The sequence below is a fragment of the Rhodococcus sp. B50 genome, from assembly GCF_013602415.1.
Lineage (GTDB): Bacteria > Actinomycetota > Actinomycetes > Mycobacteriales > Mycobacteriaceae > Rhodococcus.
Genome location: NZ_WPAG02000002.1, coordinates 3271616 through 3502301 on the forward strand (window position 1 = coordinate 3271616; position 230686 = coordinate 3502301).

At 67.3% G+C, this 230686-nt stretch carries 202 protein-coding genes, 7 tRNA genes, 6 rRNA genes, 1 other RNA gene, 3 pseudogenes and 1 riboswitch (2 of these 220 cut by a window edge); of the genes and pseudogenes, 79 read left to right on the top strand and 140 right to left on the bottom strand.

Going from position 1 to position 230686, the window contains the following annotated elements; translation table 11 throughout:
* From GON09_RS15460 to dacB, 16 genes are all read right to left on the bottom strand, one after another.
* Positions 1-86: the beginning of a rhodanese-like domain-containing protein gene (locus GON09_RS15460; RefSeq protein WP_213932562.1), read on the bottom strand. Its footprint begins 385 nt before the window's first position; the window shows 86 of its 471 coding nt (coding positions 1-86); its start codon is at positions 84-86; its stop codon lies beyond the left edge, outside the window.
* A 93-nt stretch (positions 87-179) separates the two neighbouring features.
* On the bottom strand, positions 180-1013 hold the full coding sequence (locus GON09_RS15465) for a type III pantothenate kinase (RefSeq protein ID WP_213932563.1): 834 nt from the start codon (positions 1011-1013) through the stop codon (positions 180-182).
* A 2-nt stretch (positions 1014-1015) separates the two neighbouring features.
* On the bottom strand, positions 1016-1453 hold the full coding sequence (gene panD, locus GON09_RS15470; protein ID WP_016931928.1) for an aspartate 1-decarboxylase: 438 nt from the start codon (positions 1451-1453) through the stop codon (positions 1016-1018).
* Between the two features lie 44 nt (positions 1454-1497).
* Positions 1498-2436: a pantoate--beta-alanine ligase gene (gene panC, locus GON09_RS15475; RefSeq protein WP_213932564.1), complete on the bottom strand. Its 939-nt coding sequence runs from the start codon at positions 2434-2436 to the stop codon at positions 1498-1500.
* Positions 2429-3364 (bottom strand): Rossmann-like and DUF2520 domain-containing protein, encoded by a 936-nt coding sequence (locus GON09_RS15480; protein ID WP_213932565.1) that lies wholly within the window; start codon positions 3362-3364, stop codon positions 2429-2431. Before GON09_RS15480 ends, panC begins: the two co-directional genes overlap by 8 nt.
* A gap of 159 nt (positions 3365-3523) precedes the next feature.
* The gene (locus tag GON09_RS15485; RefSeq protein WP_244865522.1) at positions 3524-4456 is read right to left on the bottom strand and encodes a DUF6779 domain-containing protein; all 933 of its coding nucleotides are present in this window, start codon (positions 4454-4456) and stop codon (positions 3524-3526) included.
* A 72-nt stretch (positions 4457-4528) separates the two neighbouring features.
* On the bottom strand, positions 4529-5005 hold the full coding sequence (locus tag GON09_RS15490; RefSeq protein WP_213932567.1) for a DUF3180 domain-containing protein: 477 nt from the start codon (positions 5003-5005) through the stop codon (positions 4529-4531).
* A gap of 11 nt (positions 5006-5016) precedes the next feature.
* Positions 5017-5541, bottom strand: a complete 525-nt coding sequence (folK, locus tag GON09_RS15495; RefSeq protein WP_213932568.1) for a 2-amino-4-hydroxy-6-hydroxymethyldihydropteridine diphosphokinase — start codon at positions 5539-5541, stop codon at positions 5017-5019.
* Positions 5538-5921 carry a dihydroneopterin aldolase gene (gene folB, locus GON09_RS15500; protein WP_213932569.1) on the bottom strand — a complete coding sequence of 128 codons (384 nt, stop codon included), beginning with the start codon at positions 5919-5921 and terminating at the stop codon, positions 5538-5540. The genes folK and folB overlap by 4 nt, the downstream gene beginning before the upstream one ends.
* Positions 5918-6739 (bottom strand): dihydropteroate synthase, encoded by an 822-nt coding sequence (gene folP, locus GON09_RS15505; RefSeq protein WP_213934464.1) that lies wholly within the window; start codon positions 6737-6739, stop codon positions 5918-5920. The genes folB and folP overlap by 4 nt, the downstream gene beginning before the upstream one ends.
* A 32-nt stretch (positions 6740-6771) precedes the next feature.
* Complete coding sequence (gene folE / locus GON09_RS15510) at positions 6772-7437, bottom strand: GTP cyclohydrolase I FolE (protein WP_213934465.1); 666 nt, start codon at positions 7435-7437, stop codon at positions 6772-6774.
* A gap of 70 nt (positions 7438-7507) precedes the next feature.
* A complete protein-coding gene (ftsH, locus tag GON09_RS15515; RefSeq protein ID WP_213932570.1) occupies positions 7508-9958 on the bottom strand; it encodes an ATP-dependent zinc metalloprotease FtsH in 2451 nt (816 codons plus the stop codon).
* 254 nt (positions 9959-10212) lie between these two features.
* Positions 10213-10767 (bottom strand): hypoxanthine phosphoribosyltransferase, encoded by a 555-nt coding sequence (gene hpt / locus GON09_RS15520; RefSeq protein WP_016692982.1) that lies wholly within the window; start codon positions 10765-10767, stop codon positions 10213-10215.
* A 12-nt stretch (positions 10768-10779) separates the two neighbouring features.
* Positions 10780-11829 (bottom strand): tRNA lysidine(34) synthetase TilS, encoded by a 1050-nt coding sequence (gene tilS, locus GON09_RS15525; protein WP_213932571.1) that lies wholly within the window; start codon positions 11827-11829, stop codon positions 10780-10782.
* Positions 11805-12851, bottom strand: coding sequence for a zinc-dependent metalloprotease (locus GON09_RS15530; protein ID WP_213932572.1), 1047 nt, complete (start codon positions 12849-12851; stop codon positions 11805-11807). The genes tilS and GON09_RS15530 overlap by 25 nt, the downstream gene beginning before the upstream one ends.
* The gene (dacB, locus tag GON09_RS15535; RefSeq protein ID WP_213934466.1) at positions 12848-14191 is read right to left on the bottom strand and encodes a D-alanyl-D-alanine carboxypeptidase/D-alanyl-D-alanine endopeptidase; all 1344 of its coding nucleotides are present in this window, start codon (positions 14189-14191) and stop codon (positions 12848-12850) included. The genes GON09_RS15530 and dacB overlap by 4 nt, the downstream gene beginning before the upstream one ends.
* Before the next feature lie 259 nt (positions 14192-14450).
* Here dacB and GON09_RS15540 point away from each other — a divergent pair, with 259 nt between their 5' ends.
* Positions 14451-14942, top strand: coding sequence for an inorganic diphosphatase (locus GON09_RS15540; RefSeq protein WP_213932573.1), 492 nt, complete (start codon positions 14451-14453; stop codon positions 14940-14942).
* Positions 14943-15008: 66 nt separating this feature from the next.
* Here GON09_RS15540 and GON09_RS15545 read toward each other — a convergent pair whose 3' ends face one another.
* Positions 15009-15839 carry a crotonase/enoyl-CoA hydratase family protein gene (locus tag GON09_RS15545; protein WP_213932574.1) on the bottom strand — a complete coding sequence of 277 codons (831 nt, stop codon included), beginning with the start codon at positions 15837-15839 and terminating at the stop codon, positions 15009-15011.
* Positions 15840-15940: 101 nt separating this feature from the next.
* Between GON09_RS15545 and GON09_RS15550 the strand changes: the two genes are divergently transcribed.
* A complete protein-coding gene (locus GON09_RS15550) occupies positions 15941-16414 on the top strand; it encodes a YbaK/EbsC family protein (protein ID WP_088899068.1) in 474 nt (157 codons plus the stop codon).
* A 219-nt stretch (positions 16415-16633) separates the two neighbouring features.
* The gene (locus tag GON09_RS15555; RefSeq protein WP_213932575.1) at positions 16634-17164 is read left to right on the top strand and encodes a winged helix-turn-helix domain-containing protein; all 531 of its coding nucleotides are present in this window, start codon (positions 16634-16636) and stop codon (positions 17162-17164) included.
* A gap of 68 nt (positions 17165-17232) precedes the next feature.
* Here GON09_RS15555 and GON09_RS15560 read toward each other — a convergent pair whose 3' ends face one another.
* Together GON09_RS15560 and GON09_RS15565 are read right to left on the bottom strand one after the other, a co-directional pair.
* The gene (locus tag GON09_RS15560) at positions 17233-17853 is read right to left on the bottom strand and encodes a hypothetical protein (protein WP_213932576.1); all 621 of its coding nucleotides are present in this window, start codon (positions 17851-17853) and stop codon (positions 17233-17235) included.
* 208 nt (positions 17854-18061) lie between these two features.
* Positions 18062-19375, bottom strand: a complete 1314-nt coding sequence (locus GON09_RS15565) for an aminotransferase class V-fold PLP-dependent enzyme (protein WP_213932577.1) — start codon at positions 19373-19375, stop codon at positions 18062-18064.
* A gap of 68 nt (positions 19376-19443) precedes the next feature.
* Positions 19444-19561, bottom strand: a riboswitch (SAM riboswitch).
* Between the two features lie 144 nt (positions 19562-19705).
* Between GON09_RS15565 and GON09_RS15570 the strand changes: the two genes are divergently transcribed.
* A complete protein-coding gene (locus tag GON09_RS15570; RefSeq protein ID WP_213932578.1) occupies positions 19706-23611 on the top strand; it encodes a Pls/PosA family non-ribosomal peptide synthetase in 3906 nt (1301 codons plus the stop codon).
* Positions 23578-24957 carry a M1 family metallopeptidase gene (locus GON09_RS15575; RefSeq protein ID WP_374195329.1) on the top strand — a complete coding sequence of 460 codons (1380 nt, stop codon included), beginning with the start codon at positions 23578-23580 and terminating at the stop codon, positions 24955-24957. Before GON09_RS15570 ends, GON09_RS15575 begins: the two co-directional genes overlap by 34 nt.
* Before the next feature lie 12 nt (positions 24958-24969).
* Here the strand turns inward: GON09_RS15575 and GON09_RS15580 are convergent, their stop codons facing one another.
* The 10 genes from GON09_RS15580 to GON09_RS15625 form a co-directional block, all read right to left on the bottom strand.
* Positions 24970-25557 (bottom strand): hypothetical protein, encoded by a 588-nt coding sequence (locus tag GON09_RS15580; protein ID WP_213932579.1) that lies wholly within the window; start codon positions 25555-25557, stop codon positions 24970-24972.
* A 42-nt stretch (positions 25558-25599) separates the two neighbouring features.
* On the bottom strand, positions 25600-26862 hold the full coding sequence (locus GON09_RS15585; protein WP_213932580.1) for an MlaD family protein: 1263 nt from the start codon (positions 26860-26862) through the stop codon (positions 25600-25602).
* Positions 26859-27980: an MlaD family protein gene (locus tag GON09_RS15590; protein ID WP_213932581.1), complete on the bottom strand. Its 1122-nt coding sequence runs from the start codon at positions 27978-27980 to the stop codon at positions 26859-26861. Before GON09_RS15590 ends, GON09_RS15585 begins: the two co-directional genes overlap by 4 nt.
* Positions 27977-29092, bottom strand: a complete 1116-nt coding sequence (locus GON09_RS15595) for an MCE family protein (RefSeq protein ID WP_244865525.1) — start codon at positions 29090-29092, stop codon at positions 27977-27979. Before GON09_RS15595 ends, GON09_RS15590 begins: the two co-directional genes overlap by 4 nt.
* Complete coding sequence (locus GON09_RS15600; protein WP_307854389.1) at positions 29089-30111, bottom strand: MCE family protein; 1023 nt, start codon at positions 30109-30111, stop codon at positions 29089-29091. The genes GON09_RS15595 and GON09_RS15600 overlap by 4 nt, the downstream gene beginning before the upstream one ends.
* The gene (locus GON09_RS15605) at positions 30108-31148 is read right to left on the bottom strand and encodes an MCE family protein (RefSeq protein WP_213932583.1); all 1041 of its coding nucleotides are present in this window, start codon (positions 31146-31148) and stop codon (positions 30108-30110) included. The genes GON09_RS15600 and GON09_RS15605 overlap by 4 nt, the downstream gene beginning before the upstream one ends.
* On the bottom strand, positions 31145-32479 hold the full coding sequence (locus GON09_RS15610; protein WP_213932584.1) for an MlaD family protein: 1335 nt from the start codon (positions 32477-32479) through the stop codon (positions 31145-31147). Before GON09_RS15610 ends, GON09_RS15605 begins: the two co-directional genes overlap by 4 nt.
* A gap of 2 nt (positions 32480-32481) precedes the next feature.
* The gene (locus GON09_RS15615; protein WP_213932585.1) at positions 32482-33336 is read right to left on the bottom strand and encodes an ABC transporter permease; all 855 of its coding nucleotides are present in this window, start codon (positions 33334-33336) and stop codon (positions 32482-32484) included.
* A 1-nt stretch (position 33337) separates the two neighbouring features.
* Positions 33338-34171 carry an MlaE family ABC transporter permease gene (locus GON09_RS15620; protein ID WP_213932586.1) on the bottom strand — a complete coding sequence of 278 codons (834 nt, stop codon included), beginning with the start codon at positions 34169-34171 and terminating at the stop codon, positions 33338-33340.
* Between the two features lie 390 nt (positions 34172-34561).
* Positions 34562-35191 carry a TetR/AcrR family transcriptional regulator gene (locus tag GON09_RS15625; RefSeq protein WP_213932587.1) on the bottom strand — a complete coding sequence of 210 codons (630 nt, stop codon included), beginning with the start codon at positions 35189-35191 and terminating at the stop codon, positions 34562-34564.
* Between the two features lie 226 nt (positions 35192-35417).
* On the opposite strand from GON09_RS15625, the gene GON09_RS15630 reads away from it, so the two are divergent.
* Positions 35418-36713, top strand: a complete 1296-nt coding sequence (locus GON09_RS15630) for a cytochrome P450 (protein ID WP_213932588.1) — start codon at positions 35418-35420, stop codon at positions 36711-36713.
* Entirely contained in the window at positions 36703-37473 is a 771-nt protein-coding gene (locus tag GON09_RS15635; protein WP_213932589.1) for an SDR family NAD(P)-dependent oxidoreductase, read from the top strand. The genes GON09_RS15630 and GON09_RS15635 overlap by 11 nt, the downstream gene beginning before the upstream one ends.
* A gap of 103 nt (positions 37474-37576) precedes the next feature.
* Here GON09_RS15635 and GON09_RS15640 read toward each other — a convergent pair.
* The 7 genes and pseudogenes from GON09_RS15640 to GON09_RS15670 form a co-directional block, all read right to left on the bottom strand.
* Positions 37577-38145, bottom strand: a pseudogene (locus tag GON09_RS15640) (putative immunity protein).
* A 104-nt stretch (positions 38146-38249) separates the two neighbouring features.
* Positions 38250-38366 (bottom strand): 5S ribosomal RNA (gene rrf / locus GON09_RS15645).
* A gap of 108 nt (positions 38367-38474) precedes the next feature.
* A 23S ribosomal RNA gene (locus GON09_RS15650) occupies positions 38475-41610 on the bottom strand.
* A gap of 305 nt (positions 41611-41915) precedes the next feature.
* Positions 41916-43437 (bottom strand): 16S ribosomal RNA (locus GON09_RS15655).
* The 16S, 23S and 5S rRNA genes sit together here, the layout of an rRNA operon.
* A gap of 493 nt (positions 43438-43930) precedes the next feature.
* Positions 43931-44128, bottom strand: a complete 198-nt coding sequence (locus tag GON09_RS15660) for a hypothetical protein (protein WP_026003667.1) — start codon at positions 44126-44128, stop codon at positions 43931-43933.
* 258 nt (positions 44129-44386) lie between these two features.
* Positions 44387-44462, bottom strand: a tRNA-Thr gene (locus GON09_RS15665).
* Between the two features lie 62 nt (positions 44463-44524).
* Complete coding sequence (locus GON09_RS15670; RefSeq protein WP_213932590.1) at positions 44525-45712, bottom strand: DNA polymerase III subunit delta'; 1188 nt, start codon at positions 45710-45712, stop codon at positions 44525-44527.
* 91 nt (positions 45713-45803) lie between these two features.
* Here GON09_RS15670 and GON09_RS15675 point away from each other — a divergent pair, with 91 nt between their 5' ends.
* Positions 45804-46196 (top strand): VOC family protein, encoded by a 393-nt coding sequence (locus GON09_RS15675; protein ID WP_213932591.1) that lies wholly within the window; start codon positions 45804-45806, stop codon positions 46194-46196.
* Here the strand turns inward: GON09_RS15675 and GON09_RS15680 are convergent.
* The 4 genes from GON09_RS15680 to GON09_RS15695 all read right to left on the bottom strand — a co-directional run bounded on the left by GON09_RS15680 (position 46133) and on the right by GON09_RS15695 (position 50935).
* On the bottom strand, positions 46133-46867 hold the full coding sequence (locus GON09_RS15680; RefSeq protein ID WP_213932592.1) for a helix-turn-helix domain-containing protein: 735 nt from the start codon (positions 46865-46867) through the stop codon (positions 46133-46135). The genes GON09_RS15675 and GON09_RS15680 overlap by 64 nt on opposite strands.
* Positions 46868-46902: 35 nt before the next feature.
* On the bottom strand, positions 46903-49869 hold the full coding sequence (gene topA / locus GON09_RS15685) for a type I DNA topoisomerase (RefSeq protein ID WP_244865526.1): 2967 nt from the start codon (positions 49867-49869) through the stop codon (positions 46903-46905).
* A gap of 93 nt (positions 49870-49962) precedes the next feature.
* A complete protein-coding gene (locus tag GON09_RS15690; protein ID WP_213932593.1) occupies positions 49963-50568 on the bottom strand; it encodes a hypothetical protein in 606 nt (201 codons plus the stop codon).
* Between the two features lie 163 nt (positions 50569-50731).
* Entirely contained in the window at positions 50732-50935 is a 204-nt protein-coding gene (locus GON09_RS15695) for a cold-shock protein (RefSeq protein ID WP_003935252.1), read from the bottom strand.
* A gap of 390 nt (positions 50936-51325) precedes the next feature.
* Between GON09_RS15695 and GON09_RS15700 the strand changes: the two genes are divergently transcribed.
* Positions 51326-53689 (top strand): DEAD/DEAH box helicase, encoded by a 2364-nt coding sequence (locus GON09_RS15700; protein ID WP_213932594.1) that lies wholly within the window; start codon positions 51326-51328, stop codon positions 53687-53689.
* Between the two features lie 158 nt (positions 53690-53847).
* Here GON09_RS15700 and GON09_RS15705 read toward each other — a convergent pair whose 3' ends face one another.
* The 7 genes from GON09_RS15705 to ssd all read right to left on the bottom strand — a co-directional run bounded on the left by GON09_RS15705 (position 53848) and on the right by ssd (position 58464).
* Positions 53848-54207, bottom strand: a complete 360-nt coding sequence (locus GON09_RS15705) for an Rv3654c family TadE-like protein (RefSeq protein WP_213932595.1) — start codon at positions 54205-54207, stop codon at positions 53848-53850.
* Entirely contained in the window at positions 54204-54590 is a 387-nt protein-coding gene (locus GON09_RS15710) for a TadE family type IV pilus minor pilin (protein ID WP_213932596.1), read from the bottom strand. The genes GON09_RS15705 and GON09_RS15710 overlap by 4 nt, the downstream gene beginning before the upstream one ends.
* Positions 54587-54790 carry a DUF4244 domain-containing protein gene (locus GON09_RS15715; protein ID WP_213932597.1) on the bottom strand — a complete coding sequence of 68 codons (204 nt, stop codon included), beginning with the start codon at positions 54788-54790 and terminating at the stop codon, positions 54587-54589. Before GON09_RS15715 ends, GON09_RS15710 begins: the two co-directional genes overlap by 4 nt.
* Positions 54791-54852: 62 nt before the next feature.
* Positions 54853-55428 (bottom strand): type II secretion system F family protein, encoded by a 576-nt coding sequence (locus tag GON09_RS15720; RefSeq protein WP_307854390.1) that lies wholly within the window; start codon positions 55426-55428, stop codon positions 54853-54855.
* Positions 55425-56228, bottom strand: coding sequence for a type II secretion system F family protein (locus GON09_RS15725; protein WP_213932598.1), 804 nt, complete (start codon positions 56226-56228; stop codon positions 55425-55427). Before GON09_RS15725 ends, GON09_RS15720 begins: the two co-directional genes overlap by 4 nt.
* Positions 56225-57397 (bottom strand): TadA family conjugal transfer-associated ATPase, encoded by a 1173-nt coding sequence (locus GON09_RS15730; protein WP_213932599.1) that lies wholly within the window; start codon positions 57395-57397, stop codon positions 56225-56227. The genes GON09_RS15725 and GON09_RS15730 overlap by 4 nt, the downstream gene beginning before the upstream one ends.
* Positions 57394-58464 carry a septum site-determining protein Ssd gene (gene ssd, locus GON09_RS15735; protein WP_213932600.1) on the bottom strand — a complete coding sequence of 357 codons (1071 nt, stop codon included), beginning with the start codon at positions 58462-58464 and terminating at the stop codon, positions 57394-57396. The genes GON09_RS15730 and ssd overlap by 4 nt, the downstream gene beginning before the upstream one ends.
* 368 nt (positions 58465-58832) lie before the next feature.
* Here ssd and GON09_RS15740 point away from each other — a divergent pair, with 368 nt between their 5' ends.
* Positions 58833-59687, top strand: a complete 855-nt coding sequence (locus tag GON09_RS15740) for an HAD family hydrolase (RefSeq protein WP_374195330.1) — start codon at positions 58833-58835, stop codon at positions 59685-59687.
* 442 nt (positions 59688-60129) lie between these two features.
* Here the strand turns inward: GON09_RS15740 and GON09_RS15745 are convergent, their stop codons facing one another.
* Positions 60130-60879, bottom strand: coding sequence for an oxidoreductase (locus GON09_RS15745; protein WP_213932601.1), 750 nt, complete (start codon positions 60877-60879; stop codon positions 60130-60132).
* A 197-nt stretch (positions 60880-61076) separates the two neighbouring features.
* Here GON09_RS15745 and acs point away from each other — a divergent pair, with 197 nt between their 5' ends.
* Positions 61077-63008 carry an acetate--CoA ligase gene (acs, locus tag GON09_RS15750; protein WP_213932602.1) on the top strand — a complete coding sequence of 644 codons (1932 nt, stop codon included), beginning with the start codon at positions 61077-61079 and terminating at the stop codon, positions 63006-63008.
* Between the two features lie 68 nt (positions 63009-63076).
* Here acs and GON09_RS15755 read toward each other — a convergent pair whose 3' ends face one another.
* Positions 63077-64447, bottom strand: a complete 1371-nt coding sequence (locus GON09_RS15755) for an MFS transporter (protein WP_307854391.1) — start codon at positions 64445-64447, stop codon at positions 63077-63079.
* Between the two features lie 204 nt (positions 64448-64651).
* Here GON09_RS15755 and nhaA point away from each other — a divergent pair, with 204 nt between their 5' ends.
* Genes nhaA through GON09_RS15770 form a run of 3 tightly spaced genes read left to right on the top strand, consistent with a single transcriptional unit; the run spans position 64652 to position 67343 of the window.
* The gene (gene nhaA, locus GON09_RS15760; RefSeq protein WP_213934473.1) at positions 64652-65878 is read left to right on the top strand and encodes a Na+/H+ antiporter NhaA; all 1227 of its coding nucleotides are present in this window, start codon (positions 64652-64654) and stop codon (positions 65876-65878) included.
* Positions 65878-66393, top strand: a complete 516-nt coding sequence (locus tag GON09_RS15765; protein WP_213932603.1) for a phage holin family protein — start codon at positions 65878-65880, stop codon at positions 66391-66393. The genes nhaA and GON09_RS15765 overlap by 1 nt, the downstream gene beginning before the upstream one ends.
* Positions 66394-66407: 14 nt before the next feature.
* Positions 66408-67343, top strand: coding sequence for an alpha/beta fold hydrolase (locus GON09_RS15770; protein WP_213932604.1), 936 nt, complete (start codon positions 66408-66410; stop codon positions 67341-67343).
* Positions 67344-67382: 39 nt separating this feature from the next.
* Here GON09_RS15770 and marP read toward each other — a convergent pair whose 3' ends face one another.
* The 4 genes from marP to nth are packed head-to-tail and all read right to left on the bottom strand — an operon-like array spanning position 67383 to position 70729.
* A complete protein-coding gene (gene marP, locus GON09_RS15775) occupies positions 67383-68570 on the bottom strand; it encodes an acid resistance serine protease MarP (RefSeq protein ID WP_213932605.1) in 1188 nt (395 codons plus the stop codon).
* Complete coding sequence (locus GON09_RS15780; protein ID WP_213932606.1) at positions 68567-69265, bottom strand: NUDIX hydrolase; 699 nt, start codon at positions 69263-69265, stop codon at positions 68567-68569. The genes marP and GON09_RS15780 overlap by 4 nt, the downstream gene beginning before the upstream one ends.
* Positions 69262-69930 carry a TlpA family protein disulfide reductase gene (locus GON09_RS15785; RefSeq protein WP_213932607.1) on the bottom strand — a complete coding sequence of 223 codons (669 nt, stop codon included), beginning with the start codon at positions 69928-69930 and terminating at the stop codon, positions 69262-69264. The genes GON09_RS15780 and GON09_RS15785 overlap by 4 nt, the downstream gene beginning before the upstream one ends.
* Before the next feature lie 4 nt (positions 69931-69934).
* Positions 69935-70729 (bottom strand): endonuclease III, encoded by a 795-nt coding sequence (gene nth / locus GON09_RS15790; protein WP_213932608.1) that lies wholly within the window; start codon positions 70727-70729, stop codon positions 69935-69937.
* Positions 70730-70801: 72 nt separating this feature from the next.
* Between nth and GON09_RS15795 the strand changes: the two genes are divergently transcribed.
* Positions 70802-71074, top strand: coding sequence for a hypothetical protein (locus GON09_RS15795; protein ID WP_213932609.1), 273 nt, complete (start codon positions 70802-70804; stop codon positions 71072-71074).
* Positions 71075-71265: 191 nt separating this feature from the next.
* Positions 71266-71940 carry a Crp/Fnr family transcriptional regulator gene (locus GON09_RS15800; protein ID WP_006552426.1) on the top strand — a complete coding sequence of 225 codons (675 nt, stop codon included), beginning with the start codon at positions 71266-71268 and terminating at the stop codon, positions 71938-71940.
* A gap of 75 nt (positions 71941-72015) precedes the next feature.
* Here GON09_RS15800 and GON09_RS15805 read toward each other — a convergent pair whose 3' ends face one another.
* The 3 genes from GON09_RS15805 to GON09_RS15815 form a co-directional block, all read right to left on the bottom strand.
* Positions 72016-72804 carry an MBL fold metallo-hydrolase gene (locus GON09_RS15805; RefSeq protein ID WP_213932610.1) on the bottom strand — a complete coding sequence of 263 codons (789 nt, stop codon included), beginning with the start codon at positions 72802-72804 and terminating at the stop codon, positions 72016-72018.
* A gap of 80 nt (positions 72805-72884) precedes the next feature.
* Positions 72885-73349, bottom strand: coding sequence for a RidA family protein (locus tag GON09_RS15810; protein WP_213932611.1), 465 nt, complete (start codon positions 73347-73349; stop codon positions 72885-72887).
* A gap of 3 nt (positions 73350-73352) precedes the next feature.
* Positions 73353-73517, bottom strand: coding sequence for a DUF4177 domain-containing protein (locus tag GON09_RS15815; RefSeq protein ID WP_006552429.1), 165 nt, complete (start codon positions 73515-73517; stop codon positions 73353-73355).
* Between the two features lie 50 nt (positions 73518-73567).
* Between GON09_RS15815 and GON09_RS15820 the strand changes: the two genes are divergently transcribed.
* Positions 73568-74584, top strand: a complete 1017-nt coding sequence (locus GON09_RS15820; protein WP_374195394.1) for an ArsA family ATPase — start codon at positions 73568-73570, stop codon at positions 74582-74584.
* Positions 74581-75711 (top strand): ArsA family ATPase, encoded by a 1131-nt coding sequence (locus GON09_RS15825; RefSeq protein WP_213932613.1) that lies wholly within the window; start codon positions 74581-74583, stop codon positions 75709-75711. Before GON09_RS15820 ends, GON09_RS15825 begins: the two co-directional genes overlap by 4 nt.
* Before the next feature lie 47 nt (positions 75712-75758).
* Here the strand turns inward: GON09_RS15825 and GON09_RS15830 are convergent.
* A pseudogene (locus tag GON09_RS15830) lies at positions 75759-76077 on the bottom strand (WhiB family transcriptional regulator).
* A 293-nt stretch (positions 76078-76370) separates the two neighbouring features.
* Here GON09_RS15830 and GON09_RS15835 point away from each other — a divergent pair.
* Positions 76371-78797: a penicillin-binding protein gene (locus GON09_RS15835; protein ID WP_213934474.1), complete on the top strand. Its 2427-nt coding sequence runs from the start codon at positions 76371-76373 to the stop codon at positions 78795-78797.
* Between the two features lie 77 nt (positions 78798-78874).
* Here the strand turns inward: GON09_RS15835 and GON09_RS15840 are convergent, their stop codons facing one another.
* Complete coding sequence (locus tag GON09_RS15840; protein WP_213932614.1) at positions 78875-79351, bottom strand: GatB/YqeY domain-containing protein; 477 nt, start codon at positions 79349-79351, stop codon at positions 78875-78877.
* Positions 79352-79417: 66 nt separating this feature from the next.
* Here GON09_RS15840 and GON09_RS15845 point away from each other — a divergent pair, with 66 nt between their 5' ends.
* The gene (locus GON09_RS15845; RefSeq protein WP_213932615.1) at positions 79418-80371 is read left to right on the top strand and encodes a metallophosphoesterase; all 954 of its coding nucleotides are present in this window, start codon (positions 79418-79420) and stop codon (positions 80369-80371) included.
* A gap of 54 nt (positions 80372-80425) precedes the next feature.
* A tRNA-Pro gene (locus GON09_RS15850) sits at positions 80426-80499 on the top strand.
* A gap of 64 nt (positions 80500-80563) precedes the next feature.
* Here the strand turns inward: GON09_RS15850 and GON09_RS15855 are convergent.
* Entirely contained in the window at positions 80564-82057 is a 1494-nt protein-coding gene (locus tag GON09_RS15855; protein ID WP_213932616.1) for an amino acid permease, read from the bottom strand.
* Between the two features lie 371 nt (positions 82058-82428).
* Here GON09_RS15855 and GON09_RS15860 point away from each other — a divergent pair, with 371 nt between their 5' ends.
* A complete protein-coding gene (locus tag GON09_RS15860) occupies positions 82429-82950 on the top strand; it encodes a YdcF family protein (protein ID WP_213934475.1) in 522 nt (173 codons plus the stop codon).
* Positions 82951-82960: 10 nt separating this feature from the next.
* On the opposite strand, the gene GON09_RS15865 is transcribed toward GON09_RS15860, so the two are convergent.
* The 11 genes from GON09_RS15865 to GON09_RS15915 form a co-directional block, all read right to left on the bottom strand.
* Complete coding sequence (locus tag GON09_RS15865; protein WP_213932617.1) at positions 82961-84709, bottom strand: cholesterol oxidase substrate-binding domain-containing protein; 1749 nt, start codon at positions 84707-84709, stop codon at positions 82961-82963.
* A gap of 76 nt (positions 84710-84785) precedes the next feature.
* Entirely contained in the window at positions 84786-85619 is an 834-nt protein-coding gene (locus tag GON09_RS15870) for a metal-dependent hydrolase (protein WP_213932618.1), read from the bottom strand.
* A 330-nt stretch (positions 85620-85949) separates the two neighbouring features.
* Positions 85950-87410: a catalase gene (locus GON09_RS15875; protein WP_213932619.1), complete on the bottom strand. Its 1461-nt coding sequence runs from the start codon at positions 87408-87410 to the stop codon at positions 85950-85952.
* 94 nt (positions 87411-87504) lie between these two features.
* Positions 87505-87939, bottom strand: a complete 435-nt coding sequence (locus GON09_RS15880; RefSeq protein WP_213932620.1) for a Fur family transcriptional regulator — start codon at positions 87937-87939, stop codon at positions 87505-87507.
* A gap of 177 nt (positions 87940-88116) precedes the next feature.
* A complete protein-coding gene (locus tag GON09_RS15885) occupies positions 88117-88746 on the bottom strand; it encodes an acetoacetate decarboxylase family protein (protein WP_213934476.1) in 630 nt (209 codons plus the stop codon).
* On the bottom strand, positions 88739-90451 hold the full coding sequence (locus tag GON09_RS15890; RefSeq protein WP_213932621.1) for an FAD-dependent oxidoreductase: 1713 nt from the start codon (positions 90449-90451) through the stop codon (positions 88739-88741). The genes GON09_RS15885 and GON09_RS15890 overlap by 8 nt, the downstream gene beginning before the upstream one ends.
* A complete protein-coding gene (locus tag GON09_RS15895) occupies positions 90448-91953 on the bottom strand; it encodes a flavin-containing monooxygenase (protein WP_213932622.1) in 1506 nt (501 codons plus the stop codon). Before GON09_RS15895 ends, GON09_RS15890 begins: the two co-directional genes overlap by 4 nt.
* Positions 91950-92528: a TetR/AcrR family transcriptional regulator gene (locus GON09_RS15900; protein ID WP_213932623.1), complete on the bottom strand. Its 579-nt coding sequence runs from the start codon at positions 92526-92528 to the stop codon at positions 91950-91952. Before GON09_RS15900 ends, GON09_RS15895 begins: the two co-directional genes overlap by 4 nt.
* Before the next feature lie 141 nt (positions 92529-92669).
* Positions 92670-93701, bottom strand: coding sequence for an aspartate-semialdehyde dehydrogenase (locus GON09_RS15905; protein ID WP_213932624.1), 1032 nt, complete (start codon positions 93699-93701; stop codon positions 92670-92672).
* Positions 93702-93704: 3 nt separating this feature from the next.
* Positions 93705-94970: an aspartate kinase gene (locus GON09_RS15910; protein ID WP_213932625.1), complete on the bottom strand. Its 1266-nt coding sequence runs from the start codon at positions 94968-94970 to the stop codon at positions 93705-93707.
* A gap of 78 nt (positions 94971-95048) precedes the next feature.
* Positions 95049-96332, bottom strand: coding sequence for a DUF4185 domain-containing protein (locus GON09_RS15915; protein ID WP_213932626.1), 1284 nt, complete (start codon positions 96330-96332; stop codon positions 95049-95051).
* 334 nt (positions 96333-96666) lie between these two features.
* On the opposite strand from GON09_RS15915, the gene leuA reads away from it, so the two are divergent.
* Positions 96667-98478, top strand: a complete 1812-nt coding sequence (leuA, locus tag GON09_RS15920; protein WP_213932627.1) for a 2-isopropylmalate synthase — start codon at positions 96667-96669, stop codon at positions 98476-98478.
* 232 nt (positions 98479-98710) lie between these two features.
* On the top strand, positions 98711-99085 hold the full coding sequence (locus GON09_RS15925) for an SHOCT domain-containing protein (protein WP_213932628.1): 375 nt from the start codon (positions 98711-98713) through the stop codon (positions 99083-99085).
* Positions 99086-99107: 22 nt separating this feature from the next.
* On the opposite strand, the gene GON09_RS15930 is transcribed toward GON09_RS15925, so the two are convergent.
* Positions 99108-100004 (bottom strand): LysR family transcriptional regulator, encoded by an 897-nt coding sequence (locus GON09_RS15930; RefSeq protein WP_213932629.1) that lies wholly within the window; start codon positions 100002-100004, stop codon positions 99108-99110.
* Between the two features lie 71 nt (positions 100005-100075).
* Between GON09_RS15930 and GON09_RS15935 the strand changes: the two genes are divergently transcribed.
* The 3 genes from GON09_RS15935 to GON09_RS15945 are packed head-to-tail and all read left to right on the top strand — an operon-like array spanning position 100076 to position 102964.
* Positions 100076-101113, top strand: coding sequence for an EamA family transporter (locus GON09_RS15935; RefSeq protein ID WP_213932630.1), 1038 nt, complete (start codon positions 100076-100078; stop codon positions 101111-101113).
* Positions 101008-102261 carry a Mur ligase family protein gene (locus GON09_RS15940; RefSeq protein WP_026003541.1) on the top strand — a complete coding sequence of 418 codons (1254 nt, stop codon included), beginning with the start codon at positions 101008-101010 and terminating at the stop codon, positions 102259-102261. Before GON09_RS15935 ends, GON09_RS15940 begins: the two co-directional genes overlap by 106 nt.
* Positions 102254-102964 carry a type 1 glutamine amidotransferase gene (locus GON09_RS15945; RefSeq protein ID WP_213932631.1) on the top strand — a complete coding sequence of 237 codons (711 nt, stop codon included), beginning with the start codon at positions 102254-102256 and terminating at the stop codon, positions 102962-102964. Before GON09_RS15940 ends, GON09_RS15945 begins: the two co-directional genes overlap by 8 nt.
* 4 nt (positions 102965-102968) lie before the next feature.
* Here GON09_RS15945 and GON09_RS15950 read toward each other — a convergent pair whose 3' ends face one another.
* From GON09_RS15950 to GON09_RS15960, 3 genes are all read right to left on the bottom strand, one after another.
* Entirely contained in the window at positions 102969-103811 is an 843-nt protein-coding gene (locus tag GON09_RS15950) for an alpha/beta fold hydrolase (RefSeq protein ID WP_213932632.1), read from the bottom strand.
* A gap of 221 nt (positions 103812-104032) precedes the next feature.
* Entirely contained in the window at positions 104033-104503 is a 471-nt protein-coding gene (locus GON09_RS15955) for a rhodanese-like domain-containing protein (protein ID WP_213932633.1), read from the bottom strand.
* Positions 104500-105186, bottom strand: a complete 687-nt coding sequence (locus GON09_RS15960; RefSeq protein WP_213932634.1) for a TetR/AcrR family transcriptional regulator — start codon at positions 105184-105186, stop codon at positions 104500-104502. The genes GON09_RS15955 and GON09_RS15960 overlap by 4 nt, the downstream gene beginning before the upstream one ends.
* Before the next feature lie 233 nt (positions 105187-105419).
* On the opposite strand from GON09_RS15960, the gene GON09_RS15965 reads away from it, so the two are divergent.
* Both GON09_RS15965 and GON09_RS15970 read left to right on the top strand, forming a co-directional pair.
* Positions 105420-106355 carry a metal-dependent hydrolase gene (locus tag GON09_RS15965; RefSeq protein WP_213932635.1) on the top strand — a complete coding sequence of 312 codons (936 nt, stop codon included), beginning with the start codon at positions 105420-105422 and terminating at the stop codon, positions 106353-106355.
* Positions 106355-107503: a hypothetical protein gene (locus GON09_RS15970; protein WP_213932636.1), complete on the top strand. Its 1149-nt coding sequence runs from the start codon at positions 106355-106357 to the stop codon at positions 107501-107503. The genes GON09_RS15965 and GON09_RS15970 overlap by 1 nt, the downstream gene beginning before the upstream one ends.
* A gap of 24 nt (positions 107504-107527) precedes the next feature.
* On the opposite strand, the gene GON09_RS15975 is transcribed toward GON09_RS15970, so the two are convergent.
* From GON09_RS15975 to GON09_RS15990, 4 genes are all read right to left on the bottom strand, one after another.
* The gene (locus GON09_RS15975) at positions 107528-108073 is read right to left on the bottom strand and encodes a hypothetical protein (protein WP_213932637.1); all 546 of its coding nucleotides are present in this window, start codon (positions 108071-108073) and stop codon (positions 107528-107530) included.
* 151 nt (positions 108074-108224) lie between these two features.
* Positions 108225-109823 (bottom strand): fatty-acid--CoA ligase FadD5, encoded by a 1599-nt coding sequence (gene fadD5 / locus GON09_RS15980; RefSeq protein ID WP_213932638.1) that lies wholly within the window; start codon positions 109821-109823, stop codon positions 108225-108227.
* Positions 109824-110131: 308 nt separating this feature from the next.
* Positions 110132-110911, bottom strand: coding sequence for an enoyl-CoA hydratase (locus tag GON09_RS15985; protein ID WP_213932639.1), 780 nt, complete (start codon positions 110909-110911; stop codon positions 110132-110134).
* The gene (locus tag GON09_RS15990; protein ID WP_213932640.1) at positions 110908-111897 is read right to left on the bottom strand and encodes an NAD(P)H-dependent flavin oxidoreductase; all 990 of its coding nucleotides are present in this window, start codon (positions 111895-111897) and stop codon (positions 110908-110910) included. Before GON09_RS15990 ends, GON09_RS15985 begins: the two co-directional genes overlap by 4 nt.
* Before the next feature lie 254 nt (positions 111898-112151).
* On the opposite strand from GON09_RS15990, the gene GON09_RS15995 reads away from it, so the two are divergent.
* The 3 genes from GON09_RS15995 to GON09_RS16005 are packed head-to-tail and all read left to right on the top strand — an operon-like array spanning position 112152 to position 115053.
* Positions 112152-113459, top strand: a complete 1308-nt coding sequence (locus tag GON09_RS15995) for a TetR/AcrR family transcriptional regulator (protein ID WP_213932641.1) — start codon at positions 112152-112154, stop codon at positions 113457-113459.
* Positions 113456-114580, top strand: coding sequence for an NAD(P)-dependent alcohol dehydrogenase (locus GON09_RS16000; protein ID WP_213932642.1), 1125 nt, complete (start codon positions 113456-113458; stop codon positions 114578-114580). The genes GON09_RS15995 and GON09_RS16000 overlap by 4 nt, the downstream gene beginning before the upstream one ends.
* Positions 114577-115053, top strand: coding sequence for a DUF4334 domain-containing protein (locus GON09_RS16005; RefSeq protein ID WP_213932643.1), 477 nt, complete (start codon positions 114577-114579; stop codon positions 115051-115053). The genes GON09_RS16000 and GON09_RS16005 overlap by 4 nt, the downstream gene beginning before the upstream one ends.
* Positions 115054-115122: 69 nt before the next feature.
* Here GON09_RS16005 and GON09_RS16010 read toward each other — a convergent pair whose 3' ends face one another.
* Entirely contained in the window at positions 115123-115980 is an 858-nt protein-coding gene (locus tag GON09_RS16010) for an oxygenase MpaB family protein (RefSeq protein WP_213932644.1), read from the bottom strand.
* An 80-nt stretch (positions 115981-116060) separates the two neighbouring features.
* Complete coding sequence (locus GON09_RS16015) at positions 116061-116810, bottom strand: GntR family transcriptional regulator (protein ID WP_374195332.1); 750 nt, start codon at positions 116808-116810, stop codon at positions 116061-116063.
* 130 nt (positions 116811-116940) lie between these two features.
* Here GON09_RS16015 and GON09_RS16020 point away from each other — a divergent pair, with 130 nt between their 5' ends.
* Together GON09_RS16020 and GON09_RS16025 are read left to right on the top strand one after the other, a co-directional pair.
* The gene (locus GON09_RS16020) at positions 116941-118476 is read left to right on the top strand and encodes an aldehyde dehydrogenase family protein (RefSeq protein WP_213932645.1); all 1536 of its coding nucleotides are present in this window, start codon (positions 116941-116943) and stop codon (positions 118474-118476) included.
* 4 nt (positions 118477-118480) lie between these two features.
* Positions 118481-119446, top strand: coding sequence for an oxygenase MpaB family protein (locus tag GON09_RS16025; RefSeq protein ID WP_213932646.1), 966 nt, complete (start codon positions 118481-118483; stop codon positions 119444-119446).
* Positions 119447-119574: 128 nt separating this feature from the next.
* Here GON09_RS16025 and GON09_RS16030 read toward each other — a convergent pair whose 3' ends face one another.
* The 5 genes from GON09_RS16030 to GON09_RS16050 all read right to left on the bottom strand — a co-directional run bounded on the left by GON09_RS16030 (position 119575) and on the right by GON09_RS16050 (position 123223).
* Positions 119575-121053 (bottom strand): MFS transporter, encoded by a 1479-nt coding sequence (locus GON09_RS16030; RefSeq protein ID WP_213932647.1) that lies wholly within the window; start codon positions 121051-121053, stop codon positions 119575-119577.
* Positions 121054-121148: 95 nt separating this feature from the next.
* Positions 121149-121748 (bottom strand): TetR/AcrR family transcriptional regulator, encoded by a 600-nt coding sequence (locus tag GON09_RS16035; RefSeq protein WP_064061163.1) that lies wholly within the window; start codon positions 121746-121748, stop codon positions 121149-121151.
* The gene (gene recR, locus GON09_RS16040) at positions 121745-122353 is read right to left on the bottom strand and encodes a recombination mediator RecR (RefSeq protein ID WP_016693177.1); all 609 of its coding nucleotides are present in this window, start codon (positions 122351-122353) and stop codon (positions 121745-121747) included. Before recR ends, GON09_RS16035 begins: the two co-directional genes overlap by 4 nt.
* A gap of 9 nt (positions 122354-122362) precedes the next feature.
* The gene (locus tag GON09_RS16045) at positions 122363-122686 is read right to left on the bottom strand and encodes a YbaB/EbfC family nucleoid-associated protein (protein WP_016931828.1); all 324 of its coding nucleotides are present in this window, start codon (positions 122684-122686) and stop codon (positions 122363-122365) included.
* Between the two features lie 102 nt (positions 122687-122788).
* Positions 122789-123223, bottom strand: a complete 435-nt coding sequence (locus tag GON09_RS16050; RefSeq protein WP_213932648.1) for an SRPBCC family protein — start codon at positions 123221-123223, stop codon at positions 122789-122791.
* A gap of 137 nt (positions 123224-123360) precedes the next feature.
* Between GON09_RS16050 and GON09_RS16055 the strand changes: the two genes are divergently transcribed.
* Entirely contained in the window at positions 123361-124821 is a 1461-nt protein-coding gene (locus GON09_RS16055; RefSeq protein ID WP_213932649.1) for an FAD-binding oxidoreductase, read from the top strand.
* Positions 124818-126125, top strand: a complete 1308-nt coding sequence (locus GON09_RS16060) for a class I SAM-dependent methyltransferase (protein WP_213932650.1) — start codon at positions 124818-124820, stop codon at positions 126123-126125. Before GON09_RS16055 ends, GON09_RS16060 begins: the two co-directional genes overlap by 4 nt.
* 38 nt (positions 126126-126163) lie before the next feature.
* Here GON09_RS16060 and GON09_RS16065 read toward each other — a convergent pair whose 3' ends face one another.
* From GON09_RS16065 to GON09_RS16105, 9 genes are all read right to left on the bottom strand, one after another.
* Complete coding sequence (locus tag GON09_RS16065; protein ID WP_213932651.1) at positions 126164-127036, bottom strand: type IV toxin-antitoxin system AbiEi family antitoxin domain-containing protein; 873 nt, start codon at positions 127034-127036, stop codon at positions 126164-126166.
* Between the two features lie 123 nt (positions 127037-127159).
* Positions 127160-129307: a 3-hydroxyacyl-CoA dehydrogenase NAD-binding domain-containing protein gene (locus tag GON09_RS16070; RefSeq protein WP_213932652.1), complete on the bottom strand. Its 2148-nt coding sequence runs from the start codon at positions 129305-129307 to the stop codon at positions 127160-127162.
* A 23-nt stretch (positions 129308-129330) separates the two neighbouring features.
* On the bottom strand, positions 129331-130545 hold the full coding sequence (locus GON09_RS16075; protein WP_213932653.1) for an acetyl-CoA C-acetyltransferase: 1215 nt from the start codon (positions 130543-130545) through the stop codon (positions 129331-129333).
* Positions 130546-130703: 158 nt separating this feature from the next.
* Complete coding sequence (locus GON09_RS16080) at positions 130704-131711, bottom strand: zinc-binding dehydrogenase (protein ID WP_213932654.1); 1008 nt, start codon at positions 131709-131711, stop codon at positions 130704-130706.
* Positions 131687-133276 carry a phosphonate ABC transporter, permease protein PhnE gene (gene phnE, locus GON09_RS16085; RefSeq protein ID WP_213932655.1) on the bottom strand — a complete coding sequence of 530 codons (1590 nt, stop codon included), beginning with the start codon at positions 133274-133276 and terminating at the stop codon, positions 131687-131689. Before phnE ends, GON09_RS16080 begins: the two co-directional genes overlap by 25 nt.
* Positions 133273-134085: a phosphonate ABC transporter ATP-binding protein gene (gene phnC / locus GON09_RS16090; protein ID WP_213932656.1), complete on the bottom strand. Its 813-nt coding sequence runs from the start codon at positions 134083-134085 to the stop codon at positions 133273-133275. The genes phnE and phnC overlap by 4 nt, the downstream gene beginning before the upstream one ends.
* Positions 134086-134087: 2 nt before the next feature.
* Positions 134088-135056 carry a phosphate/phosphite/phosphonate ABC transporter substrate-binding protein gene (locus GON09_RS16095; RefSeq protein ID WP_213932657.1) on the bottom strand — a complete coding sequence of 323 codons (969 nt, stop codon included), beginning with the start codon at positions 135054-135056 and terminating at the stop codon, positions 134088-134090.
* 25 nt (positions 135057-135081) lie between these two features.
* Positions 135082-135756 (bottom strand): phosphonatase-like hydrolase, encoded by a 675-nt coding sequence (locus GON09_RS16100; RefSeq protein ID WP_213932658.1) that lies wholly within the window; start codon positions 135754-135756, stop codon positions 135082-135084.
* 32 nt (positions 135757-135788) lie between these two features.
* Positions 135789-136919 carry a TIGR03364 family FAD-dependent oxidoreductase gene (locus tag GON09_RS16105; protein WP_213932659.1) on the bottom strand — a complete coding sequence of 377 codons (1131 nt, stop codon included), beginning with the start codon at positions 136917-136919 and terminating at the stop codon, positions 135789-135791.
* A 98-nt stretch (positions 136920-137017) separates the two neighbouring features.
* Here GON09_RS16105 and GON09_RS16110 point away from each other — a divergent pair, with 98 nt between their 5' ends.
* Positions 137018-137734 (top strand): GntR family transcriptional regulator, encoded by a 717-nt coding sequence (locus GON09_RS16110; RefSeq protein WP_213932660.1) that lies wholly within the window; start codon positions 137018-137020, stop codon positions 137732-137734.
* Between the two features lie 8 nt (positions 137735-137742).
* Here GON09_RS16110 and GON09_RS16115 read toward each other — a convergent pair whose 3' ends face one another.
* The 3 genes from GON09_RS16115 to GON09_RS16125 form a co-directional block, all read right to left on the bottom strand.
* A complete protein-coding gene (locus tag GON09_RS16115; protein ID WP_213932661.1) occupies positions 137743-138393 on the bottom strand; it encodes a response regulator in 651 nt (216 codons plus the stop codon).
* Positions 138390-140321 carry a sensor histidine kinase gene (locus tag GON09_RS16120; protein WP_213932662.1) on the bottom strand — a complete coding sequence of 644 codons (1932 nt, stop codon included), beginning with the start codon at positions 140319-140321 and terminating at the stop codon, positions 138390-138392. The genes GON09_RS16115 and GON09_RS16120 overlap by 4 nt, the downstream gene beginning before the upstream one ends.
* Positions 140322-140391: 70 nt before the next feature.
* A complete protein-coding gene (locus GON09_RS16125) occupies positions 140392-141087 on the bottom strand; it encodes a hypothetical protein (RefSeq protein ID WP_213932663.1) in 696 nt (231 codons plus the stop codon).
* Positions 141088-141706: 619 nt separating this feature from the next.
* Between GON09_RS16125 and GON09_RS16130 the strand changes: the two genes are divergently transcribed.
* Positions 141707-143305: an FUSC family protein gene (locus GON09_RS16130; protein ID WP_213932664.1), complete on the top strand. Its 1599-nt coding sequence runs from the start codon at positions 141707-141709 to the stop codon at positions 143303-143305.
* A 41-nt stretch (positions 143306-143346) separates the two neighbouring features.
* On the opposite strand, the gene GON09_RS16135 is transcribed toward GON09_RS16130, so the two are convergent.
* Positions 143347-144924 (bottom strand): TRAP transporter permease, encoded by a 1578-nt coding sequence (locus GON09_RS16135; RefSeq protein WP_213932665.1) that lies wholly within the window; start codon positions 144922-144924, stop codon positions 143347-143349.
* A 391-nt stretch (positions 144925-145315) separates the two neighbouring features.
* Between GON09_RS16135 and GON09_RS16140 the strand changes: the two genes are divergently transcribed.
* Positions 145316-146719: an MFS transporter gene (locus GON09_RS16140; RefSeq protein ID WP_213932666.1), complete on the top strand. Its 1404-nt coding sequence runs from the start codon at positions 145316-145318 to the stop codon at positions 146717-146719.
* Here the strand turns inward: GON09_RS16140 and GON09_RS16145 are convergent.
* Positions 146706-148358, bottom strand: a complete 1653-nt coding sequence (locus tag GON09_RS16145) for a PucR family transcriptional regulator (RefSeq protein ID WP_213932667.1) — start codon at positions 148356-148358, stop codon at positions 146706-146708. The two genes, GON09_RS16140 and GON09_RS16145, sit on opposite strands and share 14 nt — an antisense overlap.
* A gap of 322 nt (positions 148359-148680) precedes the next feature.
* Here GON09_RS16145 and GON09_RS16150 point away from each other — a divergent pair, with 322 nt between their 5' ends.
* From GON09_RS16150 to GON09_RS16185, 8 genes are all read left to right on the top strand, one after another.
* Entirely contained in the window at positions 148681-149130 is a 450-nt protein-coding gene (locus tag GON09_RS16150; RefSeq protein WP_213932668.1) for a GlcG/HbpS family heme-binding protein, read from the top strand.
* Between the two features lie 39 nt (positions 149131-149169).
* Complete coding sequence (locus tag GON09_RS16155; RefSeq protein ID WP_059383140.1) at positions 149170-149889, top strand: TenA family transcriptional regulator; 720 nt, start codon at positions 149170-149172, stop codon at positions 149887-149889.
* A gap of 69 nt (positions 149890-149958) precedes the next feature.
* Positions 149959-150354 carry a Rieske (2Fe-2S) protein gene (locus GON09_RS16160; protein ID WP_244865528.1) on the top strand — a complete coding sequence of 132 codons (396 nt, stop codon included), beginning with the start codon at positions 149959-149961 and terminating at the stop codon, positions 150352-150354.
* Entirely contained in the window at positions 150351-151577 is a 1227-nt protein-coding gene (locus GON09_RS16165) for an NAD(P)/FAD-dependent oxidoreductase (RefSeq protein ID WP_213932669.1), read from the top strand. Before GON09_RS16160 ends, GON09_RS16165 begins: the two co-directional genes overlap by 4 nt.
* Positions 151574-153028 carry an aldehyde dehydrogenase family protein gene (locus GON09_RS16170; RefSeq protein ID WP_213932670.1) on the top strand — a complete coding sequence of 485 codons (1455 nt, stop codon included), beginning with the start codon at positions 151574-151576 and terminating at the stop codon, positions 153026-153028. Before GON09_RS16165 ends, GON09_RS16170 begins: the two co-directional genes overlap by 4 nt.
* Before the next feature lie 37 nt (positions 153029-153065).
* Positions 153066-153422 carry a Rieske (2Fe-2S) protein gene (locus GON09_RS16175; protein WP_016932244.1) on the top strand — a complete coding sequence of 119 codons (357 nt, stop codon included), beginning with the start codon at positions 153066-153068 and terminating at the stop codon, positions 153420-153422.
* On the top strand, positions 153419-155017 hold the full coding sequence (locus tag GON09_RS16180) for a gamma-glutamyltransferase family protein (protein ID WP_213932671.1): 1599 nt from the start codon (positions 153419-153421) through the stop codon (positions 155015-155017). The genes GON09_RS16175 and GON09_RS16180 overlap by 4 nt, the downstream gene beginning before the upstream one ends.
* Positions 155007-155438 carry a RidA family protein gene (locus tag GON09_RS16185; RefSeq protein ID WP_213932672.1) on the top strand — a complete coding sequence of 144 codons (432 nt, stop codon included), beginning with the start codon at positions 155007-155009 and terminating at the stop codon, positions 155436-155438. The genes GON09_RS16180 and GON09_RS16185 overlap by 11 nt, the downstream gene beginning before the upstream one ends.
* A 99-nt stretch (positions 155439-155537) precedes the next feature.
* Here the strand turns inward: GON09_RS16185 and GON09_RS16190 are convergent, their stop codons facing one another.
* Positions 155538-156116, bottom strand: a complete 579-nt coding sequence (locus GON09_RS16190) for a DUF2231 domain-containing protein (RefSeq protein ID WP_213932673.1) — start codon at positions 156114-156116, stop codon at positions 155538-155540.
* Positions 156117-156246: 130 nt separating this feature from the next.
* Between GON09_RS16190 and GON09_RS16195 the strand changes: the two are divergent.
* A pseudogene (locus GON09_RS16195) lies at positions 156247-157317 on the top strand (PDDEXK nuclease domain-containing protein).
* A gap of 31 nt (positions 157318-157348) precedes the next feature.
* Here the strand turns inward: GON09_RS16195 and GON09_RS16200 are convergent.
* Positions 157349-159595 (bottom strand): DNA polymerase III subunit gamma and tau, encoded by a 2247-nt coding sequence (locus GON09_RS16200; RefSeq protein ID WP_213932674.1) that lies wholly within the window; start codon positions 159593-159595, stop codon positions 157349-157351.
* A gap of 131 nt (positions 159596-159726) precedes the next feature.
* Between GON09_RS16200 and GON09_RS16205 the strand changes: the two genes are divergently transcribed.
* Positions 159727-160368, top strand: a complete 642-nt coding sequence (locus tag GON09_RS16205) for a PadR family transcriptional regulator (protein WP_213932675.1) — start codon at positions 159727-159729, stop codon at positions 160366-160368.
* A gap of 4 nt (positions 160369-160372) precedes the next feature.
* On the opposite strand, the gene GON09_RS16210 is transcribed toward GON09_RS16205, so the two are convergent.
* Complete coding sequence (locus GON09_RS16210; RefSeq protein ID WP_213932676.1) at positions 160373-161062, bottom strand: GntR family transcriptional regulator; 690 nt, start codon at positions 161060-161062, stop codon at positions 160373-160375.
* A gap of 124 nt (positions 161063-161186) precedes the next feature.
* On the opposite strand from GON09_RS16210, the gene GON09_RS16215 reads away from it, so the two are divergent.
* Genes GON09_RS16215 through GON09_RS16225 form a run of 3 tightly spaced genes read left to right on the top strand, consistent with a single transcriptional unit; the run spans position 161187 to position 164095 of the window.
* Positions 161187-162083 (top strand): sulfurtransferase, encoded by an 897-nt coding sequence (locus GON09_RS16215; RefSeq protein WP_213932677.1) that lies wholly within the window; start codon positions 161187-161189, stop codon positions 162081-162083.
* 60 nt (positions 162084-162143) lie between these two features.
* Positions 162144-162989 (top strand): hydroxyethylthiazole kinase, encoded by an 846-nt coding sequence (gene thiM, locus GON09_RS16220; protein WP_213932678.1) that lies wholly within the window; start codon positions 162144-162146, stop codon positions 162987-162989.
* Complete coding sequence (locus GON09_RS16225) at positions 162989-164095, top strand: LLM class flavin-dependent oxidoreductase (protein WP_213932679.1); 1107 nt, start codon at positions 162989-162991, stop codon at positions 164093-164095. Before thiM ends, GON09_RS16225 begins: the two co-directional genes overlap by 1 nt.
* Before the next feature lie 21 nt (positions 164096-164116).
* On the opposite strand, the gene GON09_RS16230 is transcribed toward GON09_RS16225, so the two are convergent.
* The 5 genes from GON09_RS16230 to ffs all read right to left on the bottom strand — a co-directional run bounded on the left by GON09_RS16230 (position 164117) and on the right by ffs (position 168648).
* Complete coding sequence (locus GON09_RS16230; RefSeq protein ID WP_213932680.1) at positions 164117-164893, bottom strand: trypsin-like peptidase domain-containing protein; 777 nt, start codon at positions 164891-164893, stop codon at positions 164117-164119.
* Entirely contained in the window at positions 164890-165462 is a 573-nt protein-coding gene (locus GON09_RS16235; RefSeq protein ID WP_213932681.1) for an HhH-GPD-type base excision DNA repair protein, read from the bottom strand. Before GON09_RS16235 ends, GON09_RS16230 begins: the two co-directional genes overlap by 4 nt.
* Positions 165463-165484: 22 nt before the next feature.
* Positions 165485-166834: a hypothetical protein gene (locus tag GON09_RS16240; protein ID WP_307854393.1), complete on the bottom strand. Its 1350-nt coding sequence runs from the start codon at positions 166832-166834 to the stop codon at positions 165485-165487.
* A 379-nt stretch (positions 166835-167213) separates the two neighbouring features.
* On the bottom strand, positions 167214-168506 hold the full coding sequence (locus GON09_RS16245) for an aminotransferase class I/II-fold pyridoxal phosphate-dependent enzyme (protein ID WP_213932682.1): 1293 nt from the start codon (positions 168504-168506) through the stop codon (positions 167214-167216).
* Between the two features lie 47 nt (positions 168507-168553).
* Positions 168554-168648, bottom strand: an RNA gene (gene ffs / locus GON09_RS16250) — signal recognition particle sRNA small type.
* 117 nt (positions 168649-168765) lie between these two features.
* Here ffs and GON09_RS16255 point away from each other — a divergent pair.
* Positions 168766-168853: transfer RNA gene (locus GON09_RS16255), tRNA-Ser, on the top strand.
* Between the two features lie 85 nt (positions 168854-168938).
* Positions 168939-169202: a hypothetical protein gene (locus GON09_RS16260; RefSeq protein WP_213932683.1), complete on the top strand. Its 264-nt coding sequence runs from the start codon at positions 168939-168941 to the stop codon at positions 169200-169202.
* 21 nt (positions 169203-169223) lie between these two features.
* On the opposite strand, the gene GON09_RS16265 is transcribed toward GON09_RS16260, so the two are convergent.
* Positions 169224-170309 (bottom strand): GmrSD restriction endonuclease domain-containing protein, encoded by a 1086-nt coding sequence (locus GON09_RS16265; protein WP_244865530.1) that lies wholly within the window; start codon positions 170307-170309, stop codon positions 169224-169226.
* 140 nt (positions 170310-170449) lie between these two features.
* On the opposite strand from GON09_RS16265, the gene GON09_RS16270 reads away from it, so the two are divergent.
* Both GON09_RS16270 and GON09_RS16275 read left to right on the top strand, forming a co-directional pair.
* Positions 170450-171115, top strand: coding sequence for a YoaK family protein (locus GON09_RS16270; protein WP_213932685.1), 666 nt, complete (start codon positions 170450-170452; stop codon positions 171113-171115).
* A 52-nt stretch (positions 171116-171167) separates the two neighbouring features.
* Positions 171168-171752, top strand: coding sequence for a TetR/AcrR family transcriptional regulator (locus tag GON09_RS16275; RefSeq protein ID WP_213932686.1), 585 nt, complete (start codon positions 171168-171170; stop codon positions 171750-171752).
* 52 nt (positions 171753-171804) lie between these two features.
* Here the strand turns inward: GON09_RS16275 and GON09_RS16280 are convergent, their stop codons facing one another.
* Both GON09_RS16280 and GON09_RS16285 read right to left on the bottom strand, forming a co-directional pair.
* Positions 171805-172542 carry a 3-hydroxybutyrate dehydrogenase gene (locus GON09_RS16280; protein ID WP_213932687.1) on the bottom strand — a complete coding sequence of 246 codons (738 nt, stop codon included), beginning with the start codon at positions 172540-172542 and terminating at the stop codon, positions 171805-171807.
* Positions 172539-173930 (bottom strand): MFS transporter, encoded by a 1392-nt coding sequence (locus GON09_RS16285; RefSeq protein ID WP_213932688.1) that lies wholly within the window; start codon positions 173928-173930, stop codon positions 172539-172541. The genes GON09_RS16280 and GON09_RS16285 overlap by 4 nt, the downstream gene beginning before the upstream one ends.
* Positions 173931-174053: 123 nt before the next feature.
* Between GON09_RS16285 and GON09_RS16290 the strand changes: the two genes are divergently transcribed.
* From GON09_RS16290 to GON09_RS16310, 5 genes are all read left to right on the top strand, one after another.
* Positions 174054-174953, top strand: coding sequence for a LysR family transcriptional regulator (locus GON09_RS16290; protein WP_213932689.1), 900 nt, complete (start codon positions 174054-174056; stop codon positions 174951-174953).
* Between the two features lie 9 nt (positions 174954-174962).
* Positions 174963-175895 (top strand): tRNA glutamyl-Q(34) synthetase GluQRS, encoded by a 933-nt coding sequence (gluQRS, locus tag GON09_RS16295; protein ID WP_213932690.1) that lies wholly within the window; start codon positions 174963-174965, stop codon positions 175893-175895.
* Positions 175896-175981: 86 nt separating this feature from the next.
* Entirely contained in the window at positions 175982-176908 is a 927-nt protein-coding gene (locus GON09_RS16300) for a hypothetical protein (RefSeq protein ID WP_213932691.1), read from the top strand.
* Positions 176909-177016: 108 nt separating this feature from the next.
* The gene (locus tag GON09_RS16305) at positions 177017-177757 is read left to right on the top strand and encodes an RDD family protein (protein WP_213932692.1); all 741 of its coding nucleotides are present in this window, start codon (positions 177017-177019) and stop codon (positions 177755-177757) included.
* A gap of 124 nt (positions 177758-177881) precedes the next feature.
* Positions 177882-178613, top strand: a complete 732-nt coding sequence (locus GON09_RS16310) for a queuosine precursor transporter (RefSeq protein ID WP_213932693.1) — start codon at positions 177882-177884, stop codon at positions 178611-178613.
* A gap of 18 nt (positions 178614-178631) precedes the next feature.
* On the opposite strand, the gene tgt is transcribed toward GON09_RS16310, so the two are convergent.
* The 3 genes from tgt to GON09_RS16325 form a co-directional block, all read right to left on the bottom strand.
* Entirely contained in the window at positions 178632-179891 is a 1260-nt protein-coding gene (tgt, locus tag GON09_RS16315; RefSeq protein ID WP_213932694.1) for a tRNA guanosine(34) transglycosylase Tgt, read from the bottom strand.
* Positions 179888-181126, bottom strand: a complete 1239-nt coding sequence (locus tag GON09_RS16320; protein ID WP_374195333.1) for an MFS transporter — start codon at positions 181124-181126, stop codon at positions 179888-179890. The genes tgt and GON09_RS16320 overlap by 4 nt, the downstream gene beginning before the upstream one ends.
* A 192-nt stretch (positions 181127-181318) precedes the next feature.
* Positions 181319-184060, bottom strand: a complete 2742-nt coding sequence (locus GON09_RS16325) for a calcium-translocating P-type ATPase, PMCA-type (protein ID WP_213932695.1) — start codon at positions 184058-184060, stop codon at positions 181319-181321.
* Between the two features lie 148 nt (positions 184061-184208).
* On the opposite strand from GON09_RS16325, the gene GON09_RS16330 reads away from it, so the two are divergent.
* Both GON09_RS16330 and GON09_RS16335 read left to right on the top strand, forming a co-directional pair.
* Positions 184209-184628: a pyridoxamine 5'-phosphate oxidase family protein gene (locus GON09_RS16330; protein WP_213932696.1), complete on the top strand. Its 420-nt coding sequence runs from the start codon at positions 184209-184211 to the stop codon at positions 184626-184628.
* A gap of 36 nt (positions 184629-184664) precedes the next feature.
* Positions 184665-185555: a cation diffusion facilitator family transporter gene (locus GON09_RS16335; RefSeq protein ID WP_213934481.1), complete on the top strand. Its 891-nt coding sequence runs from the start codon at positions 184665-184667 to the stop codon at positions 185553-185555.
* Here the strand turns inward: GON09_RS16335 and GON09_RS16340 are convergent.
* Positions 185542-186144 carry a LysE/ArgO family amino acid transporter gene (locus GON09_RS16340; protein ID WP_213932697.1) on the bottom strand — a complete coding sequence of 201 codons (603 nt, stop codon included), beginning with the start codon at positions 186142-186144 and terminating at the stop codon, positions 185542-185544. The two genes, GON09_RS16335 and GON09_RS16340, sit on opposite strands and share 14 nt — an antisense overlap.
* 71 nt (positions 186145-186215) lie before the next feature.
* Here GON09_RS16340 and GON09_RS16345 point away from each other — a divergent pair, with 71 nt between their 5' ends.
* Positions 186216-187097: a LysR family transcriptional regulator ArgP gene (locus tag GON09_RS16345; RefSeq protein WP_213932698.1), complete on the top strand. Its 882-nt coding sequence runs from the start codon at positions 186216-186218 to the stop codon at positions 187095-187097.
* Between the two features lie 43 nt (positions 187098-187140).
* Here the strand turns inward: GON09_RS16345 and GON09_RS16350 are convergent, their stop codons facing one another.
* From GON09_RS16350 to GON09_RS16375, 6 genes are all read right to left on the bottom strand, one after another.
* On the bottom strand, positions 187141-188223 hold the full coding sequence (locus tag GON09_RS16350; RefSeq protein WP_244865532.1) for a winged helix-turn-helix domain-containing protein: 1083 nt from the start codon (positions 188221-188223) through the stop codon (positions 187141-187143).
* A 71-nt stretch (positions 188224-188294) separates the two neighbouring features.
* Complete coding sequence (locus GON09_RS16355; protein ID WP_213932699.1) at positions 188295-190184, bottom strand: ABC transporter ATP-binding protein; 1890 nt, start codon at positions 190182-190184, stop codon at positions 188295-188297.
* Positions 190181-191908, bottom strand: coding sequence for an ABC transporter ATP-binding protein (locus GON09_RS16360; RefSeq protein ID WP_213932700.1), 1728 nt, complete (start codon positions 191906-191908; stop codon positions 190181-190183). The genes GON09_RS16355 and GON09_RS16360 overlap by 4 nt, the downstream gene beginning before the upstream one ends.
* A 93-nt stretch (positions 191909-192001) precedes the next feature.
* Positions 192002-194338, bottom strand: coding sequence for an MMPL family transporter (locus GON09_RS16365; protein WP_213932701.1), 2337 nt, complete (start codon positions 194336-194338; stop codon positions 192002-192004).
* A 98-nt stretch (positions 194339-194436) separates the two neighbouring features.
* Complete coding sequence (locus GON09_RS16370) at positions 194437-195030, bottom strand: TetR family transcriptional regulator (RefSeq protein ID WP_213932702.1); 594 nt, start codon at positions 195028-195030, stop codon at positions 194437-194439.
* Positions 195031-195126: 96 nt separating this feature from the next.
* Complete coding sequence (locus tag GON09_RS16375; protein ID WP_213932703.1) at positions 195127-195591, bottom strand: RrF2 family transcriptional regulator; 465 nt, start codon at positions 195589-195591, stop codon at positions 195127-195129.
* A 185-nt stretch (positions 195592-195776) separates the two neighbouring features.
* Here GON09_RS16375 and GON09_RS16380 point away from each other — a divergent pair, with 185 nt between their 5' ends.
* Positions 195777-196724, top strand: coding sequence for a sterol desaturase family protein (locus GON09_RS16380; protein WP_213932704.1), 948 nt, complete (start codon positions 195777-195779; stop codon positions 196722-196724).
* Here GON09_RS16380 and GON09_RS16385 read toward each other — a convergent pair.
* Together GON09_RS16385 and GON09_RS16390 are read right to left on the bottom strand one after the other, a co-directional pair.
* Positions 196705-197391, bottom strand: a complete 687-nt coding sequence (locus GON09_RS16385) for a YceI family protein (RefSeq protein ID WP_213932705.1) — start codon at positions 197389-197391, stop codon at positions 196705-196707. The two genes, GON09_RS16380 and GON09_RS16385, sit on opposite strands and share 20 nt — an antisense overlap.
* 9 nt (positions 197392-197400) lie before the next feature.
* The gene (locus GON09_RS16390) at positions 197401-198945 is read right to left on the bottom strand and encodes an MFS transporter (protein WP_213932706.1); all 1545 of its coding nucleotides are present in this window, start codon (positions 198943-198945) and stop codon (positions 197401-197403) included.
* 96 nt (positions 198946-199041) lie between these two features.
* On the opposite strand from GON09_RS16390, the gene GON09_RS16395 reads away from it, so the two are divergent.
* Positions 199042-199584, top strand: coding sequence for a TetR/AcrR family transcriptional regulator (locus GON09_RS16395; protein WP_213932707.1), 543 nt, complete (start codon positions 199042-199044; stop codon positions 199582-199584).
* A gap of 63 nt (positions 199585-199647) precedes the next feature.
* Here GON09_RS16395 and GON09_RS16400 read toward each other — a convergent pair whose 3' ends face one another.
* Entirely contained in the window at positions 199648-200142 is a 495-nt protein-coding gene (locus tag GON09_RS16400; protein ID WP_213932708.1) for a metallophosphoesterase family protein, read from the bottom strand.
* 60 nt (positions 200143-200202) lie between these two features.
* Here GON09_RS16400 and GON09_RS16405 point away from each other — a divergent pair, with 60 nt between their 5' ends.
* Positions 200203-201000 (top strand): SDR family oxidoreductase, encoded by a 798-nt coding sequence (locus GON09_RS16405; protein WP_213932709.1) that lies wholly within the window; start codon positions 200203-200205, stop codon positions 200998-201000.
* 177 nt (positions 201001-201177) lie between these two features.
* Here the strand turns inward: GON09_RS16405 and GON09_RS16410 are convergent.
* The 3 genes from GON09_RS16410 to GON09_RS16420 form a co-directional block, all read right to left on the bottom strand.
* Positions 201178-201268: transfer RNA gene (locus GON09_RS16410), tRNA-Ser, on the bottom strand.
* Between the two features lie 46 nt (positions 201269-201314).
* Positions 201315-201791, bottom strand: a complete 477-nt coding sequence (locus GON09_RS16415; RefSeq protein WP_213932710.1) for a nucleoside deaminase — start codon at positions 201789-201791, stop codon at positions 201315-201317.
* Complete coding sequence (locus GON09_RS16420) at positions 201792-202352, bottom strand: tRNA adenosine deaminase-associated protein (RefSeq protein WP_213932711.1); 561 nt, start codon at positions 202350-202352, stop codon at positions 201792-201794.
* Between the two features lie 48 nt (positions 202353-202400).
* Between GON09_RS16420 and GON09_RS16425 the strand changes: the two genes are divergently transcribed.
* Together GON09_RS16425 and GON09_RS16430 are read left to right on the top strand one after the other, a co-directional pair.
* Positions 202401-203363 (top strand): prephenate dehydrogenase, encoded by a 963-nt coding sequence (locus GON09_RS16425; protein WP_374195395.1) that lies wholly within the window; start codon positions 202401-202403, stop codon positions 203361-203363.
* Positions 203351-204697, top strand: coding sequence for an amidase (locus tag GON09_RS16430; protein ID WP_213932713.1), 1347 nt, complete (start codon positions 203351-203353; stop codon positions 204695-204697). The genes GON09_RS16425 and GON09_RS16430 overlap by 13 nt, the downstream gene beginning before the upstream one ends.
* On the opposite strand, the gene GON09_RS16435 is transcribed toward GON09_RS16430, so the two are convergent.
* Positions 204694-205293, bottom strand: coding sequence for a putative glycolipid-binding domain-containing protein (locus tag GON09_RS16435; protein WP_213932714.1), 600 nt, complete (start codon positions 205291-205293; stop codon positions 204694-204696). The two genes, GON09_RS16430 and GON09_RS16435, sit on opposite strands and share 4 nt — an antisense overlap.
* Before the next feature lie 86 nt (positions 205294-205379).
* Positions 205380-206399: a hypothetical protein gene (locus GON09_RS16440; protein WP_213932715.1), complete on the bottom strand. Its 1020-nt coding sequence runs from the start codon at positions 206397-206399 to the stop codon at positions 205380-205382.
* Positions 206400-206511: 112 nt separating this feature from the next.
* Here GON09_RS16440 and GON09_RS16445 point away from each other — a divergent pair, with 112 nt between their 5' ends.
* On the top strand, positions 206512-207672 hold the full coding sequence (locus tag GON09_RS16445; RefSeq protein WP_213932716.1) for a GIY-YIG nuclease family protein: 1161 nt from the start codon (positions 206512-206514) through the stop codon (positions 207670-207672).
* A gap of 136 nt (positions 207673-207808) precedes the next feature.
* Here GON09_RS16445 and rrf (GON09_RS16450) read toward each other — a convergent pair.
* The 3 genes from rrf (GON09_RS16450) to GON09_RS16460 form a co-directional block, all read right to left on the bottom strand.
* A 5S ribosomal RNA gene (rrf, locus tag GON09_RS16450) occupies positions 207809-207925 on the bottom strand.
* A 108-nt stretch (positions 207926-208033) separates the two neighbouring features.
* Positions 208034-211169, bottom strand: a 23S ribosomal RNA gene (locus GON09_RS16455).
* 305 nt (positions 211170-211474) lie between these two features.
* Positions 211475-212996: ribosomal RNA gene (locus GON09_RS16460) — 16S ribosomal RNA — on the bottom strand.
* 631 nt (positions 212997-213627) lie between these two features.
* Between GON09_RS16460 and GON09_RS16465 the strand changes: the two genes are divergently transcribed.
* Complete coding sequence (locus tag GON09_RS16465; RefSeq protein ID WP_213934483.1) at positions 213628-214773, top strand: DNA cytosine methyltransferase; 1146 nt, start codon at positions 213628-213630, stop codon at positions 214771-214773.
* A gap of 23 nt (positions 214774-214796) precedes the next feature.
* Complete coding sequence (locus tag GON09_RS16470; protein WP_213934484.1) at positions 214797-215243, top strand: very short patch repair endonuclease; 447 nt, start codon at positions 214797-214799, stop codon at positions 215241-215243.
* Positions 215244-215274: 31 nt separating this feature from the next.
* Here GON09_RS16470 and GON09_RS16475 read toward each other — a convergent pair whose 3' ends face one another.
* Together GON09_RS16475 and GON09_RS16480 are read right to left on the bottom strand one after the other, a co-directional pair.
* Positions 215275-216423: an acyl-CoA dehydrogenase family protein gene (locus GON09_RS16475; RefSeq protein WP_213932717.1), complete on the bottom strand. Its 1149-nt coding sequence runs from the start codon at positions 216421-216423 to the stop codon at positions 215275-215277.
* Positions 216423-217655, bottom strand: coding sequence for an acyl-CoA dehydrogenase family protein (locus GON09_RS16480; RefSeq protein WP_213932718.1), 1233 nt, complete (start codon positions 217653-217655; stop codon positions 216423-216425). Before GON09_RS16480 ends, GON09_RS16475 begins: the two co-directional genes overlap by 1 nt.
* A gap of 359 nt (positions 217656-218014) precedes the next feature.
* Here GON09_RS16480 and GON09_RS16485 point away from each other — a divergent pair, with 359 nt between their 5' ends.
* Complete coding sequence (locus GON09_RS16485) at positions 218015-218908, top strand: TIGR03619 family F420-dependent LLM class oxidoreductase (RefSeq protein ID WP_213932719.1); 894 nt, start codon at positions 218015-218017, stop codon at positions 218906-218908.
* A gap of 55 nt (positions 218909-218963) precedes the next feature.
* Here the strand turns inward: GON09_RS16485 and GON09_RS16490 are convergent.
* Both GON09_RS16490 and GON09_RS16495 read right to left on the bottom strand, forming a co-directional pair.
* Positions 218964-219036, bottom strand: a tRNA-Arg gene (locus tag GON09_RS16490).
* Positions 219037-219073: 37 nt separating this feature from the next.
* A tRNA-Ser gene (locus tag GON09_RS16495) sits at positions 219074-219165 on the bottom strand.
* A gap of 148 nt (positions 219166-219313) precedes the next feature.
* Between GON09_RS16495 and hisC the strand changes: the two genes are divergently transcribed.
* Both hisC and GON09_RS16505 read left to right on the top strand, forming a co-directional pair.
* Positions 219314-220393 (top strand): histidinol-phosphate transaminase, encoded by a 1080-nt coding sequence (gene hisC / locus GON09_RS16500; RefSeq protein WP_213932720.1) that lies wholly within the window; start codon positions 219314-219316, stop codon positions 220391-220393.
* 98 nt (positions 220394-220491) lie between these two features.
* A complete protein-coding gene (locus tag GON09_RS16505; protein WP_213932721.1) occupies positions 220492-222189 on the top strand; it encodes a bifunctional metallophosphatase/5'-nucleotidase in 1698 nt (565 codons plus the stop codon).
* A 27-nt stretch (positions 222190-222216) separates the two neighbouring features.
* Here the strand turns inward: GON09_RS16505 and GON09_RS16510 are convergent, their stop codons facing one another.
* Together GON09_RS16510 and GON09_RS16515 are read right to left on the bottom strand one after the other, a co-directional pair.
* Complete coding sequence (locus tag GON09_RS16510) at positions 222217-223185, bottom strand: alpha/beta hydrolase (RefSeq protein WP_213932722.1); 969 nt, start codon at positions 223183-223185, stop codon at positions 222217-222219.
* A 173-nt stretch (positions 223186-223358) separates the two neighbouring features.
* Positions 223359-225200 carry a flavin-containing monooxygenase gene (locus tag GON09_RS16515; protein WP_213932723.1) on the bottom strand — a complete coding sequence of 614 codons (1842 nt, stop codon included), beginning with the start codon at positions 225198-225200 and terminating at the stop codon, positions 223359-223361.
* A 147-nt stretch (positions 225201-225347) separates the two neighbouring features.
* Between GON09_RS16515 and GON09_RS16520 the strand changes: the two genes are divergently transcribed.
* The 3 genes from GON09_RS16520 to GON09_RS16530 all read left to right on the top strand — a co-directional run bounded on the left by GON09_RS16520 (position 225348) and on the right by GON09_RS16530 (position 227864).
* Positions 225348-226610, top strand: a complete 1263-nt coding sequence (locus GON09_RS16520; RefSeq protein ID WP_213932724.1) for a helix-turn-helix domain-containing protein — start codon at positions 225348-225350, stop codon at positions 226608-226610.
* An 80-nt stretch (positions 226611-226690) separates the two neighbouring features.
* Positions 226691-227089, top strand: a complete 399-nt coding sequence (locus tag GON09_RS16525) for a flavodoxin domain-containing protein (RefSeq protein WP_213932725.1) — start codon at positions 226691-226693, stop codon at positions 227087-227089.
* Positions 227090-227120: 31 nt separating this feature from the next.
* Complete coding sequence (locus tag GON09_RS16530; RefSeq protein WP_213932726.1) at positions 227121-227864, top strand: MBL fold metallo-hydrolase; 744 nt, start codon at positions 227121-227123, stop codon at positions 227862-227864.
* 63 nt (positions 227865-227927) lie between these two features.
* Here GON09_RS16530 and GON09_RS16535 read toward each other — a convergent pair.
* Positions 227928-228012: transfer RNA gene (locus GON09_RS16535), tRNA-Ser, on the bottom strand.
* A 51-nt stretch (positions 228013-228063) separates the two neighbouring features.
* Entirely contained in the window at positions 228064-228534 is a 471-nt protein-coding gene (locus GON09_RS16540) for a MarR family winged helix-turn-helix transcriptional regulator (protein ID WP_213932727.1), read from the bottom strand.
* A 119-nt stretch (positions 228535-228653) separates the two neighbouring features.
* Here GON09_RS16540 and GON09_RS16545 point away from each other — a divergent pair, with 119 nt between their 5' ends.
* Entirely contained in the window at positions 228654-229640 is a 987-nt protein-coding gene (locus GON09_RS16545; RefSeq protein WP_213932728.1) for an NAD(P)H-quinone oxidoreductase, read from the top strand.
* Between the two features lie 46 nt (positions 229641-229686).
* Here the strand turns inward: GON09_RS16545 and GON09_RS16550 are convergent, their stop codons facing one another.
* Positions 229687-230686, bottom strand: the 3' portion of a protein-coding gene (locus tag GON09_RS16550) for a cysteine desulfurase-like protein (protein ID WP_213932729.1). Its footprint extends 200 nt past the window's final position; the window shows 1000 of its 1200 coding nt (coding positions 201-1200); its start codon lies off the right edge, out of view; it ends in the stop codon at positions 229687-229689.

Consider the following 230686-nt stretch of genomic DNA (forward strand, 5'->3'; position numbering starts at 1 on the left):
GCAAGTCGGTGGAAGGCTACCGGAGCGGCATCAGAAACCGGAGCGACAGTGGAAACAGAAGTGGCGGAAACAAGCGCAGCGCGCATGAGAAAACTCCCAGGAATGTGTTATCGGTCGAGGCGGCAGTCAGCCTCGACAACACTCCTGGGTGCTCATGCAACGGATCACGGGGACCATTTTTACACAGAATGGCGCTCAGCGGAACCCGCAGTTCCGCGTGCCGCTCGTCTCACCTGGTTCCGTTCGTACACCAGACGCAACCCTTCGAGGGTCAGGTCCGGTTCGTGGTGCTCGAGGGTGCGCGACTCCGGCATGATCAGCGGCGCACTGTCGCCGGTGCAGATCACGGCCACGTCGTCGCCGTCGAAACCGGGGACCTCGGCGCAGATCCGCCGCACGACGCCGTCGACCATGCCGGCGAACCCGAAGACCGCCCCGGACTGCATGCACTCGACGGTGTTCTTACCCAGAACGCCTCGGGGACGGAGCAATTCGACCTTGCGCAGCGCGGCGGACCGTGACGCCAGCGCATCCATCGAGATCTCCACACCCGGAGCGATGGAACCGCCGAGGAACTCCCCCTTGCCCGACACGACGTCGACGCACGTGGAGGTTCCGAAATCCACGACGATGCAAGGAGATCCGTAGAAGTGGTAGGCCGCCAGGCTGTTGACGATGCGGTCGGCGCCGACCTCCTTCGGGTTGTCCACCAGCAGAGGCACTCCCGTCCGCACACCCGGCTCGACCACGACGTGGGGCACCGACGACCAGTAGCGGTCGAGCATGACGCGCAGCTCGCGCAACACCGATGGCACGGTCGACAGGGCCGCGACCCCGGTGACCTGCTCGGCGGATTCCCCGAGCAGACCGCGGAACAGCAGAGCGATCTCGTCCGCGGTCATCCTGGGATCGGTACGGACGCGCCAGTCGCGCAGCAGCCGCGCGTTCGACCCGCTGCCCGCGAACACCCCCAGGACGATGTTGGTGTTGCGGACGTCGACGGTGAGGAGCACCTCTAGACCAGGGACGGGGAGTCGAGGGTCGACAGCATCCGCGGCGTGATCAGGCCCGAGCCCTCGGGAGCGTGGGCGGGGTCGTTGCCGAGCTCGACCTGACGGTTGTCGGCGTCGACGAACACCACGCGCGGGTTGTAGTCCTTGCACTCCTGCTCGTTCATCACACCGTAGGCAATGAGGATGACGAGATCGCCGGGGCTCACGAGACGCGCTGCGGCCCCGTTGATCCCGATGATGCCCGAACCACGCTCACCGGCGATGACATACGTCTCGAGCCGGGCGCCGTTGTCGATATCGACGATGCAGACCTGCTCACCTTCGAGCAGATCCGCGGCGTCCATCAGATCCTGGTCGACGGTCACCGAACCGACATAGTGCAGATCCGCGTGGGTGACCGTGGCGCGGTGGATCTTCGACTTCATCATGGTGCGGAACATGCTCGTCCTCGGTTTCTTTCTCGTTTCCGAAATCGATCGGTGGGTCAGCGGGTCGTCAGGTTGTCTTCGGCATCGGGATCCACCGGGCCGGTGGCGCGCTCGAGGAAGCCGGTACCGACGGCGACCCCGACGTTGTCGATGAGCCGTGTGGTGCCGAGTCGCGCGGCGACGAGCAGTCGGCCGTCGCCTCGTTCGGGCGCAGGCCCGAGATCGGCACCGCGCACCTCGAGATAGTCCACCTCGATCTGCGGGCTCTGCGAGAGCACCTCACGCGCCGTGGACAGGATCGCCTCGGCTCCCCCCGCCGCGGCGTGCGCACCGGCGACGAGGGCCGCCGACAGCGTGGTCGCGATCTCGCGCTGTTCGGCGTCGAGATAGCGGTTGCGGGAGGACAGTGCGAGTCCGTCCTGCTCTCGCACTGTGGGAACACCGACGATGCGGATGTCGAGATCGAGGTCGGCGACCATCTGACGGATCAGGGTGAGCTGCTGGTAGTCCTTCTCACCGAAGTACGCGGCGTTGGGACCGGCGATGTTGAACAGCTTCGCGACGACCGTCAGCATCCCAGCGAAATGGCCGGGGCGCGAAGCACCTTCCAGTTCCGATCCGAGCGGACCGGGATGGATCGTGGTACGAGGGCCGTGCGGGTACATCGCGGAGGCCGACGGGACGAACGCGAGTTCGACCCCGGCTTCACGGAGCAGTTCGAGGTCGGCGTCGAGGGTGCGGGGGTAGGCGTCGAGGTCCTCACCCTTCCCGAACTGCAGGGGGTTGACGAAGATCGACACCACCACGACGGCACCGGTGAGCTTGGCCTGACGCACGAGCTCGAGGTGACCGGTGTGCAGCGCACCCATCGTCGGTACGAGTGCGACGGTGCGGCCGACGCCGCGCAGAGCCCGGGTGACCTTGGTCAGGCCTGCGGGATCGTGGTGAACGGTCAGTTCACCTCGCACGTATCCGCGCTGCCCTGCTTCACTCACCGTATTCAGCTCCTTCGAGAATTGCCATGACTTCCGGCTTCGAACCGGCCCGCTGCGCCGACCGCAGCGACATCGCCCGATAACCCGCCGCGATCTGCGGATCGACGGCCTCGAGCGCGCGCAGATGCGCAGCAACCGCCTTCGCATCGCCGCGCGCGACCGGCCCGGTGAGGGCGGAGGGTCCGCGTCGCAGCACGTTGTCGAGCGCCGCCGAGAGCAACGGTTGCAGGACCCGTTCGGCGACTCCACCGGGAGCGTCGTCGACGAGTTGCTGCCCGAGCAGTTCCTCTCCCTGCAGGGCGCTGCGCAGCGCCTCCACGGCGTCGGCAACCAGCGTGACCAGGTGGTTGCTGCCGTGTGCGAGGGCCGCGTGGTAGGTCGTCCGCATGGATTCGGGGACGCGGACCGGCTCGCCGCCGATCTCGAGGACCAGGGACTGAGCGATGGCGTAACCGATCTCGTCGGCGGCCGTGATGCCGAAACACGCGGACGAGATTCGGTCGATGTCCTCGTCGTGGCCGGTGAAGGTCATCGCGGGGTGGATCGCGAGGGGCACGGCGCCCTGCTCGGTCAGCGGCTCGAGGATCGCGGTGCCATGAGCGCCGGAGACGTGGACGACGATCGTGCCGGCAGCAACCGAACCGGTGGCCGCCAGACCCTTGACCAGCGACGACAGTTCGGTATCGGGAACGGCGAGGAGGAGGAGGTTGCAGCGACCGGCAACCTCGTCGACCGGCAGTATCTGGGACTCGGGCAGACGGGTGGCGGCGCGGTGTCTGGAGACGTCGGAGACCGCCGAGCAGGCCACGACGACGTGACCGACACGTTCGAACGCCGCGCCGAGTGCGGTACCGACCCGTCCGGCGGACACAATTCCTACCGACAGGCGCGCAGGCGCAGGTGCGTTGGTGATCCCGAAGGAATTCACGGGAGTCCTCTCGTTCGTTCCAGTCCCGCTCAGCGGGTACCGGACGTTCCGATCGACAATAGCGCGCGCTTTCCGGGGCTCGCCACGGTCGGGTCGAGTGATCTGCGCCTCACCGAACGAGGTGGGCGGGCGAGGCGTGACGGACGAACCGCCTGCGGATCAGCGTTCGCTCGACAACGACGCGAGGATTTCCGCGACCGTCCGGCCCTCACCGTGGGCGCCGTCGCCCCGGCGGCGTCGGGAGCGACGTCCTGACGATTCGTCGTCGGAGTCGTCGTCATCGTCGGCCGTGTCCGCTGTTCCGTCGTCCTGCGCGGCGGGGTCTTCCTGAGCGGTGCTCTTCTGCGCGGTGGTGTCCTTCCGCCGGCCGGCCGGCCTCTGCTGCTCGCGCTGTTCCTCGGTGCCCGCTTTCTCGCTCGCAGATTTCTCGCTCACCGAACCGTCATCCTGTTTCCCGGCCGCCGGCTCGTCGGCGTCACCCTTCTCCGGCGCCTTCCCGGACGTCTTCACAGCATCGCGCAGGCCCGCCTCGACCGATTCGGTCTCCGCGGTCACCGGCTCGTCGTCGGGAGACGCGAAAGCAGGCCCGGACGGACGCGGCGCGGACACCCGCGCGGCCTCGCTCAGTTCGCGCAACTTCTCCGCCTGACCTTCGAGGGCGACGACGTCGTCGGGCAATCGGCCGTCGAACAACATCTCGAGCGTGCGACGCAGGGTGGCCAGCTCGGTGCGCAGGGCCGCCACCTCGCCGGCGTCGAGTTTCAGATCGGCTCGGACTTTCTCCTCGACGGTCAGCTCGTACTCGCGCCGCGCCGCGATCTCTCGCTGCAACTGCAGCTCGTACACCGTCTTCAGGTCGTCGGCCTTCGCTCGGTCGAGCGCCGATTCCCGGCGGTACTTGTTCATCGCGATGGCTCCGATGGTGGCGGCCCAGAGAGCGACGACCACCGCGACGCGCAGCAACTGCACGCTCTCACTGAAGACCAACAGCAACGAGGCGATCATCGCCAGAGCGAGCAGACCGGCCACGATCATCGAGCCGGTGCTGCGCCACGGACGACGATTTCTGTCTGCTCGCGCCGAGGAAGCCATGACCATCAGGGTACTTGGACAGGTCCACCGATCGGAGCCGGACGACACGCCCTCCCACCGCGAAATCCGAGGTCAGACAGCCGGTTCGTTCGGTTCGTCGGGGTCTTCCGGTGTCCGGCAACAGTATTCGAGCCATAATGCGGCGGCCGCCAGAGCGATGCCGGCGACGGCTCCGACGAGCACACCCGACGTGTCGTCGGTGGCCGCCTGCACCACACCGCGCTGCGGCACGAGATACAGCAGGAACCCGACCCACACCCCGGCACTCGCGGCACCCACCAGCGCGGATGCCTTCGCGAGCGCGACCGCGCGGGCCGCGGTGATGGGATGCAACCGGCCCGGCCCCTCACCGATCTCGTGCTTGCCCACCCGCGACCGGATCATGAACGCCAGGATCACCTCGATCACCGCGACCGGGTACAGCGAGGCTCCCGCATAGACCGGGATGGGCGGCAGCGAGCCGTACATCGTGCGGACGAGCAACCACGCGACGACCGCCGCCAGCGCGGCCAGCGCCAGCAGATCGCGGATCCTGGTCTGTTTCAGCACTCGCTGCGCCCCTAGGTCGTCGGCCCGGTCAGCGACAGATCGGTGCGATGCACGCCCTCTCGTTCGGCGTCGTCGAGTTCGCCCAGCCACTCGCCGATGCCCGCCCGTCGGCCGTCGGCGGTGAGCACGGCGTCGGGCTCGACGTCGAGCCACGGGACGAGCACGAACGCCCGCTGGTGCGCGCGCGGGTGGGGCAGGATCAGATCCGGATCGTCGCTGCGCACCTCGCCGTCGCCGCTGTCGCAGCTCACGACGTCGACGTCGAGGCTGCGCGGCCCCCAACGCTGCACCCGCACGCGTTCGGCGGCTTCTTCGAGTTCGCGGCCGAACCGCAGCCAGTCGTACGGACCGAACTCGGCGTCCTTCGCGACGACGACCGCGTTGAGGAAGTCCTCCTGCTCGACACCACCCCACGGCGCCGTCGAGTACACCGCCGAGACGGCGACGAGGCGCTCACCCAGCGCGTCGACGACCGACCGCAGGTGCGCGAGCCGGTCGCCGACATTCGACCCGATGGACAGCACGGCACGACTCATGACGCGCTCCCGGCCGCGTCACCTCGGGAGCGCTCGAGCACGACGGCGACATCGCCGAAGGTCAGCGGGATCGGCGCCGACGGCTTGTGGAGCGTGACCTCGACCCGGGTGACACGCGGGTCGGTGAGGACCTCGTCGGCGATCTCGCCCGCGACCGTCTCGATGAGATCGCGTCCCGGACCCGCGATGATCGCCGCGGCACGCTCGGCGAGTTCGCCGTAGTGCAACGTGTCGGTGAGATCGTCGGACGCCGCGGCCGGCGCGAGATCGAGCCACGCGACGATATCGACGACGAAGTCCTGGCCGTCCCGCTTCTCGTGATCGAAGACGCCGTGATTGCCGCGGACGGTCAGTCCCCGTAGTTCGATGCGGTCCGTCACGCGTGCACTCCCTCCGCGCTACCGCGCTGCCAGGCACGCACCACCGCGAGCGCGTCGCGGGATGCCTGCACGTCGTGGACGCGTACACCCCACGCGCCGTGGGTTGCGGCGAGCGCGGAGACGACGGCCGTGGCGACCTCACGGCCCGCCGGCGGCCGGATCGTGCCGTCGGGCGCTGCGAGCAACGATCCGAGGAAACGCTTCCGGGACGCCCCGATGAGCACCGGGAATCCCAGCTCGGTGAGCTCGGGCAGACGGTGCAGCAACTGCCAGTTGTGGTCGGGTTCCTTCACGAATCCCAGACCGGGATCGAGCACGATCTTGTCGGAGTCGACTCCCGCAGCCACCGCGATGTCGACCTGCGTGAGCAGCTCGTCGCGGACCTCGCGGACGACGTCGTCGTAATGCGTCGAGCCGCCGGCGTGGACGAACTCGCCGAGAGGACGCCAGTGCATGAGGATCCACGGAATCCCGGTCTCGGCAACCACCCTGGCCATGTCGGCGTCGGCACGCCCACCCGAGACGTCGTTGATCATCGTCACCCCGGCCTCGATGGCCGCTTCGGCGACCGAGGCACGCATCGTGTCGACGCTCGTGGGGATGCCCACCTCCGACAGGGCCGCGATCACCGGCGCCACGCGCGACGCCTCGACCTCCGGATCGACGCGCACCGCACCGGGCCGGGTGGACTCGCCGCCCACATCGACGATGTCGACACCGAGTTCGCGCAGCTCGAAACCACGGGCTATCGCGGTCTCGCGATCCAGATAACGACCGCCGTCGGAGAAGGAATCGCTGGTGACGTTCAGTACGCCCATCACGACGGGCCACTGTTCGGCAGGGAAGACGGTCACCGGCGCAGAATCAGGTCCAGGGCCTCGGCACGCGACGCCGAACTGGTCTGGAACAACCCGCGCACAGCGGACGTGGTGGTGCTGGCGCCGGGCTTGCGGATGCCGCGCATGGCCATGCACAGGTGCTCGGCCTCGACCACGACGATCACGCCGCGCGGCTGCAGCTTGCGCATCATCGCATCGGCGACCTGACTGGTCAGGCGCTCCTGGACCTGCGGCCGCTTGGCGTAGAGGTCCACGACGCGCGCCAGCTTCGACAAACCCGTCACCCGGCCCGTCGGACCCGGGATGTATCCCACATGGGCGACCCCGTGGAACGACACGAGGTGGTGCTCGCACGTCGAGTACATCGGGATGTCGCGCACGAGGACGAGTTCCTGATGACCTTCGTCGAAGGTCGTGTCGAGGACCTCGTCCGGGTCCGTGAACAGGCCCCCGAACACCTCCCGGTAGGCACGGGCCACACGGGCGGGAGTGTCGCGCAGACCCTCACGATCCGGGTCCTCACCTACCGCGATCAGCAGTTCGCGCACGGCCGCTTCGGCTCGGGCCTGGTCGAATGTGCGTCCCGCGTCCACGCTCAACTCGTGGGTCGTCACATCCTCCGGGTCGGAACCCGTATCCGACTTCAGGTGGTTCACCGACACCCGCTCGCCCTCCACTCTTCGCTCACTCGTCTCCATCGGAACCGACCGGCCCCGATGCACGCCGGTACCGGCTCACCGGCACGGATCAGTGCCGGCCGGCCGGGCCTTCCCACCGCTGGGTGGGAGGAGGCTCGGGAGTGCCGTAACCATCGCGCGGTTGCGAGTCTCCCACGTGGTTCTCACCCCGGTGCGGATCTCCCGCACCGTTGTCGCCGGATCCGGGCCCCCGAGCGGGATCCTGCGGCTCCTGCGGACGCCCGTAACCCTGAGGTTCCTGTGGGGTCTGCTCACGCGGCGGGGTCTGCTCACGCGGCGGCCAGCCGGGGGCCGACCATCCGGCGGGGGCGCCGTAGTCGGGGCGGGTCGCATGCCGCGGACCACCCGGATACGGCGCCGGTGGCTGGAAACCGGGAAGCGGTTCGGAAGCCGGGACCGGCTGTGGCTGCGGCGAGGGGTACCCGTTCGCCTGCTGCACGGGCTGCGTCGGCTGGTACTGCGGCTGCCCGCCCGGCTGGTAGCCACCGGCAACAGGCACCTCACCCTGGCCGGGATACTGCGGATGCTGATGCGCCGGCTTCGTCAGCGACGGCGGTTCCGGCGGCCACGGCTCGCCACGCTCGGCCGCGAGTTCGGCAGGTGTCTTGATCGGCGGCTTGTCGGACGGGACCCGATCCCCGAAATCGTTGAAGGTCGTGATGCGCGGACGCTTCTTCACGTCGGCCAGGATCCGGTCGAGATCCTTGCGGGTCAGCGTCTCGTGCTCGAGCAGTTCGCGCGCCAGCACGTCGAGGGCGTCGCGGTACTCGTTGAGAATCGACCACGCTTCGGTGTGGGCGGCCTCGATGAGGTTGCGGACCTCCTCGTCGATCTCGCGCGCCACCTCGTGCGAGTAGTCGGACTGCACGCCCATCGAGCGGCCGAGGAAGGGATCGCCCTGCTCCTGGCCGTAGCGGACGGCGCCGAGCTTCGCGCTCATGCCGTACTCGGTGACCATTGCCCGCGCGATCTTCGTGGCCTGGTCGATGTCGGACGAGGCACCGGTGGTGGGCTCGCGGAAGACGAGTTCCTCGGCGGCGCGACCACCCATCGCCATGACCAGACGCGCGATCATCTCCGAACGCGTCATCAGGCCCTTGTCGTCCTCGGGCACCGTCATCGCGTGACCGCCGGTGCGACCACGGGCGAGGATGGTGACCTTGTAGACCGGCTCGATGTCGGGCATCGCCCAGGCGGCGAGGGTGTGGCCGCCCTCGTGATAGGCCGTGATCTTCTTCTCGTGCTCGCTGATGATGCGGCTCTTGCGGCGGGGACCGCCGATGACGCGATCGACCGACTCCTCGAGAAGCGCCTCGGTGATCACCGTGCCGTTCTCGCGGGCGGTGAGCAGCGCGGCCTCGTTGACGACGTTCGCGAGATCGGCACCGGACATGCCCACCGTGCGCTTGGCGAGCGCCCCGAGATCCGCGTTGGGATCGATCGGCTTGCCCTTCGAGTGCACGGCGAGGATCGCCCGGCGACCGGCGAGGTCGGGATTGGTGACGGGGATCTGACGGTCGAAGCGACCGGGACGCAGCAGTGCCGGGTCGAGGATGTCGGGGCGGTTCGTCGCGGCCATCACGATGATGCCGGAGCGGTCGCCGAAGCCGTCCATCTCGACGAGGAGCTGGTTGAGGGTCTGCTCGCGCTCGTCGTGACCGCCGCCGAGACCGGCGCCGCGCTGGCGACCGACGGCGTCGATCTCGTCGACGAAGATGATGCAGGGAGCGTTCTGCTTGGCCTGCTCGAACAGGTCGCGCACACGGGAGGCGCCGACACCGACGAACATCTCGACGAAGTCCGAACCGGAGATCGTGAAGAACGGCACGCCCGCCTCACCGGCGACCGCGCGTGCAAGGAGGGTCTTACCGGTGCCGGGAGGGCCGTAGAGCAGCACGCCCTTCGGGATCTTCGCGCCGAGCGCCTGGTAGCGCGACGGATTCTGCAGGAAGTCCTTGATCTCGTAGAGCTCCTCGACGGCCTCGTTCGCGCCGGCGACATCGGCGAAGGTCGTCTTGGGCATGTCCTTCGTCAGCTGCTTGGCCTTCGACTTGCCGAAGCCCATCATGCCGCCGCGACCACCGCCCTGCATGCGGCTCATCACGAAGAAGAACACGCCGAGCAGGATGATCATCGGCAGGACGAACAGAAGGATCGACGTCAGCCAGCTCTCCTGGGTGACGTTCGTGTCGTACTTCTGCGCTCCCGACGCGGAGACCAGGTCGAAGATCTGCTCCGAGGCCGACGCGGGGTACTTCGCGATGATCTCGGTGCTGCCCTCGGTCGCGTCGTTGCCGCTCTCGAGCCACAACCGCACCTGCTGCTCGCGGTCGTCGATGCGTGCTTCACTGACGTTCTGCGATTCGAGCTGCGTCACCGCGACGGACGTGTCCACCCGAGTGAAACCGCGCGTGTCGTCGCCGAAGTAACTGAAGGCGTAGATCACCAGCAGAATGCCGGCGACGATCGCCAGATTACGGAACACTGTCTTGCGGTTCATACAGGTTCGGCCCGAGCGGCCGGTCCTTTCGATCGAGTTCGTCGGGGTCTCGCAGTCGCGGCGCTTCGCGCCCGGTGTGGCCGCATGCGCCGCGACGGTCACTGACCAGGCAACGCAAGGTTACCGCGTTGCAACGAGCAGTCGCCCCGGCACCGGCCGGAGCCGATACCGGGAAGACGTCGTAATCGACAACGATCGGGACGGAACCGGAGTTCCCCGGGCCGGAGACCTCACGCCCCCGGCTCGACCGGAGGTCAGCTGCTGTAGACCTTGGGATCCAACGTGCCGATGTAGGGCAGGTCGCGGTAGCGCTCGTCGTAGTCGAGGCCGTAGCCGACCACGAACTCGTCCGGGATGTCGAAACCGACGTCCTTGACCTCGACGTCGATCTTGACGGCTTCCGGCTTACGCAGCAGCGTGACGACCTCGAGCGACGCGGGGTTGCGCGTCGACAGGTTCTTGAGCAGCCACGACAGCGTCAGGCCCGAGTCGATGATGTCCTCCACGATGAGAACGTGGCGACCGGCGATGTCCTTGTCGAGGTCCTTGAGGATGCGCACGACACCCGAGGACGACGTCGACGACCCGTACGAGCTGACGGCCATGAATTCCATCTGCGTCGGGATCGGCAGAGCGCGCGCGAAGTCGGTCATGAAGAAGATGGCGCCCTTGAGCACCCCGATGAGCAGCAGATCACCTTCGGGCGCACCCACGGGGTAACGCTCGGCGATCGACTGCGCCAGTTCTGCGGTCCGCTCTTTGATCTGTTCCTCGGAGATCAGCACCGACGCTATGTCGTTCTCGTACACCGGGGTCCTTCCCTACCTTCTGCTGCCGGTCGTCCGGATCTTCGCCCGGTCGACGTACTCCACGGCAAGGGTGCCACGCCGACGCGACACCACCAACCTCGTCCCCGGCCCCGGTCCCCGCCCGACCGCGACCGGCCCCTGCCCGCGCCACGCCACTACCAGGTCGTCGACCGCCCGCAGCATCGTCTCGTTCGGCGTGACGGTGTGATCGATCAGCCACGACCGGACGGCGCGGCGCCGTACTGCGGCAGGAACCGCGGCGAGCACAGCCGTGTCGAGCAGATCGTCGTCGCGGCGCGCCGCCGCGAGCAGTTCCGCCGCCCAGACATCGAGGGCGTGGCCGTCGTCCTGCAGTTGCCCGGCCGTGCGGGCGAGAGCTTCGGCGACGCCCCCACCGAGCACGTCCTCGAGCAGCGGCAGGACCTCGCGGCGCAGTCGCACCCGCGTGAACCGGTCGTCGGCGTTGTGCGGATCCTCGTACGGGTGGTAGCCGAGTTCCTCGCACGCCCGCCGCGTCGTGTCGCGGCGCACGCCGAGCAGCGGTCGGCCCCACGGGTGCTCGTAGGACGCCATGCCCCGGATCGAGCGCAGTCCCGACCCGCGTCCGAGGCCGAGCAGCACCGTCTCGGCCTGATCGTCGAGAGTGTGCCCGAGCAGCACCGGTCGGTCGTCGCGGTGCTCGTCGAGTGCCCGGTAGCGGGCGGCACGCGCGGCGGCCTCGAGCCCTCCCCCGCCGGTGACGTCCACCGCGGCCACCGCGACGGTGGCGCAGCCGCGGACCCGGGCGAACTCCGCGGCACGCGCGGCGACGGCCTCGGAGCCCGGCTGGAGACGATGGTCGACGACGACGGCGTGCACCGCGCCCGCTTCCGCCACGGCGGCGGCGGTCAGGGCGGCGGAATCGGCTCCACCCGACAGCGCGACGGTCACCTCGCCGGCCGGGTGCGCGCCCAGCCAGGCCCGCACGGCGAGTCGCACTTCGTGGATCGCCGGGGTCTCGGGCAGCAGCGGACGATCGGCCGACGGTGATGCCACGATCAGCTCAGTACCCGCGCGATCCACGCGTCGGGATGGTCGATCTCCGTCAGGGTGGGCAGGGCTTCCGGTCCGGACCACACCGCGTTGAAGTCGTCCATGCCGACCTTCGCGACGACGGCGTCGACGAACTTCTTGCCGTGCACGTACTGCGCCATCTTGGCGTCCATGCCGAGGACGAGCCGGATCAGGCGATGGACGGGGCTGCTGTTGCGGTGCCGGCGGTTGTCGAACGCCCGCCGGATCCGCGCGACCGACGGGACCACGGCCGGGCCGACACCGTCCATCACGTGATCGGCGTGCCCTTCGAGGAGTGTTCCCAGCGCGAGGATCCGATCGAACGATTCGCGTTGCGACTGTGCCTGCAGGGCACGCACCACACCGAGCATCCCCCGCTCCGACATCGGCTTCTCGCCGGGAACGCGCAGGTCCTTCACCGCCGACACCACGCGGGTCGCGACGTCACCCATCGGTTCCTCGACGGCGGTCGCGAGGTCGGCGGCGGCATCGCGCATCAGTTCCGCCATCCACGGTGCCTGCGCGAACTGCACGCGGTGGGTCACCTCGTGCAGGCACACCCACAGCCGGAAATCGGTGGGTGGCACCTTCAGGGCACGTTCGACCGCGACGACGTTGGGCGCGACGAGCAGCAACGAGCGGGAGAACGGATCGTATTGCCCCAGCACCGCAGACGACAGGTAGGCCAGCATGGCGCCTGCCTGCGCACCCGCCGGTTTGCCGACCCAGCGCCGGGTACCGCCCGGCTCCACGCCCGGCGCCGCGGTGAGGTCGGCCATGGACGCTGCGGCCGCGCGCACCCATCCCGGACGGTCGACGACCCGCGCCGGCGGCGGCGCGGTCCCGTCGTCGAGTCGCGTGTGCTCGCGCACGGGCCCCTCGGCGCGTGCGGCAGCCGAGAACAGTTCGTCCTGCACCGCGTCGCGCGTGTACTGCGACATGGCAGGTTCGGAGCGGGTGAGCCGCACGCCGACCCCGGCCGCGAACGACCAGTCGATCGCGTCGCCGAGAGCCCGCTCCTTGCCGGTCATCGGCAGCCGCACTCGCGAAGCACCGACGCCACGGCGTCGAGGGCGGGCCGGGCCTCACCCGGAGACCTGCCGTTGGAGAGCAGAGCGAACGACAGCACACGCCCATCGGAGTCGACGACGTATCCGGCGAGTCCGTTGACCTCGCTCAGCGTGCCGGTCTTCGCCCGCACCCATCCGGCTCCGGCACGCGTCGTGGTGCCGTAGCGGTCGGCGAGTGTGCCGGTCGCTCCGGCGACGGGAAGATAGTCGAGCATGGGCCGCAGCTCCGTCCTGTTCGGTCCGGCCGCCTCGGAGATCACGCGATCGAGCGTACGAGCGGGGATCCGGTTCTCGACCGAGAGCCCGCTGACGTCGCGCAACGTCACCCCGGCGACGTCCAGACCCGCTTGTTGCAGGGTACCGGTCACAGCCTTCGTGGTGCCCTCGAACGAGTGCTCGTTGCCGGTCGCGACAGCGACCTCCCGTCCGATGGTCTCTGCGAGGACGTTGTCGGATCGGCGCAGCATCTGGCCGAGTCGCACGGTGAGCGGCGCCGACTGGACCGATGCCATGGGCGCCGCACCAGGCGAGGCGGATCCGGGTACGACTCGCGCGGGGTCGGCACCGAGCGCCGTCGCCAGTGCACGACCGGCGTCCAATGCGGGCGTAGCACTGCGAGGAGATTCGTCCTCGAGCGGACGCAACCGGCCGCCGTCGAGCATCACCGGTTCGATGGGCGCGACGTAGCCATCGCCGACGTCTTGGGGGAACCAGCCCGGTGCGAGCGGAGCCCCGCTGTACAGGCTCGTGTCGACGAGGACCGTTTCGACGGTCGCGCCGCCGCGGCGGATCTGTTCGACGAGGTCGGCGATGCGGGGACCACCCGGATAGAAGCTCTCCTCGCCGGGCGGCAATGCCGACAGCGTGGGGTCGCCCCCGGCGATCAGGACGATCTCCCCCGGCTTCGAACCCTCGACGACGCGCGTGGTGATCCGATGATCGGACGGCAGCACGAGCATTGCGGCCGCGGCGGTGAGGATCTTCGTCGTCGAGGCCGGGATCAGAGCGCGATCGGAATCCTTCGACCACAGCACCGTGCCGGTCGTGGCGTCGCTGATCGACCCGGTGAAATCACCGAGTCCGGGATTGTTCACGGCTTGGTCGAGAGCCGACGCCAGCAGACCCCGATCGGGGATCGGAGCGTCGGGCGAGACCGCGGCGACTGCAGGGGTCGCGACGACCGGTGCCGGTGCGGGGAGCACGACCGCGCCGGCGGACGCCCGCACGTCGTAGATCGCGAAGGTGCCGCCGACGACCAGAGCGAGGAAACCCGCTCCCCAGATCCCGAAGAGGATCTTCATGTTCCGCCGTCGCCTGGTTGCCAGTGAACCCTGCTTCTTGTTGCCGCCCTGCCCCGTCAACACGCCTCCGCTGCATCCTGCACACACTGTCGACCAGCTACCCGCACTTCCCGCTGCCGGCCGCACACTGCTGTGACGCACTCGGGGCCCGGTACCTGCACCTCCAGCCTAGCGCCGCGACCGTTATCCTCTCTGCGGACCATCACCGCAGATACGGATGTCGTATCCGCCGGAAAACACCGACGAAGTGAGGCAAGGCGTGGAGTTCGAGGTCACCATCGAGATCCCCAAGGGACAGCGGAACAAGTACGAGGTCGATCACGAGACCGGACGCGTCAAGCTCGATCGTTACCTGTACACCTCGTTCGGCTACCCCGCCGATTACGGCTACATCGAGAACACCCTCGGTGAGGACGGCGATCCGCTCGACTGCATGGTGCTGCTGCCCGAGTCGGTGTTCCCCGGCGTGCTGGTCGACGCCCGCCCGATCGGCATGTTCAAGATGGTCGACGAGGCCGGTGGCGACGACAAGATCCTGGCCGTCCCGGCCGGCGACCCGCGCTGGGATCACGTCCAGGACATCAGCGACGTCTCGCAGTTCGAGCTCGACGCGATCAAGCACTTCTTCGTCCACTACAAGGACCTCGAGCCGGGCAAGCACGTCGAGGCCGCCGACTGGGTCGGTCGCGCCGAGGCCGAGGCCGAGGTGACCGCGTCGATCGAGCGCCTGAAGAACAACGGCGGGCACTGACACCGAGCCTGCAACGCAGATCCCCCGGACGATCGCATCGTCCGGGGGATCTGTCGTATGCGGGACCTACTCCCCCTTGAACTGCGGCGGGCGCTTCTCGAAGACGGCGGTGATCGCCTCGGTGAGGTCCTCCGAGGGCAGGAACGCCGCGTTCCACGCCGCGACGTAACGAAGACTGTCGTCGACCTGCGGCGAGCGGGTGTGGTCGAGGACGTTCTTGATGCCCTGGACCACGAGCGGCGGGTTCGCGGCGATCTCCGCGGCGGTCGCGTGGGCCGCGGCGAGCACTGCGTCCGCATCGTCGAAGACGTCGTTGACGAGTCCGATCTTCTCGGCGCGGGCGGCGTCGATGTCCTTGCCGGTGAGTGCGAGTTCGCGGACGTGACCGTCGCCGATGATGAGCGGGAGCCGGGCAAGGGTGCCGACGTCGGCGACCATTCCGACCTTGACCTCGCGGACGCTGAACTTGGCGTCGGCGCTCGCGTAGCGGATGTCGGCGGCGGAGATCAGGTCGACCGCTCCGCCGATGCACCAGCCCTGGACCGCGGCGACGATCGGCTTGCGGCAGTCGGCGACGGCCGTGACGGCCGCCTGCATGCTCTTGATCATCGCGTGGAAGTCCGTGCGCGGCTTCGCGAGTGCCTTGCCGGAGACGACGGCGCCGAGACTGCCGCCCATGGCGACGAGGTCCAGCCCGTAGGAGAAGTTCCTGCCGGCACCGGCAAGGACGACAGCGCGGACGTCGGGGTCGGCGTCGAGTTCGCCGAAGAGGACGGGCAGTTCCGCCCAGAAGTCGGGGCCCATGGCGTTGCCCTTGCCGGGGCCGATGAGCGTGACCTGTGCGACGTGATCCTTGCGTTCGACGGTGAACGCTTTCCAAGGCGAGTGATCGGACATTACTGAAGAGTAACTTGTGGATCACCGGATCGCATCGGCACCGTCCGATCCGGGATCACGGAAGCCCGCACATCGCGCGGCGATTTTCCTACTCTTGATCCATGACCAGGTCGCTGCATCCGAACGCCCACCGCGTGTCGGACACCCTCATCGCCCGCGGCCATCACGGTCTGATCGTCCAGCAACCGGAGACCGTGCACACCGCCGAGCAGGCCGCCGCCGCGGTCGGTGTCGAGGTGGGCGCCATCGTGAAGTCGCTCGTCTTCCTGCTCGACGACGACCCGATCCTGCTCCTCGTGTCCGGCGCGCACCGCGTGTCGGTCGAACGGACCGGCGAGCGTCTGGGCGGCGAGCTCGTGCCGGCCTCCCCCGACCTGGTCACGGAGGTCACCGGTCAACCGCTCGGCGGCGTCGCACCGCTCGGTCATCCGACGAACCTGCCCACCTACATCGACCGTGCGCTGCAGCACTACCCGGATCTGTGGGCCTCGGGTGGATGTCCGAACACCCTGTTCCGTACCGTCTATTCCGAGCTGATGCGCATCACCGCGGCGATCGACGTCGACGTGGACTGAGACCGTCCGGCTACCGGTACCGTCGGCACCTCCACCCGGGTACACTCTCCGTCGTGACAGTCCGAGCGTGGAGCCGCAGGCATGTCGACCTGTGCCGTACCCGCTCGTGCCTCTGTGCGTTCTGAGATCCGCACCATCCCTTCCTCTTTCCCGGTGCCGCGCAGTTGCGGGTAGTTGTCCGCCCGGCGCCGCCCACCTTCCGACCAGCGGAGACCTTCCATGACCACGTCCTCCCTCGAGGGCCCGGCCGACAGCTCGGTCGATTCGCCCGAACTCGTTCTCATCGTGCAAATCTCGGACACCAACGCCGGATCGGCGGGCGATCTCGCCGCCCTCGCCGATGCCCTACGGGAGACCGCCCTCGATCTGCTCCCGGGCGCGCGCACCCACACCCTCCTCAGCCCCGGCCCGACCCCTCTGGTGATCGATCTGCCGGCCCGCGGACTGGTGCTCGACAATCAGCGGGTCGAATTGAGCCACAGCGAATTCGAGATTCTCGCCCATCTGGTTCGCCGGCCCCGCGTCGCCGTGTCCCGCGCGGCGCTGCGGCCGCTCGGGGCGGGATACTCCGAGAACGACGATCTCGACGCCGACCGGGGCAACCGTAGTATCGACGTCCACGTCTCCCGGATCCGTTCCAAGCTGGGACGTTTCAGCAACATCATCACCACCGTTCGCGGGTCGGGCTACCGTTTCGATCCCGATCCGCGCGTGCACGTGGTCGAAGCACTCGATCGCCGCACGGCGTGAACACGAAGGAGGGGCAGGAGTCGAAACTCCTACCCCTCCTTCGTGATACGAAGCGATTCCGAGCGGTGTCAGGACGCACGCACCGACGCCCGGGCACCCTCGCCGAACCGGCGCAGGACCTCGACGACGGTCGGCGAGACCTCGATCAGGCCGCGCGACTGCAACCACGGCAGCGTTCCGTCGACGAGATGCTCGACGGTGAACGACGCGGCGAGCGGGATCAGCGTGACACCGTCGGCGACCTGCACGGCGTGGATGTCGGCGATCAATCCTGCGAGGCCGTGGGGTGTTCCGACGTACGACAGCGTGCCGGCCTCCCCGCGGGTGGATTCCGGACGAGCGCGTCGGGTGCGCGCGGTGCGGGCATCGGACGCGAGAACGACCTCGACGTCGACGAGCACGGTGACCGAGTCGGGGTCGCGACCCTCCTCGACGGCCTCCGCGCGAATGCGGTCGCGCAGTTTCCCGGCCTCGCGCAGGTCTGCGGCACGCACCCGCACGACGTTGGATGCATCGGCACTGAGGTCGAGCGGCGGATCACCGGCGCGCCCCAGAGTCAGGTCGGCCCAGTAGTCAGGTCCGGAGTGACCGGTGAGTTCGACGGCGACACGCAATGGCCTGATAGCGGCGGCCTCGACGACGGCCGGATCCGCGGAGGCCGGGGCTGCAGAGATGGATGCGACGGACATCGGATACCTCTCGGTACGGGCCGCGGAGCGGCACGAGGAGATCGGCCTGGAGGCCGGAAGGCTGTGAGGGAGAAGACTTTCAGTCCGGACAGATTCCCGATGCCGTACGGCAGAGGTCGACATGGCGACGGCACCAGCGTGCCGCAGCGATCGCCCTCGTCCGTTCCATGCGAATTACCCTACTTATCCTGTGGGGAATTGTCGACCGCTACACGCACGGCGACGCGTCGCCGTCGGTCGCTCCGAGGCCGGGACGCGTCTCCGGCGAGGGGTTCCACACGCCGTCGGTCTTCGCGTGCACCCACGACGGCCCGTTCACGACCAGCGACCGGAGCGCTCCGAGGAGCCGCTCGACGTCGTCGGACGAGCTGCCGAGTCCGAGCGACGCCCGGACGGCACCGCCGGCGCGACCGACCCGCGCGAGCAGCGGGTGGGCGCAGAAACGTCCGTCGCGGACGCCGATGCCGTGCTCGGCGGACAGATAGGAGGCCACGTGACCGGGCTCGTAGGCCTCGATCGTGAAGGTGACGATTCCGACGCTGTCGGCCGAATCGTTCCACAGCCGAAGCACTTCCACTCCGTCGATGGCCTCCAGACCGTCGATGAGCAGGGAGCACAGGGACTCCTCGTGACGGGTCACCGCGTCGGAGTCGAAACCGGCAAGCGCATCGCATGCGGCGGCGAGGGCGGCGACACCGAGCACGTTGGGGGTGCCGGCCTCGTGACGCGCAGGGGCGCAGGCCCATTCGGTGTGGTCGAGGCGCACCTCGCGGACCGCACCGCCTCCGGCGAGGTACGGGTCGGCGGCGTCGAGCCAGTCGCGGCGGCCGACGAGCACTCCCGCACCGAACGGCGCGTACAGCTTGTGGCCGGAGAACGCGAGGTAGTCCACGCCGAGCGACTCGAGGTCGACGCGGCGATGGGGCACGAGCTGCGCGCCGTCGACGAGGATCCGCGCACCGGAGGCGTGGGCGAGTTCGGCGAGCTCGGCGATGGGCAGCACCTCGCCGGTGACGTTGGAAGCACCCGTGACGGCGAGCAGAGCCGCGGGGGCACGCTGGAGTTCGACCGCGAGGCGCCACACCGTCTCCGCGACCGTGTCGGCCGCCTCGACGATGCGAGAGTTCTTCCACGGCAGCAGGTTCGCGTGATGCTCGATGTCGAGCACGACGACATCGCCGGACACGGCACTCGCGAGTAGATTCAGCGAATCGGTGGTGTTGCGCGTGAAGACGACGACCTGGTCGTCGTCCGCACCGACGAAGCGCGACACGGAGGTACGAGCGTCCTCGTAGGCGGTGGTGCTGATCCGCGAGGCGTATCCGGCGCCGCGGTGCACGCTCGCATAGAAGGGCAACAGTTCCGTGATGCGGTCGGTGACGACGGACAGTGCCGGTGCGCTCGCCGCGTAGTCGAAGTTCGCGTAGGTGCAGGTACCGCCCTGGACGAGCGGAACCTGCGAATCACAGCCGGAAACGGTGGCGAACGGAGCGATGCAGGTGGTGGCGGCTACAGCAGTCATGACAAATCCCTCGTGTACTCAGGGACCCGCCGGTGACGCCTACGACGGAGAGTTCTCGTCGCCGGCAGAGTCCGCGCTTGCCGTGTCCGGTGGTGGATTCACGGCCCGGTCGTCACCCGGAGCACCCCACCGCGGTTGGAGGGTTGCCGACCAGCTAGCCGGGGCTTGACGCTGGTACTCATGACCTGGCGAAGACAATGACAGGACGATCGAGCCGTGTCAACCCGTATCGCACGACGCCGACACACGTTCCGCGCACCGAACGTTCACCTGTTGTCCACCCGGACGTGAGATAACCGGAAGATCCATCGAGCAGAAGGACCCGCGGAGTTGCCAGCCATATCCTCGACCCCCGTCGGCCGGTCCCCCATTCCGGACGAATTCCTCCGCGCGTCGCACGCTCCACCTGCACGCACCCTCGTCGACCTGCTGCGGAGCGCCGCCGAGGCACATCCGGACGCCCCCGCCGTCGACGACGGCACCACGGTCCTCGAATACGCCGAACTCGTCGAGGCGGTGATCGCCGGTGCCTATGCACTGAACGATGCGGGTGTCGGCGCCGGCGACAGGGTCGGTGTGCGCATGACGTCCGGGCGCACCGATCTGTATGTGACGATTCTCTCGATTCTCGCCGCGGGCGCCGCATACGTGCCCGTCGACGCGGACGACCCCGACGAGCGCGCCGAGCTCGTCTTCTCGGAAGCACGGGTCACCGCCATCGTCACCGACGAGGGCATCGGGCCGGGCACGGCCGCCCCGTCGGGCACCCCGGCCGTGCGGGGGCCGCACCTCGACGACGACGCGTGGATCATCTTCACCTCGGGTTCGACCGGGACACCGAAGGGTGTCGCCGTCACCCACCGCAACGCGGCGGCCTTCGTCGACGCGGAGGCTCGGATGTTCTGCCGGGCGGCGCCGCTCGGACCCGGCGACCGGGTCCTGGCCGGGTTGTCGGTGGCCTTCGACGCGTCGTGCGAGGAGATGTGGCTCGCTTGGCGGCACGGCGCCTGCCTGGTTCCGGCACCCCGCGCGCTCGTCCGCTCCGGCATGGATCTCGGACCGTGGCTCGTCTCGCGCAACATCAACGTCGTCTCCACCGTGCCCACGCTCGCGGCGATGTGGCCGGCCGAAGCACTCGAGGCGGTGCGCCTGCTCATCTTCGGCGGCGAAGCCTGCCCACCCGATCTCGTGGAGCGTCTCGCCGTTCCGGGACGGGAGGTGTGGAACACCTACGGTCCCACCGAGGCCACGGTCGTGGCCTGCGCTTCGCTGATGGACGGCACCGGGCCGGTCCGTATCGGCCTTCCCCTCGACGGCTGGGATCTCGCCGTGGTGGACGCCGAGGGCAACCCCGTCGAAGAGGGCGCGACCGGCGAACTCGTCATCGGCGGCGTCGGTCTCGCGCGTTATCTCGATCCGGCGAAGGATGCCGAGAAGTACGCTCCCATGCCCACGCTCGGCTGGGAGCGCGCCTATCGCAGCGGCGATCTCGTCACCCTCGACCGCTCCGGACTGCTGTTCCAGGGGCGCGCCGACGACCAGGTCAAGATCGGTGGCCGCCGCATCGAACTCGGCGAGGTCGACAACGCGCTGCAGAACCTGCCCGGCGTGGCCGGCGGTGCGTGTGCGGTGCGCAAGACGGCCGCCGGACACTCGATCCTCGTGGGGTACATCGCCTCCACCGATCCGGACTTCGACATCGCGTCCGCCCACGACCTGCTGTCCGAGCAACTCCCCGCCGCACTCGTCCCGCGACTCGCGCTCGTCGACGAACTCCCCACCCGCACGTCGGGCAAGGTCGACCGCAACGCCCTGCCGTGGCCGCTGCCGGGCGCCGACGCCGACTCGGTGGAGGCGCTCGGTCTCGATCCGACCGCCGAATGGGTCGCCGAACTGTGGACCGACATCCTCGGTGCCCGGATCGAGGGCATCGACGACGACTTCTTCGAACTCGGTGGCGGTTCCCTCGCGGCAGCGCAACTCGTCACGGCGCTGCGGAGCCGGTATCCGGAGATGACGGTCGCGGAGCTGTACGACCATCCCCGGCTCGGATCGCTCGCGGTCTATCTCGACGAACTCGCGCCGACGGAAGCCGCGGCCCCGCGCGAGGTCGTCCCCGTGCCCCGCCTCGCCCAGTTCGGCCAGATCGCGGCGACCGTCGTCCTCACGACCCTCACCGGACTGCAGTGGGTGACCTGGCTGGCGATCCTGAACACCGTCATCGCGCTCGTCGTCGACGTACCGTGGACCGTCACGTTGTCGTGGTGGTGGGTCGCGCTCGGTGTCCTGCTGTTCCTTTCTCCCATCGGACGTATGGCGATCTCCGTCGCGGGTTCGCGCCTGCTGCTGCGCGGCGTGAAGGCGGGGAGCTATCCGCGCGGAGGCGGTGTCCACCTCAGGCTGTGGACGGCCCTGCGGTTGTCCGAAGCCGTGGGCGCGACGAACATCTCCAGCGCTCCCTGGATGCGGCAGTACGCGCGGGCACTGGGCGCGAAGGTCGGACGGGATGTCGACCTTCACAGCCTTCCGCCGGTCACCGGTCTTCTCGAACTCGGCGACGGTTGTGCGGTCGAGCCGGAAGTGGACCTCGGTGGTTACTGGGTGGACGGCGACGTCGTCCACATCGGAAGCATCCGGATCGGTGCCGGTGCCACGGTGGGCGCCCGGTCGTTCCTGGCTCCCGGCGCGCGTATCGGCAAGAACGCCGAGGTGGAAGCCGGGTCGGCGGTGTTCGGCCGGGTGAAGACCGGGCAGCGCTGGTCGGGTTCCCCGGCACGGAAGGCCGGCAAGGCCGACCGGCCCTGGCCCGCCGGGACACCGCCGCGGGGCAACAGATGGGTGCCGGTCTACGCGTTGTCGTCGATCCTGCTCGGCGGACTGCCCATCGTGTCGATCGCCGCGGGCGTCGCGCTGCTCGTGTGGTGGGTACACGACACCCCCACCGTCTCCGACGCCGTGGTGCATTCCCTTGTGCTGCTCCCCGTCGCGGCTCTGCTGACGATGTTCGTCTTCGCCCTGCTCACCCTGCTGTCGGTGCGACTGCTCGCCGTCGGGATGACGGAAGGCTGGCATCCGGTGCGCAGCCGCGTGGGCTGGCAGGTGTGGTTCACCGAGCGCCTCATGGATTCGTCGCGCACCTTCCTGTTCCCGCTCTACGCGTCGATGCTCACCCCGATCTGGCTCCGTCTGCTCGGCGCCGACATCGGCAAGGACGTCGAGGCGTCGACCGTGCTGATGGTTCCCAAGTTCACCAAGGTCGCCGACGGTGCGTTCCTCGCCGACGACACGATGGTCGCCTCCTACGAGCTCGGCGGCGGGTGGCTGTACATCTCGCACGCAAAGGTCGGGAAGCGGGCGTTCCTCGGCAATTCGGGCATGGCGGCACCGGGCCGACGCGTCCCGAAGCACGGACTCGTCGCGGTGCTCTCCGCAGCTCCGGAGAAGGCGAAGTCCGGATCGTCGTGGTTGGGCAGTCCCCCGGTTCGCCTGCGGCGCGCGAGCGGCGACAGCGACGCGAGCCGCACCTTCGAGCCCCCGTTGAAACTGAAGGTCGCGCGCGGCGTCGTGGAGACCTTCCGTCTCGTGCCCATGGTCGTCACCTACGGCATCGGACTCGGTGTGCTGTTCGCCCTGAACACTCTCGCCGTGCACTGGGGGTACGCCGTCGCGGCACTGCTCGGTGGCATCGTGCTCATGATTGCCGGAGCCGTGGCGTGCCTGGTGACGGTCGCCGCGAAATGGCTCGTGGTGGGACGGATCGGACGCGTCGAGCACCCACTGTGGAGTTCGTTCGTGTGGCGCAACGAAGTCTCCGACACCTTCGTCGAAACCGTCGCGGCACCGTGGTTCGCCCGGGCCGCGGCCGGCACCGCCGTGATGAACCTGTGGCTGCGGGCGCTGGGATCGCGGATCGGTCGCGGGGTGTGGTGCGAGAGCTACTGGTTGCCCGAGGCCGACCTGGTGTCCCTGGGCGACGCTGCGACCGTCGAACGCGGCTGCGTTGTACAGACCCACCTGTTCCATGATCGGATCATGTCCATGGACACCGTGACCCTCGGCGCCGGCGCCACGCTCGGCCCTCAATGCGTCGCGTTGCCTGCATCGGGCATCGGCGACGGTGCCACCGTCGGACCGGCCTCGCTGGTGATGCGCGGCGACGTCGTCCCGCAGTCCACCCGCTGGCAGGGCAACCCCATCGCGCCGTGGACCACACCGAACGACTGGTCTCCGCGGTGAAACCCATCAAGGCGGCCAAGCCCGTCGCGCCCGTCGCCGCCGATCGCCCTCTCGATCCCTACCTGCCCGAAAGCGGGAACCGCGGTTACCGCGTCTCGCGATACGAGCTGGAGCTGACCTACAAGGTCGTGTCCAACAGGTTGGACGGCCGAGCGAAGATCATCGCCACGACAACGGACGTGCGCGCCAAGTACGCTCTCGATCTCGCGCAGTCGATGCGTGTCGCGAAGGTGACCGTCAACGGGCGACGGCCCGCCAAGTTCGTCCACCGCGACGGAAAGCTCACCGTCACTCCGGCCGAGGAACTCCCCGCCGGTGCCGTACTGACCTTCGGCGTGCAGTACTCCGGCACTCCCACTCCGTTGCGGACCATGTGGGGTGAGGTCGGCTGGGAGGAACTCGACGAGGGGTCGCTCGTCGCGAGCCAGCCGAACGGTGCGCCCACCTGGTTCCCCTGCGACGACCATCCCGGGTCCAAGGCCACCTACCGCATCTCCGTCACCACCGACGCCCCGTTCGTCGCGGTCGCGAACGGCACGCTCGTGCACAAGACCACGAAATCCAGCCGCACCACCTGGGTCTACGAGCAACCCGAGCCGATGGCGACCTATCTCGCGACCGTGCAGACCGGCCACTACGAGGTGCGCGAGCTCGCGTCGGATCCGGTTCCGCAGTATGCGATCCATCCGCCTCGCTTGCGCGCGTCGTTCGACCGTGATTTCGCTCGCCAGACCGAGATGCTCGAGATCTTCACGCGCTTGTTCGGTCCGTATCCGTTCGCGCACTACACCGCCCTGGTGACCGACGACGACCTCGAGATCCCCATCGAGGCACAGGGATTGTCGGTCTTCGGCGCGAACTTCTGCGACGGCACCGGCCGCGAGGAACGGCTCGTCGCACACGAATTGGCGCATCAGTGGTTCGGCAACAGCCTCACGCTGAACCGCTGGTGCGACATCTGGCTCCACGAGGGATTCGCGTGCTACGCCGAGTGGTTGTGGTCGGAGAACTCGGGAGGCAGGTCGGCGCACGCGCACGCGCTCGACGCCCACCGGGGTCTGGCCCGGAAGCCGCAGGACATCCTGCTCGAGGATCCGGGCCCGAAGGACATGTTCGACGACCGCATCTACAAGCGCGGAGCCCTCACCCTGCATGCCCTACGGGTGCACCTCGGCGACGAGTCCTTCTTCGACCTCCTGCGGACGTGGACCGCGGAGCACCGGCACGGCAACGTGACGACGGCGCAGTTCAAGGACCTCGCCGCGCGTTTTTCGGAGACCTCGCTCCGGCCGCTGTGGGAGGCATGGTCGAGCACGAGAGAGCTTCCCCCCGCCCCGACCGCCTGACGCGACGCCGGCTCAGGGCAGGTCCACCTGCGACGCAAGCCACCGGCCGTCGACGAGTTCCATCGTCATGACGACACGGCTGCGGTCGAGCCGCGGTTCGGGGACGAGAGTGTTCGTGACGCTCTGGTCGACGAACAACAGGACCTCGACCTTCGTCGTGGTCGCGGACTTGATGCCCGACTCCACGACGACGCCCTCCGCACGCGCTTGGTTGTCGATCAGCACCTGTTCGAGCTGTGCGCTCGACTCCGCGTACATCTTCTCGAATTCGCCGGTGGCTCCGTCGAGTACCGCTGCGAAGTCGGCGTCGAGGTCCGCCGAGTCCACGGACGTCAACGTCACGGCGAACTGCCGTGCGGCCTCCGACGCCGCCCGTGCGGCGTCCTCCACCCCGCGGGCATTCCGCAGCTGCGCGCCGAGCACCGCCGCAGCCACGAGCGCCGCTGCCGCGACGAGTGCGAGAAGAACGAGTGGGAGTCTCGTGGATCCGGTTCTTCCGGAACCCTTGTCGGCGATGCTCGAGTCCGTGCCGGCGGTCTCCGGGTCCGTGGCGTCGGGCGTGTCCGTCCCGTCCGTGAGGGTCGCGCTGTCGGTGCCCATATCGGTTCTCCTCGGTTCTGCACGAAGTCGTTGTGGCGCAGGTCAGTTCGGCACCTTCGGGCCGCCGTAGTCGAGCGGGATGCTGTACGGCCCCACCGGCGCCGGGTCGGACGTACGAAGCGGATCGGCGCCGGGCGGAATGTTTGCGGCTCCCTCCTCGCCGGGAGGGCGCGGGGCATTGCGGGCACCACGGACGAGCGTCGACGGGTCGGGGTCGGTGCAGTAGGTGTACAGATACGGCTCCGGATGATCCGCGATCGTCGGTGCCCGTCGCGGCAGGTCGTAGTCGCACGAGTTCCGGGGATAGATGTTCACGAGGGCCCATACCCCGCCGTCACGGAAGGCGGTCATGAGCGCTTCGAGCGTCGACCCGTCACGATCGCTCGGGAAGAAGAATTCGTTCAGCGCGGGTACTCGCACGTGCGCCATCTGCGCCACGGTCGTCAGGTTGCCCAACAGTTGCACCATCGTCGGGGAGTTCTCCGCGAGGAGAGTGTCGACGGAGTGCATCGTCGCGGGTGTCCTGTCGACGAAACTGCGGAAACCCTCGTCCATCGACTCGATTCCGCCGAGCAAGGTCGACATCTCCCCCGACATGGCCTGCAGTCCCGGTGCGCCGTCCGCGAGTGTGCGGAGCACGATCCTGCCGGAACGCAACAGCGAGACCGTCTGCGGCAACACCTCGTCGAGTGTGGAGATGAGGAAGGTGCCGCCCTCGACGATGTCGGTGAGTTTGCGGGGACCCTCCGGTCCGACGCCGAGTTCCTCCACGATCACCTGCAGTGAGTCGGGATCGATCTGGGCGAGCATCCCGTCGAGGTCGTGCATGAGGGTCGACAGGGGCACCGGTGTCGAGGTGTCCTCGGCCGAGATCTCGGCACCGTCCTGAAGATAGGGCCCGTCGTCGCGGTCGGGACGCAGGTCGAGGTATTGCTCTCCCGCGAGCGACAATCCCGCGACGCGGATCTCTCCGCCCGCCGGTATCGATGCCCTCGAGTCGATCTCGGCGACCGCGACCACACCGTCCTCGGTGAGGCCGACGGACGAGACCGTACCGACGGGGACACCGCGCAGCGTGACGTCCCGGCCGGGCAGCAGTCCACCCGACTCGTCCAAATGCACTCGGACCCGGTAGGTCCCGGCCGTCGGATCCGCGTCGAACACCCCGAACACCAGGTAGGTGATCCCCACGACGAAAGTGGTGGCGAGAGCGACCACCGACAGTCCCAGCCGACGCGCGTAGCCGTACCGCACCCCCGCGACGATGCCGCCGGCGACGACCTCGACGGAGCCGCGCCGGCTCACGGGCCTTCTCCGTCCAGTCGCTTCTGCAGTCGCATCAGCGTGTACGTCAGTGTTCCCACGAACGCCTGCCAGTCGGTCTCGTCGGGCAGTCGACTTCCCGGATCCCCCGAATGGCCCGGTGCGGGAACGGCACCGATCACCAGTTGCTCGAGGTCGGCATCGACGTTCGCCGACGTGCTGTTCGTGACCCGCATGATGGGTGCGAGCAGCCGGTTGACCGAGGGCAGACTGGCTTCCGGATGGGTCGCCGCGGCGTTCAGCTGTTCGGCGATCCGGTCCAGGTCTGCGAGGGTGCTGCGGGTGTCGGTTCCCTGTACCGATGGGAACCGTTCCATCTGCCGCCCGATCCTGTCGACCTGCCCGACGAGGTCGAGGAGCTGTGCGGTGTCGGCGGCCACGACGTCGAGCGCCGGACCCGCGGCCAGCATCACCTCGTCGATCGTCGAACGTCGTTCTGCGAGTGTCTCGATCAGCCGGTCGGTCCGAGTCAACGACTCCTCGATCTCGGCGGTACGTGCGGTGATGAGACCGGCCAGCCTGGTCGATTCGTCGACGAGCACCCCGAGCCGGTCGCCGCGATCCCCCACCGCTTCCCCCAGCCCACCGATGATCTTCGTGAAATTTCGCAGCGCTCCCCCGTTGACGAGAATGGATGCGGTGGAAAGCACTTCCTCGATGGTCGCCGCCGCCGCCGTCGACGACAGCGGGATCGTGTCCCCCGGTGCAAGAACCGCTCCACCCATCGTATCGGCCGGCGGCTGCAGCGAGACGAACACGTCGCCCAGTGGTGTGGCCGATCTCAGTTCGGCGGCGGTTCCCACCGGAACGGACACATCGTCGGCGATGCGCATGGTCACGATCGCGGAGTACTCCTCCACCCGCATGGACGCGACCTCTCCGACATCCGCACCCGCGAGCTTCACCTTGGCCTTCGTCGGCAGGTTGAGAGCGTTCTCGAACGTCGCATGGAGCAGATAGGATTCGCCGCCCACGCCCGGTTCGGGGAGGGGAAGACTCTCGAGGCCCACGGAACAGGCCGTGGTGCCGAGCAGCGACGCCACGATCATCGCGACCGCGGTCCGTGCCCGTCGTGTCCGGGTGGTGTGCGCGCGTGTCATCGTGGCAACCCCGCAATCCCTTCGAGCATCGAGGCGATACCGAAGCCGGGACCGAAGTCCTTCAGGTTTCCGGACGTGCACCCGAGATCGCGCATCTCCAGCGCCGCACACACCTGGGAGACGAGATGTCCGTCGAAGAAGACCTTCTCGAGTTGGGCGTGGACACGGGCTGCACCGTGCTCCTGGTCGATCGCGTTGTAGGCGTTGCCCAGGAGAAGCGGTGACAGGTCGAGGAATTCGGCGATCTCGTTGCGGTAGTCGACGAGTGCGCGGGTGACGGAATCGGCGTTCGTCACGGTCGAGTGCACCTCGTCGCGATGGGATTCGAGCAGTTGTTCGGCGTGCCCGAGGATGTCGTTGAGCTTCGTTCCGGTGTCGCCGGTGCCGACCCGGGCCTCGGCGAGAACCGCGCTGAGTCGTCTCGTGGCTTCACCGAACTCGCGGATCTCGGCGTCGTTGGCAGCAGCGATGTCCGTCAGGACGGAGAGGTTGTCGACGATGGTGGTGATCTCGTTGCCCGTCACCGCGCCCTTCTCCGCACTCATCCGCAGTGCGTCGGACAGCCGACCGAGAGCGTCCCTGATGCCGACACCGTTGCCTGCCGTCATCCCCGCTCCGACGTCGAGCAGTCGCGCCACAGGTCCGTCGCCCGCGCCGTCGCCCTCGAGTTCGAGGGCCAGGGTGTCGGCCATCGAGAGCAGGCGGTCGAACTCGATCGGGGTCCGGGTCCGGTCCAGGTCGATCACCGCTCCGTCCGCGAGGGTCGGTCCGTCCCGGTAGGCGGGTGTCAGTTCGACGTGCCGGTCGGTGAGCACGGAGGTCGACACGGCCACCGCCCGGACATCGGCCGGCACGTCGACATCGGCGTCGATCTCCATCGTCACGGCGACATGGGTGCCGCGCGGTTCGATCGTCACCACTCGCCCCACCGGTATACCGAGCACCGAGACCTCGTTGCCCTCGTACAGACCGGCGGCGTTGTCGAACCGTGCGGTCACGGTGACGGGCCGATCGGCCGCCAGGACCCTGTCGAGAACGAGCGCAGCCGCCAGCGCGACGACCGCGACGACCGCGACCAGCACGGCTCCCCTTACCGTCCGCTCGAGCTTCATCGGCACTCCCCGAGATAATCGCGCAGGCTCGGTTCGTCGGTGTGCCCCACGAGGGCGCACATCCACGAGTCGATCATCGGTCCGGCCGGCGCCGTGAAGTCGACCTCGTTGCCCGTTCCCGATGCGTTGGTGAAGTTCCGGATCGGCACGGGCAAGATCTGGAGGATGTTGCGGAGCAACGCGTCGTTGTTCGCGAGGGTCTGCAGGAACTCGTCGAGATCCGCGATCATCGCATCGATATGGGTCCGGTCCTCCACCACGACGGAATGCAGGGAATCGACGAGCCGGGTGGTCGAGTCGAGCAGGCGCTGAACCAGATTGCGGCGGTTCTCGAGTTCGGCGAGCATGCTGTGGCCGTCGCGGACGAGGACACCGAGACTGTCCTGCTGGGCGCGCACGATGGTCGTGATCGACGCGGTTGCCTCCAGGATCGAACCGATCTGCCGGCGGCGGTCGGCCAGGGTGCCGGAGAGGCTCTCGATGTTCTGCAGAACCTGCGGGAGAAGTTCGGGTACACCGTCGAGTTCGTCCGCCAGAAGCGTCATCGTCTCCCCGAGCCGCTCGGCGTCCACCTGTTCGAAGGTGGTCGTCGCGTCGGCGAGCAGTTCCTGCAGGTCGTAGGGTACGACGGTGTTCTCCATCGGGATCCGGTTCTCGGCCAGCGGTTCCGGTCCTGCGGGTTGCAGTTCGAGATAGCGGGATCCGAGCAGGGTGGTGAGCTTGATCGACGCCACGGTGCCGGATCCGAGTTCGACGTCGCGGTCGATGTCCATCGCCACCACGACATGGTCCCCGGCGAGTCGTGCGCCTTCGACGGTTCCCACCTGGACACCCGCGATCGTCACGGCGTCGCCCGCGCTGATCCGTGCCGCCTGCGCGAATTCGGCTTCGTACCGCACGGAGGAGAATCCGATGCGCGAGACGACGACGGTGGCGACCAGCGCGACTGCGATCACCACGACCGCCACGGTCCCGATGATCAGAGGATTCCGTTCCTCGAGGGTCGGCTTCCGCTTCACGGCGTGCACACCGGGGAGTGCGTGATCCGCCCTTCGGGCGTGACCTGGGAGACCACGGAGGGGATGATCGATCCGACTTCGGGGATCAGGGTGACGTTGAAATTGCACAGGTAGGTGTTCAGGTAACTGCCCTCCTGACTGACGCGTGCGAGACCCTTGAGCAGCCCCGGCAGGTTCGCCCCGAAATATCCGAAGCTGTCCTTGTTGTCGAGGAAGTGCCGGGTGAATCCCGGCTGCCGAACGATCATCTCGTGCAGGTCGGGTTGCACCTCCCGGCTCATCGCCGCGATCCGGTCGACGGTCGCCGACAGGGAGTCGAGCGACCCGATCGTCTCCTCCTGCCGCGCCGACAGCTCGGAGAAGATCGCACGCGCACTGGTCAGGACGGCGTCCACGTCCTCGCTCTGCGTCGCGAGATCTCCGATGACCGCATCGAGGTTGACGATGATGTCACCGAGGATCCGGTCAGGTTCGGCGAGCGACTCTGCGAGGCGGGAGGTTTCGGCGACGAGGGCGGTCACGGCACCACCGTCGCCCTGCAACGCGGCGATGATCGCGCTCGTGATGCGGTCGACCTGTTCGGGGTCGAGCACGCTGAACAGGGGCTCGAATCCGTTGAGCAGAACGGAGATGTCGAACGACGGGTCGGTGCGTTCGAGGGGGATCTCCCAGTGCTGCGGAACCGGTTCACCGGATCCTCCCTCACCACGCGAGAGTCCCAGATATCGCTGGCCGATGATGTTCTGGTAGGTGATCGCGGCTTCGGTGTCGTCATGGATCGTCTGCCCGGACTCGATGCGGAACGCCACTCTCGCGACCGTCCCGTCGAGTTCGATCGTGTCGATGCGCCCCACCCGCACGCCGGCCATCCGGACGTCGTCGCCCACCCGCAGACCCGAGACGTCGCTGAAGACGGCGCTGTAGGCGGCGGTGTCGCCGTGGATGTTGCGTTGGAGCGTGACGACCACCGGCCACGTCACCGCGACGGACATCAGCAGAAACAGGACGAGGCCGATCAGCGGCTTGCGGTAGCTCATCTCGGGCCGCCCTCGTCGTCCGGAAGAACCGAGATCAACGCCCCGCGTGCCACCGGACCGAGCAGCACCTCGGCGGCGGCCGACGGATCACCACCGAGGAGTGCCCCGAGCAGCTTCTTCTCCTCGTCGCTACCGATCGAGCCGACATTGCCGCCGGACGGGACGCTGCTGAGCACCCGCGTTCCGGTGTTCGACGTTCCGGCGTCCGGGGCTCCGGTGTTCAGGGACGAGACCGGCGGCGCCCCGGTCTCGGGTGCCGACGCGCAGCTCGGGCCCGCCAGCTCACCGTAGCGGGGGCAGTCGGCACGCGTGTACATCCGGTGCGGCGTGAACTGGAAGATGAACTTGCCCATCCCGCGAGGCGCACCGTGCGGCCAGAAGCTCTCGAACCACTTGTCGGAGATACGACGCATCCGCGTGGTGATGCGCGGGAATTCGTCGGCTCCGTCCGCCATGACACCCAGCACCGGGGTGAGGGCGGTCGTCACCCCGATGACCTGTTCGGTGCGGTTCTCGAAACCGGCCGCCACGCTGTCCAGCGTGGTGGCGCTCGACGCCAGGAACGTCCCGAACTCGGCCCGTTTCTCCGCCAGGGTCCGCATGGGTACCACCGCGTGGTTCACGGCATCGAGCAGATCCGGTGCGGATTCCTGCAGTCCGCGCACGGCATCGGACAGCGCGACCAGCGTCGACGGACCTCCGTCGGGGGTGAGGACGGCTCCGAGCTCACGGACCATCCTGTCGAGTTTCTCTCCGGCCGAGACGATGTCGGCACCGCGGCGATCGGTCGCCTCGGCCACGGTGGCGAGGATGCCGAGGGTGTGCCGGGTGTCGACGCGGGCGGTCGCCGCGGTGATGTCCCGAAGTTTCGTCAGCGCGGTCTGCAGCTGGACGGTCGCGAGGCTCGTGTCCTGCGGAATCGTCACACCGGCAGCCAGAGCGGGCGCCGGTCCGTTGTCGACGAGTTGCACGGACGACACCGCGAACACGTTGCTCGGTACGACCCGCGCCGTCACACTTCTCGGGATCGACCGGGCATGCTCCGGTTTCAACGACATCTTCACGATGAGCGAGGACGTCTCGTCCGGGCGGACCACCTCGCCGACCTCACCCACCAGTACACCTCGGAACTTCACGTCCGAGCGTGCGGGAAGTCCGTCACCGATATCCGAGAGCAACGCGTCCACCTCGACCGTGCGGGTGAATCTGCCGTCGGCCTTCGCCACAACAGCTCCTATTCCGAGGACACCGAGGAGCAACGCCACCGCACCCGCGACGAACAGCCGGGTGGGGGTCGCCCGTCCGACGTCGCTCTCGAGCAGGACGGACATGCCTACCCTCCGAGCCTTGCGCCCGAACCGATGCCCCAGAGTGCGACGGTCATGAGGAGGTTGACGACGATCATCGCCGAGATACTCGCCCGCATGGCGCGGCCGGCCGCCGTTCCCACACCCTGAGGGCCGCCGGCGGCGTAGAAGCCGTAGTAGCACTGGATGGTGGTGGTGATGACGACGAACACGACGGTCTTGAGCAGCGAATAGGCGATGTCGGTGCCGTTGAGCACGAGGGAGAAGTAATGGCTGTAGGTACCGGCCGACACTCCCCCGGTCAACCCGATCACCGATTGCACGGCAACGTAGTTCACGGTGAGGCAGACGAGATAGAGGGGCACCACCGCGACCACCGAGGCGAGCAGGCGGGTCGTCACGAGATACGGGATCGACCGGATCGCCAGCGACTCCATGGCGTCGATCTCCTCCGAGATGCGCATCGCACCGAGCTGAGCGGTGAACCGGCATCCGGCCTGCGCGGCGAACGCGAGCGACGCCATGATGGGAGCGAGTTCGCGGGTCGTGGCGGTCGAGGACACCATTCCCGTCGCGGGTTCCAGGCCGAGCAGGTGCAGCGCGTTGTACCCCTCGATGGCGACGATCGCGCCCGCCGAGGCACCCAGGACGATAATGACCCCGGCCGTGCCTCCGCCGACGACGAGCGAGCCGTTGCCCCAGGTGACGTCGGAGAGGATGCGCAGGAACTCCTTCCGGTAGTGCCGCAGGGTCGTCGGTATCGCGGCTACGGCGCGCAGGAAGAAGACCACGATGTGCCCGAGGCGCTGGATCGAACGGGCCTGTGCTGTGGCGAGGACGACGAGGGGCCGGGTGCCGGGCGGGAAGTACCGGGACGCCATGTCAGAATCCCGTCTTCGGGAACAGCAGCACGTACAGCTGCGTGAAGGCGACGTTGACGATCATGAGCAGCAGGATGGACGCGACGACGGTCGCGTTGACCGAATCGGCGACGCCCGCCGGTCCACCGCGTGTCGACAGGCCCTTGTGGCAGGCGACGATCGCGACGATCGCACCGAAGACCGCCGCCTTGATCATGGTCAGGACGAAGTCGCCGATCGTCGCGAACGACGCGAAGGTCGTCACGAAACTACCTGGGGTTCCGTTCATTACGAAGGTGTTGAAGATGTAGCCGGACAGGAATCCGACGAAGCAGACCAGACCGGTGAGGGCGAGACCGACCACTACGGCGGCGACCAGGCGCGGCACCACGAGGCGCCGGACCACCGACAGGCCCATCACCTCCATGGCGTCGATCTCGTCGCGGATCTTGCGGGAACCGAGGTCGGCGCATACGGCAGAACCGGCCGCCGACGCCATCAGCAGGGCCGCGACCATCGGCGCACCCTGCTTGATCACCGCGAGGCCGCTGGCCGCGCCGGCCAGGGATGTGGCGCCGACCTGGCCTGCGAGCAGACCGAACTGGATCGACAAGGTCACCCCGATCGGTATCGCGACGAACATCGTGGGCAGCGCGGACGCCGAGGCCATGAACGCCGCCTGACGGACGAACTCCGCGAACGGGAACCGCAGGGTGATGATGTCGAGGATCAGGTACCGGAGGGCACGGATGCCCAGAACACACTGACCGCCGACGGTTTCGAGCGCGGCGACCGGATGACGCCGGAGGTATCCGCGCGCCCATTCGCCGATCTCCTTCGTGGCCGTCGTGCGCATCGCGGTCTACCGCACCGATCCGGCATCGAGCGCACAACACCGTCTCGACGACCCCCATACCGTAGGTGCCACGACTGCTCCCCTCCAGGAGTAGATGAGCGTGGACGACACCGACCATCGAACGGTCGCAAGCATCGCCGAAACAGATTGTGTTCGCAGAGTTTTCGAGAATTTTCCGATATCCGGCCGTCGATCGCACATCGTCGGCCGGAGTGCACCGGCGGGCTCGGCCGGCGTCGTGTCACACCTCGCGGTACGGCGCCTCGGCGACCCGCGGGCGATCGGGTGCCGAAGCCGGGCTGTCTACCCGGTCCAAAAGTAGAATACTATTCTCGTAGTTGCAATACACGATTTCGTACGACATCGCGCTCGGCCCTCCGCCGGGGCGGATCACCGCAGGTCATCGCGCCTTAGAGCGCCTTCGACACCGCCGGGAGCAGCGCCACCCTCGAGCATCGACAGACACCATTCGACGAGTTCGTAGGTCTCGGCGTGCCCCTCCGTGAGGCCGAGGGACTCCTCCATCACGATCACTCGCGAGATGCTCGTCATCAGCACCGACAGCACCACCGGCGGAACCCGGGAGAGTTCGTATCCGGACCGTGCGAGAGCGGCACGCGCTGCGTCCCGCTGTCCGATACGAAAGAGCTCGGAGTAGCGCGCGATCTCGGAACGGAGGGCGTCACGATGACGGGCCAAGGCGATGAACTCCATCGTCACGGCCACCGCCGCCGGATCGGTGCTGAACTCCCAGAGGGCCCGAAGGGGACTGGGGGACTTCACCACCTCGGCCTGGATCGCCAGACCCTCTTCCGCGCGCCGGCGGAACATCTCGAGGAAGAGATCGTCCATGGTTCGAAAGTAGTAGTGGACCAGTTGCGGCTTGAGACCGGCACGTTCGGCCACACGCCTCGAAGTGACGGCGGCATAGCCTTTTTCGAGCATCAACTGCTCGGCCGCATCGAGCAGAACCGTCCGATTCTTCGCATCCGGCGCACCGATCCGCCTCGACGACGTCATCCCTTACCTCCGTTGCCGTCGGAGCTCGCTTCACGGCCGGTGCGGCGCACCGATCCGCGCTCATGGTAACCACACGATCGAATGTGCTCTTGACCACATTCGGACCCCGTGCTATCCATGTATCCAGCACTGCTAGGCAGGCGCTCAGCATCGGGCGAGGCTGGCGTTCCCATCGGTACCACCGCAGTTGCGCACCTCGTGTGTGCACGACGTCAGGAGCCCCCGAGTGAACGACTTCGACTCGAAGGATTTCTTCACGGATCCGTCCTTCATTCCCGATCCACATCCCTACTTCGATCACCTGCGCTCGGAATGCCCGGTGCGCTTCACCGGCCCCCGCGACGTGGTCGCAGTGACGGGATTCGAGGAATGTCTTGCTGTACTGAGAGATACATCGACCTACTCGAACATCAACGCGGCGACGGGTCCGTTCCCCGGCATGCCCTTCGAACCCGAAGGGGACGACATCAGCGAACAAATCGAACGCCACCGGCCCGAGATCCCCCTCAACGAACACCTCGTAACGATGGATCCACCCCAGCACACCCGCGTCCGTCGACTGCTCGGCGGATTGTTCACCCCGCGACGACTCGCCGAGAACGAGGACTTCATGTGGCGCCTCGCGGACCGGCTGATCGACACCTTCCACGAGTCCGGGAAGGTCGAGCTGCTCCACGGGTACGCGCAGCCGTTCGCGCTACTCACCATCGCCGATCTCCTCGGTGTACCGGAGGAGGACCACGCCGCCTTCATCGCCCACCTGTCGACTCAGACACCCGGCGCGATGGCCGAGGACGGCGCCCTCGGCACCAACCCCCTCGAGTTCCTGGATTCGAAGTTCTCGGCGTACATCGAGGACAGGCGCACCACGCCGCGGAAGGACGTGCTGTCGATCCTCGCCGGATCGACGTACGCGGACGGCGGCACTCCCGATGTCGTCGATCTCGTCCGGCTCGCCACCTTCCTGTTCGGTGCCGGGCAGGACACCACCGCACGCCTGATCACAGCGGCCTTCCGGCTCATCGCCGAGAATCCCGATCTGCAGAAGCAACTTCGCGAGGATCGCAGTCTGATACCGCAGTTCGTGGAGGAGGCGCTCCGGCTCGAAGGACCGGTGAAGAGCGATTTCCGCTTGACCAGGAAGAAGACGAGTCTCGCCGGCGTCGAAATACCGGCCGGCACCACCGTCATGGTCTCGCTACCGGCAGGCAACCGGGATCCCCGCAGATTCACCGATCCCCACGAATTCCGGATAGACCGGGAGAACTCCCGCGAACACATCGCGTTCGGACGCGGTGTCCACTCCTGCCCCGGTGGTCCGCTGGCCAGAGTGGAAGCACGCGTCACCGTCGAGCGACTGCTGGATCGGCTCGGCGACATCCGGATCTCGGAAGAGAAGCACGGACCCACCGACGACCGGCACTTCACCTACGAGCCGACCTACATCCTCCGCGGACTCACCGAGATCCATCTCGAGTTCACCCCCGTCACCGTCACGGAAGGAAGCGCCCATGCCCGCTGACAACGCAGGGACGGCAACGAGCCGGGTAGCAATCGTCACGGGGGCCGCGTCCGGCATCGGCCGGGCGATCGCCGGAGAACTCGCCGGACGCAACCACCCCGTGGCTCTGCTCGACCGCAACGGCGACGCAGTCCGAGCCGCAGCAGACGAACTGGCAGGCGACGGAGCTCGGGTGATCGGGCTCGACGCGGACGTCGCGGATCGGGCGAGTGTCGATGCGGCCGTCGAGAAGGCACGTGCCGAACTCGGGCCGATCTCGATCATCGTCACGAGTGCCGGTATCCAGGAGAGCGCACCGTTCGGTGAGATCACCGCGGAGTCGTGGCAGCGGGCCCTCGACGTCAATCTCACCGGCACGTTCAACACGATCCAGGCGGCACTTCCCGATCTCCTGGAGGCGGGGTGGGGTCGCATCGTGACGATCTCGTCGTCGAGTGCACAGTCCGGTGCGCCCGACCGCGCACACTATGTGGCGTCGAAGGGCGGGGTCATCGCGCTGACGAAAGCCCTCGCATTCGAACTGTCCCCGAAAGGCATCACCGCCAACACGATTCCTCCGTCGATCATCGATACCCCGATGGCGCGGGCCGAGGAACAACCCGGCCAGTTGATCGACCTGGACGTGCTGGCCACCATGACTCCGGTACGCCGAACCGGTACTCCCCACGACGTGGCCGCAGCCGCCGCGTTCCTGTGCACGGACGACGCCGGCTTCATCACCGGGCAGGCCATCGGTGTGAACGGTGGGTGGTACCTGTAGGGCGTGATCTTCCGGAGACGGACCGGTGAGATGGGCACCGGATCGCGGGGGATGAGGATCCGGGAGGGGCCCACGTCGGTGGGTCTCTCCCGGACGACGTTTCTCACAGCGGATCCCGCAGCAGCGTATCCAGCGCGCTCATCAATTGCCCGACCCGGCTCTTCGACACCGGCGCGAGCGGGTATCTGGACAGGACGTCGACCACGACGGTAGTCGCGCTTCGCCGGGCGTGTTCGAGCGCGGCTTCTGCTGCTGCCGGGTCGTCACCCGCACGGAGTTCTGCGATGCGAGCAGCACTCGCAGCTGCACGGAGAATGTGCCCGACCTGGGTAGCCTTCCCGATCGGGTGCAGGTAGGCGGCCGCGGCAGCGTCGCCGGCGCACCGTGCAGCCAGGCCGGCCGCTTCGGTGGGTGCGTCCTTCGCAGCCCGATGGGCGTCCAGGGCGGTGACGCGCTGCAGCCTCGTTCGGCGCGCACCGTCGACGAACTCCCAAGCCGCCTCGAGCGCTGCACGTGGACGACGGTCGTCGCGAACGGACTCTTCGAAGACTGGGAGCACGTCCTGTGCGCTCTCCGCCGGTACCGGGCCACCGCCCGCAATTCGTCCATGGTGAGTTCGACATCACCGAACACGCTCGTCGCCGGCTCGATCCGTCCCACACGTCCGAGCATAGGCCGACCGAAGATCCCGATACGAGAAAAGGGGACCCGCGAAAGCGGGCCCCCTCCTCAAAGCCGAAGACCCCCAACAATGTTGGGGGTCTTCGGTAACGGGTGTTCGGCGGTGTCCTACTCTCCCACACCCTGTCGAGTGCAGTACCATCGGCGCAGACAGGCTTAGCTTCCGGGTTCGGAATGGGACCGGGCGTTTCCCTGTCGCTATGGCCGCCGTAACTCTATGAAACAGTAACCACGCACCGAACCGGGTTCACCCCGCGGGGTGTTTCCGGTTCTGATGTGTGTGTTGTTTCAGATACCGCACAGTGGACGCGTAACATCTTCGTGGTAAGTCCTCGGCCTATTAGTACCGGTCACCTCCACCCATTGCTGGGCTTCCAGTTCCGGCCTATCAACCCGGTGGTCTGCCGGGGGCCTTACCCCCTCGAGGGGGTGAGAAACCTCATCTTGGAACAGGCTTCCCGCTTAGATGCTTTCAGCGGTTATCCCTTCCGAACGTAGCCAACCAGCCATGCCCCTGGCGGGACAACTGGCACACCAGAGGTTCGTCCGTCCCGGTCCTCTCGTACTAGGGACAGCCTTCCTCAAGTTTCTAACGCGCGCGGCGGATAGAGACCGAACTGTCTCACGACGTTCTAAACCCAGCTCGCGTGCCGCTTTAATGGGCGAACAGCCCAACCCTTGGGACCTACTCCAGCCCCAGGATGCGACGAGCCGACATCGAGGTGCCAAACCATCCCGTCGATATGGACTCTTGGGGAAGATCAGCCTGTTATCCCCGGGGTACCTTTTATCCGTTGAGCGACACCGCTTCCACATGCCGGTGCCGGATCACTAGTCCCGACTTTCGTCCCTGCTCGACCTGTCAGTCTCACAGTCAAGCTCCCTTGTGCACTTGCACTCGACACCTGATTGCCAACCAGGCTGAGGGAACCTTTGGGCGCCTCCGTTACATTTTGGGAGGCAACCGCCCCAGTTAAACTACCCACCAGGCACTGTCCCTGAACCAGATCATGGTCCGAGGTTAGAGGTCCAATACGATCAGAGTGGTATTTCAACAACGACTCCACCCATACTGGCGTATGAGCTTCACAGTCTCCCACCTATCCTACACAAACCGAACCGAACACCAATACCAAGCTATAGTGAAGGTCCCGGGGTCTTTTCGTCCTGCCGCGCGTAACGAGCATCTTTACTCGTAATGCAATTTCGCCGAGTCTGTGGTCGAGACAGCAGAGAAGTCGTTACGCCATTCGTGCAGGTCGGAACTTACCCGACAAGGAATTTCGCTACCTTAGGATGGTTATAGTTACCACCGCCGTTTACTGGGGCTTAAATTCTCAGCTTCGCCACCGAAATGGCTGACCGGTCCTCTTAACCTTCCAGCACCGGGCAGGCGTCAGTCCGTATACATCGTCTTACGACTTCGCACGGACCTGTGTTTTTAGTAAACAGTCGCTTCTCTCTGGTCTCTGCGACCACCCCCAGCTCACGGAGCAAGTCCGGTCACCGAGCGTGGTCCCCCTTCTCCCGAAGTTACGGGGGCATTTTGCCGAGTTCCTTAACCACAGTTCTCTCGATCGCCTCGGTATTCTCTACCTGACCACCTGTGTCGGTTTGGGGTACGGGCCGTGTACCAACTCACTAGAGGCTTTTCTCGGCAGCATAGGATCACTGAATTCCCCTCAACGGGTACGCATCACCTCTCAGGCTGTGTGAATGGCGGATTTGCCTACCATTCGCCCTACCGGCTTACACCAGGTATTCCATCACCTGGCCCAGCTACCTTCCTGCGTCACCCCATCGCTTGACTACTACAATCGGGGTCCCGTGCAGCCATCCCCCGAGCCCCCGAAGGGACACAGGAGACTTTTGGACGGTTAGCACAACTGATTCGCCATTGGGCGCGGATACACGGGTACGGGAATATCAACCCGTTGTCCATCGACTACGCCTGTCGGCCTCGCCTTAGGTCCCGACTCACCCTGGGCGGATTAACCTGGCCCAGGAACCCTTGGTCATCCGGCGGACGAGTTTCTCACTCGTCTTTCGCTACTCATGCCTGCATTCTCACTCGCATGGCCTCCACACCTGGATCACTCCGGCGCTTCCACGGCCACACGACGCTCCCCTACCCATCCACACCACTGCACAAGTTTCCGCAGAAACAAGTGGGTGTTGTGTGAATGCCGCGGCTTCGGCGGTGTACTTGAGCCCCGCTACATTGTCGGCGCAGAACCACTTGACCAGTGAGCTATTACGCACTCTTTCAAGGGTGGCTGCTTCTAAGCCAACCTCCTGGTTGTCTCAGCGATCCCACATCCTTTTCCACTTAGTACACGCTTAGGGGCCTTAGCCGGCGATCTGGGCTGTTTCCCTCTCGACTACGAAGCTTATCCCCCGCAGTCTCACTGCCGCGCTCTCACTCACCGGCATTCGGAGTTTGGCTGATTTCGGTAAGCTTGTGGGCCCCCTAGACCATCCAGTAGCTCTACCTCCGGTGAGAAACACGCGACGCTGCACCTAAATGCATTTCGGGGAGAACCAGCTATCACGGAGTTTGATTGGCCTTTCACCCCTACCCACAACTCATCCCCTCAGTTTTCAACCTAAGTGGGTTCGGGCCTCCACGACGTCTTACCGTCGCTTCACCCTGGCCATGGGTAGATCACTCCGCTTCGGGTCTAGAACATGCCACTACAGGTCGCCCTATTCGGACTCGCTTTCGCTACGGCTACCCCACACGGGTTAACCTCGCGACATGCCGCTAACTCGCAGGCTCATTCTTCAAAAGGCACGCCATCACCCACCACGAACTGAATCGTGCATCGGCTCTGACGGATTGTAAGCGCACGGTTTCAGGTACTATTTCACTCCCCTCCCGGGGTACTTTTCATCTTTCCCTCACGGTACTTGTCCGCTATCGGTCACCAGGGAGTATTCAGGCTTATCGGGTGGTCCCGACAGATTCACACCGGATTTCACGGGCCCGGTGCTACTCGGGTATTCGTATCGACAGTCGCCGTGTTTTCGTCTACGGGATTCTCACCCTCTACGACGGGCCGTTCCAGACCACTTCGACTAACACGACGATTTCTCACTGTCGGCCGGCATGGCAGCGCCGACACAACGAACCCCACAACCCCGAATACACAACCCCTGCCAGGTATCACATGTACTCGGTTTAGCCTCATCCGCTTTCGCTCGCCACTACTCACGGAATCACATGTTGTTTTCTCTTCCTGTGGGTACTGAGATGTTTCACTTCCCCACGTTCCCTCCACACACCCTATATATTCAGATGCGGGTAACACGACATCACTCGTGCTGGGTTTCCCCATTCGGAAATCCTCGGATCACAGCTCGGTTGACAGCTCCCCGAGGCATATCGCAGCCTCCCACGTCCTTCATCGGCTCCTGGTGCCAAGACATCCACCGTACGCTCATAAACACTTACAACAAAGATGCTCGCGTCCACTGTGCAGTTCTCAAACAACACACAACAACCCCTACCAACGCCGGCCCTCGGGCCAACCGCCTTCGTAAGTCATCGTCGCTGAAAAAACACATCGCGTGTTCCCTCAGGACCCAACAGTGCACCGATATAACTTTCCTCCCACCGGCACTCGGGCCGGCAGTAGTGAAGAAAATGCTTGTCAGCGTTCCACCCATGAGCTTCTGCCGTTCCACCTGTGGGAACGAAACAGTCTCTGCCCGTGAGGAATTCACCTGTGTGAACCCTCACCGGGAGAAGTGCTCCTTAGAAAGGAGGTGATCCAGCCGCACCTTCCGGTACGGCTACCTTGTTACGACTTCGTCCCAATCGCCGATCCCACCTTCGACGGCTCCCTCCCACGAGGGGTTAGGCCACCGGCTTCGGGTGTTACCGACTTTCATGACGTGACGGGCGGTGTGTACAAGGCCCGGGAACGTATTCACCGCAGCGTTGCTGATCTGCGATTACTAGCGACTCCGACTTCACGGGGTCGAGTTGCAGACCCCGATCCGAACTGAGACCGGCTTTAAGGGATTCGCTCCACCTCACGGTATCGCAGCCCTCTGTACCGACCATTGTAGCATGTGTGAAGCCCTGGACATAAGGGGCATGATGACTTGACGTCGTCCCCACCTTCCTCCGAGTTGACCCCGGCAGTCTCCTGCGAGTCCCCACCATCACGTGCTGGCAACACAGGACAAGGGTTGCGCTCGTTGCGGGACTTAACCCAACATCTCACGACACGAGCTGACGACAGCCATGCACCACCTGTCTACCGGCCACAAGGGAAACCACATCTCTGCGGTCGTCCGGTACATGTCAAACCCAGGTAAGGTTCTTCGCGTTGCATCGAATTAATCCACATGCTCCGCCGCTTGTGCGGGCCCCCGTCAATTCCTTTGAGTTTTAGCCTTGCGGCCGTACTCCCCAGGCGGGGCGCTTAATGCGTTGGCTACGGCACGGATCCCGTGGAAGGAAACCCACACCTAGCGCCCACCGTTTACGGCGTGGACTACCAGGGTATCTAATCCTGTTCGCTACCCACGCTTTCGCTCCTCAGCGTCAGTTACTGCCCAGAGACCCGCCTTCGCCACCGGTGTTCCTCCTGATATCTGCGCATTTCACCGCTACACCAGGAATTCCAGTCTCCCCTGCAGTACTCGAGTCTGCCCGTATCGCCTGCAAGCCCGCAGTTGAGCTGCGGGTTTTCACAGACGACGCGACAAACCGCCTACGAGCTCTTTACGCCCAGTAATTCCGGACAACGCTCGCACCCTACGTATTACCGCGGCTGCTGGCACGTAGTTGGCCGGTGCTTCTTCTGCAGGTACCGTCACTTGCGCTTCGTCCCTGCTGAAAGAGGTTTACAACCCGAAGGCCGTCATCCCTCACGCGGCGTCGCTGCATCAGGCTTGCGCCCATTGTGCAATATTCCCCACTGCTGCCTCCCGTAGGAGTCTGGGCCGTGTCTCAGTCCCAGTGTGGCCGGTCGCCCTCTCAGGCCGGCTACCCGTCGTCGCCTTGGTAGGCCATTACCCCACCAACAAGCTGATAGGCCGCGGGCTCATCCTGCACCGAAAAACTTTCCACCCCTCACCATGCAGCAAGAGGTCATATCCGGTATTAGACCCAGTTTCCCAGGCTTATCCCGAAGTGCAGGGCAGATCACCCACGTGTTACTCACCCGTTCGCCACTAATCCACCCAGCAAGCTGGGCTTCATCGTTCGACTTGCATGTGTTAAGCACGCCGCCAGCGTTCGTCCTGAGCCAGGATCAAACTCTCCGTTGAAGACTCACAATCACCCCCGAAAGGGCAATCAGTCAAAGACCAAAGAGTCAAATCACTAGCAAAAAAACTCAAACTAGCTGTAAAACACTGACCCTCCCAGACGGAAGAATGAGACGATCAGCAAATACCCACCCCATCGAAACGATGGAGCGGAGTACCAAATAATATTGGCACTGACATTCATCGGCACACTGTTGAGTTCTCAAAGAACACGCACACACCATCGATCCCGAACCTTCCGGTTCGTTCACTCCGGGGTGACTGTTCATCCGAAGGCCTTCCGGCTCTCGGGCACGGTTCCAAACCTTACCAGAAGGTTTCGAACCAGTGAAATCTGCAGGCGCCTTCGTCCAACCTCGTTGTCCCGTTCCTTTCGGCCCGGGTCGGTGTCCGTGTCGCTCTGACCTGGAATAAGTTACGCGAACATCTCCGAGAAAACCAAATCGCCTGGTCAACGCATGTTTCTCGGCTCGCAAGCGGTATCAGACGGTGCTCAGGGCACCCAGTACTTGGCGGCAAGATGCTGGACGATCGGGTCGTCCTCCTCAGCCTGCTCGAGCATCGCGAGATCGCTACGGATATCCATGAGGCGGGGGTCGTCCCCCTCGGCGTCGCCGATCGGCCGGCCTCCGTCCTCGGCGCGCTGCCGCAGGATCTTCTCCCGAACCCGGTCTTTCAACGACTCAGCCATGAGAGAAGCATGCGGCGCGGTCACCGCCTTGTCGAGGATTTCGCAACCGTGTCAACGGTCGCAGTCGCTCCGTGCCAAAGGTCGCGGTGTCATCGGTCGCGGTTACGGAAGACCCGGATCGCCATGGGCAGCACCACAGCGAGAGCACCGATGATCAGGACCAAGGAGAACAGTTCCATCAACATGCCTCCATCATCCGCGCACGACGCGCAGGACGCAGAAACGTCGAAGGCCCCTCACCGTGGTGAGGGGCCTTCGTGGAGCTGCCTGTCGGAATCGAACCGACGACCTTTTCATTACGAGTGAAATGCTCTACCGACTGAGCTAAGGCAGCGAGCCTTTCGGCGTCCGAAGTCTAGCGGACTACCCCCACCCCGATGCAAACCGGCACTTCGGTTACCGGAATGCTCCACTCAGCCTGGCCGCGAGCGCCGCGAGCGCGAACCGGGGTTTGACGTTCTGAGCGAGCGCTTCCCGGCAGTCGAGGATGGCCTCGATGCACTCGAGCAGCGCTTCCGGCCGGGTTCTCGACGCGAGGTCGGCCGCGCGATCCGCCATGTCCGGGTGGTTGAGCGTGACCCGTGATCCGAAGGCATGCACCAGCGCGTCCCGGTACAGGCCGGCGAGATCGATGAGTGCCCGATCCATGATGTCGCGTTCGGTGCGCGTCTTCCGCGACTTCTGGGTGCGTTCGAGTTCCTTGAGCACCCCGGCCGAACCGCGAAGCGCACCCGCGGCCCCCTTGCCGGTACCGCCGGCACCGAGCGCTGTCTTCAGCTCTTCCGTCTCACGCTCGTCGCGCTCGGCGCTGATCTCCTTCGCCTCGGTCTCGGCACTGCGGCCGAGCTCGTCGGCCGCGGCGTAGGTGGTGGCAGGCCGGAGGACCGCACCCGCGACAGCGAGGGCACGTGCCCGGTTGTCGCGGGCACCCTCGTCGACGGCGAGTCGCCGAGCTCGCCCCACGTGCCCCGCGCTGACGGATGCGGCCCACTGCGCCGTCTTCGGATCGATATCGTCGGTGGCTTCGAGAACACGTGCGATGGCGTCGACGCTGGGCGTCACCAACCCGACGTGGCGGCAGCGGGAACGCAGGGTCACTGAGATGTCCTCGGGATCGACCGACGGCGCGCACAGCAGGAAGACCGTTCGCTGCGGTGGCTCCTCGACCACCTTCAGCAATGCGTTCGCGGCCCCCTCGGTGAGACGGTCGGCATCCTCGATCACCACGACCTGCCATCGCCCCGTGCTGGGGCGCCGCGACGCGACCTGCACGATGTCGCGCATCGACTTGACGCTGATCGTCAGTCCCTCGGGCACGACCCGCCGCACGTCACCGTGCGTGCCGGCCATCGTGGTGGTGCATGCGTGGCATCGCCCGCAACCGGGAGTCTCCTCGTCGATGCACTGCAGCGCGGCAGCGAAGCACAGCGCCGCGACGGAGCGACCGGATCCGGGAGGTCCGGTGAACAGCCACGAGTGGGTCATCGCCGACCCGGTGTCGCCACGACGGGCTGCGACCGCGGCAGCGACGAGTTCGGTCTCGACATCACGTTGACCGACGAGACGATCGAAGACCCCGGGCATGCGCTCAGCCTAACGATCGGCTCCGACCGATCCGGATCACGTGTCCGGAACATTCAAGACGGGCGTGGTTCCGGAGCCCTACCGTCGGGCCATGACCATTCACTTCTCCGCGGTGGGACTCGTCGTCACCGACCTCGATCGGTCCTTCGCGTGTTATCGCGTGCTCGGCCTCGACCTGCCCGTCGAAGCACCCGAGGTGCCGCACTTCGAGGTCACGCTCCCCGGTGGACTGCGCCTGATGTGGGACACGGTCGAGTCCGTCCGCAGCTTCGACCCGAAGTTCGAACCTTCGTCCGGAAGCGGGGCTGCTCTGGCCTTCGACTGCGGCTCCGCGAGCGCGGTCGACGAGACGCACGTGGCATTGATCGACGCCGGGTGCACCTCGACGAAGGCCCCGTGGGACGCGTTCTGGGGACAGCGCTACGCGAGCGTGCTCGACCCCGACGGCCACACCCTCGACCTGTTCGCCGCACTTCCGGGGTGACGCCGGACCAGTTCCCCGAGGGTGCCGCCCGAGAGCGCACGCACCTCCCGGGCGAGATGCGCCTGGTCGCTGTACCCACACTCCGCCGCGACACGGGCGAAGTCGTCGCCGGCTCGAGCGCGGGCGACTGCCCGACGGAACCGCAGCACCCGCGACAACATCTTCGGTCCGTACCCGTAGGCCCGGGCCGAGCGCCGGCGCAGCGTTCTGTCGCTCCAGCCGAGGCTCGCCGCGAGTTCCGTGACGGCCGTGCCGGAGGCCAGTGCCCGCGCGAGGTCGACCATCGGATCGTGTTCGTCGACCGCCTCGCGGACGGCGCCGACCAGTGCGCCGACAGGATCGTCCTCGGCGCGACCCGCGAGGAGTCGGACACGGCGGGACGGCCACAGGTCGTCGAGCGGAACCCGCCGATCGGTCAGCTCGCTCGCGTCGACGCCGAAGAACCGCGGACCCACGCCCGGTTCGAAGCGGACCGCCGTCAACGGCTGCCTTGCCGCCAGGTCGGAGAACTGCGACGTCGTGTCGGGGCCGGCGACGAGGAAGCCGTCCGCGTGCCGGATGAGGTCCGTGCATCCGTCCGGCAGCACGTGGGTATCGCCCACGCGGGCACCGGACGGCTCGGACCGCCACAGCGTGACGCCGGGCAGGCCCGACGGCCGTTCGCGATACACACCGTGAGGTTAACGGCGCGATCCGACGAGAACGGTCAGTCGGTCGTCTTCTTCGCGGCGGCCTTCTTCGTCGTCTTCTTCGCCGTGGTCTTCTTGGCGGCCGTCTTCTTGGCGGTGGTCTTCTTCGCCGCCGTCTTCTTCGCGGTCTTCTTGGCCGGACCACGTGAGCGACGGTCGGCGAGCAGTTCGGACGCCCGCTCGTCGGTGATCGTCGTGACCTCGTCGCCCTTGCGGAGGCTCGCGTTGGTCTCACCGTCGGTGACGTACGGGCCGAAACGGCCGTCCTTGATCACCATCGGCTTGCCGCTCACCGGGTCGGTGCCCAACTCGCGCAGCGGCGGTGTGGCCGCGGCCTGCCGGCCGCGACGCTTCGGTTCCGCGTAGATCTTCAGCGCCTCCTCGAGGGTGACGGTGAAGATCTGCTCCTCGTTCGCGAGCGACCGCGAGTCGGTGCCCTTCTTCAGGTACGGACCGTAGCGGCCGTTCTGAGCGGTGATCTCGTCGCCGGACTCCGGATCGGCACCCACCACGCGCGGCAGCGACAGCAGCTTCAGAGCGTCGTCCAGCGTGACCGTGGACAGGTCCATCGACTTGAACAGCGAACCCGTGCGCGGTTTCGGGCCGGTCTTCTTCGCAGCCTTCTTGGCCGGAGCCTTCTTCGCCGCCTTCTTCGCGACGACCTTCTTGGTGGCGGTCTTCGTGCCGCCCTTCCCCTCGGACCCGAGTTCCTCGACGGGGATGGGCGTGACGTCCGGCTCCGGTTCCGGCTCGGGTTCCGGATCGGGGATCAGTTCGGTCACGTAGGGCCCGAAGCGGCCCTCACGCGCGACGATCTCATAGCCGGTGGACGGATCGACACCGAGGACACGTCCTTCCTGCGGTGTCGAGAAGAGCTTCTCGGCGTACTCGAGGGTGAGCTCGTCCGGCGGAAGGTCGTCGGGCAGGTTGGCGCGCTGCGAGGTCGGCTCGGCCTCGGGATCGTCGGGGTCGGTGATCATCCGTTCGAGATACGGGCCGAACCGGCCGACACGCACGTGAATCTCGCGACCCTCGGAGTCGTCGAACAGGCGGATGGAGTTGATCTCGCGGGCATCGATGTCCTCGAGGTTCTCCCCCACCAGCTTCTTCAGACCACCCTTGCGGGCGACCGACTCCTCGTGACCGTCGTCGCTGCCGAAGTAGAACCGCGTCAGCCAGTCGGTGCGCTGCCGGTGGCCGGAGGCGATCTCGTCGAGATCGTCCTCCATTCCGGCCGTGAAGTCGTAATCGACGAGCTGGGCGAAGTGCGCCTCGAGAAGGCCGATCACGGCGAACGCCACCCACGACGGCACGAGCGCGCTGCCGCGCTTGTAGACGTAACCGCGATCGAGGATCGTCTTGATGATCGACGCGTAGGTCGAGGGCCGGCCGATTCCGAGTTCCTCGAGCGTCTTGATCAGGCTCGCCTCGGTGTACCGGGCGGGCGGATTCGTGGAGTGACCATCCGGATCGAGCTTCGTCGCGGTGACGGACGCGCCCTCGGACAGGTTCGGCAGACGCGACTCCGCGTCGTCCGACTGTCCGCCGGCCTCCTCGTCGACGCTTTCGACGTAGGCCTTCAGGAAGCCCGCGAAGGTGATGGTGCGACCCGACGACGAGAAGGTGCACTCCTCGCCGGTGCCCGCGGTGCCGGTGATGCGCAACGTGAGCGTCGTGCCTCGCGCGTCGGCCATCTGGGAGGCGACGGTGCGCTGCCAGATGAGCTCGTAGAGCTTGAACTCGTCGCCGTCGAGACGCGAGTGCAGCTCGCCGGGGGTGGCGAAGACGTCGCCGGCGGGACGGATCGCCTCGTGCGCTTCCTGCGCGTTCTTGACCTTGCGGGTGTACTGGCGCGGCGTCGGGTGGACGAACTCGGCGCCGTACAACTGAGTGGCCTGTGCGCGGGCCGCGGCGATCGCCGACTCCGACAGCGTCGTGGAGTCGGTACGCATGTAGGTGATGTAGCCGTTCTCGTACAGGCGCTGCGCCGTGCGCATGGTGCGTTCGGACGAGAAACGCAGCTTGCGGCCCGCCTCCTGCTGCAGCGTCGACGTCATGAAGGGGGCGTACGGCTTGCGCGTGTACGGCTTGCTCTCGGCCGACGACACCGTCAGCGCAGCACCGGCGAGTGCCTCCGCGAGGCGGCGGGCGCGGTCTTCGTCGAGGACGACGACACCGTTCGACTTCAGGTTCCCGTCGGCCCCGAAATCACGACCCGACGCGACCCGGGCACCGTCGACGTTGACCAGGCGGGCACCGAACGAGCGGGGGCTCGCGTCGGCACCGGCGTCCATCGTGGCCGCGATGTCCCAGTACTCGGCGGACTTGAACGCCATGCGCTCGCGTTCACGCTGGACGATCACACGGGTCGCCACGGACTGCACACGACCCGCCGACAGGCGGGGCATGACCTTCTTCCACAACACCGGGCTGACCTCGTAGCCGTACAGACGGTCGAGGATGCGGCGGGTCTCCTGCGCGTCGACCAGGTCGTTGTCGAGGTCGCGGGTGTTCTCGGCGGCCGCGCGGATCGCGGGCTCGGTGATCTCGTGGAAGACCATGCGCCGGACGGGCACCTTGGGCTTGAGGGTTTCGAGCAGGTGCCAGGCGATGGCCTCACCCTCGCGGTCGGGGTCGGTGGCGAGGTAGAGCTCGTCGGCGTCCTTGAGCAGGCTCTTCAGTTCCGAGACCTTGGACTTCTTGTCGGCGCTGACGACGTAGAGCGGTTCGAAGTCGTGGTCGACGTCGACACCGAGGCGCGCCCACGACTCGCCCTTGTACTTGGCCGGGACGTCCGCAGCACCACGCGGCAGGTCGCGGATGTGCCCGACCGAGGCCTCGACGACGTAGTCGCGGCCGAGGTAGGGGGCGATCTTTCTCGCCTTGGTCGGGGACTCGACGATCACGAGCCGACGCGTGCCCGACGAACCGCCCGCAGTGCTCTTCTCCCGTGCTGCCACCGTGCCGCCCGCACCTTCCCTCATTGCCGACATGTCGCCTTGTTCGAAGACATGTATACCGACCCGTTCCCCAGACGCGGCCACACACAGGGTCGCACATCCTCGGGGAACGGCTCTTCACAAGTGATGATCACCCGGTTCCACGTGCGGCCAGATCCGGCGTGCCGCGTCGGCGTCCGGAGGTGCACCGATGTTCTCGACGAGCCTCGTCAGACGCCTCCGGCCGGAGATCCTCAACCCGGGACCACCGGTGCCGTGCGTACCGATGAGAGTCGGCGCGATGCCGGCGCGCATGAGCGCCTGCACCAGGGATGCATGGGTCTCGGGAGCCGTCGGATCCAGACCGAGAACATACTGTGCTCCCTCGACCTCCATGCGACCGGACGCGAGGAACCACGCGCGCTGGGCCCGCGAGGACGGGACCCAGCCGCTCGGGACAGTCTTCGTGTCGTCGCCGATCCACTGGGTGGCGAGCGGGACGAGAGCGCTCTCGGAGGACGTGCTCACGGTGAACAGATCGCCGTCGGCGACGATGTCCGCCCCCACTCCCGTGTCGGTCACGAGCTGGGCGATGGCACGGGCGCGCCATTCGGCGTCGACCTCCACGGTCAATACCGCGCCGTCGTCGGTGAGGCACGCGCGTCCGTGCGCCGCGAGCAGACCGGTCAGATCGGCCAGAGCCGGCGGCATCGTGTCGGCCCCGAAGAAGGACAGTTGGCTCACAGGGTCCTCCTCTCCCGGCTCCGCGAGCGCGACGAGTGGGTGAGGTCGTACGCCCGTTCGCGCACACGTCCCGGAAAATGCATCGTCCCCCATCACCTGAGGCGACGGGGGACGATCGGGCGAGGTGGTTGGCCTTGCCCGGTTGCTCGCTCGAGCGGGTGGATCAGAGTGCGCGCACGCCGGTGGCCTGCGGGCCCTTGGTGCCCTGACCGACCTCGAACTCGACTCGCTGGTTCTCCTCGAGGGTGCGGAAGCCGGAACCCTGGATCTCGGAGTAGTGAACGAACACGTCGGCGGAGCCGTCCTCAGGAGCGATGAAGCCGAAGCCCTTCTCCGCGTTGAACCACTTCACAGTGCCCTGTGCCATGCTTTTCCTTCTCTTTCTAACACCGGATTCGACGAACCGCCGGGTACGCGATCCGCCAGGTCCCGGTTCCGACCGCTGTACTTCTCGAGTCCCCCGTTGGAAGAGCTAAAGCACCGCGCTCGCAACCATCGATCCTGCGAGCGTGCACTTTTCCAAGTCTACGAACACAGAAGCTGCGACCGGGTGTCAGTCAACCACGTTCCGGGCACGCGCAACAGTAGGAATGGGCACAAACGTGCCAATTCCCTGATCTTGTTCACGCCTCGGTAGCATTACCCACGGGTAGCTGTTGCTGCCATGTTACGGGAGGGCACCGATGCCACACTCGTCCCGGACCTCGGCCCCCACTCGTATCCGACAGACCATCTCGTTCGACCCGCGGAGTACTGCGTGACCGGCTCGCCCTTCCTCCACAGCGGCGACGCCACCCCTACCTACGGTCGCGAGCTACTCGATCGGCTGCTCACGGGCACCCCGTCGGGCGAGTCACCGCTGACCCACGTCGCGGAGATCCCGGCGCGACCCGCACATCACAGCGACTGGCCGCAGTGGGCACACCACGACGTCGTCGACGCGTTCCGCGAACAGGGTGTGGAGCGTCCATGGCACCACCAGGCGAGTGCCGCCGACATCGCCGCCGGCGGGGAACACGTGGTCGTGTCCACCGGCACCGCGTCCGGCAAGTCGGTGGCCTACCAGCTTCCCGTCCTCAGTGCCCTCGCCGACGACCCACAGGCCACAGCCCTGTACCTCTCGCCCACCAAGGCGCTCGGCGCCGACCAGTTGCGTGCGGTCACCGACCTGACCTCCGAGATCGACGCCCTGTCGACCGTGTGCGCGTGCGCCTACGACGGCGACACGTCCACCGAGATCCGGCAGTGGACGCGACGGCACTCGCGCTGGATCTTCACCAATCCCGACATGCTGCACCTGTCGCTGCTACCCGCCCACGCCCGATGGGCCCGGTTGTGGCGTCGTCTGCGGTACGTCGTCGTCGACGAATGCCACTCCTACCGGGGCGTGTTCGGATCGCACGTCGCACTGATCCTGCGTCGGCTGCGGCGCGTCGCCCGCCGGTACGGCGCCGATCCCGTATTCGTGCTCGCCTCCGCGACGACCGCGGAACCGGGGGCCGCGGCGTCCCGTCTCATCGGCGCTCCCTGCCGGGAGGTCACCGAGGACGGTTCACCGCACGGACCTCGCACGGTCGCCATGTGGGAGCCGCCCCTGCTGCGCGAGGTGACCGGCGAACACGGTGCCCCGGTGCGCCGGGCCGCGGGCACCGAGGCCGCGCGTCTGCTCGCGGATCTCGTCGTCGAAGGTGCCCGCACGCTGGCGTTCGTCCGGTCGCGCCACGGCGCCGAACTCACCGCCATGGGCGCACGCCGGCTTCTCACCGAGTCGGCACCGGATCTCGCCGACCGGGTGGCGGCCTACCGGGCGGGCTATCTCGCCGAGGACCGCCGCGACCTCGAGGCGGCCCTCTCCGACGGACGCCTGCTCGGCGTCGCCAGCACGAACGCCCTCGAACTCGGCGTGGACATCGCCGGTCTGGACGCGGTGGTCGTCGCCGGTTTCCCCGGCACGGTGGCGTCGTTCCGGCAACAGGGCGGTCGCGCCGGTCGCCGTGGGCAGGGTTCGCTCGTCGTGTTGATCGCACGGGACGATCCGCTCGACACCTATCTCGTGCACCATCCGCAAGCGCTGCTCGACCGGCCGGTCGAGGCGACGATCACCGACCCGAACAATCCGTACGTGCTCGGACCCCAACTCCTCTGCGCCGCAGCCGAACTACCCCTCAGCGACGCCGAGGTCGACGAGTTCGGTGCGCTCGACGTCCTCACGGCCCTCGCGGAGCAGGGACTGATCCGGCGCCGGCCGCACGGTTGGTTCGTCACCCCCGGTACGCAACCGCACGGCGATGTCGAGATCCGCGGCGGGATCGGCCATCAGATCTCGATCGTCGAGGGCGACACCGGTCGCATGCTCGGCACCGTCGACGCCGCCCGGGCGCCCGCGACCGTCCATCCCGGAGCCGTGCACCTGCATCAGGGCGAGACGTTCGTGGTCGACGAGTTGTATCTCGAGGACGGCATCGCCCTCGTGCACGCCGAAGATCCGGAATGGTCGACGAGCGCTCGGGAGATCACCGACATCTGCTGCGTCTCCGTCGACGAACGACGCGAATACGGGCCCGTCACGGTCGCGTCCGTGGGGGTCGAGGTGACGCATCGGGTGGTCGGCTATCTGCGCCGCCTGCCGTCGGGAGAGGTGCTCGACCAGATCCCCCTCGACATGCCGGAGCACACGCTCGACACCCGCGCGGTGATGTACACGATCGAACCCGACCTGCTCGACAGGATCGGCGTGACGCCCGATCGCGTGCCGGGCGCGCTCCATGCCGCCGAGCACGCCGCGATCGGTCTGCTCCCCCTGCTCGCGACGTGCGATCGTGGCGATATCGGCGGCGTCTCCACCGACCTGCACCCCGACACCGGGCTACCCACCGTCTTCGTCTACGACGGGCAACCCGGCGGTGCCGGATTCACCGAACGCGGTTACCACCGGATCGTCAAGTGGCTCACGGCGACTCGCGATGCGGTTGCGGCCTGTGAATGTGCCGCGGGATGCCCGTCGTGCGTGTACTCCCCCAAGTGCGGCAACGGCAACGATCCACTCGACAAGGCCGGAGCGGTCGCCGTCCTCGACGCCGTTCTCGACGCGATCGAGAGGCCCGGGCCGCTCGGGTCCTGATACCGCGCTCCCTTCGCCCGAGCCTCGTCGATCACTCGAAGCAGTGCCGATTCAGAGCACCGGTGTGCCATTCCGGAGGACTCCGGACACATTTCGAGAGCATGCCTCGAGGTCGAATCGGCCGGATACGACCCCGGGAGCGACCCTCCCATCCGGTCTCATCCAGCAGGACCCGCCCGCGCCACGGCGGCCGCCTCCCTGTCCCCGAAGAGGGAGGACACCGGGACGGTGACCTCGACGACCGCGTCCCACCGATCGATGTCGCAGCGCCGCAAACGCACTCGCATCCGCGAGGTGATCGGTTCACTCGCCTCGCATGCCGCCACGACACCTCGGTCCAGCGCCGCGGCGACCGCCACCGCGGCCAGGTCGGCCGCCGCCTGAGCACGATGACGGGCCACGACGACCGACCCGACGTGCAGCAGAGTCGCGGTGATCGCGATGAGGCCGGCCATCACGGCGCAGCCGATCACGCTCGCGCTCCCGTCGTCGCCGACGAGGGACCGGCCCGACTTCATCGCATTCCTTCCGGCTCCCGCGCCGCCACCGCCTCGGCCGTCAGCGTCAGCAGTGGAAGCAACGGGCTTTCGGCGGTCACGACCACGACGATCAAGTCCCCCTCCTCGCGCACCGCCACGCGTGCATCCGGGGGTGCGACGCGCGCGGCCACGTCGAGTGCCCGCGCCTGATCGCCCCGTGCCGTGAGGCGGGCGGCTTCGCGTGCGGCGTCGTGGCACCGCACCTGGTACGCGATGCCCAGTACCGCGCCGAGGCACAGCACGAGCACCGAGACCAGGCTTGCGATCGCAAGAGCCGCTTCGACGGTGACGCCTCCGCGGTCCTCGCGGACGAAGACCGTAACCGACGTCCGGCGAACGTTTTTCGACTCCGGATCCCTCACACCGACGTGTTCAGTGCTCGTTCGACGATGCCTGTCAGTGCGGAGACGATCGAGTCGCCGGTCACCACCGTGTACAGCACCGCCCCGAATGCCGCAGCCGCGATGGTGCCGATCGCATATTCCGCCGTCGACATGCCGTCGTCCTGTGCGACGAGCCCACCGATCCGACCACACAATCCACGTGCGAACTCCGTGGTCATCGTCCGTTTCCCCATCTTCCGTTCCTTTCCATTCGTGCAACGCAGACCGTCCGCGCCGACATTCACATCAGCCCCGCACCCAGGACGTCCCGCGCCAAGCCGACGACGACCGGCACGATGCCCAGACATACGAAGGCGGGCAGAAAACACAATCCGAGCGGTCCGCTCACGAGCACCCCGGCACGATCGATCTCGGCGGCCACCCGGTCCTCCGTATCGGCGCGATGCCGGACCGCGAGTTCGGCGACGGTATCCGAGAAGGGCGCACCGGATTTCGCGGATCGTCGTGCCGCGCGGGCGAAGTCCTCCAGCGCGTCGGTGGCCCCCACCCCGGCCCACGCTTCGGCCGGATCGGCTCCGAGTGCCGATCGGTCGGCGCCTCGACGCAATGCCGCCGCGAGGTCCGGTGGAGCAGACTCCGCAACGACCCGTGCCGCGCCGCCGGCCGGCATCCCCGCGCGCAGGCACGCTGCGAACAGATCGAAGGCGGCGGGAACCGCGTGCGGATCGATCACCGGATCGGGTGTCGTGCGCCGAACGACATCGGATTTCGCGAGGGAGAGACGTTCCGCACCGCGAGGAACGGGCGCGACGACGAGTGCGGTCGCTCCCAGCATCACCGCCCAGGTCGCGCTCACGCCGCCACCCGTGCCGCGATCCGGTCCGTCCACAGCAGACCCGCACAGACCAGCACCGTGCCGACGACGAGCATGATGCCTCCGAGACCACCGCCGAGCAGGATGCCGAGCGGAGACGCACCCATGAGTTGTCCGAGGCCTACCCCGAGCACCGGCAGCCCCGCCAGGACCGACGCCGTGGCCCGGGCGCCGGCGAGCCCGGCCTCCGTGCGGGCGCGGATCCGCATGCGCGCGGCCAGATCGACCCGCGCGGCCCCGAGCAACTCGGCGAGAGCGAGACCGTGACGGTCGGAGACCGACCACGCGTCGGCCACCCGAGCCACGCTGTCGGCGACACCGCCACCCCCCGACGATGCTGCGACCGATCGCAAACCGTGCGCAGCCGACCCGCCGAGCCGCGCTCGTGCCGCAGCGACCCGGAACGCCCCGGCGACGGGACCGGTCGTCTCCCGGGCAGCCACCTCGCACGCGTCGGCGGGATGCGTTCCCACCCGCAAGTCGGCGATCACGGTATCCAAGCCGGACAACAGTATTCGCCGATCGCGATCGAGTTCGGCCGCGCGGTTCCGGGCTCGGCGACGCCATAGGACGGTCGCGACGACCGCCGCCGCAGCCACCGCCGACGTGATCCCCGCCCACATCACGACCGTCGCCCCCACGGCGACCACCGCCCCGAGGACGAGAGCGCGCGGCACCGGACGTGCCGCCGCATCGGGTGTACCGCGCCGCAGCCGGCGACGGGCCGAGGGCGACGGCAGGACGAACAGCGCTGCCGCAAGGCACAGGATCGTCGCGTTCACGGCGCGTCCCGTCGACGCAGTATTCGTTCGAGGGCGTCCATGCCGTGCTCGCTGCCCCGGTCGTGTGTCCATGCGGGCGTAACGATCACACCCGCGACCGGGTCGCGTTCGACCACGCCGATCTCCACGAGACGTCGTGCTCCGTCGGTACCGCGGTGCACGTGCAGGACCACCTGCACCGCGGCAACGAGTTGACTGTGCAGTGCGGGCCGGTCGAGGCCCCCGAGCGCCGCGAGGGCCTCGAGTCGCGCAGGCACCTCGTCGGGCGAGTTGGCGTGCACCGTTCCGGCGCCGCCGTCGTGACCCGTGTTCAAAGCGGTCAGAAGATCGACGACCTCTGCTCCTCGCACCTCGCCGATGACGATACGATCCGGTCGCATCCGCAGGGCCTGCCGCACGAGATCGCGGACGGTGACCTCCCCGACCCCCTCCACGTTCGGTGCCCGCGCGACGAGCCGCACCACGTGCGGGTGTGACGGAACCAGCTCGGCGGCATCCTCGACGCAGACGATGCGTTCCGTGGGGTCGACCGCACCGAGGAGCGCCGCGAGCATGGTCGTCTTCCCTGCCCCGGTACCCCCGACGACGAGGAAGGCCAACCGGGCACGCACGATGCGGAGCAACAGCCGATAGGCGTCCTCGGAGACCGCTCCGCGATCGCGCAGCGCGTCGAGCCCCTGGGTCGCGGGTCGCAGGACCCGCAACGACAGGCACGTCCCACCCTGGGCGACCGGCGAGAGCACTGCGTGCAGCCGAACGCCGAACTCGCCGTGTCCGGGCAGTCTGCCGTCGACCCACATCTGGGCGTCGTCGAGGCGGCGTCCGGCGAACAGCGCCAGTCGCTGTGCGAGCCGCCTGACCGCCGCCTCGTCGGGAAAGGTGACATCGGTCAGACGCAGCCCGTTGCCGCGATCCACCCAGACGCGGTCGGGTGCGGTGACGAGCACATCGGTGGTCGCCGGGTCCGCCAGGAGATCCTCGAGCGGACCCGCACCGGTCAGTTCGGTCTGTAGATGTCGCAGGGCTGCAAGCAGATCGGAGTCCCCGAGTACTCCGCCGGATTCCGCGCGCAAGGCAGCGGCGACGCGGGCGGGGGTGAGTTCTGCGGTCTCGTCGGCCAGCCGGTCGCGGACCCGGCCGAGGAGCTCGTCCCCGAGGATCCCGCTCATGCCGCACGCCTCGGACCGACGCGGTCGGCTCCGACGGCTGCCAGCACGTCGTGCGCCGCACCGAGCAGCGGCGAACGTGGCCGCAACCGCAGGCCGCCGCGTTCGAGCATCTCCGTCAGGCCGGGCTCGGGACGCATCGACGTGAGTACGTCCAGGCCCACCGCGTCCGCCACGTCGACGGCTCGCAGACCACCGGGTGCAGGTCCGCGGACGACGACTCCGGCCGGTTCACCCCGGGCCGAGAGCGTGCGGGCGACCCGGGCAGCCGAAAGCACCGCCCCGATGCGGGCCGGTACGACGAGAAGCGTGAGGTCGGCCAGTGCGATCACCGCGTCGGCGACCGGGTCGAAACTGCGTCCCACATCGCAGACGACGGTCGTTCCCGCCCCCCGCACGGCCTCGACGACCGACCCGACGGCCCCAGCGGTGAGCCGGTCGCTGTTCTCACGGTCGGTGGACAGGACTCCCACACCGGGTGACCAGACGGGCACGGCGTCGCGCAGGGCACGCGCCGAGATCCGGCCTCCGTCGACGGTGAGTCCGGACCACCGCACCCCGGGGTGCTCCTCGAGTCCGGTCAGGACGTCGAGCCCCGCGCCGAACGGGTCGGCGTCGACGAGCAGGGTGTCGCGTCGTTCGTCGTGCCCCGCGGCCCAGGCCAGCGCGGCGGCGAAGGTCGACGCACCCGCTCCTCCGCATCCGCCGACGACCGCGAGGACAACGCCTGCCCCGGCGGAGGGTTCGCCGGCGGCCGCGACGATCGAGAGCAGTTCCACCTCCTCGGACGGGAGGGCAAGGACGTGTTCGGCGCCGACTGTCGCGGCGGCCTGCCATTCCGTGAGGTCGGCGGTTCCGCCGCACACGAGGATCACGCCGGGTCGGCGAGGGTACCCACCCGCGCACGACACGGCCGCGGCAGCGTCGAGCACGACGATTGCGGCGTCGGTCCACGCTCTGCGGGGTACCGGCACGGACATCTCGTGCAGTGTGCGGTCGGCCGCCGCGACCACGCGACGGAGGTCGGCGACCAGCGCTGGATCGTCGATCAGTCCGAGGATGTCGTTCATGCCCGACAGGCTGCCGCGTCGCGGAGCCGGGGACGCCGTGGAAACGGTGCCGGGAGCCCCACCTGTGGATGAATCGGGGGCCTGTGGACAACCCGGGTGTCCGCGACGTTCATACGTCGATGCGCAGGAACCGGGGTGTAGAGAGAGTGCGAAGATCGGCCGCGAACACCCTCCGACAAAGCGACAGCCCTCGCCAGGGGGGAGGAGGCGAGGGCCGTCTGCGTTCAGCCCCGGGGGGTCGGGCTGAACACAACCCGGGTATCGACCCGGGCATTCGCGATAGTACACCGTTAGGTGCGATTACTTGCAACTTCAAACACCGGCGCGCCGCGCACCCGGCACCCCGAAGTCCGTGCGCACCTATTGTGGTGATCGTGACCGATACGTCCGTGAATCCGTCCCGACCGGCCCCGTCGTCCGGGGGCTCACCGGATGCGGCTCGCATCGCAGCGTTCTTCGATCTCGACAAGACCGTCATCGCCAAGTCGAGCGTGCTGGCCTTCACCCGCCCGTTCTTCGAGGAGGGTCTTCTCAGTCGCCGTGCCGTACTGCAGAGCACCTACGCCCAGCTGCTCTACCTGCTCTCGGCGGCGGATCAGGCCCGGGTGGACCGGATGCGCGAACATATCGCACACATGTGCAAGGGCTGGGACGTCGAGCAGGTCGGATCGATCGTCGAAAAGACTCTGCAAGACGTCGTGACACCGCTCGTCTACGCGGAGGCGAAGGATCTGATCGCCGACCACCGCGCCCGTGGTCACGACGTGATCATCGTGTCGGCGTCGGGTCAGGAAGTGGTGACGCCGATCGCGCGGACACTCGGTGCCTCCCACAGCACGGGGAGCCGGATGCGGATCGCCGACGGCCGGTACGCCGGCGAGCTCGAGTTCTACTGCTTCGGGGAAGCGAAGGCGGTCGCGATCCGCGAGCTCGCCGATCGATACGGCTACGATCTCTCCCGCAGCTACGCGTACTCCGATTCGGCCACCGACCTGCCGATGTTGCTGGAGGTCGGTTATCCGCGCGCGGTCAACCCGGATCGTCCGTTGCGTCGGGCGGCCACCGAAAACGGTTGGCCCATTCTCACTTTCGCCCGTCCCGTGCCGCTCGGACGGCGCGCCCGCCCCTCGCCGCGCGCCCTGGCGACGCTCGCCGCCACCCTCGGCGCGACCGCACTGATACTGGGTGCCACTCGTCGCCTGGCCAAGCACCGGATGCGTTGACACTCAGGGCCACTCGTCGCAAGAACGGAAACAGAGCGATGAAGTTGGGGGCTTGCCGACATCTCCCGGACGGGGTAGAAAGGAGTTACGGAAGGGCGGAAGGCCAAGACCGAATCGGAAGAGAAGATTCGATCTCCCGACTGTTCTTCCCAGCACGGACACCGAGTACCCACGCGAAGCCGATGCCACTATAAGGGCACAAGTGTTGTGGGCCTGCGAGTTCCGGATTTTCGAAGACAAGTACCCCGCACCCGTTGCGAGGACGAATCGACGATACCCGGATCATCGCCGAGGCCGTTGAATCACAACCCATTTCAGCACGCATGGTAACTCGGACCGCCCGTGCTAGCGGGTGGCGGAATCGATCTCGATCGATATGCCACCCGCTTTCGCGTGCGAGGGCGCTTTTCGATCAGGCGGCTCCTGTGAGGGATACCCCCACTCAACCGGCGAAGGCCTCCGCGATCGACGTGGCCTCACGGGCCCCGGCCTCGAGCGACCCGCAGCAGAACAGCACCCAGCCGCCCACACCCTCCGCGGTTCCCGCCCCGAATCCGGCGACACCGTCGCGGTAGGCCTGCAGGCGGCGCATCCAGTGCACCTCGGGCACGCCGAGATTGTGCGTGTCGAGTCCGGACGCGACGCACACCAGCCGGGAGGCTGCCCGCGCCACGACACCGTCGGCGACACCGAAAGGCTTCAGGACGGACAGTTCGCCGTGCACGACCGCCGCGAGAACCGGCGCCGGGGCGTTCGTCCCGCCGGTGACGAGTTGCGCGAGCGCGTCGAGACGCTCGGCGACACCCGGTTCCGCGCGCGGACGCCCCAGTTCCTCCGCGTCCTCCACCAGATCGGCGGCGGCGAGCAAGTGGAGGCGGGCGAGCGCCTGCAGCGGAGCACGCCGCCAGGTCGCGACCATGTTGCCGAGCGCATCGCCGTCGAGCACCTGCGCCACCCGGAGCGCTCCGGCCAGGACCGGATCTCCGTTCTCCCCCGGTTGCGGAAGTTCCGTCGACCCACCGTCGATCGACGCCGAGGCGCGTGCGGCCCGCACCGACGCCTCCGCGGCGGTGTTCGCCCATCCGCGCCGGTTGGTCCGATGTCGGTGCACCTCCGCAAGCGCGTCGCGGGCACGGTCGGCCGCGTCGCGCACACCCGGAAGGTCGACGAGAGGCTGAAGAGGGTCGGTCACGTCGACGACGGTACCGGCGCTCACGCGGCGAGCGGACGAGAGGTTCACCGGTCGTGCCGGAATGCCGTTCGTCGCGCGAAATCAACCGATGAGCGAAAGTGACAGGGTTGCATATCGATGCAACGGTGCGGCGCCGGTCACAGATGATTACGCTCACAAGAGCCCGAATGGAACCACCCGGAAAGAGGCCCCGCATCATGACGAGCGCAGCCCAGGAGCACGAATCGAAGGCGTACCCGCCGAACCCGGAGTTCACCGCCACCGCCAACGCCGGTCCGGAACTGCAGGCCGCGGCCGACGCCGATCGGCTCGGTTTCTGGGACGAGCAGGCGAAACGACTCGACTGGGCGCAACCCTGGACGGAGGTGCTGGACTGGTCGGACGCACCGTTCGCGAAATGGTTCGTCGGCGGCACGCTGAACGTCGCCTACAACTGCGTCGACCGGCACGTCGAGGCCGGTAACGGCGATCGGGTCGCGATCCACTTCGAGGGCGAGCCCGGCGACAGCCGGTCGCTGACCTACAACGACCTGCTCGCCGAGGTCTCTCGCGCCGCGAACACTTTCACCGACCTCGGTCTGGTCGCCGGCGACCGCGTCGCGATCTACATGCCGATGATCCCCGAGGCCATCGTCACGATGCTCGCGTGCGCGCGGCTCGGTCTGACCCATTCGGTCGTGTTCGGTGGGTTCTCCTCCCATGCTCTGCGTTCCCGGATCGACGACGCTCAGGCCAAGCTCCTGGTCACCGTGGACGGGCAGTGGCGCCGTGGTCAGGCCGCGCCGCTCAAGAACGCCGCCGACGAAGCGGTCGCCGACGCGAAGTCGATCGAGCACGTGCTCGTCGTCGCGCGCACCGGCATCGACGTCGAGTGGACCGAGGGTCGCGACCTCTGGTGGCACGAGACCGTCGAGAAGGCCTCGCCGGAGCACCAGGCGCAGCCGTTCGACTCCGAGCATCCCCTGTTCATCCTCTACACCTCGGGCACCACCGGTAAGCCCAAGGGCATCATCCACACCTCCGGTGGATATCTGACCCAGGCGTCGTACACCCACCACTACGTCTTCGACCACAAGCCGGGCCGCGACGTCTACTGGTGCACCGCCGACATCGGCTGGGTGACCGGCCACAGCTACATCGTGTACGGACCACTGAGCAACGGCGTCACGCAGGTCGTCTACGAGGGCACCCCCAACTCGCCGAACGAGCACCGGCACTTCGAGATCATCGAAAAGTACGGGGTGTCGATCTACTACACCGCCCCGACGCTGATCCGCACCTTCATGAAGTGGGGTCGCGAAATCCCCGACGCCCACGACCTGTCGTCGATCCGTCTGCTCGGCAGCGTCGGTGAACCGATCAACCCGGAGGCGTGGCGCTGGTACCGCGAGGTCATCGGCGCAGACTCCGCCCCGATCGTCGACACCTGGTGGCAGACCGAGACGGGCGCGATCATGATCTCGCCGCTGCCCGGCATCACCGCCACCAAGCCCGGTTCGGCGATGGCTCCGCTGCCCGGTATCTCCGCGAAGATCGTCGACGACGAGGCCAAGCCTCTCGGCCCGGGCGGTAACGGCTATCTGGTCCTCGACCAGCCGTGGCCGGCGATGCTGCGCGGCATCTGGGGCGACGATCAGCGCTACCGCGAGACCTACTGGTCGCGCTATGAGGACCAGGGCTGGTACTTCGCCGGCGACGGTGCCCGCTACGACGACGACGGGGCGCTGTGGGTGCTCGGCCGTGTCGACGACGTCATGAACGTCTCCGGTCACCGCATCTCCACCTCGGAGGTCGAGTCGGCACTCGTGTCGCACCCGTCCGTCGCCGAGGCCGCGGTCGTCGGCGCCGCCGACGAGACCACCGGTCAGGGCATCGTCGCGTTCGTGATCCTGCGCGAGCACGTCGAGAACACCGGCGACGAGCTGATCAAGCAGCTGCGCGACCACGTGGCGGTGGAGATCTCCCCGATCGCCAAGCCCCGCCAGATCACCGTGGTACCCGAGCTGCCGAAGACCCGCTCGGGCAAGATCATGCGCCGTCTGCTGCGCGACGTCGCCGAAGGCCGCGAGCTCGGCGACACCTCGACGCTCGTCGACCCGGCCGTCTTCGACGCGATCCGCGGCAAGTAGTCCCGAACGACGAGAACGGTCCCTTCCGGATCGGCGGATCCGGAAGGGACCGTTCTCGGTCTGCGCGACTACACCTCGTCGAGCGACCGGTCGCGAGTCTCCTTGACGACGAGCAGCGCGACGAAGGTCGTCGCCGCAGCGATCAGCAGGTAGATGCCCACCCAGCCGACGCCGTAGCTCGTGGCCAGCCAGGTCGCGATGAACGGGGCCACCGCGGCACCGAGGATGCTCGACACGTTGTACGAGATGCCGGAACCCGTGTAGCGGACGTTCGTCGGGAACAGCTCGGGCAGGATCGCGCTCTGCGGTCCGAAGGTCAGGCCCATGAGCAGCATGCCGACGATGAGGAAGAACAGCATGCGGCCGGAGCTCATACCATCGCTCGACAGCAGGAACTGGAAGCACAGGCCGAACACCATGATCGCGCCTGTGACGACCAGCAGGGTCGAGCGGCGACCGTAGCGGTCGGCGAGCCACCCGGCGACGGGCACCGCCGCGGCGAAGAACAGCACCGCGACCAGCTGCAGCACGAGGAAGTCCGCGTACTGGAAACCGGCACCGTGGCCGCCCTCCTCGGGGGTCTTGCCCGTTCCGAAGCTCAGGACCCAGGTGGTCATGATGTAGAAGAGCGTGTACGTCGCGAGCATGACGAAGGTGCCGATGATCAGCTCACGCCAGCTGGTCTTGAACACCTCGGCGAGCGGCGTCTTGACCTTCTTGCCCTCGGCGACGGCCTTGGCGAAGACCGGAGTCTCCTCGAGCTTGAGCCGCACGTACAGGCCGATGATCACCATGACCGCGCTGAGCAGGAACGGGATGCGCCAGCCCCATTCGAGGAAGGCGCTCGACAGGTCGGGGTCGCCGTTGTCGTGCCCGAGCAGCAGCGTGATGATCAGGAACAGGCCGTTGGCTCCGATGAAGCCGATGGGTGCGCCGAGCTGCGGCCACATCGCCGCCCAGGCTCGCTTGCCGGGCTCGGCTGTCTCGGTCGCGAGCAGGGCCGCGCCGGACCATTCCCCACCGAGGCCCAATCCCTGGCAGAAGCGCATGAGGGCCAGCAGGGCCGGCGCAATGAGCCCGGCCTGATGGTAAGTCGGCAGCAGACCGATGAGGAAGGTCGCGATACCCATCGTCAGGAGCGAGCCGACGAGGGTGACCTTGCGGCCGATGCGGTCGCCGAAGTGCCCGAAGACGATGGATCCGACCGGGCGGGCGACGAAGGCGATACCGAAGGTCGCCAGGGAGGCGAGCAGCGCGGTCGTGCTGTTGCCCTGCGGGAAGAACAGGTGCGGGAAGACCGAGACGGCGGCTGTCGCATAGATGTAGAAGTCGTAGAACTCGATGGACGTGCCGACCATGCTGGCGACGACGATGCGCCGGCGCGGGACACCCGCGACGACCGAGGAGCCGCCGTCCTCCACTCCGAACGATGTGCTCACTGAACCAACTCCAGGACTTGTAACCAAATGTTGAGAGAGAATCCCAATTACTAGGAAAAGTGAACACCCCGGTTTCCGTCCCCCGCAAATCGGACACCCTTGGTCTGCTCGACTCGTACACCGTTAGACTCCCGAGGAGGTGTGCCGGGAAGTCTGGTCGGCGACGGCTCGGCCGTGCCCGTATCCCCCGACCGAAAGACGCTCGTGTCCGACACTTCTTCGCCCACCTGGACCGCACCTCTGGGTCGCTTCCTCCGCACCGAGACAGTCGGTGGTTCGCTGCTGCTCATCGCCGCAGCGATAGCTCTGATCTGGATCAACTCCCCGTTCGGCGACTCCTACACCGCACTGCGGGACTTCACTTTCGGCCCGGAATCGTTACACCTGCACCTCTCGGTGGGCGACTGGGCCAAGGACGGCCTGCTCGCCGTCTTCTTCTTCGTCGCGGGCCTCGAGCTCAAACGCGAACTCGTCACGGGTGAACTCGCCGACCGCAAGAAGGCGATGCTCCCCGTCATCGCCGCAGCAGGCGGCGTGATCCTGCCCGCCCTCATCGCGGCCCTCGTCGGCTGGGGTGCACCGGGAATGGACCGGGGCTGGGCGATTCCGGTCGCCACCGACATCGCCTTCGCGCTCGGCGTGCTCGCTCTCACCGGTTCCCGCATCCCCACCAGCGCCCGAGTGTTCCTGTTGAGCCTGGCAGTGGTCGACGACCTCATCGGCATCGCGCTCATCGCGATTCTGTTCACCTCGGGGCTCGCCGTCGCGTGGCTGCTCGCCACGGTGGCCGCAGCGGCGGTGTACTGGCTCGCGCAGCAGAGACGCATCACCACCCCGTGGTTGTACGTGCCGCTCGCACTGTTCACCTGGTATGCCATGCACAGCGCCGGTATCCACGCGACCGTCGCCGGAGTCCTCCTCGGCCTTCTCACCCGTGTACGCAACGATCCCGGCGAGGACTACGCACCCGCCGAGCGACTGATCCATCGCATCCAGCCGTGGTCCGCCGGCCTGTGCGTTCCGCTGTTCGCCCTGTTCGCCTCGGGTGTGCCCATCGGTGCGCAGATGCTCGGCGAGGTGTTCACCGATCCTGTCGGCCAGTCCGTCGTCCTCGGTCTGCTCGTCGGGAAGACCGTCGGGATCTTCGGCGCCACCTGGATCGCGATCCGGTTCGGTTTCGCGACCCGCCCGACCGGACTGATGTGGGGCGACGTGTTCGCGCTCGCCGTGATCGGCGGCATCGGATTCACGGTGAGCCTGCTCATCGCCGAACTCTCGCTCGGCGACATCCACGGCGGCGAACCCGCCGAGATCGCCAAGGCCGCCGTACTGGTGACGTCATTGATCGCCTCCGTCATCGGGTCGGCGCTACTGTTACGGCGTGGGCGCGCCCACCGTCAACGGAACGAACCAACCGAAGGGGTCGAGTAGTGAGCGTGACGAACGCGAATCGTCCGGAGAACGGAGTCCCGTCGAGCATCTCGGGCATCCCGTTGACGAAGGTGGACGCTCCGACACCCCGCGACGCCAGTGTGGGCGAATTGGTGCGCGATGCGGCGACGCAGCTGTCCACCCTGTTCCGCGCCGAGGTCCAGCTCGCCAAGGCCGAGGTGACCGGTGAGGTCAAGAAGGGCGTGCAGGGCAGCCTGTTCTTCATCCTCGCGCTCGCCGTGCTGACCTTCAGCTCGTTCTTCTTCTTCTTCTTTCTCGCCGAACTGCTCGACATCTGGGTGGCGCGCTGGCTCGCCTTCCTCATCGTCTTCCTGATCATGCTGGTGGTGACCGGCCTGCTGGCCTTGATCGGCTATATGCGGGTGCGCAAGGTACGCGCGCCCAACAAGACCATCGACTCGCTCAAGCAGGCCGCGTCGATCCTCCCGAACAACCAGGACGGTCACGACCCGGCCGGACCCCGCCACGCCGCGCCGCGTCACGCCACCCGCTGACGACCGGACCGTCAGTGCCCGTCCCCGACCCGTCCACGGTCCGGTATCCCGGACCGTGGACGCATAGAGACATCCACGCCAACGGCATCCGATTCCATGCCGTCGAAGCCGGCCCGCACGACCCGGACACACCGCTCGTGGTGTTCGTGCACGGCTTCGCCGACCTGTGGTGGTCGTGGCGCCACCAGCTCACAGCCTTCGCCGAACTCGGCTACCGGGCCGTCACTGTGGACCTGCGCGGTTACGGCGACACCGACAAGCCGCCGCGCGGGTACGACGGGTGGACACTTTCGAACGACATCGCGGGACTGATCCGCGCGCTCGGGCACACCGAGGCGATCCTCGTCGGCCACGCCGACGGGGGCCTCGTGTGCTGGGCGACCGCGGTGCTCCACCCGAAGCTCGTGAAGGCGATCGCAGTGGTCGACTCACCGCACCCGATCTCACTGCGCGACGCGACGCTACGCGACCGCGCGCAACGCACAGCCCTGCTGCCGACCTTCCTCGCCTACCAGCTGCCGTGGCGCCCCGAGCGGAAATTGGTCCGCGACAACGGCCTGGAGATCGAACGGCTGATGCGGGTGCGCTGCGGCCCCGACTGGCGACGCACCGACGAATTCGCCGAGGTCGTCGACCGGCTGCGCACCGCGATCCGCATCCCGGGCACAGCCCATCTGACCCTCGAATACCAGCGCTGGGCGTTCCGCAGCCAGTGGCGTCCCGACGGGCGCCGGTTCATGAAGGCCATGGACGTCGAGCTCACGCTGCCGATCCTGCAACTCCACGGCGCACTGGATCCCTACGTCCTCGCCGCGACACTCCGCCGCTGCGTGCGACACGCCCCGGGCCGGATCCTGAAATTCGTCGACGGGGCCGGCCACTACGCCCATCAGGAGAAGCCCGACGCGGTGACGGCGTTGCTCGCCGACTTCGTCCGCACACTCGACTGACCTGCCCACCCGAGGCCGGCGGCCGGACGATGCGGGCGGTCAGACGATGCAGGCGCCGGTCGCGACCGGCTGATTCCCTCCGGCCATCGCCAGCTGGCGGCTCACCTCTGCACCGGTGAGAACGAAGCCGGTGTCGGTGTCGTCGACCGCCGCCCCGAAGACCATCCCGAGGACGTTGCCGGACGGGTCGACCAGCGGACCACCCGAATTGCCCTGACGGATCGTGCCACGCACCGTGTACACCTCGCGCTCGACGGTGCCGCCGCGGTAGATGTCCGGGCCCTGCAGATCGAGTGTCTCGCGGATTCGCGCCGCGCTCGCCGTATACGGCCCGCCACCCGGGTAGCCGAGCACGATCGCATCGTCACCCGACTCCGCGGCCTCCGACGCGAAGGCGAGCGGTTGCGCGGTCAGTCCCGGCACCGCCAGGATCGCGACGTCCACTTCCGGGTCGAACAGCACGACCGTCGCGTCGAGCGGGCCACGCTCCGTATCGACGGTCACCGCCGCGGTTCCTGCGACGACGTGCGCATTCGTCATCACCCGTTCGGGTGCCACGACGAAGCCGGACCCTTCGAGCGCCTTCTGACAGCTGGGCGCGACACCGTTGATGCGCAGCACGCTCGTCTGCAGCCGGGCCGGCACCGATCCTTCGAGCAGAGCGCCGTCGGGTACTTCCACCTCGGCGATCGGGGTGCGCCCGAACGGTCCGATCACATCGGGCAGACCCGACGTGTCGAGCAGAGCCGAGAACTCGTTGGGGATGGCACGCATCCAGTCGGGAGCGGCAGCGTCGACCGTCCCGAGCACCTGGGATCCCCGAACAGCCGCGGAGACAGCAGGCTGGGTCGTGGCGGTCAGGGGGATGGCGAGCAGCCACGCGGCGACGAGCACCGCGACCGACTGGAGACCGGCGCCGACGACACTGTCCACCGCCCGCGCGCCCGGACTGTGGATGCCGCTGCGCGCGGCACGGCCGAGCACCATGCCGGCCACCTCGCCGATCACGACCAGCACCACGATCAGAGCGATCCCTGCCAGGATGCGCATGCGCGCGTCGTCGATGTGCACGAGCACGTGCGGGGCGATGAGGATGCCCGCGACGGCACCGAGCAGCACGCCCAGAAATGCCAGTGCCGAAGCGACTGCTCCCTGCCGGAGCCCGGAGGACGCGGCGATCAGGACGATCACCACGATGATCAGATCGATCCAGCCCGATCCGGTCATGATTCGACCACCCCCGTCTCCAGTTCGGTGAGCACGACGTCCAGATCACGGACATCGTGGTGATCCCACTCGATCTCCCACCCCGACACCGCGAACAGACCCGCAAGCACGCCCGCGGTGAAACCCCAGACCAGCATCCCGTCCACCTGGAAGGCCGGACCCTGATACCCCAGCCGATGGCGGACCTGGAAACGGTTGTCGGGGTCGAGCAACTCGTGCAACGACACCCGGACCACGCGCGTCGCCTCCTGCGGATCCACCACACCGACGGGGCTCGGGGTCTCCCAGTAGGCGACCACCGGTGTCACATCGAAGCCGGAAGGCGGGATGAACAGTTCGGGCAGTACGGCGAGCGGCCGGATCCCGGAGGGGTCCAGGCCCGTCTCCTCTTCTGCCTCGCGCAGCGCGGTGTGGATGGCCCCGTAGTCCTCGGGGTCGGCGGCACCTCCGGGGAAGGCCACCTGTCCGCTGTGCTGCCTCAACGTCGCGGCGCGCTGGGTGAGCAGGACGTCGGCGTCGGCGGGAAGCCCGCCGCGAGCGATCGGATCGGCCGCCGGCGACCCGCCGAACAACACCAGCACCGAGGCCTGCCGTACCCGCGCGTCGCGGGGTGCGCGGCGGTTCAGGATCGGGTTGAGACCGTGCGGGTCGGTCGGGGACGCCGAGGCGACACGCCGGAGCCATTCGGGGATCACGCGGCCACCCCCAGATGTTCCTCGACGACCGAGGCGACCTCGTCGGCGGACCGGAACGGGATGGGGAGCACCGCGGCGACCGATCCGTCGGCGCGGAGCAGCACCGTCACGGGAAGGACGGCGGGCGCGCCGACCGCGGCCTGCACACGACCCGAACCGTCCTGGACACCCGGCAGCCGCACGCCGTAGTCGGCGAGCCTGCCGAGGGCGTTCGACTCGTTGAGGTCGGTGTGGACGGTGACGACGGTGACCGTCTCCCCCGCCCGGGCGGCGTACTCCTCGAGTACCGGCAGCTCCTCGGCGCAGGGTGCGCACCACCACGCCCACAGGTTCACCACGGCGGGCCTGCCGGCCAGGGCGGCCGCGAGGTCGACGGAGGATCCGTCGCCCACGCACTCGAAGACCAGTCCGGCGAGTGGACCGGCCGCAGAGGAGGACGCGTCCGGCTGCGGACACGGGGTCAACGCCGCCGCCTCACGCAGAGGCGCGAGGGCCTGCGCGTCGTCCTGGGGACGCCGGTCGGCGGACGCGGCCGACGGCATGGTCGGCCCCGACCCGGTGGTGGGCGGAGTGTCGTCGCGGTCGCGCGGCCAGATCGCCACGATCAACGCGAGGACGACGACGAGTGCTGCCAGGCTCCAACGGCCTGCTGTGGAAGGACGCACTCCGTCACCGCCCGGCCAGCTCGAGCAGGTGCTCGGTCTCCGGTCCCTTCACCAGCGCGGCCGCGATCTGCGGATCGGTGGGCCCGGTCCCGTAGGACGGGCAGTCCTTCGCGAGCACACACACCCCGCACGCGGGCTTGCGGGCATGGCACACCCGCCGGCCGTGGAAGATCACCCGGTGCGACAGCAGCGTCCACTCCTTGCGTTCGATGAGCGCACCCACCGCGTGCTCGATCTTGACCGGATCGGTCTCCTCGGTCCATTTCCATCGGCGCACGAGCCGCTGGAAATGGGTGTCGACGGTGATACCCGGCACATCGAAGGCGTTGCCGAGGATGACGTTGGCGGTCTTGCGCCCGATGCCGGGCAGCGCGACGAGATCCTTCAGGCAGGCGGGTACCTCACCGTCGTGACGTTCGAGCAACGCCTGTCCGAGTCCGATCAGCGAGTTGGCCTTGTTGCGGTAGAAGCCGGTCGAGCGGATGTACTCCTCGAGCTCGGCGCGGTCCGCCTCGGCGTAGGCGCGGGCGTCCGGATAGCGGGCGAACAGAGCGGGCGTCACCTGGTTGACCCGCACATCCGTGCACTGTGCCGACAGGATCGTGGCGACGGCGAGCTCGAGGGGGTTCGTGAAGTCCAGCTCGCAGTAGACGTGCGGAAATGCTTCGGCAAGGCGCCGGTTCATCCGGCGTGCGCGACGGACGAGGGCGAGGCGCGACTCCGGTCCGCGAGCCTTTCCGTTCACTCGGCGCGGGGCCGTCTCGGGGCTCTCGGACTGGGTGGCATGCACCTGGTCCACTCTACGTAAACACTCCCCCCAGGATTCGGCCCCGTGTCTCTTCCGAGACCTTCCCGGTGTTTACTTCCGGGTATGCAAGCTCTTGCTGTCGTCCTCTTCCCGGTGCTGCTCATGTTGTTCGCACTGTCCATGGAACGTGTCGAAGCGCGCTTGAGTCGGTTGTCCGTCCGTGAGCAGGAAGTGGAAGAGTTCCTCGACAAAGCGGACCAGGCCGATGTCGCGGCACTCGCTCGTGAAGGCTTCCCGGGCGCCCTGGCCCGCTTCCAGCGTCGCCGCCGCCGCGGACCGAGCGCCGACGGAGCGGACGATTCGGACGGCCATCTCGGTGCCCGTCGCGCCAGCTGAACGACTACTTGCCGGTAGCCTCGAGGTACCGATGATCGGGTTCGTCGACCGTTTCCGTGGTATCGGTCACTCACTCGTGAAGCGCGCACGATAGACTGGTCGCTCGTACGCCTGACAGGTGACCTGCCCGGGAAGTCCGTCGACGTGCAGACCCGGCAGTAGATGACGAATCATTCCCAAAAGGAGCGCACGTGGACGAGGTCCTGGCCAGAGCAGGCATCTTCCAAGGAGTCGAGCCCTCGGCGGTTGCGGCGCTGATCAAAGAGCTTCAGCCTGTAGATTTCCCGCGCGGCCATGTCATCTTCAACGAGGGTGAACCCGGCGACCGGCTGTACATCATCGTCTCCGGCAAGGTGAAGCTCGGGCGTCGTTCGCCCGACGGCCGCGAGAACCTCCTGACGATCATGGGCCCGTCCGACATGTTCGGCGAGCTGTCGATCTTCGACCCGGGTCCGCGCACCTCCACCGCCACCACCGTCACCGAGGTGCGTGCCGTGAGCATGGACCGCGACGCGCTCAAGGCGTGGATCGACCAGCGCCCCGAGATCGCCGAGCAGCTCCTCCGTGTGCTGGCCCGTCGTCTGCGTCGCACCAACAACAGCCTCGCCGACCTGATCTTCACCGACGTCCCCGGTCGTGTCGCCAAGGCGCTGTTGCAGCTCGCCCAGCGTTTCGGCACCCAGGAGGCCGGCGCCTTGCGTGTCACGCACGACCTGACGCAGGAAGAGATCGCGCAGCTCGTCGGTGCGTCCCGCGAGACCGTGAACAAGGCCCTGGCCGACTTCGCTCACCGCGGCTGGCTGCGCCTCGAGGGTAAGAGCGTGCTGATCTCCGACTCGGAGCGTCTGGCGCGTCGCGCTCGCTGACCCACAGACAACCGACAAGGCCGGGACGCTTCCTGCGTCCCGGCCTTTCGTGTGCGCCGGCCTGGGTGTCTCGGCTCAGCCGTGGCTGCGCAGGTACTCCAGCTGGACGTTGACCGACTTCTCCGCCGCACCCCACAACGACTGGTCGACGTCGGCGTAGACGTGCTCGACGACCTGCCGCGCGGAGGCGTCGGTGCCGAGGGTGCGCAGCGCACCGCGTACCTGTTCGAGTCGTCCCTCCCGATGCGCGAGGTACTCCCGCGCGATCGTCTCGAGGTCGGGCAGCTCGGGACCGTGCCCCGGCAACACGGTGTAGCCGCCGCCCAGGCCGATGAGCGACCTCAGCGACCTGAGATAGTCGCCGAGGTCGCCGTCCGAGTCGTCGAGCACGGTCGTGCCGCGTCCCAGGATGGTGTCGGCGGTGAGCACACTGCGTTCGCCCTCGAGGACGAACGACAGCGAGTCGGCGGTGTGCCCCGGCGTCGCGACCACCCGGATGCGCAGTCCTGCCGCCTCGACGACGTCGCCGTCGGACAACTGCTGCCCACCACCGTGGCGGTGTTCCGGCAGGACCGCGTGTACCGGGCAGTCCGCGAGCTGCGAGAAACGTTCGGCGCCCTCGGTGTGGTCGAAGTGACGGTGACTGATGAGTGTCGCTGCCACCGGTACCTGCGCGATCCGCTCGAGATGTCCTTCGTCGAGGGGACCCGGATCGACCACGACACATTCGTCGCTGCCGGGAGCCCGGAGGATCCAGGTGTTCGTTCCCTCGAGGGACATGATCGAGGGGTTCTCGGCCAGGATCACCGCGGCGTTCTCGGTGACCTGCCGCAGCTGCGCGTAGGCGGGGTGGACCAGCGCCATCTACTCTTGCCTCTCGTGTCGAGTCCGTCGGGATCCGTCCCCGCCGCCTGCGGCGGATGCCGCAGCCGGAGGAGGTGGCGTCAGCGTACTTCCGCCATCAGCTCGACCTCGACGGGAGCGCCGAGGGGCAACTCCGCGACACCGACGGCCGAGCGGGCATGCGCCCCGACCTCGCCGAAGATCTCGCCGAGGATCTCCGACGCGCCGTTGATGACGCCGGGCTGCCCGGTGAAGCCTTCCGCGGACGCGACGAAGCCGACGACCTTCACGATGCTCGCGATGTTGTCGAGCCCGACGAGACCGTCGATGGCGGCGAGAGCGTTGAGCGCGGCGGTCCGGGCCGCGGTCTTCGCCTCCTCCGCCGACACCTCCGCGCCCACCTTGCCGGTGTGCGTCAGCTTCCCGTCGACCAGCGGCAGCTGACCGGAGGTGTAGACGACGTCGCCGTTGCGGACGGCGGGCACGTAGGCCGCGACCGGCGCGGCGACCGGCGGCAGGGTGATGCCGAGTTCGGCCAGGCGTTCGCTCCAGGTGTGGTGCGCCACGGATCAGCCCTTCGGACGCTTGAGGTAAGCGACGTGCTGCTCACCGGTGGGCCCGGGCAGCACGGTGACGAGCTCCCATCCGTCGGCGCCCCACTGGTCGAGGATCTGCTTCGTCGCGTGCGTGAGCAGCGGCACGGTTGCGTATTCCCATGTGGTGGTTTCACTCATGTCCTGACCCTATCCGGCACCGTTCACCGTCCACGACTTATAGGCTCGTGATCGTGGCATCTCCGACATCACATTCCGGCGAGTGGCCGGCAGGCGCCGCCCAGGCGCGACTGCACTTCGTGTCCGGCAAGGGGGGCACCGGCAAGTCCACCGTGGCCGCTGCGCTCGCACTGGCGCTCGCCGCCGGAGGGCGCAAGGTCCTGCTCGTCGAGACGGAGGGACGCCAGGGCATCGCCCAGCTGTTCGACGTGCCGCCGCTTCCGCCGGTCGAGACGAAGATCGCCACCGCCCCGGGTGGCGGCGAGGTGTCGGCTCTCGCGATCGACATCGAGGCGGCCTTCCTCGAATACCTCGACATGTTCTACAACCTCGGATTCGCCGGTCGCGCGATGCGGCGGATCGGGGCGATCGAGTTCGTGACCACGCTCGCCCCGGGCCTGCGCGATGTGATCCTCACCGGCAAGATCAAGGAGACCGTGGTGCGGACCGACGCGTCGGGCACACCCGTCTACGACGCCGTGGTGGTCGATTCCCCGCCCACCGGCCGCATCGGGAGCTTCCTCGACGTCACCAAGGCCATGGCCGATCTCGCGAAGTCCGGTCCGATCCGGTCGCAGAGCGAGGGTGTCGTCCGGCTGCTGCACTCCGATCAGACCGTGATCCATCTGGTGACCCTGCTCGAAGCGCTGCCCGTGCAGGAGACGGCCGACGCGGTGGAGGAACTCGAGGCCGCCGACCTCCGCATGGGGACGGTCATCGTCAACCGCACCGCTCCCGAACACCTGCCCGAGGAACTCGTCGACGACGTCGCCGCCGGCCGAATCGAGGGGCCCACGATCCGGTCGACCCTCGAACGGGTGTCCATCAAGCTCTCCGACGACGATTTCGCCGGCCTGCTGACCCAGACCATCGAGCACGCCGCGGTACTCCAGGCGCAACAGGTGAGCGCCGCTCAACTCGACGAAGTGAAGGTGGCACGCATGTCCCTACCGGCCCTCGCCGACGGTATCGATCTCGGTGGCCTCTACGAACTCGCCGACGCCCTCGCCGAGCAGGGTGTCCGATGAGCGCATCGATCCGGAAGGCCCTCGACGTCGGCCGCATCCTGGACGACCGCTCGTCCCGGGTGATCGTGTGCTGCGGGTCGGGAGGTGTCGGTAAGACGACCACCGCGGCGGCGCTCGCACTGCGGGCCGCCGAACGGGGCCGCAGCGTCGTGGTGCTCACGATCGACCCGGCGCGGCGACTGGCACAGGCCCTCGGGGTCGCGTCGCTCGACAATGCCCCGCAGAAGGTGGAGCTCGGTCCCGAGGCGAAGGGCGAGCTGCACGCGATGATGCTCAACATGCGGCGCACCTTCGACGACATGGTGCTCGAGCACTCGACGCCGGAGAAGGCCCAGCAGATCCTCGACAACCCCTTCTATCAGACCGTGGCGTCGTCGTTCTCCGGCACACAGGAGTACATGGCGATGGAGAAGCTCGGTCAGCTCTCGCAGAGCGACGAGTGGGACCTCATCATCGTCGACACTCCGCCGTCCCGTAATGCGCTCGACTTCCTCGACGCTCCTCAGCGGCTCGGAGCGTTCCTCGACGGCCGGATGATCCGGCTCTTCACGGCTCCCGGGCGGGGCTTCGGCCGCTTGGTGACGGGTGCGATGGGGCTCGCGCTCAAGGCGGTCTCGACGATCGTCGGGAGTCAGATGCTGTCGGACGCGTCGGCCTTCGTGCAATCGCTGGACTCGATGTTCGGTGGGTTCCGGGAGCGCGCCAACCGCACCTACCGGTTGCTCCAGCAGCCGGGAACGCACTTCATGGTGGTCGCGGCACCGGAACCCGACGCTCTGCGCGAAGCCTCGTTCTTCGTCGAGCGACTCTCGGGCGACCGCATGCCGCTGTCGGGTCTGGTGCTCAACCGCACGCATCCGACCTTGTCGGCGCTGCCTTCCGATCATGCCCTCACCGCGGCGGATCAGCTCGCCGAGGAGGAGGGGGTGGACGCGCACGCCGCAGAGGCCGTTCTCCGCATCCACGCGCATCGGGCCGTGATCGCCAAGCGGGAACTGCGGTTGCTACGCAACTTCACCGCGGCGCATCCCACCGTCCCCGTCGTCGGGGTGCCCTCCCTGCCCTTCGAGGTCTCGGATCTCGAGGCCCTCCGTGCCGTAGGCGAGCAATTGACCCGCGAGGCGTGATGTCTCGCGGGTCATGATCTCGGCGGTTCGTACCTTGGAGGTGGTGACTAGACCGCGCTCTGGTGCTGCCGCTGCGCCTGGAAGAAATCGGCCCAGGACTCGACCTCGGGATGCTGCTTGAGGAGTGCACGACGCTGCCGCTCGGTCATGCCTCCCCACACACCGAACTCGACACGGTTGTCGAGAGCGTCCGCCCCGCACTCGAGCATCACCGGGCAGTGCCGACAGATCACCGCGGCCTTGCGCTGCGCCACGCACGAACAGTTCATCGGGATCGACTTCGCGGCAGCGAGCCTTGGAGACCCAAGCGATGCGCGCTTCGGCCTGGTCGACGTCGAGTCGGGTCGTCGGGGTGGTCATGTGCATTCAGTTGCCCCTTTACTTTCCGAACGCCGGTTCGCGGTGTTCGAGGTCTGCGCCGCCCGTGTGCCGCGACGGCGCGAAACCTGCCCGTCAAGGTGTTATCTGCGTCACACTGATGTCTCAATCTAGGTAAACTGATGCCCAGGCGCAAGGCGAACGAAACCTTTTCTGGTACGTACGTACAAAGTTGCACGTCGGAGGCGTTTTCACCACGCCTGTCGAGCCACGCCCGGTCCCTGGAAACCGCTGCCCGGTCCCTCGCCACGTACTGTGTAGGCGTGTCGATCCGAAGAACGGTGGCGAAGCTCGCCGGTTGCACGGCCCTCGGCGGCGTTCTCGTAGCAGGGATGCTCTTCCCGGCAGCGGGTGGATTCGGGTACGTCTCGAACCGCGCCGCGGACACCGTCGACAACAGTTCCGCAGAGCTCGTCGAAGGTGTCGTCCCCGCCGTGACGACCATGGTCGACAAGGCGGGCGAGCCCATCGCGTGGCTCTACGACCAGCGCCGATTCGAGGTGCCGAGCGAGCAGATCTCCAACGAGATGAAGCTCGCGATCGTCTCGATCGAGGACAAGCGGTTCCCCGAGCACCAGGGCGTCGACTGGCAGGGCACCATCCGCGCGTTCCTCACCAACACGACGAGCGGTCAGGTCGAACAGGGCGCCTCCACGATCGACCAGCAGTACGTCAAGAACTACCTCCTGCACGTGATCGCGAAGACGGACGCCGAGCGCCGCGCGGCGATCGAGACGACGCCGGCCCGCAAGATCCGTGAGATCCGCATGGCGCTGACGCTCGACGATCAGCTCAGCAAGGACGAGATCCTCACCCGCTATCTGAACCTCGTGCCCTTCGGCAACGGATCGTTCGGCATCCAGGACGCCGCCCGGACCTACTTCGGCATCGACGCGAAGGACCTGAACATCCCGCAGTCCGCGATGCTCGCGGGGATGGTGCAGTCCAGCTCGGCGCTGAACCCGTACACGAATCCGGACGGCGTACTCGCCCGGCGCAACGTCGTGCTCGACACCATGATCGACAACATCCCGGAGCGCGCCGACGAGATCCGCGCCGCGAAGGAACTGCCGCTCGGCGTACTGCCCGAACCGAACACGCTTCCGCGCGGCTGCATCGCGGCCGACGACCGCGGCTACTTCTGCGAGTACGCGCTGCAGTACCTCGAGAACTCCGGCCTGTCCCGCGAGCAGATCGAACGGGGCGGATACCTCATCCGCACGACCCTCGATCCCGAAATCCAGGATTCCGTCAAGTCGTCGCTCGACCAGTTCACCAGCCCCACCGTCGACGACGTGGCCTCCGTGATGAACGTGATCGAACCGGGCCAGGATTCGCACAAGGTCCTCGCTATGGGATCGAGCCGTAAGTTCGGGCTCGACGCGGAGGCCAAGGAGACCGTCCAGCCTCAGCCCTATTCGCTGGCGGGCCACGGTGCCGGGTCGATCTTCAAGATCTTCACCGTCGCGGCCGCCATGGAACAGGGCCTGGGCACCTCGGCCGTACTCGACGTCCCGTCCCGTTACAACGCCCGCGGCCTGGGCGACGGCGGTGCCCGTGGTTGCCCGGCCAACTACTACTGCGTCGAGAACGCCGCACCGTACCCGTCGCGGCTGTCGGTGACCGACGCACTGGCGCAGTCACCGAACACGGCGTTCGTCAAGCTCATCGAGGCCACCGGTGTCGACGCGGTCGTCGATATGTCGGTGCGCCTGGGTCTGCGGTCGTACCTGCAGCCCCGCACCTCCGGCTTCGGTGACCAGTCGATGGCCGAGATGCAGAAGAACCAGCACCTCGGCTCGTACACGCTCGGCCCGACGTGGATCAACGCGCTCGAGCTGTCGAACGTCGCCGCGACGCTGGCGTCGAGCGGCAAGTGGTGCCCGCCCACCCCGATCGAGGGGGTGTTCGACCGCGAGGGCAAGCCCGTCCCGATCACCCAGCAGGCTTGCGAGCAGGCCGTCGAGCCCGGTCTGGCCGACACCCTGACGACGGCGATGAGCAAGGACACCGCCGCCGGCGGTACCGCTTCGGGTGCCGCGGGGTCGGTGGGCTGGAACCTGCCGGTCGCGGCGAAGACCGGTACCACCGAGTCGCACATGTCCTCGGCATTTCTCGGATTCACCAACCGGTTTGCCGGAGTCGTCTACACCTACGGCGACTCCCCCACCCCGGGTCAGATCTGCTCGGGCCCGGTTCGCCCCTGTTACGACGGCAACCTCTTCGGCGGCACGGAACCGGCTCGGACGTGGTTCTCGGCGATGCTGCCTGTCGCGAACAAGTTCGGTCCCGTCGAGCTCCCTGCCCCCGACCCGCGGTACGTCCGCGGCGCCGGCAACGCCCAGGTTCCGGACGTGACAGGTCTGTCGAAGGACCGCGCGGTGCAGCGCCTGCGCGACGCCGGATTCTCCGTGTCGGAGGCGACGATCGCCGGTGAGGAACGCGCCGGAACCGTGACGGGCACGTCCCCGAGCGGCTCGGCTGTGCCGGGTTCGGCGGTGACCCTGTTCATCAGCGATGGATCGGTCCGCGTGGCTCCCACCACCAGCGCCACCCCGGCGCGTCCGCGAGATCGCGAGGTTCCCGACACGACCCGCCCGTCGACCCGTGCGCCTGCTCCGGAACGTGAGCTGGAGCAGAGCGAGTCGAGTCCTCCCGCGGACGAGGACTCCACTCCCACGACGACACCGAGTCGCCCCGACAACTGAGCCGCAAGGCTTCCACGGCCGTGCAGTTCTCGTCGCCCCTTCCTCGGACGGCCGACGAGAACTGCACGGCCGTTCGGCTACAGGCGTGAACGAACGGCTGCGGACAAGCGCTTGCCGTCGGCCTTTCCTGCCGCGATCTCGGTGGCGGCCTTCATCACCTGGCCCATGTTCTTCGGGCCCGGGCGCGTTCCGAGTTCCTCCGCGACGCGTGCGAGTGCGGTGTCGACCACGTCGACGAGTTCGGCATCGGTCAGCGGCGTGGGCAGGTATTCGTCGATGATCCGCGCCTCGGCGTGCTCCTTGGCCGCGAGTTCGCCGCGTCCGTTCTCGGTGTAGACCTCGGCGGCCTCACCGCGCTTCTTCGACTCCTTCGCGAGCACCGTGATCACCTCGTCGTCGGAGAGCTCACGTGCCTCCTTGCCGGCCACCGCCTCGTTCCGGACCGCCGCCAGCAGCATCCGGAGCGTCTCGGTCCGCAGCTTGTCCTTGTCCTTCATCGCTGCCGTCAGATCTGTCCGCAGCCTGGATTCGAGGGAGGATGTGGTGTCGCTCATGCCGGAAACGCTACGCGGGGCAAGCGAACCGCGTGCGAGGACCACACACGGCGGTACGCTGGAGAAGTGCCTGACCTGTCTGCAATTCGCCGTGTAACCCTCGGTGCTGCCGGCGCCGCCGCTCTCGGCCTCGGTTACGCCACGCTGATCGAACGGAACGCGTTCACCCTTCGCGAGGTCACGGTGCCGGTGCTCGCACCCGGCGCGTCGACGCTGCGGGTGCTGCACATCAGCGACCTGCACATGACCCCGAACCAGAAGCTCAAACAGAACTGGCTGCGCGAGCTCGACAGCCTCGAGCCCGATCTCGTCGTGAACACCGGCGACAACCTGTCGCACCCGAAGGCCGTTCCGGCCGTCGTCCAGGCTCTCGGCGGACTTCTCGCCCGCCCGGGTCTGTTCGTCTTCGGCAGCAACGACTATTTCGCTCCTGTGCTGAAGAACCCGCTCGCCTATTTCGACAAGAATCACGACCGCGTCTACGGTCCTCCGCTGCCGTGGGGCGACCTGCGCGCGGCGTTCACCGAGCGCGGCTGGCAGGACATGACACATGTGCGCCGCGACATCGAGGTCGGGGGTGTGCGCATCGCCGTCGGCGGTGTCGACGACCCGCACCTCGACCGCGACCGGTACGAGACGATCGCCGGTGCGGCCGATCCGTCGGCCGATCTGCGGCTGGGCATGACGCACTCCCCCGAGCCGCGGGTGCTCGACCGTTTCGCCGAGGACGGCTACGACCTCGTTCTCGCGGGCCATACCCACGGTGGTCAGCTGTGCCTGCCGTTCTACGGCGCACTGGTGACCAACTGCGGAATCGACCGGTCGCGGGTGAAGGGCGCGTCGCGGTGGGGTGCTCACACGCGACTGCACGTCTCCGCGGGCATCGGCACGTCGCCGTTCGCTCCCGCCCGGTTCTTCTGCCGTCCGGAGGCCACCCTGCTGACCCTCGTTCCGGCGTCGCGCGACGCCGCACAGCACGCCACTGGCGATGCGGCAGAGCGTGCCGGGTTACGTCGCTGAACAGCCGATTTAATCTTCTGCGGGCTCGTGTTGTAAGCTGACCGAGGTTCGATACGGGGTGTGGCGCAGCTTGGTAGCGCGCTTCGTTCGGGACGAAGAGGTCGTGGGTTCGAATCCCGCCACCCCGACTCGTGGAAGAACTCGTCAGGGCACTTTCTCCTCACGGAGAAGGTGCCCTGACTGCTTTCCCGACTACGCTTCCGGGCCGGCGCGAACCCGGGGAGGGTTCGCGAGGACCGAGTGGTTCCGGCTGTAGACGAAGTAGATGATCAGACCGAGGAGCATCCACGCCACGAAACGCAGCCATGTCTCGACGGACAGATTCACCATGAGCCACACGCAGGCGATCACCGCGAGGATCGGCACCAGCGGGACCAGCGGCACCCGGAACCCGCGTTCGAGGTCCGGTCGTGTGCGCCTCAGCACGATCACACCGATCGACACGAGTACGAACGCGAAGAGCGTGCCGATGTTGACCATCTCCTCGAGCGTGCCGAGCGGTACGACGCCCGCGAGCACCGCGACGATCACCGCTACGAGCACCGTCGTTCGCACCGGGGTTCCTCGGCTGCCCGTGTGGGAGAGCCCGCGCGGCACGAGTCCGTCCCTCGCCATCGCGAACAACACCCTCGTCTGGCCCAGCATCAGCACCATCACGACCGTCGTCAGACCCGCGAGGGCACCGATCGAGATCAGATTCTTCGCCCAGTCCATCCCGTTGAGCGCGAACGCTGTCGCCAGCGTCGACTCGTCCCCTTCGAGGGCGGTGTAGTCGACCATGCCGGTGAGGACGAGGCTGACGGCCACGTACAGCACCGTCACGATCGCGAGCGAGCCGAGGATGCCGATCGGCACCGCCTTCTGCGGGTGACGCGTTTCTTCGGCCGTGGTGGCGACGACGTCGAATCCGATGAACGCGAAGAACACCAGGCTGGCTGCGGCCAACAGTCCGTACCAGCCGAAGGTACTGCCGCCCGCGCCGGTGGCGAACGAGAACAGGGACTGGTGCAGCCCGTCGCCGGTGTCACCGGCTTCGGAGGGTGGGATGAACGGCGAATAGTTCTCGGCTTTGATGTAGAAGGCGCCGAGAACCACCACGAACACCACCACCGCGATCTTGATGGACGTGATGACCAACGAGACCCGGGACGAAAGCTTGGTACCTGTGGCGAGCAGCACGCCGATCGCGGCGACGATCAGAATCGCACCCCAGTCGACTTTCACCGGTCCGATCGTGAAGCTCGAGGACACGGTCATGACCTCCTGGAGGTAGAGCGACCACCCCTTCGCGACCACTGCTGCGGCGAGAGCGAACTCGAGGATGAGATCCCATCCGATGATCCACGCGACGAATTCCCCGAAGGTCGCGAACGAGTAGGTGTAGGCGCTACCGGCGACAGGCACGGTCGAGGCGAATTCGGCATAGCAGAGGGCGGCGAGCGCGCACGCGATCGCCGCGAACACGAAGGCCAGGGATACCGACGGGCCGGCGACGTTACCTGCGGTCCGGGCGGTGAGCGTGAAGATACCGGCACCGATGACGACTGCGACGCCGAACACGATGAGGTCCCAGGCGGTCAGATCCTTGCGCAACCTCGAATCCGGTTCGTCGGTGTCGCGGATGGATTGCTCCACCGACTTGGCACGAAGGAGTCCGGTCCTGGGGGGCCTGCCGATCCGAGTCATCGCGATCCTCTCCCGGAGGGAACCCCATCGCTTCGGTACGACCCGAAGTGGCCGGCCGCTCTGCCGCAGGGCGTATGAGCAGAATATGCCGCTCACCTCCCGGAGCGATGCTTCTCCGCGGGAAAAGCGGACGCCGCGCTCTCGCAAAAAATTCTTCAAGTTTGTTTTAGGCGCAAAAAACAGACTTGTATCACTTAAACTGAAACGCGGCACTGCACTCGCGAAATACCCCGACTCCGGTCGGGGGGAACGGAAATCAGCGGATGACGCGACGACACAGGGCCTCCCGGGAGAACACGCCGGAGGACTCCGGTGGTTCCACGCTGACAGCCAGGCCACGCTCCCGACGACGAAGGTGGCTCGCCGTCCTCCTGCTCACCGTATGCGCCTTCATCGCCGCGGGCGTGCCCGTCTACGTGGCCCCGCAGATCGAGATCGAGAACCTGAGCCCGTACCGCCGGGCGGATGCGATCTTCGTCCTCGGCGGAGCAATATACGAGCGCTACCCCTACGCTCTCGAACTCGCGCTCGAAGGCTTCGCGCCCCAGGTCGTGGTGTCGAATCCCAACGGAGCGAAGGATGTCTGGCTGACGGACCTCTGCAACCACCCGCGTTACGAATTCCCCGTCACGTGCTTCGAACCGGATCCGCCCACCACGCGCGGTGAGGCGATGGAACTGAGCCGCCTCGCCGAGCAGCACGGCTGGAAGAGCGTCATCGTCGTGACGTTCGTGCCGCACGTCTCCCGGGCTCGCTTCATCCTCGACCGCTGTTTCGACGGCGAGCTCATCATGGCCGCCAGTCCGGCCGACATCGCCCTGTCGTACTGGGTGTGGGCGTACGCGTACCAAACCGCGGGTTACCTGCGGGCCTTCTCGCACACGGGATGCTGAGTTCGGACGGTCAGGGCAGCAATCGGTCGAGGAACCGGTTGCTGAACACCCTGTGCGGGTCGTGCCGTTCGAAGGCGGCGAGCGCGGCGTCCCAGCCCTGTCCGGACGGCAACCCGGTGCGGTACATGGCCGGCACCGTGCTCCCGAGAAAACCGGGGTCGCGGTAGCCGCCTTGGTCGTCGAACGCCCACCCCTTCGACCATTCCGACCGGAACGTCGCGTAGTCGCCCGAATAGTGGGCGGCCATCCACTGCTCCATTTCCCGGAAGAATGCCGGCATTCCGGTGGTTCCGGGGATCGAGACCACGTTGAGCCAGATCGCCGTGTCCCAATCCGGGCGGTCGGGACGAGGGCGCACCGGCGACAGGTCGGGCACTCCGGCGGCGTCGACGAGCACTTCGTCGACGTCGTCGACCTTGCACAGGCGCACCTCGAAGGGCATGTTCACGGGGTACTGGCCGAGCGAGGCGTAGTGCGTCATCCGCTCGTGCAACCACGTCGTGAACTCGTTGATGACACGGGCGATGTTGTCGCGTCGGGTCACGACGACACCGCCCCCGGCGACCACCCGCAGGGTCGCCGCGCGCAGGTAGAACAGCAGGTCCTTGGACCATCCCCACAGATCGCTCGTGCCGGTCGCGGCGAGCCCCGCCGCCACCGCACCGAACTGTGATGCGCCGAAGGCCGGCGTGACGCCCTGGGCGCCGCGCACAACCTGTCCCAGCAGGTCGGTGAGCTCCTCGGGGAGGCTGTCGGAGAAGAAGTAGTTGTACGGACCCTGCACCTCGCGGGAGGCGGCGGGCTTCTCCGGTGCCACCGACCAGATCTTGAGCCACGGGGTCTCGGTGAAGGGGAACCAGATCGCCTCGACCCGCCCGTGCTCCTCGACGTAACGCTCGAAAGTGCGCCCCGGCGAGCCGGCCGGTGCGAACAGTTCGCGCCACGGGATGTCGGTGAAACTCTGGCAGCGCACCCGGTAGTTCGTCCCGGCCTGCAGGGTCACCGAGGTGACGAAAGTGCGTCCGAGGTGGGCGAGCAGGGGTCCGACCTCCGGATCGGCACGGCGGAATTCGCGCAGTTCGTAAGCACCGGTCGACGGGTTCCACACCACGGCGGTCAGGGCCAGGACGAGATTCGAGAGGGAGCCGAACGACTGCCCCGGGATCACCGTCTCCCCCGCTGCGGGGTAGGTGGCACCGTGGGCTCCGATCGACAGTGCGCCGGCGATGGAGATGTCGCCGATGGCGGGCGAGTTGGCCCAGCCCAGTCCGTTCGCTTCGAGCGCGGTGAGGATCGCTTCGATGCTCGCCCCACCCCCGGCCGTCACCCGCGGTGGTGCGGCGGCCGCGTCGACGACGACCTGATTCAGCTGCGACATGGTGTCGACCAGCACGACGTTGTCGATGTCCTGTCCGGCCTCGAGGGTGAGCGGGCTCCAACTGTGCATCGATCCACGGGGGCGGATGCGGAAGCCGTGGGCGTGTGCCCAGTTCGCGAGACGGACGACGTCGTCGGCCGTGCGTGCGGTCGCGGTCCACACCGCGTCGAACTGGATGGTCTTCGCCCAGTTGACGAACTGTTGTTGCGAGAGCGGGATGTCTGGCGGGAAATCCGGTGGCGCCGGGATCGTCGCGGCCGGGTCGCCGAGTGGCACCGCACCCGCGAGAGTCCATCCCGTACCTGCGAGGACAGCGGCTCCGGCAGCTGCTCCGAGAAGACCGCGACGGCTGAGTGTGGGACCTGAAACTCGATCGCTCACGAGGGCGGGTTCCGTTCTGTTCTGCGGGCACGGACTCCGCAAAAATAGAACAAGTTCTCTTCTCGTTCCAGTACCGCTACCGGTTTGCGCCGCCCTGGTCCCAGAACGACAGTCCCGACGCCTCCAGCGTGCCGAGGATGTGTTCGGGGGCGCCGTCGACCGACCAGATCCCCATCGCTACCGCCGCCACGGTGAGGGCGGGGCCGAGGATGCCGAGCTCGAACGGACCACCCGCCCGGATGGACAGCACCGAGGGCAGCTTGATCTCCCACCAGCGCGACCCGCGCCACGGCACGAACGGCGCGAGGAAGGGGATGCCCTCCTTGGTGATGGCATCACCGAGACAGTGGGTGGCGCACCCGAGGGCCACCGCCACACCCAGGCCCGTCGATGCGACCTCCTGGGGGAACCATGTCCACGACAGGATCGACAGCACCGCGGCGCTCACGGTGACGACCACCCACCCGCGCTTCTTCGCCCACGACCCGAACAGTCCCCGTAGAGCGAGACCGAGAGTGACGAACAGGACCCCGATGATCGCTTCCCTGCCGAAACTCGCGACGAGCGCCGAGACTCCGGCACCGAGCAGCGCCGCGAACAGTGCGGTGTGCGTCATGGTGCGGTGCCCGCCACGCCGTTTCCGGTCGCGGTTGCCCTTGGTGAGCGAGTAGTAACCGAGCGAGACCGCATCGATGCCCTTGGCGAAGGTCTGGCTCACCGGCCCGAACGACCGTGCGACCGTCGACTGCGCGGTGTCGAGATCCGGCAGCAGGGCCGCCCCCGAGCACACGGCCGCGAAGGCGAAGGTCTCCGCGGTGGACGCGGGCGCACCCCAGTCGGGAGGAAGCAGATCGGCGACGACGAGCCCCACCAGCGCTCCGGAAACTGCATGGGTAGGACCCATCACCATGTCGGACAACACCTTTCGAAGAACAGCCGCGGACCCGTCCCGACGAGGACACCGTCGGACCGGATCTCCAACCTAACAACCACAGCCGACACAGCTGTCACACGCGTGTTCGAACGAGCGATACGGTGCACGGACACGGACGGGGCCGCCCACCGGAGCGGTGGACGGCCCTGTCATCTGTGCCGAATTCCTCGTCGGCGAGGAAGATGGAGTTGTGCCGTCGGATGGAGGGAGAACGACATGGACACCACGCTGATCGTGCTGGCGCTGGCAGCCCTGATCTACTGGTGGGGGCTCCTCTGATCCCCCCGACTCTCCCCCGGTGACGGTTCAGGCTCCGGCGCGCACGCCCGCCTCGACCCGCTTGCCGAGTTCCTCGTCGACATTGCGCCAGTACTCGAAGATCCGCTCGTAGAGCGCCTCCGACGTACCGCCGAGCACGTGACCGACGATGTTGTTCACGAGCCGCTCACGTGCCGCGTCGTCCATCACCTCGCGGACGAGCGTGCCCGCCTGGCCGAAGTCGTCGTCCTCCGCGTGCTGGACGTATCCGGCGCGCACGGCCTCGGTACCGAAGTCCCACAGGCCTTCGTCGCCGGCCCGCTCGGGATCGGCGTGCGGGCCGCCGAAGCTGTTCGGTGCGTAGACCGGGGTCTGCGGGTCGTTGAAGGTGTAGGCCATGTTGCCCTCCTTGCTGTAGGAGTCGACACGGGCGGCCTTCGCGGAGTTCACCGGCAGCTGTGCGTGGTTGACGCCGATGCGGTAGCGGTGGGCGTCGGCGTAGGAGAACACACGGCCGAGCAGCATCTTGTCGGGCGAGAAACCGATGCCCGGCACGACGTTCGACGGTGCGAACGCGGCCTGCTCGATCTCCGCGAAGAAGTTGCGCGGGTTGCGGTTCAGGGTCATGGTGCCGACCTTGATCAGCGGATAGTCCTTCTGCGACCACACCTTGGTCAGGTCGAACGGGTTGAACCGGTAGTTCTCCGCCTCCGCGACCGGCATGATCTGTACGTGGAGCGTCCAACTCGGGAACTCACCGCGTTCGATCGCCGTGTACAGGTCGGCCCGGTGGTAATCCGGATCCGAGCCGGCCAGCCGGTCGGCTTCGGCCTGGGTGAGGAACTCGATGCCTTGATCGGTCTTGAAGTGGTACTTGACCCAGAAGCGCTCACCGGTGGCGTTGATCCACTGGTAGGTGTGCGAGCCGAAGCCGTCCATGTGCCGCCACGTGCGCGGCAGGCCGCGGTCGCCCATCAGCCAGGTGACCTGGTGCGCGGTCTCGGGACGCAAGGTCCAGAAGTCCCACTGCATCGTGTGGTCGCGCAGCCCGGAGCCGGGCAGGCGCTTCTGCGAGTGGATGAAGTCGGGGAACTTGATCGGGTCCTTGATGAAGAAGACCGGGGTGTTGTTGCCGACGAGGTCGTAGTTCCCGTCCTCGGTGTAGAACTTCAGGGCGAAGCCACGCGGGTCGCGCCAGGTGTCGGGGCTACCCTGCTCACCGGCGACGGTCGAAAAGCGTGCCAACATCTCGGTTTTCGCGCCGGGTTGGAACAGCTCGGCCTTGGTGTAGGCGGAGACGTCCTCGGTGACGACGAGCTCACCGAACGCGCCGGCGCCCTTGGCGTGCACGACGCGCTCCGGCACGCGCTCCCGGTTGAAGTGCGCGAGCTTCTCGACCAGGTAGTGGTCGTGGAGCAGGATCGGGCCCTGGGTGCCGGCGGTCAGCGACTCGTTGTCGCTCGCGACGGGGATACCGACGTTGTTCGTGGTGAAACGGGCGTTCGTCATGGATGACCTCCGAATACGTGTGTTCCGGGTCTCGGGACACGAACCCGGTAGCTCGGCCCGTGACGGGCCGGGCTACCGGCGAAGTGAGCGGGAGTTAGTTCTCGCGACAGGAGGGGCATATGCCCCAGAAGGTGACCTCTGCTTCGTCGATGACGAAGCCGTGGTCGTCGGAGGGCGTCAGGCAGGGTGCCGCCCCGACGACGCAGTCGATGTCGACGACCGTGCCGCATGCGCGGCACACGAGATGGTGATGGTTGTCGCCGATGCGGGTCTCGTACCGTGCGGGTGATCCGGCCGGTTCGATCCGGCGGAGCAGCCCGTTCCCCACGCATGCCTTGAGTACGTCGTACACGGCCTGCGTCGACACCGAACCGAGTTCGTCGCGCACATGTGCGGCGATCCGGTCCGCATCCGAATGCGGATGCTCAGCAACGGTTCTCAGTACGGCAACGCGGGGAGCGGTCACCCGCAGACCCACGGAGCGCAGTTGCTCCCGGGGGTCGAAGTGATGCTCGTGTCCTTGTCGCATGACTCCAAGTATGCCCCTTTTCTGGAATAAGTCAAGAAAAGGGGCGGTGTGGTCCCCGTCCCGTTCCCGCACCCCGTGCATCGCGCGGTGCGCCTCCGTGGTCTCCCGCACGACCGGATGGTCGCCGAGTGTCGTGAGTGCAGCCGGTACCGCCGCGCACCCACGACATCCGGTGACCTACACCCGTTGCACGCGCGACGGACCCGTCGACATCTGCCCGGAAGTGATGACGATGCCGTGGTGGGTGCCCGGGCGCATCCAGCGGCTCAGCGTCGGGCCCTCCGCGGCGACGGTGACCCGCGCGTAGCGGAACTTTCCCCGCAGCCGGGCCGTGGCGCGCTCGACCGCACCGCCGGGAATCGGCTGGGCGAAGGTCAACCCACCCGCGATCGGCAGTTCGGGCCCCTTCGGAGCGGCCGAGGTGGCGACACTCCACCTCGCGCCGGTCGCGGAGAAGTCGCCGAGGACGTCACCGTCGAACTTCGCGAGCACCTTCGGCAGCTTCCAGTGCTCGCGACCTCCGTGCACCGAAGGCTCGGAATCGACGGCGATGAACGGCACCGCCATCGCCGGGATCAGGCCGCGACGCAGAACCGGGCTGGCCAGCACCTCGCGGTACGGTCCGACCGGCGAGTCGAGATAGTCGACCATCATCGCGAGCGTGATGGGCAGTGTCGGTCCGATCGGGCCGTATTCGGCGGCCTCCGGGGTGCTGCGATGCCACCACAGGGTGGCCCGCACGGCGGCCGGCCAGGGCGGCGGCGGTGAGACCGGGTATTCGGTGCGTTCGTCCTGGCTCTCAGGCACTGTCCAGAGCACGGGCGCTCTCCTTCCGAACGGGGATGATGGGGAGCCGCAATGCCGCCGGCGCCTCGACGGGCACTGCCGGTCGCACGGGCCGGACCGGCTGCACGGGCTCGTATGCGGAACCGAGCGGGGGCCGGTTGTCCTTTTCCCCCTTGTTCGGCCACAGCGCCATCGCACGCTCGGCCTGCGCTGTGATGGTGAGCGACGGGTTCACGCCGAGGTTGGCGCTCACCGCGGATCCGTCGACGACGTGCAGTCCCTCGTGTCCGTAGACGCGCAGATACGGATCGACGGTGCCGGTGCGCGGCGAATCCCCGATTGCACAGCCGCCGAGGAAGTGCGCCGTCATCGGGATGTTGAACAGGTCGGCGATCGAACCACCGGCGTCACCGTCGATCTTGTCGGCGACGCGACGAACCGCTTCGTGTCCCACCGGGATCCACTCGGGCGGTGGGGTGCCCGGCCCCTGCTTGCTGGTCAGGCCCCGGCCGATCGGCGTGCGACGCGTCGCGAGTTCGAGCGAGTTGTCGTCGGTCTGCATGACCAGGGCGATCACCGTGCGCTCCGACCAGTTCCGCACCGACAGCGAGCGGAGGAAGGCACCGGGATTCTTCGCGGCGACACCGAAGAACTTCAGCAGTCGCGGCATCCGGGTGCCACCGTCCACGAGCAATGCCTGGAGCAGGCCGATCAGGTTGCTGCCCTTGCCGTATCGCACCGGTTCGATGTGTGTGTGGTCGTCGGGATGGAAGGACGAGGTGATGGCCACGCCCTGCGTGTAGTCGACGACACGATCCTGCGCGGTCGCGGCGAGCACCGCTTCGGAGTTGGTCCGCACCACCGTGCCGAGGGCCGGTGACAGGTTCGGAAGATCATCCGTCTCCCGGCTCGCGAGCAGCAGGCGCGCCGTGCCGTAGGTGCCGGCTGCGACCACCACCTGATCGGCTGTGAAGACCTTGCGACGCTTCCTGATCCCGTTGGTACTGCGGGTGTGGACCTCGTATCCCCCGCCCGTCCGGGGCACCACACGGGTCACCGTCGTGAGCGCGTGGATGCGCGCGCCGGCCTTCTCGGCGAGGTAGAGGTAGTTCTTGACGAGCGTGTTCTTCGCCCCCACCCGGCAACCCGTCATGCAGCTGCCGCATTCGGTGCACCCGGTACGATCGGGGCCCGCTCCACCGAAGAACGGGTCGGGAACCGTCTTGCCGGGTTCGTCGAAGAACACTCCGACGGGGGTGGTCGTGTAGGTGTGCCCCACACCCATCTCGTCGGCGACCTGGCGCATCACCTCGTCAGCGGGGGTGGTGCTGGGATTGGGGCGCACCCCGAGCATCCGGGCCGCCTGGTCGTAATAGGGCGTCAGCTCTGCTTCCCAGTCGGTGATGTGACCCCACTGCGGGTCGCGGAAGAAGGGGGTCGGCGGCTTGTACAGGGTATTGGCGTAGTTCAACGACCCGCCGCCCACCCCCGCACCGGCCATGACGAGCACGTTCGGCAGCAGGTGCATGCGCTGCACCCCGTAGCAACCCAGCTGCGGTGCCCACAGGTACTTGCGCAGTCGCCAGCTCGTCTCGGGCAGCTCATCGTCCTCGAACCGCCGTCCCGCTTCGAGAACTCCTACCGTGTACCCCTTCTCGGTTGCGCGCAGCGCTGCAACGCTGCCGCCGAATCCGGATCCGATGACGAGGACGTCGTAATGGGTCATGCGCTCGCTCCTGCCGTCGCTCGGTGCTCTGTGTAGCTCTCGGGATCGAACTGCTTGGTCCGCGTCCGGTACTGCCACGTGAAGGTCGGCCACATCACGGAGTTGCGGCCCTTCTCGTCGATGTACCAGCTGCTGCAGCCGCCCTGGTTCCAGACCGTATTGTTCAACGCCGGATCGAGGTCGGCGGTGTAGCGGCGCACCGCGTCGTCGCGCACCTCTACGGCTGCAATTCCCCGGCGCTCCATCGTGCGCAGCGCGTCGGAGATGTAGTTGGCCTGCGATTCGAGCATGTACACGATCGAGCTGTGGCCGAGGTTGGTGTTGGGTCCGTACATGAGAAACAGGTTCGGGAAGCCGGGCACGGTGATCCCGAGATAGGCCGACGGGCTGCCGTCCCACGTCTCAGCGAGAGTGCGACCGTCACCACCCCGGATGTGATGCGCGACAGGCGGTTCCGTCGGCGTGAAGCCGGTGCCGAAGATGATCGTATCGACGGGATGCTCGGTGCCCTTGTCGTCGACGACACCGTTCTCGGTGACCGCTGCCAGACCGGAGGACACCACGTCCACATTCGGCCGGGTGATGGCGGGGAACCAGTCGTTGGACAGGAGGATCCGCTTGCACGTGATCGCGAAGTTCGGTGTCAGACGCTTGCGAAGTTCGGGATCGCGCACGCTCTTGCGCAGTACCTGACGGGCCCGAATCTCGAACAAGGGCAGGAAGTACTTGCGGGCGAAGGACTTCGTCATGCCGACGACGTAGATCTCCTTCTGCCCGTAGATCGCTCCGCGCATGATCTTCTGGGTGACAGGGAGACGCCGGTAGAGCGTGCGGACCGACCGCGCGATGACATGGTCGTGCTTGGGCATAACCCACGAGGCCGTGCGCTGGAACAGCGTGAGGTGTTCGACGCGATCGACGATCGCCGGCACGAACTGGATGGCCGATGCACCGGTGCCGATGACGGCAACGCGCTCGCCGGTGAGGTCGTGGTCGTGATCCCACTCGGCCGAGTGGAACTTCTTGCCGCGGAACAGCTCCAGTCCGGGGACCTTCGGGTAGGTGGGAGTGGAGAGGGCACCGGTCGCGGCGATGAGCACCTCGGCGGTCAGATCGCCGCGGGAGGTGAAGATTCGCCACACGGCACGCTCGGCATCCCACTGCGCTTCGCGCAGTTCGCATCCGAACATCGTCCGGTCGGTCACGCCCTGCTCACGGGCGACGCGGCGGAGGTACGCGTAGATCTCCTCCTGGGTGCCGTGCGCTCGCGACCAGTCGGGCTCGGGCGCGAAGGAGAACGAGTACAGCGCGCTCGGAACATCGCATGCGGCACCGGGGTAGGTGTTCACACGCCAGGTTCCGCCGACGTCGTCACCGCGCTCGAGGACGAGGACGTCGGCATCGGGGTTCTCGCGCAACAGCGTTGCGGTCATGCCGATGCCGCCGAAGCCCGCGCCGACGACGAGCGTGTGCACGTGATCGGGAAGCAGTGCGAGACTCATTTCATCACCAGCGCCTTCCAGACCGGGAGCAGGCGCTCCCGGAATTCTCGATCGGATTCGGGGGTACGCATCAGGGCCGAGACGGCGAAGCCCCGGGCGATTTCGATGCTGAGGTCGATGTGGTCGGGCGACACCCGGTCGCCCATGATCTCGAGGCACCCGGTGCGGAGCGCGTCGGAGACCTTGCGCTCGAGCGGGATCATGGCCTCGTGCAGGGACGGATCAGTCCGCGCAGCGACCCACAGTTCGAGCGCTGCGGCGAAGAGCGGCCCGGAGAAGGCGTCCATGAGGGCCTCGAAGCCGTGTTCCGGGTCGGGCCGCGTCTCGAGGATCTCCCGCAGCCGCTTGTCGACGAGGTGCTCGACCGCCGCGACGACGAGGCTCTCCTTCGTCGGGAAGTGGTGGAGCTGGGCACCTCGCGAGACTCCGGCACGCTTGGCGATGCCCTGGGTACTGGTGCCCGAGTAACCGTGCTCGACGAGCGAGTCGACCGCGGCGTCGAGCAGCTTGCCTCGCGTCGCGGCTGTGCGTTGCGCCTGGGTACGACTACCGTTCGGCACAGTGTCCTGGATCACGCTACGAATCGTAACGGGAAAACAACAAACAGTCCAGACTGCTTGTAAATATTCGTCAGCGCCGGGGTTCACCCCGGGAAACGACGAAGCGGGCGGACCCGGAAGAGGTCCACCCGCTCCGTCGAGGAGGTCGGAAGATCGCTAGACGAGCAACTCGGCGATCTGGATCGTGTTCAGAGCAGCACCCTTGCGCAGGTTGTCGCCCGAGACGAAGAGCGCGAGACCGCGACCCTCCGGAACACCCGGATCCTGGCGGATGCGACCCACGAGCGAGACGTCGTCGCCCGCTGCCGCGAGCGGGGTGGGCACGTCCACGAGTCGGACGCCCGGCGCGTTCGCGAGCAGTTCCTGCGCGCGCTCGACCGACAGCGGTCGCTCGAACTCGGCGTTGATCGACAGCGAGTGACCGGTCACGACGGGAACACGTACGCACGTGCCCGACACGAGAAGGTCGGGCAGACCGAGGATCTTGCGCGACTCGTTGCGCAGCTTCTGGTCCTCGTCGGTCTCGCCCGATCCGTCGTCGACGATCGAACCCGCGAGCGGCACCACGTTGAACGCGATGGGGGCGACGTACTTGTTCGGGGCCGGGAAGTCGACCGCGTCGCCCGCGTGGACGAGCTTGTCGGCCTCGTCGGCGACGGCACGCACCTGGCCGACGAGCTCTTCGACGCCCGCGAGACCGCTACCGGAAACCGCCTGGTAGCTCGACACGATCAGGCGCTGGAGCCCTGCCTCGTCGTGCAGCGCCTTGAGCACCGGCATCGCAGCCATGGTGGTGCAGTTCGGGTTGGCGATGATGCCCTTCGGCGGGTTCTTCACCTGCTCCGGGTTGACCTCGCTCACCACGAGCGGGACCTCGGGATCCTTGCGCCACGCCGACGAGTTGTCGACGACGATCGCACCGGCCGCCGCGAAGCGCGGAGCCTGCTCCTTGGAGAGGGTGCCACCGGCCGAGAACAGCGCGATGTCGATACCCTTCAGATCCTCGTCGGAGGTCGCCGCGACGTCCTCGACGACGATCTCCTCGCCGCGGAACGGCAGCTTCTTGCCTGCCGACCGGGCCGACGCGAAGAACCGCACCGTCTCGGCCGGGAAGTTGCGCTCCTCGAGCAGAGTGCGCATGACGATGCCGACCTGGCCGGTCGCGCCTACGACTGCAATGCTGGTCATGATCTACCGCCCCGTTCCTGCGTGCACGACAGCTTCTTCGTCGCCGCCGAGTTCGAATGCGGCGTGCAGCGCGCGCACGGCGTCGTCGAGTTCGTTGTCGTCGACCAGCACGGAGATGCGGATCTCCGAGGTCGAGATCAGGTCGATGTTGATGCCGGAGCCGGCGAGAGCCTCGCAGAACTTGGCCGTGACACCGGGATGGCTCTTCATGCCGGCACCGACGAGGGAGACCTTGCCGATGTGGTCGTCGAAGAGGACCTGGGTGAATCCGATATCGCTCTGCTGCTTGGTGAGCAGTTCGACCGCGCGCGGCCCGTCGCTCTTCGGGCAGGTGAAGGTGATGTCGGTCTTGCCGGTCTCCACCTTCGAGATGTTCTGCAGCACCATGTCGATGTTGATCTCGGCGTCGGCGACGGCACGGAACACCTTGGCGGCGTAACCGGGGGTGTCGGGGATGCCGACGACGGTGATCTTGGCTTCGCTGCGATCGTGCGCAACGCCGGTGATCAGGGCCTCTTCCACAGGAATGTCCTCCATCGATCCGGACACGATGGTGCCGGGCTTGGTGGTGTACGACGAACGAACGTGCACGGGCACGTTGTAGCGGCGGGCGTACTCCACGCACCGCAGCATGAGAACCTTCGCGCCGCATGCGGCGAGCTCGAGCATCTCCTCGAACGAGACCTTCTCGAGCCGCTGCGCGTCCTTGACGATGCGCGGGTCCGCAGTGAACACGCCGTCGACGTCGGTGTAGATCTCGCAGACGTCCGCGTTCAACGCGGCGGCGAGTGCGACGGCGGTCGTGTCCGAACCGCCACGACCGAGAGTTGTGATGTCCTTGCTGTCCTGGCTCACGCCCTGGAAGCCGGCGACGAGCACGATGCTGCCCTCGTCGAGGGCGGTGCGCACGCGGCCGGGGGTGACGTCGATGATCTTCGCCTTGCCGTGGCTGCCCGTGGTGATCACACCCGCCTGCGAACCGGTGAACGACCGGGCCTCGGCGCCGAGCGAATGGATCGCCATCGCGACGAGGGAGTTGGAGATGCGCTCACCGGAGGTGAGGAGCATGTCCATCTCGCGGGCCGGCGGGGCCGGGCACACCTGCTGCGCGAGATCGAGGAGTTCGTCGGTCGTGTCTCCCATGGCCGAGACGACGACCACGACGTCGTTGCCCGCCTTCTTGGTCTCGACGATCCTTTCAGCGACGCGCCGGATCCGCTCGGCCGTCGCGACCGAGGATCCTCCGTACTTCTGGACGACGAGTGCCACGCTGGCCAACCTCCGAGTTTCGGGAACAGGTCCAGTGGCCCAGCTTACCGACCGTGCCTTTCGTCGACCCGGGGCGTCTCAGGAAAGTGTCGTGTGCAACAGCATGACGTTGTAGTCGCTCCATCGGGACGCGGTGAAGTAGAGGTCCGATTCCGTGGACCAGGGATGGATGAACGGGGCGTAGAGCCCGCCGATCTGCCGGTGGGTGACGAGTACGCGCGGCTCGCTCCACGGCCCCTCGGGTCTCGGGGAGGTCCTCATCTCGATCGTGCCGCGTTCCTCGTTGCCGTAGAGCATGACGAATTCGTCGCCGAGGAGTTGCACCGACATCTCCCCGACGGCAGGCGGCACGACCGGTGCCGCCGCGGCGGCGTCGCCGGGTATCCAGCCGTCGCCGCTCCAGTACTCGTAGGCGACCAGATCGAGCAGAGCCGTCTCGGGGACGCGCGAGACGAAAGCCGGCCCGAACCTGCCCTGCGGTGTGCCGAAGTCGTAGACGTATCCCTCGTGACGGACGTATGCGTGCTGCTGGAAATTCTCGTTCCCGGTCGACAACTGCTGCACCGCGGGCACGTCGAGCGGCAAGTTGATCCGCGCCGTCGCCGGGTCGAGCTGCCAGGTCTCCCCGTTGTCGCGCGAGCTCGCGATCATCGACGCGTTGGTCCACCACTCCCCGTGGTCACCCCAGGACCGCACCGACATGAAGTTGACGTACTGGACACCGTCGACGGCGATGCCCGCCGTGGGGATCACCGTGATCTCGACGCCGTCGACGCCGAGGCTGCCGACGAGTTCGCGTGAGAGGGCGGGTGCGGCGGGAGAGACGGGTGAACCCGCACGCGGGTCGCCGGGCACCGGATCGGGCACGTCGATTCCGTCGGAGAGATCATCATCGGCGGTACGCATGAGAATGTTGTGCCGCCACTGCTGATCCGGCAGCGAACAGTTGCCGAAGGTGTCGCCGAAGGCCATGAGGATCCGACGGTCGTCACCCTCCGCACCGTTGTCCCACATGATGCCGAGGTCGGTTCCCGAGACGGAGAACCGGTCGTAGGTCCGGTTGGGGCTGCGGGGGCCGGTCACCCAGGCCACGGTGCGGGTCGCGCCCGATCCGAGGGCAGGTAGCGGTCCCTGCGGTCCTTCGGGTGCGGCTCCCCCGCTCCCGGATCCGCTGCTGCCGGTCCGGGGGCCGGACGAACCCGTTCCGAAGGACCCGGAGCCGAGGAGACCGGAGCCCGAACCGGAACCGAGGAGCCCGGAGTCGCACGGTTCGGCGTGCGCTACGGGAGCGGCGACCGCCATGAATCCGAGCGCCAGCAGTGGGGTGCACGCTCCGGCCATCGCCGCGCGCAACGATCTCATCGATTCACCCCTCACCCGTCGTGTTACCGGAGATACCGGTGTGACTCATGTTGCGGGAGTTATGAACGGTAACGCTAGGGGCACGACGATCGCTCTGTCCGGCGAGTTCGTATCGATCGCGTCACGACCTTCGCCGCCGATCCGGGCAGGTGTGGGAGGTGCCACTTGGCTGCTGTGGCGGATGTCGCGATACACTTCTCCACATGCAGCGCGTGCTTCTCCTCGGCCGCCGCGGCGGGATCTGACCAGACCGGCTTCCCGTCGCGGGGTTTCGACGCGCCGGTCGATATTCGATCTGGGCCCACAGGTCCCCTTTTCTCTTTGGAGTTACGTCATGTCACCCGCCGACGCATTCACCTCCGGCTCGCGCACCATCACGCCGCCGAGCAAGCCGGCCCCGGCCGACCAGCCGTCGTGGAACAAGCAGAAGAACTCGTCGATGCCGACCTATCGGTACCGGCCGTTCGCCGAGGAGGTCGAGCCGGTCTCGCTGCCCGACCGCACCTGGCCCGACAAGATCATCGATCGCGCTCCCGCGTGGTGCGCCGTGGACCTGCGCGACGGCAACCAGGCCCTGATCGACCCGATGAGCCCCGCCCGCAAGCGACGCATGTTCGATCTGCTCGTGCGCATGGGTTACAAGGAGATCGAGGTCGGTTTCCCGTCCGCGAGCCAGACCGACTTCGACTTCGTCCGCGAGATCATCGAGGACGGCGCGATTCCCGACGACGTCACCATCCAGGTCCTGACGCAGTCCCGTCCCGAACTGATCAAGCGCACCTTCGAGGCCTGCGCCGGGGCGCAGAACGTGATCGTGCACTTCTACAACTCGACGTCGATCCTGCAGCGGCGCGTGGTGTTCCGGGCCGACCAGGAGACGGTGAAGAAGATCGCCACCGACGCCGCCGAACTGGTGCTCGAGGAAGCGAAGAACCACCCCGACACCAACTGGCGCTGGGAGTACTCCCCCGAGTCGTACACGGGAACCGAACTGTCGTACGCCAAGGAGGTCTGCGACGCGGTCGTCGAGACCCTCGGCGCGACCCCGGAGAACCCGGTCATCATCAACCTGCCTGCAACGGTCGAGATGGCCACGCCCAACGTCTACGCCGATTCGATCGAGTGGATGCACCGCAACCTGGCGAAGCGCGATTCGATCATCCTGTCGCTGCACCCGCACAACGACCGCGGCACAGGTGTCGCGGCGGCCGAGCTGGGTTACCAGGCCGGCGCCGACCGTATCGAGGGCTGCCTGTTCGGCAACGGTGAGCGCACCGGCAACGTGTGCCTGGTGACCCTGGGCATGAACATGTTCAGCCGCGGCATCGACCCGCAGATCGATTTCTCGAACATCGACGAGATCCGCCGCACCGTCGAGTACTGCAACCAGCTGCCCGTCCACGAGCGCCACCCCTACGGCGGCGACCTGGTCTACACCGCCTTCTCCGGCAGCCATCAGGACGCGATCAACAAGGGTATGGACGCGATGAAGGTCGACGCGGAGGCAGCCGGCGTCGACGTCGACGACCACACCTGGGCCGTGCCGTACCTGCCCATCGATCCGAAGGACGTCGGCCGCACCTACGAGGCCGTGATCCGCGTGAACTCGCAGTCCGGCAAGGGCGGCATCGCGTACATCATGAAGCAGGACCACGGCCTGAACCTGCCGCGACGCCTGCAGATCGAGTTCTCGCAGGCAGTGCAGAAGGTCACCGACGGCGAAGGCGGCGAGGTCAGCCCCAAGGAGATGTGGGACATCTTCCATGAGGAGTACCTGGCTCCGATCACGCCGCTCGAACGCGTCCGGCAGAAGGTCACCGCAGCCGAGACCGACGACGGTGAGGACACCATCATCGCTGTGCTCAAGGTCGACGGCGTGGAGAAGGAGATCTCCGGTACCGGCAACGGACCACTGGCGGCCTTCGTCGATGCCCTCGAGTCGCTGGGCTACCAGGTGGCCATCCGCGGTTACGCCGAGCACGCCATGTCCGCCGGCGACGACGCCAACGCCGCCGCATACGTCGAGGCCGACATCACGCGTCCCGACGGCACGACCACCCTGGTGTGGGGTGCCGGTATCGCCCCGTCGATCACCACGGCGTCGCTGCGCGCGGTGGTCTCCGCGGTGAACCGCTCGCACCGCTGACCCCTTCCGACGGGAATGCGGTGGACCCTTCGGGGTCCACCGCATTCGTCGTTTTCCAGAATTTTCACCCCGACAATTCATCTGGAAATCGACGTTTCGGATGATTACCGCACTCCTCCGAAAGATACAGTTCGGAATGTTCGACGAGAACGAACCCGTTCACGGGTGATATCCGTCGAATTCCGCAATTCTTTCCTCGCAGAGTCGTTCTGCTCGAACACGGAGTGTGCGTATGGAATTCATGGACATCATCTGGTACATCGTCATCTGCTTCGCATTCGTCGCGTACCTGATCATGCTGTGGATGATCATCGGGGATCTGTTCCGGAACCGGGAGCAGTCCGGCTGGGTCAAGGCGATCTGGATCGTCTTCCTGTTCGTCTTCCCGTGGCTGACGGGCCTGATCTATCTGGTCGTCCACGGTACGGGCATGGCCGAGCGGTCCGCGAAGGAGGCCGACCGGTACAAGGCCGCGCAGGACGAGTACATCCGCTCGGTCGCCGGCAAGTCCCCCGCCGAGCACATCTCCGACGCGAAGCAGCTGCTCGCCGAGGGTGTCATCGACCAGGCCGAATTCGATGCGCTGAAGGCCAAGGCGCTCGCCTGATCCCGCACCATCGCGGAGTTCCTCACGTCGACAGCTTCCGTGCCGCCGCAGCCCGGAAGCTGTCGAGCACCGCACCCACGGCCGGTCGCCGCGCCGCGCCCGGACGGGTGACGAGTTCGTAGATCCGCGCCGCGCGCACTCCGGCCAGCGGCACCCGCACCAGCGCCGGGTGCAACACCGAGTACCGCGGCAGCAGCGCCACCCCGCGACCGGCGGTCACGAGCTCTTCGATGACACGGAAGTCGTTGATACGGTGCGCAACTCGTGGCTGCATGCCTGTCACCGCAGCGACGGAGAGCAGCACGTCGTCGACGGGGAACCCGCCCCGCACACTGATCCAGCTCTCCCCCGCGAGTTCGTCGACCCGCACGCGTTCCTGCGACGCGAGGCGGTGCCCGGGCGGAAGGACGAGATCGATCGGTTCACGCATCAACGTCTCGACATGGACGCGGGGTCCCGACAGCGGCGCCGATCGCTCGTCGCGGTGAGTGAGCACCACGTCGTAATCGGCCAGCAGGGCGGGCACCGCCGAGGACGGCACATCTTCGTCCCGGACGTCCAGCACGACACCGGCCTCCTCCGCCGAATCCAGGGCCGCAGGCAGCAGGAGTGCCGCACCGGACGGGAAGGTGGCGACCCGCACCCGCCCCCGCGGGGATTGCCCGTAGGCCGCCATCTCCTCGACCGCCCGATCGAGGGCATCGAGCACCTCGTCCGCGCGCACCACCAAGGCACGACCCGCATCGGTGAAGCGCAGACGTCGCCCCTCGGGTTCGAGCAAGGGGACGCCGGCTTCCCGGGCCAGCACCTTGAGCTGCTGAGATACCGCCGAGGGCGTCATCGACAGGGCCGCTGCGGTGGCGGCGACAGTCTCGCGGTCGGCAAGTTCCCGGAATATGCGCAGACGCACGACATCCATGTAGAAATGCTACATATAGCGTTCAGAAAGATTCGCTTGTTCTGATCATTTGCTTAGCAAAGAATATCGGCATGGCCTTTCGGGATCGCATGCTCGCTCTCACCGTGGTGGTGTTGTGGGGATGCAACTTCCTCGCGATCAGGGTGGGCCTCGACCACTTCCCCCCGTTCTTCTTCGCCGGCCTGCGCTTCGCGGTCATCGCCGTCCCCGTACTGATGTTCGTCCCGCGACCCGCAGTGCCGCTGCGCTGGCTTCTGCTCTACGGCCTCGGATTCGGTTTCGCCCAGTTCGCCTTCCTTTTCTGGGCCATGGATGCCGGTCTGCCCACCGGCCTGGCCTCGCTCGTCCTGCAGTCCGCAGCGCCCTTCACCGTTGCGCTGGCAGCTTTGTTCCTGCGGGAACGTCTCGACGGTGTCCGCATCGCGGGTCTGGTCGTCGCCGTAGGTGGCATGGTGATCGTGGCACTCGGCCAGGGAGCGTCGAGTGCGGGTGTGATCCCGATGCTGCTCGGCCTCCTCGCGGGACTGTCCTGGGCGATCGGCAACATCGCGACCCGCAAGGCGGGCGCCGCCGACCCCATGCGTCTGATGCTGTGGATGTGCGTCGTGCCCGTGCTCCCCTTCTTCGGGGTCTCCTGGTTCGTCGAGGGCCCGCAGGCCTGGTCCACTCTCGGTACCGCCGTCACCACCGTGGACGGTGGCCTGGCGCTGGCCGGACTCACCTACGTCGTGCTGGCGGGCACGATCGCCGGTACCGGGATCTACGCCTCACTGCTGTCGCGCCATCCCGCCGGGACCGTGGCGCCGCTCTCCCTCATGGTGCCGGTCGTCGGGTTCACCGTCGCATGGATCACGCTCGGTGAGCGGCCGACGCCGTCGTCCCTGATCGGCGGGGTGATCGTCGTAGTCGGAGCCCTCGCGGCCCAGGGCGGGCGCGGCAGTGTGACGAGCGGGACGCTCCTCCGGCGGCACAACGCTCTCCCGCCTGTGGAACACTCGCCGACGTGGGAACCAGTACAGGAATCACCGCACGTGGACGGCTCGCGCTACGCGCCGCCCGAGCCGCCGCGTGGGCGTCCCAGAAGGCCGGACGCGGTAAGGGCTCGATGATCGGAGGGCTCGTCGCCCTGAAGATCGACCCGGCACTGATGAAGCAGCTCGGCCACGGCCGGCAGACCGTGCTCGTCACCGGGACGAACGGCAAGTCCACGACGACCCGCATGACGGCCGCCGCTCTCGAGACGATCGATTCGGTCGTCACCCAGGCTGATGGCGCGAACATGGACGCCGGGATCGTCGCCGCCCTCGCCACCGACCTCCGCGCGCCGCTCGCCGCGATCGAGGTCGACGAACTCCACACCCCGCACGTCGCCGACGCCCTCGAACCCCGGGCGATCGTGCTGCTCAATCTCAGCCGCGACCAGCTCGACCGGGTCGGTGAGATCAACATGATCGAGCGGAAGCTGCGCGAGGGCCTGAAGCGGCATCCCGACGCCGTGATCGTCGCGAACTGCGACGACGTGCTCGTCACGTCCGCCGCCTACGACAACCCGAACGTCGTGTGGGTCGCCGCCGGCGCCGGCTGGGCCAACGACTCGGTGAGTTGCCCGCGCTCGGGCGAACCGATCGTCCGCGAAGGCGACCACTGGTACAGCACGGGCTCCGATTTCGCGCGCCCGACACCCGACTGGTGGGTCGACGACGAGAACCTCCACGGACCCGACGGCCTCGTCCTGCCGCTGAAGCTCACCCTCCCCGGCCGCGCGAACCGCGGGAACGCCGCCCAGGCGGTTGCGGCCGCCGTGGCCCTCGGCGCCGATCCGGAGAAGGCCGTCGCGGCCGCAGCGGTCGTCGAAGAAGTCGCCGGCCGCTACAAGACGGTGCAGGTCGGGCCGCATTCGGTGCACATGCTGCTGGCGAAGAACCCCGCCGGCTGGCAGGAGGCCCTGTCGATGATCGACCCGACCGTCGACGGTCTGGTCATCGCCGTCAACGGCCAGGTGCCGGACGGTGAGGACCTGTCGTGGCTGTGGGACGTGCGGTTCGAACACTTCGAAGGCGTGCAGGTCGTCGCGGCAGGCGAACGCGGCACCGACCTCGCGGTGCGTCTGACCTATGCGGGGGTCGAGCACACGCTGGTGCCGGATCCCCTGAAGGCCATCGCCTCGTGCCCTCCCGGCCGTGTGGAGGTGCTCGCCAACTACACCGCGTTCCGCGATCTCAACACCGCCATCGCCAGGAGAGCTGCCCATGTCTGAGTCGACCGTCCGCATCGGACTCGTCCTGCCCGACGTGATGGGCACCTACGGCGACGGCGGCAACGCCCTGGTGCTGCGCCAGCGACTGCGGATGCGCGGTCACGACGCCGAGGTCGTCGAGATCGGATTGAACGATCCCGTCCCGGAGTCCCTCGACCTCTACACCCTCGGCGGCGCTGAGGACGCAGCGCAGCGACTGGCCACGCGGCACCTGCAGCGCTACCCGGGACTGCAGCGTGCAGCCGAGCGCGGAGCGCCGGTGCTCGCGATCTGCGCCGCGATCCAGGTGCTCGGCCACTGGTACGAGACGTCCTCCGGCGAACGTGTCGACGGCGTCGGGATCCTCGACGCGACCACCTCGCCGCAGCAGACCCGCGCGATCGGCGAGATCGTCATCCGGCCCACCCTCGCCGGCCTCACCCAGCCGCTGACCGGCTTCGAGAACCACCGCGGCGGAACGACCCTCGGCTCCGATGCCACCGGGCTCGGCCGCGTCGACCGCGGTGTCGGCAACGGCGTGGGTGACGGACTCGAAGGTGCCGTGCAGGGCTCGGTGATCGGCACGTATCTGCACGGTCCGGTGCTCGCCCGCAATCCCGAACTCGCCGATCATCTCCTGATGCGCGCTCTGGGCATGGACTCGCTGCCGCCGCTGGACCTTCCCGAAGTCGATCTGCTGCGGCAGGAACGGTTGCGCGCCTGAGCGCTCAGCCGTGCGCGGCGACGTGCTCGAGGACCAGTCGCGCGAGTTCCTCCGGTTCCTCGTCGGGAATCCAGTGGCTCACCCCCGCGAGTGTCTCTACCCGGTACGGGCCGGAGACGTAGCGGTGGGTCGCGTCGACCCCGGCGGGTCCGATGGCGACGTCCCCGTCGCTCCACACCATGAGAGTGGGCACGCGGACAGGTTCGAGGGCCGCTCTCGGATCCACGAAAGGCACGGCGCGATACCAGTTCACACCACCGCGGACGGCGCCTGGGTCGGCCATGCGCGCCGCATCCCGCTCGGCAGCCTCGACGGGTTGCCCCGTCCGCCGCAGCACCGAGCGACCGACGGCTTCGTTGCTCAGCAGGATCTCCGGTATCCAGGGGATCTGGAAGGCGAGCATGTACCACGAACGCAGTAGTTGCAGACTCGTGCCGAAGGCGCGCAGGAAGGCAGCGGGATGCGGGACGGACACCGCTGTTACGGTCCGGACCAGTTCGGCACGGCGGGTGGCCAGACCCCACGCGACGATCGCTCCCCAGTCGTGCCCGACGACGTGCACGTTCTTGCTCGGCACCACGTCGATGAGTGCAGCGACGTCGTCCACGAGGTGCCGGAGGCGGTAGTCCCGACGCCGACGAGGCCGCGCGCCGGGCGAGTATCCACGCTGATCGGGTGCGAAGGTGCGATATCCCGCAGCATGCAGGCGCGGCGCGACCGCGTCCCAGGATCGGGAGTCCTGCGGGAATCCGTGGAGGAGAACGATGGGTTCCCCGTCGATCGGTCCGTCATCTCGGATGTCGAACCGGAGTCCGTCCCTCTCGACGGTTGTGATGCGCTCCCTCATCCGGCCCCCTTGCAGTCGTGGCGATCGGCACCGACCGACATGTGACTGCGAATCTACCTCCGGACAGGGGTTCGGCCCGGTGATTCGCTTTACGCGTTCTCCGGGCCGGATCTCTGCTTCACGAGCTTCTCTCTGTCGTCCGCGGACGTCTCATAAGCTCGATTCGCACCTTCGATGTTAGCTACGTCACAGTGCGAATGCAAGCCTTTTCGTGCTGCCGGTCAGACCGAAGCGAGGGGGTATCCCAGAGTCGCCCAATCGTGCAGGCCTCCGCGGTAGTAGGCGAGCGCGGACGCGGGATATCCCGCGTCGATCAGCTTCCGGATCGCGTCGGGCGACTGAGGGCACTGGGGTCCGTTGCAGAAGACGATCGTCGTCCGGGCGGTATCGAGCTCGTCCTTCCTCGCGACGATGTCGTCGTGCGGGATGTTCGCGGCGCCGGGGAGGGTCACTCCGCTCCGGGAATCGGGCACCCGAGTGTCGACGAGCACGGCACCCCGGCCGAGCAACTCGATCACCTCGAGTTCTCCCACGGTCGTCACGCCCGTCGCCACCTGCAGTGGCTGCACCTCACCCCAGGTCGTCTCCACCACCATGCGGTCGGCTTCCCCTTCCACCGGGCGCGGAACGTTCTGCGGGTCGCCGTCGCGCGTACGATCGGCGCGCTCGATCTGCTGCTTCTCGCTCGTCACGATCCGGACTCTACGGGAGAGCGGTCGCTCCTCGCGGCCCCTGCGGTGCCCGGCGTCGGATCCGGATTCTTCGACCCCCACTCCCGCTGGGCAAGGATCGCCGATCCCATCCAGCGGCGCAGGTAGCGACGCAGGTCGTCGTCGGAGCGCGGCGGGGTTCCCGGCGAGACGAAGAACGACTGCATGGTGCGCAGCACGTACTCCACCAGCTCGGCGAGGGAGGCGTCGTCGTAGCCGTAGCTCTCCCAGTCCACGTCGAATCGCGTGATCATCGCCATGCCGAACATCCACGCCTCCTCCGAGGCCAGTGCCTCGGGGTGCGGGTTCGAATAGGTGCTCGACAGCAGGATGCCGAGATGCGGGGTGCGACGCACCTCCGCGAGCGTGTAGACCACGCCCTCGGTCATGGCCTCGACCGGGTCGCCGAGCCCCGCGACCCGCCGGGTCAGCCGGTCCAGGAATCCTTCGACCGATGCGATGGCCGCCGCACGCATCAGCGCGTCGGCGCTCGGGAAGTAGCGGTAGACCGTCTGGCGGATCACCCCGAGCGACTGCGCGACGTCGGCGATGCTGATCTCCGCACCGGTCCGGTCGATCAGGTCGACCGCAGCAGCAACGATCCGCTGCGACGCTTCTTCGTCGCCGGCGGGAGGACTCCCACCCCACCCACGTCTGCGTGCCACTTCGCGCTTCCTCGAACCGTCGCCTGGAGAAGGCCCGACGGTAACACGCGCGACCTCTGCGGCCGTGGCCCGAAACGGTCCCCCTCCAGCGAATGAGACACCTATCATACACATGACGCTATTCGTGTATGGTCACGCCGACCGGGCCTCCCGGCTCTTCCGAGGTCCTCCCCAACCGTGTCCCAAACCAGGTCCCGAACCAGCCCGGTGTCGACGAGACGAGGTACCGACCCATGACGAACCTGCAGGTCCGCAAGATGCGTTTCGCATTCGCGGATTACGACGTGCCGTTCCTGTGGAACGAGGAGAATCCGGCTTTCTCGAGCATGGCCAACGCCGTCTCGTTCCTCGCGATCGGCTTCGAGAAGATGATCGTGAACATGATCCGCGAGATCACTCCTCGCATCACCGATCCCGGTGTCCTCGAAGAGGCCAACGCCTTCATGTACCAGGAGGGCCAGCATTCGACCGCCCACCGGCAGCATGTGAAAGGCCTGATCAAGAGTTATCCCGGCCTGCAGGAGACGCTCGACGACGTCGTCGGCGCGTTCGACAAGCTCACCGCCGAAACCTCCGCCGAATACCGGCTCGCGTACACCGCAGACCTCGAGGCGACCTTCACGCCCGTCTTCAAGCTCATGCTCGACAACGACGCGGCACTCTTCCGCCCCGGCGACGATCGGGTGGCCTCGTTGTTCATCTGGCATTTCGTCGAGGAGGTCGAGCATCGCAGTTCGGCGCTCATCATCTTCGACGCGGTGGTCGGCAGCGATCTGTACCGCATGCGGCAGGCACCGTCGGTGTTCAAGCACGTGCTCGACGTCATCGCCATCGCATGTGAGGGTTTCAACAAACACGTGCCCCTGGAGGAACGGAAGATCGACGCGATGTCGATGTTCGCCTCGTACCGCCGTAAGCAGAACCTGCGACGGAGGTTGCCGTTCCTGCAGTACGAGGATCACGGCCCCATGCCGCGCGCCTTCGACGTCCTGCCGCTCGGCGAACAACTCGTCTCGCTGGTGGGCATCATCCGCAGCCAGATGCCCAAGCACAATCCCGACCATGAGAAGCTGCCGGCCCTCGCCGACGTGTGGTTCCGACGATTCGACGAAGGCTACGACGTCTCGCACTGGTACACGGCGGAAACCGTGGGTGGAAGGAAGAATTGATGTCCGACCTGTGCTCACCCACCTTCGAGGACCTCTCGACCCGCCTCGGATTCTCGTGCGACGAAGCCGGTGGGATCTTCGAACTGCGCAGTCCGTTCGCGTTGGAGAACTGGACGCTGCCCGTCCTCGAGGCGACCATCGTGCTCGGCGCCGTGCTGATGCTTGTGCACGCGATCGTCCGGCTGCGGCGCACCGGTGACGCCACGAACCTCGTCGTCTGGCTCGGCACCCTCGCGTTCCTGTTCATCATCGAGCCACTGCTGTACTTCCCCGACGCCTTCGGTGTCGAGGAGTACCTCGATACGATGTTCGCGCACAACGTGTTCACGGTCGAGTTCATGTGGGGACGCCTGCCGCTGTACATCATCGCCATCTATCCGATGATGGCGACGATCGCGTTCGAGATCGTCCGCATGCTGGGGGTGTTCCGGCAGTACGGCACCCTCGTCGGGGCGGTCTGCGTGGGCTTCGTCCACCACGCCTTCTACGAGATCTTCGATCATCTCGGTCCGCAGTTGCGGTGGTGGGAATGGTCGCTCGACAATCCGATCAACCAGCCCTTCTTCGACTCGGTGCCCCTCCCGAGCGTGGTGGTCTTCGCCGCCCTGTGGCCGATGTCGCTCGCGTTCTGCGCGCAGTTCTTCGTCGGCCGGCACATCGACGCCGGTCGCACCTTCGGGGGACTCGAGTTGACCTGGCGCACGATCACCGTCGGACTTCTCGCGTCCGTGGGCGTCGTGATCCTCCCGGCGCCGGCAACCGTGATCGGCATGGGCAGCACAACGGTGCGGGCGACGATCTACGCCGCCGAACTCGTGATGCTGTCGATCGTGGCGATCTACGTGCTCTCGCGCCAATGGTCCCGGCTGCGAAGCACACCCACCGATCGGCCCTATTCGAACAACCTCGTCCGCTGGTACGCCGTCGCGTATCTCGCCGTGATGGCCGTGTTGTGGATCGGCGCTCTGCCCGACTGGTTCTCGGCCGTCGACGGGGTCACCGAGGCGGGCGACCCGATCGGCAGTCTGTGGTACACCGTGGCGTGCTTCGTGGTCGCGATCGCCTGTGTCGCTGCGACCTTCACCGTTTCACGGGAGGGCGATGCGAGCCGGCACGACGCGGCATCGAAGACTCTCACCGAGGCATGATCCGTTCGAAGGGTCCGGTCCACGCTACCGCGCGTCGGCTCCGTCGAGCAGCCAGCGACCGTCGACCCGCTTCAACGCGATGACGAAGCGGGTGGCGTCGGTGCGTCCCTCCGGCACGACGACGTTCTTCACGTCCTGGTCGAGGAAGACCAGGACCGTGGCGACATCACCGTCGAAGCTCTCGAGGCCGGCGTGCTCGGCCCGCGCCATCGACGTGCCTTCCCCGTCCTCGACGAGACCTCGCAGATCGCCGGCCACCCCTTCGTATCGAGAGGCGAATTCCTCGGTGGAGTTCGCGGTGACGGCGGCGAGGTTGTCGTCGAAGGAGCGGTAGTCGTAGGTGCCGAGGGCCACGGCGTATTCGCGGGCCCGGTCGACGGCCTCGTTCCGCAGTTCGACGTCCTGCCCGGCCTGCCACCACCGGAATCCGGAGAACACGGCGGCGGCGAGCAGTACCCCGATCACCGCGACGGTGACCCATCTGCCCCGCCCGGACCCTGCGCCCGTGGTGTCACCATCCGACTCGGAGTCCTCGGTGCATTTTTCGGTCGGGACATCGGTGGGTGTCATCCGCCCAGTCCTTCCAACAGCTTCTGCAGTAGTTCATCGGTTGCGACCCCGGCGCGACCTCGCCGATCCGGCGCCGAACGACGACGAACGAGGACACGGACCGTGCTTTGCCACGGTCCGGTCCCCGTTCGTACGAGGAGTGCGCGGGAGATCAGCCCTGGGTGACTGCGGGAAGACCGCCGCGAAGCTCACCCTTGATGACCTTGCCGCTCGCGTTGCGCGGCAGGGCGTCGACGATCACGACCTCCTTGGGGTGCTTGTACCGCGCGAGGTGCTCGTTCAGGTACGGCTGCAGCTCGTCGAGGGTGAGGTCGTCGTTGCCGGGCTTGAGCGCGACGACGGCGACGGGCACCTCGCCCCACTTCGAGTCCGGGCGACCGATGACCGCGGCCTCGAGCACCTTGGGATGCCCGAAGAGGACGTTCTCGACCTCGGCACAGTAGATGTTCTCGCCGCCCGAGATGATCATGTCCTTCTTGCGGTCGACGACGTAGACGAAGCCCTCCTCGTCCATGCGCACGAGGTCGCCGGAGTGGAACCATCCGCCGTAGAACGCCTCGCTCGTGGCGGTGGCGTTGTTCCAGTACTCGCGCATCATGGTCGGGCCGCGGTAGACGATCTCGCCGACCTCACCGGGGGCGACGTCGTTCATCTCGTCGTCGACGACACGTGCCTGGATGGTGGGGATGACCCGGCCCACGGAGCCGAGCTTGCGGATGGCGTCGTCGCCGTCGAGGACGCAGGTGATGGGCGACATCTCGGTCTGGCCGAAGACCGCCACGTTGAAGGCATCGGGGAAGGTCTCCGCCATCGCACGCAGGATCGTGTCGGAACTCGGCGCGGCACCCCAGGAGATGTTGCGCAGTTTCAGTTTCCGTGGTTTCGCCCGCTGCGCCGCACACATGGCCTGCCACTGCACCGGCACGAGGAACAGGCTGGTGACGTTCTCGGCCTCGAGGACGTCGAGCAGTTCTTCGGGATCGAACGCACCGACCGGGTGGATGACGGTGGGCGTGCCCAGCATCAGGCTGGGGGCGATCGAACCGAGCGCCGCGATGTGGAACATCGGTGACGCGCAGAAGCCGATGCCCGACTCGTCGAACAAGCGGAAGGCCCGGATGCAGGTGAGCGACTGGGCTTCCAGGTTGGAATGCGTGAGGACCGCACCCTTGGGCCGGCCCGTGGTGCCCGAGGTGTACATGATGAGCGCGGGAGTGTTGTTCGGGATCTCCACGGCCGCGTGCGGTTCGCCCTCTTCGGCGACCAGAGCCTCGTACCCGAGTGCGTCGCCTTCCGGGTCGGCCCCCACCGTGATGGACAGCTCGATACCTTCGGCCTGGCCACGTGCGGCGGCGGCGAGCGGGACGAGCGGCCCCTCTGCGACGATCGCCTTCGCGCCGGAATCCGCCACGAGGAAGGCCACCTCGGGAGCGGTGAGGCGGAAGTTCACCGGCACCGCGATGGCACCGAGAGCGTTGGCGGCGAGCACGATCTCGACGTACTCCGGACGGTTGAGCATGAGGATGATGACGCGGTCGCCGAAGCCGATGCCGCGACGCGAGAGCGCATCGGCGAGCTTCTCGACCCGCGTGTTCAGCTGCGACCAGGTGATGGTCTCGCCGCGGAATCGGAAGGCCGTGCGATCGGGAATCATCAGGGCGTGGCGCGCCACCTGATTGTTCCAGTTGTTGCTACGGAAGCGGGTCGCGTCGGTACCGACCGCTTCGGAAACGACAGAGGGGGGAACCATCGATGATCCTCTCGTGACGGGGCAGGAGTGCGGCGGCACGGCCTGTGCCGAGCCGTCGATGTGTGAGGCACATTACAGGCCCGGAGTGGTTTAGGCCAGAGCTTTTGTTAACGGAGATTCCGTGAAAATGGAGCGGCTCGCGTCGGACGCGATCGCCGAGCGCAGGCAGGCGCGGACAGCAGGAAATGCTGTTCTAGCGGTGGGTTCGCCGGACGGGAGCGGGTGCTCCGACGAGCATGTCGGCCCCTGCTCCCGTCCGGGAAGTTCCTTCTCGATCCTCCGAAAACGAGCCTCCGAAGGATTGTCGGTCAGGCGAAGCGGGCGGGACGCTTCTCCAGCATCGCCATGGCACCCTCCGCGAAGTCGGCGGAGGCGAGGAGTTCGACCTGACCGTCCTTCTCGCGTGCCAGCGCCGCGTCGAGCTCGCCCAGCGTCGAGGCGTTGAGGGCCCGCTTCGTCAGTTCCAGTGCCCGGCGCGGGCCGGCCGCGGTCCGGGCCGCGACAGCGTCGACGTGTGCTGCGAGTTCCGCGTCGGGCACGGTGCGGGCGACGAGCCCGAACCGGTCGGCATCCTGTGCGGACACCCGTTCGCCGAGCAGTGCCATCTCGGCGGCGCGGGCACGACCGATCGCGGCGGGAACCAGAAGGCTCGCGCCGCCGTCGGGCATCAGTCCGATGTTCACGAAGGCGAGCAGGAAGTAGGCGCTGTCGGCCGCGTAGGTGAGATCGGCCGCGAGGGCGATCGAGACACCGACACCCGCAGCGGGACCGTTGACCGCCGCGATGACGGGAACCGGGACGGACGCGATGGTGCGGACCAGTTCGTTGGCGGTGTCCATGATGACACCGGGATCCTGCGGATCGGCCGCTCCCGCAGCCAGATCCGCGCCCGTGCAGAACGCCGATCCCTCACCGGTGAGGACGATGGTGCGGACGCGTTCGTCGTCGCCGGCCGCCTTCACGGCCGCGCTCAGTGTCCTCATCGTCGTCAGGTCGATCGCGTTCATCCGGCGGGGACGCGTGATGGTCAGTCGCAGAATTCCGTCGGCCAGTTCGGATCTCAGGCTCTGGGTGGTGGTCGAGGTCATGCGCGCACCGCCCGGTCGGCACCGACGATGTCGTTCAGACGGCCCGTGATGATGGCCTCCGCCTCCGCGACCATGCGTTCGACCAGTTCGCCGACGGTCGGGATGTCGTGGATGAGACCCTGGCTCTGCCCGGCCGTCCAGATGCCGGCGTCGAGATCCCCGTCCTCGAACACCTTGCGGCCCCGGGCACCGGCGACAAGGTGGGCGATGTCGCCGAATTCGGCTCCGCGCGACTCGATCTCGACAACCTCTTCGCTCACCGCGTTGGTGGCGACACGAGCGGTGTTACGCAAGGTGCGGAAGATGAGCTCGGTGTCGAGCTCGGTGTTGCGGACGATCTGCTCTTTGACCTCGTGGGCCACGGGCGATTCGACCGTGCACATGAAGCGGGTGCCCATGTTGACGCCGTCCGCACCGAGCGCGAGCGCCGCCACGAGTCCGCGGGAATCGGCGATGCCGCCCGACGCGATCACGGGGATGCTGAGCTTGCTCGTCGCGGCGGGGATGAGGATCAGGCCGGGGACGTCGTCCTCACCGGGATGTCCGGCGCACTCGAAGCCGTCGATGCTCACAGCGTCCACGCCGATGCGCTCGGCCTTGACCGCGTGCCGCACGCTCGTGCACTTGTGGATCACCTTGATGCCGGCGTCCTTGAAGTGCGGCAGGTGATCGGCCGGGTTGAAGCCGGCGGTCTCGACGATCTTCACGCCGGAATCGATGATCGCCTGGCGGTACTCGGCGTACGGCGGTGGGTTGATCGAGGGCAGGATCGTGAGGTTGACGCCGAACGGCTTGTCGGTGAGTTCGCGCGTCCGTTCGATCTCGCGTACGAGATCCTCCGGAGTGGGCTGGGTCAGTGCGGTGATGAAGCCGAGCGCCCCCGCCTCCGCCACGGCGGCCACGAGTTCGGCGCGGCCGACCCACATCATGCCGCCCTGGACGATGGGATGCTCCACCCCGAAAATCTCGGTGAATCGGGTTCTCACGAGTCCTCCTCGGTCCTTCGAAAAGTGCCGCTGTCGTGACGGTTCCGTATGCGCCCAGCGGTGACGCACCTGAAGAATTGGTGTTAACTTTGCGGGCTGAGTGCTGGTTTGTCAATACGTTCTGTACTGCAGTTTTGGAGATTCTTACCAGAAAGTAGTGTTCCTATGCAGGGGGTGTGGCTGTTACCTTTGAGGCCGACGAACGTTCGCCGCGACATCGCGGCCGGAAACAGGATCCACGACGAGGAGGCAGGGTGCCCGAACAAGCGCAGGTCGGGGCACGCACAGCCGCGAAGGCCGACACCCCGACCCCCACCGTGCGGCGCCGGCCGAAGAACCGCAAGGCACAGATCGCCACCGTCGCGGCCGAGGCGTTCAGCGAACGCGGCTATCACGGGGTGAGCATCGACGAGATCGCCACTGCTGTGGGCATCTCCGGCCCAGCCCTGTACCGGCATTTCCCGAACAAGTACGCCTTGTTCCACCACGCCGTGGTCACGCTCGCCGACGCCCTCGAGGCAGCTCTCGCGGAGTTCGACGAGGAGGGCGGGGCGAACGGCGCCGTACTCGACGCCGCCGAGGAACTCGAGCGCAAACTTCTCGCGCTCATCCGCACCACGATCGAGAATCGTCGGACGGGTGGGTTGTACCGCTGGGAACGCCGGTACCTCACCGGTGAGGACCGCAGCGAGATCCTCTCGAAGATGCGAGCGCTCAACCGCCACCTCGCCCGGACGATCGCGCGCCTGCGCCCCGATCTCACCGACGACGACTACGTGCTTCTCAGCACGGCGATGCTCAGCGTCATCGGCTCGATCACCACCCACCGCGTCCCGCTGTCCACCCGGCGTCTGCAGCAGCTGCTGCTCGACTCGTGCACTGCGGTCGCGGCCACCGAACCGGTACCCGACGTGGACGAGCCGGCACCGGCGCCCGAGTCCCGCGGACTGTCCGTGGCGAACAAGCGCGAGGTCCTCCTGCAGGAGGCCGTGCTGCTCTTCGACGCCCGGGGCTACCACGAGGTGAGCATCGAGGAGATCGGAGCGGCGGCCGGCATCAATGCGTCCGGTGTCTACCGGCACTTCGCAAGCAAGGCCGATCTGCTCGCGGCCGCCTTCCACCGGGCCGGTGATCGTGTCGCCATGATCATCGGCGAGGCGCTCGCCGACTCGACGACACCCGCGCAGGCCCTCGAGGTCCTCACCGAGGTGTACGTCCGGATGTCGTTCGAGCAGAGCGAACTGATGTCGGTGTATTTCGCCGAGGTCGGCAATCTTCCGGCGCACCACCGCAGCGACCTGCGGAACATCCAGCGGCTCAACATCGAGGAGTGGGCCCGGCTGGTCGGCGAGCTCCGTCCCGAGTTGCCCGCAGTCGAATGCCGTTTCCTCGTACATGCTGCGCTCAACCTCGTGCTCGACACCGGCAGCCTCGTGCATTTCCGGCCCACCCCGTCCCGGCAGCGCCGGGTGCAGCAGCTGATGCTCTCGGTGCTCCTCGGAAGCACCGGTTCGCCGGAGGCGACTCTCGAGAACACCGGCTCGCCGGAGGCGGCACGATGATCCGCACCGCGACCGCGGCGGTACTCCGCGAGTACGGTGCGCCGCTGCGACTCGAAACCGTCACCGTGCCCGAACTGCGCGACGACGAAGTGCTCGTAAGGATCCACGGGGTCGGCATCTGCCACACCGATCTCACCGCCGCTGCGGGAGGCGTCCCCGTCCCGACGCCCGTCGTATTGGGCCACGAAGGAGCAGGAGTCGTCGTCGAAGTGGGGTCGGCGATCACCGGTCTCGCGGTCGGCGACCCGGTAGTCCTCGGATTCGACTCGTGCCGCACGTGCCGCAACTGCGCACGAGGACGACACGCCTACTGCGCACGGTTCGCCCCGCTCAACTACGGCGGTGTGCGCGGCGACGGCACTACCGTGCTCCGCGACGCCGACGACACCCCGGTCCACGGCAACTGGTTCGGGCAGTCCTCGTTCTCTGCGCTCGTCGTGGCCACCGAACGCAATGCCGTGCGCCTGCCGGCCGACGTTCCGGTGGCGCTCGCCGGCCCGCTGGGTTGCGGTCTCGCGACCGGCGCCGGAACGGTACTGCGCGTGCTGCGTCCCGAATCCGGCTCGTCGATCGTCGTCTTCGGCCTCGGCGCCGTCGGCATGGCCGCGGTCATGGCCGCACGTATCGCCAAGTGCGGCACCATCATCGGAGTCGATCCCAATCCCCGTCGGCACGATCTGGCGCGCAGACTCGGCGCCACCGAGGCGCTCTCCTCTGCCGACCACGACGACCTCGGGCGTCACCTCCGTCGCCTCACCGGCGGTGGTGCCGATTACGCGGTGGAGTCCGTGGGCACCGAATCCGTGATCCGGCAGGCACTGTCGTCCCTCACCAGTCCCGGTGTCTGCGCCACGCTCGGATTGCGCGCCGGCCGCAATCCCGTCTCGATCGACCAGACCCACCTGCTGTCCGGGCGCACCCTGACCGGAGTCATCGAGGGTGACGCCGACCCCCACCGGTTCCTTCCCGAACTGGCCGCACTGTGGCGCGACGGACGCTTCCCCGTCGACGAACTCGTGCAGACCTTCGATTTCACGAAACTCGACGACGCGCTCGCCGCCGTCACATCCGGCGAGGTCGTCAAGGCAGTACTCACCTTCGACATCCAGGGGAACACATGAACGTCGTCCAGCGACTCGGGGAACTGCGCGCCCGTACCGACCGCATCGATCCTCGCGAACTCGATGCGCTGTGGGAGCATCTCACTCCGGCAGGTATCGACGATCTCGTCGGATACCGGTGGAAGGGCTTCAGTTTCGACACCGGGCACCGCACCCACACGTTGCTCGGCACGTCGCGCTGGTACGGAAAGACGTTCGCGTCGGCGTCCGAGGTCCAGCCGCTGGTGTGCTACGACGAGGACGGGCAGTTGTTCTCCGACACGAAGACCGGCCGGGGCGAAGCGAGCCTGTGGGAGATCGTGTTCCGCGGTGAGGTGACGGCGACGATGGTCTACGACGGCATGCCGGTCTTCGACCATTTCAAGAAGGTCGACGACGACACGGTCATCGGAGTGATGAACGGCAAGGGCTCGCTCGTGTTCGACGACGGTGAGCACTACTGGTTCGGCCTCGAGCGCGACACCGCCGTCTGATCGATCTCGTCGGGCAGGAACGGAAGTGGCCGGACGCGTGCCCGGCCATTTCCGTTCTCGGCGAGGATCTCAGATGACGTGTCCGTGCGCCTTCATCCGGCGACGCATGTCGTTCAGGTAGTAGGTGGCCGAGAGCTGACGGATCGGCTTGGGCACCGCACGATAGATCGGCGGGACCACCTTCCAGAACAGATCGAACCGACGCTGGTCGCGCGGACTCCACGGCAGGGCGAATTCGTCGCGCATGCGCTGCGGGAGCAGCCCGATCGTCATGAAGCGCTGCAGCGGCATGAGCGCGCGGACGGGCAGCGGGGCGTCGCCACCGGTGAGCAGATTCCGGGTGAATGAACGCACCTTCACGTCGACCTCGAAGGTCGCGATCATCTCGTCCCAGTACTTGTCGAACTCCTCCCGCGTCTTCGGCCACATGTCGTCCCTGACCTGCAGGGCCGTGCCGTAGACCGCGGACTGGCGGTAGATGCGTTCGATGTCGGCCTCGGTGAGAGGGCCGAACATCCGCTGGTACATGTCGACGCCGTTGCGATACAGCGTTGCGGCGACCCACAACTGGAGTTCGGGATCGAAGGCGTTGTAGGTCTCCGAACGCACCGGGACGTGCGCCTTGTTGACCATCCGCACGATCTGCTTCTTCTCCTCGGGAGTCCCGAGGGTGACCGCGTAGACGTAGGTCATCGTGGTGCGCAGTCGGTCGAGAGGCCGCTGCAGGGTGCTGCTGTGGTCGGCGACGCCGTGCCCGACGCCGCGCGAGGCCAGCTGCAGGAGGACCGTCGCTCCGGCTCCGAGCAGGAGCATCGACTCACCGACGAAGTCGGCCAGATCGACGGAGCCCGCCGGGAGCGGAGCAGGGGTCGTCACCGGTTCTTCGGTGGTGACGGCGGGGACGCGCTCTTCGGCGTGGGTCGTCATCGGAGGTCTCCTGATGGTGAAAGTACGGGTGCAGCACTGTCATACAAATTGTGCACACCCGTACTCAGATAGGCAAGTGCCTATCCGGTAGGCGAATCGACCCCTGCTCGCTCGCGGTGCGCGACCAGACGCGCGGCCGCATCCTCGAACTGCACGAGCGTTTGCGTGATCACCTCGCTGTGGTCCTGCGCGGTGAACGCCTCGATCAGTTTGATGTGCGATCGGACGGCGAGCGTGCCCCACTCGGCGTCCCGCGCGTAGAGGCGATACGGAATCGTGCGCGCGGCGGTGTTGAGGAACCATGCGAGCTTCGGACTGTCGGCGATGCGATTGAGTTCCCGATGGAAGTCGAACTCCGCGTCGGCGATCCGTTCGATGTCGGGTGTCACCCCGTCCGGAAGGACGACGAGCATGCGCAGTCGCTCGTTCAGCTCGGTCAGACGTTCGAGATCGGCCGGCGTGGCACGGTCGACCGCCCGGAGGGCGAGCTCGACGGCGATCTGCCCCTGCAACCAGAAGATGTCGTCGATATCGCCGCGGGTGAGCGGCGAGACCCGGTACCCACGATTCGGCGCGGACTCGACCATCCCCTCACCGCGCAGCGTCAGCAACGCCTCCCGGACGGGAGTGACGCTCACGCCGAGTTCGACCGCAGTCTCGTCGAGCCGGATGAAATCGCCCGGACGCAGGGCGCCCGACATGATCGATCCGCGGAGATGGCCGGCCACCTCGTCGGAAAGCTGCGGACGGCGCCGCATGGGCCCCTCCGAACGTCGGGATGCCGCAGCGCGATCCGTCGCGATCCCGGGGCTGCGTGTCGGTGCCGCCATCGTGTCTCCTGTAGGAATCCGGACAACTGCGCACGGGGGTTGTCCAATTGGCCCGCGAACGCCTAATGTGATGTCCACTACAGCTATCACATCAAATATATGTGATGTGGTCCACCAGGAAGTGTCGAACATGACCCAGAACCTCACCAGTCCGAAGAAGGCAAAGACCGCCTCGGACACGGCATCCACGACGGCGAACACCGACACCTTCGCCAGCCTCGATCCCCGGGACGGCGAGGTGATCGCCGAGTATCCCGTCGCCGATGAAGCCGCCGTGGGTGTGGCCGTCGAGCGCGCCCGCGTCGCCGCCCGCTGGTGGGAGGCGCAGGGCTTCCGCGGCCGTCGCGACTGGCTCCTCGAGTTCAAGAAGGCCATCGCGTCCGACGCGACGTCGCTCGCCTCGGTGGTCTCGAAGGAGACCGGCAAGCCCTTCGGCGATGCCTTCCTCGAGGTGATGCTCGCTGTCGAGCACCTCGATTGGGCGGCCAAGAACGCGAAGAAGGTCCTCAAGCCACGTAAGGTGCCCTCGGGTGTCGCCAGCTTCAACCAGGCCGCGACCCTCGAGTACAAGCCGCTCGGCGTCATCGGCGTGATCGGTCCGTGGAACTACCCGGTGTACACGCCCATGGGTTCGATCGCCTACTCGCTGGCCGCCGGCAACGCCGTCGTGTTCAAGCCGAGCGAGCTCACCCCGGGCGTCGCGAAGTGGCTCGAGGACAAGTGGAACTCGATCGCTCCCACTCAGCCCGTCTTCCAGGTGATCACCGGCCTCGGTGAGACGGGTTCGGCGCTCGTGCGTTCGGGTGTCGACAAGGTCGCGTTCACCGGCTCCGGCCCCACCGCGCGCAAGGTCATGGCGGTGTGCGCCGAGTCGCTCACCCCGCTCGTCGCCGAGTGCGGCGGCAAGGACGCGATGATCGTCGCGGCCGACGCGAACATCGACGAGGCCGTCGAGTTCGCAGCGTTCGGTGCCTTCGGCAACGCCGGCCAGACCTGCGCGGGCGTCGAGCGCATCTACGTCGAGGAGCCTGTCTACCGCGAGTTCCTCGACAAGCTCACCGCCACCGTCGAGCGCGCGAAGCCGGGCGGCGACGAGAACTCGACCTACGGCCCCATGACGCTTCCCCGCCAGGTCGACATCGTCCGCAGCCACATCGAGGACGCCCTGTCGTCCGGCGGCAAGGCCGTCCTCGGTGGACTCGAGTCGGTGCAGGAACGCATCGTCGAACCCGTCATACTCACCGACGTGCCCGAGACCTCGGCCGCGGTGTGCGAGGAGACCTTCGGCCCGACGGTCGTCGTCAACAAGGTCCGCGACCTCGACGAGGCCGTCGAGCGCGCCAACGGCACGAACTACGGGCTCGGGGCGTCGATCTTCACGCGCAACAAGAAGAAGGGCCGTCAGCTCGCCGAGCGCCTGCGCAACGGCATGGTGTCGGTCAACTCGGTGCTCGGTTTCGCCGCCATCGCGTCGCTGCCCTTCGGCGGCATCGGCGAGTCGGGCTTCGGCCGCATCCACGGCGCCGACGGTCTGCGCGAGTTCAGCCGTCCCAAGTCCGTCACGGTGGCGAAGTTCAGCTCGCCGCTCAAGCTCATGAGCCTCGAGCGCCCGGAGCGCGACCTGAAGATTTCGCAGGCGATGCTCAAGTTCATGCACGGAAGGTGAGCCGATGACGACCACTCCCCCGCGTACCCGCAGTCGCAAGCCGGCCGTCGTCGCGGCACCCGAGGCACGTATCGAGAAGGCCGGTACGTTCCCGCCCCCGAACAGGGATCCGCACCCGAAGCGCGGGCGGATGGGATGGCTGAAGGTCATCGAAGGGCTCGACCCGGTCACCCAGCATCAGGACATCGTGCGTATCACCGCCGGCTACGAGTTCCCGTGGGACTACCAGCGCTCGCTGGAGTTCGCGCTGTTCCGGACGTACTGCGTCCCGACCGTCTCGGAGTTGCTCGCGCGCACCGGTGAGTTCGAGAAGCGCCCGCAGAAGCGGTACGACGACACCGCACTGCTCATGGCCGAGCTGGTCGAGCACGGCTACGACGCCGAGCGCGGTCGCGAGTCGCTGCGCACCATCAACCGGATGCACGGCAAGTACTCGATCGACAACGACGACATGCTGTACGTGCTGTCGACCTTCGTGTACGACCCGCTCGATTGGATCGACCGCTACGGGTGGCGTCGTCTGCATCCGAAGGAGCGTCTGGCGTCGTTCTACTTCTACCGCCAGGTGGGCATCCGGATGGGTATCAAGGACATCCCGGAGTCGTTCCAGGAGTTCCACCGGTTCAAGCTCGAATACGAACGCGAGAAGTTCACCTACAGTGACGACAACCACGCCATCGGCACCTACACGCTGCGACTGTTCCAGTCGTGGTACCCGACGGTGCTGCACAAGGGCATCGAGAAGGTCGTCTTCGCCCTGATCGACGACCGCATGGCGGCGGCGTTCGGTTTCCCGAAGAGCTCGCCGCAGCTGACGGAGATCGTCGAGGGGGCACTGCGGGCACGGTCGGCGTTCGTGCGGCGACTGCCGAAACGACGCGTATCGCTGTCGGCGGGGAATGCAACGAATCGGACGTACCCCGGTTACCCCCTCGGTTACCGTCCGAGCGATCTCGGCGTGGAGCACTGACACCCGCCATACGCAGAGCGTGGCGCATCGACCACGCAGATACCTGGGGGACAGGAGGGTCGGCCCCGCATTCCGGTTTCACAACCGGAATGCGGGGCCGTAACTGTCGTCGGGGAAGCCCGGGTGGTTCAGCTCGTGACCGGACGCAGGACCTGCTTCGACGGGAGCGCGAAGCCCGAGACGAAGACGATCACGGCGCATCCGGCGCACACGAGATACGCGATCACGAAGCCCGCGGTGCCGATGCCGAGCCCACCACCGAGGGTGTGGGCCGCGAGCACCGACGCGACCACCGCGCTGCACACGGTGCTGCCCACGGTGCGGAGCAGGACGTTGACGCCGTTCGCCGCCGCGTTCTGCGACAGGGGCACCGCGCCGAGCAGGAGTACCGGAAGCGTGCAGTACACCAGCGACGTGCCGATGGCCGCGACGAAGATGGCGACCACCACGACCCACAGCGGTTTGCCGGGCACCGCGTGGACGCTGTAACCGGCGAGCAGGAAGACCGCTCCCGTCATGATCGTGATCTTGGGTCCGAAGCGCTCGGTGATCCGGGAGGCCACGATCGCGAAGATCATCATCGCGAAGCTCGCCGCGAGCTGGCACGCCGCGGCCTGGAGGATGGTCAGGTCGTATCCGGCCCCGTGCGCGGACGACGCCTGCAGCAACTGGGTGGTGATGAGGGTGTTGCCGTAGAAGGCGAACCCGACGAGCAGCGCCGACAGGTGCGGTGCGAGGACGGAGCGGCGGGCCGAGACGCGGAGGTCGACGAGCGGGTTGCGGTTGCGCAATTGTTGCACGCCCCAGAGCACGAACAGCAGCACCGCCGCGGCGAACGAGAGCAGCACTGCAGGACTCGTCCAGCCCCATGTGCTGCCCTGGGTGATGGGCACGAGCAGGCACACCAGGGCGGCGGACAGGCCGGCGGCACCTACCGCGTCGAAACGACCACCGGTGCGGCTGCTCGACTCCGGGATGACGATCCACGCCGCGAGGGCCACACCGGCCCCGATGGCGGCGGTGATCCAGAAGAGCAGGTGCCAGTCGGCGAACTGGACGATGGCGGCTGCGAACGGGATGCCGACCGCGGTACCGATACCGAGGGTCGAACTGAGCATCGCGATCGAGCGCTCCACCCGATCGCGGGGCAGGACCTCCCGGAGGATCGCCATGCCGATGGGCAGTACGGCCGCACCGGCGCCCTGCAGTCCGCGGGCGAGGATGAGCAATCCGATGTCGGAGGTCAGCGCGCAGACCAGCGAGCCGAGGGTCATGAGTGCGAATGCGATGAGCAGCATCCGCTTCTTGCCGATCATGTCGGCGAGACGGCCGAAGATGGGCGTCATCACCGCACCGACCAGCAGTGTGCTCGTCACCAGCCACGACACCGCGGTGGGTCCGGCGCCGGTGAAGCCCGGCATGCTCGGCAGGAGCGGCACCATGACGGTCTGCATGATGGCCTGGAAGACGGCTCCCACCGCGAGGACCGGGAAGACGAGGTGCCCCAGGTCGCGTCGCTTCTTCTCCGTAGCTCCCGACGCCGAGCGCGTCGGAGCGGAGGCGGACCTACCCGGTACGTGCAGGCGCAGAGGGAGCGAGATCGACATCGACGCCCTCCTCACCGAATAGGTAAATAGCCGTTCACCACATTAGGTGAACGGCCATTTACCCTCAAGGGGAGTGACCAAAGTCATTTCAGTGGCTAAGAACCGTCTCCGTCGAGCAGTCGCTGCACCAGCGGCGCGTACAGCGCCACCACATCCTCGACTCTGCCGGTCGCGCGTTCCTGCATCATCCGACGACGCATGATCGCCAACCCCATCACCGCCGACATCGCCAGCTCGGCCCGGAGACGGGCATCCGGCCCCGGAAGACGCGCGGCGAGCGCGTCGATCATCTGCGCGGAGTAGTTGTCGCGGAGCATGCGATTACTCTCCTCGCTACCCCCACTCATGAACAGAATGTTCATCGACAACGGCTTGTAGGGCTCGAGCGGGCGAGCGAGCATCGCCACCATCCGCTCGCCCAGACTCTCGAGCGGACCGTCGAACAACACCTGCGCGCCGTACTGGAAGTCGACGAGCTCTTCGTACAACTGCTCCTTCGAACCGAAGTACTTGATGATCAGCGGTGCGCTGACACCCGCTTCCTCCGCGATGTCCTTGAGGGTGATGTCGCGGTAGGGGCGCGTCGCGAACGCCTTGCCGGCCGCGTCGATGATCAACTTCCTCGTCTCGTCGGAAGTTCGGCGACGCTTCTCGGGCTCCCCTCGGTGCGATGCCTCCGTGCTGCGCACGGTCACATCGCCCGCCTCCCCGACAACGCTCGTCCCAGGGTCAGCTCGTCCGCGAACTCGAGATCGCCGCCCATCGGCAGACCCGAGGCCAGGCGTGTCACGCTCAGGCCCGGGAAGTCGCGGAGCATCCGCACCAGATAGGTGGCGGTCGCCTCGCCCTCGGTGTTGGGGTCGGTCGCGATGATCACCTCGGAGACGTCGACACCGTCCTCCTGGTTACCGATCCGGGTGAGCAGTTCGCGGATGTGCAGTTGGTCGGGGCCCACACCGTTGAGCGGGTCGAGGGCACCGCCGAGCACGTGATAGCGCCCCCGGAACTCGCGGGTGCGCTCGATCGCCTGCACGTCCTTGGGTTCCTCGACCACACAGATCACCGTGCGGTCGCGACGAGGATCGGAGCAGATGCGGCACCGCTGCTGGTCCGAGACGGTGCCACAGACCTCGCAGAACTGCACACCGTCGCGGATCCGCTGCAGCGCCGCCTGCAGGCGGTCGATCTCGGGCGGCTCGACCGAGAGCAGATGGAACGCGATGCGCTGGGCACTCTTCGGGCCGACGCCCGGAAGCTTGCCCAGCTCGTCGATGAGGTCCTGTACCGGTCCTTCGTACAACGCCGACCTCTAGAAACCGGGCAGGCCGGGGATTCCGCCGCCGAGCCCACCCGCGAGCGGGCCGAGCTTTTCGGCCGCGATGTCCTGGGCCTTCGCCGAGGCATCCGCGATCGCACCGACCACGAGATCCTGCAGGGTCTCGACGTCGTCGGGATCGACGACCTTCGGGTCGATCTTCACGGACACGACCTCGCCCGTGCCCTTCACCGTCGCCGTGACGAGACCACCGCCGGCCTGGCCGGTGACCTCCGCCTGCGCCATCTCGTTCTGCGCAGCGACGAGCTGTTGCTGCATCTGCTGGGCCTGGGCGAGGAGTTGCTGCATGTCGGGCATTCCACCACCGGGTTGCACGGCACGTCCTTTCTGAAGTGTGTACGCCAGCCTAGTCGCGGCGCATCGTGGTCGGCACGGACGCCGAGATCGACGAAACCGAGGTCAGTCGACTTCCTTCTTCAGGTTCTCGAGCACCTGCTGCTGGATCTTCCGCAGGCCGAGCGGCGCGAACGTCTTCTCGAAGAAGCCCTTGACCCCTCCGGCACCCTTCCACTGCGTGAGCACGACGACCGTCGAACCCGTCCCGTTCGGTACGACGCTGTAGGTCGTCTCGAGCGTGGAGTTCGCGTCGGTCTCCGTGACGGTACTGCCCTTCACCGACACGGTGGCCTGCACGTCACGCTGCCGCTTCTCCGTGGCCTGGAGGATCCAGTGCACGACCGTGCCGTCGCCGCGGCCACCGGAGATCACGCGGTAGTCGCGGTAGTGCTCGGTGAGGATGCGCGGACGGACGGTCTCGTAGTCGGCGAGTGCGGTCAGTACCGCCTCGGGAGCGGCCGCCAACTGGATCGAACTGCTTGCGCTGACCTGTGCCATGAACGACTCCTTCTGTTACTTGCGGGCTCGAATGTGCCTGTGACGACTGCACCCATCCTGCCTTCCGCCTTTCGGGACGGATGCGACCGCCGGGTCTATTGTGGACGTGCCACTGATGCGCCGCTCCGAGGAGTCGAATGCAGATGCCGAGATCGTCAGGTGTGAAGGTCCCGTACGGGGAGGCGGTACACCGGCACGGTGTCGAGCGTCTGCTGCGCTCGTACCGCGCGATACCGGCCGACGCGCCCGTGCGACTCGCCAAGAAGACGTCGAACCTGTTTCGCGCTCGCGCCGCGGTGAACGCCCCCGGACTCGACGTCTCCGGTCTCGGCGGGGTCATCTCGGTCGACCCGCAGGCCCGCACCGCCGACGTCGCCGGAATGTGCACCTACGAGGATCTCGTCGACGCGACCCTGCCCTACGGTCTCGCCCCGCTGGTCGTCCCGCAGTTGAAGACCATCACGCTCGGCGGCGCCGTCACCGGACTCGGCATCGAGTCGACGTCCTTCCGGAACGGTCTCCCCCACGAGTCGGTGCTCGAGATGGACATCCTCACCGGGTCCGGCGAGATAGTCACCGCCCGCCCCGAGGGCGAGACCGCCGATCTGTTCCACGGCTTCCCCAACTCCTACGGTTCCCTCGGGTACGCGACGCGCCTGCGCATCGAACTCGAACCGGTGAAGCGGTACGTAGCGCTGCGGCACCTGCGATTCGACACGATCGCCGACCTGCAGTCCGTCCTCGCAAGGATCGTCGACGAGCGCACCTGGGACGGCACGCCGGTCGACTACCTCGACGGTGTCGTCTTCTCCGCAGCCGAGAGCTACCTGACGCTCGGCACGCAGACCGACGAACCGGGCTCCGTCAGCGATTACACCGGGCAGGACATCTACTACCGGTCGATCCAGCACGTCTCCGTCAACCGCCCCAAGGAGGATCGGCTCACGATCCGCGACTATCTGTGGCGGTGGGACACCGACTGGTTCTGGTGCTCACGCGCGTTCGGCGCCCAGGACCCGAAGATCCGCCGCCTGTGGCCGAAGCGGTTGCTGCGCAGCAGCTTCTACTGGAAGCTCATCGCCCTCGATCACAAGTACTCGGTGGCCGACCGGATCGAGGCACGTAAGGGCAACCCGCCCCGCGAGCGCGTCGTGCAGGACATCGAGGTTCCGCTCGAACGCACCCGGGAGTTCGTCGAGTGGTTCCTCGACGAGATTCCCATCGAACCGATCTGGTTGTGCCCCTTGAAATTGCGCGACATCGAGTCGTCTCCGGAGGGCCGGCGTTCGAGCGCCTCGGACGCCCAGCGTCCGTGGCCGCTGTACCCACTCGAGCCGAAGCGCGCCTATGTGAACGTCGGGTTCTGGTCGTCCGTTCCCATCGTGCCCGGCGCCGAGGAAGGCGCCGCCAACCGGTTGATCGAGAAGAAGGTCGCCGAACTCGACGGGCACAAATCGCTCTACTCGGATTCCTACTACTCGAAGGACGAGTTCGAGAAACTCTATTACGGCGGTGGCGAATACCCCGCCCTCAAGCAGAAATACGACCCTCGGTCCCGTCTACTGGACCTCTTCTCGAAGGCGGTGCAACGAAAGTGACCATTTTCAAGGCCGAGAACGATCGACCCATCGAGGACAAGCTGGCTCTCGCCCAGATCGTCGAGATCGTGACCGGCGGCGACATGCCGCTGCGCTTCACGGCCTACGACGGCTCCGCAGCGGGCCCGGAGAACTCCCCCTACGGTCTGCACCTCGCATCCCCCAAGGGCGCGACGTACATCGCTACGGCCCCGGGCGATCTGGGCATGGCCCGGGCGTACATCTCGGGCGATCTCGAGGCGAAGGGGGTACACCCCGGCAACCCCTACGAGTTGCTCGCCTCGCTCGGCGACCTGCACTTCGAGCGCCCCCCGGCCCGCGTCCTCGCACAGATCGCCCGGTCGCTCGGAACCGAACTGCTCAAGCCGATCGCGCCGCCGCCGCAGGAGCACCTGCCGCGCTGGCGCCGGATCGCCGAGGGTCTTCGGCACTCGAAGGCACGCGACGCCGAAGTCATCCACCATCACTACGACGTGTCGAACGAGTTCTACGAGTACGTGCTCGGCCCGTCGATGACGTACACCTGCGCCGTCTTCGAATCCGAGAACCAGAGCCTCGAGGACGCCCAGGAGAACAAGTACCGCCTGGTCTTCGAGAAGCTGCGCCTGAAGCCCGGCGACCGTCTGCTCGACATCGGTTGCGGCTGGGGCGGCATGGTGCGGTACGCCGCGCGGCGCGGCGTGAAGGCGCTCGGTGTGACGCTCTCCAGGGAACAGGCCGAGTGGGCGCAGAAGGCCATCGTCGAGGAGGGCCTGAGCGACCTGGCCGAGGTCCGGCACTCCGACTACCGCGACGTGCCCGAGGGCGGGTTCGACGCGATCTCGTCGATCGGCCTGACCGAGCACATCGGGGTCGCCAACTACCCGGCGTACTTCCGGTTCCTCCACGACAAGCTGCGTGCCGGGGGTCTGCTGCTCAACCACTGCATCACCCGGCCGACCAACAACACCCGGGCCAAGGCCGGCGGTTTCATCGACCGGTACGTCTTCCCCGACGGGGAGCTCACCGGCTCGGGGCGCATCATCACCGAGGCGCAGAACGTCGGCTTCGAGGTGATGCACGAGGAGAACCTCCGCGAGCACTACGCCCTGACGCTGAAGGGCTGGTGCGAGTACCTCGAGAAGCACTGGGATGCCTGCGTCGCCGAGGTCGGTGAGGGCACGGCTCGTCTGTGGGGGCTGTACATGGCCGGCTCGCGCCTCGGCTTCGAACGCAACGTGGTGCAGCTGCACCAGGTGCTCGCGGTCAAGCTGGACGACGACAAGAAGCCGCAGGTGCCGCTGCGGCCCTGGTGGGTCGCCTAGGCAACTTCGCTGCCCGTGCGCGGTTTTGGTAGTTCCCGCTACCAAAACCGCGCACAAGCGCCGCAGGCGCCCTTCTCACGCACCCACCCCAATCGCGTCAGTACCGTGGCCACCTCCCCCGCCACCGCACACGGCGACCGCACGACCTCCTCGTATCCGAATACGAGCCGCGCCCTCCCGGCCAGTTCTGCCGCATTGTCACGGCGGCGATCCCGGAACGCGACCTCCCGCATGGAGTGCACCCGGCGCCCGTCGAGCCTGACGGTGAGCGCGTATCCACTCGAGTCGTACATGCAGTCCCCGTACAGGGTGCGTCCGTCGACCGTCACAGGTCCCTGACGCAGCGCGGAGGGAAGACCGTGCGCCTTCTCGACGTCGACGGCGTAGCGGTATTCGAGTACCGACTGCACACCGTCCGCCAGCAGTGCGACTGCATCGGCCAGCGCCCGTCGATACCGGTATGGGGGGCGCTCCTCCAGGCGTCGCCGGACGTCGATCAGCCGGATGTTGCCGTTCGTCACCGACCCGATCAGTGACGTGTATGCGTCGCGGGCAGTGTTCTCGGCGGTCGCGAGATCGAGTGCGGTGTCCGCCTTCGTCGTTCGGGGCGGGTTTCGATGGACAGCGATATGCGCGTAGGCACGTGAGCGGTGCACGACGACGCCCGGATGGACGATGAGTATTGCTGCGTCGCCGCCGTAGAGAAGTGCGGCCTCGAGCATCATCGTGCGTGTGAGCGGCCCACTGGACACCGCATAGACACCTTGGAGCACGCGTTGCCAGCGCCCGGTGTCGAGGAGATGTCGCACCTGCCCGCGGCCGACTCCGAGACGACTCAGATGGGTCTGGGTTACCAGTCCCGAACGCGTGTCGAACAAATGCTGCAGGTCGTGCCCCTGTGCCTCCCCCATGCGGTGATGATGCCGCAACACCTACAGGGAAAGGGCCCCCGACCAGAGGTCGAGAGCCCTTCCTGTGGATAACTCGTGCGTGGTTCTGGTAGTGGCTACTACCAGAACCACGCACGGGCAGCGTCAGCTGCGCAGGCTGGCCGGCGGGGTGAAGCGCTCGCCGTACTTGGCGGCGAGTTCCTCGGCGCGCTTGACGAAGCCTTCCTTGCCACCCTTGTAACCGGTGATGAACTGTGCGACACCACCGGTCCAGGCCGGGAAGCCGATACCGAGGATCGAGCCGATGTTTGCGTCGGCGGTGGTTTCGAGAACACCCTCGTCGAAGCACTTCTGGGTCTCGATCGCCTCGGCGAACAGCATGCGGTCGATCAGATCCTGCAGCGGCACATCGAGCGTCGCTTCGGTCTTGTAGTGATCGCGCACGCCCTGCCAGATGCCCTGGCGCTTGCCGTTCTCGTCGTACTCGTAGAAACCGGCCTTCTCGAGGCGGCCCGGACGGCCCTGCTCGATCATCCAGTCGACGACGTCGAGCGCGGGATGCCGCGTGGCGCCGAGCTTGGTGTCGCCCTGCTTGGCGGCCTCCTCGGTCTCCTTCGCGATCTTCTGCATGAGCTTCATGTTCAGCTCGTCGGTCAGCTGCAGCGGCGGAGCCGGGTAGCCCGCCTGCGAACCGGCCTGCTCGATCGTCGCGGGCTCGATGCCCTCGCCGAGCATGGCGATGGCCTCGTTCACGAAGGTGCCGATCACGCGCGAGGTGAAGAAGCCGCGACTGTCGTTGACGACGATCGGGGTCTTGCGGATCGCGAGCGTGTAGTCGAACACGCGGGCCAGGGCCTCGTCGGAGGTCTTCTCACCCTTGATGATCTCGACCAGCGGCATCTTGTCGACCGGCGAGAAGAAGTGGATACCGATGAAGTCCTCGGGGCGCTTGACGCCGGTCGCGAGACCGGTGATCGGCAGCGTCGAGGTGTTCGAGCCGAGCAGCGCGTCGGGATCGACGATGTCCTCGATCTCCTGGAACACCTTGTGCTTGAGCTCGGTGTTCTCGAAGACGGCCTCGATGACGAAGTCGACACCCGCGAAATCGGCGGCGTCGGCGGTCGGCGTGATGCGATCGAGCAGAGCCTTCGACTTCTCCTCGGTCGTCTTGCCGCGCGAGAGAGCCTTGGCCTCGATCTTCTCCGAGTAGTTCTTGCCGCGCTCTGCTGCCTCGAGGGTGACGTCCTTGAGGACGACCTCGAAACCGGCACGGGCGGAGACGTACGCGATGCCGGCGCCCATCATGCCTGCACCGAGAACACCGACCTTCTTGATCTCACGCTTCGGCACGTCCTTCGGACGCGAGGCGCCCGAGTTGATGGACTGCATGTCGAAGAAGAACGCCTGGATCATGTTCTTCGCAACCTGGCCGGTGGCGAGCTCGACGAAGTACCGCGACTCGATGGTCGAGGCGTTGTCGAAATCGACCTGCGAGCCCTCGACGGCGGCGGCCATGATCGCGCGCGGAGCCGGCATCGGGGCGCCCTTGATCTGCTTGCGCAGGTTCGCGGGGAAGGCCGGGAGGTTCGCGGCGAAGGCAGGGCTGGAGGGGGTGCCACCGGGGATCTTGTAGCCCTTGACATCCCACGGCTGGACGCCGCCCTCGGGATTGGCCTTGATCCATGCCTTGGCGGCCGGGACGAGCTCCTCGATGCTGCCCACGACGTCGTGGATCAGGCCGATCTCCTTGGCCTTGACGGCGTTGTACTTGTTGCCCTGCAGCAGAACCGAGAGCAGCGCGGTCTGGATGCCGAGCAGGCGCACGGTGCGGGTGACGCCGCCACCACCGGGCAGCAGGCCGAGGCTGGCCTCGGGCAGGCCGATCTGGATGCCCTTGACGTCGGCCGCGATGCGGTGATGCGTCGCGAGCGCGATCTCGAGACCGCCACCGAGAGCCGCACCGTTGATGGCGGCGACGACGGGCTTACCGAGGGTCTCGAGGCGACGCAGGTCGGCCTTGATGCCCTGGACCTCGTCGAACGCGGCCTGCGCGTCGTCGGGTCCGATCGCGATGAGGTTGCGCAGGTCGCCGCCGGCGAAGAAGGTCTTCTTCGCGGAGGTGATCACCACACCGGTGATGGAGTCCTGCTCCTCGTACAGGCGGTCGACGGTGGCCTTCATCGACGCCTTGTACAGCTCGTTCATCGTGTTGGCGCCCTGGTTGGGGTCGTCGAGGGTCAGCACGACGATGCCGTCGGCGTCCTTCTCCCAGGAAATCATGTTGTCGCTCACTGTTTTTCGAATTCCTTCCGGTGTCAGACGCGCTCGATGATGGTGGCCACACCCATGCCGCCACCGATGCACAGGGTGACGAGGGCGCGCTTGGCTCCGCGGCGCTCGAGCTCGTCGATCATGGTGCCGGTGATCATGGCGCCGGTGGCGCCGAGCGGGTGGCCCATCGCGATGGCGCCGCCGTTGACGTTGAGCTTCTCGTCCGGGATGTTCAGGTCCTTCTGGAACTTCAGGACGACGGAGGCGAACGCCTCGTTGATCTCGAACAGGTCGATGTCGTCGACCGTCAGACCCGCTGCCGCGAGAACCTTGTGCGCGGCCGGCGTGGGACCGGTGAGCATGATGGTCGAATCGGCACCGGAGGTGGCCGTGGCGACGACGCGGGCGCGCGGGGTCAGGCCGAGGTCCTTGCCGGCCTGCTCGGATCCGACGAGTACCAGCGCGGCACCGTCGACGATGCCGGAGCTGTTGCCACCGTGGTGGACGTGGTCGATCTTCTCCACGAAGTGGTACTTCTGCAGCGCGACGGCGTCGAAGCCGCCCATCTCGCCGACACCCGCGAACGACGGAGCGAGCTTGGCGAGGCCCTCGAGGGTGGAGTCGGGGCGCATGTGCTCGTCGTGATCGAGGATGGTCAGACCGTTCTGGTCCTTGACCGGCACGACCGACTTGGAGAAGTAGCCGCCCGACCAGGCTGCCGCGGCGAGCTGCTGCGAACGCAGGGCGTAGGCGTCGACGTCCTCGCGGGTGAAGCCCTCGATGGTCGCGATGAGGTCGGCCGAGATGCCCTGCGGCACCAGGTAGCTGTCGTAGTTGGTGGCGGGATCGAGCATCCACGCGCCACCGTCGGAGCCCATGGGAACGCGCGACATGGACTCGACACCGCCGGCGAGGACGAGCTCGTCCCAGCCCGAGCGGACCTTCTGCGCAGCCATGTTGACGGCCTCGAGGCCCGACGCGCAGAAGCGGTTGATCTGGACGCCGCCGGTGGTGACCGGCAGGTTCGCGACGGTGACAGCGGTGCGGGCGATGTCGGCACCCTGATCGCCGACGGGGCCGACGACACCGAGGATCAGGTCGGAGATGCGGTTCTCGTCGAGATCGGGGAAGCGAACACGCAGCTCGTCGATCAGGCCCGTAACCAGGGAGATCGGCTTGACGGAGTGCAGCGAGCCCGTCTTCTTGCCTCGGCCGCGTGGTGTTCGGATGGCTTCATAGATGAATGCCTCGGTGGTCACAGTGCGCAGGTTCCTTCCCGTGCTTGCGGAGCGACGGCACCCACGGCCCGGCAAAGGGCCGCCGTGCCCAACCTCCCCCACGTTAGAAGCGCGCGACCCTCGGCGGTAAGGACCGAAGCGATCGGTGTCCGTGACCGAACCGAACGCACCCGCGGGCGCTAGGGCGCCACCGCCGTGCGCAGCGCCGGTCCGGGACGCAGCACGTTCTCGACCTCGTCGAGCGGAACCGGGTCTTCGACGAGTTCGTCCCACGGATAGGTGGCGACGGTGCGGGTCAGGAAATCCACTGCCGAGCGTAGATGTCCGGGCTCGTAGTTGTGGACGCCGGTGACCATGAGCCATCGGCGCACGATCGTCTCGGGATCGACGGGAACGGCGGGGCCGGGCGCCACCGAGCCCGCGAGCACGAGGCGGCCTCCCACGTCCAGGCGCGGCACGAGCGACGCGATCGCCTCCGCCGAACCCGAGAAGTCGAGGGCGATGTCGACGGGACCGCCGTCGTCGAGAACCGCGCCGAACCGTTCGGCACGGGCCGCGCGCTGCGGGTCGATGTCCACGATCGTCACGTCGGCACCGGCCTCGGCGGACATGGCCACGGCCGCGATACCGAGCAACCCGGCCCCGCACACCACGACCCGGCGACCGGCGAGCTCACCGGCCGCCTCGACCACCGCGGCGGCCGTTGCCGTCGCGCACGACGCGGGTGCCGCGACGACGTCGGGCAGCGCGGCCGGGACGGGCACGGTCGTCGCGCCCGCCGGCAGCACGATGTACTCGGAGTAGGTGCCCGACAGCGGCCACGATCCGGTGAACGGTTCGTGGCCGACCTTGGTCACCGACCTGCACTTGGCCGTGCGTCCGGATCGACACCGGTCGCAATCGTGGCACGCGCACGTCACGCTCCACACGATCCGCTCCCCCGCGGCCACGGAGGCATGCGGACCGGCCGCGACGACCTCCCCTACCCCTTCGTGTCCGAGCACCGACGGCGCCGGACCGGAGCGGCGCCCGGACACGGTGTGCAGGTCGCTCCCACACACTGTGGCCAGGCGGACACGCACGAGTAGTTCGCGGTAACCGAGGGCCGGTATCGGCACCTTCCGCAACTCGATGCCCGTCCCGGTCCACACCGCCGTGCGACTCACACGACCTTCGAGCGGATCCATCCCGACATCCTTTCGATGACGTACACGACGACGAACACGATGACGACGATCGCGCCTGCGAATTCGAAGTTCAGCGTCCGGACCGCTTCGAAGAGAAGGAATCCCACACCTCCCGCACCGACGACGCCGAGGACGGTCGAGGTGCGGATGTTGACGTCGAGCAGGTACAGCGTCGATCCGACGACCGACGGGATCACCTGCGGAATCACGGCCGCGAAGAGGGTCTTCCACCAGCCGCCGCCGACCGCGCGGACCGCGTCGAGCGGGCCGAGATCGATCTCTTCGACCGCGTCGGCGACGAGTTTGCCGAGGAATCCGACGGACCCGATCGCGAGTGCACATGCCCCGGCGACCGGCCCGAGTCCGATCGCGGCCACGAATATCACCGCGAGGATCAGCTCGGGGATCGCCCGGACGACGAGGACGACGGCACGTGCGGCCGCATACACGGTGGGATGCGGCGACACGTTGCTCGCCGCGAGGATCCCGAACGGCAGTGAGAACACCGCCCCGACAGCGGTGGCGACCGCGCCGATCGCGAGGGTCTGCACCACCGCGTCGGCCAGATCCCATCCCACCGCGGTGAAGTCCGGTGGCACGAGCCGTGTGAATACCTCGAGGGACGGTCCGATCCACGTGAACAGATCACGCGGATCGATGCGAAGAGCGACCAGAGCGAACAGAGTTGCTCCGGCGACGGTAACCGAGAAGACGATGCGCGAGAGGCGTTCTCGGCCCGGACCGTTCACGGACGGAGTGAGCAGGGCGCGCCGGACGAGGATGGCGACGACCTCCATCGCCGCGATGATCACCAGGATCACACAGACGATTCCGAGTGCACGCGGATAGACCAGTCCGCGCAGTGCGTCCTGCAGCGCGAACCCGATTCCGCCGGCTCCGACGAAGCCGAGGACGACGGAGGTTCGGAGGTTGATATCGATCCGGTAGACGAAGTTGGCGGTCCAGGCCGGAACAACCTGCGGCAGAACCGCATTGATCATTTCCCGGACATATCCGACTCCGGTGCTGCGCACGGCTTCGCGCGGGCCGGCGTCGGTCTGCTCGATCGCATCGGCGAACAACTTTCCGAGCATGCCGATCGAGTGGAGCGCCAGCGCCAGAATACCGGGCAGGACGCCGATTCCGAGTGCGCGGACGAACAGGACCGCGAACAGCAGGTCGGGCATGGCGCGACAGAACGTGATGACCGTGCGGGACCCGCGATACAGCACGGGATGCGGCGTCGTGTTTCGTGCGGCGAGGAACGCGAGCGGTATCGACGCGACCGCCGCGAGAACGGTGCCGAGCACCGCCATGAGCAGCGTCTCGAGAGCGAGCACACCGATGCGACCGGGGTCGTCGAGCCGCGGCGGAAGCATGCGCTCGATCAGGCCGGCCATCGAATCGAGCCCGTCGAACAAGGTCGTGGGAGCGAAATCGATGTACGCGGCCGAGGCGGTCACTGCGATCGCGACGACGGCCCATCCGGCGGCGATCGTCCGCCGACGGTCACGACCGGTGTCGTGAGACCTCGTCTCCGTGCTGGGCGGGGCGAGGATGCTCATGCCGACCGTGCTCCGAGCGGGTCGGAGAGGGGTTCGACGCGCTGGTAGATCTCCATGGCCTCGTCGCGGGAGAGTCCGACGGCGGGTCGGTCGAGCACCTTGCGACCGTCCCGCAGCCCGACGATGCGGTGCGCCCAGCCGAGCGCGAGGTCCACCTGATGCAGCGTGCACACGACCGTGAGCTTGTCCTCCATGCACACGCGGAACAGCAGGTCCATGACCACGCCGGCGTTCTCCGGGTCGAGGGAGGCGACGGGTTCGTCGGCGAGCAGGACGGCCGGTCGTTGCATCAGGGTCCGCGCGATCGCCACACGCTGCTGCTGACCGCCCGAAAGCGTGTCGGCACGACGGTCCGCCAGATCGGCGAGCCCGACCCGGTCGAGATGTTCCCGTGCCTCGGCACGCATAGCCTTCGGGTAGGTGAGCGCTCCATAGCGGGGCAACGACAGTCTGCCGAGTCCCCCGATGAGCACGTTCTCGAGGCAACTCAGTCGTCCGACGAGGTTGAACTGCTGGAAGACGAAGCCGACGTCCTTGCGCAGCGACCGCAGTTCGCGTCGCGACGCGAGGTCGACGCGTGTCCCGGAGACCTCGATGCGACCCTCGGTGACGGAGTGCAGGCCGTTCAAGCAGCGTAGGAAGGTCGACTTCCCCGAGCCGGACAAGCCGAGAAGGACGACGAGTTCACTGCGGCGCACGTCGAGATCGACGCCGGACAGCGCGGTGGTGGCGCCGAATTCCTTCGTGACGCCGCGGGCCGAGACGACGAGGTCGTCACCGGCGACCTGGTGGGTGGGATCGGTGCTCATCGTCAGCCCTTGCACTTCTCGGATCCGGTGACCTCGCAGACGTGACGGACGCCGTCGTAGTCGGCATCGGTCGCGGGCACGACACCCCAGGCGCGTTCGTCGGTGATCCGGCATTCACCGTCGCAGTAACCCTGCGCGCGCAGGTAGTCGGCGTTGCCCTTCTCCGTCAGGATGGTGCCGAGCCGCTCGACGACCTCGTTGCCGAGCGAATTGTCGGCGACGAACAGCGATCCGGCGATCGTCTCGGATTCCCAGACCTTCTTCAGCTCGTTCTCCTCGAGGTCACCGCTCTCGATCATGGTCTTGTCGACCATCGTGTCGAAAGCGAATCCTGCCTCGCAGTCCCCCGCGGCGATCGCGAGGGCGGAGGCGTCGTGTCCGCCGGCGTAGACGGGGGTCAGGCCGGCCGCGAGATCCTGTTCGGTGCCGGATCCGATGACCCCCGCCTCGATGAGTCCCGCCGAGGGGTACAGGAATCCGGACGTCGAACCGGGGTCGACGAAACACACATCCTTGCCGGCGAAATCCTCGATGCTGCCGATCTCGGAGTTGCCGGACTGTGTCAGACCGTAGGAACGGTAGCCCGGTTCGGCGCCGGGATCCTGCACGACGGCACCGAGCGGCGTCGTGTCGGCACCGTTGATCTGCGCGACGACGTACGCGAAGGGACCGAAGAAGGCCAGATCGACGTTGTCGGCGATCATCCCTTCGACCACGCCCGCGTAATCGGAGGCCTGGACGAACTCGACGGTGGATCCGGTCTCGTCCTCGAGCATCGTCAGCAACGGCTCGTAACTCGACTTCAAATCGGACGAGTTCTCAGCGGGAATCGCACCGAGCGTGATGGTTTCGGGGAATCCTTGGTCGTTGAGCGTGTCGGGATCCGAACCACCGCAGGCGGTCAGCGCGAGGGTGAGCCCGGCGGCGAGACCGGCGGAGACGACGGCTCGACGATACGACAGGGAACGCATGGGATGGGTCCTTCGAGTCGGCAGGTCAGGAGAGGATCAGGGCGGGCAGAGCGGTGATCGAGTCGAGAACGTGGGTGGCACCGGCTTCTCGGAGTGTCGCCTCGTCGTGCGCTCCGGTGCGCGTGCCGGCGACGACGGACGCTCCGGACCGCAGACCCGAGAGCATGTCGCCGGCGGTGTCACCGACCACGGCGATCTCGCGGACGTCGTCGGTTCCGGTGCGCAGCAGCGCGGCGAGGATCATGTCGGGGTAGGGACGACCGCGACCGGCGTCGGCGGGCGTGAGGGCGATGTCGGCCAGGTCGAGCCAGCCGAGCGCGGTGAGCAGCCGGTCCTGGGTGGAGCGGCTGAATCCGGTGGTGAGCGCGACTTTCACGCCTGCCTCGCGCAGTTGCGTGATCGTCTTCTCCGCGCCCGGAATCGCGGCAACGTCCCCGGCGTCGACGAACCGTTCGTAGGCCTGTTCGAAGGCGTCGTTCGCGATCCGGGCGCGTTCGTCGCTGCCGAACAGCGCGCGGAAGACGACGATCTTCGACTGTCCCATGGTGTCGAGGACGTATCGGCGCGCGTCGTCCCGCTCGGGGCCGCTCTCGGGAAGGCCGACTGCGGTGGCTGCTTCGTCGAATGCGCGGACGACGAGCCCGTCGTCGGCGACGGTGGTTCCGGCCATGTCGAGCACGGCGAGTCGGATGGTGGTCATGATCTTCTGCTCCAGGGGGTTCGGGAGATCGGTCAGAGTCCGAGCAGGTCGGCGGTCTCTTCGCCGAGATAGGGACCGAGCGTCATACCGCGACCGCCCGGCCCTGCGACGACCCACACGTCCTCGTCGGCCTTCGCGCGGTGCACGAGCGCGGTGGGATCGATGCACTGGCTGTACACGCCGGCCCAGCGCCGGACGATGCGCGGGAGGCGGCGCCCGAGGAACTCTTCGGTGACGGCGGTGAGATGGTCGTAGGGGTCCTCGTCGACGTCGAAGTCGAACGGTTCGTCATAGGCGTGGGTGTCGCCGATGGTCAGTCCGCCGTGCAACCGTTGGACGCACAGCAACTGCATGCGGTGTTGCTCTGCGACCGGACGTTGCTGTTCGGTGGCGGTGAGGTTGTCGAGGGCGCTGCCGGCGAAACCCGGGTAGTAGCGCAGACTGTCGCCGTCGGTGATCGAGGTGGTGAGCGGTTCGTCCAGCGGTGCGGTCTGCATCATCTGCAAACGGACCCTGCGCAACGGCAGATCGCCGGCGAGGTCACGGGCCAGACCGCCGAGTGTCGCGCCGGGACAGGCCAGAACGAGATCGACCTCGTACACGGTGCCGTGATCGTCGCGTACCCGGACCGTCCCGTGCGGCGTGCGGGAGACGTCCCGGGCCTCGGTGGACGGCAGGAATCGATAACGACCCGACGTGGCGAGGTGCTGCCGGATCGCCGGGAGCGCGATGCGGGACTCCACGGCGGCGTCGGTACCGCAGTGCAGTGCAGCGACGAATTTCCCACGTAGCGCAGGGTTGATACCGCGCGCTTCGTCGGCATCGAGAAGTGCGAATCCCCGTCGTCCCGCGTCGTCACGCGCGACGGCCTCCTCGGCGACGGCGACCTCGGCGGCGGTGCGCAGCAGTGTCAGTGAACCGTTCGCACGGAAGCCGACGTCGGGTACGCGCGCGCCGAGGTCCTCCCACAGCTCACGGGACCGGAGGGTTGCGTCGAGTTCACCACGCGTGCGGCCGGAGACCCACACGAGTCCGAAATTGCGCACGGTGGCACCCCGCGCTTCCGGTTCGCGTTCGAGATGCAGGACGTCGTGTCCGCGGCGGACGGCGGCGTCGGCGTGTGCGGTGCCGAGGATGCCGCCACCGATGATCAGGATTCGCATGGGAACGACACTGAAGCATGGTCTAGACCAGATGGGGGTGGTTCGGCGAACGCACGGTGAACAGTTGGTATAGACCGGAATTCGGTTACGCTGAATGTGTGGCCACCGTCGTTCGTGAAGCGCGCACCCTCAAGCACCAGATCGTGCGCCGCCGGGTCGAGGACCTCCTCGACCAGCTCACCGTGGGAGACCAGGTGCCCTCCGAGCGCGATCTCGCGACCCGATTCGACGTCGCCCGCGAAACCGTCCGTCAGGCACTGCGCGAACTGCTCGTCGACGGCCGCATCGAACGACGGGGGCGCAGCACCGTTGTCGCCGGACCGAAGATCGTCCAACCCCTCGTCATCGGTTCCTACACCGAGGCCGCGCTCCTCGAAGGGCGAAGTGCCGGGCGTGTGCTGGTCGCGTGGACCGACCTCGTCGCCGACGACGAAACGGCCTGCCACCTCGGCATCGAAGCCGGAGATCCTGTCCTCGAACTCGAACGCGTCCTGCTCACCGACGGGGTTCATGTCGGACTCGAACGCACCCGCCTTCCCGCATACCGCTTTCCGGATCTACGCCGGACGCTCGATCCGTCGTCGTCGTTGTACGCCGCGATCCGCGCCTGCGGGATCACGTTCGCTCGGGCGGTCGAGAAGATCGAGACCACACTGCCCGACGCGCGCGAAGCCGCCCTGCTCGACGCCGATACCCGCACACCCATGTTGTTGCTCGAACGGATCTCCTACGACGAGAACGACGTCCCGATCGAGCACCGCCGCTCGCTCTATCGCGGCGACCGGATGTCGTTCGTCACGACCGTGACAGCCTGAACGCGACCTCAGTCGACGCCCAGCCCCGCATCCCGTGCACGAACGATCGCCGTCGCCCGGTCGGATGCGCCGATCTTGCCCAGGATGTTCGACACGTGGTTGCGCACCGTCTTCTGACTGAGCACGAGTCGGCGGGAGATCGCCGCGTTGTCGAGTCCGCGGGCCACGAGACCGAGGATCTCCCGTTCACGCTCGGTCAGATCCGGGAAGGCCGCCGATGTGTTACGGGAGCTCGCTACCGCCGCAAGTGCTTTCGCCGCTACCGCCGCTCCGACGATCATCTCCCCGTCGGCCACCGCCCGGATCGCCCGTTCGACCCCCGACGGATCGGCCCCCTTGACGAGATAGCCGGAGGCACCGGCGCGGATGGATGCGACCAGGATGTCCTCGTCCTCGTGCATGGTGACCATGAGGATGCGGGTGCCCGGAGCCTTCCGGAGGATGCTGCGGGTCGCGTCGATCCCCGAGCCGTCGCCGAGTTCGATGTCCATGAGCACGACGTCGACGTCGGTGGTCACGACCTCGAGAGCCTCGCGTACCGAGCTGGCCTGGCACACCACGTCGATCCCGTCGAGGGTGCCGAGGAGCGCGGCCATGCCGAGACGGAAGACGGGATGGTCGTCGACGACCGCAACGCGTATCACTCTGTCGGCGCTCATGATTCGGACCACGGTAACCGCGCGCGCACCGTGACACCACGCGGGTCGCCGGGTTCGATGCCCACCGTCCCGCCGACCTCCCGGGCCCGTTCACGCATGCTCTGCGTACCCACACCGACGCGTGCGTCGGCTGCGAGTCCGCTCCCGTCGTCGACGATGTCGAGTACCAGCACGTCGCCCTCCGCCGCGACCCGCACCGTGCATTCGTCGGCACCGGAATGCCGGCGGGCGTTGATGATCGCTTCGGAGGCGATGCCGTAGGCGGCCCACGCGATGGGGCCGGACATCCCGGCGGGGAGGTCGGCCTGAAGGTCGACACGGAATCCCGCGCGGGCGTGGGTGATCACGAGTTCGTCGAGGGCTGCGGTGAGGCCGAGTTCGTCGAGGACCGGGGGCAACAGGCTGCGCGACAGTTCGCGGACACCGTCGACCTGCCGGTCGAGTTCGCGGAGCAGTTCGTCGACGAGCCCGGCCGCGGCCTCCGGAGCGGTGGTGACGAGATTGCGTGCCCCCTGCAAACCGAGCCGCACCCCGGCGAGCGACGGGCCGAGCCCGTCGTGCAGTTCGCGGCGGATGGTGCGGCGTTCCTCGAGCCGCACCTCGGTAAGGCGTCGGCGTGCTTCGTCGAGGTCCTCTGCCGACCGCAGTACCACCAGCCCGGCATCGACGACGGTCGCGAGTTCGGTGAGCGCCCGCCGGCTGCGGGTCCCGAGCGATTCGCCCGGGGGTGCGGTGACGGCGAGGGTGGCCGCACCGGAACCGATCGGTACCTCCTCGACAGGTCCCGAGGCGGTCCCCCAGCGCGCGATGACGTCGGCCCCGCGGCGCACCTCGACCGATTCGAGGCGCAGCGCGGTACCGATGCCGGCGGCGAGTTCGCCCACCAGCAGGTCGGGGGAATCGGCACCGGCGAAGTGCCGTCCGAGGATCCGCACGGCGCGCGCCGGGTCGACACCGTCGCCGTAGACGAGACGGTGCACCCTCCGGCCGAGCCACATCCGTACCGGTTGTACGGCGAGGGCTACGGTGGTGGCCGCGACCGCCTGGGCGAAGACCGATTCGTTCGGGAGCACCAGTGAGACCGCGACCGTCACCGCGAGATAGCAGGTGACGAGCACGGCAGTGAGACTGCCGGCGAGCGCGGCGCGTCCGACCGCGAGGTCGATTCCCCAAAGTCTCTGGCGCAGCACGACGGCGAGGATCGCGACCGGGTAGAAGGCCTGCGTCGCGAGATGGAGCAGGGGTGTGAGCATCCACGGCACATCCGGCACCGCGAGCGGGATGTACGAGGCCGTCATGAGCGCACTACCGAGGGCGAGCCATCCCGTCCCGGATCGTTCGGCCACCGGAGCGTGACGGCGGCGCCACTCGACGTGTCCGGCGGTGAGAAAGCCGACGGCCACAACGGGTCCGACGAACCAGATGTCGGCGATGTCGGTGAACGTGCGCGCCCAGAAGAACCAGGCGGCCGTCACGACGCCGGCGAGAACCCCCGCTCGCACCACGGGGTCGGCGGGACGATCGCGAACGAGCCACGGCACCACCAGGAACAACGCGAGCGTCCCGGGGATCCAGGTGGTGTTCTGCAGCGGCCCGAGAAATCCCACGGGAAGTTCGGGCCGGACGAGGGCGAGCTGGGTCCAGCTGTAGGACACCGCAGCCAGGCCGACCCCGACCGACGCGACGGCCAGCAGGATCGGAACGGCATGGACGCGACGGGCGAGGATCACCCCGGCGACCGTCCCGTAGACGGCGGCACCGACCACGTCCACGAGGAAGAACAACTGGTCGGAGTCGAGCACGGGACGTGCCGCGACGAACACGACCACGGCCGCGACGGCGAGCAGCCAGGAGGCGACTGCCACGACGGCGGCGGGTACCGGAGCCCCGGTACCCGCCGCTCCGTTCGTCGCGACTGTGTCCTTCATGGTGCGGTGAGTATGCACCACTGTGTCCTTGATGCGGCAGGTATACGCCACTAGGCCGTTCGCAGTGGTACTAACGTGCACGCCGGTCCGCGAGAGCGAATCCGACACCGGCCACCAGCACCCACACCGGGCCGGTGAAACCGGCCATGTACTGCAGCGGGGAGACGCCGAGGAGCAGCGTCAGGCCACCGAGAACGATGCTCGCCCAACCGATCCACCGAGGTGCCGCGCAGTGACGCAGGGCTGCCACCGCGACCGCGACGCCGCTCACTCCGGCACCGACCCACAGCCAGGGGATGGTGCCCATCCAGTGCGAGGCGAAGACCGCGACCTCCGGCACCATCCGATCGGTGTTCCCGAGGCCGAACAGCAGCTCGGTGTCGAGCCCGGTACCCATGAGGGTCGCGACCGAGGTGAGCACGAGTCCGAAGGCCGCGACCGTCGGTACGAGGCTGAACTCCGGAGTGCCTGCGCGCAGTCGGCGCTGCAGTCCCGCCGCGAAGACGAGCAGCAAGGTCGTCGACGCCATCAGAGTCAGGTGCATGACGAGCATGGCCGTGCGCTGCCCGGCGAACTCGGTCATGATCGCCCCGGCGTTGCCGGCGGTGCGGTCGTTGTACGCCGCGCCCATCGCCATGCTCGCCTGGATGCCCACGACGCCGGCGAGTCCGGCGATCGCGCCCGTCCACGCCCAGATCGAACCGGGGCCACGAGGGTCGGGGGTGATCGGCGTGAGCGGTTCGGTCTCGGTGCCGAGAGTGTTCATGAGGGTCCCTTCGGATCGTTGCGACGCCCTGCGCGTCGTGGAGGGAACGATCCGGCGCCCGGCGTCCCGGGGGGAAGGGACGGTTGTCCCGACCTTCCGGGATCACCGTCGGCGTCCTCGTCGGCAGATTTTGTGCGCCTACCACAACCGAGGGGAGGTTGTGGGCGATTCTCCCGACGAAAACGCACACAACCTCCCCTCGGCCGGAGAGTGTCGACGCAGATATTCCGTGGACGGTCGAATCCGCGTCGTTCCGAATTCACTCAGGGATGACGGGTACGACGTTCGCTCGCCGAATGGAGAGCACCGACGGACACGAAGGCAGCAGCCAGTACCAGCAACAACAACACGACATTGAGAGTCATGGAAATGTCCTTTCACGGGTCGGGTGAAAATTACCCGGCATCGAAACAGGCGCTCCTCTCTTCTATCTCATTTCCACGGAATACGCGAGTCGATGCATTTTTCCGAACCGATTCGAAATGTTCGCGATTCGAACTCCGAGAATTTCCCGTCATGTATTCGACCGGAAAATGCACACTCCCGGACGAGTGACCTGCGCCTCATGCTCCCCTGCCGACGCGAAGGACCGTCGGGCCCGTTCCTAGAGTGATCGCTCGTGGCGGAGTCGAGCGGAGACCATCGGATTGTCGAACTACCGCTGCCCACTCCCACCCCCTTACGCACCGCGTTGCTGGCGGTTCCCCGTCAGGGACGCCGGTGGCCCGGTGCCGCGCGTGCAGCCGCAACGGTCGCGGTGCCCGGTCTCGTGGGCGTCGCTCTGGGATTCGGTGCCGTCGCCGCCGTCGCCACGCTCGGAGCCTTCGCCGTCGTCTACGGCGAACAACGTCCTTATCGTGTGCGTGCCCGGACGGTCGCCGTCGTCGGCACGGTGCTCGTGCTGCTGGCGACGATCGGCGCCGCGGCCGGGTCGGTGGTCCACGCCGCGGTGGCCGCCGGCGGATCGGCGTGGTGGTATCTGGTGGTCGTCGCGGCGATGACCGCGACCGTCTCGGTGTGCGCGTTCGTCGTCGACGCATTGCGCATGGGTGCGCCGGGCGCCTTCCTGATGTTGTTGTCCCTCGAGATCGCGTCGGCTCTGCCCGCACTGGGGGTGTCCGTCCCGACGGTCGCGGCGTGGACAGCGATGGGGGCGGGGACGGCCGTCGTGGTGTCCGTGTCCGGTGCCCCCTTCCGGCCACGGACCCCGGAACGCACCGCGGTGGCCGCGGCGGTCACTGCCGTCGACGCGGTCTTCGAGGAGAACTCGCCGGCGCATCGCCGCGCCGCCGTCCACGATCTGCACGTGGCCTGGCAGTTCCTGCACGACGCCGGACTCGTCGGGTCGGCACACCCCCTCGAACGGACACTGCACGCCGCCCACATTCGATGCGCGGAGACACTGCACGATCGCCCTCGCGACGAGGCGGTCCCCGAGGACGACCTACGGTTGCAGCCTCCGCTGCGGCGCCCCTCGGTGCGGTACCGCCTCGCGCGGGCCGCGCACCCGCACAGTCGGTCGGCGACGATCGCGGTGCGCCTGCTCGTCGCGGGGCCGGTCGCCGGCACGATCGCGATCGCGCTGGGCGTCGGGCGCCCCGATTGGGCGGTCATCACGGCGGCGATGATCCTGCATCAGGGACCGGACCGGATCCTCGGCTCGTACCGGGCCGCGCACCGCTTCATCGGCACCGTGCTCGGACTCGTCCTGCTGGCCTGCCTGACGCCCTTCCATCCGAGCGGTACCGCACTCGTCGTGGTGCTGGCCGCGGCGATGGCCGGCACCGAGATGTTCCTGGTGCGGAACTACGGCCTCGCGATGGTCTTCATCACCCCGCTCGTCGTCGTGCTCGGTGGGCTGGGCGCCCCCGGCGACCTGGTGACGGTCTCGCGCGACCGGTTCCTCGAGACCGTCGTCGGCGTCTGTGTCGCGCTGGCGGTGATGTGGGGTGTGCTGCCCCGCGCCCACCGCCGCGTCCTGGGCTTCGCCGACGGCCGCGTCCGCGACGCCGTCATGAGGATCGCCGCGTCGACGGATGCGCGGGAGTTGCCCGAACTGCGCCGCGACCTGGAGTTCGATCTGCATGCCTCCACCACCGCGGCCGTCATCGCCGCGCACACCGAGCCCGCGTGGACCCGGCAGTGCTGGACCGAACATCGCCGGCTCCACGAGCTCGGCTACCGGATCCTGACCCTGCCGGAACGACCGGGCCCCTGAAGCAGGGGTCCGGTCGCTTCCGTCGTAACACGCACCGTCCGTCAGAACACGAGCACTGCGAAGACGGTCGAGAGGACCAGTCCGGCCATCACCGGCAGGAAGCACTTGCGGGCCAGATCCAGCACGGGTACCCGGGCGAAACCGGCCACCGCGACCAGCGAGGACCAGGCGATGATGACGCCGCCACCGGACCAGATGTTGCCCATCTGGCCGATCGCCGCGAGCGTCGACGGGTCGACGTCGACGGCCGGGCCGAGAGCACCCGACAGAGCGCCGGTGAGGGGCAGTCCACTGAATCCGGAACCGTCGAGGCCCGCGACCACACCGATGAGCAGAATCCCGAAAGAGGTGACGAAGGCGTTCTGGGGCAGATGTGCCTGCACCGAGGTCACGAGGTCGAACAGGATCGCCGGGCCGGCGGCGTCGGCGGACAGGCCGAGGATCGGACCTGCGAACTCCGGGTTGCCGATGAAGAAGAAGCCGGCGATCGGGAGCACGCAGCCCATGGCCTTGAATGCGAAGACCAGACCGTCGACCAGATGATCCGAGGTGGTCTCGAGGAAGCTTCCACGGTCGGTCGAGGCCGCGGCGGCGAACAGGATCAGGGCTGCGATCCCGCCCACGATCGCGGCGGCCTCTCCGCCCTGCAGGGGCGGCACGACCTCGGTGAACTTGCCCAGCATGAGATAGACGATGAACGCGAGGTAGGCCAGCGGGACGAGCATCGCGAACGCTTTCGCGGTACCGCGACGCTCCTTCTCCGCCTCGGCGGGGTCGGCGACCGGGTCGGACGGAGCCACCAGTACGGCCGTGGCCGCCGCTGCCTGCTCGCCGCCACTGCTGGGACCGCCGGCCGGTTCGGGCCGACGCGGAGGACGGGAGCCGCCTGCTCCCCCCGAGGAATCGTCGCTGCCACGCGTGTCACCGATGCCGCTGTCGGCTTCGGCTTCCCATTCGACGAGCAGGTCGGCGGACGGTGCACGCCAGTGCCGCTTCTGGACGAAGTAGGTGATGAGCAGCGCCGTGACCCCGACGATCAACGAGAGGACCAGCGCCTTGTCCGCGACGGAGTCGGCGTCGACGCCGGCGGCTGCCGCAGAGATGCCGGGTGCGACCTTGATGATGTAGTCCGACGACAACGCCATGCCCTGACCGCAGATCGCGATGACCATGCCCACCGACAGGGGGGACATGCCTGCGCGGATCGCGACGGGGATGAGTACCGCGCCGACGAGGGGTACGGCCGGGGTGGGCCAGAAGAACAGGGAGATCACGTAGGTGACGGCGGCGAGAACGAGGAAGCTGCTGGTGCCCGCACGCATGACGCGCCGGAACGGCGCGACCATCATCCGGTCTGCGCCGAGCTGGCGCAGCGCGCCGAGCATGGCCGTGACCATCGCGATGATGAGGAAGATGTTGAACAGTTCCTTCGCCGCGACGAGGCTCGCGTTGAAGATGGCCGACAGTCCCGTGACGATGCTGCCCGAGAACGTCAGTGCGGTCAGGAAGGTTGCGACGACTGCAGGAACGACGATGTTCTTCCGCAGGGCCATGGTGGCCAGGATGACGAGAATGCCGGCGAGGTAGACCCAGTGCGCGGCGGTGAGTTGTACGTCCAAGGCGATTCCTTCGACAGGGGGGGTGGAACGAGTCGGGCTGTGTTCGTGGACGGTGAATGGGAACTCGATGTATTGGGGGAACTTTCCGCTACGGCCCGTGCTCGGTCAACGAGAACGGTGCACAGTGACCGACACGCTAGCTGTGCACTGTGTTCCACTTTTGCGATTTCGTGACGCCGAGTCGCCCGCGTGTGAAAAATTGCTACGAACATGTGTCGCGAGCCCGGCGCCGGCCTCGCGATGCCGTCGAATGTGCACCCTGCCCCGACCCGACCGGATCCGGTGTGCAGGTTGTCCCTGTGGTGACGATGCACCCGCCGACGATGCAGTGCGACAGTGGTTCGACGGTACGAACCGTACCGTGTGAGTCCCCGAGGTTCCGGAGAGTTCGATGACCACTCGCACCGCTGCACCGGCGGCCCCGGCCGGGACGGATACGGGCACTCCCCTGGCCCTGTCCGCCCTGCTCGCCGGAACCCTCGTCGGGACACTGAGCAACAACATCATCAATGTCCCACTGCCACAGATACTTTCCGACTTCGATGCGAGTCTCGAAGATGGCGCGCTGCTTGCCGTCGGATTCCTCCTCACGTTCGCCGCGGCGATGCCCCTCGCGGGGTACATCGGTGATCGATACGGTCGGCGGCGCGTCTACTGCGGTGCTCTGCTCGGCACCGCGATCTGCGCGGCCGGGGCGGCGACGGCGCCGACACTCGAGATCCTCGTGGCCTGGCGCGCACTCGGTGGACTCGCGGCCGCCGCCTTCGCCCCGGCCGTCATGGGGCTGATCGCGTGGTTGTTCGGCGCGCACCGACGCGCACGCGCGGTGAGCGCGTGGGCCACCGTGAACGGGCTCGGCCAGGCCATCGGCCCCACCCTCGGCGGCTTCGTTGCGGGACAGTGGGGTTGGCGATGGGTTTTCGTCCCGATGATCCCGATTGCACTGATCGGACTCGCCGGAACCCTGCGCTGGATCCCGATCTTCCCCGGCCGCAGGATGACTCTCGACGTGCTCGGTGCGGTCGCACTCACCCTCGGTTCCGCCGGAGCAGTGCTGGGGCTGAGCATGTTCGGACAGGCGGGGATCCCCACGTCCGTCGCGGGAATCGTGCTGGCGGTCTCCATCGTCGTACTCGTCGGTTTCGTCGGGCACTGCCTTCGCGCGACCGTACCGTTCGTCGACGTTCGACTGCTGGTCGAGAGCAGGTTCGCACGGAGCGCGGCCGCCGCCTTCGCACAGATGTTCTGCCTGGGCGCGGCCCTGCTGGCCGTGCCGCTGCGGTTGCATGCGACGGGAGCGTCGACGGCCACGGCCGGGGCGATCCTGTTCGCGTTGCCCGCAGTGATGGCGGCCCTCGCACCGGTAGTCGGCCGCACCGTCGATCGTGTCGGAGGACGACGGATGTTGCGGGCGGGGCTGGTGGTGCTCCTCGTCGGTCAGATCGCGCTTGCCGTCGCACTTTCCGCGGACGAACCGCGACTGTGGCTCGTCGCGACCGTCCTGGCGCTCACCGGCGCCGGCATCGCCGCCGTGCAGACCCCCGCCGCAGCCGGATCGACGCGCTCCCCGGCGGGTGAGCGCGGGACGGGACTGGGCGTGTTCAACCTGATCCGGTTCGGCGGGTCCGCCGTCGGGGCGGCGTGGGTGACCGTCGCGCTCGGTTCGTGGACGGCCGGTCCGCTCTTCGCGGTGTGTGCCGTGGTCGTGAGCGCGGGGCTGGCCGCATCGTTCCTGGGGACGGATCCGGAAGACACCGAACCCGTCTCCGATTCGACGGCCCTCAGCGGTAGTTGATCTCGTTCTCGACCGACGTGCGCAACCGGTCGAGTAGCTCGAGTCTCATCGCGAGCCAGGCCGTGAACTGGTTTTCGGGCAACCGGACGTCCATCGCCATCGCGCGGGAGATCCGATCGATTTTCGACAGCATCGTGTTGCGGTGTACCGACAGCTCCCGGGCCGCCGCGTTGACGTTCCCACCGGCCGCGAGATAGGCCAGCAACGTGTCGTACAGGTCGGTGCCGGGCTTGAGCGACCCGAACACGTCGCCGACGAACCTGCGGCTGCGGTCGGTCTCGGCGACCAGCTCGAGCACGCCGTAACCCCGCAGCTCCCGATACGCCACCGAACCCGACATCCCGAGCCGTTGCCCGATTCCGAGCGCCACGCGGGCTTGCCGGTAGCTCTCCCGGATCTGATCCGCGCCGACGGCCGGAGCGCCGTGGGCGACGGGCACCGGACGCACGCGCCGGCGGGACAGATCCTGCGACACCGCGTCGGCATACTCGGCGATCTCGAGTTCGATGTCGCGCGGGTCGCGGTACCGGAGCGAACGCACCACCACCAGGACGTCGCCGATCACCGTGACGTACGACCGCACCGACGGATGGGGCAGCACGCTGGCCGCGTACCGGGCCAGACGCAACAGTCCGCCGGATTCGTCGGCGCCGGGGCCTGCCGGGTTCTCCCCGTAACCGGGAGCGACGAAGACCGCGAACGTCGAGGTCAGGTCGATGTCGTGGTACTCGGCGCGGGCCTGCATGTCGTGCTGGCTGGTGAAGCTGCCGTGCACCAGCGCCTGCACGAAATCTCCACGGGCCCGTTCCTCGGCCTCGTCGACGCTGCGTTGCCGCAACATCTCCGAACCGATGATCGCCGTCGCCTGTTCGGTGACGACCGCGTGCTGGGCCGACTCGTGCGGTCCGGGGGACGCCCCCGAGGCGAGCACCACCACCCAGCCCTCGAATCGTTTACCGAGCCTGATGGTGCTCGCGGTGCACGTCCAGTGGGTGCCTCCGACGACCTCCTCCACCACATGGGTGTCGTGGTGCGCGTGACGATCCGCGGCCGTCACCGTCGACAGCTGTTTGTGCAGTATCTCCGAGATCTCCTCCGCCTGAGCGGGATTGACACCGTGGAAGGCCACGGCCTGACCGCGCGCGTCGAGGGCGATCGCCGGATGCTGCGCGAGAGCGGAGACCTCCTTGACCAGCAGGGTCAGTCCCGCGCCGCGGTGCAGCAGACCGGCGAGAGTCGAATGCACGTGCGCGGAGTAGCGCATGACGTGGACTTCCTGCATGAGCGACCGCTCGGCGAGCAGCCGGTTGAGCGCCGCGAATCCCACAGGGAGGTCGAGTTCGATCACCACCAGCCCCGGAGGCCACGGCACTCCGGCGGGCACCGCGCCGTCGACGACGAGCGCCGCGACATCGCGGGCCGCGAGCGCCGACAGGGCGTGCGCGCTGTCGGGGAGCAATTCCGGCCGGGCATAGACGGCGACACCGGTGAGATCGTCGAACCGGCCGACGACCTCGCCGAACGGCAGCACCCAGGTGAGCGCCCGGTCGAGATCGGCCTCGCGATCCACGACCCGGGCACCGGCCATGAGCGGTTCGTCGAGCAACCCTCGGACTGTCAGGCGCGGGCTCGATTCCATGGGGACCTGCTTCCATCGGAGCATCGGCGGCCGCGAGGGGACGGGCCGGCCGACAGTGTGGCGGTGTGCACTTTCTACACCAGATACCAGAGTCATGCGTCCCTCACGCATGTGCACTGTGTCCATCGAGAGCCGAAAACAACGGTGATCTTGACCGTCCCCTTCGGCGCACGGTCCTGTTAGAAATGAGCCACGCCGGACACACCGCTCCACCCCGGCCCCGCCGACACTTCAGCGACGCGGCATCGGCGGGACGCATACGGATCCCGACGCGGACCGGGAATCGTCCGAATCTCCGACCCGACTTCGAAAGTGGAGACCAATGCATCGAATCCACCGCATCACCCTCGACGACGCACTCCCCCTGCTCGCCGCCGGCCGCGCGAAGGCCGAGGAGATCGGCGTGAAGCAGACCCTGTGCGTCTGCGACGAGAGCGCGAACGTCATTGCTCTGCACCGGCTTCCCGGCGCCCGCCTGACAGGCGTGGAGATCGCCATGGCGAAGGCGTTCACCGCCGCCGGACACGAGCGCGCCACCCACCTGTTCAACGAGGGGCCCAACGGACCCGCCCTCCCCGGCAACGAGGCGTTCGGCATCAGCCACATGCTCCCCGGGAAGTTCGCGATCTTCGTCGGCGGCTTCCCCCTCGTCTACGACGGGCAGATCGTCGGCGCCGTCGGCATCAGCGGCGGCAACGGCGAGCAGGACAAGGCGGTCGGCGCCGCCATGATCGCCGAATTCGAAGCTCTGACCTCCGCGATCACCGCCTGATCGCCTCCCCGCACGACCCCTTCACCGAAAGGCATCATCATGACCGAACTGCTCGGACGCGACGAATTCCGCGCCGCACTCGAAGACGCCATCAAGGGACGCGAGGCGAAGAACGCCTCGTTCAGCAAGGCGTGGGCCGAGGGCAAGCTCGAGAAGCACCACTTCGCCCGGTGGGCCGAGAACCACTACCACTACGTCGGCCCCTTCGCCGACTACCTGGCGAACATCTACTCCAACACCCCCGATCACTTCACCGACGCCAAGGACTTCACCCTCCAGAACATGTACGAGGAGGAACTGGCCGACATCCGGCACACCGACCTGCTCATCAAGTTCGCCGAGGCGTGCGGCACCACCAAGGAACGCGTCGAGGATCCGAACAACATGAACGCGGTCACCCGCGGACTCCAGGCCTGGTGCTACGCGGTGTCCCAGCGTGAACACTTCGTCGTCGCCACCGCGGCGCTGGTCGTCGGGCTCGAATCACAGGTGCCGAGTATCTACAAGAAGCAGATCGTCCCGCTGCGCGAGGTGTACGGCTTCACCGAGGACGAAATCGAGTTCTTCGACCTGCATATCACCTCGGATGTTGTGCACGGTGAGCGCGGCTACCAGATCGTCCTGGACTGCGCCGACACCCCGCAGCTGCAGCAGCGCTGCCTGCAGCTCGTCCGGTGGGGAGCGGAGATGCGCTACTCGTACACGAAGGGCCTGTACGACACGTACGTCGCCCCCGATCTGGAGCTGGCGTCCGCCTGATCCGATGCGCGGGAGCGGAAGTCGCTCGCGGCTTCCGCTCCCGATGTCGCACACGAGCGAAGGAGAAGCATGTCCACCGAAATCATGGGCAGCGGGACCGCCGGCACCGCAGCCGAGCCCGAGTCCTGGGTCGCCGTCGCGAGCGTGAAAGAGGTGACCCGCCGCCGCAAGCTCCGCGTGGAGGTCGACGGCCTCGCGATCGCACTGTTCCATGCGAACGACCGCATCTACGCCTTCGCCGACCTGTGCATTCACCAGGACCGTTCTCTTGCGAAAGGCACGCTCCTGCACGGACGTGTCATCTGCCCCGGTCACCAGTGGCGCTTCGACCTCGAGACCGGATACGAGGAGGACCAGGACCTCTGCCAGCCGGTCTACCCCGTCCTCGTGCGCGACGAGACCGTCCTCGTCGACCCCACCCCGCGTCCGGCACCGGCCGCATCCGGAAAGGAGTGCACGGCATGACCGTTCGCACCGTAGTCACAGTGGGCGCCGGCCAGGTCGCCGCCGTCGCCGCACGTACCCTGCGCCGCCGCGGCTTCGAGGGACGCATCGTCCTGCTCGGCGACGAGCAGCACGCCCCCTACCAGCGCCCACCCCTGTCCAAGGAGTTCCTCGCGGGCCGCGAGACGATCGACTCCCTCGCCCTGCTGACCACGAAATGGCTCGACGCCAACGACATCGATATCCGTACCGGTGTTCCGGTGCAGCGCATCGACACCGCGCGTCGCACCGTCGAGTTCGACGGTGGCGAGATCGCCGCCGACGCGATCGTCCTCGCGACCGGCGGGCGCCCCCGCACACTCGCGACCACCGGTTCCCGGCCCGATCTCGTCCACTACCTGCGCACCCTCGACGACGCAACCGCCCTCGCGGCACGCCTGACCCCGGGGTCGAGTCTCGCGATCGTCGGTGGCGGCTTCATCGGACTCGAGATCGCCGCGACCGCACGTTCTCTCGGGGTGTCGGTGACCGTCCTCGAACAGGCCGAGCACCTGCTCGGAGGCATCCTCGGCGAGCAGGTCGGACGGCACTGCGCCGATCTGCACCGCCGCAACGGCGTGGACCTGCGCACCGGCACGGGTGTCGCCGCGGTGACCACCTCCGACCGCGGTGTGCGGATCGAGACCACCACCGGCGGGATCGTCGAGGCCGACGCCGTGGTGGTCGGCATCGGCATCGTGCCCAACACCGACATCGCCGCGGCGAGCGGACTGGCCGTCGACGGCGGGATCGTGGTCGACACCGCTGGACGCACCTCGGTCGAGAACATCTATGCGGCAGGAGATGTCGCGAAGCGCTTCTCCCCGCGCGAGGGCCGGCACATCCGCGTCGAGCATTTCGACAACGCGAACCGCCAGGCCGCGGTCGTCGCCGACACGATCGTCGGACGGCAGTCGCTCTCCGACGACCCGCACTGGTTCTGGTCCGATCAGTACGACACTAACATCCAGTTCGCCGGATCATCCTCCGGAACAACCGAACTCGTCGTCCGCGGTGATACCGACAGCGGCGAGTTCTCGGTCTTCTACCTCGCCGGCGATGTTCTGACCGCCGCCTTCGCGATGGACCGCGGCGAGGACATCATGGCGGCGCGCGAACTCGTCGGCCGCCGGGTCGACGCAGCGCAGCTCGCCGACGAGGACACCGATCTGTGGGAGATGTACGAGGAGGTCGAGCCCGCATGACGATCACCGGCCTGAACCACATCGACGGCAACTGGGTACCGGCAGCCTCCGGCGCGGTCTTCGAACGTCGCAACCCCGCCGACGAGACCGACCTGATCGGCACCTTCCCGGATTCCGACGCCATCGACGTCCGCAATGCCGTCGACGCCCTCGACAAGGCCGCGCCCGAATGGGCCACCACACCGCCCGAGCGCCGCGCCGCGATCCTCGAAGCGGCCGCCGACCACCTCGCCGCACGCTCGGCCGAACTCGTCGACGAATTGATCCGCGAGGAGGGCAAGACCCGGACCGAGGCGTCGATGGAGGTGAGCCGTACCCCCATGAATCTGCGTTTCTACGCGGGTGAGGCGCTGCGCGCCACCGGTGCGACCTTCCCTGCCCCCGGTTCGACGACGATCTACACCGTGCGCGAACCGATCGGGATCGTCGGCGCGATCACGCCGTGGAACTTCCCGCTCAACATCCCCTCCCGCAAGCTCGGGCCCGCGCTCGCCGCCGGCAACACGGTGCTGTTCAAGCCGTCCGAGATCACCCCGCTGATGGGACAGCGTCTCGTCGAGGCCCTGCTCGCCGGTGGTCTGCCGCCCGGTGCGATCGCACTCGTCCAGGGCGACGGCAAGGCCGGCGCGGCAGTGTCCGGCGACGAGCGGATCTCGGCGGTGACCTTCACCGGGTCCACCGAGGTCGGACGTGCCATCCACCGCAGCGTCGGCCCCGACCGGCGCGTGCAGCTGGAGATGGGTGGGAAGAACCCCGTCGTCGTGCTGGCCGACGCCGACCTCGACGCGGCAGCCGCACTGATCGTCAAGGGCGCCTTCGGATTGTCGGGCCAGGCGTGCACCGGCACCAGTCGCGTCGTCGCCGTCGACGCGATCCACGACGAGCTGCTCGAGAAGGTCGCCGAACGCACCCGCGCCCTGCGGGTGGGACCCGGTTCGGGTGCCGCCGTCGACCTCGGTCCGCTCGCGAGTCGCGGGCAGCTCGAGAAGTTCCTCGAGTACGTGACCATCGGCACGGGCGAAGGCGCACGCCTCGTATGTGGCGGCGTGCGATGCGACGACGAGGCGCTGCGCACCGGATTCTTCGTACGGCCCACCGTCTTCGCGGACACGGCACCGGGGATGCGCCTGCTCACCGACGAAATCTTCGGTCCGGTCCTGGCCTTCCAGCGCGCCGCATCCTTCGACGAAGCCCTCGCCCTGGCGAACGACACCGCCTTCGGGCTCAGCGCCTCGGTCGTCACCCGGAGTCTCTCGGACGCACAGCGATTCATCGCCGGATCGCGGACCGGACTCGTGAAGGTCAACCAGCCCACCACGGGAATGGCCATGAACGCGCCGTTCGGGGGCTACAAGCAGTCGAGCACACAGACCTTCAAGGAACAGGCCGGCCCCACGCTCATGCAGTTCTACCAATCCGAGAAGACCGTCTACCTCTCCCCCGACGCCTGACCGGCGAACACCCCCACACATGCCTGGAGGAAAGACCATGGAGTTCAAGCGAGTGGCCCGATCCGGGCAGGTGCCCGAAGGCATCGTCCGCCGGTTCTACGCCGACGACTACGAATTCGCCGTCTCCCGACTGGACGGCAAGGCGTACGCGACATCCAACTACTGCTCGCACCTCGACTGCCTGCTCTCGTCCGGCAAGCTCGTCCAGGACGGCATCGGATGCTCCTGCCACGGGAGCGCATTCGACCTCGAGACCGGTGAGCCGATCTGCCCACCGGCCACCGAGCCCATCAAGACCTATCCGTGCGAGGAGCGCGACGGGGAGATCTTCGTCGGGATCGACCCCGCCGAGCCGCCGGAAGGACCGCGCCGACGCAGGATGCGGTCGGCATGACCCGGCGCGCAGTGCGACCGGCAACGCTCGCGACCGGGGGTATGGTCGCGTCGAGCCACCCGCTCGCCAGTCGGGCCGGGGTCCGCGTGCTCGAGGACGGTGGCAACGCCGTCGACGCGGCTTTGGCGATGGCGGCGGTCACGTGGCTGACCCTGCCCGGGCAATGTGGGATCGGCGGCGACGCCTTCGCCGTGGTGCGTGAGCCGGACGGTTCGGTGTGGACGGTCAACGGCAGTGGTTACGGTCCCGACGGTGGTACACCGGATTTCTACCGGGAACGAGGACTCGGCGCGATCCCGCTCGACGGGGCGCTCGCCGTCGCCGTGCCCGGTGCGCCCGCCGCGCTGGCCGCACTGCACCGGCGGGGAGCGAGCAGGTCGCTGTCCGAACTGTGGGCACCGGCCGCCCGTCTCGCCGAGATCGGCCTGCCGTGCTCGGCGAAGACCCGAACCGATGTGCAGGCCGCCCTACTTCCGATCCGCGGCGACGCCGGACTCGCCTCGGTGTACACCCCGGGCGACCGGGTCCCGCGTGTCGGCGCCATACTGCCGCAACCGGATCTGGCCCACACGATCCGTGTTCTCGCCGACGATCCGGGATCGTTCTACACCGGCACACTCGCCGAGCGCTGCGTGGCTACGTTGCAGGGGGGCGGAGCACCGTTCAGCGGCGACGAATGGCAGGCCGGGGCGACAGTGGACGCGGAGACGCCGCTCACCGGCACCTACGCGGGGCACGTCGTGCATCAGACTCCACTCCCGACGCCGGGATGGATGGTGTTGCACCAGGCCGCCCTGTGCGACGGCGCGCTCGGCACGCATCCGCTGCTCGGCGCGGCGTCGGTCGACCGAATGGCCCGAGCGGCCACCGTCGCCTTCGAGGACAGACTCCGCTGGTGTTCGTCGGACAACGACGGGGTCGCGCGGGTTCTCGACCCCTCGAATATCGCAGCGGGTCGCGCCCGGATCGACGAGCATGCGCCGGCGGAAGCCTTCGCCGTCGCTGCGGGGGACACGACGTCGTTCGTCGCGGTGGACGCCGACGGGCGGGCGGTGTCGTTCATCCATTCGCTGGCGTTCACCTTCGGCGCGAAGCTCACGGTGCCCGGGACGGGCATCGTGCTCAACAACCGGCTCGGTCGCGGCGCCTACCTGATCGACGGTCACCCGAACGAAGTAGCACCGCGCCGCAAGCCCCTGCACACGCTCAACGCGTGGATCGTCACCGATTCCGCGGGTGAACTGCGGCATGTGGGCAACACACCCGGTGGCGACGGTCAGGTGCAGTGGAACATGCAGATGCTGTCGCACCTGCTCGATCACGGTCTCGATCCACAGGAAGCGGTTTCGGCGCCGCGCTTCACCGTCTTCCCTGGGTCGGACGCGAACGTGCTCGGCGAACCCACCGCGTTGCGAATCGAAGCGGACGTCGCCGAGAGTGTGCGCGACGAGCTGCGCGAACTCGGTCACCGGGTGGAGACGCTCGAACCCCTCGGGGCCGACGGCAGCGCGCAGGTGATCTCGATCGACGACCGCGGAGTGCTGTCCGGCGGCAGCGATCCACGACAGGAGGGGGTGGCTCTGGGTGTCCACTGATGCACGTGTTGTTGCACCGCGTCCGCAGGGCCGGTACGTCCCGGCCGTACTGGCCGGCGACACCGTCCGCACGGCCGGCATGACACCCCGACGCGACGGCGAGCTGATACTCACCGGACGGGTCGGCGCGGAAGTGACCGTCGACGAGGCACGCGCCGCCGCGGTCGTCGCGGTGGGCAACGCCCTGGCGGCGATCCGCGCGACGCTGCCGGAGGGCACACCGTTCCGGCCGGTCGAGATGGTCGTCTACGTCGCGACCGCACCCGGGTTCACCGACCTGTCTGTGGTCGCGGACGGCGCGTCGAACGTGATCGAACGCGAACTCGGAGCGGACGCATTACCGGCACGCACCGCCGTCGGCGTCCACACGCTGCCCGGTGGAGCGCCGCTGGAGATCGCGCTGACCGCCGTGTGCGGGTAGACGCAGGTTCACAACCGAGAAACGAGGCTCACAACCCTGGTGGTCGACCATCAGGGTTGTGAGCCTCGTCTATGGGTTGTGGACCTCGGGGACGAACGCTCAGTTTCTCGCGCCGATGTCCTCGAGTTCGGCTGCAAGATCAACGCTCTCGGACGGTCGCTGCCACCGATACACTCCGCCGCCCTGGGCGTAGGAGAGATGACCGCCGAGGGCGCCGCCGACACCCACCGCTCCGAGGCCGATCAACGTCCATATCGTCCCCGCCCGGTCGTGTCGGGCACGTCGCGCGCGATAGGACGTCGCCATGCAGATCACCCCGATCGCGTTGGACACGGCGTGCACCGCGCCGACCCTGCGCTGAGGGGCATCCTCCAGGGTGGAGAAATCGGTGTAGCCGGTGACGATCGTCGGGACGGCCGCGCCCAGTCCCAACGCGACGAGTCGCCGGGACGCGGTGTGCTGCCCGGGCAGCGCGTCCAACGCCGCCGCGGACACCCACGACCCGATCGGGACGGTGACTAGGAGCGGATGGACGGGGTGTCCGAGCCAGGAACCTCGGAGCAGGTCGTCGACGACGGAGCCGTCGAGGACTCGCCGTATGCGCTGCGCGATGCGCTCGGCGGGCCGATCCACAGCGTCGAAGGATTCGACGGCGCGCAGGAGTTCGTGCAGGTTCATGATGAGGCGATACCCGTCGGCAGCAGATACGAATCGCCGGGTGACCGCGATGCGACGGCACCCTTCGACCGCTGGCCATGACGCGGGCGGCATTCGTATTTCTGTCGTATCCCGAGGGCACCATGTGGCCGTGACCGAAAAGACCGTCGGGCTTCCCGAGGACTATCCGCAATTCCTGGACGAACTCAAAGCACAGGTTCGTCGAGCGCGTCTACGGGCTACACGCGCCGCGAATACCGAACTGCTGATCCTGTATTGGACGCTCGGGCACTCCCTTCTCGAGCGTCAACGTGTACACGGCTGGGGATCGAAGGTCGTCGACCAACTGGCCAGGGACCTGCGCTCCGAGTTTCCACACATGCGCGGTCTCTCGCGCCGCAATCTCTTCTACATGCGGTCCTTCGCGGACGCCTGGCCCCAGGAAATAGTGCAACAGCCTGTTGCACAATTGCCATGGGGACATGTGACGGTCCTTCTCGACAAGCTCGACAACCGAGAGCTTCGCGACTGGTACGCAGCTCGCGCAGCAGAACACGGGTGGTCGCGTCACGTTCTGACCCATCAGATCGCCGGGCAGTTACATCGCCGTGTAGGTGCCGCACCGTCGAATTTTCCGCACCAACTTCCTCCACAGGACTCCGACCTCGCACAGCAACTCGTCCGCGACCCGTACATCTTCGATTTCCTCGATCTCGACGAGCGGGCCGCGGAACAAGAACTCGAAGCGGCACTGATGACACGCCTCGAACAGGTACTCCTCGAACTGGGGCACGGGTTCGCGTTCGTCGGCCGCCAGTACCACTTCACCGTCGACCACGACGACTTCTACATCGACCTGCTCTTCTTCAACTGGATTCAGTCGCGCTTCGTGGTGGTCGAGCTGAAGATCGGCCGGTTCGAGCCCGAATACGCCGGCAAACTCGGTTTCTACGTCTCCTAGGTGGACGAGAACCTGCGAGTCGCGGACCGGCACGCACCGACCATCGGGATCCTGCTGTGCGCGGGGCGCAACGACAACGTCGTGCGCTATTCGCTCGCGGGCACGACCGCTCCCTTGGCGGTTGCGAACTACACCTACGACACCCTGCCCGAACCCATCCGCGAACTCGTGCCTACCGACAGCGAACTCGCCGACGCGGTCGATGCGACCTGGGACGAACTCACGACGGACCGCGCCGACGGAGACACCCCGCAGAGCTGACACCGCTCGTCGGCAACTCCAGGGCCCGGGACTACTTCTCGTCGAGCGGTTTCGCTCCCAGCACGTCCTTGAGCAGCTCGATTGCGACTTCCTCCGGATCGCGGCGCGTCGACGGATCACCGGGGGTGGCGGCCTCGGCGAACATCTCCTCGACGTCCGCCTCCGTCATCTGCGACGGGTCGGGCGGCGGCGCGTCGTAGCCCGGCCCCGGATCGTCGGGGAGATCGGGCGCTTCGGGCGGCGGGATGTCGTCGACGTTCTCGGCGGACGGACGTGTGAAGGTCGGGGCGGCGGAAGGGGAAGCGGTGGCCACCGGCCGCTGCGGCGCGGCGGGGGCTTCGGCGGGCGCAGCCGGCGCGGCATTCTTCGCCTGACTCGGCCTGGAGAAACGTGGCTGACCCGCAGGACGCGAATTCTTTTCGGGCGCCTGAGTTCTGACGGGCGTCTCCGCAGCGGAGCCGTGTACGCAGGTGACCTCGAACTCGCCACCGAAGACCGCCTGCAGCGCATCGGCGATGACCGCAGCATTGCGCGGGTCGGCGAGTCGCTTCGCGAGCGGAGCGGAGTCGTGCACGAGCACGACACGGGTGCCGTCGACCGAGCGCACGGTGGCACCCGAGAGCATCACCTCGACGGTGCGGCTCCGTTCGCGGACCTTCGCGCGTACCTCCGACCACACGCCCCGCATCTGGGCGGCGTCGGGACCGCCTGCCGCACGAGTGGGTTCGGGCTCGAGCGCAGGCGCGGCCGGCTCCTCGACCTCGGGTGCGGGCGGCGGAACCTCTTGCGCGACAACCTCATCGGGCGTGTTCTGCGGCTGCGGCTGCAAAACATCCGGTACGACGGGAGGTTGCGCCGGAACGGGCGGCGGCGTCTGCACCGGAGACGCCGTGGCGTCAGGGGACGGCGTCGGGGCAGTCTCCTGCCGGGCCGGAGCCTGCGGTGCAGGTGATTCCGGTTGCGGCGGGGCAACTTCGCGAGGCGGCGCGGCAGGCGGCGCCTCGCTCGCCCGGCGCTGGGAAGGTCGCTGGAAACGCGCGGCGGGCTCGTCGGGCGAGATGGGTGGCGCCGCAGGCGCGGCAGGGGCAGACACGGGCCTCGGTGCAGCACCTCCGGCCGGAGCCGCGACGACGCCCTGTTCGAGACGTTCGAGCCGTTGCAGCACAGCGGTTTCCGCGTCGGATGCCGCGGGGAGCAGCATGCGCGCACACATCACCTCGAGCAGTAGTCGCGGCGACGTCGCCCCACGCATCTCGCCGAGCCCGGCGTGCACGATCTCGGCGTAGCGCGTGAGGGTGGCCGGGCCCAGGCGGGTCGCTTCGTCGCGCATTCGCTCGAGGACGTCGCCGGGTGCGTCGACGAGCCCGCGCTCGGCGGCATCGGGCACGGACTTCATGAGGATGAGATCGCGAAGGCGTTCGAGCAGGTCGACGGCGAAGCGGCGCGGGTCGTGTCCGGCGTCCATGACCTTCTCGACAGTGCCGAACAGCGCCGCGCCGTCGCCGGCCGCGAGCGAATCGACGGCCTCGTCGATGAGCGCGACGTCGGTGACGCCGAGCAGCGACAGGGCACGGTCGTAGGTGACGCCTTCGGGTCCGGCACCGGCGAGCAGCTGGTCCATCACCGACAGCGAGTCACGGGGGGATCCGCCGCCGGCGCGGATGACCAGCGGGTAGACCGCGTCCTCGACCGGCACGTTCTCCTGGCCGCAGATCTGTTCGAGCAGACCGCGCATCGCAGTGGGGGCGAGGAGCCGGAACGGATAGTGGTGCGTGCGCGACCGGATGGTGGGGAGCACCTTCTCGGGCTCGGTGGTCGCGAAGACGAAGATCAGGTGCTCCGGCGGCTCTTCCACGATCTTGAGCAGGGCGTTGAAGCCCTGCGTGGTGACCATGTGCGCCTCGTCGATGATGAAGATGCGGTAGCGCGACTCGGCGGGAGCGTAGAAGGCGCGGTCGCGGAGTTCGCGGGTGTCGTCGACACCGCCGTGGCTCGCGGCGTCGAGTTCGGTGACGTCGAGATTGCCGCCGCCACCCGGCCCGAGCGACACGCACGACCGGCACGTACCGCACGGCGTCGAGGTGGGGCCGGTCTCGCAGTTGAGTGAGCGGGCGAGGATGCGGGCCGAGGACGTCTTGCCGCATCCACGAGGACCCGAGAACAGGTAGGCGTGGTTGATGCGGCCCGTGTCGAGCGCCGTGCTGATGGGCACGGTGACGTGCTCCTGCCCCACCACCTCCGCGAAGGTCGCAGGTCGATACTTCCGGTACAGAGCCACGCGCCGAGCGTACCGGCGGCGGCCGACATGCACGGAGGTCGGTCCGCCGACTTCTGTGGTCGAGACCACTCTTGCGTTAACGATATATCGCGTTCTATCGTGATCGTATCGACAATGAAGGAGAAGCGCAGATGCGAACCCACGAACACCGCCGCGGCCATCGCCGCGACATGCACGACCGAAATCTCCCCGGCGGCCCGTTCCGAGCGGACGGACCTCGTCGTAGGGGACATCACCCGCACGGCGACGAACCCGGCCTCCACCCGCACCGCGGTGGACGGGGCGTCGGCGGACCGCGAGGAGGACGACGCGGCCGAGCACAGCGCGGCGACGTCCGCGCGGCCGTCCTGCGCCTGCTCGGCACCGAGCCGATGCACGGCTACCAGCTCATGGAAGCGATCGCCGACCGGACCGGCGGCGCCTGGCGCCCGAGCCCGGGAGCGATCTACCCGACGATCTCCCAGCTCGAGGACGAAGGACTCGTCACCGTCGAGAAGGAGGGCGGACGCAAGCTCGTCTCACTGACCGACGCGGGCCGCAGCTACGTCGACGACCCGGGGAGCGAGCTCATCGATCCCTTCGCCGGCCACGACCCGGACGCCGGTGGGCCCGACCTGCGACTCGCGCTCCGCGAACTGCAGGGCGCGGCGCGGTCGGTCGCGACGAGCGGTTCCGACGCCGAGGTCGCCGCGGCACACGCGGTACTGACCGAAGCAAAGAAGTCCCTGTACCGGATCCTCGCCGGGGACGTCGAGACTCCCGGCGAGAAGTGAGGGCTCAGCCGCGAGCGAAGAGGCGGATGCGCTGCTCGCGGCTGCGCTCGAGATGAGCACGCATGTGTTCGCGAGCCGCGGTCTCGTTCCGCGCCCGGAGTGCATCGAGGATCTGGGCGTGCTCGCGGTTGAGCAGATCGGGCTCGCCGTAGTTGGACGGCGGCCCGGAATCGTAGATCCGCAACTGGGTGGTCAGCCGCACGAGCAGCGCCGTGATCGTCGCATTGTGCGCGGCCTGCCACAGCGCCTCGTGGAACCGGAAGTTCCCGACGCGTACGGCGGCGTCGTCCGTCGCCGAGCAGCACGAATCGTGCAACCGCTCGAGCCGGGCCATGTCCAGATCGGTGTGCCGGATCGCCGCGGCACCGGCCGCCTCGGATTCGAGCGCGACGCGCGCCGCATAGATCTCGATGACGTCCTCGGGAGTACCCGAACGCACCCGGAAGCCGCGACTCGCCCGTTCGAGCAGACCGTCGTGCGCGAGCCAGTTGAGTGCCTCGCGGATCGGGGTGCGAGAGGCCCCGTAGGTCTCGCTGAGCTGGGTCTCGTGCAGGGCGGCGCCGCGCGGGAACTTCCCGGCGAGGATGTCCGAACGCAGGCGCAGGTACTGCTTGGAGGTCTGGTCGTCGCGCCCGGTGGGCGGTTCGACGAGAAGTGAGCTCTCCAGCTCGGCCGTAGCGTCCTGCTCGGTCATCTACACCCTCCGTAGGCATGCCGGTTACGTGCGCCGATTATGCCACTGTCGACCTCCGCATACTTGCGTATACGTTATTCGTCGTTTAGCGTCGACTTCCGAACACGACGAGAGGATCGAACGCGTGGCCGAGGTGGCTTTCCGGGACGAACAGGTGCTGATCAGCGCCGACGAGCTCTCGAACAGTCCCGACGCGTACACGGTCCTGCACGCCACGGTCACCTTTCCGAAGCCCCGCTTCGACGGCGACTACCGGCCGGAATCCGGCTACGCCACCTGGCGCGCCGCGCACATCCCCGGGTCCGTGCACGCCGACCTGCTCGACGGATTCAGCGCCCCGGACGCCGATCTCCACTTCTCCCGCCCCAGCCCGGATGCCCTCGCGGCGGCCCTGGCCGAACTCGGCGTGACCCCCGACGCCGACCTCGTCGTCTACGACGAAGGCGGCATGACCTGGGCATCCCGGTTGTGGTGGATGCTGCGCAACATCGGCATCTCCGCCCGCGTCCTCGACGGTGGCCTCACCCGCTGGACCGCACTGGGACTGCCCGTGGAGACCGGCGACACCGCCGAACGCCGCGCCACCACACCCCGGACCGCACTGATCGACCGAGGATTGTGGCGCGACCGCGACGACGTGCTCGCCGTGGTCTCCGGCGACGCACCGGGCACGCTCGTCTGTGCGCTCGACGCCGAGCAGTTCGCAGGCACCGCCACCACCCGCTACGCGCGCCGCGGACACATCGACGGGAGCCGGAACCTGCCGGCCAAGAGCCTGCTCGCCGACGGGATCCTGCGGAGTACCGATCGGATCGCCGAGCTGGCCGAGCAGGCCCTTGCCGATACCTCCCGGCCGCTGATCCTCTACTGCGGTGGCGGTGTCTCGGCCTGCCTGGTGGCGCTCGCACTGGTCCGGACGGGCCACGACGACATCGCCGTCTACGACGGATCCCTCGAGGAGTGGACGGCCGACCCCGCCCTCCCCATGCGGACACTCGGAGAAGGGAAGGGCGGCGCATGATGCGATGTCCGCGGCCCTGACCCGCTTCGCCCCTCTCCCTCATCCCGACAGGATCTCCCCGTGACCACGACCCCCACCGTCGACGATCTCGCCGCCACCCTCGACGCCCTGCGCGCGCGGACCCCGCTCGTGCACTCGCTGACCAACATCGTCTCGGCCAACTTCCTCACCAACGTGCTGCTCGCCGCAGGCGCCAGCAACGCGCACATCGACAATGCCCACGAGGCAGGCGATTTCGCGCGCATCGCCGGTGGAGTACTCGTCAACCTCGGCACGCCCTTCGACGAGACCTCGGTGGCCTTCACCCGTGCGGCCGAGGCCGCACACGAGGCCGGCACCCCGTGGGTCCTCGACCCCGTCGGCGTGGGCGGACTCGCGTGGCGCACCTCGCTCGCCGCCGACCTGCTGAAGTTCCGTCCCACCGCGATCCGCGGCAACGCCTCCGAGATCATCGCGCTGGCCGGCCTCGGCGGCGACACGCGCGGTGTCGACAGCGCCGACGAGGCCGCTGCCGCCGTGCCCGCCGCCCTGGCCCTGCTCGATCGCGCGGGCGCCGTGTCGGCCTCCGGTCCCGTCGACCATCTCGTCGGCCGTGACCGCGACGGTGCGATCGTCGGGATGCGCATCGCCGGTGGCAGCGCGATGCTGCCGCGCGTGACCTCCACCGGATGCTCCCTCGGCGGTCTCGTCGCGGCCTACCTCGCGGTCGCGGAGACCCCTCTCGTAGGCCTCGCAGCGGCCCATGCGCACGTCGCGGTGGCTTCCGAGATCGCCGAGGAGAACTCCACCGGCCCAGGCTCGTTCGCTGTCGCCTACCTCGACGCCCTGTTCGCTGTGGACGCCGACACGCTGCGCGCCCGCGCCCGCGTCGAGCCGTTCGAACTCCCCTCGAAGGACACGAAGTAATGCCCATCAAGACCTTCTGGTATCTCACCCAGGCCGACGGCGACTATCCCTGGAGTCCGGGCGGCTTGTACCCGGTGGACGGGCAGCGGCAGATCGAACTCGCCAGGACCATCGACGGCGGCGGCTTCGAGGGCGCGCTCGTCGCCACCTGGCCGAACGATCCGTTCATCTCCGCGACGTGGGCGGCCGCACACACCAGCCGGATGAAGTTCCTCGTCGCGATCTACGCGAACATGACGCCCGCGCGGCTGCTCGCCGAGAAGGCCCTGACCTTCGACGCGTTCAGCGGTGGCCGCCTGATGATCAACTCGGTCAACGGCCGGGAGAACATCCTCACCCAGTACGACATGAACGTCGAGCACGACCGGCGGTACGAGCTCGGGGAGAAGTACTGGGACGAATTCCGCCGGATCTACGCCGAGGGCACCGAGTCGAACTTCCCGAACACGCCGCTGCGCATCGATGCGCCGGCGAACCATTCGGTGCCTCTGTGGGGCACCGGCGACTCCCCCGCCGGCCTGCAGAACGCCGGCAAGGTCCTCGACGCCTACCTGATCATGTTGCGCGAGACCTCGTTCGTCACGCAGAAGTTCACCGCCGCACGCGAATCCGCTGCCGCGGAGGGACGCGAGTACACCGACTTCGGCGCGCTGTCGGGCGTGATCGTGCGCCCGAACCGGGACGAAGCGATCGAGCGGTTCCGGTCGCTGTTCGAGAAGGCCGGCATCGAGCAGATCCAGGACGTACTCGACAAGGCGGTCCGGCGCCGCACCCACGGCAAGCAGGATCTGACGACCTTCACTGCGCGCGACGCGCAGCGGCAGGGTTGGGTCGACACCATCAATGCCGGAAAGCTCCCCGAACCTGAGGACCTGTATCTCGGCGACGGCCTCTACGCGGGCATCACCGCGTGGTCACCGCTGGACATCTTCGCCACGGGATCCTCGGCCGTCTACTACGTCGGCAACCCCGACGAGATCACCGGCCACGTGCGCAGCCTGCGAGACGCGACCGGACTGACCTCCCTGATCCTCGCCGGATGGCCACTCATCGACGAGGCGAAGAACGTTGCGGAGCACCTGATTCCGCGTTTCGACGAACTCTGACGGCAGCGTCGGCGGGATCGGTCAGGGGGTATCGACGAGCCGGAACCCCGAGCCGATCCCGTCGCGCGCGTCGATCTCGGCGAGGATCCGGTCGGCCCGCTGGTAGGCGGCGAATCTGGTGTCGGGAACCTGCCGGTCGTCGGAGGCCCGGACCTGCGGGAAGCGGTACCCCACCGACAGTCCCATCCATTCACCCGTTTCGGCGCGCACGAGCGGACCTCCGGAATCGCCCGGCCGCATGAGCAGCGGCGACGACATCAGGTTTCCGTCCACCCGCACATCGCCGGTCGCACAGGCCACCGACGTGCTTCGCCCTGCCGCGCAGTGTGTCCCGACCGGCAGTTCACCCTCCCCGAACGCCGCGACCGATTCGAGGACGACGCGCTCACCGCGGTCGTTGGGCACCGACGTGTTCGACCCCCGCACGCGGGTCTCGTCGAGGGCGACCACCGCGTAATCCGCGATCTCGTCGGTGGGGAATCCGAGCGGATCGATCGAACCCGTACTCGCGACCTCTGTTTCGACACCGATCGGACCTCGATGCTGTTCGTCGACCTTCCAGATCGGCGACGATCCCGTCCGGTGGCAGTGCCCCGCCGTGATGGCGACGAGACGACCCGCGTCGTCGTGCCCGACCGCCGCGACGGAACACCAGCCCGGTGTCGGCTCCGCCGAGAACGAGATCCCGTCGCCGGGCCGGAGGACGACCCGGTCGTCTCCCCCGCCCGCCGAGGCCACGCCCGCAGCTCCGGAGGCGAATGCGGCGGCGGCGCAACACACTGCGAATGCGCGTCTCACGACTTCTTCGCAGCTTTCATCGACTTCTTGAACTCGCGCACCTCGCGCAGCGACTGCTCGTCGACGACGTCGGCGATCGACCGGCGCGCATCCTCGTGCCCGTAGTCGCCGGCAGCTTCCCGCCACCCTTCGGGTCGCACGCCGATCTGCTTGCCGAGCAGCGCCAGGAAGATGCGTGCCTTCTGGTCGCCGTAGCCCGGCAGCTTCTTCAGCCTCCGCAGAACTTCCTTGCCGTCCGGGTCGCCGGACGTCCACAGCGCTGCGGCGTCGCCGTCGTAGTCCTCGACGATCGCCGCGCACAACGCCTGGATCCGCTGACCCATCGACTTGGGGAACCGGTGGACAGCCGGTTGCTGCGCACACACCGCGACGAACTCGTCGGGATCCGCCGAGGCGATGCGGTGCACGTCGAGACCACCGAGACGGTCGGCGAGCTTCTTCGGTCCGGCGAACGCCACCTCCATCGGCACCTGCTGGTCGAGCAACATGCCGATGAGAAGCGCCAGCGGGTCCTGGGCCAGCAGTGCGTCGGCGTCGGGATCTCCGACCAGGTTCAACGTCGATGACATGACGACGATCATGCCCTGCGCGTCAGGGCCGGCGCCACACGACCACCGCGATCACGATGCCCGATGTGAGGGCGATCGACGTGGTCAGCGCATGCAACCAGTGCGGGAAGAGAGTCGGTTGTGACGTTGCCGGAACGGCGGCCAGCGCAGCGAACAACGCCACGACGGCGATGACCGACGCGGCCGCGGACCATCCCTGGGCGAGGCGGGTGTGCCTCGCCCCGCGCAGCTCCGCACTGTGCAGCAACGCATGCTCGACGACCTCCACGATCTCGGACAGTTCCGCGTCGAGTTCCGCCATCTCGGTGGCGACCCGCCCGGCCATGAGAGCGCGCAGCTGGGTGGGTTGCGTCCACGAGTGGAACCGGTTCTCGTGGATCGATTCCTTGCGCAGGAGAGCGCGGTCCGTCCGGCGGGCCTGCATGATCGCGATGTCGTCGAGAACGGTGGCCAGCCGATCCCCGCGGAGCCCTTCGGGGTGACGCAGATGATCCATGGTCGTCCAGTAGTCGGCCGAGGCCCGCGCTCGCACCGCCACCCACGGGATGAGCCCGTAGATCATCTCGCGGGTGCCGTGCCCGACATAGTCGCTGCCGAGGGAGGTGGCCTCGAGGTCGAACAGCACCGCGCCGGAGTCCTCCCGCACCGCGATGGCGGCGCCCGGCTGCACAGGTCGGTCCACCAGCGGCACGCGGTCCCATCTCCACAGCACGCCCCAGGACCGTGCCGCGGCGCGGGCCTCCGGGCCGATGCGCGGTCCGTCGACGAGCGAGCGGACACGCTCGCCCCCGCTCGAGATCACTTCCACGACCATCCCCTCGACGACCTCCCGATCACCCACTCCCCGGTGGCGGTGGACGACGAGTTCGTGAAGGGGACGGAACGTCGTCGGCGCGCACAACCGCCTGTTCAGGCCCGGGAAGATATCGTTCAGGCAGTCGTCGGCCGTCAGTTCGAAGGGTGCGAGGAACTCGCCGAGCACGGGACGCAGACCGGCTCCGTCGCGGTCCTGCAGCGGGTCGCTCCGCCAGTCGATCAACGGGGAGCCGTTGTCCGTCAGCGATTCCAGCGCCAGTACGAGGCCGTGACCCGGGACGTTCCACAGCGACACGCACGTCGCGGGATGTCCCACATACGGCCGTGTCGCAGCCGGGGCCTCCCGCAGCGAACCCGTCGACGCGCCGAATGAGACGGCCGGCCGTGCCGGGTCGACGACGTGCCGGAAGGCGAGCAGGCACGGCGGACGCACACCGTGGTCGGTGTCGGGGTGGTCGGCGATGCGTGCGGGGAGGAAGGGCTCCACCTTCTCGACGGGCGGGACCCGCGGCGGCGTCTCGGGCGCCGCCTCGATATCGAGCGCCAAGAGGAACACCTTCAGTACCCCGACACATCCCGTGACAGATCCGACGGCCGATACGCCGACTCCGGAATCCACGAGCGCGCGGTTTTCCATCACACTCACCACTTCCGAACCCGCCGCACGGTATGCGGCGACCCTGACCCGCGAGTATGTCAGGTCGGTAGGGGAAAGCAAGTCGGTGTGACGCGGGGTCCAGAAAACGCTCCGAACAGCGCGGATCGGGGTTGTCCACCGCCCATCCACGTGTTGTGCACAACTTTATCCACAGGCTGGGAACAAACTCACAGACTCCGCAGACAGGAGGTACGCAACACAGAAAAGAGGCTCGCAACCCCGGCAGTCGCTGCTGGTGTTGCGAGCCTCATCCTCGCGTTGCGTGCCTGTCGGCGTACTACTTGCCGGCGAGCGCATTCTCCGCTGCGGCGAGCAGCACGCAGGTCGCGACACCGTCCATGGCCTTCTCGAGCTCACCGAGCGAAGGAAAGCTCGGGGCGAGACGGATGTTCTTGTCCTCGGGGTCCTTCTTGTACGGGAACGCCGAACCGGCACCCGTCAGCGCGATACCCGCTTCCTTCGCCAGGGCGATGACGCGGGCGGCGGTGCCCTCGACGACGTCGAGGCTGATGAAGTACCCGCCTTCGGGCTCGGTCCACGACGCGACCTTCGACGCACCGAGGCGTTCCTCGAGGACGCGGCGGACCAGCGCGAACTTCGGCGCGAGGATCTCGCGGTGCTTGGCCATGTGGGCGCGCACACCCTCGGCGTCGCGGAAGAAGCGCAGGTGACGCAGCTGGTTGACCTTGTCCGGACCGATGGACTTGATGCCCAGGTGCTTCTGGTACCAGGCGAGGTTCTCGGTGGAGCTGCCGAAGAAGCTCACGCCCGCGCCGGCGAAGGTGATCTTCGAGGTGGACGCCAGCGCGAACACGCGATGGGGGTGACCGGCCTGCGCGGCCAGACCGAGGATGTCGATCGCGGGCGCGAGGTGCTCGGTGAGCGGGTGCACCGCGTAGGCGTTGTCCCAGAAGATCCGGAAGTCGGGAGCGGCCGTCGGCATCGACACCAGCTCGCGCGCGACCTCCTCGGAGTACACCGCTCCGGTCGGGTTCGAGTAGGTGGGGACCGTCCACATGCCCTTGATCTGCGGGTCGTTCGCGACGAGATCGGCGATGAACCGCACGTCGGGGCCGTCCTCGCGCAACGGCACGGGGATCATCTCGATGCCGAGCGACTCGGTGATCGCGAAGTGCCGGTCGTAGCCGGGTGCCGGGCACAGGAACTTGACGACCGACTCCTGCGACCACGGGCGCGGCGAGTCGACGGTGCCGTGCAGCAGCGACCAGACGACGAGATCGTGCATGATCTCGAGGCTCGCGTTGTTGCCCGCGACGAGGTTCTCGACGGGGATGTTCAGCAACTCGGCAAAGATCGCGCGGAGCTCGGGCAGGCCCGTCAGACCACCGTAGTTACGGGTGTCGGTGCCGTTACCGTCGCGAAAATCGTCGGTACCCGGCAGCGACAGCAACTCCGCGGAGAGGTCGAGCTGCTCGGGCGAGGGCTTGCCGCGGGTCAGGTCCAGCGTCAGCTTCTCCGACTTCAACCGGTCGTAGTTGGCGGACTGGCGCTCGTGCTCTGCAACGAGTTCCTCATGGCTCATCAACCCGAACTGGGTTTGCGTAGGCATGCGGAGGGACCTTTCACCGTGCACGGCGACACGGGCATCGGCGGAATGTAAGAGGACCCCGCGCACCCGGCAGAGCCCGTTGACCCTTGCTGCCTTCCGGCCCTGGGGGAGTTCACAGGATGCGCGCCGCGCGGGATCCATCGGCAAGTGTAGAGGAACGTGTGCCCCAGCGGCGAACCCGCCCCCGCGCGGCACTCGGATTCCGGGTGCGACGTGCTCGTTTGGCAAGTTGGGGTCACCATTCGGTATGCTTCCCCACGGAGGATTCGCCTAGTGGCCTATGGCGCTCGCCTGGAACGCGGGTTGGGTTAACGCCCTCAGGGGTTCAAATCCCCTATCCTCCGCCACGGAACCCCGTGGGACGCACAGCGTCCCGCGGGGTTTCTGCTTTTCCGATCCCCGTGTTCGCATACCCGGCCGATCTCGGGCACGATGCGTCTCGTGACCGCGGACGACAATTTCCCGCTCGCCGGCGAGGCCGACCACGAGCAGGCTTCGGTCTGGGTGGACATGCTGGACCGCGAGATCGACGAGGTATCCGCAGCCATCGAGAAGACCGAGCAGAAGGCCCGTGCCGAACATCGGGTGGGCGCCGTGGACCGGGCGCGCCGGTTCGACGCGGAGGTCGAGCGGCTGGCCGCCCAACTCCGCGAGCTCCACCGCATGCGCCGCAATCTCACCGACCGCTTCAGCTGACCGGCAGATCGCGGCGGAGCGCTACTCGCAGGCCACGCCGTCCCCGTCACCGTCCATCTTCGGACGGTAGCCGGGCTGCCCCGCGTACAGCGGCGCCGCTCCCGCGGCCCGGGCAGCCGAACAGTTCTCGAAGTACACGCTCGCCGGAGCGGCGGGCTGCGCAGGTGCCACCGGTGCGGGCTCTGCGGGAGCGGGAGCGGGTGCCGGAGCCGGAGCAGGTGCGGGTGCGGGTGCGGGCGCCGGAGCAGGGGTCGTCGTGGGCACGACTGCGGTCGCGGCGCCGGCAGGAGCCCCACCTCCGCATTCGGTGAGGACCCGAGCCATCGCATCGTGCTCTGCCTGCGTCACCCACAGCCCGTAGATCGCCTTGACCTCGATCTGCCGCGCGACGTACGTGCAGCGGTACGCACGGTTCGGTGGCAGCCAGGTGGCGGCGTCACCGTCGCTCTTCTGCTGGTTGGTCGGCCCGTCCACCGCCTGGAGATTGCGCGGGTCGTTGGCGAAATCGGCCCGGGTGCCGGCGTCGAGCTGCTGCGCGCCCTTCTGCCACGCGTCGGACAGCGCGACGACGTGGTCGATCTGCACCGCGGTCGAGGTGTCCTGTCCTCGGGTGAACGCGATCGTCGTCCCGGTGTACACGTCGTTCAGGGTTCCCGACGCCACGACGCAGTCGCGGGTGCCGGACTTGTAGACGATGTCGACGAGGTCGCGACGCAGGATGTCGTTGCGGGTGTCGCAGCCGTTGCGCCCGAACTCCACCGACACGTCGTCGCTCCACGCCTGGCCGAACAGGTCGCGGCTGTAGCCGGTCTTGGGTGCACGGCCCTTGATCGGCAGGGTCGCCAGCCGGGCCAGGGCATCCGACGAGTCCGCCGAGGCGGCCGGGCTCTGGGCAGCAGGGCTCGGGGTGCTCGCGGACGCGGAAGGTGTCGTGCCGGACGGCGTCGTCGTAGAGGTGTCGGAACTCGGTGCCGGGGATCGTTCGGAGGTCGCCGCGGGGGCGACGGAGGTGTCTTCGGCGGTCGAGTCGCAACCGGAGAGGGTCAGACCCGCGACCGTCGCGACGACGAGAAGGGACAGCCGGGACGACAAGCGGGGCAAGGACATCGGGAGAACTCCTGTGAACGACGGCGCCGGTTGGCTCCCCTTGTCCATCGCGTCCACGGCACCCGGTCGTTACAGCACGTAAGTATCCCGGTAGCTGCTGCCGACGTCGTCCCGGTCGACACGGTTCCTACTATCGTCCTGTGGTCGGTTACGGCAGGCAGTTGCAGGGACTCGCGATCGCGTTGTCCTCTCTCGCGGGGTTCATCGATGCCCTCGGCTTCATCACCCTCGGCGGTGTCTTCGTGTCGTTCATGAGTGGGAACTCCACGCGTCTCGCGGTCGGCACGGCAGACGGTATGTGGGAGACGGTGGCGCTGATCGGTGGTGTGCTCGCGCTGTTCGTGCTCGGGGTGATCCTCGGCAGCGTGGTGGCGGAACTGACCGACCGCGACCGGCGTACCCGCAAGACCGCGGTCCTTGCGACGGTGACGGCCTTGCTGACGATCGGTGCCGTTGCCGTCCTGGCGGGCTGGACGCCCGTTGCCGTGGTGGCGATGACGCTGGCGATGGGAACCGAGAACTCGGTGTTCCGGCGGCAGGGAGAGACGGCCGTCGCGCTCACCTACATGACGGGCGCGCTGGTCAAGATCGGTCAGCGGGTCGCGGCGGCGTTCTTCGGTGGTCCGCGCTGGAGCTGGCTGCCCTATCTGGGTCTGTGGGGCGGTCTGGTGACGGGTGCCGTTCTCGGCGCGCTCGCCCACCGAGCGTTGGGTCTGCACGCTCTGTGGATCGCGGCGGTGTTCGCGGCGGCGCTGACGGTGTCGGTGCGTTTCCTCTCCGACCACGAACTGACCGGCGGGATGTGATTCCCGACTCCCCGTACATTCGTACGGTGGAACGCTCGGTTACGGTGCACCCATGCGCACGCGCCCCTATGTCACCACCAGCCCCACAAGGCTCGCTGCGGCACTGCTCGAGGTCGCCGCACGCAACGGTCTCGACGCGGCAAGCGTCCGGGAGGTGGCCAACGAGGCAGGGGTCTCGATCGGGGCGGTACAGCACCATTTCCCGACCAAGGACGAGATGCTCGCGTACTCGTTCCGTACCCTCTCGGACCGGGTGTTGAACCGGCTGACCAACGTCGATCCGGACATCGATCCGGCGCGCACGTTGTTCTCCGCGCTCAGCCAGCTGCTCCCGCTCGACGAGCAACGCGGCAGCGAGGTGCACGTGATGTCGGCGTTCACCGTGCGGGCAGTCACCTCCCCGACGCTGAGTGCCATCCGCACCGCCACCCTGTTCACGATCCGCACAGGCATAGCGCGCGTATTGATCCGCGCGGGTACACCCGATCCGGAGACCCGGGCCGCCTTGCTGCTCTCGGCGGCCAACGGGCTCGCCCTCGATGCAGCGGCCAGCCCCGAGCTCCATCCGCGCGAATATCTCACCCACGCCCTGCACGCCCAGGTCCAGCTCGTCCTCGACGGCGCCGACGCGCACTGACCCGCGCCCCGGAATCCGGGACGCGGGTCAGGAATGCGATCACGCCGTGCGGTCAGTGGGCCGACCAGCCGCCGTCCATGGTGTACGACGCACCGGTGACCATCCCGGCCTCGTCGGAGGCCAGCCACGACACGAGTGAGGCCACCTCGTCCGGCTCGACCAGCCGCGTCACCGCCTGGTCGGTGAGCAACACCTCGGAGAGCACGCGACCCTCCGGGATGTCGTGTGCGCGAGCCTGTTCCGAGATCTGCTTCTCCACCAGCGGGGTGCGGACGTAACCCGGATTGACGCAGTTGCTCGTCACCCCGCGCGGACCGCCCTCGAGCGCGACCACCTTGGAGAACCCTTCGAGGCCGTGCTTGGCGGTGACGTACCCGGCCTTGAACGCCGAGGCCCGCAGCCCGTGGACCGACGAGATGTTCACGATCCGGCCGAAACCCCGGTCGTACATGGCGGGCAGGGCGGCCTTCACGAGCAGGAATGGCGCCTCGACCATGAGTGTCTGGATGCGGCGGAAGTCGGAGAGAGCGAACTCCTCCACCGGCCGCACCACCTGGATGCCGGCATTGTTGACGAGAATGTCGACGTCGAGGCGGAGACCGTCGAGGGCGTCGGTGTCGAGCAGGTCGACGCCCCACGCCTCTCCCCCGATCTCGTGGGCGAGCGTCTTCGCGGCGACCTCGTCGACGTCCGCGACGGTCACCCGGACTCCCTGCCGGGCGAGGGCGCGCGCGCAGGCCGCTCCGATCCCACCGGCTCCACCCGTCACGAGTGCGGTGCGCGCCCTCATGCCGAGATCCTGGTGTTCTCGCCGGCGGCCTTCTCCTGCGCGACCGTCTCCGCATCGGCGGCGTCGATGTCGCGCAGCGAGATGCCCTTCGTCTCACGGGCCACGATCACCGCGACGATCGTGATCAGCGACGAGCCGAGCAGGTAGAAGGAGATCGGGACCGACGAGTCGAAGCGGCTGAGCAGACTCGCCGCGATGATCGGGGCGAGCGACCCGGCGACGATCGACGTGACCTGGTAGCCGAGCGAGACGCCCGAGTACCGCATGCGGGTCGGGAACATCTCCGCCATGATCGCGGGCTGCCCGGCGTACATGAACGAGTGGAAGACGAGTCCGATGACGATCGCCGAGACGATGAGCGCGCTGTTACCGGTGTCCATCATCGGGAAGGCGAGGAAGCCCCAGGCGCCGGCGGTGACGGCACCGATCATGTACACGGGCCGCCGTCCCAGCGTGTCCGACAAGCGTCCGACCATGGGGATGACCACGAAGTGCACGGCGTGGGCGGCGAGCATCCACCACAGGATGTGGCTGGTGTCGGCACCGACGACGACCTTCAGGTAGGTGATCGAGAAAGTGACGACGAGGTAGTACATGACGTTCTCGGCGAACCGCAGCCCCATCGCTGTGAAGACGCCGCGCGGGTAGCGCTTGAGCACCTCGAAGACGTTGAACGACGTCTCCTTCAGCTGCTCGGCCTCCTGCTGTGCCTCGAGGAAGATCGGGGCGTCGGTGACCTTGGTGCGGATGTAGTAGCCGATCAGGACGATGACGGCGGAGAGCCAGAACGCGACGCGCCAGCCCCACGACAGGAAGGCCGACTCGGGCAGCGTCGTGGTGAGGACGAGCAGGACGACCGTCGCGAGGAGATTGCCCATCGGCACGCCCGCCTGCGGCCACGAGGCCCAGAACCCGCGCGAGCGGTTGGGGCTGTGTTCGGCAACCAGCAGCACTGCGCCGCCCCACTCACCGCCGACCGCGAAGCCCTGGATGAACCGGAGCGTCACGAGCAGCGCCGGCGCCCAGTACCCGATGGCACCGAAGGTCGGCAGGCAGCCCATGAGGAAGGTCGCGACGCCGACCATGATGATGCTGGTCTGCAGCAGTTGCTTGCGTCCGAACCGGTCGCCGAAATGGCCGAAGACGATCCCGCCGAGCGGCCGCGCGACGAAACCCACCGCATAGGTGACGAACGCCGCGATGATCGCGTCGAGCTCGTTGCCGCCGTCGGGGAAGAAGACCTTGGCGAAGACGAGGGTGGCGGCGGTGCCGTAGAGGAAGAACTCGTACCACTCGACGACGGTGCCCGCCATGGACGCACCGACGACCCTCCGCAATGCCGACGGTGAACTCTCCGGCCCATCAGTTCGTGCCTGTTCGACGCTCATTGCTGCACCCTCCGGGGACGATGTGTGACGGGGAACACTTCCAAACACATATGCCGAGTATCGGTACGCACATATGCATCCACAATGACGCGATTCGCAGATACGATCTGCAAAACTGCACATATGAGCGTGCCCTCGCCCGATGACCTCCTCGTCCTGCTCGCCGTCGGACGCAGCGGCAGGTTCACCAGCGCCGCCGACGACCTGGGCGTCAACCACACGACGATCTCCCGCCGGATCACCGCGCTGGAGCGCAGCCTCGGCGGTCGGGTACTCACCCGGTCGGCGGCGGGCTGGGAACTGACCGATCTCGGCCGTGAAGCACTCGACGCCGCCGAGCGCATCGAAGCCGCCGTCGGGCGGCTGCGGAATCCGCGCGGCGAGCGACGACTCGAGGGCGTCGTGCGGGTCTCGGCCACCGACGGTTTCAGCGCATACATCGCAGCCCCGGCCGGCGCGCTCGTCCGGCAACGCCACCCGGGTATCTCCGTCGAGATCGTCGCGACCACCCGTCGCGCTTCGCAGCAGCGCTCGGGGATGGACGTCGAGGTGGTCGTGGGGCGGCCGCAGGTGCACCGGGCCGAAGCGCACCGTCTCGCCGACTACACCCTGGGCCTGTACGCCTCGCGCGATTATCTCGCCGCGCACGGTTCCCCGTCGTCGGTCCGCGAGCTGCGCGAGCACACCCTCGTGTACTTCATCGACTCGATGCTGCAGGTCGACGACCTCGACGTCGCGCGGCGCATCGCCCCCGACATGCAGGATTCGATCAGCTCGACGAACGTGTTCGTGCACGTCGAGGCGACTCGTGCCGCCGGAGGCCTCGGTCTGCTGCCGTGCTTCATGGCCGATCGGCACCCCGATCTCGTCCGGATCCTGCCCGACGAGGTCGAGGCACGCCTGGCCTACTGGCTCGTCGCGCGCTCGGAGACGTTGCGGCGACCGGAGGTCGCTGCGGCGGTCGCGGCGATCAGGGAGGTCGCCCACGCCCAGCGGGCGGTGCTCCTGGGGGTCGCTCGCTAGAGTGCACGGGTGTCACTTTCGGACGAGGACGAAGCAGGAGCGGGCCGCTTCGCACCGAGTCCCTCCGGCGACCTGCACCTCGGCAACCTGCGCACCGCCGTCCTGGCATGGTTGTTCGCGCGGTCGACTGATCGCCGGTTCCTGGTGCGCGTCGAGGATCTCGACCGAGTGCGTCCCGGTGCGGAACAACGCCAACTCGCGGATCTGGCGGCGATCGGTCTCGACTGGGACGGCCGGGTGGTCCACCAGTCCCGTCGCCGGCGCCTGTACGACGAGGCGATCGCGCGGCTCGAGCAGACCGGCCTGACCTACGAGTGTTTCTGCACCCGACGCGAGATCCTCGAGGCCACCTCCGCTCCCCACGCTCCCGCGGGCGCCTATCCGGGCACCTGCCGCAGCCTCACCGACGAGCAGCGCACCGGACGCCGGGCCTCCGGCCGTACCCCCGCGATCCGGTTGCGGGCGTCCGAGGAATGGTTCACGATCCACGACCTGCTGCACGGGGATTTCACAGGCATCGTCGACGATCTCGTCCTGCGCCGCAACGACGGAACCCCCGCCTACAACCTCGCCGTGGTGGTGGACGACGCCGACCAGGGCATCGATCAGGTGGTGCGCGGCGACGACCTGCTCACCTCCGCTCCCCGGCAGGCCTATCTCGCACACCTTCTCGGATTGTCGGAGCCCGTCTACGCGCACGTACCGCTCGCGCTCAATCGGGAGGGCAAGCGGCTGGCCAAACGGGACGGCGCGGTGACACTGGCCGATCAGCTCGCGCTCGGACACACGGCCGCCGATGTGCTGAGCACGATCGCCGTGTCGCTGCGACTCGCCGACCCCGGCGAGCCCGTGTCGCCGGAACTGTTGCTGGACCGCTGGAATCCCGTGAGGCTCCCCCGAGACCCGTGGGTGTTCACCCCGTCGGAGGAAGGCATCCGATAGGACACGATGCGGACATAGCGGATGCGGACCCGAGGTGATGTCCGTACTCTCTCGGAAGTGTCCGATCCCGGAGACGAGAGGCAGCCATGACCACCGGTGGTTACGACCCGAATCAGGATCCGAAGAACCCGGGTGGTTATCCGCCGCCCGGCAACTACCCACCGCCGTCGGGCGGTGGCACCCCGCCGCCGGGTGGGAACTATCCGCCGCCCGGCAACTACCCGCCTCCCGGGAACTACCCCCCGCCCTCGGGTGGCAACTACCCGCCTCCGGGTGGGTCCTACCCGCCTCCGGGGAACTACCCGCCTCCCCCGTCGGGTGGCAACTACCCGCCCCCGCCGGGCGCGTACGGCGCCGAAAACTTCGGCGGGCCGCCCCCGAATCAGCTGAGCGTCGGCGACGCGATCTCCTACGGCTGGTCCAAGTTCAGCGGCAACGCCGGCGTGTGGATCGTCTTCATGCTCGTCGCGTTCGTCATACAGGGCCTGATCAGCGGCATCTTCAACGGATTCGATTTCAGCGGCGACACGACCGAGTTCTCCGCTCTGAATATTGTCGGCAGCATCGTCTCAGCGATCGTCGGCTACCTGATCCAGGCTGCTTTCGTGCGCGGTGCGCTGGCCGAAACGGACGGGCAGCGGCCCGCATTCGGCACGTTCCTGCAGATCGGCCCGATCGGCGCGGTCATCATCGCGGGCCTGCTCGTGGGCATCGGCACGTCGATCGGTCTCGTGCTGTGCATCATTCCGGGCCTGGTGTTCGCGTTCTTCGCGTGGTGGACGATGCAATTCGTCATCGATCGCAACCAGGACGCGGTCACCGCGATCAAGTCGAGCTTCAACGCCGTGAAGTCGAATGCGGGAACGTTGTTCCTGCTCGCCCTCGCACTGTTCGGCATCAACCTTCTCGGTGCTCTGCTGTGCCTGATCGGCCTGCTGGTCACGGTGCCCGTGTCGATCATCGCCATCACGTACGCCTACCGGGTCACCACGGGAGGTCCCGTAGCGGCCTGATCCGGTTCGACGGCACCCTCCCGTCGCATCCCTCGAGGCATCTACCGACGCGCCACGGCACGCTGTACCGTGGCGCGTTGCCATTCCGATCGCGACAAGGGAGACATTTTGACGACAGGCGGATACCCACCACCTCCGCAGGACCCTCACGTTCCGGGTGGATACCCCGGCGGCGGTTCCCCCTCGTACGGTGGCACACCGTCCGACTACACCCAGCAGTTCCCGCAGTACGGTGCGCCCCAGAACGGTGTCCCCCAGTACGGAGCACCTCAGTACGGAACACCGCAGAACGGAGCTCCTCAGTTCGGCGCACCTCAGTACGGAGCACCCCAGTACGGCGCTCCGCAGGGTGACCAGTTCGGTGGGGGCCCGGGATTTCCCGACCCCCACTTCGGCACCGGCACCCCGGGGCAGCTGTTGCCGCGTCTCGGCGCCCGCATCATCGACGGCCTCATCGTCGGCATCCCCATGGGGATCCTGACGGCGATCATGCTCCTCGCGAGCGGCGGAAGCGGCTTCGTGAACTTCTTCATGACGGTCGTCAGCGGTGTCGTCGCCTTCGGCTACTGGACGTACATGGAGTCCACCCACGGCGCGACCTTCGGTAAGAAGCTCCTCGGACTGTCGGTCGCCGGCCCCGCCGGTGGCAACCCCACCCTCGAGCAGGCCGCCAAGCGCAACGCCTTCGTCGCGCTGCAGATCCTCACGGGCATCCCGCTGCTGGGCTTCCTCGCGGGCCTGCTGTCGTTCGCCGCGTACATCGGTATCGCGGTCACCATCGAGCAGGACGGCAACAAGCAGGGCTTCCACGACAAGTTCGCCGGCGGCACCCAGGTTCGCAAGTCCTGATCGCCCGCGCGTCCGGGCCTCGTCCTTCACCGGACGAGGTCCGTTCGTCGTATATGGGGTGTTCGAGCACATACAGACCGTCCGCAACTTCGTGATCGTCACGTGGTGATGCTTGGATGTCCGGGTGACCGAGCACGGATCGAACACCTCCCCCGCCCTCTTCGACCACGCCGCCTTCGCACGCGTGAGCCGCAGCCCGTACACGGGGATCGTCGTCCTGTTCACCGCGGTGCTGATGATCTCCAACATCTCCGCGACGAAGGGCATCGCCTTCTTCACCGACTCCGACCTCGGGTTCGGTCCACTGCAGATCCTGCCGATCATCACCGACGGCGGGTTCTTCCTGTTCCCCCTCGCCTACATCCTCGGTGACGTGCTCAGCGAGGTGTACGGCTTCGCAGCCACCCGTCGCGCGGTGTTCTACGGATTCGGAGCGGTCGCGCTGTCCGCGCTGTGCTTCTGGCTCACGCAGCAGCTTCCGCCCGCCGACTTCTACGCCGGGCAGGAATCCTTCGAGAACGTGCTCGGAGTGGTGCCCAGGATGCTGATCGCCGGACTCGCCGGATACGCGGTCGGGCAGTTGCTCAACTCGTACGTCCTGGTCTGGATCAAGGAACGCACGCGGGAGAAGTACCTGTGGGCGCGCCTGATCGGCTCGACCGTCGTGGGCGAGTTCGCCGACACCCTCATCTTCTGCTCGATCGCCGCAGGAGCCATCGGCATCACGACCTGGTCCGATTTCGTCAACTTCGTGATCGTCGGGTTCCTGTGGAAGACGCTGGTCGAGATCATCGTGCTTCCGGTGACCTACCGCGTGATCGCGCACGTCAAGAAGCGCGAACCGTCCTACGCGTGACGAGTCACGCCCGACGACTCACGCCTGACGCCGGCTCGCGTAGAAGCGGCCGAGCGTCTCGGCCTTGAACTCGGCGAGGGTACCGTTCTCGATGCTCGTCCGGATGTCGTCGACAAGCCGCACCGTGAACCGCTCGTTGTGGATCGTGCACAACGTCGAAGCGAGCATCTCCTTCGCCTTGAACAGATGGTGGATGTACGCCCGCGTGTAGTTCCGGCAGGTGTAGCAGTCGCAGTTCTCGTCGATCGGCGTGAAGTCGCGCCGGTGGCGGCTCGTGTTGATGTTGAACCGGCCGTCCGGGTGGTAGATCGCCGCGTTGCGCGCGACCCGCGACGGATTGACGCAGTCGAAGGTGTCGACACCGTGTTCGACGGCGACGAAGACGTCGTCGGGCTCGCTGATGCCCAGCAGATGCCGCGGCTTGTGCTCGGGCAGCTCCTCGGTGCACCAGCGCACGATCGTGCCGAGGTTGTGCTTCTCGAGCGCACCGCCGATGCCGTAGCCGTCGAACCCGCGGCCGGTCTCACCGACGATGGATTCGAGGCCTCGGCAGGCCTGTCGTCGCAGGTCCTCGTACTGCGCGCCCTGCACGACCCCGAACAATGCCTGATAGGGACGGTGGGCACGCTCGGCGGTGAGCTTCTCGTGCTCGGCGATGCACCGCACCGCCCATGCCTGGGTCCGCTCGAGGGAGCGTTCCTGATAGCCGCGCGTGTTCATCAGTGTCGTGAGCTCGTCGAAGGCGAACATGATGTCGGCCCCGAGCTCGTGCTGGATGCGCATCGACACCTCGGGGGTGAACCGGTGCCGCGACCCGTCGAGGTGTGATTTGAAGGTCACCCCGTCGTCGTCGACGTGCGCGAGCCGTTCCTTGCCCTTGGCGATCACGTCGTCGTTCTGGACGCCGACGGACTCCATCGCGATGACCTTCTTGAAACCGGCCCCGAGCGACATGACCTGGAAACCGCCACTGTCGGTGAAGGTCGGGCCGGGCCAGTTCATGAACTTCCCGAGTCCGCCGGCCTCGTCGACGATGTCGGAACCGGGCTGCAGGTAGAGATGGTAGGCGTTGGCGAGCAGCGCCTGGGAGCCGAGTTCGGCCATCGTCTCGGGCAGCACCGCCTTGACGGTCGCCTTCGTGCCCACTGGGACGAAGGCGGGGGTGCGGATGTCCCCGTGCGGGGTGTGGATCGTGCCCGTGCGGCCGAGTCCGTTGTCGAGACGCTCTCCGACCGTGAAGAAGGGATCGGACGGGGCCGGAATGCTGGGATCGGTCACTTCCGTATCCAATCATGTGGGCGACCAGAGGCCGCGTCGCGTCGCCGCACCGAGACCGCGAACACGGCGACACCGACCAGCGCCAGCAGTACGCCGACCGCTGCGGGAGCGGTGTAGCCGAAACCGGCGGCGATCACGACCCCGCCGATCCACGCACCGAACGCGTTGGCGAGGTTGAACGCCGCGTGGTGGAGCGACGCCGCGAGCGTCTGTGCGTCCTCCGCGACATCCATCAACCGCACCTGCAGGGCCGGGCCCACCGCGGCGCATCCGACACCCAGACCGAAGACCATCACGAAGGCGGTCCAGGGGTTGTGGGCGGCGGCGACGAACAGCGCGAGCAGCACCGCGAGCGAGGTGATCGACGCGAAGACGCCGGGGATCACACCGCGGTCGGCGACGCGGCCACCGACGGCGTTGCCGACGACCATGCCCACTCCGAAGAGCATCAGCGCGACCGGCACGAGCGATCTCGACACTCCGGCGACGTCGGTCAGCGTCGTGCTGATGTAGGTGTACACGGCGAACACGCCACCGAAGCCGATGACGGCCACGGCGAGTGTGAGCCAGACGGTGCTGCTCTTCAGCGCGCCGAGTTCGACCCGCACGCTGGTGGTCGGTATCGAGAGCGAGGGCACCCAGGCCGCGAGAGCGGCGACGGTGGCCACTCCGATCACGGCGACCAGCACGAACGCCGCGCGCCAGCCGAGCGCCATGCCGAGCCACGAGGCAGCGGGCACACCGACGACGTTCGCGACCGACAGCCCCATCATCACCAGCGAGACCGCCCGCGCGCGGCGACCGGGACCGGCGAGATGCGCTGCGACCAGCGCGGCGACCCCGAAGTACGCGCCGTGCGGCAGGCCGGCGACGAACCGGGAGGCGACGAGGAAACCGTAGTCGGGGGCGAGCACCGTCGCGGCGTTCCCGAGGGTGAAGGCGACCATCAGCGCGACCAGCAGTGTCTTGCGTGGTACTCGTGCGGCGATCGTGGCGATGAGCGGTGCACCGACGACGACACCGGCCGCGTAGGCGGAGACGACGTGGCCCGCGGTCGGTTCGGAGACGCCGACACTCGTCGCGATCTCGGGGAGCAACCCCATGGCGACGAACTCCGTGGTTCCGATGCCGAACCCGCCGAGGGCGAGCGCCCACATCACCAGAGTGCGCGCGGGATGCCCGGAGGCGGCGTGGGCAGGATCGTCGATGGGGCGGCCGGAAGCCGTGGTGGTCATCGGTGAGGAAACCTTCGATCGTCGATGGTCCCGGAGCCGGACGCTGTGCGGCCCGGGACGGTTCGGTCGCGCCGCCCGCGAGGGCGGCCAGAGGGCGCCCTCGGAGAGCGGCGCATGGTCGGCTTCCATTCTGGGGCAGTCCGGCCACTCACTTCTTCCCGTGGCGACGTGAGTTGCGCCATCTCGTGATCGTCAGGTGAGGAAGGTCGTATCCGCCCGCTCGGCCCTGCGCGCCTCGAGTCTCCTCGCGACGAACTTGCCGGCCTCGTCCACCCACAGCACCGTCGAGCCGACGGCCACCGCGAGCAGCCACTGCTCGGAGGTGAGCGAGGTGGTGTCCATGAATCCCTGCAGGGCGCCGAGTTGCACCACGCAGATCTGCAGGACGACGACGGCGACGATCGCGATCCAGATCGTGTGATTGGTGAACGTCTGCGCCGAGAACACCGATCCGAGGTCCGAGCGCACGTTGAACAGGTTGAAGATCTGGTAGAAGACGAACGTGGTGAACGCCAGGGTGGTCGCGAACAGCGGGTCGGATGCGCTGTCGGGGAACAGTTCCGGACCGAAGTACAGAACCGCGACGGTGCCGACCGTCATGACGATACCGAGTCCGAGGATGCGCTGCACCCGGGAGCGTTCGAGCAGGGCCTCGTTCGCGGGACGCGGACGTCGTCTCATCGCGTCCGGGGCGGTCGGATCGACACCGAGCGCGAGGGCCGGCGGTCCGTCCATGATGATGTTCACCCACAGGATCTGCAGCGCGCTGAAGGGTGCCCCGCCCGCGAGTCCGAGTACACCGGCCGTCAGGAAGATCAGGACGAAGCCCCACGCCGTCGTGAGCTGGAATTTCACGAATTTGATGATGTTGTCGTAGATTCCGCGCCCTTCGGCGACCGCGGCGACGATGGTGGCGAAGTTGTCGTCGGTGAGGATCATGTCCGCGGCACCCTTGGAGACGTCGGTGCCGGTGATACCCATCGCGACACCGATGTCCGATTGTTCGAGTGCCGGAGCATCGTTGACGCCGTCGCCCGTCATCGCGACGATCTGTCCGTCGGCCTGCAGCGCCTCGACGAACCTGATCTTGTGTTCGGGCGCCACGCGAGCGAGGACACCCAATTCCTTTGCCCTGTCCCGCAGTTCGACGTCCGTTAGCGTATCGAGGTCGGCGCCGGAGGCCGCCGAGCCACGGATCCCGAGTTCCTCGGCGATCGCGGAGGCCGTCACCAGATGGTCACCCGTGATCATGTGCACCGCGATGCCCGCCTCGTGGGCCACGGCGATGGCGTCCTCGGCCTCGGTCCGCGGTGGATCGACGATGCCGACGATCGCGTGGATGGTCAGGCCGCACACCCTCTCCTGCAGGGCATCCGTGTCGCCGCGCGGGACGGCATCGAGGTCGCGACCGGCGACCATGAGGGTGCGCAGACCTTCCGACGCCAGCGCCTCCACGGCCCGGTGGATCCTCGCGCGACCGTCGTCGTCGAGCGGCAGCGGACCGGCGGACCCGGCGATCGACATGGCGCGGTCGAGCAGCACACCAGGAGCCCCCTTCACGAAACAGCGGTATCCACCGCCCGGCAGGGTGTGGAAGGTGGCCATGTACTTGTAATCCGAGTCGAACGGCACCTCCGCGATGCGGTTCAGCGCGGCGCGCGCACCCTCGACGTCGATACCACCCTTCTCGGCAAGCACCACGAGCGCGCCCTCGGTGGGATCGCCGACAAGCACCCCGTTCCGCACCGTCGCGTCGTTGCACAGACCCATACCGAGCAGCGCGTCCGTGAAATCCGGTGCGGGCAGCCCGTCACCGACGAGGATCTTGCCGTCGGTTCCGTAACCGGTGCCGGTGACACGGAAAGCGCGACCGGCGACGAGCAGACGTTGCACCGTCATCTCGTTGAGCGTGAGGGTGCCGGTCTTGTCGGTGCAGATGTGGGTGGTGCTGCCCAGCGTCTCGACTGCGGCGAGCCGCTTGACGATCGCGCCGCGCGCGGCGAGGCGTGAGGCACCCATCGCGAGGGTGAATGCGACCACGGCCGTGAGCCCCTCGGGAATCGTCGCGACCGCCAGCGACACGGCGGTGACGAGGAGATCCGACCACGACTGTCCCCTCAGCAGACCGAGGACGAACACCAGCGCCACCGTCACGATCGCGATGATCGTCAAGGTCTGGGCGAGCTGACCGATGCGTCGTTGCAGCGGTGTCTGTTCGGTGCCGGCCGACCCGAGAAGTGTTGCGATGGAACCCATCTCGGTACGCATACCCGTACCGGTGACGATCATCGCGGCGCGTCCCCGCGTGACCTCGGTGTTCATGAACAGCATGTCGGTACGGTCGCCGAGCGGCGCGCCGGGATCGTCGACGGCATCGACCTGCTTGTCGACCGGCTGGGATTCACCGGTGAGCGCGGCCTCGGCGACCTGCAACCGGACGGCGGTGACGAGACGGCCGTCTGCCGGGACCGTGTCGCCGGCCTCGAGGAGCACCATGTCGCCGGGGACGAGTTCGGCGCGGGGCACCTCCGTCCCGCGACCGTCGCGCAGCACCCTGCTGGTGGACACCGACATCTTCTTCAGCGCCGCGAGACTGCTCTCGGCCCGCGATTCCTGCACGTAGTTCAGCACGGTGTTGAGCGCGATCACCGCGAAGATGACGACGGGGGTCTCCCATTCACGGGACACGGTGGCGCTGACCACTGCCGCCACGACCAATACCAGCGTCATCTTGTCGGCGAGCAGCGAGAGCACCCGCCGCCAGGTCGGCACCCGTTTCGCCTCGTCGAGCAGGTTCGGACCGTGCTGGGCGCGACGCCGCTCGACCTCGTCCGCGGTCAGGCCGCGTTGCGGGTCGACCGCGAACGCCTCGGCCACGTCGGCCGCGTCGCGGGTGTGCCAACTCGAGGTGGTCGCGGGAGCCTGTGCGGGCATCGGCACTCCTCATTCGGGCTGCTCTCGGCGGATCGGGTGAACGCGGTCCTGACGGCCGGTTTCACCGTAACCGCCGGAGCGTTCCACTGCGCCGGAAGCCGGTTCGTGATGTGCTGGATACGGCAGCGGACCCGGAGGAGTGAACGCGATGAGCGACAACCCGAATACCGACGATCCCATCGTCCCGCTCGACGAGGACCAGTGCTGGGACCTGCTCGCGACAGGCAAGGTGGGCCGACTCGTCACCGTCGTGAACGGGCGGCCGGAGATCTATCCCGTCAACTACGTCGTCGACGAGCGCACGGTGTACTTCCGCAGCGGCGAGGGCAGCAAACTCTCCGAAGTGGCGGTGCATCCGCAGGTCGCGTTCGAGGTCGACGAGATCCACGAGGACTCCGCGTGGAGCGTCGTGCTGCACGGACACGCCCGGGTCCTGCGCAGTTTCGAGGATGCCGCGAGAATCGACGCGCTGGGACTGACGCCGTGGGTCCCCACCCCGAAGTACGACTACGTCGCGGTGACTGCCACCGATCTGACCGGGATGCGGCTCACCCTCGTCAAGCGCTGAATCGTGACGACGTCCGCCCTGCAGCACCGCACCTTGATGCGGTTCATGCTGCTCTCGGTGGCAACCGCGATCGCGACGATGCTCCTGAAGGCTGCGGCGGCATGGATCACCGGTTCCGTGGGTCTGTTGTCGGACGCGCTCGAATCCGGGGTCAATCTCGTGGCAGCGCTCGTCGGTCTCGCGGCGCTACGCCTCGCCGCGAAACCCGCCGACGCCAACCACGATTTCGGGCACGGAAAAGCCGAATATCTCTCAGCGGCAGTCGAGGGCACGATGGTCTTCGCCGCTGCGACGGCGATCCTGTGGACATCGATCGAGCGGCTGATCTCACCGCAGCCGGTGACCGAGGTCGGCATCGGCCTCGTCCTGTCGGCCGGATCATCGGTACTCAATCTCGTGGTGGGTCTGCTGTTGATCCGGCAAGGGCGCGCACACCGGTCGATCACGCTGGTCGCGGACGGAAAGCACCTGCTGACGGACGTGTGGACCTCGGTCGGTGTGCTCGTGGGCGTGGCACTCGTGGCCTTGTTCGGCTGGGACGTACTCGACCCGATCGTGGCGATTCTCGTGGCACTGAACATCCTGAGGATCGGGTTCGACCTCGTACGGCAGGCGGTCGTCGGCATGCTCGATACGGTCCTTCCTCCGGAGGACGTGCTCGCGGTGAACGCCATCCTCGACCGCTATCGGGAACCGGGGCAGGTGACGATCCTGCCGCCGCTCACACGGGAGTCGGGACGTCAGCGGTTCGTCTACATCACCGTGCGGGTGCCGGGCGACCGGACGGTACGCGAAGGACACGACCTTCTCGATCGCATCGAGGCGGACCTCGCCGAAGCGCTGCCCGGCGTCGTCGTGTTCAGCCATCTCGAACCCACCCGCGCACCGGCCGAGCCCGGGCGGTCGGGCGGGATCACGCGGACGTGATCAGGCCCGCGCCGAGACCGAGCATGAGGACCGCCACGCCGCCGTCGAGGATGCGCCACGAGGAGGGCTTGGCGAACCAGGCGCGCAGATAACGGGCCCCGTACCCGAGGGCCGCGAACCATACGACGCTCGCGATGATCGCCCCGGCACCGAACCACCAGCGTCCCGGATTGCCGTAGTGGTTGGCCACCGAGCCGAGCATGAGCACGGTGTCGAGATAGGTGTGGGGATTGAGCCAGGTCAGCGCAAGACAGGTCAGCAGGGCCGCGCCGATGGTGACGGCGCCGCCCGGGGCGGCGGACAGTGCGGACGGCTTCAGCGCACGACGTGCCGCGAAGAGCCCGTAGCAGATGAGGAAAGCGGCACCCGCCCAACGAATCACGTCGATCGCGCCGGGGGCGCGGTCGAGGATCGTCGCGATCCCGGCGATGCCCGCGGTGATGAGCACGGCGTCGGAGATCACGCAGATCGCGATCACAGGCAGCACGAATCGTCGCGCGATGGCCATGCGCAGCACGAAGGCGTTCTGCGCGCCGATGGCGACGATGAGGGACAGACCTGTGACGAATCCGGCGACGACGAGTGACATGGCACCGACGCTAGGAATCCTGTCCGGATAAGAACAGTTGATTTTGCTGTACCTGCATTAGAGTTTCTTATGTGGATCTCGACTTCGCTCAACTTCGCACTTTTGCAACGGTATTGGACGAGGGCACTTTCGAGGGTGCGGCGGCTGTTCTTCGCGTCACACCGTCCGCGGTGAGCCAGCGCATCAAGTCGCTCGAACAACACGTCGGTCAGGTGCTGGTGCGGCGGACCCGGCCCGTCAGCGCGACCGCGGCCGGCGAGGTGGTGATGCGACTGGCCCGGCAGGTCGCGCGGCTGGAGCAGGACGCCTCCGAGGAACTCGGCCTCGGCGCCGACACCGGGACCTACGCCACGATCCCGCTCGTCGTCAACGCCGACTCGATGTCCACGTGGATGCTGCGTGCGCTGGCCCGGATGCCCGTGCGCTATCGCGCACTGTTCGAACTACACCGCGAGGACGAGTTCCACTCCACGGATCTGTTGCGCGACGGCACCGCCATGGCGGCGGTCACCTCCGTACCCGAACCCGTGCAGGGCTGCACGTCCGAAAAGCTCGGCGCCATGCGCTATCACGCGATGGCGAGCGTGGACTTCGCCGAACGCTGGTTCCCCGAGGGCATGACCCCGGCCGAACTGCGGGAGGCCCCGATGCTCACCTTCGACCGCAAGGACGACATGCAGGATCGCTTCGTCCGCAAGCGGACCCGGCGACGGCTCGATCCGCCGCGCAACTACGTTCCGGGCGCCCTCGAGTTCGTCGAAGCCGCGCGGCTGGGGCTGGGTTGGGCCATGCTCCCCGATGCGATGGTCACCGACACGACCGATCTCGTGAGCCTGGCACCGGACGACCCGATCGCCGTGCCGCTCTACTGGCAGCGGTGGCGGCTGGACTCCCCCGTGCTCGACGCGCTGACCGATGCGGTCCGTCGCACCGCGCGCGAAGTGCTGCACTGAGATCGGGAACGGTTCGATCACACCGGTGCCCCAGCACCTGTTTTCATCTCGCCTGCATCGCGCCGATCGGGTCGACGTACATCACCCGCGACGCCGCACCGAGCGCCGCGGCCGACCGTAGACCGTCGTCGGGTTCCGAGAACAGTAGCGGCACATCGTTGTACGACGACCGCTGCCGGTAACCGTCGGAGACGTCCTCGCGCTCCGGGCCCTGCCGCGTGACCGCGTCGCCGCCGACCGTCACCACGTCGGGGTTCACGACGTCGCGAACCAGGGCGACCGCACGCCCGAGGAGCACCGACCGGTTCGAGGACGGATCGGCATCATCACCCGAGCTCTGCCCTGTCACCGCACAGAACGATTCGATGTCATCGGCCGACGACCGCGCGAGTCCGTCCACGAGCCACGCCATCGAGATCGTCTGCTCGGCCCAGAGATACAACCAGCTCTCGGGACGTCGCCGGAAGGCGCTCTCGAACCGGTGGTACTCGACCTCCGCCACCGCCTCCACGTACGGAACCACCGTGTACGGCGTGGGCACGATCGCCCGGAACAACGCATCCACGGGCGCTTCGCACCACCCCAGCCGTGGATGGTCGAGCGCCCCGCGGTGCCCGTCGTACAGACCACCCACCGCGAGACCTGCCCACAATGCCCGCCGCCCCTGCAGCGCAACCTCGTGCACCCGGAGCGCCGCACCGATCGCGGCGAACACGTCGAACGCCGAGGCGGGCGTCGCGAAAGTCGTCCGGTGCAGTTCCCGTCCGAGCAGGTCGCCGGAGACCACCCAGGTCTCCCGCTCCCCCAGATGAATACCGGCGAGGAAGCCCTGGTCCGTGTCCACCTCGACCGGCACGTGCGGCCGGCCCACCCGTCCACGCGGGGCGAGATCGGGCCGGTCGCGCAGCAGACCGTACTCGAGCAACGCCGACACGGCACGATTGACCGTCGACGACGACAGGCCGGTGCACTCGGCGAGCACAGTGCGCGTCGCCGGCCCGCACCGCCGCAGTTGCTGCATGATCCGCCCGGCCGGCATGGTCTCGTCGGCGTGGGCGACTCCCGTTCGTGCGGCCCGCACGAAGTCGAGCGGCGACCGCACCGCTGATGTCCGCACCCCCGTCATGGCCAGAAGTGTCCCGCTCCGCCCGCGAGGACGGAACGGTTTGTATCAGGCCGCGCCGAAGTCTCCCGCGTTCACTCCACGAGTGCCTTGAACTGCGCGTCGTACAGCCTCGCGTACGCACCGGCCGCTTCGAGCAGCCCCTCGTGCGTGCCTTGCTCGACGATCCGTCCGTCCTCCATGACCACGATGCGGTCGGCGTTGCGGATGGTCGACAGGCGGTGGGCGATGACGAAACTGGTGCGGTCGTCGCGCAACCGCGCGGTGGCCTGCTGGACGAGCAGTTCGGTGCGGGTGTCGACGGAACTCGTCGCCTCGTCGAGGATGAGGATCGAGGGCTTGGACACGAACGCCCGCGCGATCGTGATGAGCTGACGCTCACCGGCGCTGAGGTTGCCGTCGTTCTCCTCGTCGATGACGGTGTCGTAGCCGTCGGGCAGGGCCCGCACGAACCGGTCGACGTAGCTCATCCGGGCCGCCGACATGATCTGATTCTCGGTGGCGTACGGATTGCCGTAGGCGATGTTCTCGCGGATGGTGCCACCGAACAGCCAGGTGTCCTGCAGAACGATGCCGATGCGCGAGCGCAGCTCGTCGCGGGACATCGAGCGGATGTCCACGCCGTCGACGAGGATCCGGCCCGCGTCGACCTCGTAGAACCGCAGGATCAGGTTGATGAGGGTGGTCTTGCCGGCGCCCGTGGGCCCGACGATCGCGATCATCTGGCCCGGCTCGGCCCGCAGCGACAGGTTCTCGATGAGCGGCCGGTCTGGGGTGTACGAGAACGCGACGTTCTCGAACTCGACGAGCCCGTGCCGGCTCCACGGCATCGTCGGCGCCGCGACCTCCGGTTCCTCCTCCGGTTCGTCGAGCACCGCGAATACCCGCTCGGCCGACGCGGATGCCGACTGCAGCAGGTTGACCATCGCGCCGATCTGCGCGAGCGGCTGCACGAGCTGACGCGAGTACTGGATCATCGCCTGGATCTCACCGAGCGTCGCAGTGCCCGACGCGATCCGCAGACCACCGAGCACAGCGATGACGACGTAACCGATGTTGCCGAGGAAGGTCACGAACGGCATCACCAGCCCGGACACGAACTGCGCACGATAGGAGGCCTGGTACAGCGATTCGTTGGTGTCGGTGAAGCGCCGCTGCACCTCCCCCGTCCGGTCGTAGGCGGTGATGAGCTCGTGTCCGGTGAAGGCTTCCTCGATCTGCCCGTTGAGCTTGCCGGTCGTCTCCCACTGCGCGGCGAAGTGCTTGCGCGAGCGACCCGCGATGATCGCCGTCGCCACCACCGACGCCGGGACGGTCAGGATCGCGACCACCGCGAGCATCGGCGAGATGTACAGCATCATCACGACGAGGCCGAGCAGGGTCAGGACCGCGAGGACGAGCTGGGAGATGGATTCCTGCATGCCCGCAGAGACGTTGTCGATGTCGTTGGTGACGCGGCTGAGCAGGTCGCCGCGCGAATGCGTGTCGAAATAGCGAAGCGGCAACCGGTGGATCTTCCGTTCGACCCGCGACCGCATGTCGCGCACGACGCGCTGCACGATCTCGTTGAGACCGTAGGCGGCGACCCAGATCAGGCCGGACGAGAGCAGGTACAGCGCGAGCACGATGACGAGGATCCGGCCGAGGGCCGGGAAGTCGATGCCGAGCCCGGGCACCACGTCCATCCCCGAGACCATGTCGGCGAACTGGTCGCGTCCGTCGGCGCGCAGACCGGCGACGGCCTCCTCCTTGGACTGACCGGCGGGGAGCTGCATGCCCACCACCCCGTCGAAGATGACGTCGGTGCCGCGGCCGAGCACGAAGGGCGCCACCGACATGCTCACGACGCCGAGGAGGGCGGAGAGCAGGACCGAATAGACGGCATAGCGGTGCGGGTGGAGCAGACCGAGCACCCGGCTGATGGTGCGCACACGCGACGGCGCAGCGGCTTCCGGAGTCGTCATACCGTGGCCATCCTCTGCGACTCGACGATCTCCGAGTACGTCCGGCACCGGCCGAGCAGTCCCAGATGCGTCCCGGAATCGACCATGAGGCCGTTGTCGAGGACGACGATGCGATCGGCGTCCTGCACCGTGGAGACCCGCTGCGCGACGATGAGCACGCATGCGTCGCGCGTCTCGGGTTCGAGTGCGGCCCGCAGCCGGGCGTCGGTTGCCGGGTCGAGGGCGGAGAAGGCGTCGTCGAACAGGTAGATGGAGGGCCGGCGGACGAGGGCGCGGGCGATCGCGAGTCGCTGCCGCTGGCCGCCGGAGACGGTCGTGCCGCCCTGGGCCAGGACCGTGTTCAGCCCGTCCTCGCTCTTGTGGACGAAGTCCGCGGCCTGCGCGACCTCGAGGGCGTGCCACAGTTCGTCGTCGGTGGCGTCGGCGCGCCCGTACCGGAGGTTGTCGGCGATGGTGCCGGAGAACAGGTACGCCTTCTGCGGAACCACGGCGATGCGAGAGCGCAGCACGGTGGTGTCGAGCGCCCGGACGTCGACACCCGCGACGAGCACCTGCCCGGCGGTGACGTCGATCAGCCGCGGCACGAGCCGCATCAGCGTGCTCTTGCCCGAGCCGGTGCCGCCGATGATCGCGGTCGTGGAACCGGGATCGGCGCGGAACGACACCCCGCTCAGCACGGGGGCGTCGGCGCCCGGATAGGAGAAGCCGGCGCCGCGCAGTTCGAGGGTGACGCGGGACGGGAGTTCGCGGACGGGTTCGGCGGGCGACGCGACCGTCGGTTCCGTGTCGAGGACGTCGAGGATGCGTTCGGCGCACACCGTGGCGCGTGGCGCCATGATCGCGACGAACGACGTCATGAGCACGGCCATGAGGATCTGGGCGATGTAGGTGATCATCGCGGTGATGGAGCCGACCTGCATCGCACCGGCGTCGATGCGGTGGGCGCCGACCCAGAGCACGGCCACGGTGCTCACGTTCGAGATCAGCAGCACCGCGGGGTACAGCACGGAGTTCACGCGCCCGACGCGCAGGGCGGTAGCTGTGAGGTCGTCGTTGGTGCCGTCGAAACGGGCCTTCTCGGTCTCGTCGCGCACGAACGCCCGGATCACCCGGATACCGGTGATCTGCTCGCGCAGCACCCGGTTCACCGAGTCGATTCGTTTCTGCATGACCCGGAAGCCGGGAAGCATGAGGGCGATGAGCGTGACCATCGTGAAGATCAGCACCGGAACGGCGACGACCAGGACCAGCGAGGTGCCGGGATCCTGGCGGATCGCCATGATCACACCGCCGATTCCCATGATCGGGGAGGTCACGACGATGGTGCAGGTCATGAGCACGAGCATCTGGACCTGTTGCACGTCGTTGGTGTTGCGGGTGATGAGCGACGGGGCGCCGAACGTCCCGAACTCGCGCGCCGAGAACTGCCCGACCCTGCGGATCAGCGCGAGTCGCACGTCACGGCCGAAGCCCATCGCGGCGCGCGCCGCGAAGTAGACGGCACCGATCGCGGCGGCGATCTCGACGGCGCTGATGCCGAGCATCAGCAGACCGGTTCGCACGATGTAGTCGATGTCCCCGGTCGCCACGCCGTTGTCGATGATGTCGGCGTTGAGACTCGGGAGCAGCAACATGCCCCCGGTGGCGATCAGCTGCAGGAGTACGACTCCCGCGAGGGCACCCCGGTAGGGCGCCATGAAGCGGCGCAACAGCCGTAGCAACATGCGCATTACGCTACCTGCGCCTCCCTGCGACGATCTTCACGGACGGACGGGCGGCCACGCACCACTTCGGGTACGCGGCCGCCCGGTGGTTCGTCACACTCGTGCGGATTCCGGGGTGGACTCGGTGGCGCCGAGTTCACGGGTGAGCTTCTCACCCTCGACGTCGACGTTGGGAAGAATCTTGTCGAGCCACTTCGGCAGCCACCACGCCTTGTCGCCGAGCAGTGCCATCACCGACGGGATGATGACCATGCGGACGATGAAGGCGTCGAAGAAGACCGCAGCCGCGAGCGCGAAACCGATCGACTTGATCAGCGAGTCCGGCTCGGCGATGAACGCCGCGAACACCGAGATCATGATGATCGCCGCGGCGCTCACCACACGCGCGCCGTGCGCGAAACCGCTGCGGACCGCGTCCAGTGCGCTCGCGCCGTGCACGTAGTCCTCGCGCATACGCGTCACCAGGAACACCTGGTAGTCCATCGCGAGACCGAAGACGACACCGATGAGGATGATCGGCATGAAGCTCACGATGGGCTGCGGGTTGGAGATCAGGCCGCCCCAGCCCTCCTGGAACACCGCGACGGTGGCGCCGAAGGTAGCCAGAACGCTGAGCAGGAAGCCCAGGGTCGCGGTGAGCGGAACCAGGATCGAGCGGAACACCAGCATCAGCAGGATGAAGGCGAGGCCGACGACCACGGCGAGGTACGGGACGAGAGCGCTCTGGAGGCTGTCGGAGACGTCGCCCTCGAGCGCGGTCTGACCGGTCACGCCGTAGGACAGGCCGAATTCCTCGTTCAGCTCCGCTTCCCCGTCGCGGATGCTCTGGACGAGATCCATCGTCGCGGGATCCGTGGGGCCGCTACGCGGGGTGACCAGGATCTGGGCGGTGTCGCCCGTCTCGTTCACCGCGACGATCTGTGCGTTGACGACCTCGTCGTGCTCGTAGAGCGACCCGACGACGGCACCGAATGCGACCGGAGCCTCCACCTCGGCGTCCTGGCCGTCGACGACGACGACCAACGGGCCGTTGCGTCCGGGACCGAATCCCTCGTCCACCAGGTCGTAGGCCTTACGGGCGCTGGTGGCCGGATCGGAGGTGCCCTCCGACGGCAGCGCGAGGTTCAGTCCGGTGGCGGGCAGCGCGAGCGCGCCGAGAACAACCACACCGGCGATCAGCGGGATCGCCGGGCGGCGCGTGATCAGGCCGACGAACTTGGCGCCCGCCTTGGGCGTGTCCTCGTCGGACTCACGCTTGTTCAGGAACGGGACGCGGCCGGCGAAGACCTTCTCACCGAACAGTCCGAGCACGGCGGGCAGCAGCGACACGGCGATGAGCACGGCCATGAGCACCGTGAACGCGGCGGCGTAACCCATGACCGACAGGAACGGGATGCCGACGACGCTCAGCGCCATGAGGGCGATGATGACCGTCAGGCCGGCGAAGACGACCGCGGAACCGGCGGTGCCCACGGCTCGTCCGGCGGCCTCGGCGCGATCGGAGGTGACAGTGAGTTCGTGCCGGAAACGGGACACGATGAACAGCGAGTAGTCGATCGCCACGGCGAGACCGATCATGACCGCCAGCGTCGGAGTCATCGAGCTGAGATCGGCGAAGCCGGTGGCGATGGTGATGCCGAGGCTGCCGATGCCGACGCCGACGAGCGCAGTGATCAGCGGAAGTCCGGCGGCGACGAGCGAACCGAAGGTGAGGGTGAGCACGATCGCGGCGATACCGATGCCGATGAGCTCGGCGGTGCCACCGGGCATGCCCATCTCGGCGGCGGCCGTACCACTGACCTCCACGGTCAGACCGGCGTCGCGGCCGAGCTCGGCGGCGGCAGCGATCTGGTCGCGCATCGCCTGGTCGACGTCGGTGATCTCGCCCTCGAACGGGACAGTGACGAAGCCGACGGTGCGGTCGGCGCTCAGCGGCGACAGGGCCTGGGCGTCGGACAGCGCAGCCTCTTCGGGGGTGCCCTGCTGCGCGGCGACCGCCTTCATCTGTTCGACGAGACCGGCGTCGGCGAGGACCGGGTTGACCAGGACGCCGGCCTGCTCCTCCGGAGCCGCGGTGGCGGGGTCCACCTTCGCGGGCGGCGAGACCCGGTCGATGTCGCGGATCGCGGCGAGGACCTCGTCGACGGCGGCCAGGTTGCCGGGCTCGTCGAGCGTCTGCCCGTCGGGTGCCGCGAAGACGTAACGCGCGCTGAGCCCGTTCATCGGGTCCTCGGCGGAGGGGAACCGCTCGGCCATGAGGTCCTGGGTCTTCTGCGCGGGGGTGCCCGGAAGCGTGAACGCATCTGTGGTGGGCCCGGACAGAGTTGCCGCACCGACCCCGAAGAGGACGAGCAGCGCGATCCAGAAGGACAGCACTGCGCCCTTCCGTCTGTGGGCGAACTTGCCCAGCCGGTACAGGTAGGTCGCCACGGGGCACCCCTTCTATGTCGGAAGATCCTGGTGGTATCGGATGGTGGGAGTCGGGTACGGCTGTCGGCGGCGCTGCCGGGCAGGGCTGTCGGACAGAGCTACGGGAAGCCGCGGCGGAGCTGGTCGAACGCGTCGCGGATGAGGTCCTCGACCGACCGCTCGGTCGTCCCCGTCATGTGTGTCTCCATAGCCGCCCGCACGGCGCCCATGGCCGCGTAGTTCAGCAGCGAGGGGTACAGATCCGACGCGGGGTCGGTGCCGGTGCGCTCGGCGATGATCTCGACGAGCAGCTGCGAGGAGCGGCGCTCGACCTCGATCTGCCGGGACAGCAGCACGTTGCTCTCCTCGAGCAGGGTGATGCACGCGACGATCTCGTCGAACGGCCAATCGGCGTTCCGGACGACGTCCAGAGCCACGATGAGCAGCGAATCCATGATGTCTTCGTCGGCGGGGCGATCGCGCAGCAGATCGATCCACTCCTCGACCCTGGTCTCGAGGTACGCGAGGACCGCGTCTTCCTTGCTCGGGAAATAGTTGTGGAAGGTCCGGGTCGAGACACCGGCACGCGCTGCGATCGCGTCGGCCGTCACGGCGTGCAGACCGTGTTCTCGTGCCAGCTCGGCCGCGGCGGTCGCCAGAGCCGCGCGAGTGGCTGCCTTCTTGCGGTCGCGCAGCCCGGGAGTGATGGTCACTCCATCCAAGGTACCGAAATTGCAGAGGTCTGTAAGTTTGCAGATTCGTGCAAACTTATGACATCGACCACACTCGATCGTGATCTCTCGCGGGTTTCATACCCGTCGGCGCTCCCAGGCACCCGGATCCGTTGTGAGATCCTCCACGAAACCGGGGAGGTCTCCTGTGACGACGTCCGCGAGCGACACCTCCTCGAGCACGGCTCGCAGGTTCACGCGCACCGCGATCCACACGTCCTGCAAGCGCTCCGCGGCCCCGGTGTAGACGACGTCCTCGGGTCGCTCACCGCGCACCGATGCCAGCGGACCCTCGACCGTGCGGATGATGTCGGCGACGGAGATCTCGGTCGCGGGTCGCGCGAGCCAGTAGCCGCCCTCGGGTCCCCGCCGGCTGTTCACCAGCCCGCCGCGCCGCAGGTCGGCGAGCACGGCCTCGAGGAACTTGTGCGGAATGTTCTGCGCCGTCGCGAGGGTCTCAGCCTTCGCCAGGCGACCGTCCTCGATCGCCGCGAGTTCGAGGAGGGTCCGCACGGCGTAGTCGACCCTCGCGGTGATGTGCATCTCATGCCTCTCGCGCTGTCCGATGTCATCGACGTGCCCGTCTCGACGGGGACGGTCAATTCCTACCAGCAATACCGAACCGCCCGGAATCGTGCGGGTACCGGTCACCGGTCCATGCCTCTGGTGATCCACGCCACAGCAGCGGTAATGTGGACGGTTGTTCACAGTTATCGGAGGTCGTTGCGATGTGGGAAACCCTGCAGGAATCGTGGGGGTCGCTGCTCGACCCCCTCCACGATCCGGTGACTCTGGCGATTCCCGCCTTCCTCACCTTCCTGATCCTCGAGTGGGTGGCCGCGCGCACCCTCGAACGCGTCGAACCCGGACCCGACGGACGCACCCGTCCCCCGCGCGGCGGCTACGAGAAGCGGGACGCGCGCGCGAGCATCTCGATGGGCCTGGTCTCCATCGTCACGAGTGCCGCCTGGAAGGTCCTCGCGCTCGTCGGATATGCGGCCCTGTGGGTCTACGTCGCCCCGTGGCACCTGCCCGCCGACGCCTGGTACACGTGGGTGATCCTGCTCGTCGGCATCGACGTCCTCTGGTACTGGTACCACCGGATGGCCCATCGCGTCCGCCTGGTCTGGGCGACCCATCAGGCGCATCACTCGAGCGAGTACTTCAACTACGCGACTGCCCTGCGCCAGAAGTGGAACAACAGCGGCGAGATCATCATGTGGCTGCCCCTGCCCCTGATCGGCATCCCGCCGTGGATGGTCTTCGTCGGCTTCTCCGTCAGCCTCGTCTACCAGTTCTTCGTGCACACCGAGCGGGTCGGCAGGCTCCCGCGACCGATCGAGTTCGTGTTCAACACGCCTTCGCACCACCGGGTCCACCACGGCTCCGATCCCGACTACCTCGACCGCAACTACGCCGGCATCCTCATCGTCTGGGATCGGATGTTCGGCACCTTCAAGGCCGAGGAACACCGCCCGACCTACGGCCTGACCAAGCCGGTCGGTACGTACAACATCTGGGATCTGCAGACGCACGAGTACCGGGCGATCGCCCGCGACTGGCGCACGGCAGGCAAGCTCCGCGACAAGCTCGGCTACGTCTTCGGGCCGCCGGGCTGGGCGCCGCGGCCGACCCGCGCGGAGGAGACCGAGACCGTCAGTTCTGCTCGAGCGTGACGAGGAAGTCGACGCTGCCCGCGTCGTCGACCGTCACGAATCCGAGGTTCGGCGGTTCGACGCCGTAGTCCGACCAGGTGGTAGGGATGCTCCCCGACGCCACGAGGCGCTCGCCCGTACGCAGGACGTCGACGTCGACGGTCACGGGCCGTTCCGCACCGCGCAGGGTGAGCGTGCCGGTCGCGGTCACGGACCCGATGCTGCCGTCGTCGGGCACGGACGAGAGATCCACGGGCTCGGTGAGCGTGAACGTCGCCGTCGGGTGGGTGGCGGTATCCATCACCCGGGTGCGGAACTGGCCGTCGCGCTGACCGCTGTCGGTAGTGATGCCGTCCACCTGCACGACGACCTCCGCAGCGTCGAGGGTGCCGTCGGTGACGGTCGCCGAACCGGAGACCTGATCGGTGCTGCCCACCACGGTGACGTCGGCGCCGCGCAGGATCTCGTGCACGGTGTAGCCCGCGGCGGTGCGGTTGGGTTCGACGCCTTCGACGACGGTCCACTCACCGTCGAGCTCGCCGGTCGCGGCTTCGGCGCCCTCGGTCGAGACGGACGCGGCAGGTGCGTCGTCCTCGGCGATGAACGTCCCGTATACCCATGGCGCGACGAAGAAGCCGAGAAGCGCCACGACCACGACGGCGACGAGGGCCCACACCAGTTTCCGCATCCTGCAAATTTAAACGATGTCGGATTCCGCGTGGAGTGTTACGTCACGGCGCGGCCGCAGGGTGAGCCACGCGATTGCGGCAGAGGCGATCATGAGCGCCACTCCGATCCCGGAGGTGATCGTGACGCCGCTGTCGAACGCCGATCCGGCTGCGGCGAGCAGCGCGTCGGCCCGGTCGGCGGGCAGACTCTCGGCCACGGCATGGGCGCCGCCGAGCGTCTCCCGGGCGGCATCCGCCTGCTCCGCGCTCAACCCGGCAGGGAGCACGAGGTGCGCGGTGTAGGACGCAGAAAGCACCGAACCGAGGATCGCGGTACCGAGCACGGCACCCATCTCGTAGGCCGTCTCCGACACCGCCGACGCGGCACCGGCCTTCGCGGGCGGGACGCTCGACACGATGAGGTCGTTCGACAACGTCTCCGCCGCACCGATACCCGCGCCGAGGACCGCGAACGCGACGATGATCGGTGTGAGCGCCGACGGTGAGGCGAGCAGGAAGACCAGCGCGTAGCCGATCGCCGACAGCAGGAGCGCCGAGACGATGATCGACGACGGCCGCACCCACCGCACGATCGCGACCACCGACATCCCGGCGACGACCATCACCGCCAGGCCCGGAACCAGACTCAGGCCGGCCTGCATGGGGCTCTGTCCGATCACCAATTGCAGATGCTGGGACACGAAGAACAGGAAGCCCACGAGGGAGACGACGGACAGCAGGTTCACCGCGACAGCGCCGGAGAAGGTGGGAACACGGAACAGGCGGACATCGAGCATGGGATTCGGGCGCCGCAACTGCCGGCGCACGAACGCAACGAGCGCGACCACACCGACCACGGCCGGAACGCCGGCGACGGCACCGAGGCCGCTGTCGGCAATCTTCTTGATCGCGAAGACGATCGGCGCGAGGGCCAGCAGCGACAGCGCGATGCTCACGACGTCGATGCGGCCCGGATTCGGATCCTTCGACTCGGGGACGAAGATCGGCGCGAGCACCAGCAGCGGGATCAGCACCGGCACGGCCAGCAGGAACACCGAGCCCCACCAGGCATGTTCGAGCAGGAATCCGCCCACGATCGGCCCGAGTGCAGCGCCCGCCGCGAAACACGAGGCCCAGATCGCGATGGCGAGACGGCGCTGGGTGGCATCGAGGAAGATGTTGCGCAGCAACGACAATGTGGAGGGCATGAGCATGGCCCCGAAGAAGCCGAGTGCACCGCGGGCGGTCACGAGCAGTTCCGCGGAAGGTGCGTAGGCCGCAGCGACCGAGACGGCGGCGAATCCGGTCGCGCCGATGAGCAACAGGCGGCGTCGCCCGATGCGGTCGCCGAGGCTGCCCATCGCCACCAGCAGACCTGCGAGCACCAGCGGGTAGATGTCGATGATCCACAACTGTTGCGCAGCGGTGGGCTGCAGCGCGGAGGAGATCCCGGGCAGCGCGAAGGCCAGGACGGTGTTGTCGACCGACACGAGCAGCACCGGAAGCATCAGTACCGCGAGGGCGACCCAGTCCCGGGCAGCCGCCTTCGTCACGGTGGGTTCCGAAACAGGCACAGATGTCGCCACGGTTATCGACTTTCGCGAGGGGGATTCGAACCCTCGTTACTGTACCAGCTGGACGGTACAGTAACGACGTCGTACGATCGGGCCGTGCCCCCCGCCCCCGCCGCCCGCGCCAAACTCCTCGACGCCTTCGTGACGATCCTGCTCGAGCAGGGCGAGCGCGCCGCGACACTCGAGGCCGTCGCCGCGGCGGCGAACGTGTCCAAAGGTGGCCTGCTCTATCACTTCCCGTCCAAGGACGCCCTCGTCGAGGCTCTCGCCGAACACCTCGAGACACTCGCAGCCGACGACGCCGAACTGATGCGCGCGGCTCCCGAAGGACCGGCGACCTATTACATCCGCACCTCGGTCTTCGCCGACACTCCGCTCGACCGTGCCGTCGTCGCCCTGACCCGTCTGAGCCAGACCGCGAACCCGCGCGCCCAGCAGGCGTTGCGCCGCATCCACCAGGGCTGGTTCGAGGCACTGTCCGACGAGGTCACCGATCCCGCTGCGGCACGAGCGGTGATGCTCATCGGCGACGGCCTCTACTACGGCGCCGCGATGTCGGGCGAGACGAGCGAGACGCCCCCCGAGGACGTCGACGAACTCCTCGACGTCGTACGGAAACTGATCGGCCCGAGCGACTGACTTCGGGGAGGTTGTGTGCGTCCGTCCGCGAGAATACGCACACAACCTCCCCTTCGATCGCCCTCACCCGAGCCGATGCAGTTCGACGTCGCGCAGCGTGCCGTCCGCGATGGTCGCGGTCATGTAGGTGCAGTGCGGCTGCCGACGTCGATCGGTGGGTGAACCCGGGTTGAGCAGACGCAATCCACTCGGTGCCGTCGTGTCCCAGGGAATGTGCGAATGGCCGAAGACGAGGACGTCGGTGTCGGGGTAGGCCGCGGCCATCCGCTTGTCGCGGCCCGTCGACGCTCCGGTCTCGTGCACCACTGCCACGCGCACACCGTCGAGGGTGACGCGCGCGACCTCCGGCAACCGTTCCCGCACGATCGGACCGTCGTTGTTGCCCCAGCACGCGACCAGCCGCTGCGAGCGTTCCTCCAGCGCGTCGAGCAGCGCAACGTCCATCCAGTCGCCCGCGTGGATCACCACGTCCGCGCGATCCACCTCGTCCCACACCTGCGACGGCAGGTCGCGGGCCCGCGTCGGCACATGGGTGTCGGCAAGCAGCAACAGACGCATGGTCCTCAGTCTGCCGTGGGTTCGCAGTGTGCCGTGGGCACTCATGGGTAACCACGACGCATGACCACTCCAGCTCACGACAGACTCGCCATCGTCACCGGCGCCGACTCCGGCATGGGTAAAGCGACCGCCGAACTGCTCGCCGCCGAGGGTTTCGACGTCGGCATCACCTTCCACACCGACGAGACCGGAGCCGAGGACACCCGTGCCGCGGTCGAACAGCGCGGGCAGCGATGTTTCGTGGCCCGACAGGACCTGACCAGCCCGGACACCGCCGACGTGATCGACGAACTCGCCGGGAAACTGGGCGGTCTCGGGGTGCTGGTCAACAACGCGGGCACCGGGCATCGCGACGAGGTTCTCGACCTGTCCTTCGAACGGTGGCGGGAGATGCTCGCGACCGACCTCGACGGCCCGTTCCTCTGCTCGCAGCGCGCGGCCCGGCACATGATCGACTCCGGCAAGGGCGGCCGGATCGTCAACATCACGAGCGTCCACGAGCACATCCCCCGCTACGGCGCCTCCGCCTACTGCACGGCGAAGGCCGGACTCGGCATGCTCACGCAATGTCTCGCGCTGGAATGGGCCCGGTACGGCGTCACGGTCAACTCGGTGGCTCCCGGTGAGATCTCCACGCCCATGACCGGCATGGACGAATCGGAGGCCTTCCACGAGGAGCGACCGGGCAATCCCACCGGCCGGCCCGGGCACGTCAACGAGGTCGCGTCCGTCGTCGCGTTCCTCGCATCCCCTCGTTCGTCGTACCTGACGGGCCGTTCGATCCCCGTCGACGGCGGCCTCATGCTGATGGCCGCGCACGGGCACGACATGAACGACGAGAGTTGGCGCGAACTCTGACGACGACCGGTCACCTATCCGCTAACTCCCGGATGTCCATTCGCGAACAAGTTCGCTATCCGCTACAGCGATTTGCCGCAGCGGATAGCGAAAGCAGTAGCGAAAGGTTCGGGAGCCATGGGCGGGATCCATAGACAAGAAAAAGCCTCTCACCTGCCTGAACAGGTGAGAGGCTTCTGGCGGTGGCGGTGGGATTTGAACCCACGGACGGGGGTTACCCGTCACACGCTTTCGAGGCGTGCTCCTTAGGCCGCTCGGACACGCCACCGCTAGAAGACTTTACCGGATCGGACGCCTCAGCCGAAATCCCCTGGTCACAGCTCCGATGCCGGACCACGGTGCTCGCGGAAGAATGCCTCGAGCACCGCAGCGCACTCTGCTTCGAGCACACCACCGCGTACTTCCGGGCGGTGCGTGAGCCGCCGGTCGCGCACGACGTCCCACAACGACCCGACGGCACCCGTCTTCGGTTCCCACGCCCCGAAGACCACACGCGACACGCGGGAGAGCACCAGCGCACCCGCGCACATCGTGCAGGGCTCGAGGGTCACGGCGAGGGTTGCGCCCTCGAGACGCCATCCGTCGCCGTAGACCTGCGCTGCCGCACGCAGGGCGAGCACTTCCGCGTGCGCTGTGGGGTCTCCGGTGGCCTCGCGGGAATTCGCGGCTCTCGCGATCTCGGTGCCGTCCGGCGCGAACACCACCGCGCCCACCGGCACATCACCGGCGGGCGCGGCAGCGGCGGCCTCCAGCGCGACCCGAATCAACTCCTCGTCGTCGCGCAGCCCCATCTAACGGAGCTTGTCCAGGGTGTTGCCCAGGACGTCGTCGAAACCGAGTCGCTGCGCGATCTCGTCGAGCTGCTCGTCGGGATACAGATCGGTCTCCGACAGGATCACCGACAACACCGGCTCGGGCAGGCCCATGTCGGCCAGGATGCCGAGGTCGCCCTCCTCCCACGGCTCGATGTCGTCGAGCTCGTCGGGGTCGATGTCGGGGATCTCGATGTTCAGCGCATCGAGTACGTCGGCGGCGATGTCGTAGTCGACGGCCATCGTCGCATCGGACAGCAGCAACCTCGTTCCCGAAGGTGCGGGACGCACGATGACGAAGAATTCGTCGTCCACGTTCAGCAGACCGAACACCGCGCCGGAACTTCTCAGCTCCCTCAACTCGGTCACCGCGGTATCGAGACTCGTCAGTGCGGCACCGGACAATGCCCGGCACTTCCAGCGACCTTCCTCCCGCGTCACGGCGACGGCGAAGCCGTCGAGGTCGTCGTTCGAACTCCCCGCGGGGTTCCCGCTCTGGGTAACGGAAGGGCTCTTGTTCCCTACACGCTGTGCAGCCATGGGCGCAACGGTAGTCGGCCACGTCCGGTGTATGAAGCCCAGCACGGGATATGCCAACCTGATGAGGTGTCCTCAGCCGTCTCTTCCCCGCCCGTCTGTGTCCTCGGCCTCGGCCTGATCGGTGGTTCGCTGCTCCGCGCCGCCGTGGCGACCGGTCGGCAAGCGTGGGGTTACAACAGGTCGTCGCAGGCCGTGGAGGCCGCCGTCGCCGACGGCTTCGACGCGTCCACCGACCTCACCGCCACGCTCCGTCGCGCAACCGACAGCGGCGCCCTCGTGGTGATCGCGGTGCCGATGCCGGCGGTGAGCAGCATCCTGGAGGCGGTGGCCGAGCACGCACCCGATGTCGCCCTCACCGACGTGGTGAGCGTCAAAGCCGAAATGGCCGCTGCCGTCGCCGCCCACGGGTTGTCGCGGCATTTCGTGGGTGGACACCCCATGGCAGGTACGGCCGAGTCCGGATGGACCGCAGGAACCGCCGATCTGTTCCGCGACGCGGTGTGGGTGGTGACCGTCGACGACGGCACCGATCCCGAGGTGTGGCGGCAGGTCGCCGACCTCGCGCTCGACTGCGGCTCCGTCGTCGTGCCCGCCGAGTCCGAGGAGCACGACGCGGCGGTCGCGCGGGTGTCCCATCTCCCCCACCTCCTCGCCGAGGCGCTCGCCCTGTCGGGCGCCGGCGGTGGTGATCTCGCGCTCGGTCTCGCCGCCGGTTCGTTCCGGGACGGCACGCGGGTCGCGGCGACGGCCCCGACCCTTGTGGACGCGATGTGCGAGGGCAATGCCGAGGCCCTGCTCGTCGCGCTCGACGAGACCCTCGACGTACTGACCACGGCCCGGGAGCAGCTCGCCGACCGAAGCACCTCCGAACTCACCCGCGCCGGTCATGAGGCCCGCACCCGCTACGAACAGCGTCGCCGCGATCCCATCGTCGGCATGCAGCCCGGTGACGAGGGTTGGATCGCAGCGTTCCGCGAGGCCGGACGTCGCGGTGGAGTGTGGACGCGATGAACCTCCGCGACACGGCATCGGCCCTGACCACCGGCAAGACGACCGCCACGGAACACGTCCGATCGGTCCTCGCCCAACTCGACGCTCTCACCGGCACCCCCTGGGAGAACGTCGTTGCCGCCCGCAACGACGAGGCGGCGCTCGAAGCCGCAGCCCTTGCCGACGAGCAGATCGCCGCAGGGAACTGGATCGGCCCCCTGCACGGCGTCGCAGTTGCGGTGAAGGACAACATCGACGTCGCCGGGTTCCCCACCCGCTGTGGCAGCGCGGTCCTCGCCGACGCACCCCCGGCCCGGCGCGACGCCCGCATCATCGAGAAACTCCGTGAGGCCGGGGCGATCGTGGTGGCGAAGACCCACCTCCACGAATTCGCCTACGGGCCCACCGGACTGATCAATGCGTCCGGGGCGGCCACGCATCCGCACAACCCGGATCTGATCAGTGGCGGCTCCTCGTCGGGATCCGCAGTTCTGGTCGCGAGGGGCATCGTGCCCGTCGCGCTGGGAACCGACACGGGCTGCAGCGTGCGCACCCCGGCCGCGCTGTGCGGGATCGTGGGCTTCAAGCCAGGTTTCGGGGTCCTGCCCGAGCAGGGCGTGTTCCCGCTGTCGACCACCTTCGATCACGTCGGTCTGCTCGCCGCCGACGCCCTGGACGCTTCGCTCGCGTGGGGCGCCCTTCCCGGCATCGCGCACCTGCGCACCCCGGTCTCCGAACTGCGCATCGGACGGCTCCGTGGTGGCATCTGGGATCTGTCGCCCGTCTTCGACGAAGCGGTCGAGACGGCGTGTCGCACCCTCACCGACCTGGGCGCCCGCGTCGTCGACGTGGACCTGCCCGAGACCGACGAGATGCTCGGGCTGTATCCCGTGGTCACCGGTTCGGAAGCGTACGAGACGCATCGTGCGTGGTTCGAAGCCGATCCCGACCGCTACCAGCCCCCGACGGCCGCTCTGCTCGCCGCACAACGCGCCCGGCCCGCGTACGAATACATCCACGCGGCCCGGGCGGTGGCGCGACTGCGTCACGACGTCGTGCATCGCCTCCGCACCGCGGACAAGCTCGACGCGCTGATCACCGTCACCACCGGCGTGCGCTCGGCGCCGCTGACGAGCGATCCCGTCGAGCTGCGCGCGCCGCTGCTGCAGATGTGCATCCCGTTCAGCGTCCTCGGTGTTCCGGCCATGTCGGTGCCCGCCCCGGGCGGTGCTTCGACGCCGGTCGGACTCCAGATCGTCGGGCTCACCGGGGGTACCCGCGGGCACGGGAGCCATCCCGCCGAATCGGCCGCGTTCGCAGTGGCCATGGCGGTGGAGGCGTCGGGGCAGACTTAGATCCGAGAGGCGAGACCTCGGTATTCGAGGACGAAACCGTCCTCATCGACGGTCACCGACGACGACGATCGCGGCGACAGCACGTGAATCCCGTCGGACGCACTGCTGTAGACGACCGTGGCCTCCCCGATGCTGAGATCGATGAGGTTGACATAGACGACGGGCACCTCCACGTCGTCGGCCCCGGTCTGCAGGTCGTGCCGGCGGATGGGCAGGGCATTGAAGAACGGGCTGAACACCACGTCGACATCGAGTGCCCCACCGAAGGTGGACCGTTGATGGTTGCTGCCGTTGTCGGACATCCAGATGCCCTCTTCGGACCTCGTGAGCGACATGTGGCGCTCACCTGCGGCGAGCGTCGTGCGCACCGACAATCTGCGGGTGACACCGTTCTCGTCCGTCACCAAGTCGTACGACGCACTAAATGCCGGATGGTCGGTGCACTCCGCAGCCACGATGCGGCCGGATGCCTTGATGCGGCGGCCGGAGAGCTGTACTCGTACCGACTCCATCCGAGGTACATCGACCGCACGCCACGTGAGTAGCGCGGGCCAGGGAGACGCGGAACCAGTGGCGTCAGAGGCTGGGGTGCTCACGGTCTATACGGTATGCGACGAAGCGCACACGGTGGGCGGCGGTGTCGTGATTCGTCGGCCCCGACCGCGGCAGGGTTCCTGTTCCGCTACGCCGTGTCCGGCAACGCCTCGTGCCGGGATGCCTGCCGCAGATGATGTGAGAACACCGACAACGCCGCAGCGCCGACGGCGACGTTGAGCAGCGCTCCGAACTCCTGCACTGCAAATTCCAGGACGTCGACGAAGAAGACGGTGATCAACGCGGCCGTGCGGAGTGCACGAACGGCCCATCTCTGCCGGCGCCACAAAGCCACCGAACCCACCATGCACAGCAGGACGGTGACGCCGGAGCCGACGAGCTGGATCACGGTCATCACGTCGTTCGTCCGCTCGGCAAGATCCTCCTGCAGCGTGGCGACCGCGTTGACGAGAATTCCGACGGAGAACAGCGTGAGCAGAGCCGCCGCCACCCGCACGCTCCGGTCGCCCCGCAGTCGATCCGGTAGCCGCATCGACACCCATGAGAAGCGCGACGGCACCTCCCGGCACCGAGCGAGAAGTAGGTCGATCTGCTCGACGACCTCGAGGTCGACGCCGCCCTCCCGCGCGCGTTCCAGCTGCATTCGCGCCCGGTCGCGATCGGTCGGTGTCAGACCGTGGGTGAGCCCGTCCGTCGCAGTGAGCGCTGCGTTGGCGAGATACTCGTCGGCCGACGGGCCACGACGGAGATGCACCGCTCGATTGGCCACGAGCAACAACACGACGACCACGTACATGATCGCCACAGACGGGCGGTAGAAGTAGTCGTTGGTCTTCGTGACGAACTTGCCGACCTCGTCCAGGAACAAGCCGAAGCCGATACCGCCGAGCACCACCGCGATGCGATCGGGTGCCCGGCCGACGAAGGTCATCGAGACCATCAACGCGGCGATCATGAGCAGCCCACCCCACAGCACATGAGCGATGTGCAGGACCGACCCGCCGACCTGCGGATAGCCCGTCAGGTGCAGGTACAGACGCGTGACGAGGATGGTCGCCACCGCGATGATCAAGAGTGCTTCGACCTGCGCGGACGATGCGGTGTCCCGCAACAGCCGAGAACGGGAACGGGCCAGCACCGCGGTCATGGCTCGCGAGCATATCCCGGCCGGGTTCTCCTCGGGCTTCTCCGCCGGATTCGGCGGCGCGGCGCCTGCGCGGAGCGGCTCCCCGATCTGCTGTGTGGCCTAGAGTCGCTCTATGCGCACAGTGTGGACAGTTCCTCCGAACATTGCCCAAACTCTGCTGGAATCTCCCGAGATCCAGATGTTCCTGACCAGCAACGAGTTGCCGGACACAGCGGACGATCCACGCCAGAGACTCGCGGAGTTCACCCATGCGCTCGGCGCACTGAGTCGTCACATCGGACGCACCTTCGGTTCCGTGGATGTAGCAAACCGCGAACTGTTCGGCGGGTCCGCCGGCAAGGTACCGGTAGCGCTGCGCCTGACCGTTCTGCGGGCCCTCGTGAACCACGTCGACGACCGCGCCCCCAGCCCGAAACTGCTTCCGAAGAACATCTGCGACCAGCTCGGTGCCTACGTCTACGCCCTGCTCGACCCTCGCGACCGGAGCATCTTCTACATCGGTGCCGGACGCGGAAACCGGATCTTCACTCTGGTGTGGACCGCACTCGGGGAGACCTCGAAGCTCACCGAGTCCGGCGAGAAGGCACCACTGTCCACACCGGAGACCGAGGCGGCTCTGCGGCGCATCCGAACCGTCTACGAGTCCGGCTACGCGGTGGAGCATTTCGTCGTCGCCGACGCCCTGAATCCGAAGACCGACGGTGACCACACCGCCGCGGTAACGGCCGAAGCGGTCATCGCGGCACTCGGACTGATCGAACCGCACCGCGGCGAATGGGTACTGACCAACCTGGCGGGCTCCACCGAGGAATCCGAGGCCGACCGCACGGCGATCCCGATCGCCGAACTCGTGCGTCAGTACTCGGCCTCGCCCGCTCCCGAACTGCCTACGCCGTGCGTGGTACTCCGGGTCAACGAAGCGAAGAAGGCCTCTCCCGCAGCGGTGCGCGAACTCGCGTCAAAGCCGTGGCCGGCGGGTTCGGCGGCTCGCGGAATCGACGGACTACCGATCATCGTCGTCGCCGACAATGTCGTCCGGGCGGTCTACCGCGCCACGGGCTGGGAGGCGGCCGCTCGCACGGAGGAGAACGGCGGCACGATCCTCTACCGCTTCGTCGGGGAAGCCGACGAAGAGCTCGAGGGCAAGTTCGTCAACACTCGCGTCACACCCGACCGGCTCGGTCTCAAGCGCTGGCCGTCGCACGGCTGGGCGCCGCGTCTGACGCGTGCTCTGCCCAGGCCGGTCGCGCGTCCGAAGGCATCACGCTCCTGATGTAGAGCTGCTTCCCGGTTCGTTCCGAGCCGGGAAGCAGCGGCTTCGGTTCTCGAAAACCGTTGAGCCGGCACATCTTCCGGATACAGAAACACGAAAGGGGACCCACTGCTGTGGGTCCCCTTTCGGAACGGGTGTTCGGCGGTGTCCTACTCTCCCACACCCTGTCGAGTGCAGTACCATCGGCGCAGACAGGCTTAGCTTCCGGGTTCGGAATGGGACCGGGCGTTTCCCTGTCGCTATGGCCGCCGTAACTCTATGAAACAGTAACCACGCACCGAACCGGGTTCACCCCGCGGGGTGTTTCCGGTTCTGATGTGTGTGTTGTTTCAGATACCGCACAGTGGACGCGTAACATCTTCGTGGTAAGTCCTCGGCCTATTAGTACCGGTCACCTCCACCCATTGCTGGGCTTCCAGTTCCGGCCTATCAACCCGGTGGTCTGCCGGGGGCCTTACCCCCTCGAGGGGGTGAGAAACCTCATCTTGGAACAGGCTTCCCGCTTAGATGCTTTCAGCGGTTATCCCTTCCGAACGTAGCCAACCAGCCATGCCCCTGGCGGGACAACTGGCACACCAGAGGTTCGTCCGTCCCGGTCCTCTCGTACTAGGGACAGCCTTCCTCAAGTTTCTAACGCGCGCGGCGGATAGAGACCGAACTGTCTCACGACGTTCTAAACCCAGCTCGCGTGCCGCTTTAATGGGCGAACAGCCCAACCCTTGGGACCTACTCCAGCCCCAGGATGCGACGAGCCGACATCGAGGTGCCAAACCATCCCGTCGATATGGACTCTTGGGGAAGATCAGCCTGTTATCCCCGGGGTACCTTTTATCCGTTGAGCGACACCGCTTCCACATGCCGGTGCCGGATCACTAGTCCCGACTTTCGTCCCTGCTCGACCTGTCAGTCTCACAGTCAAGCTCCCTTGTGCACTTGCACTCGACACCTGATTGCCAACCAGGCTGAGGGAACCTTTGGGCGCCTCCGTTACATTTTGGGAGGCAACCGCCCCAGTTAAACTACCCACCAGGCACTGTCCCTGAACCAGATCATGGTCCGAGGTTAGAGGTCCAATACGATCAGAGTGGTATTTCAACAACGACTCCACCCATACTGGCGTATGAGCTTCACAGTCTCCCACCTATCCTACACAAACCGAACCGAACACCAATACCAAGCTATAGTGAAGGTCCCGGGGTCTTTTCGTCCTGCCGCGCGTAACGAGCATCTTTACTCGTAATGCAATTTCGCCGAGTCTGTGGTCGAGACAGCAGAGAAGTCGTTACGCCATTCGTGCAGGTCGGAACTTACCCGACAAGGAATTTCGCTACCTTAGGATGGTTATAGTTACCACCGCCGTTTACTGGGGCTTAAATTCTCAGCTTCGCCACCGAAATGGCTGACCGGTCCTCTTAACCTTCCAGCACCGGGCAGGCGTCAGTCCGTATACATCGTCTTACGACTTCGCACGGACCTGTGTTTTTAGTAAACAGTCGCTTCTCTCTGGTCTCTGCGACCACCCCCAGCTCACGGAGCAAGTCCGGTCACCGAGCGTGGTCCCCCTTCTCCCGAAGTTACGGGGGCATTTTGCCGAGTTCCTTAACCACAGTTCTCTCGATCGCCTCGGTATTCTCTACCTGACCACCTGTGTCGGTTTGGGGTACGGGCCGTGTACCAACTCACTAGAGGCTTTTCTCGGCAGCATAGGATCACTGAATTCCCCTCAACGGGTACGCATCACCTCTCAGGCTGTGTGAATGGCGGATTTGCCTACCATTCGCCCTACCGGCTTACACCAGGTATTCCATCACCTGGCCCAGCTACCTTCCTGCGTCACCCCATCGCTTGACTACTACAATCGGGGTCCCGTGCAGCCATCCCCCGAGCCCCCGAAGGGACACAGGAGACTTTTGGACGGTTAGCACAACTGATTCGCCATTGGGCGCGGATACACGGGTACGGGAATATCAACCCGTTGTCCATCGACTACGCCTGTCGGCCTCGCCTTAGGTCCCGACTCACCCTGGGCGGATTAACCTGGCCCAGGAACCCTTGGTCATCCGGCGGACGAGTTTCTCACTCGTCTTTCGCTACTCATGCCTGCATTCTCACTCGCATGGCCTCCACACCTGGATCACTCCGGCGCTTCCACGGCCACACGACGCTCCCCTACCCATCCACACCACTGCACAAGTTTCCGCAGAAACAAGTGGGTGTTGTGTGAATGCCGCGGCTTCGGCGGTGTACTTGAGCCCCGCTACATTGTCGGCGCAGAACCACTTGACCAGTGAGCTATTACGCACTCTTTCAAGGGTGGCTGCTTCTAAGCCAACCTCCTGGTTGTCTCAGCGATCCCACATCCTTTTCCACTTAGTACACGCTTAGGGGCCTTAGCCGGCGATCTGGGCTGTTTCCCTCTCGACTACGAAGCTTATCCCCCGCAGTCTCACTGCCGCGCTCTCACTCACCGGCATTCGGAGTTTGGCTGATTTCGGTAAGCTTGTGGGCCCCCTAGACCATCCAGTAGCTCTACCTCCGGTGAGAAACACGCGACGCTGCACCTAAATGCATTTCGGGGAGAACCAGCTATCACGGAGTTTGATTGGCCTTTCACCCCTACCCACAACTCATCCCCTCAGTTTTCAACCTAAGTGGGTTCGGGCCTCCACGACGTCTTACCGTCGCTTCACCCTGGCCATGGGTAGATCACTCCGCTTCGGGTCTAGAACATGCCACTACAGGTCGCCCTATTCGGACTCGCTTTCGCTACGGCTACCCCACACGGGTTAACCTCGCGACATGCCGCTAACTCGCAGGCTCATTCTTCAAAAGGCACGCCATCACCCACCACGAACTGAATCGTGCATCGGCTCTGACGGATTGTAAGCGCACGGTTTCAGGTACTATTTCACTCCCCTCCCGGGGTACTTTTCATCTTTCCCTCACGGTACTTGTCCGCTATCGGTCACCAGGGAGTATTCAGGCTTATCGGGTGGTCCCGACAGATTCACACCGGATTTCACGGGCCCGGTGCTACTCGGGTATTCGTATCGACAGTCGCCGTGTTTTCGTCTACGGGATTCTCACCCTCTACGACGGGCCGTTCCAGACCACTTCGACTAACACGACGATTTCTCACTGTCGGCCGGCATGGCAGCGCCGACACAACGAACCCCACAACCCCGAATACACAACCCCTGCCAGGTATCACATGTACTCGGTTTAGCCTCATCCGCTTTCGCTCGCCACTACTCACGGAATCACATGTTGTTTTCTCTTCCTGTGGGTACTGAGATGTTTCACTTCCCCACGTTCCCTCCACACACCCTATATATTCAGATGCGGGTAACACGACATCACTCGTGCTGGGTTTCCCCATTCGGAAATCCTCGGATCACAGCTCGGTTGACAGCTCCCCGAGGCATATCGCAGCCTCCCACGTCCTTCATCGGCTCCTGGTGCCAAGACATCCACCGTACGCTCATAAACACTTACAACAAAGATGCTCGCGTCCACTGTGCAGTTCTCAAACAACACACAACAACCCCTACCAACGCCGGCCCTCGGGCCAACCGCCTTCGTAAGTCATCGTCGCTGAAAAAACACATCGCGTGTTCCCTCAGGACCCAACAGTGCACCGATATAACTTTCCTCCCACCGGCACTCGGGCCGGCAGTAGTGAAGAAAATGCTTGTCAGCGTTCCACCCATGAGCTTCTGCCGTTCCACCTGTGGGAACGAAACAGTCTCTGCCCGTGAGGAATTCACCTGTGTGAACCCTCACCGGGAGAAGTGCTCCTTAGAAAGGAGGTGATCCAGCCGCACCTTCCGGTACGGCTACCTTGTTACGACTTCGTCCCAATCGCCGATCCCACCTTCGACGGCTCCCTCCCACGAGGGGTTAGGCCACCGGCTTCGGGTGTTACCGACTTTCATGACGTGACGGGCGGTGTGTACAAGGCCCGGGAACGTATTCACCGCAGCGTTGCTGATCTGCGATTACTAGCGACTCCGACTTCACGGGGTCGAGTTGCAGACCCCGATCCGAACTGAGACCGGCTTTAAGGGATTCGCTCCACCTCACGGTATCGCAGCCCTCTGTACCGACCATTGTAGCATGTGTGAAGCCCTGGACATAAGGGGCATGATGACTTGACGTCGTCCCCACCTTCCTCCGAGTTGACCCCGGCAGTCTCCTGCGAGTCCCCACCATCACGTGCTGGCAACACAGGACAAGGGTTGCGCTCGTTGCGGGACTTAACCCAACATCTCACGACACGAGCTGACGACAGCCATGCACCACCTGTCTACCGGCCACAAGGGAAACCACATCTCTGCGGTCGTCCGGTACATGTCAAACCCAGGTAAGGTTCTTCGCGTTGCATCGAATTAATCCACATGCTCCGCCGCTTGTGCGGGCCCCCGTCAATTCCTTTGAGTTTTAGCCTTGCGGCCGTACTCCCCAGGCGGGGCGCTTAATGCGTTGGCTACGGCACGGATCCCGTGGAAGGAAACCCACACCTAGCGCCCACCGTTTACGGCGTGGACTACCAGGGTATCTAATCCTGTTCGCTACCCACGCTTTCGCTCCTCAGCGTCAGTTACTGCCCAGAGACCCGCCTTCGCCACCGGTGTTCCTCCTGATATCTGCGCATTTCACCGCTACACCAGGAATTCCAGTCTCCCCTGCAGTACTCGAGTCTGCCCGTATCGCCTGCAAGCCCGCAGTTGAGCTGCGGGTTTTCACAGACGACGCGACAAACCGCCTACGAGCTCTTTACGCCCAGTAATTCCGGACAACGCTCGCACCCTACGTATTACCGCGGCTGCTGGCACGTAGTTGGCCGGTGCTTCTTCTGCAGGTACCGTCACTTGCGCTTCGTCCCTGCTGAAAGAGGTTTACAACCCGAAGGCCGTCATCCCTCACGCGGCGTCGCTGCATCAGGCTTGCGCCCATTGTGCAATATTCCCCACTGCTGCCTCCCGTAGGAGTCTGGGCCGTGTCTCAGTCCCAGTGTGGCCGGTCGCCCTCTCAGGCCGGCTACCCGTCGTCGCCTTGGTAGGCCATTACCCCACCAACAAGCTGATAGGCCGCGGGCTCATCCTGCACCGAAAAACTTTCCACCCCTCACCATGCAGCAAGAGGTCATATCCGGTATTAGACCCAGTTTCCCAGGCTTATCCCGAAGTGCAGGGCAGATCACCCACGTGTTACTCACCCGTTCGCCACTAATCCACCCAGCAAGCTGGGCTTCATCGTTCGACTTGCATGTGTTAAGCACGCCGCCAGCGTTCGTCCTGAGCCAGGATCAAACTCTCCGTTGAAGACTCACAATCACCCCCGAAAGGGCAATCAGTCAAAGACATCGAGTCAAATCACTAGCAAAAAAACTCAAACTAGCAAAACACTGAACCACCGCAGACGGAAGAATGCGATGTCCAGCAACAACCACCGAACAAAATTCGATGGCCGCACCAAAAATTATTTGGCACTGACATTCATCGGCACACTGTTGAGTTCTCAAAGAACACGCACACATCATCACGTTCCGGACTGTTGTCCGAACCGCTCTGAGGCAACTGTTCCAGCCTACTTCCTTCTGCTCACGGACGCAAGTCCGTGTTGCTTTCGGAACCAGGGGCGACTCGAAACCTTACCAGAAGGTTCGGAGCCATCACATTCGCAGGCGCCTTCGTCCAACCTCGTTGTCCCGTTCCTTTCGGCCCGGGTCGGTGTCCGTGTCGCTCTGACCTGGAATAAGTTACGCGAACATCTCCGAGAAAACCAAATCGCCTGATCAACGCATGTTTTGGCCTCTCCGATCCCCTTATGAGAGGTACAGGACGACCCGTCCACCGTGGTGCCCGTCGCGTCCGCTCACGGATCGTCCTACTTCTCGAGTAACGTTCACGGTTGAGTTGAGCGAGGAAGGGTGCCGTGACGTCGACGGGGAACATGGTGGGGTTGTTCGCCGGTATCGGCGGGCTGGAGCTCGGACTCGGGCGACACGGTTGGAACACCGAACTCCTCTGCGAGATCGAGCCGGGGGCTCAGGCAGTACTACGCACGCGTTTCCCCGACGTTCCCCTTCATCCGGACGTCACGCGTCTCCGCTCTCTCCCCCGCGATACAGAACTCGTCGCCGCAGGCTTCCCGTGCCAGGACCTCTCCCAGGCGGGTCGCACGGCCGGCATCACGGGATCGAAGTCCGGACTCGTCGACGAGGTGTTCCGTCTCGTCAAACGTAAGAACGGCCCGCGCTGGCTCGTCGTGGAGAACGTTCCCTTCATGCTGCAGCTCGGTCGTGGTGCAGCGATGCGCCACATCACCGACGCGTTCGAGGAACTCGGCTACATGTGGGCCTATCGCGTGGTCGACGCCCGCGCATTCGGCCTTCCCCAGCGCCGGCACCGCGTCCTGATGGTCGCCTCGCGCACAGACGACCCCCGCACCGTGTTGTTCGGCGAGGATGCCGGGATGCCCATTGAGGGCAATCCCGATCTGTTCCCGTGTGGTTTCTACTGGACGGAGGGTGTGCGCGGACTCGGATGGGCGGTCAACGCCGTGCCCACACTGAAGGGCGGCTCGACCCTCGGAATCGCCAGTCCACCGGCCGTGCGACTGCCGTCCGGCGAGATCGTCACCCCCGGCCTGACCGACGCGGAACGACTCCAGGGATTCGACGCCGACTGGACCGCGCCCGCCGTCGAGGCTCCCGGCGTCCGATCCGGACACCGGTGGCGTCTGGTCGGCAATGCGGTCAGCGTCCGGATGGCGTCGTGGGTGGGCCACCGACTGAACAACCCGATCGAGTACAGCTCCGATCACGAGACACCGCTGCGTCCGGGTGACACCTGGCCGACCGCCGCGTGGGGTACGCGTGGGCAGGCGTTCCGCGTGCACGAGTCGCAATGGCCCGTCCAGGCATCCTACGAGGACCTCGGAGACTTCCTCCTCGACGCTCGTCTGCTCTCGGCGCGGGCGACGGCGGGTTTCCTCCGGCGCGCACGGTCCGGCAACCTTCGTTTCCTGCCGGGATTCCTCGAGGACGTCGAGAACCACCTCGAACGCATGGGTGGATTCCCGCGAGTGGCGGCCTGAGCCACGGTGACGGAGTCGCGGTGATGTCGTCGGATCGGCCCGGGACGGATCCGCGTACGAGTGCGCGGATGAGCCGGCAGCGTCGACGCGACACCGTTCCCGAAGTTGCGTTGCGCAGAGAACTGCATCGCCGTGGTCGGCGGTTCTTCGTCGACCGTGCTCCGCTGCCCGGACTGCGACGACGCGCCGACCTGGTCTTTCCTCGTCGCCGGGTCGCGGTCTATGTGGACGGCTGCTTCTGGCACAGTTGCCCGCAGCACGCGACCTACCCGAAGAACAACGCCGAATGGTGGGCGGCCAAGCTGGCGGCCAACGTACAGCGCGACCGGGACACCGACATGCGACTGCAGACCGCGGGGTGGACGGTGGTGCGGGTATGGGAGCACGAGGACCCCGTCGCCGCCGCGACTCGCGTGGAGACTGCTCTGTCGTCGCCCCCGGACACGGACAGAGGCCCGGCGCAGGGATGACCTCCCCGCACCGGCCCCGAGACCTACCCGATCAGCCCTTCGTGAGCTGCGCGTACCGCGCGACGTGCTGCTCGGCGGTACCGAACTCGTACTCGATCGCGGTCAGCCGCTTGAAGTAGTGCCCGACGGCGAGTTCTTCCGTCATGCCCATACCGCCGTGGAGCTGGACGGCGTTCTGGCCGACGAAGCGTGCCGCGCGGCTGATCGTCGCCTTCGCGGCCGAGGATGCCCGCGCCCGCGTGGCATCGTCGCTGTCGAGATGGAGAACGGCCAGATAGGCGGCGGCGACCGCCTGCTCGACCTCCATGTACATGTCGACCATGCGGTGCTGGAGCGCCTGGAAGCTGCCGATGGACTGACCGAACTGCTGACGTTGCTTCGCGTACTCGACCGTGTCGGCGAGCACCTTGCGCATGAGACCCACCGCTTCGGCCGAGACGGCGGCGATCGCCTCGTCGATGCCGCGGGAGATGGACGGCCATGCGCCGCCCTCCTCGCCGAGCAACGAGCCGGCGGGCAGTCGCAGACCCGAGAAGACCAGGTCGGCAGCGCGTCGATCGTCGATCGTGCGGTAGGAGTGGATCTCCACACCGGCCGGCGGGTCTGCGGGATCGAAGTCGACGAGGAACAGCGAGATCCCGTCGGTGTCGGTGCGCTCGCCCGACGTGCGGGCGGTCACGAGCAGGTGCGTCGCCAGCGGAGCGCTGGTGACGACGGTCTTCTCCCCGTCGAGGACCCACTCGTCGCCTTCGCGACGCGCAGTGGTGGACACGTCGTGGAAGACGTACCCGGAGGTGGGCTCCGTCGCGGCGAAGGCCGTGACGGCCTCTCCGGCAGCGATCGCCTCGAGGACGGACCGGGCTCGATCGACCCCCGCGCGACCGAGCAGTCCGCCCCCGAGGACGACCGTGTCGACGTACGGCTCGACGACGAGTGCATGTCCGAGTGCTTCGGACACCACCATCAGTTCGACCGGTCCGCCGCCCATTCCCCCCACATCTTCCGGAAGCGTCGCCCCGAGGATTCCGAGATCCTCGGCAAATGCTCGCCACACCTCCGGTTGCCAACCTTCACCGGTGGTCGCGACCTTCCGGCTTTGCGCCAGGTCGTAGCGACCGGCGAGGAACTTGGTGACCGAATCACGAAGGAGCTCCTGCTCCTTGCTCAAACCGAAGTCCATCAGAGCCCCAATGCTGCTTTTGCGAGAATGTTTCGCTGGATCTCGTTGCTGCCGGCGTAGATCGACCCGGCACGGTCGTTGAAGTAACGCAGCGGCGCGACGGCCTGCCATTCCTCACCGCTGACATACTCGTCGGCGGGCGGAACGTAGTCGGCCACCGGGCCACCGGGCGCGGTGATGTGCGGCTGGTAGACCCGGCCGCGCGGACCTGCCGCTTCGAGCGTCAGCTGGGTGATCGTCTGGCTGAGTTCGGTGCCGAGAATCTTCAGCATCGACGAGGCGGGACCGGGATCCTTGCCCGCGGAGAGTGCTGCGAGAGTGCGGTATTCGAGGATCTCGAGCACTTCCGTGCGGATCCGTGCCTCGGCGAGCTTGGCGGAGAACGCCGGGTCGTCGATGAGTGTGCCGCCGGCCGGGCCGGGCTGTTCGGCCGCCGCTGCGGCGACCCGCTCGGCCATCACCTGCAGCGCGGGGGCTGCTGCGGCGCCCCCACGCTCGAAGATGAGCAGGTACTTCGCGACGGTCCAGCCGTCGTCGATCTTTCCGAGCACGTTCTTCTTCGGGACGCGCACCCCGTCGAAGAAGACCTGGTTCTGCACTTCCTCACCGGAAGTCATGACCAGAGGCCGGATTTCGATACCCGGCGTGGTCATGTCGATGAGCAGGAAGGTGATGCCCTGCTGCTTGCGCCCGGTCTTCGACGTGCGCACGAGCGCGAACATCCAGTTCGCCTCGGTGGCGTGCGTGGTCCAGATCTTGCTGCCGGTGACGATCAGGTCGTCGCCGTCGTCGACCGCCGCCATGCTGAGCGAGGCGAGGTCGGATCCGGCCTCGGGCTCGGAGTAGCCCTGGCAGAAGAAGACCTCGCCGGTGAGGATCCGGGGCAGGAAGAAGTTCTTCTGCTCCTCGGTGCCGTACGCGACGATCGCGTGGGCCACCATCCGGATACCCATGGGCGACAGCGACGGCGCGCCGGCGAGGATCGACTCGCGACTGAAGATGTAGTGCTGCGTCTGCGTCCAGTCGCATCCGCCGTATTCGACCGGCCAGGCCGGCGCCGCCCAACCACGCTCATGGAGGATGCGCTGCCACTCCATGCTCGCCTCGTGGTCGGAGTACACGCTCGTTGCGAGGCGTCCGGCCCGCCGCAGTTCGGGCGTCAGCTTCTCGTCGAGAAACGATCGCACCTCGTCTCTGAAGGCGGCGTCGGCCTCTGACCACGCTAGTTCCATGTCTTCTCCCCGCAGAGCGCGACCGCCACTGCCGGGCCGTCGTGCGAATTGTCGTTAACTTTTCGAGAGTGCTTCGAAATCTACTTCCGGCCGAGCGGACTCGTCAATAGACGAATTTCACCTGCAGTAACGGCACGATCCGAGTCCGACGACGAGAACATGGGTGTGCGCGCGGCCCGCAGGCGACACCTGCCGGATGAGAAGACGGAACGTTCACTCGACACGCAGAAACCACGTGGAGCGCCCACGAGATGCGGTGACTGCGGTCACATATTCTGATAGAACGTTGTTCTTGAGAATGTAAATGTCACTCTTTCAGCGTCGGCAGTCGGTGGATATCGAAGTTCGGAGGCACGTCTGTGAAGTTCTGGAGCGGGACCGCATTCATGAAGACCGCGGAGATGCCGGCCGTCGCACGCATGCTCGACGAGGCGGGCTTCCACGGCATGCTCGTCTCGGACCACCTGATCTACCCGAAGGAACTGAAGACCGTCTACCCCGGACACGAGAGCGGCAAGCCGTTCTGGTCGCCGGAGACCGAGTGGCCCGACGCCTGGGTACTCATCGGCGCGATGGCCGCCGTGACGGAGAAACTGCACTTCGGCAACAACGTCTACATCGCGCCGTCCCGACCGATTCTCGAGGTCGCCAAGCAGGTGGGCACCGCCGCCGCGATCGCGGGTGGACGCGTCTCCATCGGCCTGTCCGCGGGCTGGATGCGCGAGGAGTTCGACCTGCTCGGCCAGGACTTCGACAACCGCGGGCCCCGGTTGAACGAGATGATCCGGGCTCTCCGCGAACTGTGGAAGGGCGGATGGGTCTCGTTCCGGGGCGAGTACTACGACATCCCCGAGATGACCATCGAACCCCACCCCCCGAGCCCGGTTCCGATCCTGTGCGGTGGCGAATCCGCGCCGGCCCTCCGACGCGCCGCGCGCTACTGCGACGGCTGGGTCGGCACCGCCTACACCCTCGACGTGGCAGAGCAATGGATCGAGCGCATCAACGGTTATCGCCGCGAGTACGGACGAGAGAACGAGCCGTTCGACATCATCGTCGGCCTGCGCGACGAACCGTCCGTGGAGTTGTACCGCCGGGCGGAGAAGATCGGCATCACCGGCGTCATGGTGTCCCCCTGGGCCAACTGGGAGGCCACCCATTCGGGAGATCACGATCACCTTCTCGGCACCGCCGGTCAGTACCGCGCGCCCATCGAGGACTTCGCAGAGAGGATCATCACGAAGCTCGTGTGAAAGAACCGAATACGAGAAAACCCTCACCGGCAGGACCGGTGAGGGTTTTCGTGTGTGCGCCCGAAGGGATTCGAACCCCTAACCTTCTGATCCGTAGTCAGATGCTCTATCCGTTGAGCTACGGGCGCATGTGTATTCAATTGTCGTCGGTGACGCTACACCAACTGGCGGAGGCGAGAGGATTTGAACCTCCGGTCCCCGGTAAGGGGGACAACTCATTAGCAGTGAGTCCCATTCGGCCGCTCTGGCACGCCTCCTCGGGGATTCGATGCTCTCGAACCGCCGGATCGAAACATTACACATGCCCCGAGGGGAAACGCAAAACGCCTGGTCAGAAGCTTGCAGACGGGCGGTATCCGACATCCTGCCCGCAGGTCGCCGACCGACGAGGCGCATAATCACCACGTGACTCCACGGACCCGCCCCGACCTCGAATCGATCCCCGCCTACGTTCCGGGCCGCTCGTTCCCCGGTGCGGTGAAGCTCGCCAGCAACGAGACGACGATCGGCCCGCTCCCCAGCGTCCGGGAGGCGCTCGCGGAAGCCGCCGCCGGCCTCAACCGCTACCCCGACAACGGCGCGACCGAACTCGTCGCGGCTTTGTCGGAGCGGCTCGGCGTGCCGACCGAGCGGATCGCAGTGGGCTGCGGATCGGTGAGTCTGTGCCAGGAACTCGTGCAGATCACGTGCGACGGGGGCGACGAGGTGATCTTCGCGTGGCGCTCGTTCGAGGCGTACCCCATCATCGCGGCCGTGGCCGGCGCGACCGCCGTGCGCGTTCCGAACACCGCGGATCACGGACACGACCTGAAGGCCATGCTCGCCGCGATCACCGACCGCACTCGGCTGATCTTCGTGTGCAATCCGAACAACCCCACCGGATCGCTGCTGGGCAAGGCCGAACTCGAGCAGTTCCTCGACGCCGTCCCCGAACACATCGTCGTCGCCCTGGACGAGGCGTACTTCGAATACGTCCGCCCCGAGCCGGGTGAGGATCTGCCGGACGGTCTCGCACTCGCAGAAGGTCGCAGCAACGTCGTCGTGCTCCGCACCTTCTCCAAGGCCTACGGCCTCGCGGGCATTCGCGTCGGATATGCGGTCGCCGACCCGTCGGTCGTGACCGCACTGAGCAAGGTCCACACCCCGTTCTCCGTCAACTCGCTTGCCCAGACGGCGGCCGTGGCGTCGCTCGCCGCCGCGAACGAGCTACTGGCCCGCACCGAGGGTGTCGTCGCCGAACGGGAGCGGGTCCACGCCGCACTCGTCGACGCCGGCTACGAGGTCCCCGCGAGCGCCGCGAACTTCCTGTGGCTGCCGTTGGGCGAACGCTCCGCCGCGTTCTCCGAGGCCGCAGCGGAGGCGGGCGTGGTGCTGCGCAACTTCACCGGCGAAGGAACCCGGGTGACGATCGGCGACCCTCATGAGAACGACCTGTTCCTCGACTTCGCGACCGGGCAGGGACGGGCACTCGCCGGCCTGGGCTGACCTGTGACGAGACCCAACCGTTATGGCTGGGTATCGGCGGCGTGATCCGACCCTGACAGACTCGTGCGGTCGGATCGAGCCGGGGTCGGAGGAACTGTATGGGGGCAGGCACGGTGCGTCGCGCCCTGTCGACCTGCGCGCTCGTCGGCTCCTTGGTCGCTTTCGGTGGTTCGGCGCCCGCCGGCGCTGCACCGTCGAGCAGCGCGCCCTCGAACACCGTCCCGCTCCGGGTGATCGCGTTCGGCGATCTGCACGGAAATCTTCTGCCCCCGCAGGGACTGCACGGTGAGGTCGTCCGATCGGATGGTGTCTCGGTCCCCGCGGGGGGTGCGGCCTATCTCGCCGCCTACGTCCGGCAGCTCCGGGAGCAGGCCGACAACTCCGTGCTCTACGCCGTGGGCGACACGTGGGGTTCGTCGCCGCTCGAGTCGGGCCTGTTCCACGACGAGCCGACGATCGCCTTGCTCGACGAGCTCGACCTCACCGCGGCGACTCTGGGCAACCATGAACTGGACCGCGGTTACGCCGAATTCGAGCGGTTGCGGGACGGCGGTTGCCACCCCGAGGAAGGCTGCCGCTACGCCGAGCTCTTCGAGGGCGCGAACTTCCCGATCCTCGGCGCCAACCTCACCACGACCGCCGGAACACCTGCCGCACTCCCCTACAGCATCGACTACGTGGGCGGATTACCCGTCGGGGTCATCGGCGTCGTGCCGAGCAACACCCCCGACATGATCCGGCCCGACGCGATCGCGGGGCTGCAGTTCGAGGACGAGATCGCCTCCGTCAACCGCACCGCCGACATCCTGGGCGCGCTCGGCGTCCGCTCGATCGTCGTGCTCTACAAGGGCGACATCGGCGCCATCGAGGGCGACGATCCGTGTCCGAACGGAGACGGCGGGGCAGCAGCCATCGCGACGTCCGTCTCCCCCGACGTGGACCTCATCATCACCTCCGACGGCGACCGGCATTTCAACTGCACCTACACCGACCCGGCGGGTAGGCCGCGCACCGTCGTGCAGGGCGCCTCTCACGGGCGCATCCTGTCGGTCGCCGACCTCGTCATCGACCGTCAGAGCCGAGAGGTGTTGCGCGACAGCACAGTCGTCTTCACCCAGGTCGTCACGCACGACATCGATCCGGATCCGACCACACTCGAGTTCGTCGACCGCGCGGTGGAGAAGTCGGCGGAGGTCGCGAACCGGTCGATCGCTCGCATCGGCGCGGACATCACGCGGCGCGAGACCTCGAGCGGGGAATCGGCACTGGGCAATCTGGTGGCCGACGCCCAACTCGCGGCGACGCGGCATCTGGGGGCGCAGATCGCCCTGATGAACCCCGGTGGACTCCGCAGCGACCTGCTCGCCGGAGACGGCACCATTTCGTACCGGGAGACCTACGCGGTGCAGCCTTTCGGGAACATGCTGCAGGTGCTCGACCTCACCGGAGCTCAACTCGACGCACTGCTCGAGCAACAGTTCCAGGAGAGTCCGGTGGGCTCGGATGTCGAACGCATCCTGGCGCCGTCGCACAACCTGCACTACACCCTCGACCGGCTCGCGCCGCGTGGAGAACGCATCCGGTCGATCACCATCGACGGCGAGACCGTGGACCCCGATCGCATGTACAAGGTGGTGGTGAACAACTTCTTGTCCGGCGGCGGAGACGGTTTCACCGTGTGCACCGAAGCGCACGGACTGGTCGGGGCGGGCAAGGATCTGGATGCCCTCAACAGCTATCTGGCCACCCGCTCGCGTGTGGAGTCGCCGGCCGTCGATCGCATCCGCCTGCACTGAGACGGTCCCCGTCGGCGCGGGGCGTGGTCAGCGGAGTCCGAGCGCGTCCTCGAGGGTCGGCCACGCGGCCTTGATGTCGTCCTGCCAGTAACCCCACGAATGCGTGCCCCAGGGGCGGTAGACGACGCGCGCGGGAATGCCGAGTTCGCGGAGGCGACGGTCGTAGGTGACGGTGCACACGAAGGTGCCGAGCTCGAGGGGCGCACCGACGGTGAGCACGTCCTGGCCGGCACCGAGATCGTGCGGGCCGAGTAGTCCGTTGCCGGTACTCAGGAAGACCTCCTTGCCGCGCAGCCTCTCGGCGAGCAGGTAGGAGTCGTGCTCCTCCCACCGACCGTCCTCGGGTGGTCCCCACATGTTGTCGGGGTTGCCGCCCTTGTAGGCAACGGTTCCGCGCACCGTGTCGCGGGAGGAGTCGCTGGATGTGTCGTAGCACCCGCTCAGCGCCGCGACCCCCTGGTAGAGGTCGGGATTGCGGGTGATCAGCGACATCGCCCCGGTGGCTCCCATCGACAGTCCCGCAACCGCGTTGACACCGTTGCCGCCGAATTCGGCATCGATCAACGGCGGCAATTCCTCGGTCAGGAAGGTCTCCCACTTGTTGACCCCGAGGACGGGGTCGGGAGTGTTCCAGTCGGTGTAGTAACTCGCGGTGCCACCGACGGGAAGGACGACGTTGGTGTTCTTGTCGGCGAAGAACTCCTCGATGTCGGTGCGCTGCGTCCACGTGCTCTCGCGGAACTCGGACTCTTCACCGGCGCTGACACCGTCGAGCAGGTACAGGCTGGGGCGTGCCCCCTCCCACGCCGGGTGCAGCACCTGTACCTGCACGATCCGGTTCATGGCCGGCGAATGGACGAACAGCTTCGTCTGCCTGTCGCCGACGCGTTCGACGTGGTCGATCCTCGCCGACGCCGGCTGGGCATGGGCGATCGTCGCGCCGGAGATCGGCACCATCAACGCCACCGCGACAGCCGCCGCAAGTCTCTTCACCATCGAACTCCCCGTCCCCCGACGACCTGGAGTGATCTCACAGTCCCTACCTGTACCCGGTCAAGCGGACCTGCACGCGACCCTAATACCCATCCTCCGTTTCGTGACGAATCGGAGGATGTACGGCCGCGTCGCCCCCGCCGGGTGGGCGAGGGCGACGCGTGCGAGCCGGGTGGTCAACGGAGGTGGTGCACCTCCTGCAGGCCGTAGACCGGGGTCGGGATTCCTTCGTAGCGCGCCTTCAGCTGCAACGCCAGGTACAGCGAGTAGTGCCGCGACTGGTGCAGATTGCCGCCGTGGAACCACAGGCCGTCCTGCTGCGTGGGCTTCCACATGTTGCGCTGTTCGCCCTCCCACGGACCTGGGTCCTTGGTGGTGTCGGAGCCCAGACCCCAGCACTTACCCACCTTGTCTGCGACCTCCTGGGAGATCAGGTCGGCGACCCAGCCGTTCATCGAGCCGTAGCCGGTCGCGTAGACGACGAGATCGGCGTCGAGTTCGGTGCCGTCCTCGAGGATCACCGAGGTCTCGGTGAGCTCACGGACGTTGCCGTGGGCCAGCTCGATGTCGCCGTTCGCGACGAGCTCCGAGGCACCGACGTCGATGTAGTAGCCGGACGCACGACGCAGGTACTTCATGAACAGACCCGAACCGTCGTCGCCCCAGTCGTGCCGGAAGCCCGCCTTCTCGAGCCGGTCGTAGAACTCGGCGTCGCGCTCGCGGATCTTCTCGTAGATCGGGATCTGGAACTCGTGCATGATCCGGTACGGCAGGGACGCGAAGGTCAGGTCGGCCTTCTGGGTCGTGACGCCTGCGGCGAGGGCCCGCTCGGAGTACAGGTCGCCGAGGCCGAGGTCCATGAGCGAATCGGATTTGACGATGTGCGTCGACGAGCGCTGCACCATCGTGACGTCCGCGCCGACCTCCCACAGGGCACCGCAGATGTCGTGTGCGCTGTTGTTGGCACCGATCACGACGACCTTCTTGCCGGCATAGGCGTCGGGGCCGGGGTGGGCGCTGGAATGGTGCTGTTCGCCGCGGAACAGGTCCATCCCGGGGAAGTCGGGGACGTTCGGCTTACCCGACATGCCGGTCGCGATGACGAGCTGCTTCGGCCGGAGGACCACCGGTTCGCCGTCGCGCACGACGTGGACGGTCCACTCCCCTGTCTCCTCGTCGTAGCTCGCCGAGGTGCACTCCGACTTCGACCAGTACGGAACCTCCATCACCTTCGTGTACATCTCGAGCCAGTCCGCGATCTTGTCCTTGGGCGCGAAGACCGGCCAGTTGTCGGGGAAGGGCATGTACGGCAGGTGGTCGTACCAGACCGGGTCGTGGAGACACAGCGACTTGTAGCGGCCGCGCCACTGGTCGCCGGGCCGGTCGTACTTGTCGAGCACGATCGCGGGGACCCCGAGCTGACGCATGCGGGCGCCGAGCGCGATGCCGCCCTGACCACCACCGACGATCACGACGTACGGCTGGCGCGTGTAGCCGAGCTCGCGTTCCTCGATCTCTCGCTGCTCCGACCACGTGACCCTCTGCTTGTCCGCGCCATGGTTCGTACCGCGCGGACGACGCGTGCCCTTCTTCTCCTCGTATCCCTTCAGTTCCTGCATCGTGGTCAGCAACGTGAAGGCGCGATCCTCACCGCTCTCCTCGTCGCGCTTCAGACGCAGATGGCCGACGCCACGCCCCACCGCGGTCTCGAATGCGATCCAGGCGCTGAGCACGCCGTCGTCGTCGGACGCCGGTTCGGTAGCGCGGAAACCGCTCGGGTCGGTCTCGGCGAGTCGCGCGTGCAGCATGTCCGCGACGCCCGCGCGTCCCTCGACGGTCTTGAGATTCCAGGTGAAGGCGACGAGATCGCGCCAGAAGGAGTCGGTGCCGAACAGGCCGGCAGCGGCGTCGACGTCGCGCTGCGCGAGGGCGGTGCCGAAAGTCTGCAACCAGGCGTCGACGCGGTCGTCGGGAGTCGCGGAGCCGGTGGTCGCAGGCTTGTCGAGGGTGTCGGTCATGGTGAGTCCTTTCCCGTAGTGATGTGATCCAGAACACTCCCCATGCCTGCACCCGGGCAAGCGTTGCGTCACGTTGCACGGGCACCCATTTGTGGCGCAGCACACATTTGCGCCCTATGCTCCGAGGACGACGACGAAGAGGAGACCGTGACCACGTTCAGCGCGATCGCGCCCGGCACCGACCTGTCGCGCTACGCGCGCGAGTTGACGCGGATGCACGACGCAGTGATCGGCGGCGCCCGGTCACCGATGCGACCCCGGCCGCTGGTGTCCCGTTCGTGGCAGCGCGTGCTCGACGCAGGCCTCGATCCCACCGGGATCAACGAGCGAAACCGCCTGCCGGCCGCGGAGGTCGAGCGACGCCGCCGCGCGTCCGCTCTCTCCGCGGTGATCGGCGATCTCGAACAGGTGATCACGCCCGTCGCCGACGCCTCCCATCTGCTGCTGGTGGTGACGGATGCCGACGGCGTGATTCTCTGGCGCAGCGGTTCCGCACCGATCCGTTCCCGCGCCGACGCCCTCGGTTTCCAGGAGGGAACGGTGTGGACCGAATCGACGGTCGGCACCAACGCCATCGGCACGGCGCTCGCGGAGGCCGCACCCGTCCAACTGTTCTCGGGTGAGCACTTCGAGACGACCCAGCACCCTTGGTACTGCACCGCCGCCCCGATCCACGACCCGATCCGCGGCGACCTGCTGGGCATCGTCGACGTCAGCGGCCCTGCACTGACCCTGCATCCGGCCATCATCGCCCTCGTCGACACCGCCGTCCGGCTCGCCGAATCGCAGTTGTGGCGACGGCACGAGGTGCGCCTCGAACGGCTCCGCACCGAGGCCGCTCCGCTGCTGTCGTCGACCCGGGGACCGGTGCTGCTCGTCGACGAGGACGGTTGGGTCGCGCACGCCTCCGGTATCGCCGCCGAGCGGGTCGCGGTTCCGCGGCAGGCCCGTCCCCTGACCGTGCCGGGAATGGGATTGTGTGTACCCGAACGTCTTTCACACGGTTGGCTGATACGCGGGGCGGCAGCGACCTCGAGACTGCGGATGATTCTGCACGTGTCGTCGTCGCCGACCGTGGAGGTCTTCGGGGACGACGACTCGTGGCGCACCCTCGTCACCGCCCGTCAGGCCGAGATCCTGCTGTTGCTGCACGAACGCGGCCCGGACGGAATGACGGTCGCGGCGCTCAGCCGGGCCCTCTACGGGGACGACGACCATGCCGTGTCGGTCCGGGCCGAGGTGTCGCGGCTGCGACGCGCGATCGGAGACGTGATCGAGAGCAAGCCCTACCGGCTCGCCGGCACCGTCGACCTGTCGCTGAACCTCGGTACGGACGAACGGCTCGCCGACTCCGACTTCATCCGCCGCTCGGGGGCGCCCGGAGTGCGAGCGCTCGGCGCCGCCCACTGACGCGGCCGGGCCATGTTTCCACCCCTCGGCGACCGGGAACGCACCAGTGAACCCGAGTCGTCGAACATGTTGGAGACACAATGACCGTTCTCGTCGTCACGGACAGTCCCGAAGGTCCGACCCAGAAGATCGCCCGGCTCGTCGCCGATGCGCTGGGTGAGCGGGACATCGACGTCACCGTCGGTGACATCTCGGATCTCGAGCGGTCGGAGGAATTCGAAGGCGTCGTCTTCGGAGGTGAGGTCGACGCCGGTGAATACTCGCCGGACACCCTCGAACTGTTGTCGTCGCGGGCCTCCGGGTTGAGTCAGCAACTCGTGTGGCTGTTCGCAGTGGGCGACGAAAGCGGCGAGGACACACCGGATCCGGTGTCCGAGCTCGCGGCACTCGACTACCGCTCCTTCGCCCCGTCCGCGGGCGAGGACGAGGTGCGGTCGTGGGCCGCCTTCATCGCCGACGAGATCGACGGCCACAGCTGAACCCGCACGTTCCCACGAGCGAAGGGCCGCCATGCTGCACACGGATGTCGCGCCGGGCGTACATCGTCTCGCACACGCCGACGTCAACGTCTACCTGATCGAGGACGACGACGGAGTGACCGTCGTCGACACGGGACTGCCCGCGACCGCGGGCCGCATCGAAGGAGCGATCTCACGGCTCGGCCGACGCGTCGACGACGTGCAGGGAGTCGTCCTCACGCACGCCCACTTCGACCACGTCGGTTCGGCGAAGCGACTGCGTGAACGGTGGCGCGTGCCGGTCTGGGCGCATCGCGACGAGAAGTTCCTCGCCGCACATCCCTATCGCTACCAGCACGAACGCAATCGGCTGCTCTATCCGGTCCGGTATCCCGCGTGCATCCCCGTGCTCACCCGGATGACCGTGGCGGGGGCACTGTGGGTGCGCGGCATCGACGACGTGGCGCTCTTCCACGGCTCCGAGCCGCTCGACCTGCCCGGTCGTCCCGTCCCTCTCCACACCCCCGGCCACACCTACGGGCACTGCGCACTGCATCTTCCTGATCGTGACACCGTGATCGTCGGCGACGCGATCGTCACCCTCGACCCGTACACCGGCAGGCACGGTCCACAGATCGTCTCGGGTGCGGCCACCGCCGACAGCGCTACCGCTCTCGCCTCACTGTCGGCCATCGCCGGTACCGGCGCGAAACACGTCCTCGTCGGCCACGGCGAGCCCTGGCACGACGGGGCGGCCGCGGCCGTGGAGCGAGCGGTGCTCGCCGGGCCGAGCTGAGGCGGTCCGAAGACCGGAACGCGCACAGCCCCGGTGGATATCCACCGGGGCTGTGAACCTGCGCGGAAGCGGAGGGATTTGAACCCCCGTTGGTGTTACCCAAGCTCGCTTTCAAGGCGAGTGCATTCGGCCGCTCTGCCACGCTTCCGTGGCAGATCCTAACCGCTCCGCGCGAACAAGACCTAACCGATTCGAAGCCTCAGCGGTCGGCCAGAGTGTGCTCGACGCGCGCGAAGACCCGCGCCAGCATGTCGAGCTCGTCCACCGACAGCAGATCGATGAGGTGGGTACGCACGTCGTCGACGTGGGTGGGCGCGGCCTCCCGCAGTCGCCGCCGGCCCTCGTCGGTGATGGTGGCGAGCACGCCGCGACCGTCGTCGGGGCACGAGCTGCGTACGACCATCTTCTCCTGTTCCATCCGCCGGATCTGATGGGTGAGACGACTGCGCGAGGACAGCACACCGTCGGCGAGATCGCTCATGCGCAACGCGCCGTCGGGGGCTTCGGAGAGCATGACCAGGATCCGATACTCCGCCAGCGACAAGCCGTGTCGATCGTTGAGAGACCGGCTGAGTGCGCTCATGAGACGGTTGTTCCCGTCCATGTAGAGACGCCAGGCCTCCTGCTCCTTCGCGGTCAACCACTTGGGTTCGTCTCGTTCGCTGGTCACGCCGGGGAGTGTAATGCCGAACGTCCGTTGTGTTACCCCTCGGTAGCTTCGAGCAGGTGACGGTGTCGCGACCGGAGTGACCGTCCCCTCACTGCGCCGCACGCGATAGCGTCGAACACATGTATGCAATCGTCGCCACCGAACCCGGTGGTCCAGAAGTTCTCCGGTGGACCGAGCAGCCCGACCCGGACCTGCCTCCCGGGCACGTACTTCTCGATGTCGCGGCGACCGCGGTCAACCGCGCCGACCTGCTGCAACGGCGCGGCCTCTACCCGCCGCCCCCGGGAGCGAGCAACATCCTGGGCCTCGAATGCTCCGGCGTGATCTCCGAACTCGGCGAGGGTGTGACGGGCTGGAACATCGGCGACCGGGTCTGCGCCCTGCTCACCGGCGGCGGGTACGCCGAGAAGGTCGCGGTACCCGCCTCCCAGCTGCTGCCGGTACCGAAGGGCATCGACCTCGCGGTCGCCGCGTCGCTTCCCGAGATCGCGTGCACGGTGTGGTCGAACGTCGTGATGACGGCCGGCCTGACGCGCGGCGACGTCCTGCTCGTCCACGGTGGCGGCGGCGGTATCGGCACGCACGCCATCCAGGTGGGTAAGGCGCTCGGTGCGAAGGTCGCGGTGACGGCCTCTGCCGGCAAGCTCGACCGCTGCCGCGAACTCGGTGCCGATCTGGCGATCGATTACCGCGAGCAGGACTTCGTCAGCGAAGTGCGCAACGCGTTCGGTGGCGCCGACGTCGTGCTCGACAACATGGGCGCGAAGTACCTGGCCCGGAACATCGACGTCCTCGCTCCCGACGGACGCCTCGTCGTCATCGGCATGCAGGGCGGCACCAAGGGCGAACTGCACCTCGGCAAACTGCTCGCCAAGCGCGGTCACGTCATCGCGACCGGTCTGCGCGGCCGGCCGGACTCGGGACCGTCGGGCAAGAGCGCGATCATCGACTCCGTGCGCGCCAACCTGTGGCCGCTCATCGAGGAGGCGAAGGTGCATCCCGTCGTGCACGCCGAGCTCCCGATCACCGAAGCGGCACGTGCACACGAACTGCTCGACAGTCCCGAGACCGTCGGGAAGGTCGTGCTGCGGATCGAGCGGCACTAGAGGTTGCGGCGCTGAATGCAACCAGAGGTTGCGGAGCTGAATGCAACTAGAGGTTGCGGAGCTCGCGGACGAGCTGATCCACCTCGAAGCTCGTCGTGTAGGGGGCGAGACCGATGCTCACCGCTCCCCCTTCGTCGCTGACGCCGAGGGAGTCGAGGAGACGGCTCGATCCGCGGGTGCTCGCCACCGTCGCAATGCGACGGTCGGCGAGGTGCGCAGCCACCTTCTCGGCCGGGACCCCGTCGACGGTGAAGCTCAGGGTGGGGACGCGACTCGACGCGCGGCCGAGCACGATCACACCGGTGAGGCTGTCGAGTTGCCGCATCAGCCGGTCGAACAGCACGTCCTGGTAGTTCTGCATCGAGCTGATCGAGATGTCGAGACGTTCGCGTCGTGAGCCGGTGGCGTCGTCGTCGAGCGAGGCGATGAAGTCGATGGACGCGGGGATGCCTGCGAGCAGGCCGAACTGGTGGCCGCCCACCTCGAGGCGCTCGGCCCCGCGCGCATGCGGGTTCAGCGACATCGCCGGCACCCGTTCGAGATGTCCGGGGTCGGCGAAGACGAGCGCGCCGATCTGCGGTCCGCCCCACGCGGCCATGTCGACGGTGAGGACGTCGGCGCCGAGATCGTCGATGTCGATATGGGCGTAGGGGGCGGCGCCGGCGGCGTCGACGACCATGAGGCCACCCACCTCGTGGACGAGATCGGCCACGGCTCGCACGTCGGGCGCGGTGCCGACGATCGACGACGCCGCGGTGAGCGCGACGAGCCGGGTGGTGGGCGTGATGAGTTCCTCGTACTGCCAGGTGGGCAGCTCACACGTCTCGATCTCGATCTCGGCCCACCGCACCTGCGCGCCGTAGCGGCTCGCGACCCGCAGCCACGGAGCGATGTTCGCTTCGTCGTCGAGCCGCGACAACACCATGCCGGTGCCGAGTCCGAGGCGGGAACTGAGGGCTTCGGCGAGCCAGGCGAGCAACACCGCGTGACTCGGGCCCAGGACGACCCCGGCCGGATCCGCACCCACGAGTTCCGCGACCGCGACG

Coding starts and splice junctions, on each gene's coding strand:
- panD (WP_016931928.1), bottom strand. CDS start 1,453: ATGTTCCGCACCATGATGAAGTCGAAGATCCACCGCGCCACGGTCACC.
- GON09_RS15485 (WP_244865522.1), bottom strand. CDS start 4,456: ATGGCTTCCTCGGCGCGAGCAGACAGAAATCGTCGTCCGTGGCGCAGC.
- folK (WP_213932568.1), bottom strand. CDS start 5,541: ATGAGTCGTGCCGTGCTGTCCATCGGGTCGAATGTCGGCGACCGGCTC.
- folP (WP_213934464.1), bottom strand. CDS start 6,739: ATGGGCGTACTGAACGTCACCAGCGATTCCTTCTCCGACGGCGGTCGT.
- ftsH (WP_213932570.1), bottom strand. CDS start 9,958: ATGAACCGCAAGACAGTGTTCCGTAATCTGGCGATCGTCGCCGGCATT.
- GON09_RS15530 (WP_213932572.1), bottom strand. CDS start 12,851: ATGACCGGCAAGGAGCGGGCTCTCGGCGACGCGATCGACTGGTCGTTC.
- dacB (WP_213934466.1), bottom strand. CDS start 14,191: ATGAAGATCCTCTTCGGGATCTGGGGAGCGGGTTTCCTCGCTCTGGTC.
- GON09_RS15545 (WP_213932574.1), bottom strand. CDS start 15,839: ATGTCCGATCACTCGCCTTGGAAAGCGTTCACCGTCGAACGCAAGGAT.
- GON09_RS15550 (WP_088899068.1), top strand. CDS start 15,941: ATGACCAGGTCGCTGCATCCGAACGCCCACCGCGTGTCGGACACCCTC.
- GON09_RS15555 (WP_213932575.1), top strand. CDS start 16,634: ATGACCACGTCCTCCCTCGAGGGCCCGGCCGACAGCTCGGTCGATTCG.
- GON09_RS15560 (WP_213932576.1), bottom strand. CDS start 17,853: ATGTCCGTCGCATCCATCTCTGCAGCCCCGGCCTCCGCGGATCCGGCC.
- GON09_RS15565 (WP_213932577.1), bottom strand. CDS start 19,375: ATGACTGCTGTAGCCGCCACCACCTGCATCGCTCCGTTCGCCACCGTT.
- GON09_RS15580 (WP_213932579.1), bottom strand. CDS start 25,557: ATGGGCACCGACAGCGCGACCCTCACGGACGGGACGGACACGCCCGAC.
- GON09_RS15590 (WP_213932581.1), bottom strand. CDS start 27,980: ATGACACGCGCGCACACCACCCGGACACGACGGGCACGGACCGCGGTC.
- GON09_RS15595 (WP_244865525.1), bottom strand. CDS start 29,092: ATGAAGCTCGAGCGGACGGTAAGGGGAGCCGTGCTGGTCGCGGTCGTC.
- GON09_RS15605 (WP_213932583.1), bottom strand. CDS start 31,148: ATGAGCTACCGCAAGCCGCTGATCGGCCTCGTCCTGTTTCTGCTGATG.
- GON09_RS15610 (WP_213932584.1), bottom strand. CDS start 32,479: ATGTCCGTCCTGCTCGAGAGCGACGTCGGACGGGCGACCCCCACCCGG.
- GON09_RS15615 (WP_213932585.1), bottom strand. CDS start 33,336: ATGGCGTCCCGGTACTTCCCGCCCGGCACCCGGCCCCTCGTCGTCCTC.
- GON09_RS15620 (WP_213932586.1), bottom strand. CDS start 34,171: ATGCGCACGACGGCCACGAAGGAGATCGGCGAATGGGCGCGCGGATAC.
- GON09_RS15625 (WP_213932587.1), bottom strand. CDS start 35,191: ATGACGTCGTCGAGGCGGATCGGTGCGCCGGATGCGAAGAATCGGACG.
- GON09_RS15635 (WP_213932589.1), top strand. CDS start 36,703: ATGCCCGCTGACAACGCAGGGACGGCAACGAGCCGGGTAGCAATCGTC.
- GON09_RS15660 (WP_026003667.1), bottom strand. CDS start 44,128: ATGGCTGAGTCGTTGAAAGACCGGGTTCGGGAGAAGATCCTGCGGCAG.
- GON09_RS15670 (WP_213932590.1), bottom strand. CDS start 45,712: ATGCCCGGGGTCTTCGATCGTCTCGTCGGTCAACGTGATGTCGAGACC.
- GON09_RS15675 (WP_213932591.1), top strand. CDS start 45,804: ATGACCATTCACTTCTCCGCGGTGGGACTCGTCGTCACCGACCTCGAT.
- topA (WP_244865526.1), bottom strand. CDS start 49,869: ATGAGGGAAGGTGCGGGCGGCACGGTGGCAGCACGGGAGAAGAGCACT.
- GON09_RS15695 (WP_003935252.1), bottom strand. CDS start 50,935: ATGGCACAGGGCACTGTGAAGTGGTTCAACGCGGAGAAGGGCTTCGGC.
- GON09_RS15705 (WP_213932595.1), bottom strand. CDS start 54,207: ATGAAGTCGGGCCGGTCCCTCGTCGGCGACGACGGGAGCGCGAGCGTG.
- GON09_RS15715 (WP_213932597.1), bottom strand. CDS start 54,790: ATGACCACGGAGTTCGCACGTGGATTGTGTGGTCGGATCGGTGGGCTC.
- GON09_RS15730 (WP_213932599.1), bottom strand. CDS start 57,397: ATGAGCGGGATCCTCGGGGACGAGCTCCTCGGCCGGGTCCGCGACCGG.
- ssd (WP_213932600.1), bottom strand. CDS start 58,464: ATGAACGACATCCTCGGACTGATCGACGATCCAGCGCTGGTCGCCGAC.
- acs (WP_213932602.1), top strand. CDS start 61,077: ATGACGAGCGCAGCCCAGGAGCACGAATCGAAGGCGTACCCGCCGAAC.
- marP (WP_213932605.1), bottom strand. CDS start 68,570: ATGACCGGATCGGGCTGGATCGATCTGATCATCGTGGTGATCGTCCTG.
- GON09_RS15795 (WP_213932609.1), top strand. CDS start 70,802: ATGCAAGCTCTTGCTGTCGTCCTCTTCCCGGTGCTGCTCATGTTGTTC.
- GON09_RS15805 (WP_213932610.1), bottom strand. CDS start 72,804: ATGGCGCTGGTCCACCCCGCCTACGCGCAGCTGCGGCAGGTCACCGAG.
- GON09_RS15815 (WP_006552429.1), bottom strand. CDS start 73,517: ATGAGTGAAACCACCACATGGGAATACGCAACCGTGCCGCTGCTCACG.
- GON09_RS15825 (WP_213932613.1), top strand. CDS start 74,581: ATGAGCGCATCGATCCGGAAGGCCCTCGACGTCGGCCGCATCCTGGAC.
- GON09_RS15840 (WP_213932614.1), bottom strand. CDS start 79,351: ATGAGCGACACCACATCCTCCCTCGAATCCAGGCTGCGGACAGATCTG.
- GON09_RS15855 (WP_213932616.1), bottom strand. CDS start 82,057: ATGACTCGGATCGGCAGGCCCCCCAGGACCGGACTCCTTCGTGCCAAG.
- GON09_RS15870 (WP_213932618.1), bottom strand. CDS start 85,619: ATGGTGATGGGTCCTACCCATGCAGTTTCCGGAGCGCTGGTGGGGCTC.
- GON09_RS15875 (WP_213932619.1), bottom strand. CDS start 87,410: ATGACGAACGCCCGTTTCACCACGAACAACGTCGGTATCCCCGTCGCG.
- GON09_RS15880 (WP_213932620.1), bottom strand. CDS start 87,939: ATGCGACAAGGACACGAGCATCACTTCGACCCCCGGGAGCAACTGCGC.
- GON09_RS15890 (WP_213932621.1), bottom strand. CDS start 90,451: ATGACCCATTACGACGTCCTCGTCATCGGATCCGGATTCGGCGGCAGC.
- GON09_RS15895 (WP_213932622.1), bottom strand. CDS start 91,953: ATGAGTCTCGCACTGCTTCCCGATCACGTGCACACGCTCGTCGTCGGC.
- GON09_RS15905 (WP_213932624.1), bottom strand. CDS start 93,701: ATGACCAGCATTGCAGTCGTAGGCGCGACCGGCCAGGTCGGCATCGTC.
- GON09_RS15915 (WP_213932626.1), bottom strand. CDS start 96,332: ATGAGATCGTTGCGCGCGGCGATGGCCGGAGCGTGCACCCCACTGCTG.
- leuA (WP_213932627.1), top strand. CDS start 96,667: ATGTCACCCGCCGACGCATTCACCTCCGGCTCGCGCACCATCACGCCG.
- GON09_RS15925 (WP_213932628.1), top strand. CDS start 98,711: ATGGAATTCATGGACATCATCTGGTACATCGTCATCTGCTTCGCATTC.
- GON09_RS15930 (WP_213932629.1), bottom strand. CDS start 100,004: ATGGATGTCGTGCGTCTGCGCATATTCCGGGAACTTGCCGACCGCGAG.
- GON09_RS15935 (WP_213932630.1), top strand. CDS start 100,076: ATGGCCTTTCGGGATCGCATGCTCGCTCTCACCGTGGTGGTGTTGTGG.
- GON09_RS15945 (WP_213932631.1), top strand. CDS start 102,254: ATGTCTGAGTCGACCGTCCGCATCGGACTCGTCCTGCCCGACGTGATG.
- GON09_RS15950 (WP_213932632.1), bottom strand. CDS start 103,811: ATGAGGGAGCGCATCACAACCGTCGAGAGGGACGGACTCCGGTTCGAC.
- GON09_RS15965 (WP_213932635.1), top strand. CDS start 105,420: ATGACGAACCTGCAGGTCCGCAAGATGCGTTTCGCATTCGCGGATTAC.
- GON09_RS15970 (WP_213932636.1), top strand. CDS start 106,355: ATGTCCGACCTGTGCTCACCCACCTTCGAGGACCTCTCGACCCGCCTC.
- GON09_RS15975 (WP_213932637.1), bottom strand. CDS start 108,073: ATGACACCCACCGATGTCCCGACCGAAAAATGCACCGAGGACTCCGAG.
- fadD5 (WP_213932638.1), bottom strand. CDS start 109,823: ATGGTTCCCCCCTCTGTCGTTTCCGAAGCGGTCGGTACCGACGCGACC.
- GON09_RS15985 (WP_213932639.1), bottom strand. CDS start 110,911: ATGACCTCGACCACCACCCAGAGCCTGAGATCCGAACTGGCCGACGGA.
- GON09_RS16000 (WP_213932642.1), top strand. CDS start 113,456: ATGATCCGCACCGCGACCGCGGCGGTACTCCGCGAGTACGGTGCGCCG.
- GON09_RS16005 (WP_213932643.1), top strand. CDS start 114,577: ATGAACGTCGTCCAGCGACTCGGGGAACTGCGCGCCCGTACCGACCGC.
- GON09_RS16010 (WP_213932644.1), bottom strand. CDS start 115,980: ATGACGACCCACGCCGAAGAGCGCGTCCCCGCCGTCACCACCGAAGAA.
- GON09_RS16015 (WP_374195332.1), bottom strand. CDS start 116,810: ATGGCGGCACCGACACGCAGCCCCGGGATCGCGACGGATCGCGCTGCG.
- GON09_RS16020 (WP_213932645.1), top strand. CDS start 116,941: ATGACCCAGAACCTCACCAGTCCGAAGAAGGCAAAGACCGCCTCGGAC.
- GON09_RS16025 (WP_213932646.1), top strand. CDS start 118,481: ATGACGACCACTCCCCCGCGTACCCGCAGTCGCAAGCCGGCCGTCGTC.
- GON09_RS16030 (WP_213932647.1), bottom strand. CDS start 121,053: ATGTCGATCTCGCTCCCTCTGCGCCTGCACGTACCGGGTAGGTCCGCC.
- GON09_RS16045 (WP_016931828.1), bottom strand. CDS start 122,686: ATGCCCGACATGCAGCAACTCCTCGCCCAGGCCCAGCAGATGCAGCAA.
- GON09_RS16050 (WP_213932648.1), bottom strand. CDS start 123,223: ATGGCACAGGTCAGCGCAAGCAGTTCGATCCAGTTGGCGGCCGCTCCC.
- GON09_RS16055 (WP_213932649.1), top strand. CDS start 123,361: ATGCAGATGCCGAGATCGTCAGGTGTGAAGGTCCCGTACGGGGAGGCG.
- GON09_RS16065 (WP_213932651.1), bottom strand. CDS start 127,036: ATGGGGGAGGCACAGGGGCACGACCTGCAGCATTTGTTCGACACGCGT.
- GON09_RS16080 (WP_213932654.1), bottom strand. CDS start 131,711: ATGGATCCGCTCGAAGGTCGTGTGAGTCGCACGGCGGTGTGGACCGGG.
- phnE (WP_213932655.1), bottom strand. CDS start 133,276: ATGAGCATCCTCGCCCCGCCCAGCACGGAGACGAGGTCTCACGACACC.
- phnC (WP_213932656.1), bottom strand. CDS start 134,085: ATGAGCACCGATCCCACCCACCAGGTCGCCGGTGACGACCTCGTCGTC.
- GON09_RS16095 (WP_213932657.1), bottom strand. CDS start 135,056: ATGCGTTCCCTGTCGTATCGTCGAGCCGTCGTCTCCGCCGGTCTCGCC.
- GON09_RS16100 (WP_213932658.1), bottom strand. CDS start 135,756: ATGACCACCATCCGACTCGCCGTGCTCGACATGGCCGGAACCACCGTC.
- GON09_RS16105 (WP_213932659.1), bottom strand. CDS start 136,919: ATGCGAATCCTGATCATCGGTGGCGGCATCCTCGGCACCGCACACGCC.
- GON09_RS16115 (WP_213932661.1), bottom strand. CDS start 138,393: ATGAGCGCCGACAGAGTGATACGCGTTGCGGTCGTCGACGACCATCCC.
- GON09_RS16120 (WP_213932662.1), bottom strand. CDS start 140,321: ATGAAGGACACAGTCGCGACGAACGGAGCGGCGGGTACCGGGGCTCCG.
- GON09_RS16125 (WP_213932663.1), bottom strand. CDS start 141,087: ATGAACACTCTCGGCACCGAGACCGAACCGCTCACGCCGATCACCCCC.
- GON09_RS16140 (WP_213932666.1), top strand. CDS start 145,316: ATGACCACTCGCACCGCTGCACCGGCGGCCCCGGCCGGGACGGATACG.
- GON09_RS16145 (WP_213932667.1), bottom strand. CDS start 148,358: ATGGAATCGAGCCCGCGCCTGACAGTCCGAGGGTTGCTCGACGAACCG.
- GON09_RS16150 (WP_213932668.1), top strand. CDS start 148,681: ATGCATCGAATCCACCGCATCACCCTCGACGACGCACTCCCCCTGCTC.
- GON09_RS16155 (WP_059383140.1), top strand. CDS start 149,170: ATGACCGAACTGCTCGGACGCGACGAATTCCGCGCCGCACTCGAAGAC.
- GON09_RS16160 (WP_244865528.1), top strand. CDS start 149,959: ATGTCCACCGAAATCATGGGCAGCGGGACCGCCGGCACCGCAGCCGAG.
- GON09_RS16165 (WP_213932669.1), top strand. CDS start 150,351: ATGACCGTTCGCACCGTAGTCACAGTGGGCGCCGGCCAGGTCGCCGCC.
- GON09_RS16170 (WP_213932670.1), top strand. CDS start 151,574: ATGACGATCACCGGCCTGAACCACATCGACGGCAACTGGGTACCGGCA.
- GON09_RS16175 (WP_016932244.1), top strand. CDS start 153,066: ATGGAGTTCAAGCGAGTGGCCCGATCCGGGCAGGTGCCCGAAGGCATC.
- GON09_RS16180 (WP_213932671.1), top strand. CDS start 153,419: ATGACCCGGCGCGCAGTGCGACCGGCAACGCTCGCGACCGGGGGTATG.
- GON09_RS16190 (WP_213932673.1), bottom strand. CDS start 156,116: ATGAACCTGCACGAACTCCTGCGCGCCGTCGAATCCTTCGACGCTGTG.
- GON09_RS16205 (WP_213932675.1), top strand. CDS start 159,727: ATGCGAACCCACGAACACCGCCGCGGCCATCGCCGCGACATGCACGAC.
- GON09_RS16210 (WP_213932676.1), bottom strand. CDS start 161,062: ATGACCGAGCAGGACGCTACGGCCGAGCTGGAGAGCTCACTTCTCGTC.
- GON09_RS16225 (WP_213932679.1), top strand. CDS start 162,989: ATGCCCATCAAGACCTTCTGGTATCTCACCCAGGCCGACGGCGACTAT.
- GON09_RS16235 (WP_213932681.1), bottom strand. CDS start 165,462: ATGTCATCGACGTTGAACCTGGTCGGAGATCCCGACGCCGACGCACTG.
- GON09_RS16245 (WP_213932682.1), bottom strand. CDS start 168,506: ATGCCTACGCAAACCCAGTTCGGGTTGATGAGCCATGAGGAACTCGTT.
- GON09_RS16260 (WP_213932683.1), top strand. CDS start 168,939: ATGCGTCTCGTGACCGCGGACGACAATTTCCCGCTCGCCGGCGAGGCC.
- GON09_RS16265 (WP_244865530.1), bottom strand. CDS start 170,309: ATGTCCTTGCCCCGCTTGTCGTCCCGGCTGTCCCTTCTCGTCGTCGCG.
- GON09_RS16275 (WP_213932686.1), top strand. CDS start 171,168: ATGCGCACGCGCCCCTATGTCACCACCAGCCCCACAAGGCTCGCTGCG.
- GON09_RS16280 (WP_213932687.1), bottom strand. CDS start 172,542: ATGAGGGCGCGCACCGCACTCGTGACGGGTGGAGCCGGTGGGATCGGA.
- GON09_RS16285 (WP_213932688.1), bottom strand. CDS start 173,930: ATGAGCGTCGAACAGGCACGAACTGATGGGCCGGAGAGTTCACCGTCG.
- GON09_RS16290 (WP_213932689.1), top strand. CDS start 174,054: ATGAGCGTGCCCTCGCCCGATGACCTCCTCGTCCTGCTCGCCGTCGGA.
- GON09_RS16300 (WP_213932691.1), top strand. CDS start 175,982: ATGACCACCGGTGGTTACGACCCGAATCAGGATCCGAAGAACCCGGGT.
- GON09_RS16320 (WP_374195333.1), bottom strand. CDS start 181,126: ATGACCACCACGGCTTCCGGCCGCCCCATCGACGATCCTGCCCACGCC.
- GON09_RS16325 (WP_213932695.1), bottom strand. CDS start 184,060: ATGCCCGCACAGGCTCCCGCGACCACCTCGAGTTGGCACACCCGCGAC.
- GON09_RS16330 (WP_213932696.1), top strand. CDS start 184,209: ATGAGCGACAACCCGAATACCGACGATCCCATCGTCCCGCTCGACGAG.
- GON09_RS16335 (WP_213934481.1), top strand. CDS start 184,665: ATGCGGTTCATGCTGCTCTCGGTGGCAACCGCGATCGCGACGATGCTC.
- GON09_RS16340 (WP_213932697.1), bottom strand. CDS start 186,144: ATGTCACTCGTCGTCGCCGGATTCGTCACAGGTCTGTCCCTCATCGTC.
- GON09_RS16350 (WP_244865532.1), bottom strand. CDS start 188,223: ATGACGGGGGTGCGGACATCAGCGGTGCGGTCGCCGCTCGACTTCGTG.
- GON09_RS16355 (WP_213932699.1), bottom strand. CDS start 190,184: ATGACGACTCCGGAAGCCGCTGCGCCGTCGCGTGTGCGCACCATCAGC.
- GON09_RS16360 (WP_213932700.1), bottom strand. CDS start 191,908: ATGTTGCTACGGCTGTTGCGCCGCTTCATGGCGCCCTACCGGGGTGCC.
- GON09_RS16375 (WP_213932703.1), bottom strand. CDS start 195,591: ATGCACATCACCGCGAGGGTCGACTACGCCGTGCGGACCCTCCTCGAA.
- GON09_RS16380 (WP_213932704.1), top strand. CDS start 195,777: ATGTGGGAAACCCTGCAGGAATCGTGGGGGTCGCTGCTCGACCCCCTC.
- GON09_RS16385 (WP_213932705.1), bottom strand. CDS start 197,391: ATGCGGAAACTGGTGTGGGCCCTCGTCGCCGTCGTGGTCGTGGCGCTT.
- GON09_RS16400 (WP_213932708.1), bottom strand. CDS start 200,142: ATGCGTCTGTTGCTGCTTGCCGACACCCATGTGCCGACGCGGGCCCGC.
- GON09_RS16405 (WP_213932709.1), top strand. CDS start 200,203: ATGACCACTCCAGCTCACGACAGACTCGCCATCGTCACCGGCGCCGAC.
- GON09_RS16415 (WP_213932710.1), bottom strand. CDS start 201,791: ATGGGGCTGCGCGACGACGAGGAGTTGATTCGGGTCGCGCTGGAGGCC.
- GON09_RS16420 (WP_213932711.1), bottom strand. CDS start 202,352: ATGGCTGCACAGCGTGTAGGGAACAAGAGCCCTTCCGTTACCCAGAGC.
- GON09_RS16440 (WP_213932715.1), bottom strand. CDS start 206,399: ATGACCGCGGTGCTGGCCCGTTCCCGTTCTCGGCTGTTGCGGGACACC.
- GON09_RS16445 (WP_213932716.1), top strand. CDS start 206,512: ATGCGCACAGTGTGGACAGTTCCTCCGAACATTGCCCAAACTCTGCTG.
- GON09_RS16465 (WP_213934483.1), top strand. CDS start 213,628: ATGGTGGGGTTGTTCGCCGGTATCGGCGGGCTGGAGCTCGGACTCGGG.
- GON09_RS16470 (WP_213934484.1), top strand. CDS start 214,797: ATGTCGTCGGATCGGCCCGGGACGGATCCGCGTACGAGTGCGCGGATG.
- GON09_RS16475 (WP_213932717.1), bottom strand. CDS start 216,423: ATGGACTTCGGTTTGAGCAAGGAGCAGGAGCTCCTTCGTGATTCGGTC.
- GON09_RS16480 (WP_213932718.1), bottom strand. CDS start 217,655: ATGGAACTAGCGTGGTCAGAGGCCGACGCCGCCTTCAGAGACGAGGTG.
- GON09_RS16505 (WP_213932721.1), top strand. CDS start 220,492: ATGGGGGCAGGCACGGTGCGTCGCGCCCTGTCGACCTGCGCGCTCGTC.
- GON09_RS16510 (WP_213932722.1), bottom strand. CDS start 223,185: ATGGTGAAGAGACTTGCGGCGGCTGTCGCGGTGGCGTTGATGGTGCCG.
- GON09_RS16515 (WP_213932723.1), bottom strand. CDS start 225,200: ATGACCGACACCCTCGACAAGCCTGCGACCACCGGCTCCGCGACTCCC.
- GON09_RS16525 (WP_213932725.1), top strand. CDS start 226,691: ATGACCGTTCTCGTCGTCACGGACAGTCCCGAAGGTCCGACCCAGAAG.
- GON09_RS16530 (WP_213932726.1), top strand. CDS start 227,121: ATGCTGCACACGGATGTCGCGCCGGGCGTACATCGTCTCGCACACGCC.
- GON09_RS16545 (WP_213932728.1), top strand. CDS start 228,654: ATGTATGCAATCGTCGCCACCGAACCCGGTGGTCCAGAAGTTCTCCGG.